The sequence below is a fragment of the Pseudoxanthomonas spadix BD-a59 genome (assembly GCF_000233915.3).
Taxonomy (GTDB): Bacteria; Pseudomonadota; Gammaproteobacteria; order Xanthomonadales; family Xanthomonadaceae; genus Pseudoxanthomonas_A; species Pseudoxanthomonas_A spadix.
Map to the genome: position 1 here is coordinate 904977 of NC_016147.2, position 224250 is coordinate 1129226.

General features: G+C 68.8%; 210 protein-coding genes and 6 pseudogenes (2 of these 216 running past the window's edge). 95 read left to right on the forward strand and 121 right to left on the reverse strand.

What is annotated here, in order from left to right; translation table 11 throughout:
• On the reverse strand, window positions 1-899 hold the start of the coding sequence (locus tag DSC_RS04015; RefSeq protein ID WP_193384091.1) for a TonB-dependent receptor plug domain-containing protein. The gene continues 1504 nt to the left of window position 1, outside the view; only the first 899 of its 2403 coding nucleotides appear in the window; its start codon is at window positions 897-899; its stop codon lies beyond the left edge, outside the window.
• 206 nt (window positions 900-1105) lie between these two features.
• Here DSC_RS04015 and DSC_RS17510 point away from each other — a divergent pair.
• Window positions 1106-2072 (forward strand): annotated as a pseudogene (locus DSC_RS17510) (ABC-F family ATP-binding cassette domain-containing protein); the annotation flags it as partial.
• Window positions 2073-2167: 95 nt separating this feature from the next.
• A pseudogene (locus DSC_RS17515) lies at window positions 2168-3052 on the forward strand (ATP-binding cassette domain-containing protein); the annotation flags it as partial.
• Window positions 3053-3345: 293 nt separating this feature from the next.
• Here DSC_RS17515 and metK read toward each other — a convergent pair.
• Entirely contained in the window at window positions 3346-4557 is a 1212-nt protein-coding gene (gene metK / locus DSC_RS04025) for a methionine adenosyltransferase (RefSeq protein ID WP_014159854.1), read from the reverse strand.
• Between the two features lie 228 nt (window positions 4558-4785).
• On the opposite strand from metK, the gene olsF reads away from it, so the two are divergent.
• The 3 genes from olsF (at window position 4786) to DSC_RS04045 (ending at window position 8570) form a co-directional block, all read left to right on the forward strand.
• Window positions 4786-6495 (forward strand): bifunctional ornithine lipid synthase OlsF, encoded by a 1710-nt coding sequence (olsF, locus tag DSC_RS04035; protein WP_014159856.1) that lies wholly within the window; start codon window positions 4786-4788, stop codon window positions 6493-6495.
• On the forward strand, window positions 6492-7292 hold the full coding sequence (locus DSC_RS04040; RefSeq protein WP_014159857.1) for a UDP-2,3-diacylglucosamine diphosphatase: 801 nt from the start codon (window positions 6492-6494) through the stop codon (window positions 7290-7292). The genes olsF and DSC_RS04040 overlap by 4 nt, the downstream gene beginning before the upstream one ends.
• Window positions 7293-7454: 162 nt before the next feature.
• The gene (locus DSC_RS04045) at window positions 7455-8570 is read left to right on the forward strand and encodes a metal-dependent hydrolase (protein ID WP_014159858.1); all 1116 of its coding nucleotides are present in this window, start codon (window positions 7455-7457) and stop codon (window positions 8568-8570) included.
• Here DSC_RS04045 and dusB read toward each other — a convergent pair.
• The 3 genes from dusB to DSC_RS04060 all read right to left on the reverse strand — a co-directional run bounded on the left by dusB (window position 8516) and on the right by DSC_RS04060 (window position 10943).
• The gene (gene dusB / locus DSC_RS04050; RefSeq protein ID WP_014159859.1) at window positions 8516-9529 is read right to left on the reverse strand and encodes a tRNA dihydrouridine synthase DusB; all 1014 of its coding nucleotides are present in this window, start codon (window positions 9527-9529) and stop codon (window positions 8516-8518) included. The two genes, DSC_RS04045 and dusB, sit on opposite strands and share 55 nt — an antisense overlap.
• A 400-nt stretch (window positions 9530-9929) precedes the next feature.
• Complete coding sequence (locus DSC_RS04055) at window positions 9930-10310, reverse strand: hypothetical protein (RefSeq protein WP_052299763.1); 381 nt, start codon at window positions 10308-10310, stop codon at window positions 9930-9932.
• A gap of 60 nt (window positions 10311-10370) precedes the next feature.
• Window positions 10371-10943, reverse strand: coding sequence for a TerD family protein (locus DSC_RS04060; RefSeq protein ID WP_014159861.1), 573 nt, complete (start codon window positions 10941-10943; stop codon window positions 10371-10373).
• Between the two features lie 144 nt (window positions 10944-11087).
• On the opposite strand from DSC_RS04060, the gene DSC_RS04065 reads away from it, so the two are divergent.
• Window positions 11088-12200 carry an IS1182 family transposase gene (locus DSC_RS04065; RefSeq protein WP_014159862.1) on the forward strand — a complete coding sequence of 371 codons (1113 nt, stop codon included), beginning with the start codon at window positions 11088-11090 and terminating at the stop codon, window positions 12198-12200.
• Window positions 12201-12574: 374 nt separating this feature from the next.
• Here DSC_RS04065 and DSC_RS04070 read toward each other — a convergent pair whose 3' ends face one another.
• From DSC_RS04070 to DSC_RS04080, 3 genes are all read right to left on the reverse strand, one after another.
• The gene (locus DSC_RS04070; protein ID WP_014159863.1) at window positions 12575-13525 is read right to left on the reverse strand and encodes a ribokinase; all 951 of its coding nucleotides are present in this window, start codon (window positions 13523-13525) and stop codon (window positions 12575-12577) included.
• A gap of 148 nt (window positions 13526-13673) precedes the next feature.
• A complete protein-coding gene (locus DSC_RS04075; protein WP_014159864.1) occupies window positions 13674-14972 on the reverse strand; it encodes a NupC/NupG family nucleoside CNT transporter in 1299 nt (432 codons plus the stop codon).
• Between the two features lie 269 nt (window positions 14973-15241).
• Window positions 15242-16237, reverse strand: a complete 996-nt coding sequence (locus DSC_RS04080; RefSeq protein ID WP_014159865.1) for a hypothetical protein — start codon at window positions 16235-16237, stop codon at window positions 15242-15244.
• Between the two features lie 179 nt (window positions 16238-16416).
• Here DSC_RS04080 and hemP point away from each other — a divergent pair, with 179 nt between their 5' ends.
• The 7 genes from hemP (at window position 16417) to DSC_RS15970 (ending at window position 21233) form a co-directional block, all read left to right on the forward strand.
• Entirely contained in the window at window positions 16417-16611 is a 195-nt protein-coding gene (gene hemP / locus DSC_RS04085; protein ID WP_014159866.1) for a hemin uptake protein HemP, read from the forward strand.
• A 246-nt stretch (window positions 16612-16857) separates the two neighbouring features.
• Entirely contained in the window at window positions 16858-17823 is a 966-nt protein-coding gene (locus DSC_RS04090) for an SPFH domain-containing protein (protein ID WP_014159867.1), read from the forward strand.
• A gap of 4 nt (window positions 17824-17827) precedes the next feature.
• On the forward strand, window positions 17828-18259 hold the full coding sequence (locus tag DSC_RS04095; RefSeq protein WP_014159868.1) for an NfeD family protein: 432 nt from the start codon (window positions 17828-17830) through the stop codon (window positions 18257-18259).
• A gap of 77 nt (window positions 18260-18336) precedes the next feature.
• Window positions 18337-19443 (forward strand): glycine cleavage system aminomethyltransferase GcvT, encoded by a 1107-nt coding sequence (gene gcvT, locus DSC_RS04100; protein WP_014159869.1) that lies wholly within the window; start codon window positions 18337-18339, stop codon window positions 19441-19443.
• Between the two features lie 189 nt (window positions 19444-19632).
• On the forward strand, window positions 19633-20028 hold the full coding sequence (gene gcvH, locus DSC_RS04105; RefSeq protein ID WP_014159870.1) for a glycine cleavage system protein GcvH: 396 nt from the start codon (window positions 19633-19635) through the stop codon (window positions 20026-20028).
• Window positions 20029-20177: 149 nt separating this feature from the next.
• Window positions 20178-20405 (forward strand): hypothetical protein, encoded by a 228-nt coding sequence (locus DSC_RS16500; protein WP_147475083.1) that lies wholly within the window; start codon window positions 20178-20180, stop codon window positions 20403-20405.
• Between the two features lie 480 nt (window positions 20406-20885).
• Window positions 20886-21233 carry a hypothetical protein gene (locus tag DSC_RS15970; protein ID WP_043290392.1) on the forward strand — a complete coding sequence of 116 codons (348 nt, stop codon included), beginning with the start codon at window positions 20886-20888 and terminating at the stop codon, window positions 21231-21233.
• A gap of 220 nt (window positions 21234-21453) precedes the next feature.
• Here DSC_RS15970 and DSC_RS04115 read toward each other — a convergent pair whose 3' ends face one another.
• A complete protein-coding gene (locus DSC_RS04115) occupies window positions 21454-22929 on the reverse strand; it encodes a serine hydrolase domain-containing protein (protein ID WP_043290393.1) in 1476 nt (491 codons plus the stop codon).
• Between the two features lie 246 nt (window positions 22930-23175).
• Between DSC_RS04115 and DSC_RS04120 the strand changes: the two genes are divergently transcribed.
• Both DSC_RS04120 and DSC_RS04125 read left to right on the forward strand, forming a co-directional pair.
• Window positions 23176-24072 (forward strand): DMT family transporter, encoded by an 897-nt coding sequence (locus DSC_RS04120; protein WP_043290394.1) that lies wholly within the window; start codon window positions 23176-23178, stop codon window positions 24070-24072.
• 157 nt (window positions 24073-24229) lie between these two features.
• Window positions 24230-25545: pseudogene (locus DSC_RS04125) on the forward strand (NTP/NDP exchange transporter).
• Between the two features lie 165 nt (window positions 25546-25710).
• Here the strand turns inward: DSC_RS04125 and DSC_RS04130 are convergent.
• On the reverse strand, window positions 25711-28185 hold the full coding sequence (locus DSC_RS04130; protein ID WP_014159874.1) for an acyl-CoA dehydrogenase: 2475 nt from the start codon (window positions 28183-28185) through the stop codon (window positions 25711-25713).
• On the reverse strand, window positions 28182-29129 hold the full coding sequence (locus tag DSC_RS04135) for an alpha/beta fold hydrolase (protein ID WP_043290395.1): 948 nt from the start codon (window positions 29127-29129) through the stop codon (window positions 28182-28184). The genes DSC_RS04130 and DSC_RS04135 overlap by 4 nt, the downstream gene beginning before the upstream one ends.
• Before the next feature lie 124 nt (window positions 29130-29253).
• On the opposite strand from DSC_RS04135, the gene DSC_RS04140 reads away from it, so the two are divergent.
• A complete protein-coding gene (locus DSC_RS04140; protein ID WP_014159876.1) occupies window positions 29254-29853 on the forward strand; it encodes a TetR/AcrR family transcriptional regulator in 600 nt (199 codons plus the stop codon).
• Window positions 29854-30063: 210 nt separating this feature from the next.
• The gene (locus DSC_RS04145) at window positions 30064-31620 is read left to right on the forward strand and encodes a tetratricopeptide repeat-containing sulfotransferase family protein (protein WP_043290396.1); all 1557 of its coding nucleotides are present in this window, start codon (window positions 30064-30066) and stop codon (window positions 31618-31620) included.
• A gap of 587 nt (window positions 31621-32207) precedes the next feature.
• On the opposite strand, the gene vapC is transcribed toward DSC_RS04145, so the two are convergent.
• From vapC to DSC_RS04165, 4 genes are all read right to left on the reverse strand, one after another.
• A complete protein-coding gene (vapC, locus tag DSC_RS04150) occupies window positions 32208-32615 on the reverse strand; it encodes a type II toxin-antitoxin system tRNA(fMet)-specific endonuclease VapC (RefSeq protein WP_014159878.1) in 408 nt (135 codons plus the stop codon).
• 3 nt (window positions 32616-32618) lie between these two features.
• Window positions 32619-32864, reverse strand: a complete 246-nt coding sequence (locus DSC_RS04155; protein ID WP_014159879.1) for an antitoxin — start codon at window positions 32862-32864, stop codon at window positions 32619-32621.
• Window positions 32865-33008: 144 nt separating this feature from the next.
• Entirely contained in the window at window positions 33009-34454 is a 1446-nt protein-coding gene (locus DSC_RS04160; protein ID WP_014159880.1) for a sigma-54-dependent transcriptional regulator, read from the reverse strand.
• Window positions 34455-34644: 190 nt separating this feature from the next.
• Complete coding sequence (locus tag DSC_RS04165) at window positions 34645-36279, reverse strand: sensor histidine kinase (protein ID WP_014159881.1); 1635 nt, start codon at window positions 36277-36279, stop codon at window positions 34645-34647.
• A gap of 183 nt (window positions 36280-36462) precedes the next feature.
• On the opposite strand from DSC_RS04165, the gene sucC reads away from it, so the two are divergent.
• The 3 genes from sucC to tsaB all read left to right on the forward strand — a co-directional run bounded on the left by sucC (window position 36463) and on the right by tsaB (window position 39786).
• Complete coding sequence (gene sucC, locus DSC_RS04170; RefSeq protein WP_014159882.1) at window positions 36463-37632, forward strand: ADP-forming succinate--CoA ligase subunit beta; 1170 nt, start codon at window positions 36463-36465, stop codon at window positions 37630-37632.
• 120 nt (window positions 37633-37752) lie between these two features.
• On the forward strand, window positions 37753-38625 hold the full coding sequence (gene sucD, locus DSC_RS04175) for a succinate--CoA ligase subunit alpha (protein WP_014159883.1): 873 nt from the start codon (window positions 37753-37755) through the stop codon (window positions 38623-38625).
• 450 nt (window positions 38626-39075) lie between these two features.
• Window positions 39076-39786 carry a tRNA (adenosine(37)-N6)-threonylcarbamoyltransferase complex dimerization subunit type 1 TsaB gene (gene tsaB / locus DSC_RS04180; protein ID WP_043290397.1) on the forward strand — a complete coding sequence of 237 codons (711 nt, stop codon included), beginning with the start codon at window positions 39076-39078 and terminating at the stop codon, window positions 39784-39786.
• A gap of 501 nt (window positions 39787-40287) precedes the next feature.
• Here the strand turns inward: tsaB and DSC_RS04185 are convergent.
• On the reverse strand, window positions 40288-41160 hold the full coding sequence (locus DSC_RS04185) for an energy transducer TonB (protein ID WP_014159885.1): 873 nt from the start codon (window positions 41158-41160) through the stop codon (window positions 40288-40290).
• A gap of 9 nt (window positions 41161-41169) precedes the next feature.
• A complete protein-coding gene (gene gshB / locus DSC_RS04190; RefSeq protein WP_014159886.1) occupies window positions 41170-42120 on the reverse strand; it encodes a glutathione synthase in 951 nt (316 codons plus the stop codon).
• Window positions 42121-42313: 193 nt separating this feature from the next.
• Between gshB and DSC_RS04195 the strand changes: the two genes are divergently transcribed.
• From DSC_RS04195 to DSC_RS04225, 8 genes and pseudogenes are all read left to right on the forward strand, one after another.
• Complete coding sequence (locus DSC_RS04195) at window positions 42314-42718, forward strand: response regulator (protein WP_014159887.1); 405 nt, start codon at window positions 42314-42316, stop codon at window positions 42716-42718.
• 88 nt (window positions 42719-42806) lie between these two features.
• On the forward strand, window positions 42807-43337 hold the full coding sequence (locus tag DSC_RS04200) for a chemotaxis protein CheW (RefSeq protein ID WP_043290939.1): 531 nt from the start codon (window positions 42807-42809) through the stop codon (window positions 43335-43337).
• 78 nt (window positions 43338-43415) lie between these two features.
• Window positions 43416-45449, forward strand: a complete 2034-nt coding sequence (locus DSC_RS04205) for a methyl-accepting chemotaxis protein (protein ID WP_043290398.1) — start codon at window positions 43416-43418, stop codon at window positions 45447-45449.
• A gap of 83 nt (window positions 45450-45532) precedes the next feature.
• A pseudogene (locus DSC_RS17615) lies at window positions 45533-46399 on the forward strand (FimL-related protein); the annotation flags it as partial.
• Window positions 46382-52774: a hybrid sensor histidine kinase/response regulator gene (locus DSC_RS04210; RefSeq protein ID WP_484563956.1), complete on the forward strand. Its 6393-nt coding sequence runs from the start codon at window positions 46382-46384 to the stop codon at window positions 52772-52774. The pseudogene DSC_RS17615 and the gene DSC_RS04210, both read left to right, overlap by 18 nt.
• Window positions 52761-54182, forward strand: a complete 1422-nt coding sequence (locus DSC_RS04215) for a chemotaxis protein CheB (protein WP_014159891.1) — start codon at window positions 52761-52763, stop codon at window positions 54180-54182. Before DSC_RS04210 ends, DSC_RS04215 begins: the two co-directional genes overlap by 14 nt.
• A gap of 5 nt (window positions 54183-54187) precedes the next feature.
• Window positions 54188-54658 carry a chemotaxis protein CheW gene (locus tag DSC_RS04220; protein ID WP_014159892.1) on the forward strand — a complete coding sequence of 157 codons (471 nt, stop codon included), beginning with the start codon at window positions 54188-54190 and terminating at the stop codon, window positions 54656-54658.
• Between the two features lie 98 nt (window positions 54659-54756).
• Window positions 54757-55146, forward strand: a complete 390-nt coding sequence (locus tag DSC_RS04225) for an EF-hand domain-containing protein (protein ID WP_083833460.1) — start codon at window positions 54757-54759, stop codon at window positions 55144-55146.
• A gap of 291 nt (window positions 55147-55437) precedes the next feature.
• Here the strand turns inward: DSC_RS04225 and DSC_RS04230 are convergent, their stop codons facing one another.
• Window positions 55438-56172: a 16S rRNA (uracil(1498)-N(3))-methyltransferase gene (locus tag DSC_RS04230; RefSeq protein WP_043290942.1), complete on the reverse strand. Its 735-nt coding sequence runs from the start codon at window positions 56170-56172 to the stop codon at window positions 55438-55440.
• A gap of 184 nt (window positions 56173-56356) precedes the next feature.
• Here DSC_RS04230 and nudE point away from each other — a divergent pair, with 184 nt between their 5' ends.
• The 4 genes from nudE (at window position 56357) to DSC_RS04250 (ending at window position 58982) form a co-directional block, all read left to right on the forward strand.
• On the forward strand, window positions 56357-56905 hold the full coding sequence (nudE, locus tag DSC_RS04235) for an ADP compounds hydrolase NudE (protein WP_014159895.1): 549 nt from the start codon (window positions 56357-56359) through the stop codon (window positions 56903-56905).
• Window positions 56902-57696 carry a 3'(2'),5'-bisphosphate nucleotidase CysQ gene (gene cysQ / locus DSC_RS04240; RefSeq protein WP_014159896.1) on the forward strand — a complete coding sequence of 265 codons (795 nt, stop codon included), beginning with the start codon at window positions 56902-56904 and terminating at the stop codon, window positions 57694-57696. Before nudE ends, cysQ begins: the two co-directional genes overlap by 4 nt.
• Window positions 57697-57738: 42 nt before the next feature.
• Window positions 57739-58563 (forward strand): nucleoside triphosphate pyrophosphohydrolase, encoded by an 825-nt coding sequence (gene mazG / locus DSC_RS04245; RefSeq protein WP_014159897.1) that lies wholly within the window; start codon window positions 57739-57741, stop codon window positions 58561-58563.
• A 116-nt stretch (window positions 58564-58679) separates the two neighbouring features.
• A complete protein-coding gene (locus DSC_RS04250) occupies window positions 58680-58982 on the forward strand; it encodes an Mpo1-like protein (protein WP_014159898.1) in 303 nt (100 codons plus the stop codon).
• 7 nt (window positions 58983-58989) lie between these two features.
• Here the strand turns inward: DSC_RS04250 and DSC_RS04255 are convergent, their stop codons facing one another.
• Window positions 58990-59349: a DMT family protein gene (locus DSC_RS04255; protein ID WP_014159899.1), complete on the reverse strand. Its 360-nt coding sequence runs from the start codon at window positions 59347-59349 to the stop codon at window positions 58990-58992.
• 189 nt (window positions 59350-59538) lie between these two features.
• Here DSC_RS04255 and DSC_RS04260 point away from each other — a divergent pair, with 189 nt between their 5' ends.
• The 3 genes from DSC_RS04260 to DSC_RS04270 all read left to right on the forward strand — a co-directional run bounded on the left by DSC_RS04260 (window position 59539) and on the right by DSC_RS04270 (window position 62600).
• Window positions 59539-60240, forward strand: coding sequence for a response regulator transcription factor (locus DSC_RS04260; RefSeq protein ID WP_014159900.1), 702 nt, complete (start codon window positions 59539-59541; stop codon window positions 60238-60240).
• A gap of 65 nt (window positions 60241-60305) precedes the next feature.
• Window positions 60306-61571: a sensor histidine kinase gene (locus tag DSC_RS04265; RefSeq protein ID WP_014159901.1), complete on the forward strand. Its 1266-nt coding sequence runs from the start codon at window positions 60306-60308 to the stop codon at window positions 61569-61571.
• 87 nt (window positions 61572-61658) lie between these two features.
• Window positions 61659-62600: an isoaspartyl peptidase/L-asparaginase family protein gene (locus DSC_RS04270; RefSeq protein ID WP_043290399.1), complete on the forward strand. Its 942-nt coding sequence runs from the start codon at window positions 61659-61661 to the stop codon at window positions 62598-62600.
• Between the two features lie 10 nt (window positions 62601-62610).
• On the opposite strand, the gene DSC_RS04275 is transcribed toward DSC_RS04270, so the two are convergent.
• Window positions 62611-63369 carry an SGNH/GDSL hydrolase family protein gene (locus tag DSC_RS04275; RefSeq protein ID WP_043290400.1) on the reverse strand — a complete coding sequence of 253 codons (759 nt, stop codon included), beginning with the start codon at window positions 63367-63369 and terminating at the stop codon, window positions 62611-62613.
• A gap of 186 nt (window positions 63370-63555) precedes the next feature.
• On the opposite strand from DSC_RS04275, the gene DSC_RS04280 reads away from it, so the two are divergent.
• The 9 genes from DSC_RS04280 to DSC_RS04320 all read left to right on the forward strand — a co-directional run bounded on the left by DSC_RS04280 (window position 63556) and on the right by DSC_RS04320 (window position 70155).
• Complete coding sequence (locus DSC_RS04280; RefSeq protein ID WP_043290944.1) at window positions 63556-63960, forward strand: diacylglycerol kinase; 405 nt, start codon at window positions 63556-63558, stop codon at window positions 63958-63960.
• Between the two features lie 14 nt (window positions 63961-63974).
• A complete protein-coding gene (locus DSC_RS04285; protein WP_014159905.1) occupies window positions 63975-64724 on the forward strand; it encodes a TerC family protein in 750 nt (249 codons plus the stop codon).
• Window positions 64725-64827: 103 nt separating this feature from the next.
• A complete protein-coding gene (locus tag DSC_RS04290) occupies window positions 64828-65475 on the forward strand; it encodes a LemA family protein (RefSeq protein WP_014159906.1) in 648 nt (215 codons plus the stop codon).
• Window positions 65476-65493: 18 nt separating this feature from the next.
• The gene (locus DSC_RS04295) at window positions 65494-66390 is read left to right on the forward strand and encodes a TPM domain-containing protein (RefSeq protein ID WP_014159907.1); all 897 of its coding nucleotides are present in this window, start codon (window positions 65494-65496) and stop codon (window positions 66388-66390) included.
• Complete coding sequence (locus DSC_RS04300; RefSeq protein WP_014159908.1) at window positions 66390-66881, forward strand: TPM domain-containing protein; 492 nt, start codon at window positions 66390-66392, stop codon at window positions 66879-66881. Before DSC_RS04295 ends, DSC_RS04300 begins: the two co-directional genes overlap by 1 nt.
• A gap of 228 nt (window positions 66882-67109) precedes the next feature.
• Entirely contained in the window at window positions 67110-67685 is a 576-nt protein-coding gene (locus DSC_RS04305; RefSeq protein ID WP_014159909.1) for a hypothetical protein, read from the forward strand.
• Window positions 67686-67960: 275 nt separating this feature from the next.
• The gene (lgt, locus tag DSC_RS04310) at window positions 67961-68860 is read left to right on the forward strand and encodes a prolipoprotein diacylglyceryl transferase (RefSeq protein WP_014159910.1); all 900 of its coding nucleotides are present in this window, start codon (window positions 67961-67963) and stop codon (window positions 68858-68860) included.
• Window positions 68860-69654, forward strand: a complete 795-nt coding sequence (locus DSC_RS04315) for a thymidylate synthase (RefSeq protein ID WP_014159911.1) — start codon at window positions 68860-68862, stop codon at window positions 69652-69654. The genes lgt and DSC_RS04315 overlap by 1 nt, the downstream gene beginning before the upstream one ends.
• A 3-nt stretch (window positions 69655-69657) precedes the next feature.
• A complete protein-coding gene (locus tag DSC_RS04320) occupies window positions 69658-70155 on the forward strand; it encodes a dihydrofolate reductase (RefSeq protein ID WP_014159912.1) in 498 nt (165 codons plus the stop codon).
• Window positions 70156-70158: 3 nt separating this feature from the next.
• Here DSC_RS04320 and DSC_RS04325 read toward each other — a convergent pair whose 3' ends face one another.
• The 9 genes from DSC_RS04325 to DSC_RS04365 form a co-directional block, all read right to left on the reverse strand.
• Complete coding sequence (locus tag DSC_RS04325; RefSeq protein ID WP_014159913.1) at window positions 70159-71016, reverse strand: symmetrical bis(5'-nucleosyl)-tetraphosphatase; 858 nt, start codon at window positions 71014-71016, stop codon at window positions 70159-70161.
• A gap of 12 nt (window positions 71017-71028) precedes the next feature.
• On the reverse strand, window positions 71029-71409 hold the full coding sequence (gene apaG, locus DSC_RS04330) for a Co2+/Mg2+ efflux protein ApaG (protein ID WP_014159914.1): 381 nt from the start codon (window positions 71407-71409) through the stop codon (window positions 71029-71031).
• Between the two features lie 23 nt (window positions 71410-71432).
• Window positions 71433-72245 carry a 16S rRNA (adenine(1518)-N(6)/adenine(1519)-N(6))-dimethyltransferase RsmA gene (gene rsmA / locus DSC_RS04335; RefSeq protein ID WP_014159915.1) on the reverse strand — a complete coding sequence of 271 codons (813 nt, stop codon included), beginning with the start codon at window positions 72243-72245 and terminating at the stop codon, window positions 71433-71435.
• A 96-nt stretch (window positions 72246-72341) separates the two neighbouring features.
• The gene (gene pdxA / locus DSC_RS04340) at window positions 72342-73316 is read right to left on the reverse strand and encodes a 4-hydroxythreonine-4-phosphate dehydrogenase PdxA (RefSeq protein ID WP_014159916.1); all 975 of its coding nucleotides are present in this window, start codon (window positions 73314-73316) and stop codon (window positions 72342-72344) included.
• A 12-nt stretch (window positions 73317-73328) separates the two neighbouring features.
• Entirely contained in the window at window positions 73329-74762 is a 1434-nt protein-coding gene (locus DSC_RS04345) for a peptidylprolyl isomerase (RefSeq protein ID WP_014159917.1), read from the reverse strand.
• An 8-nt stretch (window positions 74763-74770) separates the two neighbouring features.
• Entirely contained in the window at window positions 74771-77182 is a 2412-nt protein-coding gene (lptD, locus tag DSC_RS04350) for an LPS assembly protein LptD (protein WP_014159918.1), read from the reverse strand.
• Window positions 77183-77308: 126 nt separating this feature from the next.
• Window positions 77309-78217 (reverse strand): histone deacetylase family protein, encoded by a 909-nt coding sequence (locus DSC_RS04355; protein WP_014159919.1) that lies wholly within the window; start codon window positions 78215-78217, stop codon window positions 77309-77311.
• Window positions 78214-78777, reverse strand: coding sequence for a cob(I)yrinic acid a,c-diamide adenosyltransferase (locus DSC_RS04360; RefSeq protein WP_014159920.1), 564 nt, complete (start codon window positions 78775-78777; stop codon window positions 78214-78216). The genes DSC_RS04355 and DSC_RS04360 overlap by 4 nt, the downstream gene beginning before the upstream one ends.
• Before the next feature lie 20 nt (window positions 78778-78797).
• Window positions 78798-79418, reverse strand: coding sequence for a hypothetical protein (locus tag DSC_RS04365; protein WP_014159921.1), 621 nt, complete (start codon window positions 79416-79418; stop codon window positions 78798-78800).
• A 155-nt stretch (window positions 79419-79573) separates the two neighbouring features.
• Here DSC_RS04365 and ubiH point away from each other — a divergent pair, with 155 nt between their 5' ends.
• On the forward strand, window positions 79574-80782 hold the full coding sequence (gene ubiH, locus DSC_RS04370) for a 2-octaprenyl-6-methoxyphenyl hydroxylase (RefSeq protein WP_043290401.1): 1209 nt from the start codon (window positions 79574-79576) through the stop codon (window positions 80780-80782).
• Window positions 80779-81957: a UbiH/UbiF family hydroxylase gene (locus tag DSC_RS04375; RefSeq protein WP_043290947.1), complete on the forward strand. Its 1179-nt coding sequence runs from the start codon at window positions 80779-80781 to the stop codon at window positions 81955-81957. The genes ubiH and DSC_RS04375 overlap by 4 nt, the downstream gene beginning before the upstream one ends.
• A gap of 299 nt (window positions 81958-82256) precedes the next feature.
• Here DSC_RS04375 and DSC_RS04380 read toward each other — a convergent pair whose 3' ends face one another.
• From DSC_RS04380 to DSC_RS04405, 7 genes are all read right to left on the reverse strand, one after another.
• On the reverse strand, window positions 82257-82976 hold the full coding sequence (locus DSC_RS04380) for a hypothetical protein (RefSeq protein WP_014159924.1): 720 nt from the start codon (window positions 82974-82976) through the stop codon (window positions 82257-82259).
• A gap of 145 nt (window positions 82977-83121) precedes the next feature.
• A complete protein-coding gene (locus tag DSC_RS15975; protein ID WP_014159925.1) occupies window positions 83122-83376 on the reverse strand; it encodes a BrnA antitoxin family protein in 255 nt (84 codons plus the stop codon).
• 71 nt (window positions 83377-83447) lie between these two features.
• Window positions 83448-83555, reverse strand: a complete 108-nt coding sequence (locus DSC_RS17620) for a BrnT family toxin (RefSeq protein ID WP_014159926.1) — start codon at window positions 83553-83555, stop codon at window positions 83448-83450.
• A gap of 73 nt (window positions 83556-83628) precedes the next feature.
• On the reverse strand, window positions 83629-84696 hold the full coding sequence (rlmM, locus tag DSC_RS04390; RefSeq protein WP_014159927.1) for a 23S rRNA (cytidine(2498)-2'-O)-methyltransferase RlmM: 1068 nt from the start codon (window positions 84694-84696) through the stop codon (window positions 83629-83631).
• Between the two features lie 8 nt (window positions 84697-84704).
• Window positions 84705-85268 (reverse strand): nucleoside deaminase, encoded by a 564-nt coding sequence (locus DSC_RS04395; protein WP_014159928.1) that lies wholly within the window; start codon window positions 85266-85268, stop codon window positions 84705-84707.
• Window positions 85268-85747 carry a hypothetical protein gene (locus DSC_RS04400; RefSeq protein ID WP_014159929.1) on the reverse strand — a complete coding sequence of 160 codons (480 nt, stop codon included), beginning with the start codon at window positions 85745-85747 and terminating at the stop codon, window positions 85268-85270. Before DSC_RS04400 ends, DSC_RS04395 begins: the two co-directional genes overlap by 1 nt.
• Window positions 85747-87525: a glutamine--tRNA ligase/YqeY domain fusion protein gene (locus DSC_RS04405; protein WP_014159930.1), complete on the reverse strand. Its 1779-nt coding sequence runs from the start codon at window positions 87523-87525 to the stop codon at window positions 85747-85749. The genes DSC_RS04400 and DSC_RS04405 overlap by 1 nt, the downstream gene beginning before the upstream one ends.
• A 269-nt stretch (window positions 87526-87794) precedes the next feature.
• Between DSC_RS04405 and DSC_RS04410 the strand changes: the two genes are divergently transcribed.
• From DSC_RS04410 to DSC_RS04430, 5 genes are all read left to right on the forward strand, one after another.
• Window positions 87795-88061, forward strand: a complete 267-nt coding sequence (locus DSC_RS04410; protein WP_014159931.1) for a putative signal transducing protein — start codon at window positions 87795-87797, stop codon at window positions 88059-88061.
• 29 nt (window positions 88062-88090) lie between these two features.
• Entirely contained in the window at window positions 88091-88762 is a 672-nt protein-coding gene (gene msrA, locus DSC_RS04415; RefSeq protein ID WP_014159932.1) for a peptide-methionine (S)-S-oxide reductase MsrA, read from the forward strand.
• Window positions 88763-88862: 100 nt separating this feature from the next.
• Window positions 88863-89429 (forward strand): YqgE/AlgH family protein, encoded by a 567-nt coding sequence (locus DSC_RS04420; protein ID WP_014159933.1) that lies wholly within the window; start codon window positions 88863-88865, stop codon window positions 89427-89429.
• 91 nt (window positions 89430-89520) lie between these two features.
• The gene (gene ruvX, locus DSC_RS04425) at window positions 89521-89970 is read left to right on the forward strand and encodes a Holliday junction resolvase RuvX (RefSeq protein WP_014159934.1); all 450 of its coding nucleotides are present in this window, start codon (window positions 89521-89523) and stop codon (window positions 89968-89970) included.
• Window positions 89971-90141: 171 nt separating this feature from the next.
• A complete protein-coding gene (locus DSC_RS04430) occupies window positions 90142-91083 on the forward strand; it encodes an aspartate carbamoyltransferase catalytic subunit (RefSeq protein ID WP_014159935.1) in 942 nt (313 codons plus the stop codon).
• Between the two features lie 145 nt (window positions 91084-91228).
• On the opposite strand, the gene DSC_RS16830 is transcribed toward DSC_RS04430, so the two are convergent.
• The 8 genes from DSC_RS16830 to DSC_RS04470 form a co-directional block, all read right to left on the reverse strand.
• On the reverse strand, window positions 91229-91399 hold the full coding sequence (locus DSC_RS16830) for a hypothetical protein (protein ID WP_158308224.1): 171 nt from the start codon (window positions 91397-91399) through the stop codon (window positions 91229-91231).
• A gap of 488 nt (window positions 91400-91887) precedes the next feature.
• Window positions 91888-94962 carry a ligand-binding sensor domain-containing diguanylate cyclase gene (locus tag DSC_RS04440; protein WP_158308225.1) on the reverse strand — a complete coding sequence of 1025 codons (3075 nt, stop codon included), beginning with the start codon at window positions 94960-94962 and terminating at the stop codon, window positions 91888-91890.
• A 135-nt stretch (window positions 94963-95097) separates the two neighbouring features.
• A complete protein-coding gene (locus DSC_RS04445) occupies window positions 95098-95838 on the reverse strand; it encodes a glycosyltransferase family 2 protein (RefSeq protein WP_014159938.1) in 741 nt (246 codons plus the stop codon).
• Window positions 95835-96446 (reverse strand): class I SAM-dependent DNA methyltransferase, encoded by a 612-nt coding sequence (locus tag DSC_RS04450; protein ID WP_014159939.1) that lies wholly within the window; start codon window positions 96444-96446, stop codon window positions 95835-95837. Before DSC_RS04450 ends, DSC_RS04445 begins: the two co-directional genes overlap by 4 nt.
• On the reverse strand, window positions 96443-97201 hold the full coding sequence (locus DSC_RS04455) for a PIG-L deacetylase family protein (RefSeq protein WP_014159940.1): 759 nt from the start codon (window positions 97199-97201) through the stop codon (window positions 96443-96445). The genes DSC_RS04450 and DSC_RS04455 overlap by 4 nt, the downstream gene beginning before the upstream one ends.
• Window positions 97198-98130, reverse strand: coding sequence for an acyl-CoA/acyl-ACP dehydrogenase (locus tag DSC_RS04460; protein WP_014159941.1), 933 nt, complete (start codon window positions 98128-98130; stop codon window positions 97198-97200). The genes DSC_RS04455 and DSC_RS04460 overlap by 4 nt, the downstream gene beginning before the upstream one ends.
• Window positions 98131-98357: 227 nt before the next feature.
• Entirely contained in the window at window positions 98358-98849 is a 492-nt protein-coding gene (locus DSC_RS04465) for a M48 family metallopeptidase (protein ID WP_014159942.1), read from the reverse strand.
• A gap of 101 nt (window positions 98850-98950) precedes the next feature.
• On the reverse strand, window positions 98951-99508 hold the full coding sequence (locus DSC_RS04470) for a peroxiredoxin (protein ID WP_014159943.1): 558 nt from the start codon (window positions 99506-99508) through the stop codon (window positions 98951-98953).
• Window positions 99509-99724: 216 nt separating this feature from the next.
• Here DSC_RS04470 and DSC_RS04475 point away from each other — a divergent pair, with 216 nt between their 5' ends.
• Window positions 99725-100003 carry a BrnT family toxin gene (locus tag DSC_RS04475; RefSeq protein ID WP_014159944.1) on the forward strand — a complete coding sequence of 93 codons (279 nt, stop codon included), beginning with the start codon at window positions 99725-99727 and terminating at the stop codon, window positions 100001-100003.
• A gap of 5 nt (window positions 100004-100008) precedes the next feature.
• Entirely contained in the window at window positions 100009-100236 is a 228-nt protein-coding gene (locus tag DSC_RS04480) for a CopG family antitoxin (RefSeq protein WP_043290403.1), read from the forward strand.
• A 119-nt stretch (window positions 100237-100355) separates the two neighbouring features.
• Here the strand turns inward: DSC_RS04480 and mgtE are convergent, their stop codons facing one another.
• The 13 genes from mgtE to DSC_RS04545 form a co-directional block, all read right to left on the reverse strand.
• On the reverse strand, window positions 100356-101714 hold the full coding sequence (gene mgtE / locus DSC_RS04485) for a magnesium transporter (protein ID WP_014159946.1): 1359 nt from the start codon (window positions 101712-101714) through the stop codon (window positions 100356-100358).
• Between the two features lie 172 nt (window positions 101715-101886).
• On the reverse strand, window positions 101887-103605 hold the full coding sequence (ptsP, locus tag DSC_RS04490) for a phosphoenolpyruvate--protein phosphotransferase (RefSeq protein ID WP_014159947.1): 1719 nt from the start codon (window positions 103603-103605) through the stop codon (window positions 101887-101889).
• Window positions 103606-103695: 90 nt separating this feature from the next.
• The gene (locus tag DSC_RS04495; RefSeq protein ID WP_014159948.1) at window positions 103696-103965 is read right to left on the reverse strand and encodes an HPr family phosphocarrier protein; all 270 of its coding nucleotides are present in this window, start codon (window positions 103963-103965) and stop codon (window positions 103696-103698) included.
• Complete coding sequence (locus tag DSC_RS04500; protein WP_014159949.1) at window positions 103958-104350, reverse strand: PTS sugar transporter subunit IIA; 393 nt, start codon at window positions 104348-104350, stop codon at window positions 103958-103960. The genes DSC_RS04495 and DSC_RS04500 overlap by 8 nt, the downstream gene beginning before the upstream one ends.
• Before the next feature lie 122 nt (window positions 104351-104472).
• Window positions 104473-105381: an RNase adapter RapZ gene (gene rapZ / locus DSC_RS04505; RefSeq protein WP_014159950.1), complete on the reverse strand. Its 909-nt coding sequence runs from the start codon at window positions 105379-105381 to the stop codon at window positions 104473-104475.
• Window positions 105378-106328, reverse strand: coding sequence for an HPr(Ser) kinase/phosphatase (hprK, locus tag DSC_RS04510; RefSeq protein ID WP_014159951.1), 951 nt, complete (start codon window positions 106326-106328; stop codon window positions 105378-105380). Before hprK ends, rapZ begins: the two co-directional genes overlap by 4 nt.
• A gap of 139 nt (window positions 106329-106467) precedes the next feature.
• Window positions 106468-106785, reverse strand: a complete 318-nt coding sequence (gene hpf / locus DSC_RS04515) for a ribosome hibernation-promoting factor, HPF/YfiA family (protein ID WP_014159952.1) — start codon at window positions 106783-106785, stop codon at window positions 106468-106470.
• A 167-nt stretch (window positions 106786-106952) separates the two neighbouring features.
• Window positions 106953-108401, reverse strand: a complete 1449-nt coding sequence (locus DSC_RS04520; RefSeq protein ID WP_043290404.1) for an RNA polymerase factor sigma-54 — start codon at window positions 108399-108401, stop codon at window positions 106953-106955.
• 53 nt (window positions 108402-108454) lie between these two features.
• Window positions 108455-109174, reverse strand: coding sequence for an LPS export ABC transporter ATP-binding protein (gene lptB, locus DSC_RS04525; RefSeq protein WP_014159954.1), 720 nt, complete (start codon window positions 109172-109174; stop codon window positions 108455-108457).
• Complete coding sequence (gene lptA / locus DSC_RS04530; RefSeq protein WP_014159955.1) at window positions 109174-109722, reverse strand: lipopolysaccharide transport periplasmic protein LptA; 549 nt, start codon at window positions 109720-109722, stop codon at window positions 109174-109176. The genes lptB and lptA overlap by 1 nt, the downstream gene beginning before the upstream one ends.
• Window positions 109700-110263: an LPS export ABC transporter periplasmic protein LptC gene (gene lptC, locus DSC_RS04535; protein ID WP_014159956.1), complete on the reverse strand. Its 564-nt coding sequence runs from the start codon at window positions 110261-110263 to the stop codon at window positions 109700-109702. The genes lptA and lptC overlap by 23 nt, the downstream gene beginning before the upstream one ends.
• A complete protein-coding gene (locus DSC_RS04540) occupies window positions 110260-110808 on the reverse strand; it encodes a KdsC family phosphatase (protein WP_014159957.1) in 549 nt (182 codons plus the stop codon). The genes lptC and DSC_RS04540 overlap by 4 nt, the downstream gene beginning before the upstream one ends.
• A 48-nt stretch (window positions 110809-110856) precedes the next feature.
• The gene (locus DSC_RS04545; protein ID WP_014159958.1) at window positions 110857-111864 is read right to left on the reverse strand and encodes a KpsF/GutQ family sugar-phosphate isomerase; all 1008 of its coding nucleotides are present in this window, start codon (window positions 111862-111864) and stop codon (window positions 110857-110859) included.
• A gap of 53 nt (window positions 111865-111917) precedes the next feature.
• Between DSC_RS04545 and DSC_RS04550 the strand changes: the two genes are divergently transcribed.
• The 3 genes from DSC_RS04550 to DSC_RS04560 are packed head-to-tail and all read left to right on the forward strand — an operon-like array spanning window position 111918 to window position 113776.
• Window positions 111918-112148, forward strand: a complete 231-nt coding sequence (locus tag DSC_RS04550) for a BolA family protein (protein ID WP_014159959.1) — start codon at window positions 111918-111920, stop codon at window positions 112146-112148.
• 33 nt (window positions 112149-112181) lie between these two features.
• A complete protein-coding gene (gene murA / locus DSC_RS04555) occupies window positions 112182-113453 on the forward strand; it encodes a UDP-N-acetylglucosamine 1-carboxyvinyltransferase (protein ID WP_014159960.1) in 1272 nt (423 codons plus the stop codon).
• Window positions 113450-113776, forward strand: a complete 327-nt coding sequence (locus DSC_RS04560; protein ID WP_014159961.1) for a hypothetical protein — start codon at window positions 113450-113452, stop codon at window positions 113774-113776. Before murA ends, DSC_RS04560 begins: the two co-directional genes overlap by 4 nt.
• A 174-nt stretch (window positions 113777-113950) precedes the next feature.
• On the opposite strand, the gene DSC_RS04565 is transcribed toward DSC_RS04560, so the two are convergent.
• Genes DSC_RS04565 through purM form a run of 5 tightly spaced genes read right to left on the reverse strand, consistent with a single transcriptional unit; the run spans window position 113951 to window position 117757 of the window.
• A complete protein-coding gene (locus DSC_RS04565; protein ID WP_043290405.1) occupies window positions 113951-114640 on the reverse strand; it encodes a DUF3108 domain-containing protein in 690 nt (229 codons plus the stop codon).
• A gap of 1 nt (window position 114641) precedes the next feature.
• Window positions 114642-115427 (reverse strand): DUF3108 domain-containing protein, encoded by a 786-nt coding sequence (locus tag DSC_RS04570; protein ID WP_014159963.1) that lies wholly within the window; start codon window positions 115425-115427, stop codon window positions 114642-114644.
• Between the two features lie 22 nt (window positions 115428-115449).
• Window positions 115450-116106, reverse strand: coding sequence for a phosphoribosylglycinamide formyltransferase (gene purN / locus DSC_RS04575; RefSeq protein WP_014159964.1), 657 nt, complete (start codon window positions 116104-116106; stop codon window positions 115450-115452).
• Window positions 116103-116708 carry a DUF2238 domain-containing protein gene (locus DSC_RS04580; RefSeq protein WP_014159965.1) on the reverse strand — a complete coding sequence of 202 codons (606 nt, stop codon included), beginning with the start codon at window positions 116706-116708 and terminating at the stop codon, window positions 116103-116105. Before DSC_RS04580 ends, purN begins: the two co-directional genes overlap by 4 nt.
• A gap of 14 nt (window positions 116709-116722) precedes the next feature.
• A complete protein-coding gene (gene purM / locus DSC_RS04585) occupies window positions 116723-117757 on the reverse strand; it encodes a phosphoribosylformylglycinamidine cyclo-ligase (RefSeq protein ID WP_337998581.1) in 1035 nt (344 codons plus the stop codon).
• Between the two features lie 173 nt (window positions 117758-117930).
• On the opposite strand from purM, the gene DSC_RS04590 reads away from it, so the two are divergent.
• Genes DSC_RS04590 through hda form a run of 3 tightly spaced genes read left to right on the forward strand, consistent with a single transcriptional unit; the run spans window position 117931 to window position 120891 of the window.
• Window positions 117931-119007, forward strand: a complete 1077-nt coding sequence (locus DSC_RS04590) for a DUF2066 domain-containing protein (protein WP_043290406.1) — start codon at window positions 117931-117933, stop codon at window positions 119005-119007.
• Between the two features lie 34 nt (window positions 119008-119041).
• Window positions 119042-120196 carry an AI-2E family transporter gene (locus DSC_RS04595; RefSeq protein WP_122230649.1) on the forward strand — a complete coding sequence of 385 codons (1155 nt, stop codon included), beginning with the start codon at window positions 119042-119044 and terminating at the stop codon, window positions 120194-120196.
• Window positions 120193-120891, forward strand: a complete 699-nt coding sequence (gene hda, locus DSC_RS04600) for a DnaA regulatory inactivator Hda (protein WP_014159969.1) — start codon at window positions 120193-120195, stop codon at window positions 120889-120891. The genes DSC_RS04595 and hda overlap by 4 nt, the downstream gene beginning before the upstream one ends.
• Before the next feature lie 35 nt (window positions 120892-120926).
• Here hda and murU read toward each other — a convergent pair whose 3' ends face one another.
• Both murU and DSC_RS04610 read right to left on the reverse strand, forming a co-directional pair.
• Window positions 120927-121661, reverse strand: a complete 735-nt coding sequence (murU, locus tag DSC_RS04605) for an N-acetylmuramate alpha-1-phosphate uridylyltransferase MurU (protein WP_014159970.1) — start codon at window positions 121659-121661, stop codon at window positions 120927-120929.
• Window positions 121658-122680, reverse strand: a complete 1023-nt coding sequence (locus tag DSC_RS04610; RefSeq protein ID WP_014159971.1) for an aminoglycoside phosphotransferase family protein — start codon at window positions 122678-122680, stop codon at window positions 121658-121660. The genes murU and DSC_RS04610 overlap by 4 nt, the downstream gene beginning before the upstream one ends.
• Before the next feature lie 74 nt (window positions 122681-122754).
• Between DSC_RS04610 and DSC_RS04615 the strand changes: the two genes are divergently transcribed.
• Both DSC_RS04615 and DSC_RS04620 read left to right on the forward strand, forming a co-directional pair.
• The gene (locus DSC_RS04615; protein ID WP_014159972.1) at window positions 122755-124158 is read left to right on the forward strand and encodes a mannose-1-phosphate guanylyltransferase/mannose-6-phosphate isomerase; all 1404 of its coding nucleotides are present in this window, start codon (window positions 122755-122757) and stop codon (window positions 124156-124158) included.
• A 211-nt stretch (window positions 124159-124369) separates the two neighbouring features.
• Window positions 124370-125734, forward strand: coding sequence for an MFS transporter (locus DSC_RS04620; RefSeq protein WP_043290407.1), 1365 nt, complete (start codon window positions 124370-124372; stop codon window positions 125732-125734).
• Between the two features lie 79 nt (window positions 125735-125813).
• On the opposite strand, the gene DSC_RS04625 is transcribed toward DSC_RS04620, so the two are convergent.
• Both DSC_RS04625 and DSC_RS04630 read right to left on the reverse strand, forming a co-directional pair.
• Window positions 125814-126098 carry a GlsB/YeaQ/YmgE family stress response membrane protein gene (locus tag DSC_RS04625; protein ID WP_014159974.1) on the reverse strand — a complete coding sequence of 95 codons (285 nt, stop codon included), beginning with the start codon at window positions 126096-126098 and terminating at the stop codon, window positions 125814-125816.
• 120 nt (window positions 126099-126218) lie between these two features.
• Window positions 126219-127709: a M20 family metallopeptidase gene (locus tag DSC_RS04630; protein WP_014159975.1), complete on the reverse strand. Its 1491-nt coding sequence runs from the start codon at window positions 127707-127709 to the stop codon at window positions 126219-126221.
• 238 nt (window positions 127710-127947) lie between these two features.
• Between DSC_RS04630 and DSC_RS04635 the strand changes: the two genes are divergently transcribed.
• Window positions 127948-128283, forward strand: coding sequence for a ComEA family DNA-binding protein (locus tag DSC_RS04635; protein ID WP_014159976.1), 336 nt, complete (start codon window positions 127948-127950; stop codon window positions 128281-128283).
• 480 nt (window positions 128284-128763) lie between these two features.
• Here DSC_RS04635 and DSC_RS04640 read toward each other — a convergent pair whose 3' ends face one another.
• From DSC_RS04640 to DSC_RS04705, 14 genes are all read right to left on the reverse strand, one after another.
• Window positions 128764-130404 carry a flavodoxin domain-containing protein gene (locus tag DSC_RS04640; RefSeq protein ID WP_014159977.1) on the reverse strand — a complete coding sequence of 547 codons (1641 nt, stop codon included), beginning with the start codon at window positions 130402-130404 and terminating at the stop codon, window positions 128764-128766.
• Window positions 130401-131369, reverse strand: coding sequence for an FAD:protein FMN transferase (locus DSC_RS04645; RefSeq protein WP_043290953.1), 969 nt, complete (start codon window positions 131367-131369; stop codon window positions 130401-130403). The genes DSC_RS04640 and DSC_RS04645 overlap by 4 nt, the downstream gene beginning before the upstream one ends.
• 73 nt (window positions 131370-131442) lie before the next feature.
• The gene (locus DSC_RS04650) at window positions 131443-132255 is read right to left on the reverse strand and encodes a DUF4198 domain-containing protein (RefSeq protein WP_014159979.1); all 813 of its coding nucleotides are present in this window, start codon (window positions 132253-132255) and stop codon (window positions 131443-131445) included.
• 35 nt (window positions 132256-132290) lie between these two features.
• Window positions 132291-132818 (reverse strand): DUF2271 domain-containing protein, encoded by a 528-nt coding sequence (locus DSC_RS04655; RefSeq protein ID WP_014159980.1) that lies wholly within the window; start codon window positions 132816-132818, stop codon window positions 132291-132293.
• Between the two features lie 26 nt (window positions 132819-132844).
• Window positions 132845-133483 (reverse strand): PepSY-associated TM helix domain-containing protein, encoded by a 639-nt coding sequence (locus DSC_RS04660; RefSeq protein WP_043290954.1) that lies wholly within the window; start codon window positions 133481-133483, stop codon window positions 132845-132847.
• A complete protein-coding gene (locus tag DSC_RS04665) occupies window positions 133468-134157 on the reverse strand; it encodes a Fe2+-dependent dioxygenase (protein ID WP_014159982.1) in 690 nt (229 codons plus the stop codon). The genes DSC_RS04660 and DSC_RS04665 overlap by 16 nt, the downstream gene beginning before the upstream one ends.
• A gap of 97 nt (window positions 134158-134254) precedes the next feature.
• Window positions 134255-136642 carry a catecholate siderophore receptor Fiu gene (locus tag DSC_RS04670; RefSeq protein WP_014159983.1) on the reverse strand — a complete coding sequence of 796 codons (2388 nt, stop codon included), beginning with the start codon at window positions 136640-136642 and terminating at the stop codon, window positions 134255-134257.
• A gap of 333 nt (window positions 136643-136975) precedes the next feature.
• A complete protein-coding gene (locus DSC_RS04675) occupies window positions 136976-137311 on the reverse strand; it encodes a Rieske (2Fe-2S) protein (RefSeq protein ID WP_014159984.1) in 336 nt (111 codons plus the stop codon).
• A gap of 9 nt (window positions 137312-137320) precedes the next feature.
• Window positions 137321-137848, reverse strand: coding sequence for a GNAT family N-acetyltransferase (locus tag DSC_RS04680; RefSeq protein ID WP_043290955.1), 528 nt, complete (start codon window positions 137846-137848; stop codon window positions 137321-137323).
• A 123-nt stretch (window positions 137849-137971) separates the two neighbouring features.
• Window positions 137972-139162, reverse strand: a complete 1191-nt coding sequence (locus DSC_RS04685) for a cysteine desulfurase (protein WP_043290956.1) — start codon at window positions 139160-139162, stop codon at window positions 137972-137974.
• Window positions 139163-139245: 83 nt separating this feature from the next.
• Entirely contained in the window at window positions 139246-140508 is a 1263-nt protein-coding gene (gene sufD / locus DSC_RS04690) for a Fe-S cluster assembly protein SufD (RefSeq protein WP_014159987.1), read from the reverse strand.
• On the reverse strand, window positions 140505-141269 hold the full coding sequence (gene sufC, locus DSC_RS04695) for a Fe-S cluster assembly ATPase SufC (RefSeq protein ID WP_014159988.1): 765 nt from the start codon (window positions 141267-141269) through the stop codon (window positions 140505-140507). The genes sufD and sufC overlap by 4 nt, the downstream gene beginning before the upstream one ends.
• A 220-nt stretch (window positions 141270-141489) precedes the next feature.
• Complete coding sequence (gene sufB, locus DSC_RS04700) at window positions 141490-142959, reverse strand: Fe-S cluster assembly protein SufB (protein WP_014159989.1); 1470 nt, start codon at window positions 142957-142959, stop codon at window positions 141490-141492.
• Window positions 142960-142976: 17 nt separating this feature from the next.
• Complete coding sequence (locus DSC_RS04705) at window positions 142977-143444, reverse strand: SUF system Fe-S cluster assembly regulator (protein WP_014159990.1); 468 nt, start codon at window positions 143442-143444, stop codon at window positions 142977-142979.
• A 173-nt stretch (window positions 143445-143617) separates the two neighbouring features.
• Between DSC_RS04705 and DSC_RS04710 the strand changes: the two genes are divergently transcribed.
• The 3 genes from DSC_RS04710 to DSC_RS04720 all read left to right on the forward strand — a co-directional run bounded on the left by DSC_RS04710 (window position 143618) and on the right by DSC_RS04720 (window position 145644).
• Complete coding sequence (locus tag DSC_RS04710; protein ID WP_014159991.1) at window positions 143618-144085, forward strand: SET domain-containing protein; 468 nt, start codon at window positions 143618-143620, stop codon at window positions 144083-144085.
• A 119-nt stretch (window positions 144086-144204) separates the two neighbouring features.
• The gene (locus tag DSC_RS04715; protein ID WP_014159992.1) at window positions 144205-144990 is read left to right on the forward strand and encodes a 3-hydroxybutyrate dehydrogenase; all 786 of its coding nucleotides are present in this window, start codon (window positions 144205-144207) and stop codon (window positions 144988-144990) included.
• A gap of 114 nt (window positions 144991-145104) precedes the next feature.
• Window positions 145105-145644, forward strand: a complete 540-nt coding sequence (locus tag DSC_RS04720) for a type 1 glutamine amidotransferase domain-containing protein (RefSeq protein ID WP_014159993.1) — start codon at window positions 145105-145107, stop codon at window positions 145642-145644.
• A 101-nt stretch (window positions 145645-145745) separates the two neighbouring features.
• On the opposite strand, the gene DSC_RS04725 is transcribed toward DSC_RS04720, so the two are convergent.
• The 5 genes from DSC_RS04725 to DSC_RS04740 form a co-directional block, all read right to left on the reverse strand.
• Entirely contained in the window at window positions 145746-146315 is a 570-nt protein-coding gene (locus DSC_RS04725; RefSeq protein ID WP_043290408.1) for a YceB family lipoprotein, read from the reverse strand.
• 84 nt (window positions 146316-146399) lie between these two features.
• The gene (locus tag DSC_RS16835; RefSeq protein WP_158308226.1) at window positions 146400-146546 is read right to left on the reverse strand and encodes a hypothetical protein; all 147 of its coding nucleotides are present in this window, start codon (window positions 146544-146546) and stop codon (window positions 146400-146402) included.
• A complete protein-coding gene (locus DSC_RS04730) occupies window positions 146530-146829 on the reverse strand; it encodes a DUF3861 domain-containing protein (RefSeq protein ID WP_043290409.1) in 300 nt (99 codons plus the stop codon). The genes DSC_RS16835 and DSC_RS04730 overlap by 17 nt, the downstream gene beginning before the upstream one ends.
• 76 nt (window positions 146830-146905) lie before the next feature.
• Complete coding sequence (locus tag DSC_RS04735; RefSeq protein WP_014159996.1) at window positions 146906-147496, reverse strand: M23 family metallopeptidase; 591 nt, start codon at window positions 147494-147496, stop codon at window positions 146906-146908.
• 133 nt (window positions 147497-147629) lie between these two features.
• A complete protein-coding gene (locus DSC_RS04740) occupies window positions 147630-148016 on the reverse strand; it encodes an HU family DNA-binding protein (protein WP_014159997.1) in 387 nt (128 codons plus the stop codon).
• A 435-nt stretch (window positions 148017-148451) separates the two neighbouring features.
• On the opposite strand from DSC_RS04740, the gene DSC_RS04745 reads away from it, so the two are divergent.
• Window positions 148452-149096 (forward strand): glycine zipper 2TM domain-containing protein, encoded by a 645-nt coding sequence (locus DSC_RS04745; RefSeq protein WP_014159998.1) that lies wholly within the window; start codon window positions 148452-148454, stop codon window positions 149094-149096.
• Between the two features lie 49 nt (window positions 149097-149145).
• Here the strand turns inward: DSC_RS04745 and DSC_RS04750 are convergent, their stop codons facing one another.
• Window positions 149146-150759 (reverse strand): IclR family transcriptional regulator domain-containing protein, encoded by a 1614-nt coding sequence (locus DSC_RS04750; RefSeq protein ID WP_158308227.1) that lies wholly within the window; start codon window positions 150757-150759, stop codon window positions 149146-149148.
• Between the two features lie 168 nt (window positions 150760-150927).
• Window positions 150928-151806 (reverse strand): PhzF family phenazine biosynthesis protein, encoded by an 879-nt coding sequence (locus DSC_RS04755; RefSeq protein WP_014160000.1) that lies wholly within the window; start codon window positions 151804-151806, stop codon window positions 150928-150930.
• Window positions 151807-152068: 262 nt separating this feature from the next.
• Between DSC_RS04755 and DSC_RS04760 the strand changes: the two genes are divergently transcribed.
• From DSC_RS04760 to murD, 3 genes are read left to right on the forward strand one after another with little or no spacing between them, the layout of a single operon-like run.
• The gene (locus DSC_RS04760; RefSeq protein ID WP_014160001.1) at window positions 152069-154666 is read left to right on the forward strand and encodes a bifunctional aspartate kinase/diaminopimelate decarboxylase; all 2598 of its coding nucleotides are present in this window, start codon (window positions 152069-152071) and stop codon (window positions 154664-154666) included.
• Entirely contained in the window at window positions 154659-156149 is a 1491-nt protein-coding gene (locus DSC_RS04765; RefSeq protein ID WP_014160002.1) for a MurL-like N-terminal domain-containing, read from the forward strand. The genes DSC_RS04760 and DSC_RS04765 overlap by 8 nt, the downstream gene beginning before the upstream one ends.
• Window positions 156130-157518 (forward strand): UDP-N-acetylmuramoyl-L-alanine--D-glutamate ligase, encoded by a 1389-nt coding sequence (gene murD / locus DSC_RS04770; RefSeq protein WP_014160003.1) that lies wholly within the window; start codon window positions 156130-156132, stop codon window positions 157516-157518. The genes DSC_RS04765 and murD overlap by 20 nt, the downstream gene beginning before the upstream one ends.
• 502 nt (window positions 157519-158020) lie before the next feature.
• Here murD and DSC_RS04775 read toward each other — a convergent pair.
• Window positions 158021-158857 carry an inositol monophosphatase family protein gene (locus tag DSC_RS04775; RefSeq protein ID WP_014160004.1) on the reverse strand — a complete coding sequence of 279 codons (837 nt, stop codon included), beginning with the start codon at window positions 158855-158857 and terminating at the stop codon, window positions 158021-158023.
• Between the two features lie 294 nt (window positions 158858-159151).
• Between DSC_RS04775 and DSC_RS04780 the strand changes: the two genes are divergently transcribed.
• The 3 genes from DSC_RS04780 (at window position 159152) to DSC_RS04790 (ending at window position 163027) form a co-directional block, all read left to right on the forward strand.
• Window positions 159152-159916, forward strand: coding sequence for an RNA methyltransferase (locus tag DSC_RS04780; RefSeq protein ID WP_014160005.1), 765 nt, complete (start codon window positions 159152-159154; stop codon window positions 159914-159916).
• Between the two features lie 64 nt (window positions 159917-159980).
• The gene (locus DSC_RS04785; RefSeq protein ID WP_014160006.1) at window positions 159981-160910 is read left to right on the forward strand and encodes a phosphate/phosphite/phosphonate ABC transporter substrate-binding protein; all 930 of its coding nucleotides are present in this window, start codon (window positions 159981-159983) and stop codon (window positions 160908-160910) included.
• Window positions 160907-163027, forward strand: coding sequence for a putative bifunctional diguanylate cyclase/phosphodiesterase (locus DSC_RS04790; RefSeq protein WP_014160007.1), 2121 nt, complete (start codon window positions 160907-160909; stop codon window positions 163025-163027). The genes DSC_RS04785 and DSC_RS04790 overlap by 4 nt, the downstream gene beginning before the upstream one ends.
• Window positions 163028-163169: 142 nt before the next feature.
• Here the strand turns inward: DSC_RS04790 and DSC_RS04795 are convergent, their stop codons facing one another.
• Both DSC_RS04795 and DSC_RS04800 read right to left on the reverse strand, forming a co-directional pair.
• Window positions 163170-163814 (reverse strand): exopolysaccharide biosynthesis protein, encoded by a 645-nt coding sequence (locus tag DSC_RS04795; protein ID WP_043290410.1) that lies wholly within the window; start codon window positions 163812-163814, stop codon window positions 163170-163172.
• A complete protein-coding gene (locus DSC_RS04800) occupies window positions 163795-165111 on the reverse strand; it encodes a hemolysin family protein (RefSeq protein ID WP_014160009.1) in 1317 nt (438 codons plus the stop codon). The genes DSC_RS04795 and DSC_RS04800 overlap by 20 nt, the downstream gene beginning before the upstream one ends.
• A 680-nt stretch (window positions 165112-165791) precedes the next feature.
• On the opposite strand from DSC_RS04800, the gene DSC_RS04805 reads away from it, so the two are divergent.
• From DSC_RS04805 to DSC_RS04815, 3 genes are read left to right on the forward strand one after another with little or no spacing between them, the layout of a single operon-like run.
• Window positions 165792-166370, forward strand: a complete 579-nt coding sequence (locus DSC_RS04805; RefSeq protein WP_043290964.1) for a hypothetical protein — start codon at window positions 165792-165794, stop codon at window positions 166368-166370.
• Entirely contained in the window at window positions 166367-167791 is a 1425-nt protein-coding gene (locus DSC_RS04810; protein ID WP_043290411.1) for an XVIPCD domain-containing protein, read from the forward strand. The genes DSC_RS04805 and DSC_RS04810 overlap by 4 nt, the downstream gene beginning before the upstream one ends.
• Before the next feature lie 47 nt (window positions 167792-167838).
• Window positions 167839-168186, forward strand: coding sequence for an MGMT family protein (locus DSC_RS04815; protein WP_014160012.1), 348 nt, complete (start codon window positions 167839-167841; stop codon window positions 168184-168186).
• A 246-nt stretch (window positions 168187-168432) separates the two neighbouring features.
• Here the strand turns inward: DSC_RS04815 and DSC_RS04820 are convergent, their stop codons facing one another.
• The 3 genes from DSC_RS04820 to DSC_RS04830 are packed head-to-tail and all read right to left on the reverse strand — an operon-like array spanning window position 168433 to window position 173143.
• Window positions 168433-169968 carry a SpoVR family protein gene (locus tag DSC_RS04820; RefSeq protein WP_014160013.1) on the reverse strand — a complete coding sequence of 512 codons (1536 nt, stop codon included), beginning with the start codon at window positions 169966-169968 and terminating at the stop codon, window positions 168433-168435.
• Window positions 169965-171188, reverse strand: a complete 1224-nt coding sequence (locus DSC_RS04825) for a YeaH/YhbH family protein (protein ID WP_014160014.1) — start codon at window positions 171186-171188, stop codon at window positions 169965-169967. The genes DSC_RS04820 and DSC_RS04825 overlap by 4 nt, the downstream gene beginning before the upstream one ends.
• 32 nt (window positions 171189-171220) lie before the next feature.
• Window positions 171221-173143: a PrkA family serine protein kinase gene (locus DSC_RS04830; RefSeq protein WP_014160015.1), complete on the reverse strand. Its 1923-nt coding sequence runs from the start codon at window positions 173141-173143 to the stop codon at window positions 171221-171223.
• Window positions 173144-173888: 745 nt separating this feature from the next.
• Between DSC_RS04830 and DSC_RS04835 the strand changes: the two genes are divergently transcribed.
• On the forward strand, window positions 173889-174581 hold the full coding sequence (locus DSC_RS04835; RefSeq protein ID WP_014160017.1) for a rhomboid family intramembrane serine protease: 693 nt from the start codon (window positions 173889-173891) through the stop codon (window positions 174579-174581).
• Between the two features lie 36 nt (window positions 174582-174617).
• Here the strand turns inward: DSC_RS04835 and DSC_RS15980 are convergent, their stop codons facing one another.
• From DSC_RS15980 to DSC_RS04855, 4 genes are all read right to left on the reverse strand, one after another.
• Window positions 174618-174935: an IS110 family transposase gene (locus DSC_RS15980; protein ID WP_014160018.1), complete on the reverse strand. Its 318-nt coding sequence runs from the start codon at window positions 174933-174935 to the stop codon at window positions 174618-174620.
• Between the two features lie 226 nt (window positions 174936-175161).
• Window positions 175162-177186: a M13 family metallopeptidase gene (locus DSC_RS04845; RefSeq protein ID WP_014160019.1), complete on the reverse strand. Its 2025-nt coding sequence runs from the start codon at window positions 177184-177186 to the stop codon at window positions 175162-175164.
• A 175-nt stretch (window positions 177187-177361) separates the two neighbouring features.
• Window positions 177362-179587 carry a M13 family metallopeptidase gene (locus DSC_RS04850; RefSeq protein WP_083833467.1) on the reverse strand — a complete coding sequence of 742 codons (2226 nt, stop codon included), beginning with the start codon at window positions 179585-179587 and terminating at the stop codon, window positions 177362-177364.
• A 27-nt stretch (window positions 179588-179614) separates the two neighbouring features.
• A complete protein-coding gene (locus DSC_RS04855) occupies window positions 179615-181228 on the reverse strand; it encodes a CHASE2 domain-containing protein (RefSeq protein WP_014160021.1) in 1614 nt (537 codons plus the stop codon).
• A gap of 166 nt (window positions 181229-181394) precedes the next feature.
• Here DSC_RS04855 and DSC_RS04860 point away from each other — a divergent pair, with 166 nt between their 5' ends.
• Window positions 181395-182993 carry a phytoene desaturase family protein gene (locus tag DSC_RS04860; protein ID WP_014160022.1) on the forward strand — a complete coding sequence of 533 codons (1599 nt, stop codon included), beginning with the start codon at window positions 181395-181397 and terminating at the stop codon, window positions 182991-182993.
• Window positions 182994-183041: 48 nt separating this feature from the next.
• Here DSC_RS04860 and DSC_RS04865 read toward each other — a convergent pair whose 3' ends face one another.
• From DSC_RS04865 to DSC_RS04880, 4 genes are all read right to left on the reverse strand, one after another.
• Window positions 183042-184094: a L,D-transpeptidase gene (locus DSC_RS04865; RefSeq protein WP_014160023.1), complete on the reverse strand. Its 1053-nt coding sequence runs from the start codon at window positions 184092-184094 to the stop codon at window positions 183042-183044.
• A gap of 196 nt (window positions 184095-184290) precedes the next feature.
• The gene (locus DSC_RS04870) at window positions 184291-185058 is read right to left on the reverse strand and encodes a murein L,D-transpeptidase catalytic domain family protein (protein WP_014160024.1); all 768 of its coding nucleotides are present in this window, start codon (window positions 185056-185058) and stop codon (window positions 184291-184293) included.
• Window positions 185059-185144: 86 nt separating this feature from the next.
• Window positions 185145-185924 (reverse strand): queuosine precursor transporter, encoded by a 780-nt coding sequence (locus DSC_RS04875; protein ID WP_014160025.1) that lies wholly within the window; start codon window positions 185922-185924, stop codon window positions 185145-185147.
• Window positions 185921-186595, reverse strand: coding sequence for a DUF502 domain-containing protein (locus tag DSC_RS04880; protein WP_014160026.1), 675 nt, complete (start codon window positions 186593-186595; stop codon window positions 185921-185923). The genes DSC_RS04875 and DSC_RS04880 overlap by 4 nt, the downstream gene beginning before the upstream one ends.
• Before the next feature lie 569 nt (window positions 186596-187164).
• Here DSC_RS04880 and thrA point away from each other — a divergent pair.
• The 4 genes from thrA (at window position 187165) to DSC_RS04900 (ending at window position 194625) form a co-directional block, all read left to right on the forward strand.
• Entirely contained in the window at window positions 187165-189648 is a 2484-nt protein-coding gene (gene thrA / locus DSC_RS04885; protein WP_014160027.1) for a bifunctional aspartate kinase/homoserine dehydrogenase I, read from the forward strand.
• Window positions 189645-190565 carry a homoserine kinase gene (locus DSC_RS04890; protein WP_014160028.1) on the forward strand — a complete coding sequence of 307 codons (921 nt, stop codon included), beginning with the start codon at window positions 189645-189647 and terminating at the stop codon, window positions 190563-190565. Before thrA ends, DSC_RS04890 begins: the two co-directional genes overlap by 4 nt.
• Before the next feature lie 181 nt (window positions 190566-190746).
• Entirely contained in the window at window positions 190747-192045 is a 1299-nt protein-coding gene (thrC, locus tag DSC_RS04895; protein ID WP_014160029.1) for a threonine synthase, read from the forward strand.
• Window positions 192046-192237: 192 nt separating this feature from the next.
• Window positions 192238-194625, forward strand: a complete 2388-nt coding sequence (locus DSC_RS04900) for a DUF3772 domain-containing protein (RefSeq protein ID WP_043290970.1) — start codon at window positions 192238-192240, stop codon at window positions 194623-194625.
• A gap of 9 nt (window positions 194626-194634) precedes the next feature.
• Here DSC_RS04900 and DSC_RS04905 read toward each other — a convergent pair whose 3' ends face one another.
• Window positions 194635-195420, reverse strand: coding sequence for a hypothetical protein (locus tag DSC_RS04905; protein WP_148268088.1), 786 nt, complete (start codon window positions 195418-195420; stop codon window positions 194635-194637).
• 42 nt (window positions 195421-195462) lie between these two features.
• Between DSC_RS04905 and DSC_RS04910 the strand changes: the two genes are divergently transcribed.
• Complete coding sequence (locus DSC_RS04910) at window positions 195463-196200, forward strand: hypothetical protein (RefSeq protein ID WP_014160032.1); 738 nt, start codon at window positions 195463-195465, stop codon at window positions 196198-196200.
• A gap of 136 nt (window positions 196201-196336) precedes the next feature.
• Window positions 196337-196951, forward strand: a complete 615-nt coding sequence (locus tag DSC_RS04915) for an HD domain-containing protein (RefSeq protein ID WP_014160033.1) — start codon at window positions 196337-196339, stop codon at window positions 196949-196951.
• 280 nt (window positions 196952-197231) lie between these two features.
• Here the strand turns inward: DSC_RS04915 and DSC_RS04920 are convergent, their stop codons facing one another.
• Complete coding sequence (locus DSC_RS04920; protein WP_083833471.1) at window positions 197232-198473, reverse strand: TIGR03862 family flavoprotein; 1242 nt, start codon at window positions 198471-198473, stop codon at window positions 197232-197234.
• An 89-nt stretch (window positions 198474-198562) separates the two neighbouring features.
• On the opposite strand from DSC_RS04920, the gene DSC_RS04925 reads away from it, so the two are divergent.
• Window positions 198563-198934 (forward strand): hypothetical protein, encoded by a 372-nt coding sequence (locus DSC_RS04925; RefSeq protein WP_148268089.1) that lies wholly within the window; start codon window positions 198563-198565, stop codon window positions 198932-198934.
• Between the two features lie 24 nt (window positions 198935-198958).
• Here DSC_RS04925 and DSC_RS04930 read toward each other — a convergent pair whose 3' ends face one another.
• Window positions 198959-199396: an FKBP-type peptidyl-prolyl cis-trans isomerase gene (locus DSC_RS04930; protein WP_014160036.1), complete on the reverse strand. Its 438-nt coding sequence runs from the start codon at window positions 199394-199396 to the stop codon at window positions 198959-198961.
• A 74-nt stretch (window positions 199397-199470) separates the two neighbouring features.
• On the opposite strand from DSC_RS04930, the gene DSC_RS04935 reads away from it, so the two are divergent.
• The gene (locus tag DSC_RS04935; RefSeq protein ID WP_014160037.1) at window positions 199471-199836 is read left to right on the forward strand and encodes a DUF6164 family protein; all 366 of its coding nucleotides are present in this window, start codon (window positions 199471-199473) and stop codon (window positions 199834-199836) included.
• A gap of 80 nt (window positions 199837-199916) precedes the next feature.
• Here the strand turns inward: DSC_RS04935 and DSC_RS04940 are convergent, their stop codons facing one another.
• Window positions 199917-200408, reverse strand: coding sequence for an SRPBCC family protein (locus DSC_RS04940; RefSeq protein ID WP_083833593.1), 492 nt, complete (start codon window positions 200406-200408; stop codon window positions 199917-199919).
• Window positions 200409-200549: 141 nt separating this feature from the next.
• Here DSC_RS04940 and DSC_RS04945 point away from each other — a divergent pair, with 141 nt between their 5' ends.
• Window positions 200550-201290, forward strand: coding sequence for a sulfurtransferase (locus DSC_RS04945; protein ID WP_014160039.1), 741 nt, complete (start codon window positions 200550-200552; stop codon window positions 201288-201290).
• A 5-nt stretch (window positions 201291-201295) separates the two neighbouring features.
• Here the strand turns inward: DSC_RS04945 and DSC_RS15640 are convergent, their stop codons facing one another.
• Window positions 201296-202372, reverse strand: coding sequence for a GGDEF domain-containing protein (locus tag DSC_RS15640; RefSeq protein ID WP_158308228.1), 1077 nt, complete (start codon window positions 202370-202372; stop codon window positions 201296-201298).
• A 214-nt stretch (window positions 202373-202586) separates the two neighbouring features.
• Here DSC_RS15640 and DSC_RS04955 point away from each other — a divergent pair, with 214 nt between their 5' ends.
• Window positions 202587-203600, forward strand: a complete 1014-nt coding sequence (locus tag DSC_RS04955; protein WP_014160041.1) for an LLM class flavin-dependent oxidoreductase — start codon at window positions 202587-202589, stop codon at window positions 203598-203600.
• A gap of 125 nt (window positions 203601-203725) precedes the next feature.
• On the opposite strand, the gene DSC_RS04960 is transcribed toward DSC_RS04955, so the two are convergent.
• The 7 genes from DSC_RS04960 to DSC_RS04990 all read right to left on the reverse strand — a co-directional run bounded on the left by DSC_RS04960 (window position 203726) and on the right by DSC_RS04990 (window position 209679).
• Window positions 203726-205807, reverse strand: coding sequence for a M2 family metallopeptidase (locus tag DSC_RS04960; protein ID WP_014160042.1), 2082 nt, complete (start codon window positions 205805-205807; stop codon window positions 203726-203728).
• 75 nt (window positions 205808-205882) lie between these two features.
• Window positions 205883-206551 carry a YrbL family protein gene (locus DSC_RS04965; protein ID WP_014160043.1) on the reverse strand — a complete coding sequence of 223 codons (669 nt, stop codon included), beginning with the start codon at window positions 206549-206551 and terminating at the stop codon, window positions 205883-205885.
• A gap of 44 nt (window positions 206552-206595) precedes the next feature.
• Entirely contained in the window at window positions 206596-207120 is a 525-nt protein-coding gene (locus DSC_RS04970; RefSeq protein ID WP_014160044.1) for a hypothetical protein, read from the reverse strand.
• Window positions 207121-207176: 56 nt separating this feature from the next.
• Complete coding sequence (minE, locus tag DSC_RS04975; RefSeq protein WP_014160045.1) at window positions 207177-207431, reverse strand: cell division topological specificity factor MinE; 255 nt, start codon at window positions 207429-207431, stop codon at window positions 207177-207179.
• Between the two features lie 2 nt (window positions 207432-207433).
• Window positions 207434-208243, reverse strand: coding sequence for a septum site-determining protein MinD (gene minD, locus DSC_RS04980; protein ID WP_014160046.1), 810 nt, complete (start codon window positions 208241-208243; stop codon window positions 207434-207436).
• A 90-nt stretch (window positions 208244-208333) separates the two neighbouring features.
• Entirely contained in the window at window positions 208334-209086 is a 753-nt protein-coding gene (minC, locus tag DSC_RS04985; protein WP_014160047.1) for a septum site-determining protein MinC, read from the reverse strand.
• On the reverse strand, window positions 209083-209679 hold the full coding sequence (locus DSC_RS04990; RefSeq protein WP_014160048.1) for a GNAT family N-acetyltransferase: 597 nt from the start codon (window positions 209677-209679) through the stop codon (window positions 209083-209085). Before DSC_RS04990 ends, minC begins: the two co-directional genes overlap by 4 nt.
• Window positions 209680-209837: 158 nt before the next feature.
• Here DSC_RS04990 and DSC_RS04995 point away from each other — a divergent pair, with 158 nt between their 5' ends.
• The 5 genes and pseudogenes from DSC_RS04995 to DSC_RS05015 all read left to right on the forward strand — a co-directional run.
• Complete coding sequence (locus DSC_RS04995) at window positions 209838-211070, forward strand: sensor histidine kinase (RefSeq protein ID WP_014160049.1); 1233 nt, start codon at window positions 209838-209840, stop codon at window positions 211068-211070.
• Window positions 211067-211708, forward strand: a complete 642-nt coding sequence (locus DSC_RS05000; protein ID WP_014160050.1) for a response regulator — start codon at window positions 211067-211069, stop codon at window positions 211706-211708. Before DSC_RS04995 ends, DSC_RS05000 begins: the two co-directional genes overlap by 4 nt.
• Window positions 211709-212081: 373 nt before the next feature.
• Entirely contained in the window at window positions 212082-213287 is a 1206-nt protein-coding gene (locus tag DSC_RS05005; protein ID WP_014160051.1) for a polyketide cyclase, read from the forward strand.
• A gap of 117 nt (window positions 213288-213404) precedes the next feature.
• Window positions 213405-213776, forward strand: coding sequence for a DUF423 domain-containing protein (locus DSC_RS05010; protein ID WP_425476614.1), 372 nt, complete (start codon window positions 213405-213407; stop codon window positions 213774-213776).
• A gap of 11 nt (window positions 213777-213787) precedes the next feature.
• Window positions 213788-213982: pseudogene (locus tag DSC_RS05015) on the forward strand (DNA-3-methyladenine glycosylase 2 family protein); the annotation flags it as partial.
• Between the two features lie 73 nt (window positions 213983-214055).
• Here DSC_RS05015 and DSC_RS05020 read toward each other — a convergent pair.
• From DSC_RS05020 to DSC_RS05030, 3 genes are all read right to left on the reverse strand, one after another.
• Entirely contained in the window at window positions 214056-214487 is a 432-nt protein-coding gene (locus DSC_RS05020) for a tetratricopeptide repeat protein (RefSeq protein WP_014160054.1), read from the reverse strand.
• Between the two features lie 174 nt (window positions 214488-214661).
• Window positions 214662-215483: a M15 family metallopeptidase gene (locus DSC_RS05025; RefSeq protein WP_014160055.1), complete on the reverse strand. Its 822-nt coding sequence runs from the start codon at window positions 215481-215483 to the stop codon at window positions 214662-214664.
• 10 nt (window positions 215484-215493) lie between these two features.
• Window positions 215494-215862: a hypothetical protein gene (locus tag DSC_RS05030; protein WP_014160056.1), complete on the reverse strand. Its 369-nt coding sequence runs from the start codon at window positions 215860-215862 to the stop codon at window positions 215494-215496.
• 43 nt (window positions 215863-215905) lie between these two features.
• On the opposite strand from DSC_RS05030, the gene purT reads away from it, so the two are divergent.
• Entirely contained in the window at window positions 215906-217105 is a 1200-nt protein-coding gene (gene purT, locus DSC_RS05035) for a formate-dependent phosphoribosylglycinamide formyltransferase (RefSeq protein WP_014160057.1), read from the forward strand.
• Between the two features lie 70 nt (window positions 217106-217175).
• On the opposite strand, the pseudogene DSC_RS05040 reads toward purT, so the two are convergent.
• Both DSC_RS05040 and DSC_RS05045 read right to left on the reverse strand, forming a co-directional pair.
• A pseudogene (locus DSC_RS05040) lies at window positions 217176-218376 on the reverse strand (endonuclease/exonuclease/phosphatase family protein).
• A 204-nt stretch (window positions 218377-218580) separates the two neighbouring features.
• The gene (locus tag DSC_RS05045) at window positions 218581-219315 is read right to left on the reverse strand and encodes an arginyltransferase (protein ID WP_014160059.1); all 735 of its coding nucleotides are present in this window, start codon (window positions 219313-219315) and stop codon (window positions 218581-218583) included.
• A 240-nt stretch (window positions 219316-219555) separates the two neighbouring features.
• Here DSC_RS05045 and DSC_RS15985 point away from each other — a divergent pair, with 240 nt between their 5' ends.
• Window positions 219556-220080 (forward strand): EF-hand domain-containing protein, encoded by a 525-nt coding sequence (locus tag DSC_RS15985; RefSeq protein WP_425476601.1) that lies wholly within the window; start codon window positions 219556-219558, stop codon window positions 220078-220080.
• A 70-nt stretch (window positions 220081-220150) separates the two neighbouring features.
• Here the strand turns inward: DSC_RS15985 and DSC_RS17400 are convergent, their stop codons facing one another.
• The 3 genes from DSC_RS17400 to DSC_RS05065 all read right to left on the reverse strand — a co-directional run bounded on the left by DSC_RS17400 (window position 220151) and on the right by DSC_RS05065 (window position 222815).
• Entirely contained in the window at window positions 220151-221299 is a 1149-nt protein-coding gene (locus tag DSC_RS17400) for an RNA polymerase sigma factor (protein ID WP_014160061.1), read from the reverse strand.
• A gap of 63 nt (window positions 221300-221362) precedes the next feature.
• Window positions 221363-221899: a DUF2007 domain-containing protein gene (locus tag DSC_RS05060; RefSeq protein ID WP_014160062.1), complete on the reverse strand. Its 537-nt coding sequence runs from the start codon at window positions 221897-221899 to the stop codon at window positions 221363-221365.
• Window positions 221900-221906: 7 nt separating this feature from the next.
• On the reverse strand, window positions 221907-222815 hold the full coding sequence (locus DSC_RS05065; protein WP_014160063.1) for an acyl-CoA thioesterase: 909 nt from the start codon (window positions 222813-222815) through the stop codon (window positions 221907-221909).
• A 319-nt stretch (window positions 222816-223134) separates the two neighbouring features.
• On the opposite strand from DSC_RS05065, the gene thrS reads away from it, so the two are divergent.
• Window positions 223135-224250 carry the 5' portion of a threonine--tRNA ligase gene (gene thrS, locus DSC_RS05070; RefSeq protein ID WP_014160064.1) on the forward strand. 789 nt of this gene lie beyond the right edge of the window, so 1116 of the gene's 1905 nt are visible here — the first part of the coding sequence; the start codon lies at window positions 223135-223137; the stop codon falls past the right edge of the window.

Genomic DNA, 224250 nt, shown 5'->3' on the forward strand with positions numbered 1-224250 from the left:
TTGTTGTGGTTCCTGGAGCGATAGAACGCATACGAATTGATGTCACGGTTGCTGGCGATGGCCGTGGCGTAACCGGTGATGTTGTCGGCGAAATCGAAGCTGGCGCTGGCCGAGGCCGCGCCGGCGTCCACCTCCGGATCGCCGATGATGAAGGCCTTCTCGCCCACCCCCGGGAAGTTGCCGGTGTTGGGCGTGGTGCCGGCGTAGGCGCCGGAACGATTGGTCGGATCCTGGTAGCCGGCCTGGCCGGCCACGTGCAGGGTGCCGCGGCCGTCGGCGAACTGCACGCCGGTGTCGCCGGAGAGCTGGAACTGCGCGCCGTCGCCCTTGGAATATTCGCCATAGTTCACCGCCAGGCTGCCACCCTTTCCGGCGCCCTTGAGGACGATGTTGATCACCCCGGCGATGGCGTCCGAGCCGTACTGCGCCGAGGCGCCGTCACGCAGCACTTCCACCCGCTCGATGGAGGCCACCGGAATGCTGTTGAGGTCCACGGCCGAGGAGCCGCGGCCGATGCTGCCGTTGAGGTTGAGCGCCGCCGAGCTGTGGTAGCGCTTGCCGTTGACCAGCACCAGCACCTGGTCCGGGGACAGGCCGCGCAGCTGCGCCGGACGCACGCCACTGGTGCCGTCCACCAGCGCCGGGCGCGGGAAGTTCAGTGAGGGCAGGGCGCGCGCCAGCGCGGTGGCCAGTTCGGTGGTGCCGGTGGCCTGCAGGGCCTCGCGCGAAATGATGTCGATCGGCGACTGCGATTCGGCCAGGGTGCGGTCGGTGACGCGGGTGCCGGTGACGATCACGTTGTCCAGCGTCTTGGCGGTCTGCTGGCCTTGCTGGGCCAGCGCGGGGACCGCCAGCGCAAGGGCGATGGCGGCGGTCAGGAGGGTGGGCTTGTACATCATGGATGCTCCGGTGGGTAAAAAGATGGCCGCCCGTGATGGTGTCCAGCACCCGGGATCTTGTTTGTCCCGATGTCACGTCTTGCTGCGGCGCAGGACACGAATAACCGCCAGGTGAGCACAAAGTCAACGGTTTCTTAACGAACAATCCTGCCAGCAAGACCCGATACACTGGGACGTCTGCTGGATACCTCCCCCGGGAACCTCACGTGATTTCGCTTCGCAACTTCGCCCTTCGCCGCGGCGAGCGCCTGCTGTTGTCCAACGTCGATCTGACCATGCATGCCGGCTATCGGGTCGGCGTGGTGGGGCGCAATGGCACCGGAAAATCCAGCCTGTTCGCCGCGGTCAGGGGCGAGCTGGAAGCCGACAAGGGCGATGTCGAACTGCCCGGCAAGGTGCGCATCGCCAGCGTGGCGCAGGAAACCCCGGCGCTGCCCGATCCGGCGCTGGATTTCGTCCTCGGTGGCGATACCGAAGTGGCCGCGGTGCTCAAGGCCGAGGCCGACGCGATCGCCGCCGAGGACTGGGAAGCGGTGGCCGCGGTGCACCTGCGCATGGAGCAAGTCGGTGGCTACGACGCCCAGGCGCGCGCCGGCAAGCTGCTGCATGGCCTGGGCTTTGCGGCCGACACCCACAGCCGCGCGGTCAAGGATTTCTCCGGCGGCTGGCGGGTGCGCCTGAACCTGGCGCGCGCGCTGATGATGCCCTCGGACCTGCTGCTGCTGGACGAACCGACCAACCACCTGGACCTGGACGCAGTGTTCTGGCTGGAGCAGTGGCTGCTCAAGTATCCGGGCACGCTGCTGCTGATCAGCCATGACCGCGAGTTCCTGGACAACGTGGCCACCCACACCCTGCACCTGCATGGCGGTGGCGCCAAGCTGTACGTGGGCGGCTATACCGATTTCGAACGCCAGCGTACCGAGCACCTGCGCCAGCAGCAGATCCAGCACGAAAAATCCGAAGCCGAGCGCGCCCACCTGCAGTCCTTCATCGACCGCTTCAAGGCCCAGGCCAGCAAGGCCAGCCAGGCCCAGAGCCGGATCAAGCGGCTGGCCAAGATGGCCGGCACCGAGGCGGTGCGCGCCGAGCGCGAATTCCGCATCGAGTTCTCCGCGCCGGCGCGGCTGCCGTATTCGCTGATCCGGCTGAATGATGTTGATTGTGGTTATGCACTTGGTGGGACTGCGGACGGTTCGCCATCTGGCCCCGCCAGGCACGCGGGGCATTCGGGCGTGCGCGAGCCAGTGGCTCGCGAGCAGCACGCCCTCATTCTGCACGAGGTCGGCTTCGGCCTGGAGGCGGGCGACCGGATTGGCCTGCTCGGCCCCAACGGCGCGGGCAAGACCACCCTGGTCAAGACCCTGGTCGGCGAGATCGCGCCATTGCGCGGCGAGCGCAGCGCGCACCCGGACCTGCGCATCGGTTACTTCGCCCAGCACACGGTGGAATCGCTGCACGAAGGCCGCTCGCCGATCGACCACTTCCGCGACCTCTCCCCCGACGCCTCGACCCAGTCGTTCCGCGATTTCCTGGGCAAGTGGAATTTCCCGGGCGACCGCGCATTCGAAGTGGTCGACGGCTTCTCCGGCGGCGAGCGCGCACGCCTGGCGCTGGCCCTGATCGCCTGGCAGCAGCCCAACGTGCTGCTGCTGGACGAGCCGACCAACCACCTGGACCTGGAAATGCGCGAGGCCCTGGCCGAGGCGCTGAGCCTGTTCGAAGGCGCGATCGTGATGGTCAGCCATGACCGTCATCTGATCGGCCTGGTCTGCGACACCTTCTGGCGCGTGGCCGATGGCGTGGTCGCGCCGTTCGCCGGCGACCTGGACGAATACGCCGCCTGGTTGCGCAGCCGTCCCAACGCCCAGGGCACCAAGCAGAAGATGGCCGCCGCCGCGCCCACGCCACCGCCGCCGACCAAGCCGGTGCCGCAGAAGAAGCCGCCGAATCCGCACAAGCTCAAGGCGGCCGAGGAAAAAATGGCCCAACTGGAAGCGGCACTGGCCGCCATCGACGCGCAGCTGGCCGATCCGGCCAATGCCGCCGACGGCAGCCGGCTGGCCGACCTGGGCCGCCAGCGCGAGATGACCGCGAGCGATCTGGCCAAGGCCGAAGCGGCGTGGATGGCGCTGTACGAAGAGGTGGCCTGAGCCACGCCCAGCAGCCGATGCGCGCGATCGCGCGCCACCGCAGGCACCTCACGATCGTCATTCCCGCGTAGGCGGGAATCCAGGGACGTTGCCGTGATCGAAATGCAAGCCGCTGGGTGACCAGACACCAGGTCTGTTGAAAGCGCTTCGACGCGTTCGCGGGGATGACGCTTCGAGTTTTTTGTGAAGACCGCTGGCACCGCTTTGGCATGGCCCAGCCTTGTGCGCCGGTTCCAGAATGCACAAAGGCCGCTTCTGCGCGGCCTTTGTGCTGGTGCAGCTGGCTGAAGAACTTACTTCAGCTTGGCCTCGGCCCGCAGGGCCTCGGCGCGGTCGGTCTTTTCCCACGAGAACGCGGTGGCGGTGTGCTGTTTGCCGGCACCGTCGGTGTAGCTGAATTCCTTCGGCTTGCGGCCGAAGTGGCCGTAGGCGGCGGTCGGCTGGTACATCGGGTGGATCAGGTCTAGCATCTTGATGATGCCGTAGGGGCGCAGGTCGAAATGCTTGCGGATCAGCTTCTCGATCCTGTGGTCCTCGATCTTGCCGGTGCCGAAGGTGGTGACCGAGATCGAGGTCGGCTCGGCCACGCCGATGGCGTAGGAGACCTGCACTTCGCAGCGGTCGGCCAGGCCGGCGGCCACCACGTTCTTGGCCACGTAGCGCGCGGCGTAGGCGGCCGAACGGTCCACCTTGGACGGATCCTTGCCCGAGAACGCGCCGCCGCCGTGGCGGGCCCAGCCGCCGTAGGTGTCGACGATGATCTTGCGCCCGGTCAGGCCGCAGTCGCCCACCGGCCCGCCGATGATGAACTTGCCGGTCGGGTTGATGTGGAACTTGGTGTCCTTGTGCAGCCACTTGGCCGGCAGCACCGGCTTGATGATCTCCTCGCGCACCGCTTCGATCAGGTCCTTCTGCCTGACCCCGGGATCGTGCTGGGTGGACAGCACCACCGCGTCGATGGCGGTGGCCACGCCGTCCTCGTAGCGCAGGGTGACCTGCGACTTGGCATCCGGACGCAGCCACGGCAGCGCCGAGTTCTTCTTCTTGCGCACCGCGGCCTGGCGCTCGACCAGGCGGTGCGCGTAGTGGATCGCGGCTGGCATGAAGCTTTCGGTCTCGTTGGTCGCATAGCCGAACATCAGGCCCTGGTCGCCGGCGCCCTGCTGCTCGGGATGCTTGCGGTCCACGCCCTGATTGATGTCCGGCGACTGCTTGCCGATCAGGTTCAGCACCCCGCAGGTCTCGCCGTCGAAGCCGACGGTGGAGCTGTTGTAGCCGATGTCCAGGATCACCTTGCGGGTCAGCGCTTCCAGGTCGATCCAGGCGCTGGTGGTGACCTCGCCGGCGACGATCGCCACACCGGTCTTGACCAGCGTCTCGCAGGCCACCCGTGCGCGCCTGTCCTGCTGCAGGATCGCATCGAGGACCGCGTCGGAAATCTGGTCTGCAATCTTGTCCGGATGGCCTTCGGAGACCGATTCGGACGTGAACAGGTAGCTGGACATCAGGCTTATATCCTTCAATGCGGATGAAAAGATGGCCGCGCATGATACACGCGCACGCGGCTCGGCGCATGTGCACTGGCGTGCTGCTGCCGCGAGGCGACTTTGGCCTGCGGCCATGACAGGACCGCGGCGGCGCTGTCATCGCGCTGTCGCGGCCACGCAATGTGCCTGTCGCCGGCGCGGCCCAGTCTGGCGTTCCAGATACGCCGCTGCCGCGACAGGCCCGCCATGCGACCTCTGGAAGATACCCTCATCGAACGTTATCCGCGCTGGTTCGGTGGCCGCCGCGGCGCGCTGACCCAGCCGCTGTTGCGGCGCTGGGGGCATTGGTCGGGGATCGACCAGGCGCTGGCTTTCGTGCGCGACAACGCAGGGCTGCAGGCCTGGGAGTTCGTCGCCGCCGCGCACGGTTTCCTGCATTTGCAGCAGCAGCATGACGCGCAGGCGCTGGCCCGGATCCCGGCGAGCGGGCCCTTGCTGGTGATCGCCAACCATCCTTCCGGTGCGCGCGATGCCATCGCCCTGCTGGGCCTGATCGGCCAGGTACGGCGCGATGTGCGCATCATCGCCAACCACTTGCTGGCCCACATCGCCCCGCTCGCGCCGCTGCTGCTGCCGGTGCGCGTGTTCGGCGGCAGCGCCGACGCCGGCAGCCTGCGCGCGGTGCGCACCGCGCTGGCGGCCGGGCAATGCGTGATCGTGTTTCCGGCCGGCGAAGTCTCGCGGCTGCATCCGCTGGGCGTGCGTGATGGCCGCTGGCGCGCCGGGTTCGCCCGCTTTGCCCGGGCCAGCGGCGCGCCGGTGCTGCCGGTGCGGGTGCAGGCGCGCAATTCGGCGTTGTTCTACGGCGCCTCGGCGGTGTTCAAGCCGGTCGGGACTGCGCTGCTGCCACGCGAGATGTTCGCCCGTCGCCAGCAGCCGTTGAAGCTGCACGTGGGCCAGGCCCGGTTGCTCGAGGCCGGCATCGGTGACCAGGCGGCGATCCGCCAGTTGCGGCGCGCGCTGTATGCCCTGGGCCGGCGTTCGGACGGGCAGGGCAAGGCGCCTGCGGCGCTGGCCGAACCGGTGCCGGTGGCGCAGCTGCGGGCGGCCGTGGCCGCCCTGCCAAACCTGGGCAGCACCCGCGAAGGCCGCACGATCGTGGCCGGCCGCCTGCACCCGCAGTCGCCGCTGCTGCGCGAGATCGGCCGCCTGCGCGAGCTCACCTTCCGCCAGGTCGGCGAGGGCACCGGCCGTGCGCTGGACCTGGATGCGTACGACGCCTGGTACGACCACATCGTGTTGTGGGACGAGCAGGCCGGCGCCATCGCCGGTGCGTATCGGGTCGCCCGCGGCGCCCCGGTGCTGGCCCAGCGCGGCCTGGCCGGGCTGTACACCGCCTCGCTGTTCGACTGGGCCGAAAGCGCACTGCCGCGCATCGCCGAAGGCATGGAGCTGGGCCGCAGCTTCGTCGCCCCGGCCTACTGGAACAGTCGCAGCATCGACCAGCTGTGGCAGGGCATCGGCGCCTATCTAGCCCGCTATCCGCAGGTGCGTTACCTGTTCGGCGCGGTGTCCATCAGCGCGGCCCTGCCGTGCGCGGCGCGCGAACAGATCGTGGCCTACTACCAGCAGTTCCATGGGCATGGCCAGGCCTGTGCCACCGCGCGCAAGCCGTTCCATTTCACCCAGGCCCCGCCGCAGTTCGAAGCAATGGATGCGGCCACCGCCCTGGCGGTGCTGCGCGGCAACCTGGACGCGCTGGGCGCGCAGCTGCCGATGCTGCTGCGCCAGTACACCGAGCTGTGCGAACCGGGCGGTGCGCGCTTTCTGGCCTTCGGGGTGGACGCGGATTTCGCCGGCTGCGTCGATGGCCTGATCGAACTGGACCTGGCGCGCATGCACGTGCGCAAGCGCCAGCGTTATCTGGCACCTTCATCGCAGGAGCAGGCCGCATGAACCGCGCGATCTTCGTCTCCGATGTGCATCTGGGCTCCACCCACTGCCATGCGGCCGAGTTCGCCGATTTCCTCGGGCGTGTGCAGTGCCGGCAGCTGTACCTGGTCGGCGACATCGTCGACCTGTGGTGGATGGCACAGCGCCGCGCGCGCTGGGACGCGGCCCATCAGCGCGTGGTCGAGGCCCTGCATGCGCTGGCGCGCAGCGGCACCGAGCTGATCTACGTGCCGGGCAACCACGACCGCGCCGCGCGCCGCTTCTGCGGGCTGATGCTGCCGGCCATGCAGGTGCGCCGGCGGGTGATCCACACCACCGCCGACGGCCGCCGCCTGCTGGTGGTGCATGGCGACGACTACGACGCGGTGACGCATTTCGGTGGGCTGCAGGAACGCTTCGGCGACTGGCTGTACTACCGCATCCTCACCGGCAACAAGCTGGTCAACCGCCTGCGCCGCCGCCTTGGCCTGCGCTACTGGTCGCTGGCCGAGTACCTCAAGCGCAAGAGCGCGGCAGCCGAGCGCTACATCGCCCGCTTCGTGCAGGCCGGGCTGGACGACGTGCGCCGGCGCGGGCTGGATGGCATCGTCTGCGGCCACATCCATCGCGCCGCGCTGATCCGCCAGGACGGCTTGGTGTACGCCAATGACGGTGACTGGGTCGAAAGCCTGACCGCCCTGTGCGAGACCGCCGACGGCACGCTGCAGCTGCTCGCGCACACCGGCCAGGTGCTCGGCGAGGTGCCGGCGCGGCTGCGACTGGTGCCGGAACCGGAGCGGCCGCTGCCCAGGGCGGCGTAGCGGTGGGCTTTCCCCGGCCTGATTGGCATTGACCTTCGTCATCCCCGAGAGGCGAAGATCCAAGGACGTTGCTCTCGGTGGGGGGACGTCCATGGATTCCCGCCTGCGCGGGAATGACGGGTCGGGAGAGAGGCCTTGGGTCCGCTGCTAGCATCGGCGGCCATGGATTCGATCACTCACCTGGTTCTCGGCGGCGCCATCGGTGCGGCGATCGCACCGGCCGGCCAGCGCCGCGCCGCCCTGCTGGCCGGCGCGGCGCTCAACACCGTGCCGGACCTGGACGTGCCGTTGCTGCTGACCTTCACCGACGACCCGGTGACCTGGATGACATGGCATCGCAGCTTCCTGCATTCGGTGTTTGTGCTGCCGCTGATCGGCGGGCTGGTGTGGTGGGCGTGCCGGGTGCGTGGCAAGCGGGTGAAGGCGGCGCCGGTGCGCTGGTTCTGGCTGATCCAGGCCTGCCTGCTCAGCCATCCGCTGATCGATGCCTGCACCGTCTACGGCACCTGGCTGCTGTGGCCACTGGAAGTGCGACCGGCGATGTGGTCGACCTTCTTCATCGTCGAACCGGCCTTCACCCTGTGGCTGCTGCTGGGCTGCGTGATGGCCTGGTGCATCCCCAAGAAACCCTGGGGCCGCCGCGGCGCGATCGCCGGCGTGACGCTGGTAGCATTGGTGCTGGTGGGATCGATCGCGGCCAAGGCGGTGGTGGACCGCGAGGCCGGCCGCGCGCTGGCGGCGATGGGCCTGGTGGATGCGCCGCGCTTCTCCACGCCGCTGCCGTTCAGCACGCTGCTGTGGCGGGTGGTGGCGATGACGCCCGGTGGCTATGTCGATGCCGAACGCTCAGTGTTCGATACCGGGCCGATGGAGTTCCATGGCCATGCCTCCAACACCCAGGCGCTGGCCCAGGCCAAGGCGATCGGCATCCCTTCGGTGGCGCGCCTGGACTGGTTCAACCACGGCTTCATGCGCGCGCAGGTGCAGGGCAAGACACTGGTGCTGTCGGACCTGCGCATGGGCTTGGACCCGGACTACACCTTCAATTTCGCCGTGGCCCAATGGCGCGCGGACCAATGGCAGGCGATCGCGCCGCGGCAGATCAAGGCACCGCTGCCGATCTCCGGCGCGTCGGGCTTCAAGCGGCTGATGTCCGCGCTCTGGCATCGCATCTGGCACCAGAGTGATGCGCCGCTGCGCGATGCGACCCTCGCGCCGCAGGCTCAGGCTGCGGTGGCGAATCCGGACGGCACGCCAGCTTCCAGCGCGTCGAAGTAATCGGCGGTCAGGCGCAACTGCGCCTCGGCGGTTTCGGCGCGGTTGACCACCGCGCGGAAGGCGGCCATCTCTTCAGTGGATTGTTCCGGGCGGTTCTTCACATACCAACCCAGGTGCTTGCGGGCGATGCGCACGCCCTGCAGTTCCCCGTAGAACTCATGCAGCGCATGCAGATGGCCGAGCAGGATCTGGCGCACCTCGCTGATCGACGGTGGCGGCAGTTCCTCGCCGGTGGCCAGAAAATGAGCGATCTCGCGGAAGATCCACGGCCGGCCCTGCGCGGCGCGTCCGACCAGCACCGCATCGGCACCGGTGGCGCGCAGCACCTGCGCGGCTTTTTGCGGTGAATCGATATCGCCGTTGGCGAACACCGGGATCGACAGCGCCGCCTTGATCGCGGCGATGGTCTGGTACTCGGCCACGCCGGTGTATTGCTGGTCGCGGGTGCGGCCGTGGATGGCCAGCGCGGCGATGCCGGCGTCCTGGGCGATACGGGCAATCACCGGCGCGTTGCGATGTCCGGCATCCCAGCCAGTGCGGATCTTCAGCGTCACCGGCACATCGACCGCCTTGACCACCGCCTCGACGATCCGCGCCACCAGGCCTTCATCGCGCATCAGCGCCGAGCCGGCCCAGGCGTTGCACACCTTCTTGGCCGGACAGCCCATGTTGATGTCGATGATCTGGGCGCCGTGGTCGACGTTGTAGCGCGCGGCCCTGGCCAGCTGCTGCGGCTCGGTGCCGGCGATCTGCACGCTGACCGGGGCCGGCTCGCCGGCATGGTCCATGCGTCGCAGCGACTTGTCGGTGTTCCAGAAACGCGGATCGGAAATGGTCATCTCCGAGACCGCCAGGCCCGCACCCAGCTGCTTGCACAGCTGCCGGAACGGCTTGTCGGTCACCCCGGCCATCGGCGCCAGGATCAGCGGTGGATCGATCTTGTAGGGGCCGATGTGCATTTGATCGGGACTCGGAATGCGGGATTCGGGATTCGGGATTCGGGATTCGGGACCCGGGACCCGGGACCCGGGACTCGGGACTCGGGACTTGGGACTCGGGACTCGGGACTCGGGACTTGGGACTTGGGATTCAGGACTCAGGACTCAGGACTCAGGACTCAAAAGCAGGATCTTAGGTCTCGATTTCCAGTCAAGACTTTTTTACGTAGTCGATGCCGCCCAGCATGTGTGCAAGTGCGTTGCGGCTTTCGTCGATAACTCGTAAACCGACTCCATAAACACCTACCGCCGGCTTGATGCTAACGACCCGATGGCGCTGGCGCAGTCGGGCGTATGCGGCGTGGTACTCGGCACTGGCGGCGGCGCGCTCAAACTCCGGTCCCGGCACCGGCGCGGCGACTTAGTCAGCGCAGAAAAGCGCTTTGTCCTCCAGACATGTAAGGGCATCTACGCTGCTGACGGCGATAACGCATGCGCCGATGGCTTCGAATTCGGAAAGGCGGGTGAGGATCGCGGCCTGAGCATGGCCAGGGTAGAACAGCGCGACGCTGCATTCCCTGCATTGCTCAAAGCACCGGTCGACGTGGGACGGTTGGCTGTTGTTGGGGAAAGACGGCTCGAGGAATGCCTCGTGCGCAGCAAAGAACCCTGCAAATTGCGGGTTCGGGTGAGAGCAAAGCAGCGTGTAGCGATTCTCGAAATCGGCCGTGTGGATCAGATCGAGAGCGGCACGAATGTGACTAAAGTTGCGGTTGAACCAGACACCATGCGGTGCGGACACAACGGCTCCCAGATACAACGGAGCCAAGCAGGCGGGACGATATCCCGCCTGCGGCGTGTATTACAGATGCGGGAGAATGCGGGGCAGCAGGTCCTGGAACGTGCGCCCAGTAGCGTTCGCGCCGATGGCATGCATCTTCCAGGCGCCGTTGTGGCGATACACCTTCGCCATGATCATGGCGGTGTGCGGTCCCTTCACGTCGCTTAGGTCGAGTTTAGCGACTTCGGTCCTGTTGGTATTGTCGATAAGTCGACAGGTGGCATTGGCGACCTTGCCGAAATTCTGCCCCGTGAAACTGTTGACCGTGAAGACCAGGCTTTTAACCTCGCTGGGCACCCGGTTGAGATCAACGTGAATCGTCTCGTCGTCGCCATCGCCGTCGCCGGTGCGATTGTCGCCTGAGTGACGGATGCTCCCGTCTCGGCTCTGCAGCTGGCGGAACCATACGGTGTCCGTCACGCGCTTGAGTTCGTCGAACATTACGCATGACGCGTCTAGATCAATGCTGCCACCGCCGATACCGAATATGCCCTTCGCGACATCCCAGCCCAGCCCCATCGAGATCTGCGACAGCGAGCTACCGTCCGCTTTTTCCAGCGAGATCTTCTGACCCTTCTGAAGATTGACTGCCATGTTTTGAACTCCCCCTCAGAGCCTCTTGCAAAATTCCCCGACGAGGCTGATTTTCTCACCGGCGGTAGCGGTGAAAAAAGAGTAGAGCGGGTGTTGCCATTGAAGGCATGATGGAGTTGTCAAGGCCACACCAGCACCCGCCGAATGAATACTGCCCTGCGCGAACGCCTGACGCAATTCCATCGTCGTTTCCAGCAGGAGCTGGTGCCTTTGGTGGATGCTGATCTTGGCCAGCCGCTGACGCCGGTGATGGAGCGGTTGCTGCGCATCTGGGAGCAGGTGGAGATCAAGCGGTTCGTGCCTTCGTCGCGGGGGCTGGTGGGCCGACCGCCGATTGAGCGCGCGGCGCTGGCGCGGGCCTTCGTGGCCAAGGCGGTGCTGGGTCTGACGCAGACCTCGGACCTGGTGGAGCGGCTCAACGCCGTTGCCCTGCTGCGCCGCTTGTGCGGATTCGATCTGCGCCGCAAGGCGCCATTGAACGCGTCCTTGTTCTCGCGGGCATTTGCCGAGTTTGCCGAGCAAGGTCTGGCGGCGCGTGTGCATGAAGCGCTGATCCGACGCGAACTGGGCGACGCCCTGATCGGGCACGTGTCGCGCGATGCCACGGCCATCGAAGCGCGCGAGCGCCCGGTGAAGGCCGCGCCCGCGCCCGCCGTCGTTCCCCGTCAACGTGGACGGCCGCGCAAAGGGGAAGTGCGTCCGTCCAAGGAACCCTCCCGCATCGAACGTCAGGCCGCCGGCATGCGTCTGTCGGCGATGCTGGCCGAGCTGCCGCAGGCTTGCGAGGTGGGTACCAAGCGCAACAGCCAGGGCTTCAAGAGCACCTGGGTCGGCTACAAGCTGCACCTGGACGTGGCCGACGGCATGATCCCGATCGCGGCGGTGCTGACCTCGGCCAGCGTGCATGACTCGCAGGTGGCGATCCCGCTGGCCACGATCACTGCGCAGCGCGTCACCCACCTCTACGATCTGATGGACGCGGCGTATTGCAGCCCGATCCTGCGCGCGCACAGCCGGAGTTTGGGCCATGTGCCGCTGATCGATCACAACCCGCGCGGTGGCGAGAAGATCACATTTGCGCCCCACGAAGCCCGGCGCTTCAAGGAGCGCAGCACGGTGGAGCGCGTCAATGCACGCTTGAAGGATGATTTCGGGGCCCACCGCATCAACGTGCGCGGCCCCGCCAAGGTGATGACCCACTTGATGTTCGGCGTGCTGGTCCTGGCCGCCGATCAACTGCTGCGATGGGTCACCTAGCCTCCGGCGCCGGACCCCGCCCACCGCCTCCGTGCGCGATGGCGCCGGATTCCCCGTGCCTGCAAAACCGCGCCATGGTCACTTCTCGACCAAAGCGCCCTCCGGATTCCCTTCCAGGACGCCCGGACCGGACAAAAAGTCACCCGCGCGCCGCTGGCCCACGCACTCAACCCCGTTTCAGCGGGAATTTCGCAAGAGGCTCGCGGAAGAGCGGAAGAGCGGAAGAGCGGAAGAGCGGGAAAGCGGGAGCAGGGCGCAGTGGCGGCAAGGCCTGAAAATGAAACACTTGCCCGTTTCAACAAGACGTCGATGCTTTCCCGAGTCCCGAGTCCCGAGTCCCGAGTCCCGGGTCCCGGGCCCCGGGTCCCGGCTTCTCAGTCCTCCGGCGTCAACCGCGGCATCGACGCGGCCGCGCCTTCGCGTTCGGTCGAACGCGCGGCGAAGCGGTTGGCAAAGCGCACGTGCAGGTTGAACGCGGCCTGCGGTGCGTGCGCCAGCGAGGCGGCCAGGGCGCCGTTGAAGGCATCGCCGGCCCCGGTGGTGTCCACGGTCTGCGCGCTTTCGGCGGCGACGCGGTAATAGGGCTGGGTGTCGCCGCGCAGCTGCTCGTCCTCATGCGAGACGAATGCACCGACCGCACCGAGGGTGATCACCACCGTGCCGCCGGGCAGCAGCTGGCGGCACAGGCCGTGCAGGGTGTTGCCGTCCAGCGCGGCGACATCGTCGGCTTCCATGCGATGGCCGACATGACGGCCGAGCAGGCCGGCGAATTCGGTCTCGTTGGGGGTGAGGATGTCGCTCTGGCGCAGCAGCGAGATGCTGGCCACCGCGTTGGCGGGCGCCGGATTGAGGATGGTGGTGACCCCGGCGGCGTGGGCGGCGGTGATGGCCGCTTCGATGCTTTCCAGTGGCGATTCCAGCTGCGCCAGGACCACCTGCGCGCCGGCCAGCAGGTCCTGCTGCGCGGCGATGAAGCCGGTGCTCAAGGTGAAGTTGGCGCCGGGGCCGATCACGATGGTGTTGCGGCCGTGGCTATCGACGTAGATGCCGCCGGTGCCGGTGGGTTCGTTGCTGGATTCGGCCACCACGGTGACCCCGTCCTGGGATGCCAGCTCGCGCGCCATGGCGCCGCCGGCATCGCTGCCCAACGAGCAGACGAACGCGGTCGATGCACCCGCGCGCGCGGCGGCGATGGCCTGGTTGAAGCCCTTGCCACCCGGCCCGGAGCTGTAGCGCCCGGCGACGGTGGCGCCAGCGACCGGCAGGGTCTCGCAGCGCCATACGTGGTCGACGTTGAACGAGCCGACGACAACGATTGAACTCATGTGGATCTCTTCTTCGGGAACGGCGGCTGTGCGCTGCCGCTCAGGGGGGCGCAAGTATGCCGCAGGCGGTGGTGTAGCCGCCGTCGCGGTCGCGGATGCCTGGACGCGAGCCGCTGCCCGCCTGGCCGCCCGCCGTCACCACGGAGCTTCAGCTGAAGTGGGTCAGCACCCCGGCGATGGTCGCGGTCATGAAGGTGGCGATGGAGCCGCCCAGCACGGCGCGCAGGCCGAAGCGGGCCAGGTCGGCGCGACGCTCCGGGGCCAGGCCGCCGATGCCACCGAGCTGGATCGCGATCGAGCTGAAATTGGCGAAACCGCACAGCGCGTAGGTGGCGATCAGGCGACCTTCGCCGCTCAGCGAAATGCCTGGCACCTGGCCGTTCACGATCTGCGCCAGCTCGGAATAGGCAACGAATTCGTTGATCACCACCTTCTGGCCGATCAGCGCACCGACCGTGGTCGCATCGGCCCAGGGGGTCCCGATCACCCAGGCGAGCGGCGCCAGCAGGTAGCCGAAGAGGGTCGACAGGTTGGTCGGACGACCGGTCATCGCGGCCAGGCCGGTGACATCGCCCAGCCAGGTCAGCGGCGCGTTGATCAGCGCGATCAGGGCGATGAAGGCCAGCAGCATCGCGCCGATGTTCAGCGCCAGGCGCAGGCCATCGCCGGCACCGGCCGCCGCCGCGTCGATGATGTTGCTGGTGGTCTTTTCCACTTCCATCTTGACCGTGCCGCGGGTCAGCGGCGTGCCGGTCTCCGGGATCAGGATCTTGGCGATCACCAGCGTGGCCGGCGCGGCCATGATCGAGGCGGCCAGCAGATGTTTGGCGTAGAACGCCTGCGCGGCCGGATCGCCGCCGCCCAGCATGCCCACGTAGGCGGCCAGCACGCCGCCGGCGATATGGGCCATGCCGCCGATCATCATCGTGATCAGCTCCGACTCGGTCATCCTGGAGATGTACGGGCGCACGGTCAGCGGCGCCTCGGTCTGGCCGATGAACACGCTGGCGCACACGCTGGTGGTTTCCGCACCGGACACGCGCATCACCTTGGTGATCGCCCAGGCCATCATCCGCACCACCGCCTGCATCACTCCCAGGTGATAGAGCACCCCCATCAGCGCCGAAAAGAAGATGATGGTCGGCAGCACCTGGAAGGCAAAGATGAAGCCGACCCTGGACACGTCCATCAGGCTGCCGAAGATGAAGTTCGAGCCTTCGCCGACGAAGTTCAGCACCTTCACGAAGACCCTGCCCAGCCAGTCGAAGACCTCGCGGCCGCCCGGCACCAGCAGCACCAGCGCGGCAAAGCCGATCTGCAGGACCACCCCGGTAAGCACCAGCTTCCAGTCCACCGCGCGCTTGTTGTTGGAGAACAGCCAGGTGATGCCCAGCAGCACGACCAGACCGAACAGGCCGAAGGCGGCCCGCCACACACCTTCCAGCATCTGCTTCCCCAGAAAACGCGCGACCTCGAATCGGCCAGCCTAAGTGAGGCCGCCGGCCGCGGCAAGGTGAAGTCGGCAGCGCCCGCCCGCTGCCAAGTGCTTACAAGCAACCCCTCCCCAGCCCTCCCCTTCGCAAAGGCGCGAAAGGGCGGGGGCAGAGGCGGGCCGGATTGCTGGCTGGCCACACGCCGGTCGCACCCCATTGTCGTGATCGGCCGGGGCAGATGCCGCACGCCTGCGCCAATGAGTGGGGCGGTTGCTGCGGCCGGTTATTGGCAGGGTGCGGTGGTGGGATCGTCCGGCTGCAGGGCCAGCGCGCGGGGCACGCCGCCCGGGACCGGGCGGCTGCCGAACGACTCGCGGTACAGCCGCTGGGCCTGCTGTTCGGCATCGGCGCGCTGGCGGGGATCCAGGGCGCCAGCGTCCGGCGCCGGTTCGCCACGCAGCCAGGACAGCAGCAGCCGATAGCTGTAGGCCTGGACCGGATCATCGGGCAGCAGGGCATCGAGCGGGGTGCGGTCGTCGGCATAGGCGTCGGCCAGCAGCTGCGCGGCCATCGGATCGCCGGCACGCAGGGCACGCTGCAGCATCGGCACCGCTTCGCGATACCAGTGGCCGAAGGCGGGGTCATGCAGGTAGCGATACTGATCCTGGTCGCTGCCGGCCTGGCCGAAGAATGCGCCCTGCGCATAGCGCAGCAGCGCGTCGCGGTTGCCGGCCAGCGCGGCCTTGCGCAGATAGGCGCCCGCCTGGCCACGCAGCGACCGGTCCATGCCCTCGCAGTAGCGGGCCGGGTCCTGGTTGCGCTGGACCAGCTGCCCGCGTGCGGTATCTGCGGCCGCATCGGCCTGCGCCGGCGACTGGCCCTGCTGCAGCGCCAGCCTGCGTGCGGCCTCGATGTGCGGGGCGTGGTTGGCGCCGGACTGGCCGCACAGGGCCAGTTCGACACCAAGCCTACAGGCGGCACGCGCATCACCGGCATCGGCCCGCACGCGCACCAGGGCCAGGTTCGCGCCCAGCGGCTGGCCCCACGGCGGCAGCGGCAAGGGCATCGACGGCGCGCCAAAGGGCAGGCCGCGCGCCTCGTTGGCGCCGCCCGGCGTTTTCCCTTCGGCGTGGGCCCCGGCCTGGACCGCGCGCGCAGCAATCTGCGCGGACACCGCGGCCGCCTCCTGTGCCTGCTGCCGCCAGCGCCAGCCTGCAAACCCCAGCGCGCCCGCCACCAGCAGGCCCATGACCAGATTGAATCGGCCGCGTGGCGTCACCGCGCCTCCTTGAGGCATCACACGGGCGCAGTCTGACATGGGTAGCTCGTTGCATCTGGCTTGCGCCGCGCGCGGGGGACAGGGTGGCCGCGGCTTCCATTGACCGGGGCGATCGACGGCATTTGACTCTTGAATGATAATGATTATCATCACCTTCGAACCGCCAACGGAGTCGCGCCATGCATGTCCACACCGTCGTCGTCCCGCACAACGATCAACGCGCCGCCGAGCGCACCCCGTGCGTCGTGCCGCCGGCCGAAATCCTCAGCAGCCAGGCGCTGCTCAAGGGTCGCCGCGAGATGCTGATCCAGCACGGCGATCGCACCTACCGCCTGCGCCATACCAGCAACGACAAGCTGATCCTCACCAAGTAGGCCCACCGGCACCAGGCTCCCGCCGCCTTGCCGGTTCCACTGCGCTGTGATCCGGGTCAGCAGGTGGCCTGGCAGCCGTGGGCGCCTGCCGTTGTTCGACCGCGATGCCCGTGCCCGTTGTTGCGTGTGCGGGGCTGCCTGGACTTGCCGCCGTGCCCAGACCCCAGGACCGGCAAGCCAATGCGCGCCTATACTTGCTGGAGGGAGCGTCCTGGCGCAGGACGCAGCAAAGGGGAGGGGAGTGCAATGGGCATCGGAATGATCCTGGCCGCGGTGATCGTGGTCTTCGTCGTGGTCACGCTGTTCAAGGGCGTGCGCGTGGTGCCGCAGGGCTTTGAGTACACCGTCGAGCAGTTCGGCAAGTACACCAACACGCTCTCGCCCGGGCTGCACATCCTGATCCCCTACATGCAGGGCGTCGGCCGCAAGGTCAACATGATGGAGCAGGTGTTCGACGTGCCCTCGCAGGAGGTCATCACCAAGGACAACGCGGTGGTCAAGGTCGACGGCGTGGTGTTCTTCCAGGTGCTGGACGCGGCCAAGGCTGCCTATGAAGTGTCCAGCCTGGACCAGGCGATGGTCGCGCTGATCCAGACCAACATCCGCACCGTGATCGGTTCGATGGACCTGGACGAATCGCTGAGCAACCGCGAGGTGATCAACGCGCGCCTGCTGGGCGTGGTCGACCATGCCACCAGTCCGTGGGGCGTCAAGGTCAACCGGATCGAGATCAAGGACATCCAGCCGCCGCGCGACCTGGTCGATGCCATGGCCCGGCAGATGAAGGCCGAGCGCGACAAGCGCGCCTCGATCCTGGAAGCCGAGGGCTCGCGCCAGTCGGAGATCCTGCGTGCCGAAGGCGAGAAGCAGGGCGCCATCCTGCAGGCCGAGGGTCGCCGCGAGGCCGCCTATCGCGAAGCCGAGGCACGCGAGCGCCTGGCCGAGGCCGAAGCCAAGGCCACCACGCTGGTCTCCCAGGCCATCTCCGATGGCAACGTGCAGGCGATCAACTACTTCATCGCGCAGAAGTACGTGGAGGCGTTCCGCGAGCTGGCCACCGCGCCCAACCAGAAGTTCGTGCTGATGCCGATGGAAGCCAGCGGCATGATCGGCTCGCTCGGTGGCATCGCCCAGCTGGCGCGCGAGGCGCTGGGTGCCGATGGCCCCAAGCCGCCGGCGATCCCGCCGCGCGCGCCGCGCAGCGGTGTCTGACCCCATGACCCTGCGCCTGGCGTTCTGGGCGGTGCTGGCGCTGGTGCTGTTCGCCGCCGAGGCGCTGCTGCCCGGCGCCTCGCTGATGTGGCTGGGCTTTGCCGCCGCGGCGATGATGGCGGTGATGCTCATCGCGCCGGGCCTGGACATCCTGGCACAGGCGATCCTGTTCGCGGTGTTCGCCATCGCCTCGGTGCTGATCTACCGGCGCTGGTTCCGTGCCCGCGCCCAGGTCAGCGACAAGCCGCTGCTCAACCGCCGCGCCGACCAGCTGATCGGCCAGACCGCCGTGCTGGAGCAGGCCATCGTGCGTGGCCGCGGCCGCATCCAGCTGGCCGATACCTACTGGAGCGTGGAAGGCCCGGACCTGCCGGCTGGCGCCGCCGTGCGGATCGTGGCCACCGACGGCATGACCCTGCGGGTGCAGGAGGTCTGATCGCTGCGTGTCGGTGGCCAGGCCGCCGCCGCATGGCCCATCTGGAATAATGCCGGTCTCTTTGCAAGGACCCGGCCATGACCAAGAAGACCATCCTCAACGACAGCCACCGCGCCCTGGGCGCCAGGATGGTGGACTTCGGCGGCTGGGACATGCCCCTCAACTATGGCTCGCAGATCGAGGAGCACCACGCCGTGCGCACCGACGCCGGCATGTTCGACGTCAGCCACATGACCGTGGTCGACCTGCGCGGCCCGCGCACGCGCGAGTTCCTGCGCTACCTGCTCGCCAATTCGGTCGACAAGCTCAAGACGCCGGGCAAGGCGCTGTACTCGGCGATGCTGGACGCCAACGGTGGGGTGATCGACGACCTGATCGTTTATTTCCTCGATGAAGCCTTCTTCCGTCTGGTGGTCAACGCCGCCACGCGCGAGAAGGACCTGGCCTGGATCAACAAGCAGGCCGCCGCCTATGGCGTGGAAGTGATCGAGCGGGCGGAGCTGGCGATGATTGCCGTGCAGGGCCCGAACGCACGCGCCAAGGTCATCGGCCTGCTGCGCGAACATGACCGGGCGGCCGCCGCCAAGCTGCCCCGCTTCGCCGCCCTCGATGCGATCAGCACGTCCGGCACAGCGCTGTTTGTCGCGCGCACCGGCTACACCGGCGAGGACGGGTTCGAGCTCATCCTGCCGGCCGAAGGCGCGGTGGCGTTCTGGGAGGGGCTGATCGAAGCAGGCGTCAGGCCAGCCGGCCTGGCTGCGCGCGACACGCTGCGCCTGGAGGCGGGCATGAACCTCTATGGCCAGGACATGGACGAAACCGTCTCGCCCTACGAGGCGGCGATGGGGTGGACCGTGACCCTGGACGAAGGCCGTGAGTTCGTCGGCCGTCAGGTGCTCCAGGCCCAGCAGCTGCAGGGCGCGCCGCGCCAGCTGATCGGCCTGGTGATGGATGAAAAGGGCGTGCTGCGCCATGGGCAGAAGGTCATCACCGCCCAGGGCGATGGCCAGATCCTGTCCGGCACGTTCTCGCCGACGCTGGGCAAGGCCATTGCCCTGGCCCGCGTGCCGGCTGGCGAACCCGGCGCGGTGCACGTGGACATCCGCGGCCGCCAGATGCCGGTGCGGGTGGTCAAGCCTCCGTTCGTGCGCGAGGGCCAGGCGCAGCCCAGCGTGCTGGACTGAGCGTCCAGGGCGCGGCCATGGCCCATTCGTGGGAACACTTCGTCTTCCTGCACCTGCCCTGGTCGTTGCTGGGCGTCAGACGTTTTGCGCGAGATGAGTGCCGCGCTGCTCACGCCAGGTGACAAGGCACCGGCGCCTTTCGCTAAACTCCCCGCCATTCCCCACTACCGCCTTCGGCCGGAGCACCCCATGAGCGAGATCCCTGGCGATCTGAAATTCCTCAAATCCCACGAGTGGGCCCGCGTCGAAGGAGGTGGACGGGTCACCGTCGGCATCTCCGATCATGCCCAGGGCCTGCTGGGCGACCTGGTCTACGTCGAGCTGCCCGACATTGGCGACACGGTGACCGCCGGTGAGGCCAGCGCCGTGGTCGAGTCGGTCAAGGCCGCCTCGGACGTCTACAGCCCGGTGTCGGGCACCGTGGTCGAGGTCAACCAGGCGCTCGCCGACAAGCCGGAGACCATCAACGAAGACGCCTTCGGCGAAGGCTGGCTGTACGTGGTGGAGATCAGCAAGCCGGAAGAGCTGGACGAACTGCTGGGTCCGGACGAGTACGCCGAGCAGATGGACCAAGAGGAAGACTGAGTTCGCCTTCGGTCCGCGGGCAACACTGCATCCGACGACGCCGCTTCTTCGAAGCGGCGTTTTTCGTTTCGTCCGGCACTCGCAGCGAGCGACCTTCGGCGTCGTCGCCGGGCGCGTCGGTACATGCAACGTGGATCCCCGATGCGTTGATGGACGCCGCACATGCCGGAAAAGTTTGCGCAGTTCGCGGGCATCGCCATCTGCGCGACGCAAAAATCATCGCCTTTGAAGCTGTGCGGATCAGTCGCGATTCAACTGCCGGGCATGCGCATGGCCTCCATGGCGCCCTGCTTCAAGCCCATGGCCCGATCTACAGCGTGCGACATCTGGCATGCACAAAACAGCATAAAAAAAGCACTCTGCAAAAAATGCCGTGAGCTTGCGCAGCATGCAACGTGCATCCACGTGCGAACCGGGGCGTAAGGTCGCGCTGCGCGGTCGCGATGCCCATGCAAAACGCGATGCGAAATTTTTATGCAAAACGGTTGACACCTATAAAAACCGTGATTAGGTTTCGCCCCAACGCAGCCCACGCATCATCAAGCAAGCGAGCCGGTCATCGCGACGAAGCGCACAACGACAAGGTCGCCCGCCCGTACCCCGCTGAGGATGGTCGAAGGCTTCGCTTCCCCCGAGCAAATTCAGCACCTGATCCGCCACGACACCTGCCCATCCAGCGCGGGTGTCTTTGCCTGGTCCGGTGCAGGACGTCGGCCCTGGCCGCCATCCAGCAAGATCCGCCCCAGCGCGCATGGCGCGTCGGCGGCTGCATGCGGGTCCGACTCCCGCAGCGTTTCGAGTACTGGGCTTGGTACTGGATGTTTCATCCAAAGCAATCACTGACGAGGAGCCATCACATGGCAACGAAGAAAGCTGCAAAGAAAACGGCCAAGAAGGCCACCAAGAAAGTCGCCAAGAAATCGGTAGCCAAGAAGGCCGTGAAGAAGGCTGCCAAGAAGTCGCCTGCCAAGAAGGCCGTGAAGAAGGTCGCCAGGAAGTCGCCGGCAAAGAAGGCCGCAAAGAAGGCCGTCAAAAAGGCCACCAAGAAGGCCGCAACCAAGAAAGTCGCCAAGAAGCCATCAGCCAAGAAGGCCCCGGCGAAGAAGGTCGCCAAGAAGGCTGCCAAGAAGTCGCCTTCCAAGAAGGTTGCCAAGAAGAAGGCCGCTCCGGTCGCGCTCCCCGCGACGCCGGCTCCGCTGATCTAAACAGGATCGCGGCAACCGCAAGACGCTGGATCGCAAGACTCACTGAAACTTCCTTCCCGGTGCCCAGCGGGGAGGAAGTTTTTTTGTCTGCGCCTTGTGCTCGGCGACGCGCTCGGACCGGATGCACCGCATCGCACACGACGGCATCGCTCAGGCGATGGCCTGAAACCACAACGCCGGGGCAAGCCCGGCGTTGTGGTGATCGAGGCGCAGCGGGCGGTCAGTGCGGCGCGGCCACGGCCTCGCCGGAAGAAGCACCGGGCTCGTCGTCGGCGGCGGCATCGTCGTTGCCAGCCATCTGCAGCGTCTGCGGCAGCGGGTGGCCGTTGGTCTGGGCCAGCAGCAGCTGTTTGCCCAGCTCGGTGTGGAGCCATTGCTGCGGCGGCAGGCCCAGTGCAGTATCGAGCACGGTGGGCAGCAGGCCCGATGGCAGTGGGCTGGTGCTGTTCCACAGGATTGCCACGCCGAAATCACGCCCCGGCACCATTGCCACCAGCCCGCGGTAACCCTCGACCGCGCCGGCATGGAAGACGACCTGCTGGCCGGAATAGTCCAGCACGCGCCAGGCCAGGGCATAGCTGGCCGAATCCACGCGCGCGCCACGCCAGCCGGCGCGCATCTCGCCAGGGGTGCTGATCAGCGGCGCGTGCAGCGTGGCCAGCAGCGGTGCCGGCAGCACGTCGGGGCGATGGCCCAGGTGCGCCAGCAGCCACTGGGCCATGTCGCTGGCGCTGGCATTGACACCGGCGGCCGGTGCCAGACGGTAGTAGGTGGGCTTGGGTTGCAGCGAGGCCCAGCCGCTGCGTGCGCGCACGTGCGGACGCGCCCAGCTGGGGCTGTGCTCGATGCCGGCCAGGCCGATGCTGGCATCGTTCATGCCCAGTGGCTTGAAGATGCGGCGATCGACGGCCTGGTCGTAGAAGCTGCCGGTGGCGGCAAACACCACGTCACCGACCAGGCTGAAGGCCACGTTCTGGTACTCGTAGCATTGGCCCGGCTTGCAGCCAAGCGGCGCGGTCGCCAGCTTCTGCGAGACCGAGTAGTAGTCGGCGTTGGCCTCGATATCCCGGTCGAAGGCGTTGTGCCAACGCAAGCCGGTGCGGTGGCTGAGCACGTCGGCCACGGTGACCTGGCCGGTGGCAACCGGATCGATCAGCTGGAAACTGGGGACGTAGTCGGCCACCTTGCTGTCCCAGCGCAGCACGCCGTCGTTGACCAGCAGGCCGGTGATCGTGCCGGCAAAGGCCTTGGACAGCGAGGCCAGGCGGAACACGGTGTGGGCGTTGATTGGCTGCGGGTTGCGCACGTCGGTCACGCCGTAACCGCGGGCGCTGATCACGCGGCCGTCCTGGACGATGGCCATGGCCAGGCCGGGGACGCGCTGGCCAACGGTCAGGTCATTGGCCAGTGCTTCGAATGCGGCCACGTCGAAGCCCGGTGCAACCGGGCGCACCTGCGCGGGGTTCAACGCGGTGCGATAAGGCAGCGGCTTGGTCGGGGATTGGTAAGGCGCCGGCGCGGCGCGCCAGCGTTGGGCAGCGGCGCTGGAGACCTGGCCCGTCGTGCCGCCCACGGCCGGCAGCGGCGCCGGAAGGGTAGGGGTCTGGGCGGTAGAGGAGAGCGCCAGTGGCAACAGCATGGCCAAAGAGCTCAATCGCCAGGGCCGCGCACGACGCTGTCCGCTGTGTTCCTGCATGTCCAACACCCCTGCGCTCTCGCTTGGCCGGATCATAACGCTGGCGCGCGCGAATGCACAAACCGTGCGAACAAGGCCCGCCATCTTGTTCATCGCGCTGGATTTTGTACGGTTTTCTGAATACGGCTTTTGCGCGCGCGGCGACGCCCATGGCGGGGTTGGCCTTCATCCTCGGTTGCATCCTTGCGCTGCTGCGCGACCAAAGCGGTAAAGACCGCCCGACCCGGTTCGGCCATGATCATCCCGATGTCAGACCCCACTGTCCCCTCCCCGCGCGGCCGCGGCGACGCCCTGCTGGGCACCGGCTTTGTCCTGGTCTGGTGCACTGGCTACATCGCCGGCAAGGCGGTGGTGGCACATGCGGCGCCGTTGACCTCGCTGGTGCTGCGCTTCGGGCTGGCCGCGTTGCTGTTCGGTGCGATGGCGGCGGTGGCGCGGGTGCGCCGCTGCAGCCGGGTGGAGCTGTGGCAGAGCGCGGTCACCGGCGTGCTGATGCTGGCGCTGCACTTCGGTGCGGTCTACGTGGCCTTTCGGATGGGCGCCAACGCCGGCGTGTCGGCGCTGGTGATCGGCGCGATGCCGTTGCTGGTGGCGGTGGTGGCCACCCTGGACGGCAGCGAACGGCTGGGCCTGTGGCGTTGGCTGGGCATGGCGCTGGGCCTGCTGGGCGTGGTGCTGGTGGTGGCCGACCGGGTCGACGGCGCTACACCGCTGCCGGCCTGGGGCATGTTGCTGCTGGGCCTGGTTGGCATCACCGCCGGCACGCTCTACCAGAAGCGGCATGCCGCGCACCTGGACATGCGTCTGGCCCTGGCTGTCCAGAACGCTGCGGCGACGCTGGTGCTGCTGCCATTCGCGCTGGGCGAAGGGCTGCACTTGGACGGCACGCGTGATTTCTTCCTGCCGCTGGGCTGGCTGGTGTTGGTGAACTCGATCGGTGGCTTCGCGCTGCTGTTCCTGCTGATCCGGCGCGGTGCGGCCACGCAGGTGGCCGCGCTGTTCTTCCTGATGCCGCCGGTGACGGCGGTGTTTGGCCACTTCACCCTGGGCGAGCACCTGACCTGGCTCAAGGGCGCCGGCTTTGCCTGTGCAGCCTTCGGGGTGTGGCTGGCCACGCGCCCGCAGGCCGGAGGAGGCCACTGATCCGTCACCGTGCGAGCTCGCCGGTGCGCAGTCTGGCGATGTTGCAGTGCATCGGCTACCGTGCGCGCGTGATGGCCTTGGAGTGCGCGCCCATGTCGGTGTCTGTGCAGCGGTCGGGATCGGCCGCGCGGTGAACCAGGCCACCGGCAGTCCGGGGATGATCGGCCGTTTCCGCCAGGCATTGCGCGCCTCCCCGCCGCTGGCGTGGGCCTTCCTGTATTTCTTCTGCCTGCTCACCGGGTACTACATCCTGCGGCCAGTGCGCGAGGCGATGTCCTCGTCCAATGACATCCGCACGATCTTCCCGCCGGAGATGATCGCCTTCTTCGCCGCGCGCGGCATGGCGCTGAAGGACTTCACGCTGCAGGTGATCTTTACCTGCGTGTTCCTGATCATGCTGCTGCTGCAGCCGCTGTATGGCGCGCTGGTGAGCCGCTTCCCGCGGCGGGTGTTCCTGCCGGTGGTGTACGGGTTCTTCATCGTCACGCTGTTGGGCTTCTACGTGATGTTCGACAGCGGCGTCGCGGGGCGCGGGATGGCCTTCATCCTGTGGATCACGGTGTTCAACCTGTTTGCGGTGGCGGTGTTCTGGAGCTTCATGGCCGATGTCTTCAGCGATGCCCAGGCACGCGCCAGCTACGGCTACATCGGCGCGGCCGGCACCCTGGGCGCGCTGGCCGGACCGCTGCTGACGCGGCTGCTGGTGGACCGGATCGGTTCGCCAACCTGATGCTGGTTTCAGCCGGCTTCCTGCTGATGTGCCTGTTGTGCATCTACCGGCTGCGGTGGTGGGCGGTGCAGCGCGAGCAGGCGCACCACCTGGCCAGCGGCGAAGTGCCGATGGGCGGGGATATCCTCGGCGGCCTGAAGCTGATCGCGCGCGAGCCGCTGCTGCGCTGGATGGCAGTGATGGTGGTGTCGGGCGTCGGCGTGGGCACCCTGCTGTACAACGAACAGGCCGCCATCGCGCGCGCTGCCTTCAGCACGGCCGACCAGAGCACGCGCTATTTTTCCGGCATCGACCTGGCGGTCAACGGCCTGACCCTGCTGGTGCAGCTACTGCTCACCCGCATGCTGCTCACCCGCTACGGCATCGCCCCGGCACTGCTGATCCCGGGCGCGGCGATCATTCTGGGGTACGCGGCGCTGGCTGCCTCGCCGCTGCCGATGATGGTGGCGATCGTGCAGGTGGTCACGCGCGCCGGCGAATTCTCGTTGGCCAAGCCGGCACGCGAGACGATCTATACCCGGGTGCCGCGCGAGTGGCGCTACAAGGCCGGCGCGGCGATCGACACGGTGATCTACCGCGGCGGTGACCTGAGCTTTGTGTGGTTGCACAAGCTGCTGTCGGCATTCGGCTCGCAGGTGGTCTTCGGTGCCGGCCTGGTGGTTGCCTCGGGCATGACCGCCGGTGCGTTGTGCCTGCTGCGCCAGGCCAGCAAGCTGCCGGCAGAGCGCCCGCACACGTCTTGATCGTGGCAGCCAGCTCCGTGCCCACTGCAGCCGGCGGCGTTTTTTTCCGACCGGGCATGCGCCGGACTGCGAGGATCGGGCTTCAGCGGTGGGCCATGCAAGACTGCCGACAGCACAACGGCGGACACCAGCTCCGCCGTTGCAGATCCACCTTGAGCGGCGTGCTTACGCCGCTTCGCGCGAGGCGGCCCCGATCGGACCGGGGCGATAGCCGGCCGAGCGCAGTTCCTCGGTATCGAAGTCGTCCACGCTGATGGCGTCCATGGTCAGCGTGCGCAGCTCTTCCAGCTGCAGGCGCTCCTCGGCGGTGATCAGGCCCTCGCGCACGGCCTCGTCCAGCTGCGAGGGGAAGTCCAGCGCCTGGATGCCCCTGGTCTTGAGCGCCTTGATGAACTTGCGTTCCACCGGCTCGGCGGCCACGGCCTTGGCCAGGTAGCTGGCGATGCGGCCGCCCGGGTTGTTCTCGCAGGGGGTGAGGAAGACCCCGTCGGCCAGCTGATCGCGGGCGGCGTTGGGCGCCATCAGCAGCGCGGCCACGCGATGGCCCAGGCGATCGCCCGGCGCCTCGGCGCGGCGGCCCCAGGGGAAGATCAATGCCCACAGCAGCCAGCCCACCGGGCGCACCGGGAAGTTGCGCAGCGCCGCCGACAGGGCCAGTTCGATCTCATGCACGCTGTGGTGGAAGGCCCAGGCCAGCAGCGGTTGTTCGGCCTGCGGGGCGCCATCGTCGTGGTAGCGCTTGAGCATCGCGCTGGTCATGTAGATGTGGCTCAACACGTCGCCCAGGCGACCGGACAGCGATTCCTTGAACTTGAGCTTGCCGCCGAGCAGCAGCATCGACACGTCGGCCATCAGTGCCAGGTTGGCCGAGTAACGGTCCAGCTTGCGGAAGAAGCGCCTGGTGTAGGCATCGCCCGGCGCGGCGCCGATGCGCGCGGCGGTCAGGCCGAACCAGAACGAACGCACTGCGTTGGAGATGCCGAAGCCGATGTGGCCGAACAGGCTGCGGTCGAAGGCTTCCAGGCCGGCGCCGTGGTCCGGGTCCTGTGCGGCCTTCATTTCCTTCATCACCCACGGGTGGCACAGGATCGCGCCCTGGCCGAAGATCAGCAGGCTGCGGGTCATGATGTTGGCGCCTTCGACCGTGATGCCGATCGGCGCGGCCTGCCAGGAGCGGCCGGCGAAGTTCTTCGGTCCCAGGATGATGCCCTTGCCGCCGACCACGTCCATCACATCGGAGACGACCTCGCGGCCCATGGTGGTGCAGTGGTACTTGGCGATCGCCGAGGGCACCGACGGCACATCGCCGCGGTCCACGGCTGCGGCGGTGGCCTGGGCCAGCGCGCTGATCGCGTAGGCCTTGCCGCCGATCCGGGCCAGGGCTTCTTCCACGCCCTCGAAGCGGCCGATCGACAGGCCGAACTGCTTGCGGATGCGCGCATAGCTGCCGGTGACCACCGCGCCGAACTTGGCACCGCCCGAGGCGGTGGAAGGCAGGGTGATCGAGCGACCCACGGCCAGGCACTCGTTGAGCATGTTCCAGCCCTTGCCGGCCATGTCCGCGCCACCGATCAGCTGGCTCAGCGGGATGAAGACGTCCTTGCCGTGGATCGGGCCGTTCTGGAACGGCGAGTTGAGCGGGAAATGGCGACGGCCGATGTCCACGCCCGGGGTGTCGCGCGGCAGCAGCGCCAGGGTGATGCCGATATCCCGGGTGTCGCCGAGCAGGCCATCGGGGTCGTACATGCGGAAGGCCAGGCCGATCAGCGTGGCCACCGGCGCCAGGGTGATGTAGCGCTTGTCGAAGGTGAGCCTGACCCCCAGCACGTTGGCGCCGTTCCACTGGCCCTTGCAGACGATGCCGTAGTCGGGGATCGAGGTCGCATCGGAGCCGGCAAACGGACCGGTCAGGCCGAAGCAGGGCACTTCCAGGCCCGACGCCAGGCGCGGCAGGTAGTAGTCCTTCTGTTCCTGGGTGCCGTAATGGACCAGCAGTTCGCCCGGGCCCAGCGAATTGGGCACCCCGACCGTGGAGCTGGCCACCGAGGAGATCGAGGAGATCTTCTGGATCACCTTGTGGTGCATCAGCGCCGAGAAGCCCAGGCCGCTGAATTCCTTCGGGATGATCATGCCGAAGAACCTGTGCTGCCTGACGAAATCCCAAACTTCCGGTGGCAGGTCGGCGCGCACGTGGGTGATGTCCCAGTCGTCGATCATCCTGCACAGTTCCTCGACCGGGCCATCGAGGAAGGCCTGTTCCTCGGCGGTGAGCTGTGGCTTGGGATAATCGAGCAGCTTGCGCCAGTCCGGATCGCCGGTGAACAGCTCGCCTTCAAATCCGACCGAGCCGGTTTCCAGCGCGATGCGCTCGGTCTGCGACAGCGGCGGCAGTACCCTGCGGAAGAACTTCAGCATTGGCGCGGTGACCAGCGCCTTGCGCACCGGCGGCAGCAGCAGCGGCACGGTGATGGCCGCCACGATCACCGCCGCGACGATGCAGGCGGCGGCGTTGGCGCCCAGCAGCCAGCAGGCGACCAGCGCGCAGGCACTGATCGCCGCCCAGGTGGCCAGACGCATGCGGTGGTAGGCGGCCAGGCCGCCAGCCAGCAGCACGGCGAGAAACGGAACCAGGATGCTCATGAGCGTGCTCCGGAAGCAGGATCGAAGTCGGTGTTGGAGAAGCGGGCGTGCCGGGCGCGCGACAGCGTGCCCAGGTAGTCGAGCACCGCGTCGGTGAATGCGTCGTTGTCATCGCCGGCCAGCATGTGCCCGGCGCGCGGCAGTTGCACGTGCCGCGCCTGCGGCACCAGCGAGCGAAAGGTGCGGATGTTGTCTTCGGATACCAGCTCGCTGCGTCCGCCGCTGATCAGCAGGACCGGACAGCGGACGCCGCGTGCGGCCTCGGCGATGGCGTCCTGGTGGCGGGCGCTGTCGCGGATCAGTTCGTCGATCAGGCGCATGTCCCAGTGCCAGCGCCAGCGGCCATCCGCGTCCTGGCGCATCAGCGGGGCCAGCGCCTGCGCCGCGCGGCGCGGGCGGTGGGGCAGGTAGGCGGCGACCAGGTCGGCGGCCTGCTCAAGCGACGCGAATCCGTCCTGGAACGCAGTGGCGAACTCCAGCACGCGCGCCAGCCCGGCCTGCTCCCAGTGCGGGGTGATGTCCACCAGCACCAGCGCCGTGAACAGTCCCGGCCAGCGGCTTTCGGCGATCAGCCCGAACAGCCCGCCCATCGACGCCCCCACCAGCACTGGCGGCTCGGCCTGTTCGCCGGCGACGATGATCAGGTCGTCGACGAACTGTTCGGCGTCGTAGCGCAGCTCGGGCGCGTTGCGCTGGGAATCGCCATGCCCGCGCGCGTCGTAGGTCAGCCCGGCGTGGCCCTGGCTGGCCAGTGCCATCGCACTCTTGCGCCAGGCACCGCCGCTCTGGCCGAAGCCGTGGGTATAGAGGATCGCCGGCCGCTGACCCGCCGCCGCTGGCGGCCGGAACATGGTCGCATTCAATCCAGTGCCGCATGCCCCGGTCAGGCGCACCGTCTCCAAGGTCGCCTGCGGCTGCTTTCCAGTGGGTTTGGCGTTGACCATACGCATAAGTATGGACTACCCTGGGGAACCGCGTCAAACCATACAAGCGTTTGATCGAAAGACGTCCCCGCTGCCTTGCATAAAACATACCTGTACATGCTTTGGCGTATGGTTAAATGGCGCGATGAACCCCTCCGCTGCCACACCCAGTCCCACTTCGTCCAGCCGTGCCCCGCGCCTGAGCGCCGAGGACTGGGCCCAGGCCGCGCTGGACCTGGTCGCCGAACAGGGCGTCGCCGCGGTCGCGGTGGAACCGCTCGCTCGTCGCCTGGGCGTGACCAAGGGCAGCTTCTACTGGCATTTCCCTTCCCGCGATGCGCTGCTGCAGGCGGCGCTGGAGCGCTGGGAAATGGTGGAACAGCAAAGCGTGTTCGGCAGCCTGGAAGTGGTGCCCGACCCGCGCGAGCGCCTGCGCCAGCTGTTCCTGCTGGTCGCCCACGAGGCCAAGTCGCACATTGTTTACAGCGAGCTGCTCAAGGCGCTGGACCACCCGGCGGTGCAGCCGGTGATCCAGCGGGTGTCACAGCGGCGCCTGGACTACCTGATCGCCTCGTTCCGCCAGGCTGGCCTGGGCCGCACCGATGCCCGGCACCGGGCGCGGCTGGCCTATGCGGCCTACGTCGGCTTCCTGCAGCTGTCGCTGCAGCTGCACCAGCCGCGGATGCAGCACGAGGAGTTCGAGGATTACGTCAGCCACATGATCGCCGTGCTGATTCCGAGCTGACCAAAACCGGGGTCCAAAACCGGGGTCAGAGTCGACTTTCTCCCCGCCTGCACCGGGCTCGGCGGCACTGCAGGAGAAAGTCGACTCTGACCCCGGTTTTGGACCCCGGTTTTTGGTTTTCACTGCGAGATATCATGGCGCATTCGAGCGGTCGGCCCCGGCAAACCGGGCGCCGGAAGCGTTCGGCGATCCTGATCAGGCGGTGATGTCGTGGCAGCTCATCAGTTGTGGGTGGAAGCGGAAAAGGCGGTGGATCGCAAGCAGTGGGACGCAGCCGAGCGCGCCTATCGACGCGCGCTTGCCAGCGACCGGTCGCACGTGCCTTCGTTGATCGGGCTTTCCAGTGTGCTGAGCACGCAGGGGCGGCATGTGCAGGCGCATGAAGCCATCATGGCCGCATGGGCGCAGCGTCCGGGCAATCCGGCGCTGATCTACGCACTGGCCCAGCGCCTGCGTTTCTTCAATGAATTTGCCGCGCTGGAACAGTGCCTCTCCGATGCGCGGTTCGCCGAACAGGCGCCGGTCCCGGTGGTCGCCCGCGGCGTGGTCATGCTCAGTTCGATCGGCGCACACCAGGCCGCGGTGCGCATGGCCCAACGCGGCGTGGCGCGCGACCCGAACAACGCGGCGATCCTCTATGTGCGCGGCAACCTGCACCTGTTCTCCGGCGAACCCGAGCAGGCCGAGCAGTGCTACGAAGCCTCGCTGGTGGCCGATCCCAGGCTGTACCAGAACTCATGGATGCTGGCGAGCGTGCGCACCCAGACGCGCCAGGCCAATCATGTCGACCGTCTGCGGCGCCAGCTCAAGGAAGCCAACCCGGGCAAGGAAGGCGAGGCATACCTGTGCTACGCGCTGCACAAGGAGCTGCATGACCTGGGTGATTACGAGGAAGCATGGAAGGCGCTGGAGCGCGGCTGCCGGGTGAAGCGCAGCCACGTGCAATACGTGCCCCGCGACGATGCGCGCCTGGTCGACGCCTTGATCGAGCGTTGCGACCGGCCCTTCGTGGAAGCGGCCAGTGGTGTCCCCCAGCCGGCGGTCCCCATCTTCATACTCGGCATGCACCGCTCCGGCACCACGTTGCTGGAGCGCATGCTGTCGGGCCACTCGCAGGTCGCCGATGCCGGAGAAACCGGTTCGTTCGATGCGCAGATGCAGCTGGCCGCCAACCGCCAGTACGCCAACCGGCTTGACTTCGAGATCGTCGAACGTGCCGCCGGCCTCGATTACGATGCGGTGGCCAAAGGCTACGCTTCGGCGGCGCAATGGCTGAGCCGGGGCAAGCCCTTCTTCACCGAAAAACTGCCGATGAACTTCTGGAACGCCGGCTTCATCGCCAGGGCGCTGCCGCAGGCCAGGATCATCAATCTGGTGCGCGATCCCATGGATACGTGCTTCTCCAACCTGAGGACGCTGTTTGCCGGCGTCGCCACCTATTCCTACGTGCAGGAAGAACTGGCCGGTTTCTACCTGCAGTACGCCAGGCTCATGCGGCACTGGATGGAGGTGATGCCCGGCCGCATCCTGCAGGTCAGCTACGACGCGCTGGTGGCGGACCCGCAGGCGGTGGGCGAGCGCGTCGCCGAATACTGCGGGTTGTCCTACCAGGCTTCCATGGCCGAGGTGGAGCGCGAATCGGGTCGGGTCGCCACCGCCAGTGCGGCGCTGGCCAGGCAGGGCGTACGTCGCGACCGGGGCCAGGTGTGGAAGCATTACCAGGCGCACCTGCGGCCGCTGGCCGAGGCCTTGCGGCCGCTGTACTGAGAGGCTGAGAAAAAATCGCCCGCCTACTGCGACCGTCGCCAAACGCCCGTGCCGGCAGCGCGCTGCGGGCAAATCCGGGTCATTTGGCTCACCAAACTCCGCCTGCGGCTCGGGCAGGAAGGCCTGCGAGGCTGCGCTGAGCGTGTTGCGCCCCAGCCGCCAACGCGCGCCGGACCGCACACGTAGGGCGGGTCTCGACCCGCCATCGCCATGCATCCGCCCACGCACATGCATGGATGTAGGGCGGGTCTCGACCCGCCATCGCCATGCCTCCGCCCACGCACATGCATGAATCGACGGCGGATCGTAGGGCGGGTCTCGACCCGCCATTGCCATCCATCCCCCACACGCACGCGTCGATCGAAGGCGGATCGTAGGGCGGGTCCCTGCGCGGTGATCGGCGTTTATGCGGCTTGGGGCGCGATGGGCTTGACCGGTGAGCCTGAGCGGCGGGTCGAGACCCGCCCTACGTGGTGATCGGCGTTTATGCGGCTTGGGGCGCGATGGGCTTGACCGGTGAGCCTGAGCGGCGGGTCGAGACCCGCCCTACGTGGTGATCGGCGTTTGTGCGGATTGGGGCGGGGGCGTCAGCGCAACCAGTTCTCGACCACCAGCCCCGGCACGCGTCTGAACTCGCGCACGTTGTCGGTGACCATCACCAGGTCACGTGCGCGCGCTTGCGCGGCGATCAGCGTGTCCAGCGGACCGATCACTTGGCCTTTGCGTTCCAGGGCGGCGCGAATCTTTGCATAGGCCATCGCATCGCCTGCGTCGAACGGCAGGACTTCCATCCCCTCGATGAACACCTGCACGACCCGATGCACCTTTGCCGGCTGCGATGACTTCTCGGCACCCAGCTGCAGCTCGGCAAGCACCAACGAGGAGATGAACAGGCGCGACGAGGCCAGCCCCGCCAGGCGGTTCAGCAACGCGCGGGGCTCTGCCTTGATGCCGGCAATGATGGTGTTGCTATCCAGCAGGTAGGACGCCGCCACGCCTCACGGATCCAGCGGCTCGACGGGTTTAGCATCACCCTGCGCCGGGCGCTGCCAGTCGTCGAAAGCCCCGCGCGCGATCGCCCGTGCGCGCGCGAAGACATCGGCGGCCGTGCGGGGGCGTGGGCGCAGGATCAGTGCGCCGTCCTGTTCGGTGATCTCTACTTCATCGGCTTGCAGGCGGTAGCGTGCGGGAATGCGGACGGCTTGCGCCTTGCCCAGCGTGAACAGCTTGGCGGTGGTGGTCATGGTGGTGGCCCTGTTGATGGCGTTGTGTCTTGAGCATACCTATGCGTGGGGCCGGAGCGGCGGGTCGAGACCGGGGCGGCGGGTCGAGACGAGCGGCGGGTCGAGACCCGCCCTACGGCCGCCGCGGCCGCATGGGCGGGGCGATTACTCGATGCCCAGCTTCTTGAGCTTGTAGCGCAGGGCGCGGAAGGTGATGCCCAGCTGGGCGGCGGCCTTGGTCTTGTTCCAGCGGTTGTCTTCCAGGGCCTTGTGGATGGCGGCGCGTTCCATCTGTTCGATGTAGGAGGGCAGCGGGCCCTCGGCATCGCCGTTGCCGGCCGGGGCGCCGTTGGCCGGGGGCGGGCTGCCGAACGGGCCGGGATTGGGGCGGAACGGGTCGTGGTCCTGCGCGGGTGGCAGGGCGGCCAATGGCGCTGGGGCGCGGCGTTCGGCCTGGGGCAGGCGCAGGTCGCCGGCGTCGATGGCCTCGCCGTCGGCCATGGCCATGGCCCGCTCCAGGATGTTTTCCAGCTCGCGCACGTTGCCGGGGAAGGGATAGCGGGCCAGGGCCTCCAGCGCGGCAGCGGTCAGGTGCGGCGCGCTGCGCTGCTGGTGGCCGGCCAGGCGGGTGAGGATGGCGCCGGTCAGCAGCGGCAGGTCGCCGGTGCGTTCGCGCAGGGGCGGCACGCGCAGCTCGATGACGTTGATGCGGTAGTACAGGTCGTGGCGGAAGCGGCCGTCCTGGGCCAGTTCGCCCAGGTCGTTGTGGGTGGCCGACAGGATCCGCACGTCCACCTGGGTCTCGCCGGAGGCGCCGACCGGGCGCACGGCTTTTTCCTGGATGGCGCGCAGCAGCTTGACCTGCATCGGCAGCGGCAGCTCGGCCACCTCGTCCAGGAACAGGGTGCCGCCGCTGGCCGCCTGGAACAATCCCTGCTTGTCGGCATGGGCGCCGGTGAAGCTGCCCTTCTTGTGGCCGAAGAACTCGCTTTCCATCAGCTCGGCCGGGATCGCGCCGCAGTTGACCGGGATGAAGGGACCGGCCGCGCGGCCGCCCTGCTCATGGATGGTGCGGGCGACCAGCTCCTTGCCCACGCCCGACTCGCCCAGGATGTAGACCGGGGCCTGGCTGCGGGCGACCTTGGCGATGGTCTGGCGCAGCTCGGCCATGGCCGGCGAGTCGCCGAGCAGGCGCATGGCGTGCTGGGCCGGGGCGGGCGCAGGCGCGGGGCGCTCGCTGTTATTGAGCTCCAGCGCGTGGCGGACCAGGCCGCGCAGCACGTTGATGTCCACCGGCTTGCTGACGAAGTCGAAGGCGCCGGCCTTGAGCGCCTCCACCGCCAGTTCGACATTGCCGAAGGCGGTGATCATGGCCACCGGCGTACGGGGGAAATTGCGCGAGATCTCCTCGACCAGCTCGATGCCATTGCCGTCGGGCAGGCGCATGTCGGTGAAGCACAGGTCGTAGGGGTTGCGGGCCAGCAGCTCGCGGGCTTCGCCGACATTGGCGGCGGTGTCGATCCGAAGGCCCATGCGACCCAGGGTCAGGGTCAGCAGCTCTCGGATGTCGCGTTCGTCATCGACGATCAGGGCGCTACGGGGGTCGCTCATCATGGTCTCGCGTTGCGTGCGACGCAGTCTACCTGCTGGATGGGCCCAAGGGGGAGAGCCGCGGACATAGGGCGGGTCTTGACCCGCCGCCCATAACCGCCAGATGCACCGTGATGGCGGGTCAAGACCCGCCCTACGCCGACAGCCCATGACCGGCCAGATGCACCGTGATGGCGGGTCGAGACCCGCCCTACGACAGCAGGGTGTTGGGGCCGGGCATGGAGATGCGGAAGCAGCTGCCGCCACCGGGCACGGCGACATGTTCCAGGGTGGCCTGGTTGGCCCGGCACAGCTCGCGGGCGATGTACAGGCCCAGGCCGGTGCCATGCTCGGAGGTGGTGAAGAACGGCCGGAACAGCTGCGCGGCCACCGCCGCCGGGATGCCCGGACCGCGGTCGAGCACGTCGATCATCGCGCGCTGGTCCAGCTGGAACACGCGCAGCCGGATCCGCGCCGGTTCGCCGGGCATGCGCCCGTAATTCAGGGCGTTGTGGACCAGCACGGTGAGCACCTGGTGCAGGTGGCGCGGGTCGACCAGGGCGCTGACCGGGCGGTTGCCGGTGACCGCCTCCAGGCTGTCGGTCTCGATCGACATCGACTGCTGGTACTCGTAGACGAAGTCCTGGGCGAAGGCATTGAGATCGGTGTGCTCGGGGATGGCACGTTCGCGCCGGGCCAGGCCCAGCACGCTTTCGACGATGCCGTTGGTGCGCTGGCACTGCTGGTGGATGATGCCCAAAAGGTGCCGGTCGCTGGCGTTGAACTCGCGCGATTCCTCCAGCAGCTGGACCGCGTAGTTGATCGCGGCCAGCGGATTGCGGATCTCGTGGGCCAGGCTGGCCGAGAACCGGCCCAGCGCGGCCAGGGTCAGCGATTCGGCGCGACGCGAGACCACGGTGGCATCGTCCAGGAACACCAGCGACAGCTCGCTGCCGGCCAGCAGGCGGGCGAAGCGGGGCTGGATGTCGGGCTGGTCCGGCGCCAGGGCCAGCGGCGCTTCCTCGTTCTGCCAGCCATTGCGCCAGCGCTGCAGGCGCCGGGCCAGCTCCGGGGCGACGTTCTGGAGCAGGGTGCCGGTGTCCGAGTCGGGGTGTTCGGTGGCACTGCCCAGCAGGCCGGTGGCCGCCTCGTTGGCCAGCCTGATCCGCCCTTCCAGGTCGACCACCAGCACCCCGGTGCGCATGCGGCGGATGATCAGTTCGTTGACTTCGACCAGGTTGGCAACCTCGAGGCCGCGGTCGTCGGCCAGCTGCTGGCTGCGCCGGGCGCGCAGGCCGATCTGCACCGCCAGCAGGCCCACGGCCAGGTAGCTGATGCAGAACATCACCACTTCGGCCAGCGGACGGTCTGGATTGGTGCCCAACAGCGCGACCAGGTATTCGGCAAAATGCGCGACAGTGGCGGCCACGGCCACGCCGATGCCCCAGCGCAGCGGCAGCAGCGAGCAGGCCGCAGCCACGTTGAACAGCAACAGCATGGCCACCCCGGGGGCCGCTTCGGGCAGGGCGTAGGTGATCAGGCTGGCCACCGCGATGTCGGCGCAGGCGCCGATCATGACGATCGGCAGCAGGTGCTGCTCGTTGCGGCCCAGGATCAGCATCGCCAGCGAGAAGACCAGGTAGAACACGGTCACCCAGGTGGCCAGCATCGGTGACTGGTTGCCGCTGGCACCCAGCATGTCCGAGAGCGGGCTGAACAGCAGGCCGGCCAGGATCCCGGCTTCCAGCACCCGGTACAGGGCCAGGGAATACAGCTCGCGACGTGGCGCCGAGGCCAGGGCCAAGGCCAGGGCCAGGGCAGGCGGCTTTGCGGGCCCGGTGCTCAAGTTGGGGCAATCCTTCCACTGGATGGAACGAACCGGAGTATAGAGGCGCCGGGCGAAACCGACGCTTTTGCGTCGCAACACGCGCTTGGGCGACAATGCCCGGCCCATCGGCGCCTGGCTGTCCCCGATTGCGGGACGCGCGGCGGCGCACGATGCGTACTGACCTTATCAATACGGTGACGCATGAATTTCCACGAATATCAGGCAAAACAGCTGTTTGCCGAATACGGCATCCCGGTGCCGGCCGGACGCACCGCGTCCACGCCGGATGAAGCGGTCGAAGCGGCCAAGGCGCTGGGCGCAGGCCCGTGGATGGTGAAGGCGCAGATCCACGCCGGCGGTCGCGGCAAGGCCGGCGGGGTGAAGTTCTGCAAGACCACCGAGGAGGTCAAGGCCGCTGCGGCCAAGATGCTCGGCACCAAAATGGAAACCTACCAGTCCGCCGGTGTGGCCCTGCCGATCAGCCTGGTCCTGGTGACCGAGGCCGGGGACATCGCCAAGGAGCTGTACCTGTCGGTGCTGGTGGACCGCGGCACCCGTTCGATCACCTACATCGCCTCCTCCGAAGGCGGGGTGGACATCGAGCAGGTCGCGGCCGAAACCCCGGACAAGATCCAGACCCTCAACGTGGACTTCGTCGAAGGCCTGCAGCCTTATCAGGGCCGCGAGATCGCCTTCAAGCTGGGCCTGACCGCCAAACAGGCCAACCAGCTGGCCGCGATCATGGGCGGGCTGTACAGGCTGTTCAACGACAAGGATCTGGCCCTGGTCGAACTCAACCCGCTGGCGATCCTGGCCGACGGCAACCTGTACGCGCTGGACGGCAAGGTCAACAGCGACGACAACGCCACCTTCCGGCACAAGGATCTGGCCGCCATGCGCGACAAGACCCAGGAAGACGAGACCGAGGTGCTGGCCAGCCAGTACGACCTGAACTACGTGACCATGGACGGCAACATCGGCTGCATGGTCAATGGCGCCGGCCTGGCGATGGCCACCATGGACGTGATCGCGCTCAACGGCGGGGCGCCGGCCAACTTCCTGGACGTGGGCGGCGGCGCCACCAAGGAGCGGGTGACCGAGGCGTTCAAGCTGATCCTGTCCTCGGACAAGGTCAAGGCGATCTTCGTCAACATCTTCGGCGGCATCGTCCGCTGCGACATGATTGCCGAGGGCATCATCGCCGCGGTCAAGGAAGTGGACGTCAAGGTCCCGGTGATCGTGCGCCTGGAAGGCACCAACGTGGAAGCCGGCAAGAAGCTGCTGGCCGAATCGGGCCTGGCCATCACCGCGGCCGACGACATCAACGACGGTGCCAAGAAGGCTGTGGCCGCGGTCAAGCAGGCCGCGTGAACGTAGGGCGGGTCTCGACCCGCCGTCGCGCGCATCGGTAACTGGGCACTTCATCAGGCGGGTCAAGACCCGCCCTACATCAGGCGGGTCAAGACCCGCCCTACGCATCAAGGATTCTCCATGTCCGTTCTGATCAACAAGAACACCAAGGTCATCGTCCAGGGCTTCACCGGCCAGCAGGGCACCTTCCACGCCACCCAGATGGTGGAGTACGGCACCCAGGTCGTCGGCGGCGTCACGCCCGGCAAGGGCGGCACCACCCACATCGAACTGCCGGTGTTCAACACCGTGCGCGAAGCGGTGCAATCCACCGGCGCCAATGCCTCGGTGATCTACGTGCCGCCGCCGTTTGCCGCCGACGCGATCCTGGAAGCGGCCGCGACCGGCATCAAGGTCATCGTCTGCATCACCGAGGGCATCCCGGTGCTGGACATGCTGCGCGTCAAGAACGTGCTCAAGTCGCATCCGGACGTGGTCCTGATCGGGCCCAACTGCCCCGGCGTGATCACCCCGGGCGAGTGCAAGATCGGGATCATGCCCGGCCACATCCACCAGAAGGGCAAGATCGGCATTGTCTCGCGCTCGGGCACGCTGACCTACGAAGCGGTCAAGCAGACCACCGCCGCCGGCCTGGGCCAGTCCACCGTGATCGGCATCGGCGGCGACCCGATCAACGGCCTGAACTTCGTCGACTGCCTCAAGCTGTTCAACGAGGACCCGCAGACCGAGGGCATCATCATGGTCGGCGAGATCGGCGGCGACGCCGAGGAAGCCGGCGCCGAGTACATCAAGGCCCACGTCAAGAAGCCAGTGGTCGGCTTCATCGCCGGCGCCTCGGCGCCTGCGGGCAAGCGCATGGGCCACGCCGGCGCGATCGCCTCGGGTGGTTCGGGCACGGCCGCCGGCAAGTTCGCGGCCATGGAAGCGGCCGGGGTCAAGACCGTCCGCTCGCCCGGCGACCTGGGCGCGGCCATCGCGGCGCTGGTGAAGTAAATCCGTACGCCGCCTTTGGTGGTGGTTCGATACGGGTCGCCTGCGGGCGGCCCGTTGTCGTTGTGGCGGGGTGGAAGTGGCCGGATTGGCGCCGGTCTTCGACGCGCGTTTCGAATCCCTCTGCCCGCTCGCGGGAGAGAGCTCGAAGTCGCGGCGAGTGACTGGGCGGCCCTGCCGGCGACGTCCAGGGCCGCTGCGCGGCGCCTGCCTTCACGCGAAAAGCGCCCCCTCATCTGCCCGATGGGCATCTTCTCCCCCGCAGGCGGGGGAGAAGGGGCAATGCTGCTCCCGGATGGGTTACTCCGCCCCCTCTGCGCCGTTTGCGGGGCGGGGCGCGACTGAGGGGCGAGCGGGATTTTTTTGCTCGTCGAAGTGCGGCAGACCGCGGGGTCACCGGCGCCTCCCGTGGAAGGCGCAAAATATCTGCTGCTTTCCTTCCGTCGCCACCCCATGCGCCTGCTCGCGTTCGAAACCTCCACCGAAGCCTGTTCGGTCGCCCTGCATGTCGATGGCCATCTGATCGAGCGCTTCGAGATCGCGCCGCGCCGGCATGCCGAGCTGGCGCTGCCGTGGGCGCAGGCGCTGCTGGATGAAGCGGGGGTGGCCAAGTCGCAGCTCGATGCCATTGCCGTCGGGCGTGGACCGGGGGCGTTCACCGGCGTGCGCCTGGCAATCGCGCTGGGGCAGGGCCTGGCGCTGGCGCTGGATCGTCCGTTGCTTGCTGTCTCGACCCTGCAGGCGCTGGCGCTGCGCGCCCCGGCCGATGCCGAGCGGATCGTGGCGGCCATCGATGCGCGCATGGGCGAGGTGTATGCGGCCTGTTTCAGACGCGAAGGTGCTGCGCTGGTCGCGCTGACAGACCAAACCGTCGGCGCGCCCGATGCGGTCCGGCTGGCCGATGCGCGTGCAGGTTGGCAGGCCGTCGGCACCGGCTTCGGTGCGGCCGAAGGCGTGCTCGCCGCGCGCCTGTCGCCGCAGCTGGCGAGGATCGATGCCGCGGCCCTGCCGCATGCGGCCGATGTCGCCGTGCTGGCGCTGCAGGCCTACGCGCGCGGCGAGCGTCCGGCGCCGGAGTCGGCCGAACCGGCCTACCTGCGCAACAACGTGGCCCTGACCCTGGAGGAACAGCGGGCGGCGCGGGCGGCAAAGGGCACATCTTAGGAGGGCCTTCTTGGCGCCGGGACGAAGGGGCCATGCTGACGATGGCGTTCGACGGCCGGGGCTGGCTGGTCGTGCCTGCGCTCAAGCGAAAAGCCCCCCTCATCTGCCCTGCGGGCATCTTCTCCCCCGCGGGGCGGGGGAGAAGGGGCGGCGGCGCTGTGTCGCGCCACGGCAGGTCCGGGGCTGGCGGGCGGTGTCGTGCTTGCGCTCAAGCCAAGAGCCCCCCTCATCTGCCCTGCGGGCATCTTCTCCCCCGCAGGCGGGGGAGAAGGGGGTGGCGCTGTGTCGCCACGGCAGGTCCGGGGCTGGCTGTGTCGTGCTTGCCCTCAAGCCAAGAGCCCCCCTCATCTGCCCTGCGGGCATCTTCTCCCCCCGCGGGCGGGGGAGAAGGGGCGGCGCCAGCGGAGAGGGGCCTGGAGAAGGGGTGGCGCCAGCGCGCAGAAGGGGCGGCGGCGGCGGCGGCGACGCGGGCACGACATCAATCTGCCGGGAACGGGATTCCTATTGGTCGCGCACTTCACCACCGGGCAGGAACACCCAGGTGCGGGTGACGTGCAGGATGTCCACGTTTTCTTCGGTGGACGGCAGTGGCGGGAACGGTGCGGACAGGGTGACGATGCGCAGTGCGGTCGAGTCCAGCAGCGGCACCCCGCTGGACTGGATGATCCGACTCTGCTCGACGGTGCCGTCGCGGCGCACCGCCACCGAGATCACCACCTGGCCCGACAGCCGCTTGCGCCGGGCCTCGTCGGGATAGTTGAGGTTGCCCACCCGCTCGGCGCGGTCCACCCAGGCGCGCAGGTAGTTGGCCCAGGCGTATTCGTGGGTGCTGGCCGAGACGAACTTGCGCTTGGGCCGTTTGGCATACAGCTCCGAACGCAGGTGGATCTCGGCGGCCAGGCGCGCCATCTGCGCGTCGTGCTCGATCTTGCGCTCGCCGCGGTCCAGGTCCGGGCGCTCCGGTGGCAGGCGTGCTTGCTGCGGCGGCACGGTCAATGGCGAATCGCCGGTGGTGATCACCCGTGCCTGGGGCGGCGGCGCGGCCTGGGGCGACTGTGCCCGCAGCGGCTCGGGCGCCACCCCGGCCTGGGTCTGCGGGACCCAGCCGGCCTGGGCCTCGCGCGGGCGTCGGGACTTGTCGCGGTCGCCGCCGCCCTGCTGGTTGGCCGCGGCCAGGAAGTCGGCCTGCCTGGGCGTGAGCGGCGTGCGGGTCTGGCTGAGGATCACGTCCAGCGTGGGCACCACCGGCGCGTTGTCATCCAGGGTGAAGCCCAGTCCCAGCAGCACGATCCCGTGGACCAGCAGCGACAGTGCCAGGGTCGCGCCCAGGCGCGCGTTTTCGTCGATCCTCGGCGCGGCCAGCGGCGCGGACATGGGGTCCGGTCAGGCCACGAGCCTGCGCTCGATGGCGTCGAACAGCAGCCCGGCGATGTTCAGGCCGAACTGGGCGTCCAGCTCGCGCACGCAGGTGGGGCTGGTGACGTTGACCTCGGTCAGATAGTCGCCGATCACGTCCAGGCCGACGAACAGCATGCCCCGGCGTCGCATCTCCGGGCCTACCTGGGCGGCGATCCAGCGGTCGCGCGCGCTGATCGGGCGGCCTTCGCCCAGGCCCCCGGCGGCCAGGTTGCCGCGGAACTCATCGCCCTGCGGAATGCGTGCCAGGCAGTAGTCCACCGGCTCGCCGTCGACCAGCAGCACGCGCTTGTCGCCGGCGCTGATGTCCGGGATGAACTTCTGCGCCAGGGCCAGCTTGCGTCCGCCTTCGGTCAGGGTTTCCAGGATCACGTTGAGGTTGGGGTCGCCGGTGCCGGTGCGAAAGATCGAGCGCCCGCCCATGCCGTCCAGTGGCTTGAGCACCGCCTGGCCGTGTTCGAGCACGAAGGATTTTAGTTCGGCCGCGTTGCGGCTGACCCGAGTCGGCGGGCAGCACTGCGGGAACAGCAACGCGGCCAGTTTCTCGTTGTAGTCGCGCAGGCCCTGCGGGTGGTTGACCACCAGCGCGCCGGCGCTACGGGCCATGTCCAGCACCTGGGTGTCATAAATGTATTCGGTGTCCACCGGCGGATCCTTGCGCATCAGCACCACCTGGCCGGGTCCGAAACGGGTTTCGGTTTCCGCACCCAGCGTGTACCAGCCGGCCTTGTCTTCGACCACCGCCAGCGGCGCGGTGCGGGCAAGGGCCACCCCGCCGTGCAGCGACAGGCCGCCGGGAATGACATAGTGGAGTCGATGGCCACGGCGCTGGGCTTCCAGCAGCATGGCGAAGGTGGTGTCCTTGGCGATCTTGATCGACCCGATGGGGTCCATCACCACGATGACGTCGGTGCGCATTGTTCGAGGCTGGGGAAGCGGGCGGCAACGGGCGATAGTAGCAGCCCGCGGAAAGCGGCCCATTCTGCAATCCACGTCACACAGTGTGATCAACCCGCTGCGCCGTCTTGACAGGCCGCGTCGCCGGGTGGGATATAGACGGCCTCGCAGCGGTTCCATCCAGAAGTGCCGCGCGCAAGGGGAATGATCTGCGATGACAGACAATGACAGCCAGGCCGGTGGTTTCAACGGCCTGCGGGTGATGGTGATCGACGATTCCAAGACCATCCGGCGCACCGCCGAGACCCTGCTCAGGCGCGAGGGTTGCGAGGTGGTGACCGCCACCGATGGCTTCGAGGCGCTGGCCAAGATCGCCGACCAGCAGCCGCAGATCATCTTCGTGGACATCATGATGCCGCGCTTGGATGGCTATCAGACCTGCGCGCTGATCAAGAACAACCAGGTATTCAAGTCCACCCCGGTGATCATGCTGTCCTCCAAGGACGGCCTGTTCGACAAGGCCCGCGGGCGCATCGTCGGCTCCGAGCAATACCTCACCAAGCCATTTACCCGTGAGGAACTGCTCGACGCGATCCGCACCCACGCAGTGGCGGCCTGAGCAGAAAAGGGAAACCCATGGACGCTGCTTCCCACACCCCGACCCCGATGCGCCGCGCCGCCTGTCGCCCGCCAGAGGCCCAGGCATGATCCGCACGCCATTTGACATCCTGGCCGACTACGAGCGGCGCAGCCTGGCCCATGCGGTGGTCCTGCCCGAGGTGCGCACCGGCACCGACCAGTGGCGCGGGGTGGCCTACCGCGTCGGTTCGCGCCGGCTGGTGTCCAGCTTCGATGAAGTCGTGGAAATCGTGCCGATCCCGCCGGTGACCCCGGTCCCGGGCGCGCAGCCCTGGCTGCTGGGCGTGGGCAACCTGCGCGGCAACCTGTTCCCGGTGATCGACCTGAAGCAGTTCCTGCAGGGCGAGCGCACGGTGCTGCATGAAGGCCAGCGTGTGCTGGTGATCCGCCAGAGCGGCGGCGATGTGGCCCTGACCATCGACGAGCTGTACGGCCAGCGCAGCTTTGGCGCCGGGCAGGCGGTGGATCCGGGGGCACTGGCCGATGGCCGGTTCGGGCATTTCGTGTCGCAGGCCTTTGCCGGCGACGGACAGCAGTGGGGGGTGTTCGCGCTGTCGTTGCTGGCGCGCACGCCCGAGTTCAGGCACGCCGCGCAGTAACCGGCGGGATGGTCGGCGGGCGCAGGGCCGGGGAGGCCGAGCCCGCATTTCACGGATGCATTTTTCAGGGGTAGCGCAATGAGTACTGCTGTGGAAACTCCCAAGGCCAGGCTTGGCGGCATGGGGACCACGTTCTGGGGGGTCCTGCTGGTGCTGTCGTTCCTGGTGGTGGCCGCCAATACGGCCGTGTCCACCTACCAGGGCAGCCGCCTGTCCGGCGCTGCAACCGGTGCGGCCGCGCTGCAGGTGCTTTCCCAGCAGCTGGCCAACCAGGGCAACGAAGCCGTCGCCGGCAACGCGCAGGCCTACACCGCCTTCAAGGCCACCCGCGGCCGGATCAACGAGACCATCGGCTCGCTCCAGAGCCGGTTCGGCGCCGAGCCGGGCGTCAAGGGCGCGCTGGGGCAGCTGCTGGCCACCTGGAAAGCGCTGGACGCCAGCGCCAACCAGATCGTCAAGGCAGAACCGGCCGTGCTGGCGCTGTCGGGCAACGCCAACCGCTTCGGCGCGCAGGTGCCGCAGTTGCAGGCGCAGTTGAATGAAGTCGTGCGTGCGATGTCCGCCAGTGGCGCGCCGGCCTCGCAGGTCTACAGTGCATTGCAGGAAGTGGTGGTCGCCGGCCGCATGGCCCGCAACGTGACCGAGATGCGGGCCGGCGGCAGCACCGCGACCATGGCCGGCGACGCCCTGGCACGTGACGCGCTGGTGTTCGGCCAGGTGCTCGACGGCCTGCGCGAGGGCAGCCAGGAGCTGGGCATCGCGCCGCTGCGCGCGCCGGCTGCGCTGGCCGCGCTGGAGCAGTCGCAGACCTTGTGGACGGCAATGAAGCGCGACCTGGACGCGATCCTGGGCAGCTCGCGCGACCTGTTCGCCGCACAGTCGGCCGCGGCGGCCATCACCAACGGCTCGGGCAAGATGCTCGATGACAGCGAGAAGCTGTTCGACGCGTTCTCCGCGTTTGGCTCGGTGCGCGATACGCGCCTGTTTCCCAACCTCTGGTACACCGTCGTCGGCGGCGCGGTCCTGGTGATCTCGCTGGTCATGCTGCTGCGCAGCCTCTACATCAGCCGCAAGCGCCTGGATGAGCGTCGCTACCAGGAGCAGGTCGAATACAACAGCCGCAACCAGCAGGCGATCATGCGGCTGCTGGATGAAATCTCCTCGCTGGGCGAAGGCGACCTGACGGTCAAGGCCTCGGTGACCGAAGACATGACCGGCGCGATCGCCGACGCCATCAACTACGCGGTGGAGGAACTGCGCAACCTGGTGACCACGATCAACGACACCTCGGTGCAGGTGGCGGCCGCGACCCAGGAAACCCAGGCCACCGCGCTGCAGCTGGCCGAAGCGGCCAACCACCAGGCCGAGCAGATCACCACCGCCTCCGAGCGCATCAACGAGATCGCGGTCAGCATCGAAGAGGTCTCGCGCAACTCCAGCGATTCGGCCGAAGTGGCGCAGCGCTCGGTGCTGATTGCCACCGAGGGCGCCGGCGTGGTCCGCGAAACCATCCGCGGCATGGACCAGATCCGCGACCAGATCCAGGAAACCTCCAAGCGCATCAAGCGCCTGGGCGAGTCCTCGCAGGAAATCGGCTCGGTGGTGGAACTGATCAACGACATTTCCGAGCAGACCAACATCCTGGCGCTCAATGCCGCCGTCCAGGCCGCCTCGGCCGGTGAGGCCGGCCGCGGCTTTGCGGTGGTGGCCGACGAAGTGCAGCGCCTGGCAGAGCGCACCTCCGGCGCGACCCGGCGCATCGAATCGCTGGTCCAGGCCATCCAGGCCGACACCAACGAGGCGGTCAGTTCGATGGAGCAGACCACCTCGGAGGTGGTCTCCGGCGCGCGCCTGGCCGAGGACGCCGGCACCGCACTGGGCGAGATCGAGCGGGTGTCCAGCGACCTGAACGAGCTGATCAAGAACATCTCCGGCGCCGCCCAGCAGCAGTCCACCGCGGCCATGGACATCACCCAGACCATGGGCGTGATCCGGCGCATCACCTTGCAGACGTCCAAGGGCGCCGAGCAGACTGCAGAATCGATTGGACACCTGACGCAGCTGGCTGCGGACCTGCGCCGCTCGGTGGCTGACTTCAAGCTGCCAGGCTGAGGATCGATACCGATGAAGTGCATGAGCGACAACCTGGCCACCCTGGAACTGCGGGGCCAGCCATGAGCGCGCTTCGCGAGGCGATGAGCCATGCCGTGCTCGGCTGGGTCAAGCCGGAGCTGGACCAGACCCTGCGCCAGGTGCGCGGGGAGATCGAGTCCTTCGCCGAGAACCCGGCCGACAGCTCGCGCATGCAGGTGTGCGTGGGCTATCTGCACCAGGTCCAGGGCACGTTGCACATGGTCGAGCTGTACGCCCCGGCGATGGTCGCCGAGGAGCTGGAAAAGCTCGCCCAGGCGCTGCAGGAGGGCCGGGTCGCCGATCCCGACGAGGCCTGCGCCACCCTGATGCGCGGCACCGTGCTGCTGCCCGATTACCTGGAGCGCCTGCAGGGCGGCCATCGCGACATCCCGATCGTGCTGCTGCCGCTGCTCAACGACATCCGTGCTGCGCGCGGCGAAGCCGGCCTGAGCGAGAGCGTGCTGTTCGCGCCGGACCTGGAACGGCCATTGCCGCAGGAGGTGCCCTCGACCGAACCGATGCCCGGCCACACGCGCGATGCGCGCCTTGCCCAGGCCTGCGAGCACCTCGAGCGCGTGCTGGCCGGCTGGCCCGAGGACGGTACCCCAGCCGACCCCGGCGCCCTGGTGCCGGCGCTGACCGCGCTGCAGCGCCTGGCCGAGCACACCGCCGCCCGGCGCATGCTGTGGGTTGCCGGGTGCGTGGCCGAAGCGTTGCGCGATGGCGCGCTGCAGCCCACCCCAGCGCTGCATCAAGGCTTCAGCGGCGTGCTGCGCGCGGTGCGCCAGATCAGGCAGGGCCTGGTCCCCGGCGCCGCGCCAGGCCAGGAGCCGACCCGCCAGCTGCTCTACCAGGTGGCGCATTCGGCCGCGCGCCACCCGGCGCTGGAGGACCTGCGCAAGGCGTTTGACCTGCAGGCCGCCTCGCCCAGCCAAGCCGAGATCGAACACGCCCGCAGCAGCATCAGCGGCCGCAATCGCGCCCTGCTGGACACGGTCGGCGCTGCGGTCAAGGAAGAACTGATGCGGGTCAAGGATGTGCTGGACCTGCAGCTGCGCACCAACGCCGACATCGCCGGCCTGGCGCCGCAGGTGACCCAACTGGGCAGCGTGGCCGACACGCTCGGGATGATGGGCCTGGGCCTGGCACGCAACGTGGTGCTGCAACAGCGCCAATCGCTGGCCGAGCTGGTCGAAGGGCGCCGTGCCTGCGATGAAAGTGCGCTGCTGGATATCGCCGGCGCGCTGTTGTACGTGGATGCCTCGCTGGATGACCAGGTCGCCCACCTGGGCGACGGCAGCGCACCTGATGCCCAGGCGGCCGAATCGCAGCGCACGGTCGAGGCGCTGGCCGGCGAGGCCATCCGCAATTTCGCCCAGGCGCGCCAGCAGTTCGTGGCCTTCATCGAGACCGGCTGGGAACACGCCCAGCTGGACACCGTGCCGCGGCTGCTGGGCGAGGTGGGCGGCGCGCTGCGCATGCTGGAGCTGTCAGCGCCGGCCGATTACGTCGAGGGCGTGGGCCGCTACATCGGCACCGAGCTGGTCGAGCGCCGGCGCGTGCCTGGTGGCGTGCAGCTGGACACCCTGGCCGACGCCATGGCCAGCCTGGAGTACTACCTGGAGGCGCTGCGCGAGCATCGCCCCAACCGCGAGGAAATCCTCGACATCACCCGTTCCAGCCTGGAGTCGCTGCGTTACTGGCCGCTGCCGGGCGCAGGCGAGCCGGCTGGCGAAACGCTCGCCAGCCCCGTTGCCGACGCGACGCCATCGGCATTCGAGCCCGAGTTCACCCCGGACCCGGCCCAGACCACGCTCGCCGGGGACCTGGACATCGAGCGCGGTCCGGCGCTGCCGGCCTTCGTGCCGGCCGGCGACACCGCCAGCGCCTTCGATCCGGTGGCCGGCGAGTTCGAGGGGATCGGCAGCGATGATCAGGCGCAGATCGACGCGGCCTTTGCCGCGCCGTCGGGCGAATCGAGCCAAGCGGCGGCAACGCAGGTGGAAGCACCGTTCGAGGCGCCCTTCGAAGTGACTTCGCCCGAAGGGGATGCAGCCGAAGACATCGGCCAATCAGCCGCCTTGATCGAAGCCTTCGAAGCGGTCGAGGCATCCAGCCCGTCCGCGGCGTTCGCACCTGCCGCGCCCGAGGCCACGCCCGCATTCGAACAGGTCCTGTCCGCTGCAGATGACGCGCCGGCCGCGGAAGACACCCAGTCGCTGCAGGGCGGGTTCGACCTGAGTGGCAGCCACGACATCGACGACGAGATCCGCGACGTGTTCCTGGAGGAATTCGACGAGGAGATCGACAACCTGCGCCAGATGCTGCCGGCCTGGACCGCCAACGTGGAAAACCTGGATCGGCTGCGGCCGATCCGGCGCGTGTTCCACACGCTCAAGGGCAGCGGCCGCCTGGTCGGCGCCAGCCTGCTGGGCGAGTTTGCGTGGAAGGTGGAAAACATGCTCAACCGGGTGCTGGACGGGTCCCGCCCGGCCACGCCCGCGGTGGTGGCGCTGCTGCAACAGGCCACCGACACGCTGCCGCAGCTCAACGCCGCCCTGCGTGGCCAACCCGGCGCGCGCGCCGATCTGGCCGGCATCGAAGCGGTTGCCGATCGGCTGGCCGCCGGTGAGGAAGCGCTGTACAGCGCACCGGGCGCCGCCACGGCCGCCGCGCCGGTCGCGGAGCAACCGGCGCTGGACGACTTCGTTCCCGACCTGGACGGCACCCCGGCCGCGGTCGACAGCGTGCTGCGCGAAATCCTGGAAACCGAAGTCGGCAACCACCTGCGTAGCGTGGATGCGTGGCTGGCCTCGGTCCAGTCGGTCCAGGCCGGGCCTGCCAGCGATCCGTTGCTGCGCGCGTTCCATACCATGAACGGCGCCTTCGCCATGGCCGACGTGCCGGAGATCACCGAGATCACCGGACGGGCCGAGCAGTACGTCAAGCGCCTGCTCGCCAACGGCGTGCCTGCCAGCGCGGCCGGCGTGGCCGGACTGGCCGCGGCCGCGCAGGCGATCCGCACCACCATCGCGGCGCTGCAGTCCGCGCAGCCGCGCATTCCGCAGTTCGCCGAACTGCGCGCGCAGCTGTCGGCACTGCGCGACGCCCTGCCGCAGGTCGCGCGCCCGGTCTCGACCCTGGTCGATGACCGCAACCAGCACACCTACGCCGGCCAGGGCGCGCAGCAGGTCTACACGCCGGACGTGCCCTCGTCGATGGAACTGACCGGCGCGATGGACCTGTCGGGCTTCCTCGATCATCCCGCCGAGCTGCCGCAGGACCCGACCGAAAGACCGGTCGCCGAACAGGCCGGGCCGGCGCCGGAGTCTGCGGACATCCAGGCGCCCGACCTGAGCGCCGCCGGTGCCGTGCCGCCGGCGCCGCTGCCCGACGACGGCCAGGCCGCCTGGTTCGACCTCAGGCTCGCGTACCGCACCGAGCCGAAGTGGACCGATGCCCCGACCCCGACCAGCGCCGATGCGCAGGTCACGGCGGGCCAGGCCGGTACGCTGGATCCGGCGGCGGTCGCCGCTGCCGCGGCCGAATCCGCGCCGCTGTCCGAGTCGATCGAGGCCCATGCCGAACGCGATGCCAGCGTCGATGTCCAGGCGCTGTCGCCCCAGGCCCTGCCGCCGACCGCGGGCGATGACGCGGCGGAAGCCGATTCCTGGAACCAGGAGCCGGCGGCCGTCGAACCGCTTGCACCGGACTGGTCCGATACCCAGGCGGCAGCTGAAGAAAGCACGCTGGCCGGGGACGAGGCGCTCGAGGCTGGTGCCGACATCGAACTGACCCCGACCGAGGCGGCCGCCGAGGCGATGGATCTGGCCGAACACCTGCAGGCCGTGCCCGAGGCGCCGGCTCTGCTCGCGTCGACCGAAGTCGCCGCGCCGGAACCTATCGCCGAAGCCGAAGCCCCGCCCAGCGCCAGCGGCGAGCAGCCTGCCGCGCAGGACCTGATCGACACCGCCGAGGTCCACGCCGAGCCGGCGTCGGACGCCGGGCCCTTCGACATGGAGGTCACAACCCCGGACCAAACCCAAGCCGACGCCCAGGCGCCGACACAGGCGCCCGACGCCGAAGCTGCGACGCAGGGCGAGGCCGCGGTTGAAACCGAGGGGCCGTTGAGCAGCGAGGCCGACCTGGCTGACGCAGAATCCACCGAGTCGCTCGCTGCACAGATCCCCGCGCCGCAGGAAGAACCCGCGCGCGATGCGCTGCACGCGCCCTTCGTCGACCTGCCGGAGACGGCCGCGCCCGCTGCCGGGTTGGTTGGCGAGGACGCCGCGTCCACCCACCAGGCGCCAGCGGCCGTGCCGGACGCCGCCATGGCCGGGTCGGCGTTCCTTGCCGCGCAAACCGATCACCGCCACACCGAATCCGTCGCCCCCGAGGCGGAGCTGGCCGCGTCATCCGCACAGGATGCGCCGGACCTGCCTCCCATCCCCGAAACGACGGAAACGGCGGCCATGGCCGAGCAGATGCTGGATTTCACCGTGCTCGACCGCGACCTGGTCGATATCTTCGTGGAGGAGGGCAACGACCTGCTCGACCATTCCGACGGCCTGCTGGCACGCCTGCGCGGCGCGCCGGACGACCGCGGCCTGGTGATCGGCCTGCAGCGCGACCTGCATACCATCAAGGGCGGCGCGCGCATGGCCGGGATCGAGCCGATCGGCGAGCTCGGCCACGCCATCGAGTCCCTGCTGGAACAGATCGCCGAACACCGCGCCGAGGTGGATCGCGACGTGCTCGGCCTGCTCGAGCGCGGCTTCGATGCGCTGCACGGCATGCTGGCGCGCACGGCGGCCTATTGCCTGGCCACCCCGCGCCCGGAGCTGGTGGCCGAGTTCGATGCCCGGGCCCGCGGTGAACCGACCGGCGCGACCGGTCCGGACCAGGCCCTGCGCGGCACTGCGGTCGATCTGGTCGAACCGCTGGACCTGGAAATCTCGCATGCCTTCGCCACGCCCGACGACGCGCAGGCGACATCGCTGGACGAGGTCGGCTCGGTCGAGGCCTCGCCGCCGGTGTCCGACACGCAGGGCCTGGAGTTTGACTCCGCGCAGGCCGACACCACGTGGGTGTCCGATGGGTCCGAGCATGCGCAGGATGCCGCGTCCGCGCCCGCCGATGGGCCGCAGTCGGCATCGGCCACACCCGCCTCCGAATCCAGCAACGACGAGTTCCTCGATGCCGAGCTGCTGGCCGCGCTGGACGCCGCGTGGGGCCCTTCCGATGGCAACAGCGCCGATGCGGCCGCGCCGCAGGCGCCTGCGGCGGCGGCGCCGGACGTGCAAGAACCTGCCGCGCCGGCCGTGGTTGCTGCGGCCGACGCCGGCCCGCTTCCCGAGCCCGCGCCCGTTCCGGTGTTCGTCCCGGCTGCACCGCCGCCGCTGGTGCCGCAGCCGATCCCGGCGCTGCCGCCGCTGTCGGCGCCGATCGAGCTGGAGGCGAACGGCGAGGACGAACACGCCCCCCTCGGCAGCGGCCAGGAGCAGGTGCGGGTGCGCGCCGACCTGCTCGACCGGCTGGTCAATCACGCCGGCGAAGTGGCGATCTATCGGGCCCGCCTGGAACAGCAGATGGGCGCCTTCCGCGCGGCGATGGCCGAGCTTGACCGCACCAATATCCGTCTGCACGACCAGCTGCGCCGCCTGGACCTGGAAACCGAGGCCCAGATCGTGGCCCGTTACCAGCGCGAGCAGGACACCCGCGATACCGCGTTCGATCCGCTGGAGCTGGACCGCTTCTCCACCCTGCAGCAACTCAGCCGCGCGCTGGCCGAATCGGCAGCCGACCTCAGTGGCCTGCAGGGCGTGCTGGACGATCTGGCCCGCCAGAACGACAGCCTGCTCGGCCAGCAGTCGCGGGTCAGTTCCGAGCTGCAGGACGGGCTGATGCGCGCGCGCATGGTGCCCTTCGAAGGCAGTGTGCCGCGCCTGCGCCGGGTCCTGCGCCAGGCCGCCGCCGACACCGGCAAGCAGGCCCAGCTGCAGCTGGAAGGCGCGCACGGCGAGCTGGACCGCAACGTGCTCGAGCGCATGACCGCACCGCTGGAACACCTGCTGCGCAACGCGGTCGCCCATGGCCTGGAAAGCCCGCAGGCGCGGCGCGAGGCCGGCAAGCCCGAGGAAGGGGTGGTCCGGGTGGTGCTGCGCCGCGAAGGCTCGGAAATGGTGCTGCAGGTGGCCGACGACGGTGCCGGCATCGATCATGCCGCGATCCGTCGCCGGGCCGAACAGCGCGGCATGCTGCCGGTCGGCGCCGAAGTGGCCGAGATCGACCTTGAACGCCTGATCCTGGAGCCGGGCTTCTCAACGGCCGAGGAAGTCAGCCAGCTGGCCGGCCGTGGCGTGGGCATGGACGTGGTCCACAACGAAGTGCGCCAGCTTGGCGGCTCCCTGGAAATCAGCTCCACCCGCGGCCAGGGCACGACCTTCACCCTGCGCCTGCCACAGACCCTGGCGGTGACCCAGGCGGTGTTCGTACGGATCGGCGAAACCCAGTTCGCGGTGCCGGTGGCGGCGGTGGGCGGGATCGGCAGGATCAGCCGCGCGCGCTTCGAGGCGGCCGACGCGTCCTATGTCTACGGCGGCGAGGCGTATGCGCTGCACGACCTGGGCACCCTGGTCGGGCAGGGTCCGGCCAGGGCCGAGGGCCAGCCACAGGTCCCGCTGCTGCTGGTGCGCGCCGGTGAACTGCGCGCGGCGGTGGCGGTGGACCAGGTGTTGGGCAATCGCGAGATCGTGGTCAAGCCGGTCGGCCCGCAGATCGGCTCCATTCCGGGCATCTACGGCGCCACGATCACCGGCGATGGCAGCGTGGTGGTGATCCTGGACGCCGCGCCGCTGGTGCGCCGCTACATCGCCCAGCCGGCCCTGGCCGGCACGACCGCCGCGCCGGCCGTGCAGCGCCAGGTGCCGCTGGTGATGGTGGTGGACGACTCGCTGACCATGCGCAAGGTCACCAGCCGGGTGCTGGAACGCCACAACTTCGAGGTCAGCACCGCGCGCGACGGCGTGGAGGCACTGGAGCGCCTGGAAGAGCGCGTGCCCGACCTGATGCTGCTGGACATCGAGATGCCGCGCATGGATGGCTACGAGCTGGCCACGGCGATGAAGGCCGACCCGCGCCTTGCCGGTGTGCCGATCGTGATGATCACCTCGCGCACCGGCGAGAAACACCGCCAGCGCGCGCTGGAGATCGGCGTGCAACGCTACATGGGCAAGCCGTACCAGGAGCTGGATCTGATGCGCAACGTCTACGACCTGCTGGGGATTGCCCGTGTCCGCGACTGACCCCGGGCTGCCTGCCGCGGTCCGGGTCGCGCTGCTGGCGCGCGAAGGCCAGGCGCGCCAGCAGCTGCGTGGCGCCCTCCTCGGCGCCGGTGCACAGATCGCGCTGGAGGACGATCCCAATGCGCTGGATGCCGATGCGCTCGCGGCCAGCCGCCCGCATGCGGTGCTGGTGGCGCTGGAGCCGGCGATCGAGGACGCGCTGCTGCGGCTGGACCGGGTGCTGGCCGATCCGGGCCTGACGGTGATCTACGACGAGGCCGATCTGGCTTCCTCGCGGCAGGGCTGGGATGCCCAGCGCTGGACGCGGCACCTGTCGGCCAAGCTGCATGGCCACCGCGACGTACTGCCGCCGGGCGCCGAAGCCGAGCTGCCGCAGTCGCCCGCGCCCGGCCGCCCGCAGGCGCCGGCGTTCGTGGAGGACGCGGTGCTGGAGCAGCACCTGGACCAGGCCGCGGCCCAGTCCGGTTCGCTGCCCGACGAGCATGGCTTGGGCAGCACGCTGACCCTGGCCGATGCCGATGCGCATGCGCAGCCGGCCGATGCGTTCGCCATCGACCCGGACACCTGGACGCCGCCGCCGCTGCCGTCGCGGCTGGAGCTGGTCGATGACCCGGTGCCTGCGTCAAAGGCCGATGCGCCGGATGCGCCGTCGCTGAGGGCCGACCCGGCGGCCACGCCGGTGACCCAGGCACGTTCCGGGCCGACGCCGTCGATCTCGCAGCTGTCGCTGGTCGAGGATTTCGAAGTGGTGGTGCCGGTGCGGACAGCGGCCACGGTGCCGCCGCCGCTGCCGCCTGGCTTTGGCAGTCTGAACCTGGAACTGGAAGCGCTGGAATCTTCCGAGCCGGCAGCCGTGGCCGAAGATGTGCCGGGCAGCAAGGTCGCCGGGGCGGTGCTGTTGTCCGCCGGCATTGGTGGACCGGACGCGGTGCGCCGGGTGCTGGCCGGCCTGCCGGTGTCACTGTCGCTGCCGGTGCTGGTCCACCTGCGCCTGGACGGGGGCCGTTACGACAACCTGACCAAGCAGATCCAGCGCGTCTCGCCGCTGCCGGTGCTGCTGGCCCGCGCCGGCATGGCCGCGCGCGCCGGCAATGTCTACGTGGTGCCCGACCAGGTGGCCGCCGAGGCGGTGGACGGCGTGGTGTGCTTCGCCGAAGGCCGCACCGATGTGCCCAGGCTGCTCGGCGCCCTGCCGCCGGACAAGACCGCGGTGCTGCTGCTCAGCGGCGCTGATGCGGCCCTTGCCGAGCCGGCGCTGATGCTTGGCGCACGCGGTGCGCTGGTTGGCGGCCAGTCGCTGCAGGGCTGCTACGACTGGGCTGCAGCCCAGGCGCTGGAGCATGGCGGCGGCGCGACGGCCTCGCCCGAAGCGCTGGCGCAGCGCGTGATCGAATACCTGGGAGGCTGAAGACCATGGCACGTTCCAATGATGAAATCCGCGGCGTCCTGGTCCAGGCCGGCGACGAGCGCCTGCTGTTGCCCAACGCAACGGTGGCCGAGGTGCTGGCCCGGGTGCCGGTGCAGCCGGTGGCCGACGCGCCGCCGTGGCTGCAGGGCACGATCGACTGGCAGGGCTGGCAGGTGCCGTTGTTTTCCATGGTCAACCTGGGCGGGCTCGGCCGCGAGGCGGTCACCGCGGCCAGCAAGATCGTGGTGCTCAAGACCCTCACCGGCGGCGAGGCGATGCCGTACATTGGCCTGCTGACCCAGTCGTTTCCGCGCCTGATCTCGGTGCCGCGCGATGGCCTGCTGGCTGACGCCAGCGAGGAATCGCTGCCCGAAGGGGTGCAGATGCGGGTGTTGCTGGGTGACGAGGCGGCACTGCTGCCGGACCTGGAAGCGATCGAACGCATGGTCGCCGGCGCGATCGTCCAGCTGGTCTGAGACCCCTGGCGCCGGTGCGCTGGGACGAGGGTTCACGCCTCATTCGCGGCGCCGATGCGAGTTTGCGCCAGCTGCCACCATCGCGTGAGGCCTGTTGCATGAAGATCCTCCCTGTTTCCGGGGTGTCGTCCGCCGCCCTGCTGCTGGCCGCCACGGCACATGCGCAGAGCGCCGCGCCGGCCCAGACCATTGCGCCACCGCCGGTCTCGGCGCCCAACACGCTGATCACCGAGCTGCCGCCGCCGGGCTTCCGGACCATGACCATGCAGACCCCGCAGGGGCCAGTCACGGTCCAGTGGGGCCAGCCAGCCACCCTGCCCAACGCCGCCGACTACAAGGCGACCGTCGAGCAGCTCGATGCCAATGGCGATGGCTTCGTGACTCCGCAGGAGCTGCCGGAACATCACGCCCTGTCCAGCGAGTTCCGTCTGGTCGACAAGAACCACGACGGCAGGATCACCGCCGAGGAGCTGTCGCACTGGCAGTAGCGCCGACCACGTAGGGCGGGTCTCGACCCGCCATCGCAACGCCGCGCGTACGCCGGGTCTCGACCCGCCATCGCAACGCCGCGCGTAGGGCGGGTCTCGACCCGCCATTGCAACGCCGCGTGTAGGGCGGGTCTCGACCCGCCATCGCAATGCCGCGCATAGGGCGGGTCTCGACCCGCCATTGCAACGCCGCGCGTACGCCGGGTCTCGGCCCGCCATCGCAACGCCGCGCGGACGCCGGGTCTCGACCCGCCATCGCAATGCCGCGCGTAGGGCGGGTCTCGACCCGCCCTACAGATCGCCCAGCAATGCCTGCACCGCGGCGATCGCGGCCAGCCCGGCGGTTTCGGTGCGCAGCACCCGCGGGCCCAGGCGCAGGCCCTGGAAGCGGTGGGTTTCCAGCGCCTTCCGGTCGCGTGGCGACCAGCCGCCTTCCGGACCGATGGCGATCACCACCTGGCCCGAAGTCGGCGCGGCGAGCATCTTGAGCGCGTGCGTGCCTTGCGGGTCCAGCAGCAGGCGCAAGCTGTCGGCCGGCAGCGCGGCGGCCGCAGCCAGCAATGCCTGCGGCTCGGCGACCTGCGGCACCTGCGCACGGCCGGACTGCTCGCAGGCGGCGACCACCACGCCACGCCAGTGCGCCAGGCGCTTGTGCAGGCGCTCGCCAGTCAGCCTGACCTCAGAGCGCTCCGAATCCACCGGCAGCAGCGCGGCCACGCCCAGCTCGGTGGCCTTCTGCAGGATCAGGTCCATTTTCTCGCCGCGGGCGATGCCCTGCAGCAGGGTGATGTGCAGCGGCGACTCGGTGTCGACCGCGCGCGCCCCGGTGACCGCTGCGACCACCTCGCGCCTGTCGATGCGCAGCAGCTGCGCGTGGTAATCGTGGCCATCGCCGTTGAACAGCACGCAGGCATCGCCTTGGCGCAGGCGCAGCACGCGCGCCAGGTGCGCAGCGGCATCCTCGGGCAGGGCGATCTCGCTGCCGGGCACCAGTGCACCTTCGACATGCACGCGGGTCAGGCGCACGCAATATCCCTTGAAGATGGACGCCGAGGCCTGTGGGTTGCGGCCGGCATGCGCGCGCCGGTGCAATGCATGGACCGGGACAGGACCGAATCCGCGCCGGGCTCTGCTAGCATTCGCCGCTGATGATCGTCCTGCATCCGCACATGATATCGAGCGTTGCCGCATCCGGGAGCAGGCCGGGCACATGAACTGCAAGCTGCCCATCATCCATGGCATCACCGAGCACAGTGCCGGCCACATGCGCATCGAGCGCCTGGATCTTGAATTCTCCAACGGCGAGCGCCGCCAGTTCGAGCGCCAGGTCAGCCGCGGCCACGGCGCGGTGGTGGTGGTGCCGATGCTCGACCACGAAACGGTGCTGCTGGTGCGCGAATACGCTGCCGGCATGCACCGCTACGAGCTGGGCCTGGTCAAGGGCCGCATGGATGCCGGCGAGACACCGGTCCAGGCGGCCAACCGCGAACTCAAGGAAGAGGCCGGTTACGGCGCCAGGCAACTGGACGTGCTGCGCGCGATGACCCTGGCGCCTACCTACATGAACCACCAGTCGTGGCTGGTGCTGGCGCGCGACCTTTACCCCGAGCGCCTGCCCGGCGACGAACCCGAGGAGCTTGAAGTCGTGCCCTGGAAACTTGCTGCACTGGACCAGTTGATGTTGCGCGAGGATTTTTCCGAAGGTCGTTCGCTGGCGGCGTTGTTCATTGCCCGGGAGTGGCTGGCGGGCCAGGCATGAGCCGCATCACCGCGGACCTGCACGAGGCCATCATTGCCATCGCCCGCGACGCCTCGGCCGCGATCATGGAAGTCTATGCCGAGGACTTCCAGGTCGAGCACAAGGCCGACCACAGCCCGCTCACCCGCGCCGACCTGGCCGCGCACCGGATCATTGCCGATGGCCTGTCCCGGCTCACGCCCGAGCTGCCGCTGCTCAGCGAGGAGGGCGCCAGCATCCCGTGGGGCACGCGCCAGGACTGGCACGCCTACTGGCTGGTCGATCCGCTGGACGGCACCCGCGAGTTCGTCAAGCGCAATGGCGAGTTCACCGTCAACATCGCCCTGATCGAAGGCCACCAGCCGGTGTTCGGGGTGATCATGGCGCCGGTGACCGGCACCATCTGGCACGCCGAAGCCGGCCGCCGTGCGCTGCGCCGCGACGGCGAGAATGACCGCGAGTTGCGCACCCGCCATCCGGCCGTGGCGCCACTGCGGGTGGCCGCCAGCCGTTCGCACCGCGATCCGCGCACCCAGGCCGTGCTCGACCGCCTGCCAGGTGCCCAGACCGTGCCGCTGGGCTCCTCGCTCAAGTTCTGCCACATCGCAGAAGGCGCGCTGGATCTGTATCCGCGCTTCGGCCACACCTGCGAATGGGACACCGCCGCCGGCCAGTGCATCCTGGAGGCAGCCGGCGGTGCGCTGCTGGCACCGGACGGGCGCGCATTTCGCTACAACCGGCGCGAGAGCCTGCTCAACGGCGATTTCATCGCCCTGGGCGACCCCTCGCTGCCGTGGCGCGACTGGCTGTAGGCGCGGCCGCGCACGTGCCACACATCGCAACGAGGTGATCCAATGACCGCGCCCGGCACGCAGATCCAGCGCCTGCTGGCGATCATGGCCCAGCTGCGCAATCCCGACGGCGGCTGCCCGTGGGACCTGGCGCAGGATTTTTCCAGCATTGCCCCGTACACGATCGAAGAGGCCTACGAAGTGGCCGATGCGATCGACCGTGGCGACCTGGACGATCTGAAGGACGAACTGGGTGACCTGCTGCTGCAGGTGGTGTTCCACGCGCAGATGGCTTCCGAGCAGGGTGCGTTCGGCTTCGATGACGTGGTCAGGGCGATCAGCGACAAGCTGCTGCGCCGGCATCCGCATGTGTTTGCGCAGGCCCGGGCCGACGATGCCAATGCCGTGGTCCAGAACTGGGATGCGATCAAGCGCCAGGAACGCGCCGACAAGGGCCACACCGATGCCTCCGCGCTGGCCGGCATCTCGCGTGGCATGCCCGAGTGGCAGCGCGCGGCCAAGCTGCAGGCGCGCGCTGCCCGGGCAGGATTCGACTGGCCGGATCCTGCGCCGGTGATCGCCAAGCTGCACGAGGAGATCGCCGAGGTCCAAGTGGAACTGGCCCGCGCCGGCGACGACCCGCTGCGCGCTGCGCGCCTGCAGGACGAGATCGGTGACCTGTTGTTCGTGTGCATCCATCTGGCGCGCAAGGCGCAGGTCGATGCCGGCAGCGCGCTGCGGCAGGCCAATGCCAAGTTCGAGCGCCGCTTCCGGGCGATGGAAGCGATCGCGCACGGCCAGGGCACCACGCTGCACGCGCTGGATCTTGCGGCGCACGAAGCGCTGTGGGCGCAGGCCAAGCAGGCCGAAGGCGAGCCGGAGCCATGACCGGGTCCGCCGCTGTTCCCGGCCATCGCCCCGGCCGGATCCTGCGCCGCAGCGCAGCGTGACCACATGGGGCCGCCGGCGGGAGACTTGCGCCATCGCCGCAGCCTGACGATCCCATGCGCCGGTTCGCCTCCTTTCGCCAGTTCTACCCGTTCTACCTGGACGAGCACCGCCATTGCACCTCGCGGCGGCTGCATTTCCTGGGCAGTTGTGGCGTGTTGTGCCTGCTGGCCGCGGCGTTGGGGACCGGGCACTGGGGGTTTGCCGTCGCCGCCGTGGCGTGCGGCTACGGCTTTGCCTGGGTCGGTCATTTCTTCTTCGAGAAGAACCGCCCGGCGACCTTTCGCCATCCGCTGTATTCGCTGATGGGCGACTGGGTGATGTTCGTCGACATCCTGCGCGGACGGGTGCGGATCTGATCCGGGATCAGCCCGCAGGCTTGGCGTCGGGCTGGTAGAACATCAGGAACGAGGCGCCGACGATCAACGCAAACGCCGCGTAATGGTTCCACTTCAGCGGCTGGCCCAGGAACCAGGCCGAGAACCCGGCGAAGATCACCAGCGTGATCACCTCCTGGATGGTTTTGAGCTGCACCACCGAGTACACCGCGCTGCCCATGCGGTTGGCTGGCACCTGCAGGCTGTATTCGAAGAAGGCGATGCCCCAGCTGGCCAGGATGGTGATCAGCAGCGGCGCGCTCTTGTGCTTGAGGTGTCCGTACCAGGCAAAGGTCATGAAGACGTTGGAGCCGACCAGCATCAGGATCGGCAGGACACGGTCAAGCATGGGGCGCACTCGCGGGCATGTGGAGCGGCGAGTCTGGTCAGGGCCGCAGCGCGATGACGTGCAGGGCCGATGCCGGGTGAGCCGTGTCCTCCCTGGAGCCGACAAATGGCGCAACCCTTCACGCGTCCTGCACTGGGCGGCCGATAGCTTCACAAACCTGAAGTCTGGACGTCTGCGGAGAGTGACAACATGCGGCATGCACAGGAAACCTCGGGTCTGGTGTTGGTGGTCGAAGACAACCGCAACATCTCCGAAATGATCGGCGAATACCTGGAAGGCAAGGGGTTTGAGGTCGATTACGCATCCGATGGCCTGGATGGCTATCGCCTGGCCACCGAGAACAGCTACGACGTGCTGGTCCTGGACCTGATGCTGCCGCGCATGGATGGCCTGGAAGTCTGTCGCCGGCTGCGCAGCGAAGCGCGCAAGTCCACCCCGGTGCTGATGCTGACCGCGCGCGACACCCTGGACGACAAGCTCAGTGGCCTGGGCACCGGCGCCGACGACTACCTCACCAAGCCCTTCGCCATCCAGGAACTGGAAGCGCGCCTGCGCGCCCTGATCCGACGCGAGCGCCGCCAGGTGGGTTCGGAAGTGCTCAAGGTCGCCGACCTGGTGCTGGATCCGGTGAGCATGCGCGTGACCCGTGGCGGCACCGAGCTGATGCTCTCGCCGATCGGCCTGCGCCTGCTGACCATCCTGATGCGTGAATCGCCGCGCGTGGTCACCCGCCAGGAGATCGAGCGCGAGATCTGGGGCAATGGCCTGCCTGACTCGGACACCCTGCGCAGCCACCTGTACAACCTGCGCAAGGTGATCGACAAGCCGTTCGACAAGCCCCTGCTGCACACCGTGCAGAGCGCCGGCTACCGCGTCGCAGACATTGCCTGACCCGATGCGCGCGCGCAGCATTGCGCGCGCATCGGGTCCTGGCCTGAAGGCTCGTTGCTCACCTCGTGCCGCACGGACTTCCCAGAAACATCCGGATTGCCTTCATCCTGAGGCTGGCACTGGCCAGCCTTGCGGTGATCGCAACGGTGCTCATCGCCTCCACGGTGGTCAAGCACAGCCTGATCCATACCCTGCTGCAGGAGGAGGCGCTCCACTACTGGGAGCTCTACGCCAGCTCGCCTGCGCAGCCGCCGCCGAACACCCGCGGCCTGCGCGGCTACCTGGTCCTGCGCGGCCAGTCGGAACTGAGCCTGCCCGAGGAACTGCGCGGGCTTGGGCCAGGCCTGCACAGCATCGGCCGCGAGCTGGTGCTGGTGGACGAACGCGCCCCGGGCCGGCTGTATCTGTTGTGGCTGGGACCCCAGGCCGAACGGCTGTTCTTCTGGTCGGGCACGCTGCCGCTGCTGCTGTGCCTGGCGGTGCTGTATGGCGCCTCCTACATCACCTATCGCTTCTTCCGCAGGCTGGTCTCGCCGGTGTCGTGGCTGGCCCGGCAGGTCGCGCAGTGGGACCCGCGCGAGCCCGATACCTCGGCCCTGGCGCCGGACAGGCTGCCCAAGGAGGTGCAGGGCGAGGCCCGCCAGCTGGCCGAGGCGCTGCACGGGCTTTCCCAGCGCGTGGCCACCCAGGTGGCGCGCGAACGCGACTTCACCCGCGATGCCAGCCATGAACTGCGCACGCCGCTGACCGTCATCCGGGTGGCCAGTGACCTGGCCCTGGCCGGCGACCTGCCGCCGCGCGCGGTGCGTTCGCTGCAGCGCATCCAGCGCTCCAGCCGCGAGATGGAGGCGGTGATCGACGCCTTCCTGATCCTGGCGCGCGAGGCCGACATCGAGCCGCAGAGCGAGGACTTCGACGTGGCCGAGATCGTCCTGGACGAGGCGCAAAGCGCGCGCGACCTGCTGGTCGGCAAGCCGGTCGAGCTGACCGTGGTCTGCAATGCCAAGCCGCGCCTGCACGCGCCGCCGCGGGTGATGCATGTGGTGGTCAGCAATCTGCTGCGCAATGCCTGCAGCTATACCGACGAAGGCCGGATCGAGGTCACCGTCGACAGCGACCAGTTGGTGGTGCGCGACAGCGGCATCGGCATGACCACCGATGCGATGCGGCGCGCGTTCGAGCCGTTCTATCGGGTGGACGAGTCGCGCCAGCACAGCACCGGACTGGGGCTGTCCATCGTCCATCGCCTGTGCCAGCGCTTCGGCTGGAAGGTCGAACTGGACAGCGTGCTGGGGCAGGGCACCACGGCCACGGTGCGCTTCGTTCCCTGAGCTTCCCCCGATCCAGGCCGCAGGGCGTGGATCGGGCCGAATCGCTATGCTGCGCGCCTGTTTTCCTCGCGCCAGCGGTGCACTGCGATGTCCCAACCCGTGCCTTGCTTCGTCCTGGTCCTCCATGGCGGCGCCGGGGTGATCGAGCGCGACCGGCTTTCGGTTGAGGAAGGCGCGCGGATCCATGCCGATCTGGAGGCCGCGCTGGCCACGGGCGAAGGCATCCTGGCCGCGGCCGGCAGCGCCCTGGATGCGGTGCAGGCCGTGGTGGTGGCGCTGGAGGAGTCGCCGCGCTTCAACGCCGGCAAGGGCGCGGTCTACACCGCCGACGGCGCGCACGAGCTGGATGCTTCGCTGATGGAAGGCCACAGCCGGCGTGCCGGCGCGGTGGCCGGCGTGCGCACGGTGCGCAACCCGATCGCGCTGGCCCGGGCGGTGATGGACCATTCGCCGCACGTGCTGCTGGTCGGTGCCGGTGCGGAGCGTTTCGCCGATACCCAGCCGCAGATCGCGCGGGTGGACAACGCCTGGTTCGATACCCGCACCCGTCACGCACAGCTTCTGCAGGAACAGGCGCGCGAGCGTCAGGCACAGGCGGTGAGCCTGAAAGGCGCGTATTTCGGCACGGTTGGCGCGGTGGCGCTGGACCTGCATGGCCATCTGGCTGCGGCTACCTCCACCGGCGGCATGACCAACAAGCGCTACGGGCGGGTGGGGGATTCGCCGCTGATCGGCGCCGGCACCTGGGCCGATGCGCGCGTGGCCGTGTCGGGCACCGGCTGGGGCGAATGCTTCATCCGCTGCGCGGTGGCCCACGACATCGCCGCGCGCATGGCCTATGGCGGGGCCTGCCTGGAGGAGGCCGCCGAGGCGGTGGTGATGCAGGCGGTGCCGGCGCTGGGCGGCGACGGCGGCGCGATCGCGGTCGATGTGCAGGGCAACATCGCCATGCCGTTCAACACCGCGGGCATGTACCGCGGCTGGATCGCGCGCGATGGCAGCCGCGGTACGGCGATCTTCGGCGCCTGAACATCGCCGATCAGTGCGGCCCGGTGCTGACGTAGGGCTGCAGCAGCTCGGCCCACAGCGCATAGCCCTCGGGCTTCATGTGCAGCATGTCCGGTTCGAACAGTTCGGCGCGCGGCTGGCCGTCGGCGCCGAGCATCGGGGTGAACACATCCACATAGTGCACGTCCTTCAGCTGCGCCGCGCGCCGGGCGATCTGCGCGTTGGCCTGGCCGATCCTGGGCAGCAACCCGGCCCGCGACGGGCTGGGCTTGATCGAGATGTACACCACCGGCACGTCCGGCAGGTCCTGGCGGATGCGGGCGATGAAGGCGAAGGTGTCCTGGACCACCTGGTGCACGCTGCGGCCGCTGTTGAGGTCGTTGTCGCCGGCGTAGAGCACCACCATGCGCGGCTTGTACGGCACCACGATGCGATCGGCGTAGTAGGTGCTGTCGCGTACTTCCGAGCCGCCGAAGCCGCGGTTGATCACCGCCGTTCCGGGGAAATCCTGTGCCAGCGTGGTCCACCTGCGGATTGAAGAGCTGCCGATGAACAGCACCGCATCGCGCGGCGGCGGATGGGCGGCATCCTGCGCGGCGAAATCCTCCATGTCCCTGGCCCACTGTGCACTGGAAACCGCGCCGCTGGCCACCTCGGGCGGCACCGCAGGCGATGCCTGGGTGGACTGCGGCGGCGCAGGCGCTGTCGATGACACCGGCGCCTGCGCGCAGCCACCAAGTCCGAGCGCGAGCACTGCGATGGCCAGCAGACAACGCAATTGCACACCCATCCTCCACCTCCCAGTCCCGAACGCGGCGCTCAGTGAATCAGCCCGCGCCGCAGCAGGCAAGGCGGCCTGGATGCCGGGGTGTGGCAAAATTGCGGTTCATCTGTCCGGTCGTGCGCCCATGCTTCCCGATTGTTCCAACTCGACGGTCTGCCTGCCGGTCGCTCCGCGCTGGGCCAGGAGCTGACCGTGGCCGACACCTATGGCCATGCGCCGCGCGGCCCTGCGCGTCTACTCAAGGCGGCCAGGTGGTCCTGGCAGGGCCTGTGCGCGGCCTGGATGCACGAATCCTCGTTTCGCCTGGAAGTGGTGCTGCTGGTGATCCTGGCGCCGATCGGCCTGTGGCTGGGCGGCGATGGCGTGGAGCGCGCGCTGCTGGTCGGCTCGCTGCTGCTGGTGCTGGGGGTGGAGCTGCTCAATTCGGCCGTGGAGGCGGTGATCGAACGCTACGGCGCCGAGTTCCATGCGCTGGCCGGACGCGCCAAGGACATGGGCTCGGCCGCGGTGCTGATGATGATGCTCAACGTCTTGGCATGCTGGGGCCTGATCCTGGGGCCACGGCTGTACCTGTATCTGTCCCCCCCTTCGCTCTAGGACGCACCTGCCGCATGAACCTTGAATTCCTCGCCGACCCCAACGCCTGGCTGACGCTGCTGACGCTCAGCACCCTGGAGATCGTGCTGGGCATCGACAACCTGGTGTTCATCTCCATCGCCGTCAGTCGCCTGCCCGAGGCCCAGCGTCCGGGCGCGCGCAAGCTGGGCATCGCGGTGGCCTGCATCACGCGCATCGCGCTGCTGGTGTCGCTGGCCTACCTCTCGCGCATGAGCGAGGACCTGTTCACCGTGGCCGGCATGGGGATTTCCATCCGCGACCTGATCCTGATCCTGGGCGGGGTGTTCCTGGCGGTGAAAGGGGTCCGGGAAATCAACGACCTGATCACCGGCGGCGAGGACGCCGATCCGACCACCACATCGGCCTCATCGGTATTGGGCCTGGTGATCCTGCAGATCGCGATCATCGATATCGTGTTCTCACTGGACTCGGTGATCACCGCGGTCGGCTTCGCCAAGGACATCCCGATCATGGTCGCGGCCATCTTGGCGGCGGTGGCGGTGATGCTGCTGGCGGCCAATCCGCTGGGCCGCTTCATCGATGCCAACCCGAGCGTGAAGATGCTGGCCCTGGCCTTCATCGTGCTGGTCGGCGTGGTGCTGGTCATGGACGGCCTGGGAATCCATGTGACCAAGGCCTATGTGTACTTCGCGATGGGCTTCTCGGCGGTGGTGGAAATCCTGAACCTGCTGATGCGCCGGCGCGCCGCGCGTCACCACATTCCCGGAGCCGGGCGGTTCTAAAAATCAGAGCCGGGCTCAACGGTTTCTTAATGCGCGCCTGCTCATAGTGCCGGGCGTTGCAGCCGTCCCCGGCTGCCGTCCCCCGATCAGGAGAGAGTGCACCATGCGGATCGCCATCCGTTCGTCGTTGTTGCTTGTGGTGTTCGCGCTGCTGGCTGGCTGCGGCTACAACACGATCCAGCAGAAGGAGCAGGCGGTGAAGGCCGCCTGGTCCGAAGTGCTCAACCAGTACCAGCGCCGCGCCGACCTGATCCCCAACCTGGTGCGCACCGTGCAGGGCTATGCCCAGCAGGAGCGCCAGGTGCTGACCGAGGTCACCAATGCCCGCGCCAGGGTCGGCCAGATCCAGGTCAACGCCGACGACCCGGCCTCGTTGCAGCAGTTTTCCCAGGCCCAGGGCGAACTGGGCAGCGCGCTCAGTCGCCTGCTGGTGGTCACCGAGAACTACCCGGATCTGAAGTCCGACCAGTCCTTTCGCGACCTGCAGGCGCAGCTGGAAGGCACCGAAAACCGGATCACCGTGGCCCGTGGCCGCTATATCCAGGCGGTGCAGGACTACAACACCTACATCCGCCAGTTTCCGCAGGCACTGACCGCCAAGCTGATCGGCGCCAAGGAGAAGCCCAACTTCTCGGTCGCCAACGAGGCCCAGATCTCGCAGGCGCCGGTCGTGGACTTCAGCCAGCCGCCAGCCCGGCCGCAGCAGGCGCCTGCACCACAGAACCCGCCGCAGCCGGCGCCGGTCCAGTAACCGGCTGCCGCGCGCCCGATGAAACCGCTGCTGCGCCTGTGCGCGTTGCTGCTGTGGCTGCTGGCCTGGCCGGTCTTGGCCCAGGACGCGGCGATCCCGCCCCTGGACTCGCCGGTGATCGATACCACCGGCACCCTGGACCCGGCCCAGGCCGCCCAGCTGCGCCAGCAGGCGCTGGAGCTGCAGCAGCGCAAGGGCGCCCAGCTGCAGATCCTGATGGTCCCCAGCACCCAGCCGGAGACCATCGAGCAGTACACCCAGCGCGTGTTCGACCAGTGGAAGCTGGGCCGCAAGGGGGTGGACGATGCGGTGCTGGTGGTGGTGGCCAAGGAGGATCGGCGGGTGCGCATCCAGCCCGGTTACGGGCTGGAAGGTGCGATCCCCGACGCCATCGCCAACCGCCTGATCCAGGAATACATGACCCCGTACTTCCGTCAGAACGACTACGGCGGCGGCCTGATCGAGGCCACCGCGCAACTGGTCAGGCTGATCGACGGCGAAGCCCTGCCCGCACCGCAGAGTACCCATGCCCCTGCGGGTGGCCGCGGCGGTGGCGACTGGATTTTCGGGCTGATGGCCGGCCTGGTCGTGGCCTACATGGTCCGCAGCGTGCTCGGCGTCCTGCCCCGGCCGATCCGGGCGGTGGCCGGCGGCATCGCCGGCGGGGCGGTGGCCTGGCTGTTTTCCTCGCTGCTGCTGATCGGCGGGCTGGCCGGGATGGTCGGCTTGCTGATCGGGCTGTTCGGTGGCGGCGGCGGGCGCTTTGCCGGGCCGGGCGGGTTCGGCGGCTGGGGCGGAGGCGGGTTTGGTGGCGGCTGGGGCGGCGGCTTCGGCGGTGGTGGTGGCTTTGGCGGCGGTGGCTGGAGCGGCGGCGGTGGGTCTTCGGGAGGCGGTGGCGCCTCGGGGAGCTGGTGATGCGCTGGCTTCGCCATCTGTTTGCCCCGTCCGTGCAGCGGCTGTTTCCGCCGCAAAGCCTGCAGCGCATCGCCGCGGCCATCGCCGAGGGCGAGCGCCAGCACAGCGGCGAGGTGATGTTCGCGGTCGAGTCGGCGCTGGCACCGGGCGCCCTGTGGGCCGGCGTGCAGGCCCGGCAGGCGGCCGAGGCCGCCTTCGCCCGGCTGCGCACCTGGGACACGCAGGCCAACAACGGCGTGCTGATCTACCTGCTGCTGGCCGACCACCGCATCGAGATCGTGGCCGACCGCGGCCTGACTGGAAAGGTGGCGCCGGAGGAGTGGCAGGCGGTATGTGCCCAGGTGGAGGCCGGCATGCGCCAGGGTCAGCCGGAGGCGGCGGTGATCGCCGGTATCCGCGCCGCTTCGGCGCTGCTGGCGCGCAGCTTTCCGGCACGGCCAGGCGATCCCGGGCGCAACGAATTGCCGGATCTGCCGCAGGTCCTGGAGTAGTTCCGGGCCGCTTGGCAGTGCGACCTGCAACACAGAAAGTCGCGTGCCACCGCGCAGGTTCATCACACATCCTTCACTGGCACGCCGGGATGGGGCATCATCTGGCGACTCTTCCGTGGGCATGGCACAGGCCATGCCGGGGAGGAGGCAAGGGCGCAGCCGCGCCCGGCCCCCGCATCGGCGAGCTGCCGATGCGCCTTCCCGCGCCTCGCCAGGACCTGCCCGATCATGCATCCCGCCATTGCCGACACCCTGTCCCGCCTGCCGTTGCTGTACAGCCAGGCCTTGCGCCCGCGGCAGCGGGCGTTGGCCGTCGCGGCGCTCGCCTCCAGCGCGCTGGTGGCGGTGGGCTGCAACCCGCTGGCCGCGGTCGCGCTGGTGCTGACCTGGTTTGAATACCTGTGCCAGCAGCGCTGGACGATGGCTGGCGAGAACCCCCGTGCCACCCTGGCGCGGGCACTGGCCTGCGTGGCCTTTGCCTGGCTCAGCACTGCCGAGGGCATGGGCGATGCGGCCTGGGGGCTGGGCGCCTTCATCCTGGTGCAGACCGTGCTGGCCCTGCGCGGCACGCTGAAGCTGCGCGCGACCTTCCTGCGCGATGTGGCCCAGGCCAGTGCGTCGGTGCCGGCCCACGAGCTGATGCGCGCCTGCCGCAACGACCGCACGCTGGTCGAATCCTGGCTGGCCGGCGAAGCGCATCTGGCCGTGCAGGCCGAAGCGGCGTTGCAGGCCGCCGGCCTGCGCCTGTTCCGCCTGCGCTCGCCGGCGCCGGTGGTGGGTGAGGGCGAAGGCTCGGCCCGCTAGCAGTCTGTCGGACTTTGGTCGGCCGGGCTGCGAATCCGCCTGTGCGGTCCATCTTTCCGCCGCTTCTTGGCCCATAGCACCACTATGGGCCGGCGAACCGTCGAAAATCTGACCTCGCACAGCCGAATTCTCGCCTCGACCACCAAAGCCCGACAGGCTGCTAGGCCTGCCGGCGCCGCACGCCGGGCCGCGTGGCAGGCTTGTGGCGCCGATCATGCGGGGGCCGCCCGGGTGCGGCAGAATGGCGGCTGATTTCGCTGCAAGACGCCCAACGCATGATCCTTCTGCACCAGTTCGACCCCATCGCCTTCTCGATCGGCCCGGTCGATGTGCACTGGTATGGCATCGCCTACGCGCTGTCCTTCTTCGCCGCCTGGTTCCTGGGCCGCGGCCGGATCCTGGCCGGGCGCCTGCCGGGCGTGACCCAGGAGCATTTTTCCGACCTGGCCTTCTACGCGATGCTCGGCGTGGTGCTGGGCGGACGCCTGGGCTACATCCTGTTCTACGACCTGCCGGTGTACCTGGACAGCCCGCTGAAGGTGTTCAAGGTGTGGGAAGGTGGCATGAGCTTCCACGGCGGCCTGCTCGGCGTGCTGGTGGCCGCCTGGCTGTGGTCGCGCCGGCATCGCCTGCATTTCTTTGACACCATGGATTTCGTCGCACCGCTGGTGCCGGCCGGGCTGGGCCTGGGGCGGCTGGCCAACTACGTCAACGGCGAGCTCTGGGGCAAGCACACCGGCAGCGGCTGGGGGGTGATCTTCCCCGGCACCGATCCGGAGGTGATCAACCTGCGCCTGGACCAGGCGCAACTGCAGGCCCGGTACGCGGCAGGCGCGCTGGACCGCTACGCCCGCCATCCCTCGCAGCTGTATGAGGCGCTGCTGGAAGGGCTGGTGATGTTCTTGGTGCTGTGGACCTATTCGGCCAGGCCGCGCGCGCGCTATGCGGTCTCGGGCCTGTTCGCGCTGCTCTATGGCGTGTTCCGCTTCATCGTCGAGTTCGTGCGGGTGCCCGACCAGCAGCTGGAATACCTGGCGCTGGGCTGGGTCACCATGGGCCAGCTGCTGAGCCTGCCGCTGGTCGCGCTGGGCCTGTTCCTGCTGTGGCGCTCGCGCCGCGCACCGGTGCTGCTGCCGGTGCTGCCGGCCGCCGACACGCCTGCCCAGGCCCGCTGATGCGCCAGTATCTGGACCTGCTGCAGCACGTACTGGAACACGGCGCCGAAAAAGCCGACCGCACCGGCACCGGCACGCGCAGCGTGTTCGGCTGGCAGATGCGTTTCGACCTGAACCAGGGCTTTCCGCTGGTCACCACCAAGAAGCTGCATCTGCGCTCGATCATCCACGAGCTGCTGTGGTTCCTGAAGGGCCAGACCAACATCGCTTACCTGAAGGACAACAAGGTCAGCATCTGGGACGCGTGGGCCGATGCGGACGGCGAGCTTGGCCCGGTCTATGGCAAGCAGTGGCGCAGCTGGGAAGGTGCCAACGGCCAGACCATCGACCAGATGCAGTGGCTGGTGGAGGAGATCAGGCGCAACCCCGATTCGCGCCGGCTGGTGATCAGTGCCTGGAACGTGGCCGAGCTGCCGCAGATGGCGCTGCTGCCGTGCCACTGCCTGTTCCAGTTCTACGTGGTCCACGGCAGGCTCAGCTGCCAGCTGTACCAGCGCAGCGGCGACATCTTCCTGGGCGTGCCGTTTAACATCGCAAGTTACGCGCTGCTGACCCACATGCTGGCGCAGGCGACCGGCCTGGGCGTGGGCGATTTCGTGCATACCCTGGGCGATGCGCATTTGTACGCGAACCACTTCGACCAGGCGCGTGAGCAGCTTACCCGGGCACCGCGTGCCTTGCCCAGGCTGCATCTGAATCCGGACGTGACCGACCTGTTCGGCTTCACCTTCGAAGACATCGAAATCCACGGCTACGATCCGGCGCCGGCGATCAGGGCGCCGGTGGCGGTCTGAGCGGTGCGGATCTCGCTGATCGCCGCGCTGGACCGCAACCACGCCATCGGCCGCGACAACCGGCTGCCCTGGCGCCTGCCCGATGACCTCAGGCGCTTCAAGGCACTCACCCTGGGCAAGCCGGTGCTGATGGGACGCAAGACCGCCCAGTCGCTGGGGCGGGCACTGCCGGGGCGCCTGAACCTGGTGCTCACGCGCAGCGGCCAGGTGCCGTTCGAGGGCATGGTCGCGGTGGCCTCGATCGAACAGGCGATCGCGCAGGCGCAGGCGCAGTCAGCGGACGAGCTGTGCGTGATCGGCGGCGGCCAGGTCTACGCGCAGTTGCTGGCCCGGGCCGATGCGCTGCACCTGACCCGGGTGGACACCGTGGTCGAGGGCGCCGATGCGTTCTTCCCGGCATTCGATCCACACGACTGGGTGGTGAGCGCGCGCCAGCGGCATCCGGCCGACCCGGGCCACGCATTGGCGTTTGAATTCATCGACTACACCCGCGAGGGCTGAGCTTCAGGCGCGTCGCTGCTGCTGGGAGGTGGCGATGATCACCGCATCGTTGCCGGGCACCTGCACCAGGCGGACTTCGTCAGTATCCAGCTGCAGCGCGGTGAGCTTGCCGCCCCAGACCGCGCCGGTGTCGATGGCATGCACACCGTGGCCGATCATCAGGCCCAGCGTGGACCAGTGGCCGCAGACGATCCTGAGTTCGCGCGGCTCGTGCCCCGGCACATCGAACCAGGGGTACAGGCCCTGCGCCTGGGTGCCGGGGGCGCCCTTGTCCTCCATCGCGATGCGACCGCGCGGGGTGCAGAAGCGCATGCGGGTGAGCACGTTGATGATCGCCCGCCAGCGGTCCGGGCCGGCCAGCCCGGTGGACCAGTTGGGCTTGTCGCCGTACATGCTGCGCATCAGCCTGTCGAAGCCGGGGCCGCGCAGCTGCGCTTCCACTTCGCGCGCATAACCTTCGGCCGCCGCGCAGGTCCAGCGCGGGGCCAGGCCGGCATGGACCATCATCCAGCCCAGTTCGCGTTCCACATGCACCAGCTCACGGTGGCGCAGCCATTCCAGCAGTGTGTCGCGGTCGTGCGCCTGCACGATGCGGCCCAGGTCCGGGTTGACCTTGCGCTGTTCGGTTTCGCTGCGTGCGCCGATGGCCAGCAGTGACAGGTCGTGGTTGCCCAGCACCACCTCGCAATGATCGCGCAGCGAATGCACCAGGCGCAGCGTCTCCAGCGACTGGCCACCACGGTTGACCAGGTCGCCGCAGAACCACACCCGATCGCGCGCAGGATCGAACCTGATCTTCTCGAGCAACCTGGCGGTGGCGTCGTAACAGCCCTGCAGGTCGCCGATGGCCCAGACGGTCATCGCGTGCGCCGATCAGTGCAGCGTGCGCGGCACCGACAGCGCGAACGGCGCGATCGGGGCATCGAAGTGGGTGCCGTCGTCGGCGACCATGTCGTAACTGCCGCGCATGGTGCCGTGGTCGGTCTGCAGCACCGCACCGGAGGTGTACCTGAACTGCTCACCGGGACGCAGCCGCGGCTGTTCGCCGACCACGCCTTCGCCATGAACCTCTTCGACCTTGCCGTTGCCGTCGGTGATGACCCAACGACGCCCGACCAGGCGGACCGGCTTGGTGCCGCGGTTGCGGATCACGATGGTGTAGGCGAAGACGTACTGGCCGCTCTCTGGTTCGGAGCGTTCTTCCAGGAAACGCGTGGCCACATCGACATCAATGGCGTAATCGGTGGTGCTCATGGTTGCCAGTGTATTTCAAACGTTCAAGGCTGTTGGACCGGATCGCCCCAGGGAAGGTTCGCCAGCGTGATGAAATCGGCCACCTGGACCTGTTCGGCGCGTGCATCGGGGCCAATGCCGGCCGCTTCGATCATCTCGGTGGTGCAGACGCCAGACAGCGCATTGCGCAGGGTCTTGCGGCGCTGGCCGAAGGCCGCGCGCACGACCGCCTGCAGCCGCCCCGGATCGCGCACGCCGATGCGCGCGGGGTCCTTGGGCACCATCCGCACCACGGCCGAGTCGACCTTGGGCGGCGGCCGGAACGCACCCGGCGGCACCACCAGCAGCGGCGTCACCTCGCAATAGGCCTGCAGCATCACGCTCAGCCGGCCGTAGACCTTGCTGCCGGGGCCGGCGGCCATGCGATCGACCACTTCCTTCTGCAGCATGAAGTGCATGTCGGTGATCGCCGCGGCGTGGCCCAGCGCGTGGAACAGGATCGGCGAGGACAGGTTGTAGGGCAGGTTGCCGACCAGGCGCAGTTGCCGGCCGGCGGCCAGCTCGGTGAAATCCACCGCCAGCACGTCGCGGTGGAGGATGGTCAGCGCGCCGATGCCGCGCGCGGCTTCGGTCAGCGGCGCGATCAGGTCGCGGTCGAACTCGATCGCGGTCAGCGCGCCGTGCCTGCGCAGCAGCGGGAAGGTAATGGCGCCCTGGCCTGGCCCGATTTCCACCAGCATCTCGCCGGGCCTTGGATCCACGGCCAGGACGATGTCGTCGATGGTGCGGCGGTCGTGCAGGAAGTGCTGGCCGAGCGATTTCTTGGCCGGTGCGTGGAAAGCGGGGGAAGCAGTCATCGTGACAGTTTACCCGCTGCGGAGCGGGCGTCCTGGAGCCACGGCCCCGGCCTGAGGATGCGCTTGCCGGCCGGCGCGACCTGAGTGCCGCGCTGCTCAGGCGCCCCGGCGCGCGGCCATGGCCGCGCAGCTGCGCACCGCGGCCAGCAGGCTGGACGGATCGGCCAGGCCCTTGCCGGCCAGGGCCAGGGCGGTGCCGTGGTCGACCGCAACGCGCGGATAGGGCAGGCCCAGGGTCAGGTTCACCGCCTGCTCGAAGCCGCTGTACTTGAGCACCGGCAGGCCCTGGTCGTGGTACATGGCCAGGACTGCGTCGAAGCCGGCCAGCTTGCCCGGCAAAAACGCCGTATCGGCCGGCAGCGGGCCGATCAGGATGTGGCCTTGGGCCCGCAGCGCATCCAGCACCGGGATGATCAGGTCCAGTTCCTCGCGGCCCAGGTGGCCGTCCTCGCCCGCATGCGGGTTCAGGCCCAGCACGCACAGGCGCGGGCTGGCGATGCCGAAATCGCGCCGCAGCGCGGCCATGGTGGTGTTCACCGCGTGGCGCAGGACGTGTTCGGTGATCGCATCGGGCACCGCGCGCAGCGGCAGGTGGGTGGTGACCAGGGCCACCCGGACGATCGGGTTGGCCAGCATCATCACCACCTCGCAGCCGGCATGCCGGGCCAGCAGTTCGGTGGTGCCGGTGTAGGCGATGCCGCCCTCGTTGATGACCGCCTTGTGCACCGGTCCGGTGACCATGCCGGCAAAATGCCCGGCCAGGCAGCCATCGGCGGCCCGGGTCAAGGCGCCGATCACGGCCGCTGCGTTGCGTGGATCGGGCAGGCCAAAGCGCGAGGGCACGGCGTTGGGCACGGCGACCAGTGGCAGGTCTCCCGGCGCCGCGGCGCTTGCGCCGGAATCGAGCAGGTTCAGCGGCAGGCCAAGGGCCTGGGCGGCGGCCTGGAGCACGACTGGATCGGCAAAGGCGACCAGGCGGCAATCCTGCCGCGGCGTCTGCACCAGGCGCACGCACAGCTCCGGCCCGATCCCGGCCGGCTCACCCGGAACCAGTGCCAGCAACGGGCCCATCGAGCGCAGGCCTTACGGCATCTGACTGGACGAGGCCGAGCCGGGCTGGCCCTCGCCAATGCCGTCGCGGCGCTTGTTGCCGGCCTTGGCCGCTTCCTCGGCAGCGCCCGGGGCGCTCATCACGGTATCGGGGGTGGCGCTGTCGATGGTGGAATTGCCAGTGCGGAAACTGACATAGGCCTCGCCGCGCAGTTCCAGCAGGTAGCGGTTGTATTCCTCTTCCAGCTTGCGACGGCCGATGGTGTCACGCACCTGGGCGCGCCTGTTCTGCTCGGTCACGTCGGTCTGGCGGGCAGCGACGCGCTGGACGATGTGCCAGCCGGCCTCGGTGCGGAACGGCTCGCTGACCTGGCCGTCCTGCAGGGCGGTCAGGCGCTGGCCGAAGTCCGGGCCGAACTGATCGGCGGTGAACCAGCCCAGGTCGCCGCCGTCGTTCTTGGTGTTGGCGTCCTCGGAGGCTTCCTTGGCCACGGTGACGAAGTCGGCGCCGCCAGCGAGGCGCGCGCGCAGAGTATCGATCTTGGCCTTGGCGGCGTTGGCGTCCTGCACGTCGGTCACCCGTACCAGGATGTGGCGGGCGTGGTATTCGGTGGCCATCTGGCTGGGGGCCTGCGAGGCGTCGCGGGTTTCCACCAGTTTGAGCAGCTGGAAGCCGGACGGGCCGCGGATCGGGCCGACAATCTGGCCGGCCTGCATGCCCTTGAGGATATCGGAGAAGGCCACCGGGATCTCATCGGCGCTGCGCCAGCCCAGGTCGCCGCCTTCCAGCGCGTTGGGGCTGTCCGAGTAGCGGACTGCAGCAGCGGCGAAGTCCATCTCGTTGCGCTCCAGCAGGCCCTTGATGCCTTCGACCTTCTTCTGCGCGGTCGCGATCTGGTCGGCGGTGGCGCCCTCGGGCAGGCCGACCAGGATGTGCGCCAGGTGGTACTGCATGCCGTCGCTCTGGGCTTTCAGGGCGGCATCGACCTCGGCTTCGCTGACCCGGACGCGGCTTTGGCCATAGCTCTGGCGCAGGCGCTGGACGGTGATCTCATCCTTGAGCGAAGCACGGAATTCGTCAAAGGACAGGCCTTCGGCAGCCAGGCGTTGCTGCAGCCCGGCCACGGTGGTGTTGTTCTGCTGGGCCACGCTGGCCACGGCGGCGTTGACTTCCTCGTCAGTGACGCGGATGCCGTTCTCGTTGGCGCGGCCAACCTGCAGCTTGACCAGGACCAGGCGCTCAAGCACCTGACGGCGGAGCACGTCCGGCGGCGGCAGCTGGCCGGGGTTGTTGGCGTACTGGGCGTTGACGTTGGCCACGGCGCGGTCCAGCTCGCTCTGCAGGATCACATCCTCGTTGACCACCGCGGCGATGCCGTCCAGGGGCTGGGATTCCTGCGCATGCAGGGGCGCGGCAATGGCGAAAGCGGCCAGCAGGCCGGCGGCGAACAGCGATCGAATGGTCATGGGAGTCTTCAGAACGGAGCGGAGCTGGTCTCGTCGCTGTCATCCACGTTCGGCGCGGTGACGCTGGGCGGTACCAGGTAGAGGTCGTCTCGGTAATAGCCGAGGATACTACGGCGCAGGTTTTTGTCGGTGTCCTTGCCTATCGACGACAGCCCCTTGAGCACGAATTCGACCTGGAGCTGGTTGTCCTGGTCGCCCTCTCGGTTGCGCACGTAATGGCGGCCGACCAGGCGCACGGCCAGGCAGCAACTGTCCCACTGCACGCCGGCAATGGCTTCTAGGGTCTTGTTGTCCTGGAAGGAATAGTAGTAGCGGCCAACCAGGCTCCAGACCGGGTTGATCGGGTACAGGAAGGAGAAATCGGCCTGCTTGAGCACGTCGCGGCGGTAGCGGTAGGACAGGTTGACCACCCCGTCGCTGCCGATCAGGTAGCGCGAGCGGAAGCTGATCAGGTCGGCGCGGCTGTTGTTGGCGTCGTACTGGTAGGACGCACCCAGGGTCCAGCGATCACTGGGCATGTAATTGGAATCGGCCACCCAGGCCGACTTGCCATTCCTGATCGGCTCCTGGCTGCTGTCCAGGACCACGTTGGAATCCTCGAAGTACAGGATCTGGCCCAGGCTGACGTTGAACTTCTCCAGACCATCGGTCTGGCGGATGCTGCGGCTGGTCAGGGCCAGGGTCAGCTGGTTGGCGTCGGTCTGGCGGTCGGCACTGGAGAAGCGGTTGTCGCGGAACAGCTGGCCGTAGCTGAAGGTCATCATGCGGGTGTCGAACAACGGCAGGTTGCTCTGCTCGCGATACGGCACGTTGAGGTAGTACAGGCGCGGCTCGAGGGTCTGCAGGAATGGGGTTCCGCCCCAGCTGGTGTCGCGGTCGAAGTACAGGCCCGCGTCCAGGGTCGCGATCGGGGTGGAGCGGGTCGGGCTGCGCTCGCCGCCCAGCTGGTCGGCCAGGTCCTTGTCCAGTTCGTAGGCGGTATAGCGATAGGCCAGGCCCGGCTCGACGAACCATGACGGGCCGCGCAGCGGGATGGACACGTAGGGCTTGATGTCGAGCCGGCTGCCACCGTCCTTGTCGCTGTGTTCGAAGCGGGTCAGCTCGGTGTTCATGCCCACGTTGAGCCAATCCAGGATCGGGCGGTCGTACCTGAAGGACAGCCGCGGCAGGGCATCGTAGGGCAGGGTCTCCTCGCTGATGGTGTAGTCGGACAGCTGATAGGTCTGGGCCTCGGCGCGGGCGCTCCAGTAGCGGGACCGGCCGTACAGGCCCGCAGTGTTGGTCAGGACCGAATAGCGCACGCCATCGCCACTGGAAATGCCGCCGTTGTCCTCCAGGTAGCGCGAGTCGCTGATCCAGGAATAATCCGCGCGCGCCTGCCAGCTGCTGTCCAGGTCGTGGTGGCCGCGAAAGCGGAAGAAACCGCGATTCTTGTCCTGCAGCGGGTCGCCGTAGATGTCTTCGTCGCCACTGCCCGGCAGGGCATTGGCGTAATCGTCGGCGCGCTCGCGGACCAGGTCGTCGCTGGACATCCAGGCGCCTTCGAGCTTGCCTTCGCCGCCGTGGTACAGGTAGCGGAACTCGCCGCCAAGCAGGATGCCGCGGCTACTCATGTAGCGCGGATAGAGTGTGGCGTCATAGTTGGGCGCCAGGTTCAGGTAGATCGGCTGCTCGTAGTCGAAGCCGTTCTTGCCCGAAAGGCCCACGCTGGGGTACAGCAGGCCGGTCTGGCGGCGGTCGTCGATCGGGAACCTGAACCAGGGCGCGTACAGCACCGGCACCTTGCCGATGCGCACGGTGGCGTGGTGGGCGGTGGCAAAACCCTCGTCGGTGTTGATGTCGATTTCCCTGGCGCGCAGGTACCAGCGGTGCCAGGCCGGGTCGTGCGGGTCGCAGGTGGTGTAGGTCGAGCCCAGCAGCTGGCCTTCGGGGCCGGCCATGTGGATGCTGTCGGCGATGCCGTTGCCGCGCCGGGCCATCAGCTGGTACTGGACCTGCTCGATGTTGTGCGTGTCCTGGTCCTGGTTGCCGCTGGCGCGCTTGGCGATCACGCGGATGCCCGCGTCCTGATAGCGCACGTTGCCGTCGGCGGTGTAGGTGCCCTGTTCCTGGTCCAGGCGCAGGTTGTCGGCCCTGAGGAACTGGTCGCCCCGGGTCAGCACCACGTCACCCTGGTAGGTGGTGGTGCTGCTGGTGCCTTCCTGTCTGTCGCCGAAAATCTCGGTGGGCAGCAGCTGGATCTGCTGGCGCCGGGCGGCCTGATCCTGGGGCGCGACCGCGGCAGGTGCGCCGTCGAAGGCCGGAATCGGGTCCTCCACCGGGCACAGCGCGTAGCTGACGGGTTTTTCGTCCGCGGCCCAGGCCGGCAGGGCCAGGGCAATACTGAACGGAATGGGCAGCAGGCGGAGGGCTCGACGCACGCGTGGGGGAGTCCGGATAAAAACGGCCGTTAGATTGCCGTATCGGCGTGCGGGGGGCAATGAAAACGCCGCGGCAACGGCCGGCTCGGGTTCATGCGCCTGTCGGACCGATCCGCGCGCTGGGCATCAGCGCAGCTGGGCCACGTGCGCGACACTGCATTCGCGCAGGGCCTCCAGGTCGTAGCCGCCCTCCAGGGCCGAGACGATGCGCCCGCTGGCGTGGACCTGGGCGATCTGGCGCAGGCGCCCGGTGAGCCAGGCGAAGTCCTCGGTCTCCAGCATCAGGTCGGCCAACGGATCGCGCAGGTGCGCGTCGAAGCCGGCCGAGATCATCACCAGCTGCGGGCGGAAGGCCTCGATCGCCGGCAGCATCTGGTCTTCCCACAGGTTGCGGAAGTTGAAGCTGCCGCTGCCCGGCGGCAGCAGGGCATTCATCACGTTGCCGGCGCAGCGCTCGGACGGCGCGCCGCTGTAGGGGTAGAGCCCGGATTCATGGCTGCTGAAGTAGGCCACGCGCCGGTCGTGGCAGAAGATGGCCTGGGTGCCATTGCCGTGGTGGACGTCGAAATCCACCACCGCCACCCGCTCCAGCCCGTGCCGCTCCAGTGCATGGGCCGCGCCGATGGCGATGTTGTTGAGCAGGCAGAATCCCATTGCGGCATCGCCGGTGGCGTGGTGGCCCGGCGGTCGCACCGCGCAGAAGGCGGCCGGGTCGCTGCCGTTGATCACCGCATCGACCGCCGCCACCACCGCCCCGGCCGCGCGCAGGGCCGCGGCGCGCGACTCCGGACAGATCACCGTGTCCGGGTCCAGGATCCGGTAGCCGCTGAAATCCTGGTCCAGGACGGTCTCCACATGCTCTTGGCTGTGGACCAGCAGCAGGTCGCCCAGCTTGGCGACCGGCGCTTCGCGCCAGTCCAGGTCGGCGTGGTCGCGGTGCAGTGCTTCCAGCACGACTTTCAGCCGCGCCGGGCGCTCGGGGTGCTCCGGGCCGGTATCGTGGGCCAGGCAGGCCAGGTGGCTATAGATGATCATGGGCTGTGGTGGCGACGCTGGTGGTTCCACAATACCTCGCCGGCGCCGTCGGCGCGGGCCAGGACCCGGGCCAGCACGAACAGCAGGTCGGACAGGCGGTTGAGGAAGTGGATGGCCTCGGCGCGGACCGGTTCCAGCCGGGCCAGGGCCACGGTCTGGCGCTCGGCCCGGCGCACGATGGTGCGGGCCAGGTGGCAGCGCGCGGCGGCTTCGCCACCGGCTGGCAGGATGAAGTCGCGCAGCGGCGGCAGGGTGTCGTTGTAGCGGTCCAGGTGCTGTTCCAGCGCGGCCACATCTGCCGCGGTGATGGCCGCGTGGCCGGGGATGCTCAGCTCGCCGCCCAGGTCGAACAGCTGGTGCTGGAGGGTGGTCAGCAGTGCGCCGATGGCCTCATCGACCTTCGGTGCGGCCAGGATCAGGCCGATCGCCGAGTTGGCTTCGTCCACCGTGCCGTAGGCAGCCACCCGCGCCGAATCCTTGCCGGTGCGGCTGCCGTCGCCCAGCCCGGTGCTGCCGTCATCGCCGGTGCGGGTGTAGATCCTGGAGAGGCGGTTGCCCATGCGTATCCGGAAGGCTGGCCTCAGCCGGCGGCCCGCTCCTGCGGACCGGCCAGGCGCGCGACCTGCGCAAGGCCGACGTGGACGATCACGCCCAGGCCCACGTAGAGGGCGGTGCTGCGCAGGAACGGCAGGAACCAGTCGCCGTAGTTCTTCGCCCAGCCGGCCAGGCTCGGCTGGCTGACGCTATCGCTGATCCAGTAGAAGCTGCCCTGGCTGATCAGGTGGCACAGGGCGACAGAAGCCACCAGCGCCAGCCCGGCAACGAGCAGGGTGCGCTGGTCGGAAAGCTGCTGGGACAGGCGCGCGGTGAGGCTGCCGCCTGCCCACAGGACCAGATACGCAGGGACCAGACACCAGTAGGCCGCCGAAACGCAGTAGTGCGCCCAGAAATCCATGCCCTGGCCGGTGATCACTGCGTAGTCCACGCCGACGGCCAGCGCCATGAACAGCGGGAACGCCCAGCGCGACCAGCCGCGCAGGTAGAAGCCTGCCATGAAGAACACTGCCCAGGATGCATCCGGGATCGGGCCCAGGTGCGTCAACAACGCCGGCAGATGCGAGCGCGTGGCCACCATCAGGGCGGCCAGGAGCACCAGGATCGCGGCGCGCTGGCCGCTGCGGGTCGGGAGATGAGGGGTCATGTGCGGCTTATCGGGAGAAGCGAGAAGCGATTCTATCGCGGGAGTGGGAGCCGGGGCGATTTCCTTTGGCCGCCGGACGTGTCGCTTCAAAATATGGCTTGCCAGCGTGCCCATCCGTGCAGGTTGCCCATGGCCCTGGCCGTATCATGGCGGCCATGAGTGCACGACATGATGTGGTGATCGTCGGCGGCGGCCTGGTCGGGGCCAGCCTGGCGATCGCGCTGGACCGGCTGGGGCGCGATGTCGCCCTGATCGAAGCCACCCCGCCGGGCCAGGTGCCGGCGGTGTTCGACCAGCGCAACCTGAGTTTGGCCGCGGCCACGGTCAACGCCCTGACCGCGCTGGGGGTGCTGCAGCGGTTGCAGGCCCCGACCGGGCCGATCCGCCGGATCCACGTCAGCCGCGCCGGCGATTTCGGGCGGGTGCTGCTGCGGGCCAGCGACTACGGGCGCAGCGAATTCGGCCAGGTGGTGGTGGCGCGCGATTTCGGCGTGGCGCTGGAAGCGGCGCTGGCCGATTGCCGGCACCTGACCCGCTACCGGCCGGCGAGCTTCCTGGGCCTGGCCCATGATCGCGACGGCCTGCGCCAGGTCCGCATCGACAGCGGCGCCGGAGAAATCGAACTGACTACGCCGCTGCTGGTCGGCGCCGATGGCAGCCACAGCGCGGTGCGTGCGGCGCTGGGAATCGGGGCGCAGCGCCACGACTACGGCCAGCGCCTGTTGGTCGCCCGCGTGCGCACCGCGCGCGCGCCCGACGGGACGGCCTGGGAGCGTCTGGGCCAGGCTGGCCCGACCGCGCTGCTGCCGCGCGGCGACCGCCACCACGGCCTGGTCCACGGCGTGCCCGAGGCCCGGGCCGATGCCATGGCTGCGCTGGATGAAGCGGCCTGGCTGGCCCATGCGCAGGCCGCCTTCGGCTGGCGTGCCGGCAGGTTCCTGGCCAGCGGTCCGCGCAGCACCTATCCGATCGTCAAGGTCCTGGCCGAACGGGTGATCGCCCCGCGCGCGCTGCTGCTGGGCAATGCCGCCCAGACCCTGCATCCGCTGGGCGCGCAGGGCTTCAACCTGGGTCTGCGCGATGCGCTGACCCTGGCCGAGCTGATCGCCGCGGCCGGAGACCCGGGCAGCGATGCACTGCTGGCCGAGTACCTGCAACGGCGCGCGCCCGATCGCCAGCGCACGCTGCGCTTTTCCGATGGCCTGGCGCGCCTGACCAGCAACAACGCACCGCTGCTGCGGCCGCTGCGCAGTGTCGGCCTGCTGGCCGCCGGCAACCTGCCGGCGCTGCAGTCGATGCTGGTCGGCGGGGCGATGGGGTTTGCCGGCGATGTCCCGGCGCTGTGCCGGCAGGTGGCCGCGTGAACCGCCGCGGGCGCAGCGATGTGATCGTGGTCGGCGGCGGGGTGGTCGGCGCGACCTGCGCATTGGCCCTGGCCGGGCGGGACCTGGAGGTGGTGCTGGTCGAAGGCCAGGCGCCCGCGCCGTGGTCGGCCCAGCAGCCGGACCTGCGGGTCTATGCCTTCGCCCCGGACAACGCCGCGCTGCTGGCGCAGCTGGGCGTGTGGCAAGCGGTGCGCGATGCGCGCGCGCAGGCCTATCGCCGCATGCGCGTGTGGGATGCGGCCGGCGGCGGCGAGTTGTGCTTCGACGCCGACCGCCTGGGCCGCAGCCATCTGGGCTGGATCGTCGAGCACGCGCTGCTGGCCGATCGGCTGTGGGCGGCCTTGCCGGCAGCGGGCGTGCAGGTGCGTTGCCCGGCGCGCGTGGAGGCGATGGAACAGGACGCCAGCGGCGTGCGCCTGCGCCTGGACGACGGCACGCGGCTGGATGCGCGGCTGGTGGTGGCTGCTGACGGCGCGGCTTCCACCGTGCGCCAGCTTGCCGGCCTGCCGGTGCACGGCCACGACTACGCCCAGCGCGGGCTGGTCGGCTACCTGCGCAGCGAACGCCCGCATGAAGACACCGCCTGGCAGCGCTTCCTGCCGAGCGGCCCGCTGGCGGTGCTGCCGTGCACCGCGGGGCGCAGTTCGATCGTGTGGACCTTGCCCAATGCCGAAGCCGCGCGCGTGCTGGCGCTGGACGATGCGGCGTTCTCGCGCGAACTCACCACCGCCTTTGGTGCGCGCCTGGGACAACTGCAGATCGACTCTCCGCGCGCCGCATTCCCGCTGAAACTGCAGCTGGCCCGGCAGTACGTGGAGGGCCGGGTCCTCGCCATTGGCGATGCCGCGCATGTGGTCCATCCGCTGGCCGGGCAGGGCGTCAACCTGGGCCTGCGCGATGTGGCAGGCCTGCGCCAGCTGGTGGCCGACGCGCAGGCGCGGCGCGCCGAGTGGGACACCCCGCACCGCCTGCAGCGCTGGGCGCGCACCCGCCGCAGCGAGAACACCGTGGCCGCCTACACCTTCGATGGCATCAACACGCTGTTCTCCAACGACGAACTGCACACCACGCTGGCGCGCGGCCCGCTGCTGGGACTGGCGGGCAAGCTGCCACCCCTGACCAACCTGCTGTGGCGCAGGGCCGCCGGCCCGTAGGAGCACCGCAGGGGCGCGAGGGGCTTTCCCGGCAAGGCCCCCTCGCGCCCATGGGCCCTACGGCCGCATCGCTGGGATTTTGCCCCCTCTCCCCCGCTCGCGGGGGAGAGGGTCGGGGTGAGGGGGACAGAGGTGACGGCCATGCCAACGACGACACATCAACGTCCCGGAGCCGGCTGCGGTTTGCTGGGCTTCAAAGCAAAAACCCCCCTCACCCCCTCAGCCGCTGGCCGCGACTTCCAGCTCTCCCCCGCAAGCGGGAGAGAGGGAGCCCCGAACGCTCGAGAAGACAGTTGCTCCTACGGCAGGAACGGGAACACGATCTTCAACAACCCCTTCAACCCACCCTCGGCGGTGGAGGCGATCGCCTTGGCGCCCAGGCTGTTGAGCGCGTTGCGTGCGTCTTCCCAGCGCAGCCGGGTGAGGTCCTTCTGCAGCAGGTCGGCCACTTCGCTGGCCGCGGGCTGGAGCTTTTTCAGTTCGCGGGTGATGGCCGCCGGATCGGGCTGCAGGTAGCCCCACTTCTCGGCGATCCTGAGCAGGGTGTCGAAGCGCACCGCCACCACCTCGCGGTTGCGCTCGTAGACCGGCAGCGCGCCCACTTCCAGGATCGCCTGCTCGAACTGCTGGGCATCGTCGGGATGCTCGACACGGATGGCCAGGAAGCCCTCCTTCCTGGCTCGCTCGCTCACGTGCTTGGCCCCGGCACGCAGGTTGTCCTCGGTCAGCACCGTGGCCACGATCCGCTGCAGGGCGGCATCGGATTGCTCCGGCACCAGCGCCCGCCAGCGCGCATAGCCGTCGCGGCGCAGGCTCCTGACCCGCGCGGGGGTGATCCGCAGTTGCAAGGCGACGGCGGCGTTGGAGCTGCCGCGGGAAATGGCCCCGTCGCGCTCCAGCAGGACAAAGGTCAGCAGTTCCAGGTCGCGCTTGTTGAGCGAGCCGAAGCCCTGCATCAGCGACAGGCGCAGGAACGCCTCGGCGAACCCGGCCGGGTCCTTCAGTTCGATCGGTGACATGGCATCCCTCCTGAGGATGGGCAGGATGCCATGCCGCCGTCACGCCGCCTGAGACCCGGCGCGCCGCAAGCGCGCGCAGGCGGTGGGCGGGGATGCAATCCTTCGTCCGGCAGCCAAGCGCCGGATCACGCTGCAACGCCTTGGGTCAGGGAGCGTTCTTCTCCAGTGCCTCAGCCATGCGTGTTTGCCAGCCGGGACCCGTGGCCTTCCAGCGCGCAATGATCTGCGGGGGCAAGCGCAAAGACAGAAGCTGGCGAGGGTTGGCCAACTTGGGGCGACCACGCCGCACGAGCTTGTCACCGTGGTAAAGATCGGCGCCGGCAATCCAAGCCTCTGTGATCTCTGGCAAGGCGTCGGGATCAGGCGAAGTGGGGGCGGAGTTTTTTTGCTTCACGTTCATGGCAGTGCCTCATGCTGATGATGCGCCTTGCGGCGCCGCGCGGCGTCCATGCGAAAACGACAAGTCGAGCGTCAAAGCCAACCGGCGGTGATGAAGCGCGGCTCGCCATAGTCCTGGCGATCGTCCGCGCGAGTGAAATGCTGGCCGGCGAAGATGTCCTTGGCGCGGAGCAGGTCCAAGCCATGCTCCTGTAGCGTCAGGCGGCGTTTGGCGGGGGTCGCATGTGATGCGGACGAATTAAATGTAGCTACGTCAAATGTCCCTCTCAAGCTGCGAGGGACTGTAGTTGCTGGCGAACACGGTGATCTCTTCGCGGTCATGGTAGAGCTGCTTGGCGCGCATGGTGCGCAGTGCGCCGGACTGCTCTTGCAGGAGCCCCAGGCAAAGCGTGGTTTCGTCCCAGCGCTTTTTCATCGGCAGCTTGAGGTTGAAGATGGTGTGGCGGCACCAGCCTTCGCGCAGCCAAGTGGCCATGCGCTCGACCACGCGGCGGGGCTGTTCGACCATGTCGCAGACCATCCAGTCCAGTGGCTGGGCCGGCTGCCAGCGAAAGCCATCGGCGCGCAGGTGCTCGACCAGGCCGCTGTCCAGCACGTGCTGGCGCAGCGGGCCGTTGTCCACGCTGGTCACACGCAGGTGCTGGCGGGTCAGCACCCAGGTCCAGCCGCCCGGCGCGGCGCCCAGGTCGGCCGCGCGCATGCCGGCGCGCAGCAGCTGCTCGCGTTCGTCCGGGCGCAGCAGGGTCAGGATGGCTTCTTCCAGCTTCAGCGCCGAACGCGATGGCGCCTCGGGCAGCAGGCGCAGGCGCGGGATGCCCAGCGGCCACGGCGCGGCGTCGCAGGGCTGGGCGAGCCCCAGAAACGCGTGGTCGCCGTGGACGAAAAGCACGTGCAGGCGCGGCAGGCGCGGATCTTCCTTCGGGCTCAGCAGGCCGGCCTTGCGCAGCGCCGGACGCAACGCGTTGCCGAAGCTGCGCGCCAGCCCGGCCAGCGGCTTGGCCGCGTCCGAATCGGGATGCTCCACCCACACATCGCCAAAGTGCGGCGCGCCGGCCAGCGCGGCCAGCATCGGCGTGATCCGGTCGGCCGGATCCAGCCCGCGCAGCTCGGCGATCAGGGCCAGCCTCTGCCGGGCGAACACCAGCTGCTGCCAGGGCAGGGCCGCAGGCAGTGCCTGGTCCTCGCAGGCGAAGACCACATAGCCGTCATTGCGTTGGGTGCGCGCGTAACCGGCAAAGCCGGCATCGGCGGCGCGCTGGGTCAGTTCGGCCGCCAGTTCCGGTTCGAAGCCCTGGCGGCAATAGGCCAGCACGCCTTGCACGGCAACGTTCAATACCTGGCGCCGCCGCGCTGGCCATAGGCGGCCAGCACGGCGCAGGCCGCCTGGCGATGCAGGTCGCGCACGACCTCGATGCCACGCTTGCCCAGCTCACCCACCCAGTCGGCCGGCAGCGGGCCTTCGTCGAATTCGGTCAGCGCTTCCACGTCTCCGGCGCGCGCGCCGATCAGCAGCCGGTCCACGCCGGCCCATACGGTGGCACCGTAGCACTGGCAGCACGGCTGGGCCGAAGTGGCCAGGGTCACCGGGCTGGCCAGGACCGCGTTGAGGCGGTAGGTCTGCAGGCGCTGCTGGGCCAGCATGTAGGCCATGTTCTCGGCGTGGGCCAGCGAGGTGTTCTGCGGGACCACGCGATTGACGCCCAGCGAGAGGATGCGATCGTCCGGGCCGAACACCGCCGCGCCGAACGGGCCGCCGCTGCCGTGTTCGACATTCAGCCGCGCCAGTTCGATGGCCAGCGCGACCTTGGCCGCGTCGCCGGGAAACTGCGCGTCGGCGTCCACCACATCGTGGATCCAGGCCGGCAGGGTGAGGTGGACCTGGGCGTAGAGCATCAGCGGACCGGGGCCGGCGCGGCGGCCGGATCGTGGGAAGGGGCCGGGCCGTCTTCGGCCGGCACGCAGGTGCCGGCCTGGCACTGGCAGGCGCTGATCGGGCGGAAGCCGCAGATGCCCACCCGGCCGCTGGCCCGGCATTGGGCCTGGACCGCGGCCGGATCGGTGGGACTGTCGGCGTTGACGCAGGCTGGCAGTTCGCCGCAGCAGCTGCCGACGTTCTTGACCACGCACTGGGCGTCGCTCGTGCAGCTGGTATCGACCTTGACGGGCGTGGCCCCGGCCGGCGCGGGTGCGGTGGTGACCGGCTGCGCGATCAGCGTCCCGGTGGCTGATGCGGGCGCCGGGTTGGCCGCCGCTGCGGGCGCGCGGGTATCGGACGGCGCTGCCTGGGTGGTGGCGGTGGTGGCAGGCGCGGCGCAGCCGGCGATCAAGGCGATGCCCGCCAGCAGCGCGAACAGGGCCGGGCGCAGGCGCATCAGGCCTGGGCCGCCCAGGTGTCGCGCAGGGTCACGCTGCGGTTGAACACCGGCCTGTCGGCCGTATGGTCGCGGCGGTCGGCGACGAAGTAACCGGTGCGTTCGAACTGGAACGACTGCTCCGGCGCGGCCAGGGCCGCGGCCGGTTCGACATAACCGGTCACCACCCGCCTGGAATCCGGATTGAGGTAATCGCGGTAGCTCTTGCCTTCGCTTTCATCGTCCGGCCTGGGCACCGAAAACAGCCGGTCGAACAGGCGGATTTCCGCAGCCACCCCGCCGGTCGCGCTGACCCAGTGGATGGTGCCCTTGACCTTGCGGTTGGCCCCGCTCATGCCCGGGCGCGAGTCCGGATCCAGCCAGCCGCGCAGTTCGGTGATGGTGCCGTTGGTGTCCTTGATCACTTCATCGCAGCGGATGATGCCGGCCCCGCGCAGGCGCACCTCGCCGCCCGGCACCAGGCGCTTGAAGCCCTTGGGCGGGAGCTCGGCGAAGTCCTCGCGCTCGATCCACAGTTCGCGCGAGAACGGGATCTGGCGGGTGCCCTGGGTTTCATCCTTGGGATGATTGGAAAAGGTCAGGGTTTCCTCATGACCTTCCGGCAGATTGGTCAGCACCAGCCTGAGCGGGTCGACCACCGCCATGCGCCGCGGCGCGCTGGCATCCAGATCCTCGCGCAGGCAGCCTTCCAGCACCGAGAAATCGATCACCGAGTTCTGCTTGGAGATGCCGACCCGGTCCACCAGCAGGCGCAGGGAGGCCGGGGTATAGCCGCGCCGGCGCAGGCCCTGCAGGGTGTACATGCGCGGGTCGTCCCAGCCCTCGACCAGGCCCTCGAGCACCAGCTGGGTCAGCTTGCGCTTGCTCATCACGGTGAAGTTGATGTTGAGCCGCGAGAACTCGATCTGGCGCGGCCGGGCCGCCTCGAGCGGCAGGCCCTTGTCCAGCAGCGGCTGCAGCAGCGCCGGATGGCCGGCCAGGTCGACCTTGTCCACGCACCAGTCGTACAGCGGGCGGTGGTCCTCGAATTCCAGCGTGCACAGCGAATGGGTGATGCCTTCGATCGCGTCGGACAGCGCATGGGCGAAGTCGTACATCGGATAGATCGGCCAGGCATTGCCGGTGTTCTGGTGCTCGACGTGCTTGATCCGGTACAGCGCCGGATCGCGCAGGTTGATGTTGCCGCTGGCCATGTCGATCCTGGCGCGCAGGGTGCGGGCGCCATCGGGGAACTCGCCGGCGCGCATGCGGCGCAGCAGGTCCAGGTTCTCTGCCGGGCTGCGGTCGCGCCAGGGCGAGTTGCGGCCGGGCTCGGTCAGGGTGCCGCGGTACTGGCGCACCTGCTCGGCCGACAGGTCGCAGACGAAGGCATCGCCCTGCTGGACGAGTTTTTCAGCGGCCAGGTACAGCACCTCGAAGTAGTCCGAGGCATGGCGCAGGTTGGCCCAGTCAAAGCCCAGCCAGCGCACGTCGTCCTGGATGGCGGCGACGAACTCGGGGTCTTCCTTGGCCGGATTGGTGTCGTCCAGGCGCAGGTTGCAGGCCCCGCCGAACTCGGCGGCGATGCCGAAATCCAGGCAGATCGCCTTGGCGTGGCCGATGTGCAGATAACCGTTGGGCTCGGGTGGAAAGCGCGTGCGCACGCTGCGGTGCCGGCCCTGGGCCAGGTCCTCGCGCACGATCTGGCGGATGAAGTCCCTTTTTTCCGGCGACGCCGAGGCGCCGTCGAGGCGTTTTTCCGGGGCCGAATCGGCGGGAACAGCAGGGGTTTGGGACATGATCGGGCAGGCAACTTGGATAATCGGCAAGTTTAGCCGATGGCCCCGGTGGCCATGGCCCTCGGTCGCGGCCTTGCCCGGCACGACGCACCCGGGCGCGCTTTTCGCGGCGCCCCGCTCAGCGACCAGCCAGGCCAGGTGGGAGCCGCCATGGCGGCGATGAGGCTTGACCGACAGAGCCCTTCGCCGCCATGGCCGCTCCCACGCCCTGCACGTGCGTGCGCGTATGCTCACCGCACCTCGTTTCCCCCCGGCCACAGGAGCCTTCCATGCAAGTCGCCTATCGCGCCGACAACCTGTTCGACGCCCACCTGGCCAGGCACGCGCTGGAAGACGCCGGCATCCCGGCGTTCGTGTTTGGCGAATCGCTGCTGGGCGCCGGCGGCGAGCTGCCGCTGTTCGGCGTGCTGCGGGTCTGCGTGCCCGATGTGGCGCTCCCGGACGCGCGCGCGGCGCTGCAGGCCAGCGGCTTGCTGGACGGCCCGCAAGACCCCACTTTCGACGGACTGCCCGAGGCGGGCCTGTTGCCCGCCTGAAGGCGTTCCTTCCCCTCCGGAGGTTTCCCATGTTCGAAACACTCAGCAACCGTCTGGGCATCGGCGCGTTCAAGCAGCGCCTGCCGCGCGCAGACGAAGCCCTGCCCGGGCGCGCCCAGCCGCTGCCGCTGCACAACGTGCATTTCGTCAATGGCCATCCGCTGCGGGGCGAGTTTCCCGGCATGGAGATCCTGGGCCTGGGCATGGGCTGCTTCTGGGGCGCCGAGCGCAAGTTCTGGCAGCTGCCGGGCGTGTACACCACCGCGGTCGGCTACCAGGGCGGCATCACCCCCAACCCGACCTACGAGGAAAGCTGCACCGGCATGACCGGCCACGCCGAAGTGGTGCGGGTGGTGTTCGACCCGGCCAAGGTCTCGCGCGAGCAGATCCTGCGCACCTTCTGGGAAAACCATGACCCCACCCAGGGCATGGGCCAGGGCAACGACCGAGGCACCGAGTACCGTTCGGCGATCTACTGCCAAACCCAAGACCAGTACCAGGCCGCCATCGCCAGCCGCCAGGCCTACCAGCAGCGCCTGCGCGAGGCCGGCTATGGCCCGATCACCACCGAGATCGTCTACCCGGCACCGCCGTTCTACTTCGCCGAGGACTATCACCAGCAATACCTGGCCAAGAATCCGAATGGCTACTGCGGCCTGGGCGGCACCGGGGTGAGCTGCCCGATCGGGCTGGAGGCGTAAGCGCCTGAATCGCGCACCGGCCGGCTGCAGGCGTTGCACGCACCGGCAAAACCTGAACATCCCGACGCGGTGGGGCGCCACGCTCGGCTAGAATGTCCCCATGCCCGCGCTGTCCGACAACCTGGCCAACCAGCTGCTGATCGCGCTGCCCGCGCTGGACGATCCGCGTTTTTCGCGCAGCGTGGCGCTGATCTGCCAGCACGACGACGATGGCGCCATGGGCGTGGTGGTCAACCGCGCCTCGGAGTACACCCTGGGCGAAGTGCTGCACCAGATGCAGCTGGACACCGACGATGAGGCCCTGCGCAACCGCGTGGTGCTGTATGGCGGCCCGGTCCATCCCGAGCGCGGCTTCGTCCTGCATGACGGTGCGCGCGAGTGGGATTCGACCCTGCAGATCAGCGATGACCTGTACCTGACCACCTCGCGCGACATCCTGGAAGCCATGGCCCGCGGCCAAGGCCCGGACAACGCACTGGTGGCACTGGGGTGCGCCGGCTGGGGCGCGGGTCAGCTGGAATTCGAACTGGGCGAGAACAGCTGGCTGACCGCGCCGGCCGATGGCGAGCTGCTGTTCGCCACGCCGCTGGACCAGCGCTGGCAGGCCGCCGCCGGCCGGATCGGCGTGGACATGACCCGCATGACGGACTACAGCGGGCACGCGTGATGCTTCGGGCCAGGAATGCCTTCCTCGCCCGCGCCTGGCGCTCCTGGCAGACAGCGCATTCGGTTCCTTCCCTGCTCGCTGGCGCGGCTGCATGAGGCTGGACGGCACCGTGCTGGGTTTCGACGTGGGCTCGCGCCGGATCGGTGTGGCGGTGGGCAGCGCCTTTGGCACCGGCGCGCGCGCCCTGGCCGTGGTCGATGTGCATCCCGGCGGCCCGGACTGGGCCGCGCTGGACAGGCTGCGCGCCGAATGGAAGCCCGACGGCCTGGTGGTCGGCGACCCGCTAACCCTGGACGGCGGCGACCAGCCTGTGCGCAAGCGCGCCCAGGCCTTCGCCCGCGAACTGCGCCTGCGCTACAGGCTGCCGGTGGTCCTGGTGGACGAGCGTTCCAGCTCGGTCGAAGCCGCCCAGCGTTTCGCCGTGGACCGCGCCCAGGGCCGCAGGCGCAAGCGCGATGCGGCCGCGCTGGACGCGGTGGCCGCGGCGGTGATCGTCGAGCGCTGGCTCGCGGCCCCGCATGAGGCCACGCATGTCGAGTGAGCTGTTGCCTTTTCCCCACGGGAGAAGGCGGCGCGTGGAGACGGGTGCGGGTTGGTCGAAACCTGTTTCCACCGGCTCGCGGTCGTCCAGCAACATTCCCTGTTCCCACCATGCCAACCCCGCGCGCCTGTCGCCCCGTGGCGCCGCCCCTGGCCCCACCACGAGCACCCCATGACCCAACTGGATTCCGATGGCCGCCTGCTGCACCTGCTGACCCTGGAGGGCCTGCCCAGGCAAACGCTCTGCCGCATCCTCGATCGCGCCGGTGCCATCCGCGACACCGCGCTGGGCCGCACCCAGAAGCGCGACACGCTGGTCGGGCGCACGGTGTGCACGCTGTTCTTCGAACCTTCTACGCGCACGCGCAGCTCGTTCCAGATCGCCGCCCAGCGCCTGGGCGCGGACCTGATCAACTTCGACGCTTCCACCTCGTCGGCGCGCAAGGGCGAGACCGCGCTGGACACGTTGCGCAACCTGGAAGCGATGGGCGTGCGCGGGTTCATCGTGCGCCACCCCGAGGACGGCGCGGCGCAGATGCTGGCCCGGCACGCGCATGAAGGCACCGCCGTCATCAACGCCGGCGACGGCCGCGCCTCGCATCCCACCCAGGGCCTGCTGGACATGCTGTCCATCCGCCAGGCCAAGGGCCCGGATTTCTCCATGCGCAAGATCGTGATGGTGGGCGACATCAAGCATTCGCGCGTAGCCCGCTCGGACCTGCAGGCGCTGCGCACGCTGGGCGCCACCGACATCACCCTGTGCGCGCCGGACAACCTGCTGCCGGAGCCAGCCGTCAGCGCCGGCTGCAGGACCACCGGCGATTTCGACGCCGCGCTGCAGGGCGCCGACGTGCTGATGATGCTGCGCCTGCAGCGCGAGCGCATGGAAGAAGGCCTGGTGACCTCGCTGGAGGACTACCACCGCCACTACGGCCTGACCGCCGCACGCCTGAAGCAGGCCGCGCCCGATGCAGTGGTACTGCATCCGGGGCCGATCAACCGTGGCGTGGAGATCACCGACGAGGTGGCCGACGGGCCGCAGTCGCTGGTGCTGCGGCAGGTGGGCAACGGGGTGGCGATCCGGATGGCGGTGCTGGAGATGTTGCTGGGTTGAGCAGACCTGCGCCCCAATTTTGCGGTGCAAGCCTTCGCAGATGCGCCGGCGCCATGGCGGTGCATCGGCGGGAGCAAGCTGGGGCAGTCTGCGGGTCCAGCTGCAGCAAAGGCCGGCACCGGGCCGGCCTTCCTGGTTGCCGGCCTCAGCCCGTCTTGCGCGGGACGGTCGTGCCGAGTTTCTCGATCTGTCCGCCGGCGCGTTCAAAGGCGTCCAGCTTGTCCTGAAGCACTGCGTGGGCGGCGCGCTTGTCTTCGCGTGGCCGGGTGAAAAGGGCATCCGGTGGCATGGCCTTGGTCGTGCGCAGTGTCGTCATGGGCGTCTCGCGTGGGTGCGGTGCATCAATGCCATCGGCGGCGTCGGCCGGCCGTGAAGGCATGGCCCCGCTGGATGTGGGCCGGGTCTGTCAGCCGTGCACTTTCCGGCCAGGACGGGTGGGGCCAGCGACCGCCTGCACTCAGGGCACTGCGCCCAACGCGGCGACGCCGCGCCGGGCAAAGAAGCAGTGCCAGGGTGTCAGCCGGGCGCCGCCGCGTCCTGGGCCAGCCGACCAGGCTTGCACGGCCGAGCGGATTACTTGCCTTTCTTTTCCTTCTTGGCCTCGCGCTTTTCCTTCAGCGTCTTGGTCGGCTCTTTCTTCTGGTTCTTCTTCTGGTCCATTCCCTTGCTCATGACACCCTCGTAGTTGGCAGGTCGATCGGTCTGGCATCGCCAGGGCCTGGCGCGCGCGTGCACTTTACGCCCAGTCCCCCGATGCGGTGTCAGGGAAATTGAACCAGGCCGTGCGCCGCCGGGTCGTGTGGCTCAGCTCATGCCGCCGGGGCCGCCGGCATCGGGCACATCACCCCCTGCTGGTGCCAGGGGCACGTCGCGGCGGCGCACGCGGTTGCGGCCGTCGCGCTTGGCCTGGTACAGGGCCAGATCGGCGTGGTGCAGCAGGCGGTCGGCTTGCTCTGCGCCGGCCAGCGGCCCGTGGGCGATGCCGGCGCTCAGGGTCACATGCATGAGTTGGGTCTGGCCGGGGACCGCCAGTGCGCAGTCGGCCATCGTCTGGCGGATGCATTCGGCCAGGACCAGGCCGCGCGCCGGATCGTCGCCGGGCACCAGGCAGGCGAATTCCTCCCCGCCATAGCGGGCCATCAGCACGTCGCTGTCGGCGCACTGGCGCAGCACGTCGGCCACGTGGCGCAGGGCCTGGTCGCCGGCCAGATGGCCAAAGCGATCGTTGTAGGCCTTGAAGTGGTCCACATCCATCAGGATCAGCGTGGCCATGGTGGGCACGGCCGGGTGTTCCAGCGCTTCGAGCAGGCGGCGGCGGTTGGGCAGGCCGGTCAGCGCGTCGAGGTAGGACAGTTCCAGCAGGCGCGCGTTGGCGAGGTTGAGCTCGGCCGTGCGCGTGGCGATGTGGGCTTCCAGCGCCGCGCGCTGGGCGCGCAGGTGGCGGGTGCGCAGCAGCACGACCGCATAGACCAGCAGCAGTATCGTCAGTGCGATCACCAGGTGAAACCACAGCGTCTGCCACCACTGTGCGTGCATGACGATGGTGACCAGCACCGGGGTGCTGGCGTTGTTGGCGTGGTCGTGCGCTTCCACGCGCAGCTGGTAACGGCCTGGCGGCAGTGCGTTGAAGGTGCGCGTGGTCTGGTCGCTCCATTGGCTGGGACTGGCGTCGTAGCCGACCAGCTGGGTGCGGAAGCGCGAATCGGCCTCGCGATACCAGGACAGCAGGGCGTAGTCGACCCGGATTTCCCTGGTGCCGGCAGGCACGTCGAGCACCGGCCCGGTGACGCGGCGGCCATCGATTTGCAGGCTGGTGATCTTCAGCGGCTTGGGCTGGGTGTCGCGGACCTCGCGGCTGGGGTCGTACACGGCCAGGCCGCCGAGCGTGCCGGTCCAGAAGCGGTCGTGCGCATCGACCATGTGCACGTAGTTGCATTCCTGGTGGACCATGCCGTCGCGCCGGTTGAAGACCCGGCTGGTGTAGCCGCCGGCAGTCGGCGTGAGCAGCTGCACGCCGTTGTTGGTGCACAGGTACACACGCCCGGCGCTGTCGGCGGCGGGGTTGTAGACGCTGGGATCGGGCGGCGCGGGCAGGGCGTCGGCCAGCATGCGCGGATGGCGCGGGTCGGTGACATCCACACGGCTGACCCCGGCGCTGCTGGTGCCCACCCACAGGATCTGGCGGCCCTGGGCATCGTCGATCTGGGTCAGGCCGATCGCGTTGGTTTCCGGCAGGCCCAGGGTCCTGGCCATCGGATCCCAGCGCTGGCCGTCGAAGCGCGACAGGCCCTGGTTGGTCGCCGCCCACAGCCACGAACGGCCATCGCCATCGATCACCTCGCGCACCCGCATCGCCCGCCACGGTGCGTTGGCATCGGGCGGCGCGAACGTGGTCCAGATTCCGTCGCGCAACCGGTACAGGCCGGTCTCGCGCGTGGCGAACCATTGCTCGCGGCGGCCGTCGTAGGTACGCACCAGGGTGTCGTAGACCATCTCGCCGATGGTCTGCCGCCACGGCGTGTCGATCGGGACGAAGCGCGCATCGTCCGGGCGTCGACGCAGCAGTGCACCACCGCGCAGGCTGACCCAGTAGGTCTTGCGGCCGTCGGCCTCGGTCGTGGCCATGACCGAACCGATGTTGGCGTCCGGCGGCACGCCCTCGGCCTGGGTGAAGTGATGCCACTGGCCGCGTTCGTACAGGGCCAGGCCTTCGCCGGCCGAGCTGACCCACAGCCGCTCGCCGCCGCGGCCGTCAGGCTCGACCAGAAAGCCGAACACGCCCAGCGAATCGAGCCCCATCAGCGAGGCGATCGCCCATGGACTGGCGCCCAGTGCGGTGCGCGAGACGCCCGAGTCGTTGGCCATCCACAGCACGTCCAGGCCGTCCGGGCTGCGCCAGGCGCTGACGGAGCGGATCACCTCCGAGTGCATGCCGTGGCGACGGTTGAACACCTGCAGCGTGTCGTCCTGCACGCGCAGCAGGCCAGCACGGCTGGCCACCCAGATCGCGCGGTTGCCGTCGGCCAGCGCGGTACTGGCCAGGGTATAGAGCACGTTGCTGGGGAAGTCGCCCTGCTGCTGGCTCCAGCGGCGCATGCCGTCGGCGCGCATCCGCCACAGGCCGTTGACGTAGGTGGAGATCCACAATTCCTCGCGCCCATCGTGCATGACCGCCAGCAGGTCCTCGACCTGCATGGCGTCGAGCTGGTGACCCTCCCAGCGATGCCAGTCGGTCTGACCGGCGTCGCGATACCACAGGCCGCGCGCATTGGTGCCCAGCCACTGGCGGCCGGGCGCGCCCAGCTCTTTGGTCTGGGTCATCGAGCGCAGCGGGTCGGCTGGCAGCGAGGCGTTGCCAGGATCCAGCTCCCAGGTGTCGCCGGCCAGGCGGATCAGGCCGCGGTCCCAGGTCAGTGCCCACAAGGTGTGGGCGCCGCTGGCATCGATCGTTTCGGCAAAGCGCTTGATCTGGTTGGACGGCAGCCCGGTCTCGGTGCTGGCGGGGTGCCAGCGCACGCCGTCGTAGCGGGCCAGGCCGGCCTTGCGAAAGGCGACCCACAGCGTGCCGGCGTGGTCAACGAAGACGTGGGTGGCCGAGTGCGCCACGGCCGGATCATCGCTGGCCAGCCAGCGATGGCCGTCGTAGCGATACACGCCGACGGGCGTGGCGCCCCACACGAAACCTTCGCGATCCACGCAGGTGGACATCACCCCGGCGTCGGGCAGGCCATCGCGGTCGGTGAAGTTGGTGAACGCCGGGGCGCCCAGGTCCATCAGGTCCAGCGGGCGCGGCTGACCGTCGGCGCCGGCCGGTGCCTGCGCGAACGCAGGGACGGCAAGGCACAGCAGCATTCCGAGCAATCCACCGAGTCTGGACATGGCGTTCTGATCCCCTGCCCGGGAGTATGCCGGAATGGCGCAGGGGGGCGCCAAGGGCCGCGCCATCGGCAACCGGGTCATTTTCCCAGGAGGACCAGGCGCGCTGCGGCGGGGCGCCGCCCCTGTACCCGGGCATCAAGCGGCGAAGGCGTCGTCCTGGCTGGCCGGGTCCGCGTTCACCTTGACAGCCGCATGCGGCGGCAGCAACCGCTCAACCGACAGGCTTTCTTCCAGCGACTGCAGGTAATGGCTGAAGCCGCCGCTGGCGCGGGCCTGGCGGCGCGCGCTGGTGCGGACGGCCGGACGGGCCTTGCGCGCGATCGACGCCTGCACCTGCACCAGCGCCTGGACCAGGGCCACGTCCTCGCTGCAGCGCAGGGGCAGGAAGCCGCCACTGCGCAGATACAGCTCGGTGCTCACCCCCAGGTTGGCGCCGTGCACGTGGGGATGGTCGTCACCGCTGTGCTGGCGCTGGCCGAACGCCTCGCGCACCGGCGCGGCGTAGTCCTCCCAGTCGATCACCTCGACCAGGCCGCAGAAGGCGTCGGCACAATGGCCGAGCTGGGCTGCCAGCCAGTCCGGCGGGACCCAGCTGTCGGCATCGGTCATGGCCAGCCAGCGTGCGCCCAGGGAGATGGCCACCCTGGCCGCGGCCGCGCGCGCGGCACCGACACCGCCGGGTGCATCCACCACCACCACCCGCGCGCCGTGCTCCAGCGCAATGGTCCCGGTCGAATCGCTGCAGCGATCCAGCGCCACGACCACGATCACCGGTTCGTCCAGCAGCGCCGGATGTGCGGCGGCGACGCGGACCGAGGCCAGGCAGCGGCCGATGGTGGCTGCCTCGTCATGGGCCGGGATCAGCACCGCGATCATCGCAGGCCCTCGCGCTGGGCGATCGACTGCGGCATCGCGCTCCAGCCTTCCAGCAGGAAGTCCGGATCCTGGTAGCGATACACGCGCGGCAGCGGCACGCCGGCAGCCAGCACGCCATGCACCTGCGCGCCGTGCTGGTAGGCGCCCTGGAACGGATGCAGCCAGTGGCAGGCCACCAGCAGGCCGTGCGCGGTGAGCGAACCGGCGATGCGCCCGGCCACCTCCTGCAGTGCCTGGGGCGGCATGTAGTAGCCCACCTCGCTCAGCACGATCAGATCGAAGCGTCCATCTGGCCACTGCGCCGGATGCTGCGCCTGCTGCACCTGGACCACCGGATCGCCGGCGTTGCGCGCGCGCGCCTGGCGCACCGCATTGGCCGACAGGTCGGTGGCCAGCAGGTGGCTGCAGCGCGGCGAGAGCGCGGCGGTGAGTTCGCCGTTGGAACAGCCGATTTCCCAGGCTCGCTCGAAGTGCGGATGCGGCAGCGTGGCCAGCAAAACCTGACGCTTGCGCGCCTCGTACCAGCGCGTGCGATAGCCGAATGGATCGTCCTGCGCATGCATGGCATCGAGCTGGCGGGCGAGGGCGCCGTGCGGGTCGGCGTTCATGGCAGGAACAGCTCGAAGTCGCGGCCGAAACGGACCAGCACGTGTGCAGGCAGGATCGGCTGGGCCGGAGCGGGCGTGCAGTGGCCGGTCTGGGTGGCGAAGCAGGCCAGTGCCCGCTGCTTGGCGTCCCACGCCGCCTGCGGCAGCGGCAGGCGCGCAGCGGCGCCTTCAAGAAAGGCCGGCTGCCGTGGATCGCCCCAATGCCAGGCCCAGACTGGGTACTGGATGCAGCGCGCCCCGACCTGCGCGCAGGCGCGCAGGGTGGCATCGGCGGCCGCTTCGTGATCGGGGTGGCCATCGCGTGCCCAGGTCACCAGCACCGCATCACCGGCCTGGACGAGGCCGGCCAGCAGCTGCGCGGCCTTGTCCAAGTGGGCACGAAGCCGGCCGTCGGGCAGGCCGGCGTGCACGATCTTGGCCGGCGATACGCCCAGTGCCCGGCAGGCGTCGATGAGCTCGGCGCGCCGTGCCGGCGCCAGGCGTTGGCCGGTCCAGTGCGGATCATCGGGGTAGGCGGCCTCGCCGTCGCTCAGCGCGACCACCCTCACCTCCATGCCGGCCTCCACCGCCAGGGCGATCAGGCCGCCACAGCCGAGGACTTCATCGTCCGGATGGGGCGCGACCACCACCAGCCGGCGCGCATCGCCGATCAGCTGGGCCAGGTTGGTGACGGGCACGGCGCGCAGCCGGGGCGAGGCCAGCCAGTCCGATTCGCCGGTGCCATCGCCCTGGATGGGCGCGCCGCGCGGGCTCACAGCGTCCAGGGGCAATCCTCCTGGTGCGCGGCCGCTTCGCCCAGCCACTGCAGATCGGTTTCGGCGTGGGACTGGCGGATGAAGGTCAGCAGGTCGGCGCAGCGCTGGGCGTGGTCGCCTTCGGTGCACAGCGGGCCGGCGCCCAGGGCGCGGCCGGTGCGTTCGACCACTTCGGTGGCCACCTGCGCGACGCAGGCGCGCAGCCGGGTGACCGCCTCACGGTGCGGATCGTGCGGCCGTTGGTCGATGCGTCGCGCGGTGTCCTTGAGCAGGGCCGATGCCGCGGCCAGGGCGACGTCGACCGCACCCAGGTGCGCGGCGGCGTGCGGATTGCGCCCGATCCGGGCATCACGGCGCAGGCGCTGGGCCACCCCGACCGCGCCGCCATGCCAGCACGCGGCGATGCCGGCGCCGCCATGCCAGAAACCGGGCCGTGCCAGGTAGGCGCCGGGCGCACCGACCCGTTCGGCTGGCGCCCGCCGCAGGCGCAGGGTGCCGCTGCTGATGCGGGCCATGCCCACGGCTTGCCAGCGGCTGTCGTCGTAGTCCAGGCGCGTGCGGTCCATCGCCATGCGGCACAACAGCCGCGCGTCGTCATGGGTGGCCGTCAGCAACGCATGGCTGACCAGCGATGCGCCGGAGCACCAGGCCTTTTCGCCGCTCAGGTGGCCGGACAGGTGATCCTGCGGCGCGAACTCCAGGGTCACCCCGGGCGGTTCGGCGGCCCACACCGCCCACAGCTGGCCCGGCCGCGGTGGATCGCCGCCGAGTTCCTGCAGGATGGCCTGCGCGTCGTAATGGGCCTCGAGCAGCTTGACCAGGCACAGGTCGCGCGCACCCAGGGCGGACAGCGCCTGCCAGCGCGCCCAGGTCGAACCGCCGCCCGGCATCGGCAGTGACGGCGTGCGCGTCAGGACCTCAAACGCCATCGCGGCCAGCCCATCGCTGGTGACTGGCTGGGTTGTCGAAGGTCCAGGCGATCCAGGGCTGTTTGCAGAAAAAACGCCAGTCATCCGGCGACGCTATCTGCCTGGCCGTCAGCCAGCCGTGACCGGCACGCAGGGCAAACACACGTGGCGTTAGCGTTTGCGCGGCATGCGCTGCTCACTGCGCCGCAGGGCATGGTGCAGCCCAGGCGGCCCGAGGCTGCCGCGCGTCAGCGCTGTTCGAGCTGGGTCAGGTACAGGCGCAGGTCGAATTCGAGCTGGTGATAGTCGGCGGCCATGTGCGTGCACAGCTGGTAGAAGGCCTTGTTGTGTTCGCCTTCCTTCAGATGCGCCAGCTCGTGCACCACGATCATCCTGAGGAACTCGGCCGGCGCCTGGCGAAACACCGTGGCGATGCGGATCTCGCGGCTGGCCTTGAGCCTGGCGCCCTGCACGCGCGAGACCGCGGTATGGGTGCCCAGGGCATGCCTGAGCACCTGCAGCTTGGCGTCGTAGATCACCTTGTGCAGCGGCTGGGCCGAGCGCAGGTAGCGCTCCTTGATCTGCTGGGTGTAGTCGTAGAGCTGGCGGTCGGTGCGCACCGCGTGGCCCTCGCCATAGCGGCGCGCCAGCACCTGGCCCAGGGTGCCGGCGTCCAGCAGCGCCCGGACCTGGTCCTGGACGTGCTGGGGATAGCCGGCGATGTACTTCAGCGTGGACATGTGGCAAGTCTGGCAGGCGTGAGCATCCGGGAGGGCGGGGTGCACCGGCAACGCGGCGGCACCTTCGCCACTGTCACGACAGGCAGGCCGGCTTGGGCCGATCAGCCGTCCTTCCCGTGCTCCAGCGCCTTCACCGCATCCAGGGTTTGCTGCACGTGCTGCTTCGGGTTGAGGTCGGAGTAGGCGTGGGCCACGGTGCCCTGGGCGGTGATCACATACGAGGTGCGGTTGGACCAGCCGGGCTTCATGGGCAGCAGCGCGTCGTATTGCCTGGCGATGCGGGCACCGGCGTCGGCCACCACGGCGAACTTGCCGCCGCAGGTCTCGGTGTTCCTGGAAAACTCGGCCAGCTGCTCGGTGTTGCCGGCGGTCACGCCGATCACCGTGGCGCCGTGGGTCCTGAACTCATCCACGGCCTCGGAGAACAGGTGCGCCTCCAGGTTGCAGCCGGAGGTGTTGGCGGCCGGGAAGAAATACACCACCACCGGCCCGTTCTTCAGCGCATCGGCCAGGTTGAAGGTGAACGGCTTGCCGGCCAGGTAGGCCGGTGCGCTGAACGCCGGCGCCGGAGTGCCGTTCTTCAGCGCGGCCGAGGCGACCGAGGCGATGGCCAAGGTACCGACCAGGCCCAGGGCGGCGATCTTGAGCAGGATTTTCATGCGACGCACTCCTGACGGGATGGGTTCTTATACGCCTGTCGCCGGGGGCAGGCGTAGTGGCGCACGACGCTCGGACCGGCGCGAGGACCGCGCGCGGCAAGGCCTGGCTGCCTGGCCATCCCGTGCGCGATCCGGCGCGGTTCATGGACCCGGCTGTGCGAACAGCCAGGTCCTGTCAGGCCTTGCAAGGGCGTCGATCATCCATACAATGTACAGATGATCAAGTTTGACTGGGATCCGGCCAAGGCCGCCTCAAACCTTCGCAAACATGGCGTTTCCTTCGAAGAAGCCAAATCCGTCTTCTACGACGAGTTCGCCATCCAGTTCTACGATGCGTCCCACTCCTCGGATGAGGAGCGCTTCCTCATGCTTGGCATGAGTAGCGGCGCTCATCTTCTCCTGGTTTGCCACTGTGAGCGCGACAGTGGCGGCGTTATCCGCATCATTTCAGCACGCAAAGCCACGCAACACGAAAGCTCCTTCTACGGGCAGTGACCGCCATGAAAGCCGAATACGATCTCTCCAAAATGAAGTCCCGCAAGAACCCGTACGCAGCCAAGCTCAAGAAGCCGGTCTCCATGCGCCTGTCGGAGGACGTGGTGGATTACTTCAAGGCCATGGCCAATGAGGCAGGCGTTCCGTATCAAAGCCTGATCAATTTGTACCTGCGTGACTGTGTGATGCAGCATCGCAAGGTGCAAATTGCATGGCCAGGCAGCAAGTCCTGACGGTTCATTGCTCACGCCGGACCAGGCGATGACGCTCGGCGCGAGGCAGGGCGCAGCCATCCCGCACAGGGGGTCCCCGTCCGCCCGGCCACTGCCTGCATGCCGGCCTCCACCGCCGCTTACAGCAGGACCAGCGTGGCCAGGCCCAGGAAGCTCATGAAGCCCATGACATCGGTCAGGGTGGTCAGGATGACGCTGCCGGCCAGCGCAGGATCAAAGCCCAAGCGCTTGAGCACCAGCGGCACGGCCACCCCGCCGGCCGCGGCGGTGAGCAGGTTCAGGGTCAAGGCGATGCCGATCACCAGCGACAGGCCGGGCTGGCGGAACCAGACCAGCACGATCAGGCCCAGCAGCGTGCCCAGGCCGAGGCCGTTGATCAGCGCCACACCCAGCTCCTTGCGCAGCAGCACGTAGACGTTGGAGCCGCCGATCTGGCCCAGCGCCAGGCCGCGCACCATCAGCGCCAGCACCTGGGTGCCGGCATTGCCGCCCATGCCGGCGACGATGGGCATCAACGCGGCCAGGGCGACCAGCCTTGCGATGGTGTCTTCGAACGAACTGACCACCGAAGAGGCGATGAACGCGGTGCCCAGGTTGATGCCCAGCCACAGCATGCGCCGGCGGAATGCGCGCCGGATCGGCGAGAACAGGTCCTCTTCCTCGTCCAGGCCGGCTGCGCTCAGGGCCTGGTGCTCGGCCTGGTCGCGGATGATGTCGACCACGTCGTCGATGGTGATGCGGCCGAGCAGGATGTTGTTGTCGTCCACCACCGGCGCCGAGACCCAGTCGTGGTCGGAGAACTTGCGCGCCACCTCGGCCGAGCCTTCCTCCACGCCGATCGCCGGCTGCTCGTCGTCGATCAGGCGGTTGATCGGCGTGGACGGCTCGTGGGTGACCAGTGCGGCCAGCGGCACCCGGCCCATGTACTGGTGCTTCTTGCTGACCACGAACAGGTGGTCGGTGTGGTCGGGCAGCTCGCCGCGCAGGCGCAGGTAGCGCAGCACCAGCTCGATGTTGACGTCGGCCCGCACCGTGACCACGTCCGGGTTCATCAGGCGTCCGGCCGAATCCTCCGGATAGGAGAGCACCTGCTCCAGGCGCTCGCGGTTCTCGCGGTCCATCGACTTGAGCACTTCGTCGATGACCGTGTCGGGCAGGTCCTCGACCAGGTCGGCCAGGTCGTCGATGTCCAGGTCTTCGACCGCCGCGATGATCTCATCGGGGTCCATGTCGGCCAGCAGGCTTTCGCGCACTTCCTCGCCGACGTGGACCAGCACCTCGCCGTCGTCTTCCGGATCGACCAGGCCCCAGACCACCTCGCGCTTGCCCGGCGGCAGCGATTCGAGCAGGTTGCCGATCTCGGCCGGGGACAGCGTGTTGACCAGACGCCGCACCGGGCCCAGGCGGCCACTGTCCAGCGCGTCGGACAGCAGGCGCAGCTGTCGGGCGGTCTTGTCGCGGCGGACGGCTTCTGCCATGCGCGTGGCCCCTGTGCGGTCGGTGGAAGCACCGCTTCGCCAAAGGACGATGCGCTGCAGGTCAGGTGTTCATCCGCGCATTATCGCCTTTAAGCGAGGAGCGAGTGAAGAGGAATGAGGAGTGAGTTGAAAAGCCGGAGCAGGCCTGCTTCCGTTCACTCCGCACTCCTCTTCACTGGCTCTTGCCTTTCAGCCAGTGTTCGATGCCGGCGCGGTCGCGGGCCTTGAGCAGCTTGCCGGCCGAGGCCAGCAGTGCGGCCCGGTCATGGCCGCGGATGGCGCGGCGCAGTTCCAGCATGTTGGACGGATGCAGGCTGAAGTGCTCCAGTCCCAGCGCCAGCAGGATGGGGGCCATTGCCGCATCGCCGGCGATCTCGCCGCAGACGGTGACCTGCTTGCCGTGCTCGCGACCGGTGCGCAGCACCGTGTCCAGCAGCCGCAGCAGGGCCGGACGCAGCGGCGAGTAGAGTTCGCCCAGGGCATCGTTGTTGCGGTCGGCGGCCAGCAGGTACTGGACCAGGTCGTTGGTGCCCACCGACAGGAAATCCACCAGGTCGATGAAATGCTCCACGCAGATCGCCGCGGCCGGCACTTCGATCATCGCGCCCATCGGCACCTCGGCGGCGACCTCGTGGCCGCCCCTGCGCAGCTGCGCGGTCAGGCGCTTGAGCCGCTTGCGCACCTCCAGCAGCTCCTCGCGCACGGCCACCATCGGCACCAGCACGCGCACCGGACCGTAGCCGGAGGCGCGCAGGATCGCGCGCAGCTGGGTATCGAAGACCTCGCCATGGGCCAGCGACAGGCGTACCCCGCGCAGGCCCAGGGCCGGGTTGTCCTCGCCGCGCAGGGCCAGGCCGGTGCGGTCAGCCTTGTCCGCGCCCAGGTCGAGGGTGCGGATGGTCACCGGGCGCCCGCTCATGCCCAGCACCACGTCGCGGTAGGTGCGGAACTGTTCGTCCTCGTCCGGCAGCGCGTTGCGCTGCAGGAACAGGAACTCGGTGCGGTACAGGCCGATCCCGGCCGCACCCAGCGCATGGGCCTGGGCAACATCGGTGCGCGATTCGGCGTTGGCATGCAGGGCGATGTCCACGCCATCGCGGGTGCGGGTGGGCTTGCCGCGCAGGCGGTCAAGCTCGCGCTGCTCGCGGGCGGCATCCTTCAGGCGCTGGCGGTAGTGGCGCAGGTCCCTGGCCGACGGATCGACCACCACCTGGCCGCTGTCGCCATCGACGATCAGCGCATCGCCGTCGCTGATCCGGCTCAGCGCCTGGCTGGCGCCCACCACCAGCGGCATGTGCAGACTGCGGGCCAGGATCGCGCTGTGCGAGAGCGCGCTGCCGGTGGACGTGACCACCGCGACCACGCCCTGGGCCTGCAGCTGGGCCAGTTCGGAGGGAGCCACGGTTTCGGCGACCAGGATCTCGCCGGCCAGGCCCTCGGCATCGGCGGCGCGGTTGTGCAGGTGCGCGTGGATGCGGCCGATCACATGGTCCAGGTCGTCCATGCGGCTTCTAAGATAGGCATCGTCCATGCCCTCGAACACCGCCGCCAGGCGGTCGCGCTGCAGCCTGAGCGCGTAGTCGGCGCCGTAGCGGCCCTTGCGGATCAGCTCATCCAGGCCTTGCAGCAGTTCCGGATCGTCCAGCAGCAGGGCATGCAGCTCGAGGAACTCGCCGACCTCGCGCGCCAGGGCGCCATGCAGGCGCGTGCGCAGGTCGTGCATTTCGGTACGGGCCGCATCGACCGCGGTGTGCAGGCGGGCCAGTTCGTGCTCGACCTCGCTGGAGCGGATGCGCTGCTCGGCCACCTGCAGCGCATGCGGGTTGCGCACGCGCGCACGTCCCAGGGCACTGCCGCGCGAAGCGCCATGGCCCGGCAGCAGCCTGCGCATCAGCGCGTGCCCACGCGAAGGGGGCGCGTCGTGGACACGGTCGCCTCGAACGGAAACGCGCCGCGACGGCATTTCCTGCCGTCCACGCCCCTAGCCTTCCTCGTCGAAGCGTCGTTCGAACAACGCTTCGATCGCCTCCATGCACGCGGCTTCATCCTCGCCATCGGTACGCACGGTGACCGCGGTGCCCTGGCCGGCGGCCAGCAACATCACGCCCATGATGCTCTTGGCGTTGACCTGGCGGCCCTTGGCGGCCAGGGTCACCTGGCTGCGGAAGGGCGCCACGACCTGCACCAGCTTGGCGGTGGCCCGGGCGTGCAGGCCCAGTTTGTTGGTCACGGTGAGGTTGCGTTCAAGCATCGTCGAGAATCACTCCGTTGCGTGTGCCGGCCGCGGCGATGGCCGGGAGTTGGTCCAGTCCCTGTTCCGGATAATTCATCACCCGCAGCAGCATGGGCAGGCTCAGTGCCGAGACCCGGCGCACCGGCGTACCCAGGCGCGCGACCTTGCCCGCCAGGTTGCTGGGCGAGGCGCCATACAGGTCGGTCAATACCAGCACGCCGTCGCCGCCGTCCACGCGCCGCAGCGCGGCAGAAGCCTGCGGCAGCAATGCTTCCAGATCGGCGTCGAAGGGCACCTCGAACGCCTCGGTCTTGAGCGGAAGCTTGCGCAGCAGGCCGTTGGCCACCGCCAGGAGCGAGGGGCCAATGCCGGGATGGGTGATGAGCAGGAGGCCGCAGGTCATGCTGCCACGTTAGCAGAGCGATGGATTGCGCATCGACCGCCTCGGACGGGTTTCTTCATCCTGCGCAATTGGGTTTTGAGCGCAGCCATCGGCAGCAGCGCTGCAGCCGGCTGCGGGCAGGGTCAATCCAGCTCGCGGTGGAAGGTGGCGACCTGTTCCCAGCCCTGGCTGCGGGCGTGCTCGGCCAGGCGCTCGGTCAGGTAGACCGAGCGGTGCTTGCCGCCGGTGCAGCCGAAGGCGACGGTGACGTAGCTGCGGGTCTCTCCGCGCAGGCGTGGCAGCCAGGTGTCGAGGAAGTCGCTGACCTGGCCGAGGTAGCGTTGCACGTCCTGGTGCGCATCCAGATAGTCGCGCACCGGGCCGTCGCGGCCGGTGAGCGGACGCAGCTCCGGCTGCCAGTGCGGGTTGGGCAGCACGCGCGCGTCGAACACGAAGTCCGCATCGCCCGGCACGCCACGCCGGTAGGCAAAGGATTCGAACAGCAGCGAAGGTGCATCGCCGCCTTCGAAGGCGAACTCGCCCACCACCCGCCGGCGCAGCTGGTGCACGTTGAGCTGACCGGTATCGATGAGCACGTCTGCTTCCAGGCGCAGCGGCCGAGTCAGCTCGCGTTCGCGCGCGATCGCCTCGGGCAGCGACAGGCCGCTGTGGCTCAAGGGATGGCGACGGCGGGTATCGGCATAGCGGCGCAGCAGCACTGCATCTTCGGCATCGAGGAACACCAGCCTGGCCTCCAGGCCGAGCCTGGCCACCGCCGCGCGCCACTGCGCCAGCTTGGACAAGTCGCTGTGGCGGGCACGCACGTCCACGCCAATGGCGATTTTCTGCGGCAGCACGTCCCCGCGCATCAGGCTGCCGATGAAGTCGGGCAGCAGCTCCACCGGCAGGTTGTCCACGCAGTAGTAGTCCAGGTCCTCCAGCGTCTTGAGCGCCACCGACTTGCCCGAGCCGGACAGGCCGCTGACGATCAGGACCAAGGGCGCCTGGCTGACCCTGGCTTCGGCCGGCGGGTCCTGGGCGCCGGCGTTCATGGCGTGCTGCGCTCCAGCAGGTTGCTGTGGCGGGCGATGAACATCGCCGCCGGATCGATGCCCTTGGTGCGCAGGATGTGCAGGCGCGTGGCCGCCTCGGTGAGCACCGCCAGGTTGCGCCCGGGCATCACCGGCAGGGTGATCAGCGGCACGTCCAGGTCCAGCACGTGGCGGCTGCCCGAGTCACCGGTCAGGCGCTCGTAGCCGTGATGGGTGGGTTCGGTCATCGGCCGGGTCAGGTGCACGATCAGGCGCAGGTACTTGTTCTTCTTCACCGAGGTATCGCCGAACATCTCGCGCACGTTGAGCACGCCCAGGCCGCGCACTTCCAGCAGGTCCTGCAGCAGTTCGGGACAGGTGCCATCGAGCACGTCCGGCGCGATCTGGGTGAACTCGGGCGCATCGTCGGCCACCAGGCGATGGCCGCGGGTCAGCAGTTCCAGGGCCAGCTCGCTCTTGCCCGAGCCGGCCTCGCCGGTGATCAGCACGCCGATCGAATAGATCTCCATGAACACGCCATGCAGCGTGACCCGCGGCGCCAGCGTGCGGGCCAGGTGGTAGGACAGGAAGTTGAGCAGTTCGTGGCCGCGGCGCGGCGAGGTCCACAGCGGGGTGCCCGATTCCTCGGCGGCTGCGCGCAGGTCTTCAGGGCAGGGCTGGTTCTTGCTGATCACCAGTGCCAGCGGGCGGTCGGCGACCATGCGCTCGATGGTTTCCCAGCGCTGGCGCGAATCCAGCCCGTCCAGCCAGTCCAGTTCCTCTGTGCCCAGGATCTGCACCTTGTTGGGATAGATGGCGTTGAGGTAGCCGGCCAGCGACGGGCGCCGCTTGACCTTGCCTGTGGTGTCGATCGTGCGGCTGCTGCCGGCACGGCCGGCCAGCCAGCGCAGGCCCAGCTTGTCCTTCATCTGGTCGAACAGCTCGCCTGCGGAGATGCTGGAGGTCATGACTCAGGGCGCCGAAGGGGAAACAGCCTGGATCATACGACGTGCCGATGGCTCGCCGAACCGCGTCCCGGGCGCGAGCGGAAACGAGAACGGCGACCTTGCGGTCGCCGTTGCGGGCAGCGGGTTCACATCAGTGCAATCAGTCTGCGCTCTCGCCGCGCGGGCTGCGCTGGCGGTCGAGCAGCTTGCGCTTGTGCTTGAGGACCAGGCGGTCGAGCTTGTCGGCCAGGATGTCGATGGCCGCGTACATCGTCTGTGCACCGGCGTCGGCATGCAGGGTGCGGCCGGAGAGGGTAATGGTGGCCTCGGCCACGTAGTCGGGCTTGGAAAAGCCCAGTTGCGTGCGGCATTCAAGCGGCTGGTCGAAATGGCGTTCAAGGCGCCTGAGTTTGGTCTCGACATAGTCTCGAAGTGCGGGTGTCACTTCCATCGACTGGCCGTAGGTCTCGATTCGCATCGCATTGTCTCCTGCAGTGGTTGTTGCATCGGTTGTCTCGGACAAACCGGGCCGGTGTGGGTTCCTTGCGGGTTCCTCCTGGGCTGGGCAGTTGTTCGGTGGCGCAACCGGTCGTCCGGTTTCAAAAGCTGGCAGGCGGCGACTGAACCGGCTGCCAACCATGGACATCACGCCATGCGCACGCGCTCGTGCGAGGACAGGATGTCCATGGCTTCACGATACTTGGCCACCGTGCGCCGCGCCACCGGCACGCCCGAGGATTTCAGCAGGTCGGCCAGCTTGGCGTCGGACAAGGGCTTGCGCGGGTTCTCGGCGTCGATCAGCTTGCGGATCATCGACTGGATGGCGGTGCTGGAGGCCTCGCCGCCGCCCTCGGTGCTGACCCCGGAGGCGAAGAACGCCCGCAGCGGCAGGGTTCCGCGCGGGGTGCGCACATACTTGCGGGCGATGGCGCGCGAGACGGTGGATTCATGCAGGCCGACCTCGCCGGCGACCTCGCGCAGGGTCAGCGGGCGCAGGGCCTGTTCGCCGAACTCCAGGAAGCCGGCCTGCTGGCGGATCAGGCAGCGGGTGACCTTGAGCAGGGTCTCGCCGCGGGCTTCCAGGCTCTTGAGCAGCCAGCGGGCCTCCTGCAGGTGGCCACGCAGGTAGCCGGCATCGGCCTGGTTGCACTGGCGGATCATCGACTCGTAGCCGCGGTGGATGGTGACCCGGGGCAGGTGCTGGCTGGCCAGGGCCGCGCGCCAGACGCCCTTCTGGCGCCAGACCACGCAGTCGGGCACCACGTAGGTGTCCTGGGTCAGTTCGCCGATCTGCACGCCGGGCTTGGGGTCGAGCGAACGCAGCAGGGACACGGCCTGCTCGACCTCGACCTGGCTGCGCTTGAGTTCGCTGGCCAGGCCGGCCACGCCGCTGCGTGGCAGTTTTTCCAGCAGCGGGCCCTGGGCGATCACCAGGGCCAGGGCGCGGCCGGCCGTGTCGGGCGAAAGGGCGTCAAGCTGCAGGCGCAGGCATTCGCCCAGCGAGCGTGCGCCCACGCCAACCGGGTCGAAGCGTTGCAGCTGGCGCAGCACGGTGTGGATCTCGTCTTCGCCGGCGCTGATTTCCGGCAGCAGGGTCTGGGCGATGTCGGAAAACGGCGTGCGCAGGTAGCCGTCGTCCTCGATCGCATCGATCACCGCCGCGCCGATGCGGCGGTCGCGCGCAGACAGGTGCGACAGGTGCAGCTGCCAGAGCAGGTGGTCCTGCAGGGTGTCCGACTCGGCCACCCGCTCGGCAGCGCTGCCCAGGTCGTCATCGTCGAACGAGCCGCCGGAGGATGCGCCGCTGGATTCGGACCACGGGCTTTCCTCCGGCTGCCAGTCGTCGCTGTCGCCCGGGCGCTCGGGTTGTTCCTCGACCTGGGCGCGCTCGGGCGGCGGGTCGCCGCCAGTGGCGGACAGGGCATCGGGCGCCTGGCTGTCCTCGGCCCAGTCGAGCAGGGGATTGGTCTCCACCGCCTCGGCGATCTCCGCTTCCAGTTCGGCGGTGGACATCTGCAGCAGGCGGATCGCCTGGCGCAACTGGGGTGTCATCACCAGTTGCTGGCCCATCGATGTCTGCAGGCGTGGCTTCATCCGGAAGGACCCGTGGAACGGACGGTGTGGCATGGCCTGCCGCACCACGCGCGTCACAGCCGGAAGGTATCTCCCAGGTACACGCGGCGCACGTCGGCATTGGCCAGCAGATCGTCCGGTGCCCCCTGCGCCAGGACGCTGCCTTCGGCGAGGATATACGCCCGGTCGCAGATTCCCAAGGTTTCGCGGACATTGTGGTCGGTGATCAGGACCCCGATCCCTCGGCGCTTGAGGTGGGTGATGATGCGCTGGATCTCGCCAACCGAGATCGGGTCGACCCCGGCGAAGGGTTCGTCCAACAGCATCAGACGTGGCTTGGCGGCCAGGGCGCGGGCGATTTCCACGCGCCGGCGCTCGCCGCCGGAGAGGCTGGCGCCGAGCTGCCCGGAGACATGGGCGATCTGCAGCTCGTCCATCAGCGAGGCCAGCTCCTTCTCGGCACCGGCCGAGTCCAGGTCCTGGCGCAGCTCCAGGACCAGGCGGATGTTGTCGGCCACGGTCAGCTTGCGGAACACCGACGGCTCCTGCGGCAGATAGCCCACGCCCAGCTTGGCGCGGCGGTACATCGGCGCCTCGGTGATGTCCTGACCATCCAGCACGATGCTGCCCGCATCGGAAGAGACCAACCCGACGATCATGTAGAAACAGGTGGTCTTGCCGGCGCCGTTGGGACCGAGCAGGCCAACCACTTCACCCGGCTCCAGGGTCAGGCCGAAATCGGCCACCACGTCGCGCTGCCTGTAGCGTTTCTTCAGTCCCTGCGCCGAGAGCATCACTTGGCTCCCGGCCTGGCCGGTGCAGGGGTTTGCGAGGTCGGGGCCTTGTTCTTGGGCTGGATCACCGTGTGCACCCGGGTGCCGTCGCCGCCACTTTGCATCTTGCCGGTCACCGTGTTGTAGACCATCTTCTGGCCGGCGTTGGAGCCCTTGGGCGAGGTGATCCTGTAGTTGCCGGTCAAGGTGACGATGTTGTTGATGACGTCGTAGTCGATGCGATCGGCGACCGCATCGACCGGGGTGCCGTCATCATTGACCTGTTTCATGCGCGCCTGGTTGCCGGTGAAGACCGCGCGTGCGATTTCGCCGTTCCTGAAGTGGATCTCGCCGTTGTCCGCGTGGACTTCCAGCGTGCCCTGGACGACCACGACGTCACCGGACAGGTGGGTGACTCCGTCGTTCTCGAAGCTGCCCTCGCTGCGGGCCGCGTCGATCGTCATGGGCTGGTTGCGGTCGGAACTCTTGGCCAGCGCAGCCCCGGTGATCAGCAGCGAAGCAGCTACCAGCAGGGCCAGGCGGGCCTTATTGCGCGGATTTGGGAACATAGCGCGATTTCACCTTGGACTTGAATTTGTATTGTTGGGTCTGCGAGTTGATTTCAAAACCCGTGCCCTGCAGCGTTGCCCCGGGCCGGGTCAGCACCACCGGCTGGTCGGTGCTGGCCAGGTGCTGGTCGGGAAAAATGTCCAGTCGGCTGGTCCTGAACTCCGACGCGGCGCCCACGCCCGGCGGGCTGTTGCCCACCACATCGTCGCGCAGAATGGCTTTTTCGCCCTTGGCCGAGACCCAGGCGGTCCTGCTGCGCACTTCCATGTGCTCGCCCTCCCTGTCGGGGATCAGGAACAGCGGCGCGGTGATGGCGTAGGTGTGGTCGGCGGCGCTGCGGCGCATTTCCGGCGCGCGCAGGGTGATCGACTCCTTGCCGTCCTTGTCCAGGGCGACCATCTCGAAGTCATGCAGGATGTAGTCGGACTGCGTGGAATGGGCCGCGGCGGCGGCCGGCCCGGTGCGGTTCTTCCACGCAGACCAGCCGAACAGCAGGGTCGCCACCAGCAGCGCCAGGCCCAGTCCCATGCGCCAGTTCATGCCGCGCCTTCCTGCAGCAACTTGCCGACCAGGCCCTGCGCGGCCAGGAGCAGGTCGCAGGCCTCGCGCGCGGCGCCGTGGCCGCCGCCGGCCCGGGTACGCCAGTGCGCCGCCGGCGCGACCCAGGCGTGCACGTTGCCCGGAACCACCGCCAGACCGACCTGGCGCAGGGTGGTGAGGTCGGCCAGGTCGTCGCCCATGAACATCACCTGGTCCAGGGCCAGGCCGCGTTCGGCGCACAGCGCGGTGACCAGGGCCAGCTTGTCCTTGACCCCCTGGTGGACGCCGATGCCAAGCTCACGGGCACGATGTTCGACCACCTGGCCGCTGCGTGCGGTCACCAGCAACACCTCGATGCCGCTGCGACGCAGCAGCACCAGGCCCAGTCCGTCCTGCACGTGGAAGGTCTTGCCCTCACGGCCCTCGGCATCCAGGAACAGGCCACCGTCGGTCAGGGTGCCATCGACATCGAAACAGGCCAGACGCACCCGCGTGGCGCGCTGCAGCAGTGCATCGGTGACCTCACGCAGGTGGGAATGGGGCATCAAGGCAAGTCGTCATGTGAAGGTGTCTGGAGAGAACTGCAACGCGTCTTACACCACGCGCGCGCGCAACAGGTCGTGAACATTGAGCGCGCCGATCACCCGCCGCTCGGCGTCGACCACGATCAGGCCACTGCCGATGTTGCGCGTTTCCAGCAGCCGCGCTGCCTCGGTGGCCAGCGCCTGGGCGCCGATGGTGACCGGGTTGCGGGTCATTACCGAGGCGATGGACGTGCTGTGGATATCCAGGCCCACGGTATCCAGGGCGCGGCGCAGGTCGCCGTCGGTGAAGATGCCCAGCAGCGTCTGGTCGGCATCGACCACCGCGGTCATGCCCAGCCGCTTGCGGCTCATTTCGACCAGGGCCTGGGCCAGGGTGGCCTCGGCCGGGACCGCGGGGATCTCCTGGCCGGTGTGCATGAGGTCGCTGATGTGCAGCAGCAGCTGGCGGCCCAGGCTGCCGGCCGGATGCGAGCGGGCGAAGTCCTCGGAGGTGAAGCCGCGCGCTTCCAGCAGGGCCACGGCCAGCGCATCGCCCATGGCCAGGGTGGCGGTGGTGCTGCTGGTGGGCGCCAGGTGCAGTGGGCAGGCTTCGGCCGGAACGCTGACATCCAGGTGTACGTCGGCGGCGCGGGCCAGGGTCGAGGCCGGCTTGCCGGTCATGGCGATCAGCGCATTGCCCTGGCGCCGCAGCAGCGGCAGCAGCATCAGGATCTCGTCCGACTCGCCCGAGTAGGAGATCGCCAGGACCAGGTCGGCGTCGGTGATCATGCCGAAATCACCGTGCCCGGCTTCGCCGGGATGGACGAAGAACGCCGGGGTGCCGGTCGAGGCCAGGGTCGCGGCGATCTTGCGCGCGATGTGCCCGGACTTGCCCATGCCCATCGCGACCACCCGTCCGCTGCCGGCCAGGATCGCCCGGCAGGCGGCCGAGAACGGGCCATCGATCCGCCGGGCCAGCGCGATCAGCGCATCGGCTTCGATCTGCACGGCACGCCGGCCACTGGCGGCCAGGGCGGCATCGTCTGCAGGAACGCGGTGGTGCGCGGTGGAAGGCATCGGCGAGGTTGGCGTGGGCGTAGAATGGCCGGCCATTTTAGGAGGAAAGGCCGTTGGACGCCGAAATCATCCGTGAACTCATCGAACAAGGCCTTCCCGGCGCCCGGGCGCAGGTGCAGGGCGATGACGGCGTGCACTTCGAAGCGACCGTGGTCTGCGAGGCTTTCAGGGGCAAGCTGCCGCTGGCTCGCCACCGCCTGGTCTATGCCACCCTGGGCGACCTGATGGGGGGTGCGATCCACGCCCTGCAGCTCAAGACCATCACCCCCGACGAAGCTGGCTGAGCCGCTCGTCCCTTCGGGAAACCCCCAAGTTCCATGCAGAAGATCATCGTCACCGGTGGCTGCCCGCTCAACGGCGAGGTCACCATCTCCGGCGCCAAGAACGCTGTCCTGCCGATCCTGTGCGCGACCCTGCTGGCCGATGCGCCGGTGGAGATCGGCAATGTGCCCAACCTGCACGACGTGGTCACCACCACCAGGCTGCTGGCCGAACTGGGCGCAGGCGTCACCGTCGCCGACGGCAGCCTGGCCCACGGGCGGGTGGTGACGATCGATCCGACCACGGTCAGCCGCTTCCTGGCGCCCTACGAGCTGGTCAAGGTCATGCGCGCCTCGATCCTGGTGCTTGGTCCGCTGCTGGCAAGGCACGGCGCGGCGGTGGTCTCGCTGCCCGGCGGCTGCGCGATCGGTTCGCGCCCGGTGGATCAGCACATCAAGGGCCTGCAGGCCCTGGGCGCGGACATCAGCGTGGAGAACGGCTACATCAAGGCCCGCGCGGCGCGTCTGAAGGGCCGGCGCTTCGTGTTCGACATGGTCACCGTCACCGGCACCGAGAACGTGATGGCCGCCGCGGTGCTGGCCGAAGGCACCACCGTGCTGGAGAACGCGGCGATGGAGCCGGAGGTCACCGACCTGGCGGTGTTCCTCAACGCGCTGGGCGCAAGGATCGAGGGCGCCGGGACCGCGCGCATCGTCATCCATGGCGTGGAACGGCTGCAGGGCGGCCGCCACGAGGTGGTGCCCGATCGCATCGAGACCGGCACCTTCCTGGTGGCGGCGGCGTTGACCGGGGGGCGGGTCACCGCGCGCCGGGTCCGCCCGGACACGCTGGATGCGGTGCTGGACAAGTTGCGCGAAGCCGGCGCAGGCATCGAAACCACCGAGGACAGCATCACCCTGGACATGCAGGGCCGCCGTCCCAGGGCGGTGGACCTGACCACCGCGCCCTACCCGGCGTTCCCGACCGACATGCAGGCCCAGTTCATGGCGCTCAATTGCGTGGCCGATGGCGTGGGCGTGATCAACGAGACGATCTTCGAGAACCGCTTCATGCACGTCAACGAGCTGCTGCGCCTGGGTGCGGATATCCGGGTGGAAGGCCATACCGCAATCGTGCGCGGCGTGGCCTCGCTCGGTGGCGCGCCGGTGATGGCCACCGACCTGCGCGCCTCGGCCTCGCTGATCCTGGCCGGGCTGGTTGCCGAGGGCGAGACCACGATCGATCGCATCTACCACCTGGATCGCGGCTACGAAGACATCGAAGGCAAGCTCGGCGCCCTGGGTGCCAGGATCCGGCGCGTGTCATGACCGTCATCAGGCGTCGCTTCTCCAAGGCTGGCTTCAGCCCACGGCGCCGCGCGCTGCTGACGCTGGTGGTGCTGGCGCTGCTGGCCGTGGCCTGGATGGGCTGGATCGGTGCGGCTGGCCTGAGCGGCATCTCCACCCGGGACATGGACTGGGATGGCGATGGCCAGGTCAGCAGCCAGGAAGTCGCCCAGTCCTACTATGCGGTGGTCGCGGACAAGACCACCGAGGGCAACCGCACCTGCACGAGGTTGCGCTGGCGCGGCAGCGGCAAGGAGATCCGGGTCCAATGCCGCACCGAGCTGCACCCGGATGCGGCAGAGTAGGAGCAACGTCCTTTCAGATGCCCTTACCCGCGTGCGGGGAGGGCTGGTCGCAACCACAGCATCAGGGCCGGCGCTTGGCTCCCTCTCCCCCGCAAGCGGGGGGAGAGGGGGCAAATCCAGGGCTTTCCTGGCAACACCGCATCGCCCCCGAAACGGATCCGGAAGGACCGTCGCTTAGTTGAACGAGGTCAGGGTCAGGTCGTAGGAGTCCCGGCCATCCTCCCGCTGCAGGATGCGCGCTGGCACCGGCATGTCCGGCACCACCCAGACGATCGTCTGCCTCTTGCCGTCGGTCTGGCTGACCTTGGTCGCGCTGAGCTGCTTGCCGGCCACCTCGATCGTCTCCTTGCCCACGGTCTGGTAGCTGGTCGAGCTGGCCTTGCCGTTTTCCAGCATGCGGTAGGTGAGCGGCTTGCCGGCCTGCACGTCACGCACGATCGCCAGGTTGACCAGCAGCGCGTCCATGTCGCCCGGCTGCAGGGGAACCGGGCCCTTGCGGCGATCCTTGATGTCGCCGCTCCAGGTGGCCTGCTTGCTGGACCAGTCGTAATGGGTGTTCACCGACTTGCGCTTGACCAGCACCACCGAACTGTCGCTGGAAGACAGCGGACGGAACATGCCGCCCTTCTCCTCGAAGGTGGTCGACTGGGTCAGGTTGACCAGCTGGTTGCGCACGGACAGGTCGTATTTCCACTTGCCGGCGCCCTGCGGGGTCAACGTCATCCGGCCCTCGCCCTGCATGCCCATGGCGCTGGCCTGGTAGGTGGCAGTGAAGGCATTCAGCGCCAGGGCCGGGGCGGCGGCCAGGGCCAGCACGGCCGCGGCGGTCAGCCGCTGCAACGGACGGGTGAGGTGAAGTTTCATGTCATTGCACTCCCTGGTAATCGATGAGGCGCAGGTCGATGGCGTCTTCACCATCGTTGCGCTGGAGCATGCGCACCGGTGTGGGCACACCGTTGGCCACCCAGAAGATCTGTTCGCGATCGCCGCCGTTGCTGCGCTGGACGCGCATGGCGTCATAGCTCATCTCGCCCACCTGGACGATCTCGGTCTGTGCCCCGACCGCGTACTGGTACCGGCGGGCGCGGCCGTTGTCGACCACCCGGTATTCCAGGGTCGCACCCGGCCGGGCGTCGCGCATGATCGCCAGGTCCAGCAGCAGCGAGCTCAAGTCGCCCGGCTGCAGCGGCACCGGCGCACCCCGGTCCTTGTCGACCTTGCCTTCCCACTGGGCGGTGTTGGTGTTCCAGTCGTAGTGGCCGGTCTGCCGTTTGTCGCCGAAGATCGCCTTGCGCACCGTGCTCTGGCTCAGCGGGCGGAACTGGTCCTCGTTGGCGCCGCTGACATCGAACACCGTGCTCTGCTGGATGTTCAGTCGCAGCAGGCTGGCCACCCCGCGTTCGCCGCGGATCTCCAGGTCCATGCGCCACTGGTTGCCGTCCTGGTGGACCACCTGCAGGGTCGCATCGCCGGCGCGCTTGCCCTTGTACCAGGCATCGTAGGTGGCGGTGAACGGTGCCAGCTGCCATTCGATGGCGTCCGCAGGTTGGCCGTCATCCACCGGGGTCGGCGCAGGCGCGGTCGGCGGGTCCTGCGCCAGGGCAGGCAGGGCACAGGCCAGGAGCAGGAGTCCGCTGAGCAGCTTGGTCATCACGAAGGTCGGCCGGAGGGGGTCACGGCATGAGCCGATCGTGGGAATCTAGTGTCAGTGGCGTAAACATCGGCTGACCATCGACAAGCGCCGTGCCGCCACGTTCAGCCAGGCGCCCGGCCACGGCCAGGCGCAGCACCGCCGGCAGCAGCCGGTGCTCCAGCGCCAGTACCCGCGCGGCCAGGGAATCGGCCGTGTCCTGCGGTGAGATCGCAAGCCGGGCTTGGGCGATCACTGCGCCTGCATCCAGTTCGGGAATGATGAAATGGACACTGGCGCCGTGTTCGGCATCGCCGCTTGCCAGCGCTGCAGCATGGGTGTGCAGGCCGCGGTGGCGCGGCAGCAGGGATGGGTGGATGTTGAGCATGCGCCCGGAAAAACGCGCGACCAGCGCCGCGCCCAGGATCCGCATGTAGCCGGCGCAGACGATCCAGTCGGCGCCCGAGGCGGCCAGCGCATCGCCGAGGGCTTGTTCGTAGCCATCGCGGTCGGGGAAGTCGACGGGCCTAGCGCTCCAGCGCAGCGCCGAGGGCACCCGCAGCAGCGCCGGGGCCCCGGGCCGGTCGCAAAACACACCGACCAGCTGCGCCTGCAGGGTGCCGGCGGCGATCGCGTCCAGCAGCGCCTGCAGGTTGCTGCCACGACCGGATGCCAGCACCGCGATGCGCGAGCTCGTCATGCCGGGTCCCGGCGGCGTGGCCAGGTCAGCAGGCTGCCCAGTGTGGCCAGCAGCATGTCGGCATGGGCGTCCCAGGGATCGCCCTGCTGGCCGTTGTAGGATTCGGCCGCTTCCGGCGACATCGTCAAGGCGATGGCCCATTCCATCCATTCGTACAGCAGGCTGGAGCACATGATCACCATCACCGCCAGCACGAACGCCTGGCGCATGGACAGCGCGGGCCAGCGCTGGGCTGCAAAGTGCCGCAGCGGCGGGGCGAAGCTCACCCCGTAGAGCAGGTGGATCAGGCGATCGAAGTGATTGCGCTTCCAGCCAAAGGCCTGGCCGGGCGACCAGCCCAGCAGCGCCTGGAACCATTGTTCATAGGGCACGTTGGAATACAGCCAGCGGGACCCCAGGCTGTGCAACGCCATGAAGGCGCAGATCATGATGTAGTGGCCGGTGCGCAGCGGCCAGTGGCGGTCGATCCAGACCAGTGCCAGCACCCCGGCCACCGCCAGGCTGCCGTGCATGGCCTGTTCCAGCGGTCGCAGCGGATGGACCCAGGTCAGCGCAAATATCAGTGCCAGCGCGCCCAGCACCACGCGCTTTGTGAGGTTCATGCAGGCCGCGCCGCTCAGCCGATCCGCACGCGCTGGCCGGTGCCGGCCGGCACCACCTCGCCGATCTGCCAATGGCCGATGCCGGCCGCATCCAGGCTGGCTTCCAGCGCCGCCACGCCCTGCCTGGCGGCGATCAGCACGAAGCCGATGCCGCAGTTGAAGGTGCGCCACATCTCGCTGTCGGCCACTGCGCCTTCGGTCTGCAACCACCGGAACAGCGGCGGCAGTGGCCAGGCGCGGGCGTCGATGTCCAGGCCCAGGCCCTCGGGGATCACGCGGATGATGTTTTCGGTCAGGCCGCCGCCGGTGATGTGGGCCATGGCGTGGATCGGCTTGCCGTGGCCGGCGCCGTGGCCGCGCAGCAGCTCCAGGACCGGCCTGACGTACAGGGTGGTCGGCGCCATCAGCGCGTCTTCCAGGCTCACCCCGCCCAGATCCAGCGTGCCCGGCCGGCCGGCCCGGTCGTAGATGCGGCGGATCAGCGAATAGCCGTTGGAATGCGCACCCGAGGAAGCCAGGCCGATCAGCACGTCGCCTTCGCCCACCGCGCTGCCATCCAGCAGGTCGGCCTTCTCGACCGCGCCGACGGTGAAGCCGGCCAGGTCATAGTCGCCCGGGGCATACATGTCGGGCATCTCGGCCGTTTCGCCACCGATCAGCGCGCAGCCGCACAGCTCGCAGCCGCGGGCGATGCCGCCGACCACGGCCACGGCGGTGTCCACATCCAGCTTGCCGGTGGCGAAGTAATCCAGGAAAAACAACGGCTCGGCGCCCTGGACCAGCACGTCGTTGACGCACATGCCGACCAGGTCGATGCCGATGGTGTCGTGGCGGCCCAGCTGCTGGGCCAGCTTGAGCTTGGTCCCGACCCCGTCGGTGCCGGACACCAGCACCGGCTCGGCGTACTTGTTGGACAGGTCGAACAGCGCGCCGAAGCCGCCCAGCCCGCCCATCACTTCCGGGCGGAAGCTGCGCTTGACCAGCGGCTTGATGCGTTCGACCACCGCGTTGCCGGCGTCGATGTCCACACCCGCGTCGCGATAGGTCAGGGGCGTGGAAGCGGGCGGATTGGACTGGGTCACGAGGCGGGCCGGTGGCGGAAGGCAGGCGCGCATTTTAGGCGATGCGCGCCGGTGTCCGCTTCCGGAAAAACCTCACCTGCTGGCGGCGACTGCCCGTTCGGGCAACAATTCCCCCCGATTCGCCGTTCCCGGGACGCTCAATGCGCCGTTTGCCTGCTTTCGCCGTCGTCACCTTTCTTTTCGTCCTCCTGAGCGCCCTGCCTGCGCTGGCGCAGGAGGGCATGCGCACGGAAGGCGACGTTTCCCAGGCCCAGGGCCTGTACGAGGCCGAGGTCGCCGTCGCCAGCCAGAGCGAGAGGGACCGTAACGGCGGCTTCGCCCGCGCGCTGGGCCAGGTGCTGGCCAAGGTCAGTGGCGACAGGGATGCCACCTCGCGCCCGGGCGTGGCCGGCGAACTGCGCAATGCCAGCAACTACGTGGACAGCTATGACTACCGCCAGGACCAGGGCACCTCGGCCGGCGGCGCGCCGACCTTCCGCACCACCCTGGTGGCGCGTTTTGATCAGCAGAAAGTCGACGTGCTTGCCAATGCCCTGGGCCTGCCGGTATGGCCGCAGCCGCGTCCCAAGCCGGTGGTCTGGTTGGCCATCGACGATGGCAGCGGTCCGCGCCTGGTCAGCGTGCAGCAATCGGCGGCGGTGCGTCCGTTGCTGGACCGGGCGGTGGACCGCGGCTATCGCCTGGGCCTGCCGCAGGGTTCGGCCGCCGAAGCTGCGCTGGTCGGCGCCATCTGGCGCGGCGACACTGCCGCGGTGGCGCGCGCCTCGGCCCGTTATGCACCGCCGATGCAGCTGATCGGCAAGCTGTACCGCGGCAAGTCCGGCTGGGTGGCGGACTGGAATTTCCTCGACAACGGCAAGCTGCTGGCGAGCTGGTCGGTGGACAACCCCGACGCCCGCCAGGCCATGGCCAGCGGCGCCGATGGTGCGGCCGATGCGCTGGTCAAGCGCTACGCAAGACAGGCCGTGGGGGGCGTGCCCGGCACCTACCGGGTGATCTTCCGCGGCATCGGCAGCAGCGAGGACTACCTGCGGCTGTCGGCTGCGCTGCAGCAGGCGGCGGTGGTGCGCCGGATCGCGCCGGTGCGCGTGGACGGGGACACGCTGGAAGCGGACCTGGACCTGCTCAGCGGCGTGGAAGGGCTCAAGCGCATGCTCGGCGAAGACGGTCCGGTGGTCGGCGGCGAGGGCGATCCGGCCGTGTTCCATCTCAAATGATTTCCCACCGCACGACCAGGACGGCGCAGGCATGATCATCGAAGAGCCACAGCAGGTCATCGCGCAGTTTCTGCGCCGGCTGCAATGGGTGGCCGTGGCCGCGGCGGTGGGCTGGCTGGCGTGGGTCCTCTCGCCGGTGCTGACCCCGTTTGCCTGCGCGGCGATCGTGGGCTGGATGGGTGACCCGCTGGTGGACCGGCTCGAGGAGCGCGGCTGGTCGCGCAACACCTCGGTGGCGGTGGTGTTCTCCGTGATGGTGCTGGTGCTGGTGGTCGTGCTGCTGCTGCTGGTGCCGCTGATCCAGGACCAGGTGACCACCCTGATCCATTCGCTGCCGCGCTACCAGCAATGGATCTACACGGTGGCCATACCATGGCTGGAAGCCAGGTTCAGGGTGCGCATCGCCGACTACCTGGACTTCACCCACATCTGGGAACTGCTGCGCGGCAACTGGGAACGCACCGGCGGCGTGGCACGCACGGTGTGGGGTTATGTGTCGCGCTCGGGCTTTGCGCTGTTCGGCTGGGTGGCCAACCTGGTGCTGATTCCGGTGATCGCCTTCTTCTTCCTGCGCGACTGGGACCTGTTCGTGGGTCGGGTCGCTTCGATGGTGCCGCGCGACCACATTGGCACGGTGAGCCAGCTGGCGGCCGAATCCAGCGCGGTGCTGGGCGGTTTCCTCAGGGGCCAGCTGCTGGTGATGATCATCCTGGGCGCGCTCTATGGCGCCGGGCTGTGGGCGGTGGGTCTGGACCTGGGCATCCTGATCGGGCTGGTGGCTGGCCTGCTGACCTTCGTCCCGTACCTGGGCCCGACCAGCGGCGTGGCCATGGGCCTGATCGCCGCACTGATCCAGTACGGCGACATCAAGCACCTGGTGCTGGTGTCGATCGTGTTCGGCGTGGGCCAGATCCTCGAAAGCTATTTCCTGACCCCCAAGCTGGTCGGCGACCGCATCGGCCTGCATCCGATGGCGGTGATCTTTGCGGTGCTGGCCTGCGGCCAGCTGTTCGGCTTCGTGGGCATGCTGCTGGCGCTGCCGATCGCGGCGGTGGCCAATGTGCTGCTGCGCTATGCGCATGAGCGCTACACCCACAGCCAGCTCTACGCCGGCGCGCAGCCGGTGGTCCTGCTGGACCCGCCCGCCGGTCAAGGCCCACCGACCCCGCAGGACCCGACCCCGCCATGAGCGTGCCGCAGCTGCCGCTGGCGCTGCGGACCCCGCCGGACCAGCGTCTGGACAGCTTCATCGACGCACCTGCCGGCGCCCTGGCGCAGCTGCAGGCGCTGGCCCAGGTGCCCGGTGCGGACTGGCTGTACCTGTCGGCAGCGCATGGCGCCGGCAAGACCCACCTGGCACTGGCCGCCTGCGCCAGCGCCGGCGAAGCCGGGCGCGCGGCCGCCTACCTGCCGCTGCAGGCCGCGCGTGGCCACGCGCAGCAGGCGCTGGACGGCCTGGAAGGCAATGCGCTGGTGGTGCTGGACGGGCTGCAGGCCATCGCCGGCGAACGAAGCGATGAGATCGCGCTGTTCGATTTCTACAATCGCGCCCGCGCTGCAGGCATCGGCGTGCTCTATACCGCCAGTGACCTGCCCGATGAAATCGGCCTGCTGTTGCCGGACCTGCGCTCGCGTCTGGGCCAGTGCGCCCGCATCGTGCTGCGCGCACTGGATGATGCCGGCCGGGCCGCGCTGCTGCGCGACCGCGCTGCGCGTCGGGGGCTGGCCCTGGAGGATGCCGCGGTGGACTGGATGCTGGCCCGCACCGCACGCGAGCCGGCGCGGATGGTCGAACTGATCGAACGCCTGGACCGCGCCTCGCTGGCGGCCCAGCGCCGGGTCACCGTGCCGTTCCTGCGCCAGGTGCTGGCCGGCGAGGGTTGAGCCGGGCCCGTCGGTGCGAGGCGCGCGGCGATCGCTCAATCCGCGCCGTGACCGGGTTCGGCGGCCAGCTGTGCGTCCAGTTCGGCCAGGCGCTGCGGCGTGCCCACGTCGGTCCAGCGCCCGTGATGGCGCTGGCCGCTGACCGCCTTGCGTCGCATCGCCGCGCGCAGCAACGGTGCCAGCGGGAAGCGCGGCGGCTGCCCGTCAAGGCCCGGGCTGGTGCTGGATTCGAACACCTTGTGCCAGTCGCGCAGCACCGAGGGCCGGTACACGCCGATGCCCGAATAGGTGAAGTTGGCGGCCGAATCACTGCGCGGCTGGAGCAGACCGGCCTGGTCGAAATGGAAGTCGCCGCGCGGGTGGTGCGGCGGATTGTCGATCATCACCAGATGCGCATCACCGGTCGGTTCGCGCGGCAGCGTGGAAAAATCCAGATCGGTCCAGACATCGCCATTGATCGCCAGGAACGGCGCGTTGCCCAGCAGCGGCAGCGCCTGCAGCATGCCGCCGCCGGTTTCCAGCGGTACCGCACCCTCGCACGACCAGGCGATGTGCACGCCAAAGGCGCTGCCATCGCCGAGCACCTGCGGGAAACGTTCGGCCAGCCAGCTCAGGTTGATCACCACTTCGGTGATGCCCATCGCCGCCAGCTTGCGCAGGTGCCACACGACCAAGGGTGCACCGCCCGCTTCCAGCAGCGGCTTGGGTGTGGTGTCGGTGAGCGGACGCATGCGCTGGCCCAGCCCGGCGCAGAAGATCAGTGCCTTCATGCCACGCGGGCCTGCAGGGCGGGGCGGATGTGCGCATCGAGCAGCCGCTGCAGGGGCTGCAGCGGCCGATGACGGGGCAGCACCTGGTCCAGGTAGCCGATGAAGCGCGGCAGGTCAGCCAGGTATTGCGATTTGCCGTCTCGGTAATGCAGGCGGCAGAAGATGCCCAGGATCTTCAGGTGTCGCTGGACGCCCATCCAGTCGGCATCACGCAGGAAAATGTCCGGTGATCTCGGCACCGGCACGCCGGCGGCCAGGGCCCGTGCGTGGTAGCGCAGCAGCCAGCCATCCACGCGCGCCAGCGGCCAGCTCAGGAACGCGTCCTTGAACAGGCTCACCGGGTCATAGGCGACCGGGCCGATCACGCAATCCTGGAAATCCAGCACCGCCGGCCCAGGCAGCACCGGCATCAGGTTGCGCGGCATGAAATCGCGATGGGTCAGCACCCTGTGCTGGGACAGCGCGTTGTCCATCAGCCGGCGCTGGACCAGGTGCAGCCCCTGGCTGGGCTCGCCGTCCAGTTCCAGGCCCAGGTGGCGGCGCAGGAACCATTCTTCGAACAGGCCCGCATCACGCTGCAGGAGTGCCTCGCCGAACACGCCCGTGCCTTCGGGCGGGACGATTGCCTGCAGGGTGAGCAGCTGGGCGATGGCGGCATCGACCCAGGCATCGGCATCGGAGCCATCGCGGCTGAGCCTCTGCGCCAGGGTCGGCTGGCCCAGGTCTTCCAGCAGCAGGAAACCGGCCTGCACGTCGCGTGCCAGGACCTGCGGCAGGCGCACCCCGCCGGCGGCCAGGACCCCATGCCAGTGCAGCCAGGGGCGCACGTCTTCCAGGCCCGGTGGTGAATCCATCACGATCCGCGACGGGCCCTGGCCGGCGCTTCGCCAGTAGCTGCGCTGGCCTGCATCGATGCTGGCCCGTTCCAGGGTGGCGCCAGGATCTTCCAGCGCGGTCCGTGCCCATTGCAGGCGCTGCGCGCCGCGGGCGTTGCCCGGTGAAGAAGACGTCTGGTTCATGCGCCATGCCGCATTCGGATTCGGGTGCGCAGGGTACACTGCGGCCCCGTATCCCCCATACGAGACTTCCCGATATGACCCAGCTTCAGCCCGTTCTGCTGTCGGGCGGTTCCGGAACGCGCCTGTGGCCGCTCTCGCGCGAGGCCTATCCCAAGCAGTTCCTGCCGCTCGGTGGCCGGGACACGATGGTCCAGGCCACCTGGCGCCGGGTCGAACCGTTGACCTCGCTGCCGCCGCTGGTGGTGGCCAATGAGGACCACCGCTTCCTGGTGGCCGAACAGCTGCGCCAGATCAAGGCACCGCAGCCGCGGATCCTGCTGGAGCCGGTCGCCCGCAACACCGCGCCGGCCATTGCCGCCGCCGCGCTGTGTGCGCTGGAAGACGGCGCCGACCCGCTGCTGCTGGTGCTGCCGTCCGACCACGTGATCAGCAACCCGCAGGCGTTCCGCGATGCGGTCGAGCAGGCCATTCCGGCGGCCGAGGCCGGCGCGCTGGTGACCTTCGGGGTGGTGCCCAGCAGCCCGGAGACCGGCTTTGGCTACATCCAGGCCGGTGGCGGCCAGGGCGCGCAGCCGGTGCTGCGTTTCGTCGAAAAACCCGACGCCCAGACTGCCGCCAGGTATCTTGCCGAAGGCAGCTACTTCTGGAACAGCGGCATGTTCCTGTTCAAGGCCAGCCGCTACGTCGAGGAATTGCAGAAGTTCAATCCGCAGATGGTCGCCGCGGTCCGCACCTCGCTGGAAAAGGCCAAGCGCGATGGCGACTTCATCCGCCTGGACAAGGAGGCCTTCACTGCCTCGCCGTCCGATTCGATCGATTACGCGGTGATGGAAAAGACCGCCGATGCCAAGGTGCTGCCGCTGGACGTGGGCTGGAATGATGTCGGTTCGTGGTCGGCATTGTGGGAAGTCACCGACAAGGACGCCAACGGCAATGCCTGCGCCGGCGATGTCATCACCATCGATACGCACAACAGCTACGTCTATGCCGAGAGCCTGGTCGCGCTGGTGGGCCTGGATGATGTGGTGGTGGTGGAAACCGACGACGCGATCCTGGTGGCCAGGAAGGACCGCGTGCAGGAGGTCAAGAAGGTCGTGGCCCAGCTCAAGCACGATGAGCGCAGCCAGGCGGTCCTGCACCGCAAGGTCTATCGGCCGTGGGGCGCCTACGACTCGATCGACATGGGCGCGCGTTTCCAGGTCAAGCGCATCACGGTCAATCCCGGTGCCACGCTGAGCCTGCAGATGCACCACCACCGCGCCGAGCACTGGATCGTGGTCAGCGGCACCGCCGAGGTGACCCGGGGCGAGGAGGTCATCCTGCTGACCGAAAACCAGAGCACCTACATTCCGCTGGGCGTGACCCACCGCTTGAAGAACCCGGGCCGCCTGCCGCTGGAGCTGATCGAAGTGCAGTCCGGCAGCTATCTGGGCGAGGACGACATCGTGCGCTTCCAGGACCAGTACGGGCGCAGCTGAAGGCGCGCTGCGGGTCCGCCCGCCGCATGGCCAATAATTCAAAGGCCCGCCATCGCGCGGGCCTTCGGCGTTTATAACGTACGCCGGCCCTCGCGTGCCGCTCACGACGCGCTGACCATCATGGCCGGCGCTTGACGCAGGCCCCACCGGCCCCGGCCTCGCGGCGGACACGCAGGTCCGGTCTTCAAAGCCATGACACCGAGGCACCCGCATGAGCGCACCGATTTCTGCAGCAATGCCCATGCACGACACTCAAAAGAGCCTGCGTCGCTCCATTTCGAACACGCTCAAGGGTTCGGCCGGCAATCTGGTCGAGTGGTATGACGTCTACGTCTACTCGGTGTTCGCAACCTACTTCGAATCGAGATTCTTCTCGCCCGAGGAAAAGAACGCCACGCTCTATGTGTGGGCGATCTTCGCGGTGACCTTCCTGATGCGTCCGATCGGGGCCTGGTTCTTCGGCCGGTTTGCCGACCGCCACGGGCGCCGCGCTGCGCTGACCGTGTCGGTGACGCTGATGGCGATCTGCTCGTTCGGCATCGCAGTGGTGCCGACCGCGGCCAGCATCGGCTATGGCGCGGCGATCATCCTGCTGCTTGCACGGCTGCTGCAAGGCTTTGCCACCGGCGGCGAGTACGGCGCCAGCGCGACCTACATGTCCGAGGCGGCCATGCCCGGACGCCGCGGCCTGCTGTCCTCGTTCCATTACGTGACCCTGGTCGGCGGCCACGTGCTGGCCCAGCTGACCTTGTTCATCATGCTGTCGCTGCTGGACAGGCAGCAGGTGTCCGATTGGGGCTGGCGGGTGGCCTTCGGCATCGGCGGCATCTCGGCGATCGTGGTGTTCTGGCTGCGTCGGACCATGGACGAATCGCTCCCGTCGGCGGCCATTGAAGAGGCCAGGTCCGGCGGCGCGCGCAGGTCCGGCTCGCTGCGCGAGCTGATCGTCCACCAGTGGCGGCCGCTGCTGCTGTGCTTCATGATCACCGCCGGCGGCACGCTCGCGTTCTACACCTATTCGGTGACCGGACCGAAGATGATCCAGACGCTGTTTGCCGGTGACGATGTCATGACCGGCACGGTGCTCAACCTGATCGCCCTGACCATCCTGATGCTGCTGCAGCCGGTGGGTGGCTGGCTGTCGGATATCGTGGGCCGCAAGAGCCTGCTGGTGTTCTTCGGCGTCGGCAGCGTGCTCTACACCTGGTACCTGATCACTGCGCTGCCGCAGCAGACCTCGGCCGGCTCGGCATTTGCGATCCTGGTGGTGGGCTTTGTGATCCTCACCGGCTACACCTCGATCAATGCCGTGGTCAAGGCGGAGCTGTTCCCGACCTACATCCGCGCGCTGGGCGTGGGCCTGGGCTATGCGCTGGCCAACTCGCTGTTCGGCGGCACCGCGCCGATGCTGTACCAGGCCGCCAAGAGTAGCGGCCACATGACCGGCTTCATCCTCTACGCCACGGCGGTGATGTTCGTGTCGCTGCTGGTCTACATCTTCTTCCTGAGCAACAAGGACGAGAACTGGCTCGACCACGAAAGGGCTCTGCAGGCGCGGCACGGCAACAAGGGGTGATCCACGCCCCGACCAGGCCTGCTGGCAGGCGCGCGCCGATGGCCTGTTCGCATGTAGCCGCTCAGTGACCGCGGGCTGGTTATCTGATGTTGCGTCCGCGCGGTCGGGTGAACAGCGTGCCGAGCCCGAGGATCACCACCGCCCCGATTAGCGCACCGACAAAGCCGACCGGCTCGCCGGCCGCGTACCAGCCCATCCTGCGGCCGAACCAGCCGGCCAGCAGCGCGCCGGCGATGCCCAGCACGATGGTGAACAGGCAGCCCATGCGGCCGTTGTTCGGGGTGATCAGCCGCGCCAGCAGGCCGACCACGAAACCGACCAGGATGATGTAGAGCCAGCTGTCGCTGCCGAACAGGTTGTCCATGTGCAGGCCTCTTGGCGAAGGGAAGTGTCGATCATAGCCAGCGCCGCGGCCACAGGCGCCTGAATGTCGAACGGCCGCACCGGGCGGCCGTTCGAGGGGTTGCCTGACCGCGCGGCTTGCTCAGCAGCAGCCGTGCGCGCCATGGGCCTGACCGCCGGCCACCGCGGCCACCCCGCTGGTCAGCCCGGCGACGCTGGCCGCCCGGTGTGCGGCCAGCACCTGCGAGACGCAGGCCGTGACCCGCTTGCCCATCGGGATGTCCAGGAACTCGTTGGGACCATGCGCATTGGAGTGCGGCCCCAGCACGCCGGTGATCATGAACTGCGCGCCGGGGAACTTCTCGCCCAGCATGCCCATGAACGGGATCGTGCCGCCTTCGCCCATGTACATCGCCGGCTTGCCGAAGGCCGCCTGCGAGGCCGATTCGATCGCCTCGGTCAGCCATGGCGACTGCGCCGGGGCGTTCCAGCCGGTCGAGGACTTCTCCAGCACCAGCTCGACCTGGGCGCCGTTGGGCGGGTCGCGCAGCAGCACGTCCTTGAGGATCTCGCCGGCACGCTTGCCGTCCAGGGTCGGCGGCAGCCGCAGCGAGATCTTGACCGCGGTGTGCGGGCGCAGCACGTTGCCGGCCGAGGCCAGCGCCGGCAGCCCGTCGGCGCCGGTGATGGACAGCGCCGGGCGCCAAGTGCGGTTGAGCACTAGCTCGGTCAGGTCCGGATCCATCGGGGTCATGCCGGGCAGGAACGGGAACTTGTCGTAGACCTCGCTGCCCAGCACCGCGCCGACCCTGGCCGCCTGCTCCAGGCGCTCGGCCGGGATCTCCACGAACAGGTCCTGGATGAGGATCGAGCCGGTGTTTTCGTCCTCCAGGCGCGAGAGCAGCTGGCGCAGCAGGCGGAAGCTGGAGGGCACGATCCCCGAGGCATCGCCGGAGTGGACGCCTTCGCTGAGCACCCTGACGGTGAAGTTGCCGCCGGCCATGCCGCGCAGCGAGGTCGTGCACCACAGCTGCTCGTAGTTGCCGCAGCCCGAATCCAGGCACACCACCAGCGAAGGCTTGCCGATCCGCTCGGCCAGATGATCGACATGGGCCGGCAGATCGTAGCTGCCCGATTCCTCGCAGGCCTCGATCAGGATCACGCAGCGTGCGTGCGGCAGGCCTTGTTCCTGCAGCGCCATGATCGCGGCCAGCGAACCGAACAGCGCATAGCCATCATCGGCGCCGCCGCGTCCGTAGAGCCGCTCGCCCTTGATCACCGGTGTCCACGGGCCCAGGCCGTGTTCCCAGCCGGTCATCTCCGGCTGCTTGTCCAGGTGGCCGTACAGCAGCACGCAATCCTCGCCGGTGCCTTCGCCGCTGGCCGGGATATCCAGGAAGATCAGCGGGGTGCGGCCCTCGAGCGCGATCACCTCGACCTGCATCCCGGCGATGGGTTGGGCGCGCGCCCAGGTTTCCATCAGGGCCACGGCCTGGGCCATGTAGCCATTGGCGACCCAGTCGGCGTCGAACATCGGCGACTTGTTGGGGATGCGGATGTATTCGACCAGCTGCGGGACGATGTCCTCGTCCCACAGGCCAGCCACGAACTGGTCCAGGCGTGCGGTATCCATGCGGGTCCTGCGAGTCAAAAGTGGATTTTACGCAGCCGGGCCTGTACCCAACCCCGCGGGATGCGGCGTCGGACTTTTCCTACCCGGCAGCAGGCTGTTTCCCGGCATCGCGCCCGGGCCTGCGCTGATAGCTTGAGCCTGTGCCGACGCTGAGACTGTGCACACCGGACGACGCACCGCGTCGGTTTCGGAAACCGCCCCACCAACCACTGAACTCATCGCCACAAGGAGCGTTGCCATGAAATCCATTTCCATCCTGATCAAGTCGCTGTTGCTGTCGCTGGTGCTGGTCGCCGCCGCGCACGCCGCCGACACCCGGGTCAACATCAATACCGCCGATGCCGCCGCGCTGGATGCCGTGCTGCTCAATGTCGGCGCGAGCAAGGCCCAGGCCATCGTCGACTACCGCAAGATCAACGGTCCGTTCAAGAGCGCCGAGGAACTGGCCATGGTCAAGGGCATCGGCCTGAAGACCGTGGAGAAGAACCGCGACCGCATCGAAGTGGGCCGTTCGGCCGCCGCGCCGAAGAAGCCGACCGCCGCCGCGCCGGCCAAGCCGGTGGCGCGCCGCTAGGAGACTCCTAGAAACACGTCACGGACGCAGCGGCGCAGGCAGCACCGCAGCGAGCCACGGGGCAGGACGCCACAGTGACACGGCAAGGACGCCGACAGGGACGTACCTCCGCACCACTGGCTGGGTGGAGACGAGGGAAGGCAGGACGCCGGCGGACCAGGCACGATGCCGACAGGGAAGTACTCCGCCCGGATGCGCCGCACGCATCCGGGCGGTTCTTTTTGCGCTGCGGCCAGCCGACGACGTAGGGCGGGTCTTGACCCGCCATCGGTAATCACTTCGGCCGCGGTGGCGGGTCGAGACCCGCCCTACGGCCCTCGCGGTGGCGGGTCAAGACCCGCCCTACGGCCCTCGTGGTGGCGGGTCGAGACCCGCCCTACGGCCCTCCCCCGCTCGCGGAGGAGAGGGTCGGAGTGAGGGGGGCAGGGGCGATGCCGACGACGACACATCAACGTTCCGGAGCCGGCTGCGGTCCAGGCGTCAATACACGTCACGGCGATAACGGCCCAGTGCGCGCAGCTGCTCCACCAGCGCTTGGCCCAAGGTCTCGTGCAGGATCGCTTCGACACCGGGTGCCATGCCGTCCACGCTGCCGCACACATACACCGCAGCGCCGTCGGCGATCCACGCCTGCAGGGGTGCGGCGGCCTCGCGCAGGGCGTCCTGCACGTAACGCGGCGGCGCATCGTCGCGCGAGAACGCCAGGTCCAGGCGCTCCAGCCAGCCCTGCGCCTGCCAGCTGCGGATGTCCTGGCCGTAGTGCAGGTCGTGGGCGCGCTGGCGTTCGCCGAACAGCAGCCAGTTGCGGCGCGCACCGGCGGCGATGCGCGCCTTGAGCAGGGCGCGCAGCCCGGCGATGCCGGTGCCGTTGCCGATCAGGATCAGCGGCGTGGACGGGGCCGGTGGATGGAAGTTGGGATTGGACCGCAGCCGCAGCGCGATCAGCGCGCCCAGCGGCGCGTGGCTGCACAGCCAGCCGCTGGCCAGGCCGAGCTGGCCATCGGCGCACTGCACGCATCGCAGCAACAGGTGCAGCGCGCCATCGGCCGGTACCGAGGCCACTGAGTATTGGCGATGCGCCAGCAGCGGCAGATCGTCGGCCAGGGCCTGCGCGTGCACATCGCCGGTGAGGGCATCGGGCAGCTGGCGCGTGGCCAGCACCTGTGCCAGGGGCACCGGGGTCTGCTCGATGAGTACCGGCGTGTCGCCATCCACGCCGGTGCGCCGCAGCCAGGCCTGCACCAGCTGCGGTGGGTGGCGCGGGAGGATCTCGACCAGGTCGCCGGCCTGCCAGTGCGGCAGCGCCGCCGGTGGGATCAACTCCAGGTGATGGACCGGCCCGCCGACGCTGCCCGGATTGAGCAGGTGGCGGGCGCGCAGCGTCCAGGCCTGGTACACCGGCGCCCGCCAATGGCCCAGCTCGGCCTTGCCGGCCAGCAGCGACAGCTGGTGTTGCCAGTGGCGCAGGGCGGCGGCCTGGGCGTTGTCCACTTCGACTCGGTCGAACAGCGGGACCGCCCCGCGGCTGCGCAGCCACCGATCCAGCTGCCGGCCGAAGGCGCAATAGTGCGCGTAGCTCGCATCGCCCAGTGCCAGCACCGCATAGTGCAGGGTGTCCAGCGGCTCGGCACCGGCCATCACGGTGCGCACGAATTCCAGCGCCAGGTCCGGCGGATCGCCTTCGCCGGTGGTGCTGACCACGAACAGCACCCGTCGGTAGCGCGCCAGCGCCGGCGCATCCAGCCAGGCCAGGGATTGCACCTGCGCCTGCAGGCCGCCTTCGCGCAGCGACTGCGCGGTGCGCGCGGCCAGTTCGATGGCAAGGCCGGTCTGGCTGGCATGGGCGACTAGGACGGTGTCGGTGTCGACCTGTTGCACCTGTGCGGCCGTCACGACCGGCGTGCGCCTGGCCCGCGCACGCCACAGCAGTGCGCCGCTGAGTCCCAGCCAGGCCAGCACCGCCGCGCCAGCGCCGATCCAGCGCGTCGGCCTTGGCGGACCGGGCCACCAGGGCCCGGGCTGCCAGGTGAACAGCAAGCCCGCCAGCACGACCAGCGCGAGCAGCGCCAGGCCGTTGCCCAGCCTGGCGCCGGACAGGCGGGCGCGGGGCGCGCTGCTCATGCCGCCAGCAGCGCGGCGAAGCGCTCGCTCATGTGTTCCTGGATGCCGCTGGCCGAGGCCACCACCAAGCGTGCCGCCATCTGCCGCGCCTGGGCAAACCGCAGCCCGGCCTCGGCGCCCATCACGGTCAGCGCGGTGGCCCAGGCATCGGCCTCCATCGCGCTGTGCATGACCACCGTGACCGCCGCCGCCTGCGGCACCGGCCGGCCCGAACGCGGATCCAGGGTATGGCCGTAGCGCACGCCGTCGTGTTCGAACCGGTGCCAGCGATCACCGGAGGTCGCCACCGCCAGGCCATCGAGCGCCAGCACGCGCGCCGGCAGGGTGGCGTGTTCGTCGGCCCCGGTTTCCACCAGCACCCGCCAGGGCGTGCCATCCGGTTTGCGGCCGCGGCCGGCCAGTTCGCCGCCCACTTCCACCAGCGCATCGTCGATGCCGCGGCGGCCCAGCGCCTGCAGCAGCAGGTCGACCGCGTAGCCCTTGGCGATCGCCGACAGGTCCAGCTGCACCGCGCCGGGCTGCAGCAGTGCCAACGGTTGCCCGCGCAGCGCCAGCTGCGACCAGCGTGGACGCGCGCGCGCCTGTTGCAGTGTCTGCTCCGGCGGCAGCGCGGGCGTGCCGCCGCCGGCACCGAAGCCCCAGGCATGCACCAGCGCGCCCACCGTGGGATCGAACGCACCTTCGCTGTCGCGCGCGATGCGCAGCGCGGCGGCCATCACCCTGGCGAAATCCTCGGGCAGGACCTGCCAGCTGCCTGCGGCTGCGCGGTTGTAGTGGCACAGCGTGGAGCTGGCTTCCCAGGTGCTCATCTGCGCCACCACCCGGTCCAGTTCGCCCTGCAGCAGCGCGTGCAGCCGATGCAGGTCCAGGTCCGAAGGAATGGCCAGCCTGGCCGACCAGGTGGTGCCCATGGTCTGGCCGCCGAGCGTGGCCAGGGTGCGGGAAGCGGCGAGCGGGCTGGGCATCATGAGGCCTTCGACATGCGTGGCACGTACCTTGCGGCGGCTCTGCGCCGGCCGCGACCGTGCCTTGCGCGGCTTATTGCGGCAGCACTTCCAGCGTGGCCACGTAGCTCAGGCGGCGCTGGCTGGCCTGTGGCAGCGAGGTCTTGGCGTCTTCGGCGCTGGCGTTGAGCCAGTACATGCCGGGCTGCGGCCAGGTGACGCTGAAGGTGCCCTGCGCATCGGTGCTGACCTTGATCTCTTCCTGCGCGTTGCGGTAGCGGGTGTCGCCGCGGATCACGCTGACTTCCAGGTTGGCCGCCGGCTTGCCGTCCAGGACCAGCCTGAAGCTGGCCGCCTCGCCGGCGAACAGGTCGTTGGGATGGGTCACCGGCACCAGTTCCAGGCCCACGCCGGTGGGCTTGAGCGCGGTGGTGGTGGGCGCGCCGTGGGTGGCGAAGGTCTCCACGCGCATCGCGTTCTGCCAAACCTGCAGGTTCCTGGCGTCCCTGGGCACCTTGGCGGCGAAGTCGGCCGGCGTGCCGCGCCAGCGCTTGCGCTGGCCGTCCTGGTCTTCCCACGCGGCCAACAGGCCGTCGCTGGCAATGGCCACCCGGTAGCTGCCTTCCTGGGTGAGCGCCACGTCGAACACGCTGCGGTACTTGCCGGTGGCGGCGTTCTGCACCTGCACGGGGCTGCCGTCGGGCGCGGTGATGGTCAGTTCGTCCAGGCCCAGCGGCATGTGATCGAAGTGGAACAGCTCGTTGGACACCGCCGCATCCACCGTCAGCCACGGCTCGGCGCCGGAGAAGGTGGTGCCCGAAGGCAGCAGCCACATCTTGTGGGCGGCGGCGGAGAACGAGGCGGTGGCGGTGGCCAGGGCCAGCATCAGGATCAGGGAACGCTTCATGCGGGATGCTCCAATGGATTGCGTCGAAAGATGGGTTACGGCTTGACCACCAGCGAGATGGCGCCCAGCTCGCTGCTGCCCTGGCCGCTGGCGGCCTGCGCGGCGGTGGCCGGCCAGGTGAAAGGCACCTTGACCAGTTCGCGGCCACCGACCTCGCGCACCGCCTCCACCACCAGCGTGTAGCTGCCGGGCTTGAGGCCCGCCAGCTGCGGCGCATTGGCGGCCAGCTCCAGGGTGTGCACGCCGGCCGGGTGGGTCGGGCCGGTCACGCCATCCACCGGCAGGTCCAGGGTGCGGCCGGACTTGCGCCACCACTGGCGCAGGTCCGGCAGCCACTTGCTGCCGTGGCCTTCCCTGTTGTCCTGGTGCTGGTACCACACCGCCAGGTTGGCGGCAGCCTTGCCGTTGGCGTCTTCCACGTAGACCGCCACGTAGGGGCGGTGGTACTCGGCGACGTTGAGCGTGGGGATCTCCAGCTTGACCTGCAGCGTGGTGGCATGGCCCGGCATGGCCAGCAAGCCACTGAGCGCAATGGTCAGGGTGAGCGGAACGGTCTTGGTCATGGCGCAGGTGTCCTTCAAAGGAGCCTTTAGTGGATGAAGATCAGGGCCAGCACCAGCGGCACCAGCAGGCCCAGGCCCACCATCGGCCAGGTCATGCGGCGCTGGCCGGCGTGCAGCTGCAGCAGCAACAGGCCGGTGATGCAGAACACCAGGCAGGCCAGCGCGAAAAGATCGATGAACCAGCTCCACGCCGTGCCGGCGTTGCGGCCCTTGTGCAGGTCGTTGAGCAGGGAGACCCAGCCGCGGTCGGTGCCTTCGTACTCGACTGCGCCGCTGGCCCGGTCCAGCGAGAGCCAGGCATCGCCGCCGGGACGCGGCAGGGACAGGTAGACCTCCTCGGCCGACCATTCGCCCTGGCGTCCGGACAGGCCGATCTCCAGCTCGCCTTCCAGCCAGTCCGACACCGCCCTGGGCAACGGCGCATTGCCTTGCTGGCGCGTGCCCAGCGACTTGAGCAAGGCGGCCGGGACGGTGGCCGTGCGCCGGCTGACCATCGGCTTGGCCTCGATGCTGGCCGCATGATTCAAGGTGATGCCGGTGACGGCGAACAGCAGCATCCCGACCAGGCACAGCGCCGAACTGATCCAGTGCCACTGGTGCAGCGTGCGCAGCCAGAAGCCACGGCGTTGCTGGGCCGAAAACGCAGGCCTCACACTTCGGCCCAGCCACGCAGCAGGTTGTGATAGACGCCGGTCAGCTGCAGCACCGATGGCTGGTCGGCGCCGGTGCGGGCCAGTGCCTGGATGGCGGTGTCCATCTCCAGCAGCAGGCGCCGGCGGCTGTCGTCGCGGACCATGCTCTGCACCCAGAAGAACGAGGCCAGCCGCGCCCCGCGGGTGACCGGGGCGACCCTGTGCAGGCTGCTGGACGGATACAGGATCAGGTCGCCGGCCGGCAGCTTCACCTCGTGCTCGCCGTAGGTGTCGCTGATGACCAGCTCGCCGCCGTCGTACTCCTCCGGTTCGCACAGGAACAGGGTGCACGACAGGTCCGAGCGGAGCTGGCCGCGCGCCTGGCCCGGGCGCTCCAGTGCCATCACCGAGCCATCGACATGGAAGCCGTATTCGCCACCTCCGGCATAGCGGTTGAAGCGCGGCGGCAGGGTGCGCAACGGCAGTGCGGCGGCGAAATACAGCGGGTTGCGCTCCAGCGCTGCCAGCACCTGCTGGCCCAGCCGCTCGCGCAGCGGCGAGGCATCCGGCAGCTGCTGGTTGCGCTTGACCTGCGCGCCCTGCGCGCCGACGGTCTGGCGGCCGTCGATCCACTCGGCCGCGTCCAGCGCCGTGCGGATCTGGGCGAGCTGGTCGGCGTCGAGGATCCTGGGTACGTGCAGCAGCATGGGCGGTTTCCTGCCTTGCGAGGCGGGCGCGGGAAGAGCGGACCCTGCGCCGTGCCCGTGGTGGCCGGTCGCCCGGCCGAAAGGGGTCAATGCCGGCTCAGAAGCGGAAGTCCGCGCTGAGCATGACGGTGCGCGGCGCGCCGGGCGTGTAACGGTAGCCGCTCTTGTTGATGCCCACCACGTGTTCCTTGTCGAACAGGTTGTAGGCGTTGAGGCGCAGGTCCAGGTGGGGGTTGACCGTGTAAGTCGCCACCGCGTCCCACACGGTGTAGGACTTGGTGAATGCCGGGGTGCCCACCGCGCCATCGGTGCCGCGGTGCATGCGCCCGGAATAGCGCACCCCGCCGCCCACGGTCAGGCCGAACGGCAGGCGATAGGTGCTCCAGGCGGTGAAGGCATCGTCCGGGGTGTAGCTCAGGTTGTTGGAGCCGTCGCTGGTCACCGCCGCGCCCTCCTCCACGCTGGTGTTCATGGCGGTATAGCCAGCCGACAGCGACCAGTGATCGGTCAGCTTGCCCACGGCCGACAGTTCGATCCCTTCGACCTTCTTCTTGCCGGTCTGGTAATACACCGCGGTATCGGTCGGGTTCTGGACCAGCTCGTTGGTGACCTCGGTCTGGAACAAGGCAACGCTCAGCAGCAGGCCGTCGTCGAGCAGGTTCCACTTGCTGCCGATCTCGGCGGTCCTGGCCTTCTGCGGCTCCAGGTTGGGATTGTCCAGGCTGCTGGCCGAGTTGCTGAAGGTGAAGTTGTTGCCACCGGGCGGCTGCTGGGAAATGGCGTAGTTGGCGTACAGGCTGACGAGGTCGGCGACCTTGTAGACCGCGCCCAGCTTCCAGTTGAACAGGGTGTCGGAGGCGTCGGCATCGACGCCTTGCACGATGCTGCCGGCGGCCAGGGCGCCGCAGGCCGGGGCGCCGCGGCTACCGCAGGCGACCAGGCTGCTGAAGTCCGTCCTGTAATGGTCCACGCGCAGCCCGGCGGTGACCAGGAACTGCCCGCCGAACTTGATCGTGTCGAACAGGTAGGCAGAGGAAGTGGTGGTCTTGCCCTGGCTGTCGGCGCCGTTGGGTGCCCAGGCCAGGCCGGTGGCGTTCCAGTCCGGGTCGTACAGGCTGGCCGCGGTCCAGGCCGTACCGCCGGTGACCGCCTGGCCGCGGGTCTTCTGCTCCTCGCGGGTGAACTCCAGGCCGGTGCTGAGGTTGTGCACGACCGGGCCGGTGTTGAAGTCCGCGCGCAGGTTGACCTGGTCAGTGAGGATGGTGTTTTCCTGGTCCTTGAAGGTGGGCAGGTTGCGCGCCAGCGTGTAGGTCGACCGGTCGTCGATGTCGGTCCACTTGATGTTGCCGGCCAGCGGATCGGCGGCGGTGCCACCGGTGCCGGTGAACGAGGTCAGCAGGTAGTCCTGCTCGGTCTTGCCCCAGCGCGCGGTGTTGGTCAGCTTCAGCGTGTCGGAGAAGTCATGCTCGACGCGGAACGTGGCCATCTGCGTGGTGACATCGTCGTGGTCGGCGCCGGTGCCATAGAAGTTCTCCGGATCCACCGGCCGGCCTGCCAGTTGCGCCAGGCCGGGCTGCGCGGTCCAGCCGGGCAGGCCGATGGTCGGCACGCCGCCGTCGGGGATGTTGTCCTGCTCGACGTACAGCAGGTCCAGGTGGAAGCGGGTGGCCGTGTCCAGGCCGACGGCCAGCGACGGAGCAATCCCCCAGCGCTTGTTCTGCACGTGGTCGCGGCCGGGGACGTCGCTGTCCTGCCACATGCCGTTCACGCGCAGCGCGGTGCCGGATCTGGCATCGAGCGTGTGGTTCCAGTCGGTGGTGGCGCGCCGCTGTCCGTCAACGCCGGCGCTGACCGTGCCGGAGGTGGCGTCCTGCAGCTGCGCGTGCTTGGTGACCAGGTTGATCGAGCCGGTCGGCGCGGAGCGGCCGGTGTCGGTGCCGGCCGGGCCCTTCTGCACTTCGACCTGCTGGATGTTGAACACATCGCGCGAGATCGAACCGGTATCGCGGATGCCATCGACGAAGATGCTGCCGGACGTGTCGAAACCGCGCATGTAGATCGTGTCGCCGGTGGAGGTGTTGCCGTTCTCGCCTGCATAGAAGGTGCCGACGCCCGGCGAGTTGCGCAGGGCCTCGGTGAGGGTGGTGGCGCCCTGTTCGGTGAACAGGGCGCTGGTGATCACCTGCAGGGTCTGCGGGGTGTCCAGGATGGGCTGGGTGAACTTGTCCGAGGACACCTGCTCGGCCGAGTAGTCGCGCACCCGCGAGCCGGTGACCTGGACCTGGGCCAGGGTCTGGGGCTGGGGCTGGGGCTGGTGCGCCTTGTCCTTGTGGTCCTCGTGCTTGGCGCCGCTGTCGGTGTCGGTGTCCACCGGCGTGGCCGCGCCCGCCCACGCCGCGCCCGGCAGGGCCAGGGCCAGCGATGTGGCCAGCGCGGCCACGGCCAGGGGACGGGCAGAAGTGTGCTTGCGGGAGCGGATGTACATGTCGGGCGTTCTTCCAATGGAGTGAAAGCGGATTCCCCCATTGGCGACGGCTGACGGGAGTGCGGGCAGCCGACCTCATGCTTTGTGCACGGGGTCGGGCCGGGGCAGGCCGGTCGCTCGCTCCGGACGGCCCGGCGACGGCAAACGGCTGCCCCTGAATCGCGTCGCATTGTAATGAGAACGATTTGTATTAGCAACCTTGGGTGGGGTGGACCGAATTCGCCGGCCATGGCGGTGGGCAGGGCGGGTGCGCGCCCGCACCGCACATTCCGCTGCATGCGGCCGGTGGCGCATGGAATCGGCTGATCGGGTTGTCCGGTCCTGCGCGGCCACTCAATCGCGGTCGTCGCGCACCCAGACTCCGCCGTGTTCGACCTTGACCGGGAACCTGGGCACCGGCGCGTAGGCCGGCCCGCACAGCGGCGTGCCGGTGCGGATGTCGAAGCGCGCGCCATGCAGCATGCACTCGATGCTGCCGGCCTGCGTGTCGAAGGTCCCGGCCGCCGAGAGTTCGAACTCGGCATGGCTGCAGCGGTCTTCCAGCGCGTACAGCTCGCCGTCCAGGTTGAACACCACGATCGGCGCACCGGTGACTTCGTCAAAGGCAACATGCATTTCGCCCGGCAGCAGTTCCGCCGTGGCGCAGACCAAGGTCCACGGTTCGCTCACGGGCCGCTCCTAGACAAGGGATTTCTCCAGCACCTCGAAGCGCAGGTCCTGGCGCAGCGGCGTGCCGAAGCGCGCATCGCCATACGGGAACGGCTTGAAGATGCCAGTGCGCACGTAGCCGCGGCGCTGGTAGAAGGCGATCAGGGTCTCGCGCAGGTCGATCACGGTCATGCGCATGCGCTCCACGCCCATCTCATCCCGGGCGATGCGCTCGGCTTCGGCCAGGACCTGCTTGCCGATGCCGCTGCCCTGCAGGTCCGGACGCACCGAGAACATGCCGAAATAGCCGGCGCCATCCTCGATGGCCACATGCGCGCAGGCCAGCAGCACGCCGTCGCGTTCGGCCAGCAGCACGCGGCTGTCGGGGCGGGTGAGGTCATGTTCAAGCACGCCGCGGTCGATGCGGTTGCCCTCGAGCAGGTCGGCCTCGGTGGTCCAGCCGACCCGGCTGGCCGGGCCGCGGTAGGCGCAGGTCACCAGCGCAGTGATGGCGTCGATGTCGGCGAGCGTGGCGTCGCGAAAGGTCAGGGTGGGCATGGGCGCATTGTAAAACGCGCGGGCAGGCGCCTGATCGCATTCATCGTGGAAGCCGCCATGGCGGCGATGAGGTGCGCGATGAAGCCTCTTGGCCGCCATGGAGGCTCCCACGCCTGAAGCTCCTCAGCCCAGCAGCGCGCGCGCCTTGTGCAACGCCGCCACGAAGTCTTCGATCTCCTCGTGGGTGTTGTAGAAGGCCAGCGAGGCACGCAGGGTGGCGGCCACCCCGAAATACTGCAGCAGCGGGTGGGCGCAGTGCTGGCCCGAGCGCACCGCCACCCCTTCCAGGTCCAGCAGCGTGGCCAGGTCGTGGGCATGGGCGCCCTCGATCAGGAACGAAACCACCGCGGCCTTGTCCGGCGCGGTGCCGAAGATGCGCAGGCCCTCGATCCGATTCAGTTCCTCGGTCAGATGCGCCAGCAGTTCGGCCTCGCGCGCGCGGATCGCAGCCATGCCCACGCCTTCCAGGTAATCCAGCGCCGCGCCCAGGCCGACGAAGCCGGCGATGTTCGGCGTGCCGGCCTCGAACTTGTACGGCACGTCGTTGAACGTGGTGTGCTCGAAGCTGACTTCCTTGATCATCTCGCCGCCGCCGATGAAGGGCGGCATGGCCTGGAGCAGTTCGCGCCGGCCCCACAGCGCACCGGTACCGGTCGGGCCGCAGATCTTGTGGCCGGTGGCCGCGTAGAAGTCGCAGCCGATCGCGGCCACATCCAGCGGCAGGTGCGGGGCGGCCTGCGAGCCATCCACGACGGTGACGATGCCGGCCTTGCGCGCGGCCCTGCAGATCTCGCGCACCGGATTGACCGTGCCCAGCACGTTGGAGACATGGGTGATCGCCAGCAGCTTCACCTGCGGGGTCATGGCCTTGTACAGCGCCTCCAGGTCCAGGCTGCCATCGGGCAGGATCTCGGCCACCTGGATCCTTGCGCCGGTGCGCTGGGCGATGAGCTGCCAGGGCACGATGTTGGCGTGGTGCTCCATGCGCGAGACCAGGATGACCTCGCCGGGCTTCAGGTTTGGCAGCGCCCAGGCATAGGCCACCAGGTTGATGGCGAAGGTGGTGCCGCTGCACAGGATCAGCGCATCGCCGCGCACGCCCATGAAGCGGGCCAGCTTGTTGCGCGCGCCTTCGTAGGCATCGGTGGCCTCGCTGCCCAGCGCGTGGACCGCGCGGCTGACGTTGGCGTTCTGGTTGCGGTAGAAGCTGTCTACCGCGGCGATCACCTGCACCGGCTTCTGCGAGGTGTTGGCGTTGTCGAAGTAGATCAGCGGCTTGTCATTCACCGCGCGGGTCAGCAGCGGGAAGTCCATGCGGATCCGGTTCCAGTCCGGCGCTTGCGCGGTGGCCGTATCGGTGTCCTGCACCGCGGCGGAGCCGATGTTTTCGCTGGTGCTCATGCCGCACCTGCCTGACGCAACGCGGCGTCCAGCGCTTCGACCAGCTGCGCGACCAGGGCATCATCGCCCAGCACCGACAGCGGCTGGCGACAGAACGCGGCGGTCAGCAGGCGCTGGGCCTGTTCCAGCGGCAGGCCGCGCGAACGCAGGTAGAACAGCGCATTGGCATCCAGGCGGCCGACGGTGGCGCCGTGCGCGGCCTGGACTTCATCGGCGTGGATTTCCAGCACCGGCTGGGTGTCGATCTCGGCGTCGTCGGACAGCAGCAGGTTCTTGTTGGACAGGCGTGCGTCGGTGCCGTCGGCGCCCTGGCGGATCAGGATGCCGCCGTGGAACACCGCGCGGCCGCGGCCGGTGCCCAGGCCGCGCCAGGTCAGCGCGCAGCCGGTGTCGCGGGCGATGTGGTCGATGCCCAGGCGGGTGTCCAGATGACGCCGGCCGCCGGCCAGCAGCACGCCGTTGGCTTCCAGCCGGGCGTGTTCGCCTTCCAGGCGGACGTTGAGTTCATGGCGGGACAGGGCTGCGCCCAGTTCCAGGTCCAGCCGCCTGTAGACCGTCTCGCGGGCCAGAACCGCATCGGTGCGCAGCAGGCTGGTGGCCTTGTCGGACTCGTGCTGGAGGCGGGCGTGGACCAGCTGCGCGCCCTGGGCCAGGTGCACGTGGGTCAGCGTGTTGGCCAGGTGCGCGTGCTCGCCTGCGGCAAGGTGGTGCTCGACCACCCGCAGCTGCGCGCCTGCGCGCAGCTCGATCAGGTGGCGCAGGTGCCAGGCGCGGTCAGTGGAATCGGCTGCGCCGATGAAGACCAGCTGCAGTGGCGTGGCGGCCTGCACGCCGGCCTCGGCGCGTACCAGCACCCCTTCAGTGGCCAGGGCGGCATTGAGCCGGGCAAAGACTTCATCGCCGCGCTCGAAGCGCCGGGCCAGGAAGCGCGCCGCATCGCCGCCTTCGGCCAGCGCCTGCGACAGGCGCTGCACGCTGATGCCGTCGGCCAGGCCGGAAAGATCGCTGAGGCTTTCGACATGGCGACCGTTGACCAACACCAGGCGCGGCGCCGGGATGTGCGCGATCGGCGCCGCATCGACCGGCGGTGCGACCTGGACCGGGGCGAAGCTGCGGCGCTCCAGCGCGCGCAGCGAGGTGTACTTCCAGGCCTCCTCGCGCTGGGTCGGCAGGCCGGCGGCCAGGGCCTCATCCAGCACGGTGCGGCGCGCGCTGTCGCCGTGGAAAGCCGATGCGAGCGAGTCCAGGAGCGCGCTCATGCCGCCGCTTCCGGCGTGATGCGGTCCTTGATCCAGTTGTAGCCGTGGGCTTCCAGTTCCAGGGCCAGTTCCGGACCACCGCTCTGCACGATCCTGCCATCGGCCAGCACGTGGACCAGGTCCGGCTTGATGTAGTCCAGCAGGCGCTGGTAATGGGTAATGACCAGGAACGAGCGGCCGGCCGAGCGCAGCGCGTTGACGCCATCGGCCACGGCCTTGAGCGCATCGATGTCCAGGCCCGAATCGGTTTCGTCCAGGATCGCCAGCTTCGGCTCCAGCACGGCCAGCTGGAAGATCTCGTTGCGCTTCTTCTCACCGCCGGAGAAGCCTTCGTTGACGCCGCGATGCAGCAGCTCGTCCTTCAGGTGCAGCACCGCCAGCTTCTCGCGCACCAGCTTGAGGAACTGCATCGAATCCAGCTCGGCTTCGCCGCGCGCCTTGCGCTGGGCGTTGAGCGCGGCGCGCAGGAAGTAGGTGTTGTTCACGCCCGGGATTTCCACCGGATACTGGAAGGCCAGGAAGATGCCGGCGGCGGCGCGTTGTTCCGGCTCCAGCTGCAGCAGGCCGGCACCTTCGAATTCCACCGTGCCGGCGGTGACTTCATAGCCCTCGCGCCCGGACAGGATGTTGGCCAGGGTGGACTTGCCCGCGCCGTTGGGGCCCATGATGGCGTGCACTTCGCCCGCTTTCACCTGCAGGGACAGGCCCTTGAGGATTTCCTTGCCGGCGACGGAGGCGTGGAGGTTGTCGATCTTCAACATGTTCTTGGGTCCAGTGATTGAGCCCCTCTCCCGCCGGGAGAGGGGTTGGGGTGAGGGTTCGCAGCAAAGCGCCACAGAGTGTTGATGCCTGTGGCTTCGCCCGGACCCTTGCTTGGCGCCGCATGCATTCGGCACATCCATGTGCTTCACCCTCCGGGCGGCTTCGCCGTGCAGATCGGCAATCCTGCCGATTTGTCTCCCGAGGGGAGAAGGAAACAGGTCAACCGACCGAGCCTTCCAGCGAGACTTCCAGCAGCTTCTTGGCCTCGACCGCGAATTCCATCGGCAGCTCGCGGAAGACCTGCTTGCAGAAGCCGTCCACGATCATCGACACCGCGTCTTCCTGGCTGATGCCACGCGCCCGACAGTAGAACATCTGGTCGTCGCTGATCTTGGAGGTGGTGGCTTCGTGCTCGACCGTGGCGCCGGGATTCTTCACCTCGATGTAGGGGAAGGTGTGGGCACCGCACTGCTTGCCGATCAACAGCGAATCGCACTGGGTGAAGTTGCGTGCGCCGGCGGCGCCCTTTTCGACCTTGACCAGGCCGCGATAGGTGTTCTGGCCGCGGCCGGCGCTGATGCCCTTGGAGACGATCTTGGACTTGGTGCGCTTGCCCACGTGGATCATCTTGGTGCCGGTGTCGGCCTGCTGGCGGTGGTGGGTCAGGGCCACCGAATAGAACTCGCCGCTGGAATCATCGCCCAGCAGCACGCAGGACGGGTACTTCCAGGTGATGGCCGAGCCGGTCTCGACCTGGGTCCAGCTGACCTTGCTGCGCGCGCCGCGGCATTGCGCGCGCTTGGTCACGAAGTTGTAGATGCCGCCCCTGCCTTCCTCATCGCCCGGATACCAGTTCTGCACCGTGGAATACTTGATCTGCGCATCCTCCAGCGCGACCAGCTCGACCACCGCGGCGTGCAGCTGGTTCTCATCGCGCATCGGCGCGGTGCAGCCTTCCAGGTAGGACACCGAGGCCCTGTCCTGGCACACGATCAAGGTGCGTTCGAACTGGCCGGTATGGCCGGCATTGATGCGGAAATAGGTGGACAGCTCCATCGGGCAGCGCACCCCGGCAGGAATGAACACGAAGCTGCCGTCGGAGAACACCGCCGAATTGAGCGCGGCGAAATAGTTGTCGCCCACCGGCACCACCGAGCCCAGGTACTGCCTGACCAGCTCCGGATGATCCTTGATGGCCTCGGACATCGAGCAGAAGATGATGCCTTTTTCGGCCAGCTCCTTGCGGAAGGTGGTGCCGACCGAAACCGAGTCGAACACCGCATCCACCGCCACCCCGGCCAGCCGGGCGCGCTCGTGCAGCGGCACGCCCAGCTTGTCGTAGGTGTCCAGCAGTTCCTTGGGGACATCATCCAGCGAGGCGTACCTGGGGCCCTTGGGCGCGGAGTAGTAGCTCAGCGCCTGGAAGTCGATCGGCACGATCTTCAGATTGGCCCAGTGCGGCTGGGGCATGGTCAGCCAATGGCGGTAGGCCTCCAGGCGCCAGTCGGTCATCCATTGCGGCTCTTCCTTCTTGGCCGACAGCGCGCGGACGATGTCCTCGCTCAGCCCGGCCGGGAGCGAATCGGATTCGATCTCGGTGATGAAGCCGGCCTCGTAGCGGCGGCCGAGCTGTTCGATGATCTCGACGTTGCGCAGTGGCGCGGGGATTTGGGTCGCTTCGGTGGCCATGTTGGGCTGCCTACGGTTCAGCTGGCCACACGCGCGGTGATGGAGCGCCGCCGCGTGTGGACATGGGTGGAAGGGGGAAACGGCGCCGGGTGCAGCATCTGCGCCAGGGTCATGCCGCGCAGGGCATCGGCGACCACGTCGTTGATCAGCCGCCAGTTGGTACGGGCCCCGCACTGCTGGGCAATGCCGCACTGACTATCGTGCTGGCTGCATTCGGTGATCGCCAGCGGCCCTTCCAGGGCCTCGATGATCTGCATCAGGGTGATGTCACCGGCCGCGTGCGCCAACCGATAGCCGCCATGAACGCCGCGCAGGCCTTCGACCAGACCGGCCTGGGCCAGGGGCTTGAGCACCTTGCTGACGGTGGTGGCTTCCAGGCCCGAGGCCTCGGCCAGCTCGGTCGCGCTGAGCACTTCGCCGGCGCGGCTGGCCAGCACAGTCAGCAACACAGTGGCGTAATCGGTGAGCTTGGTGACGCGCAGCATGATGGGGGCAACGGCTAAAGCGGACCGAAATTGTACTCTTTCCGCGGGATCCAGGCCAGACCCGGGTTTGGCCTGCGCTCAGCTGACCCGATCGGCATGAATGCCGGACGGCGATTGGCAGCAAGCGCGCCGCGCCGCCACAATGTCTGAAGACTTCTCCTCCGGACGCTTCGATGCCGCGCAAGATCGCCACCCGCAAATCCACCATCCACGGCAACGGCATGTTTGCGATCGCGCCCATCAAGAAGGGCGAACGGCTGATCGAATACAAGGGCCAACGACGCACCCACGCCCAGGCCGATCGTGGCAGCGGCGGTGATGTGGAAAGCGGCCATACCTTCCTGTTCACGCTCAATGACAAGTACGTGATCGACGGCACCCGCGGCGGCAACAGCGCGCGCTGGATCAACCACAGTTGCGATCCCAACTGCGAGGCGCTGATCGAAGAGCACGATGGCCCGGACCGGCGCAAGGACAAGGTGGTGATCGAGGCCCTGCGCAACATCAAGCCCGGCGAGGAGCTGACCTACAACTACGGCATCACCCTGGCCGAGCGCCATACCCCGCGCCTGAAGAAGATCTGGGCCTGTCGCTGCGGCTCGAGCAAGTGCACCGGGACCATTCTTCAGCCCAAGCGCTGAAGCCTGCCATGCGTGAACAGCTGCTGGTGGAGTTCAGCGATCGCATTGCGGCGTAGTCGCGCGGCGGTCACCGGTGCTGGGAGACACTGGGCCCTTCCCCGCATCTGTGGAGGTGCTCCATGTCCGGTTCCCTCGATGGCCAGGTGGCCGTCATCACCGGCGCTGCCAGCGGCATCGGCAAGGCCCTGGCCCAGGCGCTGGCGCAGGCCGGCGCGCAGGTGGCCATCGCCGATCTGAACCTGCCAGGCGCGCAAGCTGCGGCGGGCGAAATCCAGGCCGCAGGTGGCCGCGCGCTGGGCGTGGCGATGGACGTCACCGATGAGGCCGCGGTCAACGCCGGCATCGCCCAGGTCGAACAGGCGCTTGGCCCGGTGGACATCCTCATCGCCAATGCCGGCGTGCAGATCGTCCATCCGATCCAGGACTTTCCCTTCGATGCCTGGAAAAAGCTGCTCGCGATCCACCTGGATGGTGCGTTCCTGACCACCAAGGCGGTGCTGCCTGGCATGTATGCGCGCAAACGCGGCACGGTGATCTACATGGGCTCGGCCCATTCGCACGAGGCCTCGCCGCTGAAGTCGGCCTACGTCACCGCCAAGCACGGGCTGCTGGGCCTGGCCCGCACCCTGGCCAAGGAAGGCGGCGCGCATGGCGTGCGCAGCCACGTGGTCTGCCCGGGCTTCGTGCGCACGCCGCTGGTGGAAAAGCAGATCCCCGAACAGGCCGCAAGCCTGGGGATCAGCGAAGAGGAGGTGATCCAGCGGGTGATGCTGGGCAACACCGTCGATGGCACCTTCACCACGCTGGAGGACGTGGCCACCACGGTGCTGTTCCTGTGCCGGTTCCCCAGCAACGCCCTGACCGGACAGAGCATCCTGGTCAGCCATGGCTGGCACATGGGTTGAGCCGTTCGCTGCAGACGTTTGCGCTGCGTCTGCGCGTGCGGCGCCGACGTTCATGGCCGGCCAATGGCGCCGGACCGAGCATGGTCGCTCCCATCTTTGCAGAGGATTTTTCCCATGACCGACCTGAACGGAAAGAGGATCGCGGTGCTGGCCACCGATGGTTTCGAGCAGTCCGAGCTCACCGAACCCAAGCGGCGCCTGGAAGCCATGGGCGCCAAGGTGGACGTGGTCTCGCTGCCGGGCAAGGACAGCATCCGCGGCTGGGACAAGAAGGACTGGGGCGAGGCGGTCCCGGTGGACAAGGTGCTGGGCGAGGTCGCGGCCAGCGACTACGACGCGCTGGTGCTGCCGGGCGGGGTGATCAACCCTGACCATCTGCGCCAGGAGGTCACGGCCGTGGACTTCGTCAAGGCCTTTGCCGCAGCCGACAAGCCAGTGGCGGCGATTTGCCACGGCCCCTGGATGTTGGTCGAAAGTGGCCTGGCCAAGGGCCGCAAGCTGACCTCGTGGAGCTCGCTCAAGACCGACCTGTCCAATGCCGGCGCCCAATGGCAGGACAGCGAAGTGGTGGTCGATGGCAACATCATCACCAGTCGCAACCCGGGCGATATTCCCGCCTTCAGCCAAGCGATCGCAAACGCGGTTGCTGGCTGATCCAGCTGGATGCGCAGACAGGCAATCGCGGCCAATTCACCGCGTTTGCTGCGCGGGCCGCTGGGTCATGGCCGGATGGGCGGTGACGGCGTGGACGCAACCTATTGCGCCCCGCTCAGGTCGGGCATGCTAACCGGCTGGTTCAACTGCACCACGATCCGCCCATTGGCCACGCGCGTGGATTCCACGCGCACGTTGCCGAAGCTGGCCAGCAGCTGGGGATCGAGCCTGTACAGCGGCTCGCTGCTGGCGTAGTCCTGCAGGAACAGGCTGACCAGCTGGCGGTCGCGTTCGCGCAGCTCATGGCCGGACGTGGGGACCACCCGGTCCACGCGGGGCGCCTCCAGGAACAGCGCCTTCGCCTGCGGGTCGTAGCGCAGGCCGCTGCTCAGCCACACCCGGCCCAGGGCGTCGCCGCCGTTGCTGGCGTCGAACTGCATCTGCACCCGATTGCCGTCGGCCGGGATGCTCAGCTGCGGATTGCTGGCGGTCATCGACACCAGCCCGCCCAACGCCTGGAAATCACGCGGGAATTCGGACTGCAGGTAGCCCTGCACCTGCGCGGCCGAGACGGCCAGCTCGCTGGAAGGCCTGGTCTGCGCCCATGCCGCGGCGGCGATGGAAGCGGCCACCAGGGCCGCGGCGGCCAGCGCGGCGCGAAGGGAGGTCATGTTCGAGGTCTGCATGGATGTCCTTGGCTGGTCGTGGCGCCCGGTGCGCTGGCCACACCATAGGCGCGACCGGTGAACCGGGCTTCAATCAAGCTGCGGCCGCATCGAGGCTGTGGAAATCTCCCAGCCGTCGTTGCCGATCCTGCGCCGCAGCCGGTACCAGCCCGACCAGTTGCGCACATTGCCCTGTGCATCGGCGATGCGCAGCCGTCTTCTAACGGCGCGGATCAAGCCCGGCGATGAAGCGCTCCAGGGCCGGTTGCAGCGGGGCGAAAAGGTCCTCGCCGGCATCGCGGTGACGCTGGGCGATGTCGTGCAGCAGGCGGCTGCTGATCAGGGTGCCGGCGCGCTCGTCGGCACTGAGCTGGCGATGGCGCTGGAGTGTCTCCAGCAGCTGCATCCAGTCCTGGCTGGCGCGATGTTCGAACTCGATGCTGCAGCGATGGTGGCACGGATGGCCGTCTTCCTCGACGGGCGTGACGGTGATGCGGTAGCGGTGCGGCCGGGGTCTCATGGCGAACACGACGACTGGGGAACAGGGTTCCAAGGTAGGAGGCTGTTGCCGCGGCCGCGACCGAGTGGGGCGTGACTCAGTGTTCCGGCGGGTCCTGCCCCGGCCACGCGCGCAATGCCGGCAGTGGGTCGCGTGCGCCCTGACGCCCGTAGATCGCGTAGTGCAGGTGCGGCGGCGTGCCGCGCGCGTTGCCGGTGGTACCGACATGGCCGAGCAGGTCACCGGGCAGGATGCTCTGTCCTTCATGCAGGTCTTCGGCCCAGCCATCCAGGTGCGCGTAGTAATGGCGCTCGCGGCCCGGCCCCAGGATCCAGACTTGCTTGCCGCCCAGGCCGCCCTCGCCGATCGTGATCACGATGCCGGCCGTGGCGCTGCGCACGGGCATGCCGCGGCTGGCGAAGATGTCCACCCCGGCATGGGTGCGGGTGCTGCCGCGCGGCGCACCGAAGGTTGCCGCGATCGCCCTGGCCGGCACCCCTTGGACCGGCGAAGGCAGCGCCGTGGCCGGCGGCATCCGGCTGATGCGCCAGAGCATCCTGGGCGTGTCCAGCAATGGCTGCCTCCAGGCCCACCCGGCGGCAAAGCCCAGCATCGCCAGGAAGATCATCGGCGCCAGCACGCGCCGTGCGTGCCGGGTGGGCGTGGCGATGTCGAGGGCCGGTTGCATGGGCCTCAAGCCTGCCTGCAGCGCAATGAGTACACGGTCAATGGGCACGGGCTGGCCAGAAGATCGGCCTCAAAAACACTCGGGACGGCTTGAAGCCGTCCCGAGCAGGTGATGCAGGAAGCCGCGCCAAGGATCAGGCGGCGGCATCCTTCAGGCTCTTCATGAAGGTGGCCTTGAGCTTGGTCGAAGCCGGCTTGGCGGCGAACCACTGCTCTTCCTTGGTGAAGGGGTTGATGCCCTTGCGCCTGGGCTTGGCGGCAACGCTGACGGTCTTGATCTTGAGCAGGCCCGGCAAGGTGAAGCTGCCTGCGCCCTTCTTGCTGACCGAGCCCTGGATGGCCGACTGCAGCGCAGCCATCACGGCGCGCACGTCCTTCGGGGCAACGCCACTGTTGTCGGCGATGTGGGCGACCAGACCCGACTTGGTCAGGGCTTCCTTGATCGGCTTGGGAGCGGCCGGCTTGGCGGCGGTCTTGGCGGCCTTCTTCGGTGCTGCCTTCTTGCTGGTGGTCTTTGCCATATGGCTCCTGTTGTACCGTGTTGGGTGAAGTATTCGAGCCGAAACGGTCGGCATGCGGAATGTAGGCCAAGAGTGACGTGCCGCCAAGGGGAAAACAGGCTTTTTTCTCGGCTTTTCGCGCCGATTGCGACCAAAGGCGAGGCAAGGACCACAGATGACCGGTCCGTTGGCGGTCAGGGACATCGCCGGGAACCCAAGGCCTGAAACTGGCCGCCGTCCAACGCCTCACCGTCAGCCCATGCGCCTGAAAAAGCGAGATCGTCGGCTGATCGACTCGGCACGCGTGGCCCTTGTGGCCGCGCGCGAGAGGTCTGTTTGCGCGACCCTGGCCGATCGCGTCGCTACATGCGGGCACGGCTGATGGAGCGGTTCAGGACTGTTTCACCCAAGCAGCTCGACGATGCGCGCGCGCCGCAACGGCGCAGGAGACACTGCATGATCCGCGCCACGCTTGTCGTCGCACTGCTTGGCCTGGCCTGCATGGGTCATGCCCAGGCACAGTCGCGCTACGCAGACTATTACCGCCAGGCCCATGGCGATCCGGGCGAGGACGCACGCAGCTTTCGCTCAGACGGTGACTACGGTGACCGGCGCGGCAGCGAAAACGAGGACTACGCCCGGGTGGTACGCGTCGACCCGATCATCGTGGCGCCGCCACCGGCCCGGCAGCAGTGCTACGAGCGCGACGCGGACGAGCGCTCCACGCAAGGCGGTGGTGACGCCGTCGGCAATGACACACCCCAGGCCACACCCGGTGGACGGGTGGGTGCCACGATCCTGGGCGGCGTGCTGGGCGCGGTGGTGGGCAGCAGCTTCGGCGGCGGCACCGGGCGGGTGGTCGGCACCGCAGTCGGCACCGCAGCGGGGACGGCGATGGGGCAATCGGTCTACGACAATTCGCACACCACGCGCGGCACGGTGCGCGTGTGCGAACCGCTGGCCGACCCGCGCGCCGACGGCGAGGTGGATGGCTACGAGGTCACCTACGAATATGCCGGCCGCCAGTACCACACCCGCACTGCGTATCACCCCGGCGACCGGATCCGCGTGCGGGTGGATGTGGTTCCGCTCCAGGACTAGCCGGGCCGGCCGGGATCGCCAAGCCGCGGCGGGGTTGCGCGCTTGCGCCCTATTTGGCCAACGCCGGGCGGGTCAGCACGTACAGCCCGGTGGCCGATGCCTCAAGCGCGGGCGCGCGCTGCGCCACGGCATCGTCCGGCTGCGGTCCGATGCGGGTGGTGATGGCCAGCTGGCGGCCATCGCGCCCGCCCACGGCCAGGCTGGTCGGCCAGGCCACCGGCAGGCCGACCACTTCCTGCATCATCCCGCCCTCGGCCGAAAACCGCGCCACGGCCCAGCCGCCGTACAGCGCCACCCACACATCGCCGTGCGCATCGGCGGCCACGCCGCGAATTTCGCCGGAAGCCTTGGGCACCACGGCAAGGCGGCGGATGCGCGCATCGCCCGGACGCATCTCGTAAAGCGTGCCGGTGGTGGCGCTGGCGGCGAACAGGCGGGTGCCTTGCGGATTCCAGCACAGCGCGTCGATGCGGTCGTCGATGCGCCAGCCCGGCACCGCCACGCCGGTGTGCAGCCAGGTGGCGATGCGATAGCCGCCGGCCGGATCGGGCGTGACCTGCCATTCGCGGCCGTCCGGCTGTACGCAGGCAGCCAGCGGGCCGGCGCCACCGCGACGTTCCAGTGGACGTTGCACGGCCTTGCCGTCGAAATCCAGGCGCAGGATGCCGCCCTCGTGCACCACTTCCAGGCCGTTGGGGGTGGCGTGCAGGCTGCGCGCCTGCACCTCCAGCGCGATCAGCACGCAGTCCTGGTGGTCCTGGGCGCGGTGCAAGGTGGCGGTGGCCGTATCGACCCAGTACCAGCAGTTGCGCACCGTCGACCAGGTGGCGAAGTCGCCGCCGCGCGCAGCCGGGCCGGGCACGTGCTGGACCTGGTCGTCGTGGGTGACTTCGACCGTGCCGGCCAGGCGTTCGCCGATGCGCTGGGCCGCTTCGGTCAGCTCGGTGCCGAACCGGGCCATGCGCTCGGGGGTGAAGCGCACCGTCGCCCCGGACAGGCTCAGCGCGCCACGCACCATGCCCTGCATGTCGCGGATCACCGCGGCCACGCAACGCGCGCCCAGGCGGCTTTCCTCGTCGTCGATCGCATAGCCCTGCGCCTTGACCGTGGCGATCATCGCATCGACCTGCTCGCGGCTGGTCGCGCTGTTGGGCGTGAACGGTGTCATGGGCAGGCGCGCCAGCAGCGGGTTGCGCTCGCCGGTGCGCATGGCCGCCAGCAGGGCCTTGCCGGCCGCGGTGACGTGCAGCAGCCGGCCCTGGCCGACGTGGGTGTCGCTCTGCGAGCGGTGCGCGCCACCAGTGCGCTCCAGGGCGATCACTTCCAGGCCGTCGCGTACCCACAGGCTGGTGGTCTCGCCGGTGATCGCGCGCAGGTAGTTGAGTTCGATGTTGGCTGCGGCCACCAGCGCCGGGGCCGGGTGCGATTCGCGGCTGAGCTGCAGCGCGCCGAAGCCCAGGCGGTAGGCGCGGCGGGTGGATTCGCGGCGCACCAGGTTGCGTTCGATCAGCCCGCTCAGCATGCGATAGGCCGTGGTGCGCGGCAGTTGGACCTTGCGCGCGATCTCGGCGAACGTCACGCCCTGGGGCGAGGTGCCGATCGCCTCCAGGACATCGAGCGCCCGCTCGATGGTGCTGGTGGCCTTGCGCCTGTTTTCACTCATGTTGCCGGTCATCCTGGCCATCGGGCCGATGTGGGCAGTCAAGCGCGCGTTGGGCGGTCCTGGCCGAGCGCCACGCGCCGCGCATTGTCGGGCAAATCGCATCAACACGGCCACGCGCCAGGTGCATCAGGACAGCGTGCGGTCGCATCAGGGCCGGGGCGGGTGAGTTCACCAGTCCAGCATGCCGGTGACCACGGTCTGCACCTGGCCGCCGGACCAGACCTGGCCATCGGCATCGATGCGCAGCTCCAGCAGGGCATCGAAGCCCACTTCGCGGCCCTGGCTGGCCACATAGCGGCCGTCCTGGCCGGGCAGGGCGCCCTGGCGGTCCAGCCAGGCGGCCAGCACCGCGTTGGCCGCGCCGGAGGCGGCATCCTCGAAACGCCGGCCGTTGCCGACGAAGGCGCGCACCGCCAGCTGGTAGTCGGCGTTGCCTGCCACGCGCGCGTAGGCGAACACGCCCATCGCCGCGCTCGCTTGCGCCAGCGCCGCGATGGCGTCCCAGTCCGGACTGAGACCGCGCAGGCTGGCTTGGTCAGCCAGCTCGACCACCCACCACCTGCGCCCGCCATCCATCAACGCCGGCGGCAGCGCGCCCAGCGGCCAGCCGGCGATGGCCGCGGCCAGGCGCGCATCTGCGGCGTCCACCACTTCGACCAGCTGCGCGCGCGGCACGCCGATGGCGATGCGCCCGATGCCGTCGATCGTTTCGACCTTGAGCGGCAGCCGGCCGGCGATGCCGTCCTGGACCAGCATTCCCTGGCGCGGCTGCGCCAGGCCGGCGGCCAGCACCGCGTGCGCGGTGCCGATGCTGGGATGGCCGGCGAAAGGCACTTCGTGGTGCGGGGCGAACATGCGGATGCGGTAACTGCTGGCGGCATCGGCGGCCGGGAACACGAAGGTGGTCTCCGGCAACCTGGTCCAGCGGGCGATGGCCTGCATCGCCGCCTGGTCCAGGCCCTGGGCATCGAGCACCACCGCCAGCGCATTGCCGCAGCCGGGGCGCGGGGAGAACACATCGACCTGGAAAAAGCGGCGGCTGGTCATGGCGGTCGAATCGGGGCAGTGGGAAGGCGTGCAGGGTAGCAGCGCCCCGCCGGCACGCCCGGCGTTCACCAGCGCAGATGACCCTCGATCACCGGCTGGGTCAGGCCGCCGACCCACACCTGGTCTTCCGCTGGCCGATGGGTAAACGCGAGGCGCGCATTCTCCGTCGCGCACGGGCCGCTGGCTCGGGCGCTTCCTTTAGAATTAACGGTTCCGCCCGCGCGGTCGGGTTTTTCTCCCTCTTCGTAGATCTCCAACCCCCATGTCAGCTTCCCCCCCGAACGATCGCTGGATCGTGCTCAAGTTCGGCGGCACCTCGGTGTCGCGCCGTCATCGCTGGGACACCATCGGCAAGCTGGCGAAAAAACGGGCCGAAGACAACCACGCGCGGGTGCTGATCGTGGTCTCGGCGCTGTCGGGGGTCACCAACGAACTGACCGCCATCGCCGATGGCGCGGCCGATGCCGCATCGCGGGTGGCCGCGCTGGAACTGCGCCACCGCGAGTTTCTGGCCGAACTGGAACTGGACGCCGAGGCGGTGCTGGGCCAGCGCCTGGCGGTGCTGCGCAGCCTGGTGGCCGATCCGCGCGCCACCGCCCGCACCCTGGATTGGCAGGCCGAGGTGCTGGCCCAGGGCGAACTGCTGTCCTCCACCATTGGCGCGGCGTATCTGTCGGCCGGCGGCCTGGACATCGGCTGGTGCGATGCGCGGCAGTGGCTGGAGGCGATGACCATTCCCAATCAGAGCGCCTGGGCCCAGCGCCTGTCGGTGTCATGCGATCCGCGCGGCAGCGAGGACTGGCGCGCGCGCTTTTGCGCCCAGTCCAACCGCATGCTGATCACCCAGGGCTTCATCGCCCGGCACGGCGACGGCGGCACCGCGATCCTGGGTCGCGGCGGTTCGGACACCTCGGCCGCATACTTCGGCGCGCTGCTGAAAGCGCAGCGCGTGGAGATCTGGACCGACGTGCCGGGCATGTTCAGCGCCAACCCGCGCGAGGTGCCCGACGCGCGCCTGCTGACCCGGCTGGATTATTTCGAAGCCCAGGAAATCGCCACCACCGGGGCCAAGGTGCTGCATCCGCGCTCGATCAAGCCGTGCCGCGATGCCGGCGTGCCGATGGCGATCCTGGATACCGAACGCCCCGAACTGCCGGGCACCAGCATCGACGGCAATGCGCTGACCGTACCGGGTGTCAAGGCGATCAGCCGCCGCAACGGGATCGTGCTGGTGTCGATGGAAGGCATCGGCATGTGGCAACAGGTCGGCTTCCTGGCCGACGTGTTTGCCCGCTTCAAGAAGCACGGGTTGTCGGTGGACCTGATCGGTTCGTCGGAGACCAACGTCACCGTGTCGCTGGACCCGTCGGAAAACCTGGTCAGCACCGACGTGCTGGCCGCGCTGTCCAGCGACCTGGCCGAAATCTGCCGGGTCAAGGTGATCGCGCCGTGCGCGGCCATCACCCTGGTCGGGCGCGGCATGCGCTCGCTGCTGCACAAGCTTTCGGACGTGTGGGCGACCTTCGGCAAGGAGCGCGTGCACCTGATCAGCCAGTCCTCCAACGACCTCAACCTGACCTTCGTCATCGACGAAGCCGATGCCGACGGCCTGCTGCCGATCCTGCACGCCGAGCTGATCGACAGCGGCGCGATGCCGGTGGCAGAGACCAGCGTGTTCGGCCCGCGCTGGCGCCAGATCGCCGGCACCGTGCGTGCGCGCCAAACCCCGTGGTGGCGCAGCCAGCGCGCGCGCCTGATCGAGCTTGCCGCCGCCGGCACCCCCGCCTACGTCTACCACCTGCCCACGGTGCGGGCGCGGGCGCGGGCGCTCAACGCGATCGGCGCCATCGACCGGCGCTACTACGCGGTCAAGGCCAATACCCATCCGGCCATCCTCAAGGCACTGGTGGAAGAAGGCTTCGGCCTGGAGTGCGTGTCGCTGGGCGAACTGCGCCGCATCTTCGAAGTGCTGCCCGATCTGTCACCGACGCGCGTGCTGTTCACCCCCAGCTTCGCTCCGCATCCCGAATACGCACAGGCCTTCGCACTGGGCGTGACCGTGACCGTGGACAACCTGGAGCTGCTGCAGCAGTGGCCGGACATGTTCCAAGGCCGCAGCGTGTGGCTGCGGGTGGACCTGGGGCGCGGCGATGGCCATCACGCCAAGGTTCGCACCGGCGGCAGGGATTCCAAGTTCGGGTTTCCGTTCGAGCGCGTCGATGACTTCATCGCCGCGGCGAGCGCGACCGACGTGCGCATCACCGGCCTGCATGCCCACCTGGGCAGCGGCGTGGACACCGCCCAGCACTGGAAGCAGGTCTGCGACGAGCTCGGCGGCATCGCCGAGCGCATCGGCACGGTGGAGGTGATCGACATCGGCGGCGGCCTGCCCATTCCCTACACCGCCGACGATGAGCCCTTCGACCTGGAGGCCTGGGGCGCGGGGCTGGCCGAGATCAAGGCCGCCTATCCGGGCTTTGGCCTGGCGATCGAACCGGGCCGTTACCTGGTGGCCGAAGCCGGGGTGCTGCTGAGCCATGCCACCCAGGTGGTGGCCAAGCAGGGCATCACCCGGGTCGGCCTGGATGCCGGCATGCACACCCTGGCGCGCCCGGCGCTGTATGACGCCTGGCACGACGTGGTGAACCTGTCCAGATTGGACCTGGATGCCGATGCGCCGTTCGACATCGTCGGGCCCATCTGCGAGTCCAGCGACGTGCTGGGCCGCCGCCGCCCGCTGCCTGCATCCACCGCCCCCGGCGATGTCATGCTGATCGCCGATGCCGGCGCCTATGGCTACGTGATGGCCAGCCACTACAACCTGCGCGGCCTGCCGAAGGAAGAGGTCCTGGATGTCTGATCTGAAGTTCCAGCGCGAGGCGGTCAAGGCGTTCCGCTTCGTCGATTGCTCGCTGGATCTGGCCACCGGCGTGGCGCGGCTGGTGTACGCCTTCGATGACGGCCCGGCGCTGACCGAGACGGTGAGCTTCCCCGGCGCGCCGTTGGCGCTGGACGGTGCGCGGGCGCAGGCCGTGCAGCGCGCCGTGCGCCTGCTGCACCTGATCGCCGGGGTGAGCTACTACAAGGCCGCGGTGCCGCCGCAGGTGGTGATCGAAGGCGATCCCATCGATCCGGAAACCGCGGCGTTGCTGGAAACCGTGTACCGCCACGGCTTGGGCGAATTCGCCTATCGCAACGGGCTGGACCTGCACGGGCGCATCCGTTTTCCCTGTTCCGAATCGCCTCCTCGCCTCCGCGAGCGGGGGAGAGGGCAGGGTGAGGGGGACGCTTCGCAGTCAATCATCGCAAGTAACCCCCTCACCCCCTCGGTCGCTAGCCGCGACTTCGAGCGCTCCCCCGCAAGCGAGGGAGCGGGGGCAGGGGCGCCTGCTCTGGGCCTGGCAGCGCACGCGCTGGTGGCCATCGGCGGCGGCAAGGATTCGCTGGTGTCGATCGAGGCACTGCGCCGTGCCGGTGTGGCCCAGACCGTGAGCTGGATCGGCAGTTCGCAGCTGATCGCCGCCTGCGCCGCGCGCACCGGCTTGCCGACGCTCAACATCGGCCGGGCAATCGCCCCGGAGCTGTTCGAACTCAACCGCCAGGGCGCCTACAACGGGCATATCCCGGTCACTGCGATCAATTCGGCGATCCTGGTCGTGGCCGCGCTGCTGCGCGGGGTGGACCAGGTGGTGTTCTCCAACGAACGCTCGGCCAGCTACGGCAGCATGATTCCCGGCACCGGTGAGGTGAACCACCAGTGGTCCAAGGGCTGGGCGTTCGAGTCGCTGTTCGGCGCCCATGTGCAGCGCCATGTCGCAGCGGATCTGCACTACTACTCGCTGCTGCGTCCGTTCTCCGAGCTGGCCGTGGCGCGCCAGTTCGCCAGGACCGATCACTACGACGCGCATTTTTCCAGCTGCAACCGCAACTTCCACATCCTGGGCGAGCGTCCGGTCAATCGCTGGTGCGGGGTGTGCCCCAAGTGCCATTTCGTGTTCCTGGCCCTGGCGCCGTTCATGCCCAAGCCGCGGCTGCTGAACATCTTCGGCCGCAACCTGCTGGATGACGTGGCGCAGACCGCAGGCTTCGACGCGCTGCTGGAATACCAGGACCACAAGCCGTTCGAATGCGTGGGCGAGGGGCGCGAGGCGCGCGCGGCGATGGCCACCCTGGGCCAGCGCCCGGAATGGCGCGAGGACGCGCTGGTGGCGCGTTTCAATCGCGAGATCGGCCCGCAGCTGGATGCGGACGAACTACAGATCGGCCCGTTGCTGCAGCCTGAGGGCGAGCACCGCGTACCGCCGGCGTTGTGGAACATGCTGCGTGCGAATTTCGCAGCTTGAAGGCCAGCGCGTCGCGCTGTGGGGCTGGGGCCGCGAAGGCCGCGCCGCCCATGCGCTGCTGCGCAGCCGGCTGCCATCGCTGCCGCTGACCCTGTTCTGTAGCCAGGCCGAAGCCGTGCAGGCTGCGGCGCTGGGCGATGGCCTGCTCACCGCGCGCACCGACATCACCGGTGAAGCGCTCGGCGGCTTCGAGGTGGTGATCAAGTCGCCCGGCATCAGCCCGTATTCGGCCGAAGCGGTGCAAGCCCAGGCACGCGGCGCGCGTCTTTTGGGCGGCACCGCGCTGTGGTTCGGCGAGCATCCTGAGGCGCGCACCGTGTGCGTGACCGGGACCAAGGGCAAGAGCACCACCACCGCCCTGCTGGCGCACCTGCTGCGTGCCGGCGGCCATCGTACCGCGCTGGCCGGCAACATCGGCCTGCCGCTGCTGGAAGTGATGGACCCGCAGCCAGCGCCGCAGTTGTGGGCAATCGAGCTTTCCAGTTACCAGACCGGCGCGGTCGCCGATGGTGGCGTTGCGCCGGAGGTGGCGGTGGTGCTGAACCTGTTTCCCGAACACCTGGACTGGCACGGCAGCCAGCAGCGTTACATCCAGGACAAGCTGGCGCTGGTGACCCGAGCGCACCCGCGCATCGCCGTGCTCAACGCCGCCGATCCGCTGCTGTTCAAACTGGAACTGCCGCACAGCCGCATCGTCTGGTTCAACCACGCCCAGGGCTGGCACCTGCGCGGCGATGTCCTGTATCGCGGCGATGCCGAGGTGTTCGACACGCGCGCGGTACCGCTGCCAGGCCGGCACAACCGCGGCAACCTGTGCGCGGCGCTGGCGGCGATCGAGGCGCTCGGCATCGAGGCCAGCGCGCTGGCCCCGGCGGCGCTGACCTTCCAGCCGTTGCCCAATCGCCTGCAGACCCTCGGCACGCGCAATGGCATCAGCTACGTCAACGACTCGATCAGCACCACCCCGCACGCCACGCTGGCGGCATTGGAGTGCTTTTCCGGCCAGCGCATCGCGCTGCTGGTCGGTGGCCATGACCGCGGCCTGGACTGGCACGACTTCGCGCAGGCCATGCGCATGCAGGCGCCGCTGGGGATCGTGACGATGGGCGCCAACGGGCCGCGCATCCATGCGTTGCTGCAAGAGGTGGCGGGGCAGGGTGGGTTTGCGCTTTCATCCGCGCCGGATCTGGCCTCGGCGATGCAGCAGGCCGAAGCCATGCTCGGGGGGCAAGGCGTGGTGCTGCTCTCGCCAGGCGCGCCGAGCTTTGGCATGTACCGCGACTACGTGGAACGCGGCAAGGAGTTCGCGCGGATCGCGGGGTTTGATCCGGAGGCGATCGTGGCGATTCCCGGGTTGGGCGTGGCCTGAATTTTTTGTCCGCGCTGCTTGTTTGATAGTGAGCATCAGAAGCAAAGCTTTCGTGCGGCTTCGCCACCCGACCTACTTTCTTTGCTTGTGCAAAGAAAGCTAGGCAAAGAAGCGCTTATCAACAGCCGACTGGCTGGTCAACACACCCCTGGCGGCACGCCCGCTACGCGGGTCCGCTGCGGGCCGAGGGATTTTTGGATGGGGCATCCTGCCCCTTCCAAAAACGACGTGCATCCATGCACGTCGCCCTGCGGGTTTGACCCTCGCCCCTTCGCCGTGCCTCAAGGGGATTGAGAGCGAACAGACAAGACCAGAGCCAAAGCCAAAGCAGCGGAGTCCCCAAAAGGTGGTTGAAACAAGCCCCGCTTCAGCCACAACAAAAGCAGCTCTCGCCGCGTAGCTGCGTAGAAGCTTTGCTTTTACTTCTGTCTGCAGCCAATCACGCAGCCGCGGCGATCGATTCGACAGCCGGGGCTCGATGCATCAGGACGAAGAGCCGCGATCAGCTGGCGAAGGCGTTGAATGCGGCCGCGTATCCGGACGAGGCGACCACCTTCTGCAGCGCGTCGGCCACCCGCAGGTTGCCAGCGATCAGTTGGCGGGTTTCCGGGCCGACCCCGTCCATGCGGCCGGTGCTGGCGCCCTTGAAGTCGCTGACCTTGCCGCCGGCCTCGCGCACCAGCAGCACGCCGGCGGCGACGTCCCAGTCCTTCACCCCAGCCTCGAAGTAGGCGTCGGCGCGGCCGCAGGCCACGTAGGCCAGGTCCAGCGCGGCCGAGCCGGTGCGGCGGATGTCCTCGGCCTGGTTGAGCAGTTCGCGCACGCATTCCAGGTGCGCGCCGACCCGGGCGCGCTCGCGCGGCGGGAAGCCGGTGTGGATCATTGCGCCGGCCAGTTCCTTGCGTTCGGAGACGCGGATCTTGCGTTCGTTGAGTTGGGCGCCGGCGCCGCGGCTGGCGGTGAACAGCTCGTTGCGCAGCGGGTCGAAGATCACCGCGTCGGTCGGTTCGCCGTTGTCCACCAGGGCGATGGACACGCAGTAGTGGCCGAAGCCGTGCAGGTAGTTGCTGGTGCCGTCCAGCGGATCGATGACCCAGTGGTAGCGGCCGTTCTTGCCGGGCACGATGCCGCCTTCCTCGCCGACGATGCCGTAGTCGGGATAGGCCCGGCGCAGTTCCTTGATGATCGCCTTCTCGGCGTCGGCATCCACTTCGCTGGCGTAATCCATGCGCTCCTTCTGGACCACGTGCAGCGCGTCGAGCTTGTTGATGCTGCGAAGCAGGACATTGCCCCCGATGCGCGCGGCCTTGGTCATGACGGTGACGACGGGATTGAGCATGCGAAACGACCTCGGGCAGGGCGAACGTGCGAAACACGTGGAAAGAGCATCCCGGCGCTGGGCCGGACCGGAAATTCTATCATTGCCACCCATTCGGGTCCGGCGCGCAGGAGCAGCCTTTATCCCTCTTCGGGGGCATGGCCGCGATAGGGCTTTGCAGAGCGTCGGACATCGTGGGAGCCGCTTCAGCGGCGATGGGCTCTCCCGGCAAGGCCACATCGCCGCTGAAGCGGCTCCCACCCAAGACAGTTGCTCCTGCGGGTGAAACCGCGGCGCTGCCCTAGAATTCTACGCATGGACTCCCACGCCATCATTTCCGCCGCCCGCATCCGCTTCGTGCTGGTGGGCACCCAGCATCCGGGCAACATCGGTGCGGCCGCGCGCGCGCTCAAGACCATGGGCCTGACCCGGCTGGTCCTGGTCCAGCCGGAGAAATTCCCGCACGAAGAGGCCTGTCGCCGCGCCGCCGGCGCCGACGACCTGCTCGCGCAGGCGGTCGTCGCCCCCGATGTCGCCACCGCCGTGGCCGACTGCCGGCTGGTGCTGGGCTGCACCGCGCGCAGCCGCCGGGTGGCGCTGGAGGAACACAGCCCGCGCCAGGCCGCCGCACGCCTGGCCCAGGCCGCCGGCGCAGGCCCGGTGGCGCTGCTGTTCGGCCGCGAACGCACCGGCCTGACCAACGAGGAACTGCAGCTGTGCCACGCGGCGGTGCATATCGACGCCAATCCGGACTACAGCTCGCTCAACCTGGCCGCGGCGGTGCAGGTGCTGGCCTACGAGACCCGTCTGGCCCTGCAGGACGCCGCAGCGCCAGTGGAAGACCCGGCCGAACCACGCCCGGCCCCGGCCACCCACGCCCAGCTGGAAGGCTTCTTCGCCCAGTTGGCGCAGACGCTGGAACAGATCGACTTCCACAAGGGCCGCGCGCCGGAATCGGCGATGCGCAAGCTGCGCCGGCTGTACCTGCGCACCGATCTGGACGAAAAGGAAGTGCGGCTGCTGCGCGGGATCCTGGCCGACTGTCAGCGCATGGCCCGCCTGGCCCAGCCGGAAGGGTGAACATCATTGTCGGGGCGTGAAGATTTCGGCTAGGCTGCCTCGTCCCGTTTGCCGGTTCCCCCGTTTGCGCCCCTGGTTCGTCCGTGTCCTGCTGCTGGTCCTGGCGTCCCTGGCGCTCCCGCTGTCCGCCGCCCCGGTGCCGGGCGAGGACGACCCGCACGTGCTGGTGCTGGGCCGCATCAGCGACGACCCCAAGGCGCACTACGCCCAGCTCAAGCCGCTGCTGGACTACGTGGTGGCGCACATGACCGAGGTGGGCATCACCGGTGGCCGGATCCTGATGGCGCGCGATGCGCGCCAGATGAGCAGCTACCTGCGCCGCAGCCGGGTGGACTGGGTCACCGAGACCGCCGGCACCGGCACCGAGCTGCAACGCCGTTCCGGCGCCCAGCCGCTGCTGCTGACCGAGCGCGGCGGCACCAGCGCCTACCACACGCTCCTGTTCACCCGCGCCGATTCGGGCATCACCTCGCTGGCCGACCTGCGCGGCAAGTCGGTGGCGCTGCAGGGGGTGGGTTCGACCAGCGCCTACCTGATGCCGGCGGCGATGCTGATCGATGCCGGCCTGCCGCTGGAGATCCTGCTCTCGCCGCAGGACCGGCCCGATGCGGCCTCGGTGGGCTACGTGTTCGCCCGCTCCGAACTCAACATCGCCGCCTGGGTGGACAAGGGCATGGTCGATGCCGGCGCGCTCAGCAACCTGGACTGGCAGGATCCGCAGCGCGTGCCCGCGGCGTTCCGCGCCAACATGCGCGTGCTGGCGCAGTCGCCTGACTTTCCGCGTGCGTTGGAAATGGTCCGTCCCGGCCTGGACCCCCGGGTCCGCGCACGCTTGCGCCAGGTGCTGCTGGATGCGGCGCAGGACCCGGCCGCGGCGGTGGCGATGAAGCGGTTTTTCGGCACCACCCGGTTCCTGCCGCTGGACAGCGCGGCGCTGCAGGGGCTGGACCGGGTGCGCGACGCCGCCGCGCGCGTGCGCGAGCAGATCGAATGAGCCCGCGCACGCGCTTCGGCCTGCAGGCGCAGCTGGCCCTGGCCCTGGGCCTGACCCTGGCCATGGTGCTGGCCCTGATGGGCGTGCTGCTGCAGCGCCAGCGCGCCATGCAGGCCGAGGTGGACCTGCTTGGCCGCCAGGCGGTGGAGGCGATGGCCGCCGAAGGCCTGACCCGGCGCGGCGCGGCCATGGCCCAGCAACTGGCCGACGCGCTGGCCAACCCGATGTACTACTCGGACCTGGATGCGATCGGCACGCTGGTGCGCCAGGCCCGCCGCCAGCCGGACGTGGCCTACGTGCTGGTATTCGACGCTGCCGGCAACATGGTCAACGACGGTTCCTGGGACATGGCCTCCTACGGCCAGCCCATGCACGACCCGCTGGCCGCCCGCGCGCTGTCCAGCACCGGGCGCCTGACCCAGTGGACCGACGAGACCATCGAGGTCTCGCAGGGTGTGGAACTGGGCCAGGCCCGTCTGGGTGGCGTGCGGATCGGGTATTCGCTGGACGAGGCCAAGGCCAGCGAAGAACGCGCCGCCGGCCTGCTGCGCGGGCGCCTGGATGCGCTGGCGCGCCGCCACCTGGGCTGGATCGCCGCCCTGCTGGGCGGGCTGCTGTGCGTATTCCTGGGCATGGCCTGGTACGCCCAGCGCACCTTGGTCCGGCCGATCCGCGCGTTGGCCCAGTCGGCGCGCGCCATCGGCGTGGGCGACTACGACGTGCCGCGGCCGATCAGCCAGCGTCGGGACGAGGTGGGCGAGCTGGTGCGCGCGTTCTCGGAGATGAGCGAGAGCATCTCGCGCCACGACCGCGACGTGCGCCGCATGGCCTACACCGACGCGTTGACCGGGCTGACCAACCGCCTGGCGTTTCGCGAAAGCCTGGACCATCGGCTCCTGCCGCGCGGCAGCGGTGGACAGCTGGCGCTGCTGTTTGCCGATATCGACGACTTCAAGCGGGTCAACGATTCGCTGGGCCATGAGGCCGGCGACGAGGTCCTGCTGCACTTCGCCTCGCGCATCCGCGACGCGGTCCAGCGCCTGGGCGGTGACGATGCAGTGTTGGCGCGCTTTGGCGGCGACGAGTTCGTGATCATGATCCAGGGTGGCGACGTGCGCGCCGCGGCCACGTGCCTGGCCCAGGAGATGGTCCAGCTGCTGGGCCAGCCGTTGACCGTGCAGGGGCGCCAGGTGTTCCTGGGCACCTCGGTGGGCATCACCCTGTTCCCGGAAGATGCCGCCAGCGCCAGCGCATTGATGAAGAACGGCGATGTGGCCATGTACCAGGCCAAGATGGCCGGCAAGAACTGCTTCCGTTTCTACAGTCGGGCGATGGACCAGGCGGTGGAACGCCGCGTGCGCCTGGAAGCGGCGCTGCGCGGGGCCTGGGACCGCGACGAGATGTCCCTGGTCTACCAGCCCATCTATCGCCTGGCCGATAACTGCATCGTCGGCGCCGAGGCGCTGCTGCGCTGGCAGCATCCGGAGATGGGGGCGATCTCGCCGGTGGTGTTCATCGAGGTGGCCGAGCAGAGCGGCCTGATCGAACAGATCGGCGCGCGCGTGTTGCGCGCGGCCTGCGCCGCCGCCGCGCGCTGGCACCACGGCGGCGATGGCACCGACACGCTGTTCGTTTCGGTCAATGTCTCCCCGCGCCAGTTGCGCAGCGGCGACCTGCCCGAGCTGGTCACCCAGACCCTGCGCGACACCGGGCTGTCGGCCGGGCGCCTGCACCTGGAGCTGACCGAAACCGCCGTGATCGGCGATGAGGCGCACGCCAGCACCATGCTGGCCAAGCTGCACCGCGCCGGGGTGAAAGTCTGGCTGGATGACTTTGGCACCGGGTTCTCCGGACTGAGCCATCTGCGCCGTGTGCCGGTGGACGGGGTCAAGATCGACCGCAGCTTCGTGGCCGACCTGCAGCGCAACCCGGACGACCTGGCGCTGACCACCGCGATCATCGCCATGGCCCATTCGCTGGGGATCTCGGTGGTGGCCGAGGGCGTGGAGAAGCAGGGCCAGTTCGACCTGCTGCGCGAGCGCGGCTGCGACCTGGCCCAGGGCTTCTGGCTGGGCTATCCGCTCAACGAAGACGAGTTCATCCAGTTGCTGGCGTAGGGCGGGTCTTGACCCGCCATTGCCATGCATCCCCACACACGCATGCATGGATCGAGCACGTAGGGCGGGTCTTGACCCGCCACCGCGGTACGGCCTGGATCGCGATTGCGGTGCGACCACGGCGGGTCAAGACCCGCCCTACTCACAACAGCCTGCCGATCCAGTCCAGCGCCACCTGCGCCAGTTCCTTCAGCGACACCCCAAAGCCGACGATCGCGACAAGGCCCAGGATCCAGGCGCCCAGCAGCAGCATGCCGTCGCGTTCGAGCAGGGCGAACACGTAGATCAGCAGCAACAGGCCGAACAGGTAGTTGGTGAACGGGATCGGCAGTAACAGCAGCAGGCCAAGCAGCAACAGCAGCAGACCGGTGAAGGCGCTGGCCGGGCGGCTGTCCAGCATCGCCGGCCAGCGCGGGCGCACCATTCTTTCCAGCCAGCGCAGGGGCCTGGCGATCACCTCGCCGAAGCGCACCACCGAATGCCGGGCCGGCCCGCGGATGGCGATGAACTGTGGCAGCCATGGTTCGCGCAGACCCAGCAGCAACTGCGCGCCGACCAGCATCACCAGCGGCCCGCTGATGCCGCCGGCCAGCCCCGGGATCGGGATGAAGGAGGGCAGGGTGCCGATGAACAGCAACATCCCGAACGCGCCCTGCTGCAGGTCGGCCAGGATGTCCACCAGGCGCAGGCGCTCGGCCGGATCGCCGCGCGCCATGTCCTCGAGCAGGCTGCGGGTGCTTTGCGCTGGTTGGCCCGGTTCGTTTGGATCAGCCGACGATCTCGTCATCGTCCTCGCCGCTCAACTTCTGTAGCAGCAGCTTGTCCACCCGCGCACCGTCCAGGTCCACCACCTCGATGCGCCAGCCGGCCCAGTCGAAGTGTTCGCCCACGTGCGGGATGCGGCCAAAGTGCTCGATCACCATGCCTGCGGCGGTGTTGTAGTCATGCGCGTGCTCGTCCGGCAGCGCGACCCCGCCCAGGACCTCGCGCAGGTCGTCGTTGGACAGCGAGCCGTCGATCAGCAGCGAGCCGTCGTCGCGGGTGACCACCAGCGCATTCGGGTCGGGGTTCTCGGTGAGCTGGTGATGGCGGCCCACCACCGCATTCATCAGGTCGCTCAGGGTGACCATGCCCTGGATCTCGCCGTACTCGTCCACCACCAGGGCCAGCGACTGCTGCTCCTCGCGCAGGATCTCCAGCAGCTTCATCGCATGGGTGGACTCGGACACGAACAGCGGCTCGCGCAGTTCGGTGAACAGCTCCGGCGAATGGTCGGCGATACGCCCCAGCAGGGATTTCACCTCGAGGATGCCGACCACGTCCTGATCGTTGCCGCGATAGACCGGGAAGCGCGAATACTGCGATCTGCGCATGGTCTCCAGGTTTTCCTCGTACGCGGCAGCCACGTCCAGCCACACGATGCGCTTGCGCGGGGTCATCAGGCTGTCGGCGGTGCGGTCGCCCAGGCGCAGCACCCGGTTGACCATGTTGCGTTCGTCGTCGTCGATCACGCCCTGCTCGTGGCTTTCGCTCACCAGCATGCGGATTTCTTCTTCCGTCACCGCATGGCGCGCGTCATCCTTGATCCCCAGCAGGCGCAGCACCGCGCGGTTGATGGCACCGAGCACGAACACGATCGGGCGCGCCGCGCGCAGCAGCCAGTGGACCGGACGGGCGACCATCGTGGCGATCTTTTCCGGGTTGGTCAGGGCCAGGCGCTTGGGGATGAGCTCGCCGAAGATCACATAGCCGATGGTGATCAGGGTCACCGCCACTGCCACGCCGATCTTGCCGGCGTAGGGCTCGATGCCCGGGAACCAGCCGGTCAGCAAGCCGGCGATGATGGCGCCGATCGCATCGCCGCCAAACACCCCGCCCAGGATGCCGATCAGGTTGATGCCGATCTGCACGGTGGACAGCAGGTTGTCCGGGTGCTCTGCCAGCGACAGGGCCACGCGCGCGCCGCGGCTTTCGATGGCCATCTGCTTCAGGCGCAGCTTGCGTGAGGTCATCAGCGACATCTCCGACAGGGCGAAGAAGGCGTTGAGCACGATCAGGAAACCGACGATCAGCAGTTCGAGCACGATGCGCCCTCCCGATCAGGTGAAAGGGCGGCATGTGTCCAGCGGCTGGCCGCGCGCGGGACGGTCGGGGGCGTGGGATCGTCTTCCATAGGGTGCGCCCTTGAAGGGGCGCGACGGGCAGTCTAGCAAAGCGCAGGTGACTGGCCGCGCTGGCCGACCGGAGCGGCCAGGACGGCACCTGTACGCCGCGGCTGCGGCGGATGCCGGGGGCAACCCGTTGCGGGAGGCGGGTGCGGAGACAGGCATTTTCCGACCCCTGGTGTCCGGTGGCAGGAGCGGCCCGGCCTGCTTTACCCGGCAGACCTGCCTCGGCTCCGGCCAGCCGTTCCGGAGCATCGACGGTGTGAAAGTCGCGGGTGCATGGTGCATGGGCAAGGGAATAGCGTTAGGCGTTTTGACAGGCATGGAAATCACGGCCTAGCAGCCTGTCGGGCTTTGGTGGTCGAGGCGAGAATTCGGCTGTGCGAGGTCAGATTTTCGACGGTTCGCCGGCCCATAGTGGTGCTATGGGCCAAGAAGCGGCGGAAAGATGGACCGCACAGGCGGATTCGCAGCCCGGCCGACCAAAGTCCGACAGACTGCTAGAGTGCTCCTGGTCCTGGCGCCATGGAGGTAGCGATGCGATGTGGAAGCGGTCCTTCTTCAGCCTGTGCCTGTTCCCGCTGCTGTGGGGGTGTTCGATGAACACCGCGCCTGACCCGGCCGAACTCATCAAGCGCTACAAGGAGAACCCGCACCCGCGGCAGGGCTACCGGGTGACGCTGGCCATCGCCGATGCGCCGGGGCCGTTCGCCTCATTGGAGGCCTATGCGACCTATGAAATCCAGGGCGAGACCTGCCTGCTGCCGCGCGACAACAATTTCAACGGCGATCAGGTGGCGCCGAAGCGGCGTTCGCTGCCGGTGCAGTTCGCCAAGGTATCGGAAACCGAGTATGTGGCCACGGTCTACACCGACCGGATGCTGGATGCGGATTATTACGGCCGTGGCGTGTGCCACTGGGAGTCCACCGGCATGCACGTGCGGCTGAAGGCGACGGGGGCTGACGGGGAGACGGAGTTTATTGCGGGGTTATCGGGAGAAGAACTTTCTTCAGGCGGAAGGGTTAGCACGTACCTGCAGAAGCGGTTCTATCCTATCGATTCGGATATCCCAAATATGCGGGCTTTTGGACAAGTGGATCGCAATAAAATGAGTAAGCAACTCAAGGACGGCGATCTTTTCACACTTACTCTCACTTCAAGGAAGATTGAGCCATGAGTCTAAGCAGTCAGCGATATGCCGACTTGATGGCGGATTCCTACATGGACCCGGTGCGCGGCGCCGATGGCCGCTACGAAAATATTGTCCGCCATGGCGTCACCTACAAGGTGCTCGAGCACGTGGACCGGGCCAATGGCTACCAGGGCACGATCTACCAGCGTGCCGATACCGGTGACATCGTGGTGGCGCATCGCGGAACCGAGTTCGACCGCCAGCCATTGCAGGACGGTGGGCTGGCCGATGGCGGCATGGTGTTCGGGCGGGTCAACGCGCAAGCTGACGCTGCAATTGCACTTACTAAGCTTGCGCTCGACTATGCGAAGAAGAATGAAGGTGGATATGTTCCTGTCCCCCAAGTCACCGTCACCGGCCACTCCCTCGGTGGCGCGCTGGCCCAGGTCGCCGCGCACCACTTCGGGCTGTACGGCGAGGCGTTCAATCCCTATGGGGCGGTGAGCCTGGGGATGCGGATTCCCGAGGGCGGCGACCGCTTCGTCAACCACGTCATGGCGGCCGATGTGGTGAGTGCCGCCAGTGGGCACTACGGGCAGGTGCGCTACTACGCCAGCGAGCGCGAGATCGAAACGCTGCGCCACCTCGGGGGCTACGACAACGCGCCGGGCCTGCTGGACGCGCGCAATCCGCTGGTGCCGGCCATTGCGCGGCTGGACTCGCACCACAAGGACAACTTCCTGGACATCGATGGCCAGGGACGGCCGGACCTGTCGGTGCTGGACGATCCGCGTGCCCGTGCGCGGGCGGTCGAATACGCGCCGATGATCGCCAAGTACCGCTCCGACGTGCTGCACATGCGGGGAGAGCTGACCACCCTGGGCCAGGGCGGGCTCTTGCCGGACGTGATGCGTACGGCGATACGCGACCTGCAGGGCACCCTGGAGCCGGGCGAGCCTGCGCGGCGCGAGGCGCGCAGTTGGGGCGATCAGCAGGCCGCGGTCCGTGAGGTGATGGAGCGCAGCGAGGCGCTCGGACCGGAGCACTGGCGCACACCCCTGGCAGTGCCGGCCGGCGGGGTGCGTCCGGCCGATGGGATGTTGCACCGGCAGCTGCTCGATGGCATTGCGGAGCTGGGTTTCGATGGTGCCCGGGACGGCTCGGCCGACGGACCGGGCAGCCGTGTCGCTGCAGGGTTGTTGCTCCAGTGCAAACAGGCTGGAATCACCCATGCGGACCATGTGCTGCTGGGAACGGGGGAGCAGGCGCGAGTGTTCGCGGTACAGGGCGCACTGGGTGACCCGGCCCAGCTGCGGACCCACGTCGAACTCTCTGCCGCGTTGCAATTGCCCGTGTCCGAATCGCTCGAGAAGATGGAGCAACTGGGCCGGCAGCAAGCCCTGAGCGCAGTCCAGGTACAGCAGATGCCGCAGCCGGAACCGAGCGGGCCTGCACTTTCCCGCTGAATGGGAGGGCGGGCGATAGCGCGCACGCCCCCTTGCGAGACCAAGACATGTTCCCGGATCTGGACACTCCCGCAGCCCGCGCCGCCGCCATCCTCAAGGAGATCCGCGCGGTGTCCGCGGGGCATGTCGCCGGCTACGGCGAGATTGCCCGCCGTGCCGGCATGCCGGGCCGGGCGCGGTTGGTGGCGCAGGTGCTGCGCAAATACGGTGCGCCGGACCTTCCCTGGTACCGCATCCTGCGCTCGGATGGGTCCATTGCCTTTCCAGCAGGCTCCAGCAGCTACCGCGAACAGGGCCAGCGGCTGCGCGCCGAAGGCGTGCGCGTGGTCAAGGGACGGGTGGTCGGGCTGAAGGCCACCGCATCGGTTGACGAACAAATTTGGGGACCGGCCTGAGCGGCCCGGCAACGTCCCCATCGCGGGCCATCCTCCCGCCGCTTGCTAGCGCATCCTAACGGGCGGCGAAGGTGGACTTGCGTGCTCGCTCGGTCGTCAGCACGTATCCGCGAGCCAACACCGCAACCCGAAGATATCGAAACGTGAAAGCGCCTCTTCAAGCCCTGGGCGGCGTTGCAAGCCTTGCCCTGCACTTGAATCCATCACTTTCACCATGTTCCGCCATCTCCTGGCGACGGTACCAGGTCAGCCGAGCGACCCGGGGCGGACCTCGTGCTCGTCGACCAACTGGCCGTCCGCGTCCACCGTCTCCAGCCGCACGGTGAAGCCCCACAGCTGGGCAACGTGCTTGAGCACCTCGGCGCCATCGACGGCGAGCGGCCGACCGCGATATTGGCGGTGCTGCAGGGTCAGCGAGCGGTCGCCGTTGATGTCGTAGCGCACGATCTGGATGTCAGGCAGCTGCACATCGCGGTTGTACTGGTTGGCGAGCAGCCGGCGCAGGTGCTGGTAGCCCTGCTCGTTGTGGATGGCGTCGACTGTCAGCACTTCGCTGTCCTCGAAGTCGTCGATCGCAAAGAGATGGAACTCACGCATCAGCCGCGGCGACAGATATTGCGCGATGAACGACTCGTCCTTGTAGTTGCGCATCGCGAAGTCCAGCGTCTTGCGCCAGTCGCTGCCGGCGATGTCCGGGAACCATTCGCGGTCCTCCTCCGTCGGGCTCTCGCAGATGCGGCGGATATCCGAGAACATCGCAAAGCCCAGCGCGTAGGGATTGATGCCGCCGTAGCCACGCTGGTCGTAGCCGCGCTGCGAGACGGCGTTGGTGTGCGAGGACAGCCACTCGAGCATGAAGCCGTCGTCGACCAGACGCTTGTCGAACAGGCGGTTTAGGATGGTGTAGTGCCAGAACGTCGACCAGCCCTCGTTCATGACCTTCGTGAGGCCCTGCGGGTAGAAGTACTGCGACGTCTTGCGCACGATGCGCACCAGCTCGCGCTGCCAGGGCTGCAGCTTGGGCGCGTGCTTCTCGATGAAGTACAGCAGGTTCTCCTGCGGCTCGGGGGGGTAGATCGCCTGCCGCCCGAAGGGCGCGCCGTCGTCCCCGCCGCGTGTCGGCACCGTGCGCCAGATCTCGGCAAACTGCTTCCACTCGAACTCCTCGCGCGCCAGCTGCCGGATGCGTTCCTCCTCGGTCGACAGTGGCGCAGGATGACGATAGCGGTCCACGCCGTAGTGGCGCAGCGCGTGGCAGGAGTCGAGCGTATCTTCCACCGCTGAATAACCGTAGCGCTCCTCGCACTTCATCACGTACTGGCGCGCGAAGACCATGTAGTCGACGATCGCGTCGGGGTCGGTCCACTGGCGGAACAGGTAATTGCCCTTGAAGAACGAGTTGTGGCCGTAGCAGGCGTGCGCGATCACCAGCGCCTGCATCGCCATGCTGTTCTCCTCCATCAGGTAGGCGATGCAGGGATCGGAGTTGATCACCAGCTCGTAGGCCAGGCCCTGCGCGCCGCTGCGGTAGTTCTGCTCGTTGCGGATGAATTCCTTGCCGTACGACCAGTGCGGGTAGGAAATCGGCAGGCCCAGGCTCGCGTAGGCATCGAGCATCTGCTCGGAGGCGATCACCTCGATCTGGTTCGGGAAGCAGTCCAGACCATACTCATCGACGGCGATCTTGCGGATCTCCTCGTCGTAGCGCTGGATCAGCTCGAAGGTCCAGTCCGCGCCGGTCGAGATCGGACCGGTCGCCGCACCGGCGGCCTGCTTGCTCATGCGGTCGTCTCCCGGCGGAAGAGTTCGCGCAGAACGGGGTAGATCTCGTGGCGTCCAGCGACGGATGCCATGGCCATGTGCGGCGCATCGATGCGGCGATACGCATGCGCCAGCGGACTGACGCGCGCGATGTTGTCCGGCACCTCGATATAGGCAAAGTAACGAACCACCGGCAGCAGCTGCTCCTCCAGCCAGGCGCGGCTCTTCTCGGGGTCGGCGCCGAATGCGTCGCCGTCGGACACCTGCGCGCCGTAGATGTTCCACTGATCGGACGGGTAGCGCTCGACGATGATTTCGTGCATCAGCTTGAGCGCCGACAGCACCACCGTGCCGCCGCTTTGCGTGTCATGGAAGAACGCATCCTCCTCGACCTCCTGCGCATCGTCGGTGTGGCGGATGAACACCAGCTCCACCGTTTCGTACTTGCGCGTCAGGAACAGGTACAGCAGCGTGAAGAAGCGCTTGGCGAGGTCTTTTTTCTGCTCGGACATCGACGCCGAGACGTCCATCAGGCAGAACATCACCGCCCGTGAGATTGGCTGGGGAACGCGCTCGCGGCGCCGGTAGCGCAGGTCGATGTCGTCCAGAAACGGAATGCTGGCCCGGCGCCGCTTGAGCGCCTCGATCGTCTCGGGCGGCGCTTGTTCCGCTTCCAGCGCGGCGATCTGGCGCTCGATCGGGCGAGCGAGCGCCATGCGCCGGGCCATCGCATTCTTCAAGGAGCGCACCACCGACAGGTTGGTCGGCACGCCGCGCGGCATGTAGCCGGCCCGCACCCATTTGGCCTCGCGGATGTCGCCGAGCATGGTGCGCGCAAGACGCGGCAGCTCCAGGTCGTCGAAGAACAGGCTCATGAACTCGTCCCGCGACAGCGTGAACACGAAGCTGTCCTGCGAGTCGCTGCCCTGACCTTCGTCGCCCTCACCGCCGCTGCCTTCCCCCCCGCCGCCGTCGGGCCGCTTGATGCGATCACCGGTCTGGAAGCTGTGGTTGCCCGGGTGCACGATCTCGCGGTCGCCGCCTTCGCCGTGGTGAAACTGCGGCTCGGAGATGTCGCGGGCGGGGATGTTGACCTCCCCGCCCCGGTCCATGTCGGTGATGGAACGCTTCGAGACCAGATCCGACACCGACTTGCGGATCTGATCCTTGTACCGTCGAATGAAGCGCTGCCGATTGACTGCACTTTTGTTGCGGTCGTTCAGCCGGCGATCAATGATCATCAAGGTACCTCGCTCCTCGCGCCAGCCGGTGCTCAGGCCGACTTGCGCACGCGCAGATACCACTCGGACAGCAAGCGCACCTGCTTTTCGGTGTAACCCTTCGAGACCATGCGGCCGACGAAGTTCTCGTGCTTTCTCTGATCCTCGACCGAGGCCTTGGCATTGAACGAGATCACCGGCAGCAGTTCCTCGGTCGACGAGAACATCTTCTTCTCGATCACATGGCGCAGTTTCTCGTAGGAGGTCCAGCGCGGGTTGTGGCCGTTGTGCTGGGCGCGTGCGCGCAGCACGAAGTTGACGATCTCGTTGCGGAAATCCTTCGGATTGGCGATGCCGGCCGGCTTTTCGATCTTTTCGAGCTCGCTGTTGAGCGCGGCGCGATCGAGGCTCTCGCCGGTTTCGGCGTCGCGGTAGTCCTCGTTCTGGATCCAGTAGTCGGCGAAGGTCACGTAGCGGTCGAAGATGTTCTGTCCGTATTCGGAGTACGACTCCAGGTAGGCGGTCTGGATCTCCTTGCCGATGAACTCCGCGTAGCGCGGCGCCAGCCAACCCTTGATGTATTCCAGGTAGCGGCGCTGCGTCTCCTCGGGCAGCTGTTCGCGCAGGATGCGCTGCTCGAGCACGTACATTAGATGCACCGGATTGGCCGCGACCTCGACCTGATCATAGTTGAACACCGCCGACAGCACCTTGAACGCGAAGCGCGTGGAGACGCCGGTCATGCCCTCATCGACACCGGCGTAGTCGCGGTACTCCTGATAGGACTTCGCGGCCGGATCGGTGTCCTTCAGGCTCTCGCCGTCATAGACGCGCATCTTCGAATAGATGCTCGAATTCTCCGGCTCCTTCAGACGCGTCAGCACCGAGAACTGCGCCATCATCTCCAGCGTGCCCGGCGCGCACGGGGCTTTGGACAGCGCGCTGTGCTGCAGCAGCTTGCGATAGATCTTGACCTCTTCGGAGACCTGCAGGCAGTACGGGACCTTGACGATGTAGACCCGGTCGAGAAACGCCTCGTTGTTCTTGTTGTTGCGGAAGCTCTGCCATTCGCTTTCGTTCGAATGGGCCATGATGACGCCCTGGAACGGGATCGCCGAAAAGCCTTCGGTGCCCTTGAAATTGCCTTCCTGCGTGGCGGTCAGCAGCGGGTGCAGCATCTTGATCGGCGCCTTGAACATCTCGACGAACTCGAGCAGGCCCTGGTTGGCCAGGCACAGGCCACCGGAATAGGAGTAGGCGTCCGGATCGTCCTGGCCGAAGTGCTCCAGCTTGCGAATGTCGACCTTGCCTACCAGGGTCGAGATGTCCTGATTGTTCTCGTCGCCCGGCTCGGTCTTGGTGATCGCCACCTGACGCAGCACCGACGGCTGTACACGCACCACCTTGAATTGCGTGATGTCGCCCTCGTACTCCGACAGGCGCTTGATGGCCCAGGGCGAGGCGATGCCCGTGAGCACTCGCCTCGGGATGCCGAATTCGCGCTCGAGCATCTCGCCGTCGCGGTCGGGCGTGAACAGCCCCAGCGGCGATTCGTTGATCGGCGAGCCTTTCAGCGCGTAGATCGGATAGCTCTCCATCAGCACCTTCAGTCGCTCGGCGATGGACGACTTGCCGCCGCCGACCGGGCCCAACAGGTACAGCACCTGCTTGCGTTCTTCCAGGCCCTGTGCGGCGTGCCGGAAGAAGGACACGATCTGGGCAATCACGTCCTCCATCCCGTAGAACTCACGGAACGCCGGATAGCGCCGGATCATCCGGTTGGAGAAGATGCGGGATAGACGCGCGTCGTTGCGCGTATCGATGATCTCCGGCTCACCGATCGCGGCCAGCATCCGCTCGGCCGGCGATGCGTAGGCAAGCGGGTCACGCTTGCACAACATCAGATAATCCTGCAGCGACATCTCCTCGTCGCGCGCCTTGAGGAAGTTGTCGCGGAACTTCTCGAAGATCTCCATCAGCTCACCTCGTCGGTTCTGGTCGGCGCTGACCGGTCAAGTCGGTAGCCGACCGCCAAGCATGACTCGCAAGACGCGGGCCCTTCTTCAACCATCGACAGGCGCACGGTGTTCTGAGTGCACTGGCTGTCGAGTCTTGTCATAATCGCCTGAGGACCGCAAGTGGTAGCCGCGGCAGCGACGCTGTGTCGTGCTGCCGCTGTCATCGGCTTGACGCGATGTGTCGCCTGCGTGACGCAGCGCGCGCCAACGCTTTGAGTTCTGCCGATGCCGAAGGTTCTCCCGCGCGGCGAGTCCATGGCATCACAGTTGGCCGCCGCGCTCAAGTCCGAGAGCATCCTCTCTTGGGCTTGGTACGGCCTGTTACGGTCCAATCTACGGCTGCTTGCGCACTGCCAGCTGAACTGATGCGGCGCGGCCGCGCGCGCAACCGCCGCCCGCAGCCGCGGCGGCCGCCCGCTGTCTCAGTTGAGGTCTCTGGTCCAGGCTCTCGTCGCTGTCGATGCTGACTGCGCGCCGAAGGCGTGCGCGTGGTCAAGGGGCGGGTGGTCGGGCTGAACGCGGCCGCATCGGTTGACGAACAGGTCTGGGGACCGGCCTGAACCGGCCCGGCAACATCCGCATCGCGGCCATCCTCCCGCCGCTTCCCATCGCATCGTAGCGGGCGGCAAGGCGGGCTTGCGCGGCCGCTCAGTCGTTCGCACGTATCATGCAGCCGGTTTCCTACCCATGAGGTCGCCCTCCGATGTTTCCCCGATTGCAGCCGGCCACCCAGGCCTTGTTGATCGCCAACGTGGCCATGTTCCTGCTGCAGATGGTGCTGCCCGATGCGCTGATGGCGCGGCTGCTGCTGTGGCCGGTCGGGGCGGGTCAGGTGCTGCCCGGCGCCGGTTTCCTGCCCTGGCAGCTGGTCAGCGCCGGCTTCATGCACGCCACCTTCGGCCACATCTTCTTCAACATGCTGGCGCTGTGGATGTTCGGCTCGCCGCTGGAGGCGGTGTGGGGCGCGCGTCGGTTCACCACTTACTACCTGGTGAGCCTGGTCGGTGCCAACGTGCTGCAGGTGATCGTGGGGACATTGCTGCTGGCGCAGGGTCAGTTCCCCATTCCGGTGCTCGGTGCCTCCGGCGCGGTGTTCGCGCTGCTGCTGGGGTACGGGATGCTGTTCCCGGACCAGCGCATGATCGTGTTTCCGATCCCGGTGCCGATCAAGGCCAGGACGTTGGTAATCATCTACGGGGCCATGGAGCTGTTCTTCGCCTATACCGGGCGCCAGCCGGGGGTGGCCCACTTCGTGCATCTGGGCGGGATGCTGTTTGGCTGGCTGCTGATCCGCTACTGGCGCGGGCAGCCGCCGTTCGGGCGCGGCAGTGGGCGTGGTGGACGTGGCGGCGGCAATGGCAGGCGCCGCAGCACGGCCACCTTCCGGGTGGTGTAGGAGCAACTGTCTTCTCAGGCGCCTGTCATTCTCCATTCAGTTTGGTCTCTGGCCATGGCGTTGAGGCGGGTGAGCAGCACCCGCATGCAGGCGGTGATGGCGACCTTGGCGCACTTGGCGCGGATTGATCCGGGTGACGGGAAGCCCGGCTTTGCTCAACACGCGCATCAGCGCGCGCTCGTAGCCGCCGGTGGCTTCCAGCAACAGGTTGTCCACGCTGTGCCCCTTCAGGGGCGCCAGCAGTTGGGCATGGCCGGCAGAGGTGTTGGGCAGGGTCAGATGCAGCTGGTGGGGGAGCACGCAGACGGCCAGGGTGGCTTTGGCTACGTCGATACCAACAAGGGTCAGGGACATAAAGTTCTCGTACACTGGGGACAGGACGAGGTCGATGTGCGGCGGCCCGGGCTCCTACACGTGCTTGGCAACACTGCGCTCCATCGGCCTGCCGCACATCGCTCTCCACCCAAACTCTAGACCTTCGCGCAGACACAAGCGCACCTTAGGGCGCGACAGGCTTTACCGGGCAAGCCCCATCGCGCCCCTGCGGTGCGCCTACACACACACACGCCGATTCCGGGAGTCAGCGCCAGATGCCGATCTGCTCCGCTTCCGGGCGCACCATCGGGTTGCCGGGCTTGCACTGGAAGCTGGCGCTGAATTCGGGCTGATTCTGCAGGGGTGCGTTGCTGCGGACCGGGCCAGGTGCACGCAGGTCGGTGGCCACGCGCACGCTGGCCTCCTGCGGGTCCACCTGCTGGGCCCACAGCTGCGACCAGCTGCGGAAGAAGGTCTGCTTGGCGCCGGGATTGGGTGCGGCCTGTGTGTTCAGGTAGGCATCCCAGGCCAGCTCCACACCGGACAGGTCGGCCAGGTTTTCGTCGCGGGTCAGGGTGCCGTTGACCTGGGTCGCGGTCAGGCCCGGATAGGCATAGCCGTTGTACTGGCCGGTCACCCGCGCGCCCAGCGCGTTCCAGGCGCTGGCATCGGCAGGTGTCCACCAGTCGCGCAGCTGGCCGGCGGCGTCGATCATGCGGCCCTTGGCATCGAAGCCGCGGGTCAGCTCATGGCCGACCAGCGCGCCGAAGCTGCCATACAGCGCCGCCACGTCGCGGCTGACGTCGAACACCGGCGGCTGCAGCACCGCGGCGGTGACGATCAGCCGGTTCTGGGCCAGGTCATAGGCCAGCGCCGGCTGCTGCGGCAGCACGTTCCAGCGGCGCTCGGCGTTGCCGCGACCGATCCGCTTCATCTCCTCGCGATGCCGCCAGGTGCTGGCGATCAGCATGTTGCCGCCGAAGCTGCCGCGGCCCATCGGCTGCACGGTGTAGTCCAGGTCGCGCCTGGGCGCGCCGATCTCGATCTCCAGCCTGGCCAGCTTGGCCTTGGCTTCGGCCTTGGCCTGGGTGCTCATCCACCCATTGCGTTCCAGCGCGCGACCCAGGGCGTCGCGCACGCTGGCGGCGATGACTTCGGCCTTGTCGCGGCTGTCCTTGGGCAGGTAGCGGGCGGTGTATTCGCGGCCCAGCATCGGACCGGCAGCGGTGTTGATCGCGTCCAGCACCTGGACCCAGCGCGGGTCCGGCGACTGCTTGCCTTCCAGCACGCGACCGTGGAAGTTGTACGCGGCCTCGCGCCAGGACCTGGCCAGGTACGGTGCCATCGCATCGCCCACGCGCCAGCGCAGGTAGGCCTTCCATTGCTCCGGGGAGAGCTGCTTGACCAGCGCGTCGATCTGGCCGAACAGCGCCGGGTCGGCCAGCGACACGGTGTCGTCCTTCACCCCCTGCGCCTCCAGGAAGGCATCCAGCTGCAGGTTGCGGTACTGCTTCTTCAGGTCCTTGATCGGCAGCGGCTTGTAGTTGTTGAACGGGCTGGCCAGCTGGTCCAGCGGGCGTGAAGCGCTGGCCAGGCGCGTTTCCAGGTCGAGCACCTGGGCCGACTGCGCATCGAGCTGGTCGGCCGGGGTGCCGGTCAGGGCCAGGATCTGCTTGACGTAGGCCCGGTAGCGGCCCAGCAGCTCGCGGGTCTGCGCATCGGTGCGGGTGTAGTAGGCCGGGTCAGGCAGGCCCAGGCCGCCCTGCATGAAGTAGCCGATGTGGCGGTCCAGCGCCTGCAGGTCCACGTCCGGGCTGAAGTTGAACGCCACCGGGATGCCGACCTGGTGCAGGGCGGCGATCGCGGCGGGGATGTCCTTGGACTTCCTGATGCCGTCGATGCGGCTCAAAAGCGGGGCGATCGGCCTGGCGCCATCGGCCTCCACCGCCGCCTCGTCCAGGCCGCTGGCCCAGAAGTCGCCGAGCAGCTTCTGCACGTTGCCCTGCGGCGCCTGCATGGCGCCGTCCAGCAGCGCCTTCTGCTGCTCCAGGCTGTACTGGCGCAGGTTGCCCAGCGCGGAGATCGCCCCGACACCGGCCGGCAGCGGGTTGGCCTTGAGCCAGTCGGCATTGGCGGCGGCGTAGAAGTCATTGCACTCGGTGCTGACGGCCGGCGCCTTGGCCGCGGCTTTTTTCTTCTTGGTGGCGGCGAAGGCATCGCCGCTGCCCAGCGCGACAAGCAGCGCCAGGGCAAGCAGGGTGGGGGTACGGGCGTGGCGCAGCTGCGTCATCTGGGGTGATATCCGGCGGTGGAAGGGCCGATTCTAGCAAGCCACCGGTCCGCGCCCGCCTGTCGCCCAGCGCCCGGGCAGCCCGGGAACCCCCGCGGGGCGGGAAACAGGATCAAAGAAAAAAGCGGCGTGCCGGACCCGCCACGCCGCCTCAGAACCATCGCCTCGGTGGCGCCTACCAGATCACCACCTGCTGCTCGCCGGTGCGCACCATCGCATCGCCGGGCTTGCAGTCGAACGCCTGGGCGAAGGCCGGCATGTTGGACGGAGCGCCGATGGCGCGGAAGTTGGCCGGGGCGTGCGGATCGGTCTTCAGGCGCACGGCCAGTTCTTCCGGGGTGAAGTTGCGGCGCCACACCGTGGCCCAGTTGAGGAAGAAGCGCTGGTCCTGGGTCAGGCCGTCGACCTTGGGATCGGGCTTGCCCTGCTCGGCCACCTTCATCGCGTCGTAGGCGGTGTTCAGGCCGCCCAGATCGGCGATGTTCTCGCCCAGGGTGAGGTCACCCCTGACCTTGCCGCCGTCGGCGGTGGTGTAGCCGTTGAACTGCTCCACCAGCTTGCCGGTGCGCGACTTGAAGCCCTGCTCGTCGGCCTGGGTCCACCAGTTCTCGAAGTTGCCCTTCGGGCCGAACTTGGCACCCTGGTCGTCGTAGCCGTGGGTCATCTCGTGGCCGATCACCGCGCCGATGCCGCCGTAGTTCATGGCCGGATCGGCCTTGGGATCGAAGAACGGCGGCTGCAGGATCGCGGCCGGGAACACGATCTCGTTCTGCTGCGGGTTGTAGTAGGCATTGATGGTCTGCGGGGTCATGCCCCATTCGGTGCGGTCCACCGGCTTGCCGATCTTGGACAGGTCGAACCTGTAGTTGAACTGCTGCGCGGCCAGCACGTTGCCCAGGTAGCTGTCGCCGCTGGTGTTCAGCCCGCTCCACTCACGCCACTTGTCCGGATAGCCGATCTTGGGAGTGAAGGTCTCCCACTTGGCCAGGGCCTTCTGTTTGGTCTGCGGGCTCATCCAGTCCAGCTGCTCGATGCGCGCCTTGAGCGCGGTGCGCAGGTTGCCCACCAGGGCCTCCATCTGCGCCTTGGCCTCGGGCGGGAAGGTGGTCTTGACGTACAGCTGGCCCAGGGTCTCGCCGGCCTGGCGGTTGAGGGTGGCCAGCACGCGCTTCCAGCGCGGACGGATTTCCTTCTGGCCGCGCAGGGTCTGGTTCCAGAAGGCGAAGTTCTCATCCACGAACGGCTTGCTCAGGTACGGACTGGCGCTGTCGATGGTGTGGAAGCGCAGGTACGCCTGCCAGGCCGCCGGCGCGGTGTCGGCCAGCATCTTGGACACTTCCTGGTGGAAGGCCGGGATGGCCAGCGAGAACATCTGCGGCGCGGCCACGCCCTGGGACTTGAAGAACTCGCTCCAGGACCAGTTGGGGGTCAACTGGTCGGCCTGTTCCAGCGACACCGGGTTGTAGGCCAGTTCGACCTTGCGCGACAGCTCGGTGCTGGTCTTGGAGACCTTGGCCAGGCGCGTTTCGAAGGCGATCACGTCGCGGGCCTGGGCGGCGGCGGCATCGGCGGCCACGCCGGCCAGCTCCAGCGTCCTGGCGATGTGCGCCTGGTAGGCGTCCAGCTTGGGTTTGTTCTCGGCGCCGGTGTAGTACTCCGGATCGGGCAGGCCCAGCCCGCCCTGGAAGGCATAGGCGATGTTCATGTCCGAATTGTTGAAGTCCGGGCTGGCACCGAAGCCGAACAGCGCGTTCTGGCCCTTGGCCGCGCGGGTGCGCAGGTAGTCGGTGATCTTGGCCTGGTCGCCGAGGCCATCGATGGCAGCCAGCTCGTCCTTGATCGGGGCCAGGCCCTGCTGCTCGATCCTGGCCTCATCCATGCCGGTAGCCCAGAAGTCGCCGACGATCTTTTCCACGCCGCTGGCGGCGGTGTCGGCGGCGGCCTGCTCGGCCAGCTGTTGCTGGATGGCTTCCGAGCGCTCGCTCAGCACCTCGAAGCTGCCCCAGCTGGTGCGGTCGCCCGGCACCGGATTGGCCTTGAGCCAGCGCGCGTTGGCGTAGGCATTGAGGTCGCTGCAGACGTTGACGGCTGGGTCCAGATCGCCGATCTGGAAGCCGCTGAAGGGCGGCAGCCTGGACTGGTCCACGCGCAGCGCCTTGGGCGCGGCGGTGTCGGCGGCCGGGGCAGGCGCAGGCGCAGCCGCGGTGGGCGCGTCGGGTTTCTTGCAGGCGGCCAGGGCGGCGGCGATGGACAGGGACAGGGACAGCAGCAGGATCTTGGTCTTGGGCGTGCTCACGTGGACTCCGTTGGATATGCCGCGACGACAGGCGCGTCCCGCAGGGCCGGGACAACCGCAGGACTGTAGCGGTGCGCGGTGCGCGGGGCCGGTGTCGAAGGTCATGGACGCCGCGCGCCGGCGCAGGAGCGCTCAACGCGCGATGGGATCGCGCACGGTGACCAGGTCGCGGGTGGCGCGCAGCAGCAGGTCTGCGCCGCGGGCGTCTTCGGGCTGCAGGCTGGCCAGGCCCATGCGCAGCGCCCGGCCGGCGGTGGCCGGGCCGGGACGACCCGGGCGGCCTTCCAGGTCGACCATCAGTGCGGTGGCCAGGGCGGCGGCCACGTGCAGGGCCGTGCCCGGCAGCAGTGCGGCGAAGCGTGAGGCATCCAGGCGCGCGATCAGGTCCTGCGGCGCCTGCGCGCGCAGGCGCAGCCCCGAGGCCATCGCCGCAGCGAGGTCGCCGCCGCTGCCGGGCGCGTGCGAGGAGGTGCTGCGCGCTTCGATCAGCAGCAGCGACAGCGGTCGACCTTCGCGCCGGGCGCGCCGGGTCTCGCTTTCCAGGCGGTTTTCGAAGCACAGCCGGTTGGCCACCCCGGTTTCCGGATCGGTCAGGCCGCGCCGGCGCGCGCGTTGCCAGGCCGAGCGCGCGCCCGCTGCCAGGCCCAGCCCCAGCACCAGCAGCGCAGGCGTCGGCGGGAACCACACCCCGGCCCGCAGCAGCGTCCAGGACATCAGCAGCACCAGGACCAGCGTCATCGGGAACCACAGCCCGCGCAGGCCGGGCAGGCCGAGCAGCAGCAGCGGCAGGGTCACCAGGACCGTCGACAGCAGCAGCTGCGGCCCGACCGGCATCGGCCACACCGCGCTCCCTTCCAGCAGACGCGCCAGGGCGTGGGCCTGGAATTCGACCCGCGCCAGGCTGCCCGGCGCCCCGGGCAGGGACAGGCGCTGGTCCGGCCCCAGGTCGGTGCGGCCGATGATCGCGATGCGCCCGGCGAAGGCCTCCGGGCCGACCGCGCCAGCCAGCACCGCGGCGGCCGAAACACGGGCGATATCGCCGGCACTGCCGGAATCGGGCACCAGCACGGTATCGGCGCGGACCCAGTCCTGCGGTGTTGGCGATGGGCCTTCGAACAGCGCCCGCGGTTGCGGCGGCGGTGTACTGGCCTGGGCCAGGTCCTTCAGCACCAGGGCAAAGGCCGGCCAGTCCGGAAGACCCAGGCCGGCGTGCAGGGCCAGGCGCCGGCCCATGCCGTTCTGATCGGTGATCACCTCGGTATGGCCCAGCCCCGCGGCGGCGGCCATCAGCTCGGGCGCGGGCAGGATGGCGGTGGCTGGTGCGTTGGGCGAGGCCGGTTCGGCCACCACCGGCATGACCACCGCGCCGTCGCGGACCATCGCCTGGGCCAGCAGCGCATCGCCGCGCGGGTCGTACAGGCTGGGCTGGGCCAGCAGCAGGTGCAGGCCGATGGCGCGGGTGCCGGCCGCGGACAGGCGATCGACCAGCTGCGCCAGTTGGTGCCGCGGCCAGGGCCACGGGCCCAGCCGGGCGATGCTGTCCGGGTCGATGGCCACCACCACGACCTGGTGGTTGCCTTGCTGCCGGCCGTTGCGCGCGGCCAGGTCGAACAGCGCCTGGTCCAGCGGCAGGGTCACCTCCGACAGGGTCAGCAGCACCAGCAGCGCCACCGCGCCCAGCGCAGCCAGCACCCGGGCGCGCACCTGCCCATGCGTGCGCCGCAACGACCGGGTCAGCGGGCGCATCGGGCAAACGGGTGGCCCAAGCATGCCGGGGGCCTGTTCACGCTAACCTGCGCGCTCGGTGTTGGCCGGCACCCCTGTGGTGGTCCATTGCGGTCCTTCCCCTGATCGGCGCGGTGGGATGCACGCCAGCGACAGACTGTACAAGTGGTCACGGATTCTACGAAAAATGACGGTCCATTCCCCCTGCGATGCGCTGCTGGTCGGCGGCGGCCACAACGGCCTGGTGTGCGCGGCCTACCTGGCCCGGGCGGGCCTGAAGGTCACCGTGCTGGAACGGCGCAGCGTGGTCGGCGGCGCGGCGGTGACCGAACAATTCCATCCGGGCTTCCGCAATTCGGTCGCCTCCTACACCGTCTCGCTGCTGCAGCCCAGGGTGATCGACGAGCTGGACCTGCGCGGCCATGGCCTGCGCATCGTCCAGCGCCGGCGCGACAACTTCCTGCCGCTGCCCGATGGCCGCTACCTGCTGACCGGCGCCGGCCAGACCGCCGCGCAGGTGGCCAGGTTCTCCACCCGTGATGCACAGGCCTTGCCCGCCTACCAGGCACGCCTTGAAGCCATCGCCGAGGTGCTGCGCGCGCTGGCCCTGCAGCCGCCGCCGAACATCACCAGCGACGGCTGGTGGAAGGCCCTGCCCGAGCTGCTGCGCGGCGCCGGGCTCGGCCGCCGGCTGCTGGCCCTGGACCAGACCCTGCGCCAGGAGCTGCTGGACCTGTTCACCATCTCCGCGGCCGAGTACCTGGACCGCTGGTTCGAGAGCGCGCCGGTCAAGGCACTGTTCGGCTTCGACGGCGTGGTCGGAAACTACGCCAGTCCGTACACGCCGGGCAGCGCCTACGTGCTGCTGCACCACGTGTTCGGCCAGGTCGACGGGGTCAAGGGCGCCTGGGGCCACGCGATCGGCGGCATGGGTGCGATCACCCAGGCGATGGCTGCCTCCGCGCGCGCGGCCGGCGCCACGATCCGCACCGATGCCGGCGTGGATCAGGTGCTGGTCGAAGGCGGCCGCGCGGTCGGCGTGCGCCTGCATACCGGCGAAATCCTGCGCGCGCGCAGCGTGGTGGCCAACGTCAATCCCAAGCTGCTCTACCAGCGCCTGCTGCGCGCCGAACACGTGCCGCCGGCCACTGCCGAACGCATGGCGCACTGGCGCTGCGGCTCGGGCACCTTCCGCATGAACGTGGCGCTGGACCGGCTGCCCTCGTTCACCGCGCTGCCGGGCGAGGGCGACCACCTCACCGCCGGCATCATCCTGGCGCCGTCGCTGGATTACATGGATCGCGCCTACCTGGATGCCAGGGCACACGGCTGGTCGCGCGCGCCGATCGTCGAGCTGCTGATTCCCTCGACCCTGGACGATTCGCTCGCGCCGGCCGGCAAACACGTCGCCAGCCTGTTCTGCCAGCACGTCGCGCCGGAACTGCCCAACGGCCGCAGCTGGGACGATCACCGCGAGCACGTGGCCGACCTGATGATCGCCACGGTCGAGCGCTACGCCCCGGGTTTTGCTGCATCGGTGCTGGGCCGGCAGATCAACAGTCCACTGGACCTGGAGCGCGATTTCGGCCTGGTCGGCGGCGACATCTTCCACGGCGCGCTCTCGCTCAACCAGTTGTTCAGCGCGCGCCCGGCGCTGGGCCAGGCGGGCTATCGCGGGGCGATCCCGGGCCTTTACCTGTGTGGCTCGGGCACCCATCCCGGTGGTGGGGTGACCGGCGCGCCAGGCCACAATGCCGCACAGGTGGTCATTTCGGATCTGCGATGAGGGCGCGCAGCCGGCGAGGGTGGTCTATCCAGATTCCCGAGCCGCCGGTTATTGCTCCGGCGGATCCGAGTCGATCACCTGCAGGTGAGCGCCGGTGGTCTGCGGCAGCACGCTGGCGTCGGTGGCCACCAGCACCGTGCCGGGCTGGACCAGCGGCAGCACCAGCGCCTTGAAGCCGTCCGGAATCACGACCTGGTTGGCTTCCTCGGCCGGCAACGCGGCGCCGGCCTCGTCCTCGCGCCCGGGCACGCCGATGGCGATCCAGGACGGCATGTGTTGGCCAGCGTCGACTGCGCCGGTCGCGGGCGGGTCATCGCCGGCCGCGACGATGTAGGCATGGGTGCCGGTACGCGGGGTCGGACTGTTCAGGGCGATCCGGGTGCGGCCGATCTCGATGCCATTGCGGTAGACGAACAGGATCCGGTCGCTGCGGCTGAGCACGATGGAGACCGGGCCGTCCGGCGCCCGCTCCGGTTCCCAGCGCCAGGCGCGGCCGTCTTCCAGCAGCGGGATGTCCAGGTCCTTGCCGGTGGTTGGATCGATCGGACTGAGTGCGCCGGGATGGACCAGCGCCGGCGGCGTCTTGCCTTCCTCGGACACCACCACGGTCATGCCCAGGTTGGAGGCCGCGAACAGTTTTTCCGCAAACGCACTGGGCAGGTGCACGCAACCGTGCGATTCGGGATAGCCGGGCAGGCCGCCGGCATGCAGCGCCACGCCGCCCCAGGTCAGCCGCTGCTGGTAGGGCATGGCCGCGTTGTTGTACAGGTTGGAACGGTGGTCCTTGTCCTTTTGCAGGATGGTGAACACCCCGGTGGGCGTCTCGTAGCCGGCCTTGCCGCTGCTGATCGTGGTCCAGGCCATCAGGATGCCGTTGCGGTACACGTAGGCGCGCTGTTCGGTCAGGCTGACGATCACCGCCATCGGCCCGGCGTTTCCGATGCTGCTGCCAGCCCAGACCCATTGGCCAGGCTTGAGCATGGCAGGGGGCGTGTCAACCGGGCTGGACTGCCTGTCGCCCCAGAACGGCACTGCCGCCAGGGCCTGCGGCACCAGGCACAGCAGCAGCGTGGACAGCAGCAAGGCGAAGCGATGGCGCATCGGGCCTCCATGGCCAGGACGGGTCGGTACAAGGCAGGCCGAGTCCCAAGTGCGCCGAAGCCCCCTCGCCCTCGCGCCACGGCCCTTGCCTGCTTCTGGCCCCCTCCCTCCCCTTCGCGATGCGAAGGGGAGGGGGCAGTGCCGGGCACCCATCCCAACCTCAAGCTTCAGCGCCGCGGCCTTGATGGGGTGATCCTCAGCGCGTGGCAAGGGCCTTGCCCGGGTCCGGGCGCCCGTGCAGGCGCGCCATCGCGCACTGGGCCAGCGAGGAGCGGGTCAGCCAGGCCTGCTGCGGCGAATATGAAAACACGAACTGGCCGTCCTTCATCACCTCGATGATCGGCCTGGCCATGGCCGCGCGCAGCGCCGGGCAGCCCCAGCTGCGGCCCAGCCGGCCCATCTTCCTGCCGCTGTCGGCGTTCACGTAGGGTGCGCCGTGCATGACGATGGCGCGGCGCATCGCGGCATCGTTGAAGCCACGCTCCAGGCCCTGCATGCGCAGCGAATACCCGTTCTTGCCCTGGTAGGTGTCGCGCGTATAGAACAGGCCCAGGCTGGAGGCGTGGGTGCCGTCCTCGTTGGAAAAGCGGTCGGGCACATCGCCCCCCGAGCCCTGGCCGTGGGCGACCAGCTCCTTGTAGAGCAGCTTGCGCTGGGCCAGGTCGAACACCCACAACCGCGGGGTCAGCGAGGAACGGCTGTAGTCGATCACCGCCAGCCGCCGCGCATCAACCCCGGTGCCGTGGGCCTGCGCGCATTGCATCGCCGACAGGCCCAGCGCCAGCACCTGCGGATCGGCATCGGGCGCCAGCTGCGACAGGTCAGGCAGGCCATCGGGCGAAGTGCCACCGCTTTGGCCGGCAGGCCTGTCCGGGGCCGGCTTGCGGCCGATGTCCGGGGCGGCACTGACTTGCGGCGAGCGCGCCGCGACCGGGGTGCTGGCCAGGGCGGCCAGCGCGAACATCAGGAGAGGCTTCATGGCGCGATTCTAGGGCGTGTCGCCGATCCCTTTATGAATCAGGCAGTTGAATCGGACATGGTTCCCCGGCCTCAATCTGCCGCCGCTTCGGCCCGCAGTTGTTGTTCGCGCGCGCGGCCCAGGTAGGTGCGGATCGCGTGGCGCATCAGGTACAGCAGCGGGATCATCGCCACCGCCGCCAGCATCTTGTAGCCGTAGTTGACCGTGCTGATCGCCAGGAACCGCGGCGTGGACCAGTGCTGCGGGCCGAGCACGAAGGCGATGTAGATCACCACGAAACTGTCCACCAGCTGGGACACGGCGGTCGACCCGGTGGCGCGCAGCCAGACGTATTTCTCGCCGGTGACATTGCGGATGCGGTGGAACACCGACACGTCGATCAGCTGGCCCAGCAGGAACGCCACGATCGAGCCACCGATGGACCACATGCCCTGGCCGAAGATCGCCGCGAACGCGGCCTGGTAGTCAGGCACGCCCTGGCTGGCGGCTGCGCCCACCCACCAGCCGGCCGGCGCGGTCTTGATCGCCAGGAACGCGAACAGGAACCCGTACACGATCAGGGCCACGGCCACCCAGGAGATGAAACGCACGCCGCGACGGCCGAAGAACTCGTTGATGGTGTCGGTCAGCACGAACACGAATGGCCACAGCAGCGTGCCGACGGTGAAGCTCAGCGAGCCATTCTCGCCAAACAGGTTCCACTGCAGCGGCGCGATGCCCAGGGTGTCTTCCAGGGCAAAGATCTTGACCCCGATGAATTCGGCCAGCACCGCGTTGACGCACAGAAACGCCGCCAGCGCGATGAACAGCCGCACCGCGCGGTCGTCCAGGGTGCGCGGCCCCACGCTCATGCGCGACGATCGCCGCTGCGGGTGAACGGCATCGCGTCCGGCGCCACCGCGCCGCCGGAGATGATGAAGCTCATCGCCTGGTCCACGCTCCAGTCGGTCGGCGTCAGCAGTTCCACCGGGACGATTTCCAGGTAGCCGGAGGTCGGGTTGGGCGTGGTCGGCACGTACACGGCGGCCAGCTCGCGCCCGGTGCCCTGTTCGCGCATCACCCGGGTGACCAGCCCGACCGACTTCATGTCCCGGTGCGGGAAGTCGATCAGGACCACGCGCTGGGTGCTGCCCGGCTTGGTCTGCAGGATGTCCAGCAACTGGCGCGCGCTGGTGTAGATGGTGCTGGCCAGCGGCACCCGGCGAATCAGCGATTCGAACCAGCGCAGCAGGGTCTGCCCGACCACGCGCCGGGTCAGGAAGCCCACCAGCACGATCACCAGCAGGGTGGCAACCAGCGCGATCACGTTCTGGATCCACACGCCGGTGAACCACGGCGCCGCACCCGGGAAATCCTGCGCGATCTGCCGCGAGATCGGTTCGACCAGGGGCTTGCTGACATCGGACAGCAGCACGAAGACGAACTTGACCACCACCCAGGTCAGCCAGATCGGCAACAGGGTGAGCAGGCCGGTCAGGAACAGGCCCTGCAGGGAAGGGTGCGGCGTGGCGGGGTTGGACATGGCGCGCATTGTAGCGGTGGTGCCGCAACGTCCGCGGCCGCGGTCCAGTGGGTCGGTGCCGACGATGATCTTCTCGGCAGGCCTGCGCCCGGTCCTGGTGAAGTGCCAGGCGAACCATCTGCCACAGGCGCTGGATTGGCGCCGGTGACCCTGCCGCAGCTCGCGCACGCCGACCGGTCAGGTCGGGAATCCGGACATATCCGGGTCGAATGAAGACGCTCGGCGATGCGGGCATGGGGCGTTGCATCGACCGGTGTTGATGTTGCTCCTGAAACGATCGGCAGCTTGAAGGATGTATTGTTCCACCATCGCTTGACAGCGCTTCACGCTTGGGTTTCATTAGCCGCCCATGTCGCACCTGCCCACCCCCTTCGCCGCCTGCACCGCGTCCATCGCGGGCCCTGGCCTGGGCGTGCCCGGCACCACGACCATTACCACCACCCGGGGTCTTCGGGTGTGGTCGGCCGTGCAAGCGTAAGTTTTTCGCAACCACCGCCCCGCACCCGGATCAGGATGCGGGAGCCCCCACATCCTGATGCGCGCGAGGCCCTCCCAACCCTGAGGTCCCCATGTCGTCGCCTGCAGCACACGCCCAACCGCTGAAAACCGTCGCCCACAAGTTCGGCGGCACCTCCGTGGCCGATGCCACCCGCTATCGCCACGTGGCCGACCTGCTGCTGGCGCGCGAGGAAGACCAACAGATCACCGTGGTCTCGGCGATGAAGGGGGTCACCGATGCGCTGATCGACCTGGCCGGGCGCGCGGCCGGCAACCTGGAGGACTGGCGCGAGCGCTGGCACGAACTGCGCGCCCGCCATCGCGGCGCGGCCGTGGCCCTGCTGGGCGAGCATTCGGGCCCGACCGTGGAATGGCTGGATGCCCAGTTCGACATGCTGGCCGAGGTGTTGCAGGCGCTGTCGGTGATCGGCGAACTGCCGCGCGAGGTGCTCGAGCGCGTGCAGGGCCTGGGCGAGGTGTATTCGGCCAGGCTGCTCGGCGATCACCTGCGCAGCCGCGGCGAGGATTGCGCGGTGCTGGATGCGCGCGAGGTGCTGGTGGTGGACCGCAACGACCTGGGCGTGGACGTGGACTGGGAGCTCAGCGCCCAGCGCCTGCGCCAGTGGCGCGCGGCCAACCCGGCCAGGCGGGTGGTGGTCACCGGCTTCGTCGCCCGCGATCGCGGCAACCGCATCACCACCCTGGGCCGCAATGGCAGCGATTACTCCGGTGCGATCTTTGCCGCCTTGTTCGACGCGGTGGAACTGCACATCTGGACCGACGTCGATGGCGTGCTCTCGGCCGATCCGCGGGTGGTGCCCGAAGCGGTGCAGCTGGAATCGCTCAGCTACGACGAAGCCTGCGAGCTGGCCTACTTCGGCGCCAAGGTCGTGCATCCACAGACCATGTCGCCGGCGATCGAGCGCGGCCTGCCGATCATCATCCGCAACACCTTCCAGCCCGACCATCCGGGCACGCGCATCACCGCGCGCAGGGACACCTCCGGCCCGGTCAAGGGCCTGACCCTGTCGCCGGACCTGGCCGTGCTCAACCTGGAAGGCACCGGCCTGATCGGCGTGCCGGGCACGGCCGAGCGGGTGTTCGCCGCGCTGCGCGATGCACGCGTGTCGGTGGTGATGATCTCGCAGGGCTCGTCCGAGCATTCGATCTGCTGCGTGGTCAAGTCCGCCGATGCGGTCCGTGGGCGCGCTGCGCTGCTGACCGCCTTTGCGCACGAGCTGTCCATCGCCCAGATCCAGCGCGTGCAGCTCACCGACGGGGTGAGCGTGCTGGCCGCGGTCGGCGACGGCATGGCCGGCATGCCGGGCGTGGCCGCGCGCCTGTTCGAATCGCTGGGCCGGGCGCGGGTCAACATCCTGGCCATCGCCCAGGGCTCGTCCGAGCGCAACATCTCGGTGGCCATTGCCAGCAGCGACGCGACCAAGGCGCTGCGCGCGGCGCATGCCGGTTTCTGGCTGTCGCCGCAGACCTTCGCGGTGGGCGTGATCGGGCCGGGCAACGTCGGCCGCGCGCTGCTGGAGCAGCTGCGTGCCGCCCAGCCGCAACTGCTGGCCAAGGCCAACGTGGACCTGCGCCTGCGCGCGATCGCCTCGTCCCGGCGCATGCTGCTGGCCGAGCGCAGCATCGAGGGCGACTGGAAGGTGCCCTTCGAACAGGCCAGCCAGGCGCTGGACCTGGACCGCTTCACCGAGCACCTGCTGGCCTCGCATCTGCCGCACACGGTGATCGTGGACTGCTCGGCCAGCCCGGCCGTGGCCGACCGCTACGCGCAGTGGCTGGCCGCGGGCATCCACGTGGTCACGCCCAACAAGCAGGCTGGCGCCGGCCCGCTGGCGCGCTACCAGGCCATCACCGAGGCCGCTGCCGCCAGTGGCGCGCGCTTCCGCTACGAAGCCACCGTCGGCGCCGGCCTGCCGGTGATCAACACGTTGCGCGACCTGGTCGATACCGGCGATGTGGTGACCAGCATCGAGGGCATCTTCTCCGGCACCCTGGCCTGGCTGTTCAACAAGTTCGACGGCAGCGTGCCGTTCTCCGAACTGGTCGCCCAGGCCCGCGCAATGGGCTACACCGAGCCCGATCCGCGCGAGGACCTGTCCGGCACCGACGTGGCCCGCAAGCTGGTGATCCTGGCGCGCGAGATCGGCAGGACCCTCTCGCTGGAAGAGGTGCAGGTGGAAAGCCTGGTGCCCGAGGGCCTGCGCCAGGCCAGCGTCGAGGACTTCATGGCGCGCCTGGGGCAAGTGGACGCAGTGTTCGCCAAGCGCCTGTCCGATGCGCGCGCCTCGGGCAACGTGCTGCGCTATGTCGGGCGCCTGCACGAAGGCGGCGCCAGCGTCGGCCTGGTGGAACTGCCGGCCGACCACGCCTTCGCCAGGCTGCGGCTGACCGACAACATCGTGCAGTTCAACACGCGCCGCTATTGCGCCAATCCGCTGATCGTGCAGGGCCCGGGCGCCGGCCCGGAAGTCACCGCGGCCGGCGTGTTCGCCGACCTGCTGCGGGTGGCGGCCGGGCAGGGGGCGCGGCTGTGAAGGGTCAGGCACGTGCGTTCGCGCCGGCCTCGGTCGGCAACGTCGGCGTCGGTTTCGACATCCTGGGCCACGTGATCGAAGGGCCGGGCGACACGGTCACCGTGCGCCGCATCGACGCGCCGACGGTACGCATTGCCGCGATCGGCGGCACCACCGTCGACCTGCCGCTGGATGCGCCGTCCAATACCGCCGGCGCGGCGCTGATCGCCATGCGCCAAGCACTCGCGCTGCCGTTCGGTTTCGAGGTCGAGATCGACAAGGGCATTGCGCTGGGCTCGGGCATGGGCGGCTCGGCGGCCTCCTGTGTGGCCGCGCTGGTGGCGGCCAATGCGCTGCTGGAGGCGCCGCTGTCGCGCCAGGCGCTGTATCCGTTCGCGCTGGTCGGCGAAGCGGTCGCCAGCGGCGGCAAGCATGGCGACAACCTGGGGCCGATGCTGCTGGGCGGCCTGGTGCTGGCCACCGCCGAGCACCTGGTCCGGGTGCCGGTGCCGCATGCCTGGCACAGCCTGCTGGTGCATCCGGAGGCGATTCTGGAAACCCGCCGCGCCCGTGCCGCGCTGGCCGGCACCTATGCGCTGAACGAGTTCGTCGCCCAGAGCGCCAACCTGGCGCTGGTGCTGGCCGGTTGCCATGCCGGCGATGCCGCGCTGGTCCGTGCCGGCCTGAAGGACGTGCTGGTCGAACCGCGCCGGGCGCCGCTGATCGTGGGCTTCGAGGCGGCCAAGGCGGCGATGCTGGCCGGCGGGGCGATGGGCGCCAGCATTTCCGGCGCCGGCCCGAGCATCTTCGGCTGGTTCGAGCAGCGCGCCTGCGCCGAAGCGGCTGCACCTGCGGTGCAGGCCGCGTTCAAGGCGGCAGGCTTGCAGTCGCAGGCCTGGGTCTCGCGCATCGCCGCGCCGGGCGCGCAGGTGCTGTGATCTGCGCTTTTGTGGGAGCCGCTTCAGCGGTCAAGGCGCTTTTGCGGGCTCAAGGCCTGCAGCAGCAGAGCCCCGTTCGCCGCTGTAGCGACTCCCACAAAGCGCATTTTTCAACTGGCCGGATCGAGCGCATTGCGCTGCGAGAGGGCCTGGCCTCACCGAGTCACTTTGGAATCTGTCCATGAACTTCATCTCCACCCGCAACGCCTCCCCCGCCGTCTCCCTGAGCGATGCCATCGCCGCCGGCCTTGCGCCCGATGGCGGCCTGTACGTGCCGCAGGCCATGCCGGACGCGCGCGAACTGCAGCCCGGCCATAGCCTGGCGCAGACCGCCGCCACGCTGCTGCAGCCGTTCCTTGCAGGCGACCGGCTGGAGAGCCAGCTCGCGGCGATCTGCGAAAGCGCGTTCGACTTTCCCGCGCCGCTGTTGCCGCTGGCCACGCCCGGTGACCAGGTGCTGGAGCTGTTCCACGGACCCACCGCGGCGTTCAAGGATTTCGGTGCGCGCTTTCTGGCGCAGTGCCTGACCCGCCTGCGCGGCGCCGATGCCAGGCCGCTGACGATCCTGGTGGCGACCTCCGGCGATACCGGCGCGGCGGTGGCGGCGGCCTTCCACCGGCAGCCGAACCTGCGCGTGGTGGTGCTGTATCCGGACGGCCGGGTGTCGCCGCGCCAGGCGCACCAGCTGGGCTGCTTCGGCGACAACATCACCGCGCTGCGCGTGGCCGGCTCGTTCGATGACTGCCAGGCGCTGGTCAAGCGCGCGCTGTCCGATGCGTCACTGCAGGCGCGGGCGCCGCTGAGTTCGGCCAACAGCATCAGCCTGGGCCGCCTGCTGCCGCAGATGAGCTATTACGCGCACGCCGCGCTGTGCCATCGCGCGCAGACCGGCAACACGCTGAACTTCGTCATTCCCACCGGCAACCTGGGCAATGCGATGGCCGCCATCCTGGCGCGCGCGCTGGGCGTGCCGATCGGCCGGATCGTGCTGGCCACCAACGCCAACCGGGTGCTGCCGGATTACTTCGCCGGCAAGGACTACGCACCGCAGCCCAGCGTGGCCACGATCGCCAATGCCATGGACGTGGGCGCGCCGAGCAACTTCGAGCGCCTGCGCTGGCTCTACCACGGCGATGATGCGGCGCTGCGTGCGGCCTTCACCGCGGCCAGCGTCGAGGACGATGCGATCGGCCTGCTGATCGCGCGCCGCCATCGCCACTTTGGCGAGGTGTTCTGCCCGCACACGGCCACCGCAGTCAAGGTCCTGGAAGACCTGCGCAACCAGGGCGTGGAGGGCGACTGGGCGGTGGCGGCCACCGCCCACCCGGCCAAGTTCGAAGGCGTGGTCGAGCCGCTGGTGGGCGCGGTACCCGTGCCGCCGGCGCTGAACGCGCTGCTGCAGCGCCCGGCGCATGCCGATCCGATCGAGCCGGACTACCAGGCCCTGGTCCAGCACATCCTGGCCACGCCGGCCGGCTGATCCGGCTTGGCCGGCGGGCTTGTGGCGCTGGCCCGCTGACCGGATCGGCACGGGCCTGCTCTATCATCGCCGCCTGCGCAAACCCGCGTGCAAGGTCGTCCATCCGTCGTGCCCCTCAATTTCCGCTTGTTCGCCGGGCTGCGGCCGGCCTTGTTCGCCCTGCTGTTGGCCTTGCAGCCAGGCCTTTGCGCCATGGCCCAGAGCGGGCCGCCCGAGCCCGGCTCGGACGCGAGCATCGATGCCATCGAGACGGCGCTGGACAAGCTGCAGGACCAGCAGGACCAGGCCGATACGCCCGAGGCCCTGCGCGCGCTCAGTGACAAGGTGGCCGAACAGCAGCACCAGGCAGAGACCCAGGTGCTGGCCCTGCAGCCGCAACTGGCGCAGATCGACGAGCGCCTCAAGCAGCTGGGCGAAGTGACACCGGGCACGGTCGAGCCGCCGGATATCCGTGCCGAGCGCAAACAGCTCAAAGCCAGTCGCGACCGTCTCGATGGCGCGATCAAGCGTGCGCGGCTGCTGGCGGTGGAAGCCCAGCAGCTGGGCGACACGATCGACAAGCTTCGCGGCCAGTTGCAGGCCCAGGAATTGTTTCGGCGCGCGCAATCCCCGCTGTCGATCAGCCTGTGGCGGCAGCTGGGCCAAGTGCTGCCTGGCGACCTGGCCCGGGTCCGCGCGCTGTGGGACCAGCAGCGCCAGGCCTTTGACGCTGCAGTGGCCAGACACGGCTGGGCGGCGCCGGCGGTTGGATTGGGTATTGCCGTTCTGTTGCTGCTGCCGGCGGCGATGTCGCTGCGCTGGTTTGGCCGGCGCTATCTGATCCAGCGAGCGCCCGGCAACCGGCTGCGACGTTCGGCCCTGGCAGTCTGGATGCTGCTGGTAGGTACCGCCACGCCGGCGCTTGCCGCCTGGGTGCTGGTGGAGTCGCTGCGCGGCATCGATGCCATTCCACGCTCGCTGCAGGCGCTGGCCTCCTCGATCGTGTTCGTCACTCTGGTTTCGGCGTTCATCGGCGCGGTGAGTTCGGCCCTGCTGCTGCCCCGACAGCCCTCGTGGCGCCTGCTGCCCTTTGATGACGCCACCGCCCTCAAGCTGGGCCGCTATGCATGGTTGACCTCAGTGGCGGCCTGGCTCAGCGGGGTGCTGGGCGCGGTCAATCTGGCCGCCCGCACCACGGAGGTCACCACGATGGCCCTGAACGGGCTGATCGCGTTGATCTTCGTGGTCCTGCTCATCGCCATGCTGGTCAGCCTGCTGCATTTGCAACGCGCGCCGGCGCTCGGCGCAGCGGCGGCCGGCCAGGACCCTGCCGCTGTGCCGCAGGTCGCGCCGCCACGCCGCTCCAGCGTGATGGTGCTGATCTCGCTGCTCGTGGAGATCATCATCGTCGCGGCGCTGGTGGCGGCGCTGCTTGGCTATGTCAATTTTGCCCGCCGTGCCACCACCCAGGTCATCTGGTCGGTGGTGGTGTGCGGTGCAGGCGGCCTGTTGATGATGTTCGCCGACGACCTGGCAAGGTGGATGTTCAAGCCCGACAGCCGCTTTGGCAGGGCGGCCAATGCAGCCCTGGGCCTGCGCGCCAGTCACATGGAACAGGCCGGGGTGCTGTTGTCGGCGGTGCTGCGGCTGTGGCTGGCGGTGGGGGTGATTGGCGCATTGCTGGTGCCTTACGGCGCCAACTTCTCGGGCATCGCCAATTGGATCGAGCAGGCGCGCCAGGGTTGGAAGGTCGCTGGTGTCCCGCTGGAGCCGCTGAAGATCCTCAAAGCCATCGTCGTGGTGGTGATCGGCATGGGACTGGTCAAGGCCTCCCAGCGCTGGCTCACCCAGACCTACCTGCCGCAGACCGAACTGGATACCAGTACCCGGGCCTCGGTCGCCGCAGTGATGCGCTACCTGGGCATCCTGGTGGTGGGCCTGTGGGCGCTGGTCACGCTGGGCTTGGACCTGGCCAAGCTGGCGCTGGTGGCCAGCGCCCTGTCGGTGGGCATCGGCTTTGGCCTGCAGGCGATCACCCAGAACTTCATCTCCGGCCTGATCCTGATGGCCGAGCGGCCGGTGAAGATCGGAGATTGGGTGCGGATCGGCGATGCCGAGGGCGATATCCGCCGCATCAACGTGCGCTCCACCGAGATCCAGGTCGGCGACAGGTCGACCCTGATCGTGCCCAACTCCGAGCTGATCACCAAGACCATCCGCAACATGACCATGGCCAACCCGCCGGGGCAGGTACAGGTGCAATTCTCGGTGCCACTGGACACCGATGTGGCGCGCGTCCGCGAACTGTTGCTGGGCCTGTATGCCGATCATCCCGGGGTGCTGGCCGAGCCGGCGCCGTCGGTGTTCATCGACTCGATCAAGGCCGGCGCGGTGACCATCAACAGTTTTGCGTACGTGCAAAGCCCGCGTGCGGTCTACGGGACGCGCAGCGACCTGTTCTTCGGCCTGCTCAAGGCGCTGGCCGAGGAGCACATCGCGCTGGCCATCGCGCAGGACGTGCGCATCATCGATGCCGGGTCCGATCCGGCGCGCGCGGCGACCGAACACGCCCGGCCCACAGGCGAGGGCGCGCCGGCCTGAACGCCCGGCTCAGTTGTCCAGCAGGCTCAGTCCCAGGATCGTGCCGAGCACGGCCGCCAGCATGACGTGGCTGCCGTTACTGGCGGTGCCGTAGCGATAACGGCTGTAATAGCCGTCTTCATAACCACGGCGGAACCCTTCGCGAAAGTAGTGGTTGTAGGTGTCCTGGCCGAGGTAATAGCCGTAGTAGCCATAGTTGGCGTCCTGGTAGGCGTAGGGCGTGTCAACGCTGAAACTCCAGCCGTCCTGGCGATCGGCGCGACCGGCTTCGAAGCCTTCGTTGTAGCCGTAATTGACCGCCTGGCGCAGCAGGTCGGCGCCGTAGCGGTTGGTCTGGTAATACGCGCCACCCCAGCCGTAGCGATAGCTGGCCGGCGTGTAGTAGTAGGGATCACGTTGGTGGTCGTAGCCGCGCGATTGCCAGCGGTCCTGCTGCGCATGGAGACGGCGGGCATAGTCCTGCTGGTAGCGGTGCTGGGCGTGGCGGCGCTGGCGTTCCAGTTCGCGCCCGCGCTGTTGGGCCAGGCGATGACGCTGGTCTTCGCCGCGGCGATACTCCTCGGCGCGGTGGCGCTCTTCACGGATGCGGCGCTGCTGCTGGTCGCGGTCGAGCCGGGTCAGATCGTGGTTGCGGCGCCCATCCCCATCGCGGTCGCGATCGCCTCGCTCGCCGGTGCCCGACGGCAGCGCGCCTTGGTTGCGTCGGTCCTGGTCCTGCATCCTGGAGATCTCGCGCCGCTGCTGCGGGCGCTGGCGCAATGCGTCGTTGTCGCTGCGGGCCTGCAGTTCACGCACGCGGGAGGCGGCGCGGCCGTCCTCCTGCCGGCGACCCCGCCGTTGCTCGGCCAGTTGCTGCTGGCGTTGGGCCTGCGCGCGGTGGTCGTCGCGCTGCTGTTGCTGGTCGCGCCGCTGCTGGAGCAAGGCCTCGCGCGGGTCGTCCCCTCGACGCTGGTGCTGCGCGGCGGCCTGCTGGCGCTGGGCCTGCTGCTGCGCGTTGCGTTGGCGCATTCCGCGCAGCTGGTCGCCGCGCTGCTGGTCGCGCAGTTCGGACTGCTGGCGCATCTGTTCGGCCTGCTGCCGCGCCTGGGCGCGCTGTCCGTCCTGGTTGTCCTGCTGCTGCTGGCGCTGTTCCCGTTGGACGCGGATGGCGTCCTCGCGCTGCGCATTGCGTTGCCCGGCCTGCTGGCGTTGCTGTTCGGCGCGCTGTTGCGCCTGGGCACGCCGTTGGTCCTGGCGATCGTGTTGCTGCTGTTCGGCACGCTGCTGCTGGGCACGTTGCCCGGCCTGCGCGCGCTGGTCATCGCGCTGCGGGCGTTGCTCCTGCGGCTGGTCGCGGGCGTTTTCCTGCTTCTGGCGCGACTGTTCGATGCGCTCGCGCATCATCGCGCCACGGCCCTCGGGTTTGTCCTGGGCCCGCAGCGGCGTCACGCTGGCCAGCAGCATCGAGGCGCAGATCGCCATCGCCAGTACGCGTGGGACGAGGGGGTGGAAGCTGTACATCGTCATGTGCCCCGGTGGTGTACCGGCTTGGTGGAAGGTGTGCATTTATTGCAGGCGCCGATGAATCCCGGATGAGAGCAGACGCCGCCAAATCCCCTGTTTCCCGCACTTTTTGCACGGAAACGGTTACAACGCACAAGCCCAGCTAAACGCGCTCGCGGCGCGGGCCGGCCGCCGCGGTGTAGGCTGGCCGCCGGACCAGGAACCGCCCATGCACGCCGACGATTTCGCGCTTCCCGACGGCCAGCGCGATGCGCTGGAGGCGGCCTACGCAACGCCGCCGCGGGCCTATCACACCCTCGACCACGTGGCCGAAGTGCTGCGCCATTACCGCGAAGTGGCGCAAGGGCCAGGCTGGCGCCAGCCGCGCGAGGTGCAGCTGGCGGTGCTGTACCACGACGCGATCCATCAGGCCGGGCGCGGCGACAACGAGGCCCGTTCGGCGCAGCTGGCCCGCCAGGAGATCGGCCGCTGGCTGCCCGACGAAGGCATCGACATCGATCGGGTGGTGCAGCTGATCGAACTGACCGCGCGCCACGGGGCGATCGGCCGCCAGGAGGTGGATGAAGAGGCCGCGCTGTTCCTGGATTGCGACATGGCGATCCTGGCAGCGGCGCCGGCGGTGTTCGATGCCTACGATGCGGGGATCGCGCGCGAATACCGGCCGGTGGCACCGGGCTGGATCTTCCGGCGCAGGCGGCGCCGGTTTCTCAAGGGGCTGCTGGCACGCGAACGCATCTATCTCAGCGACTTCTTCCATGCGCGGCTGGATGCGGCCGCACGCGCGAACCTGCGCCGGGTCACGCGCGGTTTCTGGCGGTTTTGAACACGCCCCGGAGCAGGGTGCCCAATGGCGGCCTGTTGCTGCGCGGCAGCATGATCGCGCTTGGTCCCCACGTTCCTTCCAACGGTCTGTCACCGATTTTCCCTGTGATTGCAGGGCTTGGCGTGGTGCGCCTGAATGCTGTCATTCACCCGACCCGACCGTGTCACCGGGATTGAACAGTTTGATCCCCATGATGCGCCCACGTCCGCTCCCGCCGGGGTTGAAGTCGAACTTCCTTCCGGCCCGTGCGGACGACCAATCCGGCCTTGAAACGCTTGTTTTACAGGCCTTGCAGCCAAGCCGTCGCGCCCTTCGCGGCGCGGCGGCCGCTGGCAAGACACGCAGTGAGCAGGTAGCCGCCGGTCGGCGCTTCCCAGTCGAGCATCTCGCCGGCGCAGAACACGCCCGGCACCAGCTTCAACATCAATGCCCCATCCAGCGTCTCCAGCCGCACGCCTCCGGCGCTGCTGATGGTTTCGGCCAGCGGCCTTGCGCGTTGCAGCAGCAGCGCAAGGCGATGGATGGCCGCCGCCAGCTGCGCAGGATCATGCCGCGCCGCGGCATCGGTGGCCTCGAACACCAGCGCTGCCTTGGCCCCTTCGATCGCGCTCGCGCGGCGCAGGTGCTCGCCGACCGAGCGGCCCCTGCGCGGACGCGACAGCTCGCTCACCAAGCGCTGCAGGTCGCGGCCCGGGGCCAGGTCCAGTTCCAGCAGTGCATGGCCATCGCGCTCGATCGCCGCGCGCAGGTCCGGGGCGATGGCGTAGATCAGGCTGCCTTCGATTCCGGTCTCGGTCAGCACGCATTCGCCCTGCTGCGCATGGGCCTGGCCGCCTGCATCGCGCCAGTGTGCGACCACCGGCTTGAGCGGCGCGCCGGCGTGTCTGATCATGTGCGCGCTGAAGGCGATGTCGAAGCCGCAGTTGGCCGGTTTCAACGGCGCCACCGCCACCCCGCGCGCGGCCAGCCAGGGTTGCCAGGCGCCATCGGAGCCCAGCTGCGGCCAGCTCGCTCCGCCCAGCGCCAGCACGGTGGCATCGGCGCTGACCCTGCGCGGGCCATCGGGCGTCTCCAGGCGCAGCGCGCCGTCCTGGTCCCAGCCGGTCCAGCGATGCTGCACGTGGAAGCGCACGCCCTGGTCCTTGAGCCGGCGCACCCAGCCGCGCAGCAGCGGCGCGGCCTTCAGGTCGGTCGGGAACACCCGCCCCGAGCTGCCGACGAAGGTCTGCACGCCCAGGCCCGCAGCCCAGGCGCGCACGGCGCCGGCGTCGAAGTCGTCCAGCCACGCGCCCACTTCACCTGCACGTTCGCGATAGCGCGCATCGAAACCCGGGCGCGGCTCGGCATGGGTCAGGTTCATGCCGCCCTTGCCGGCGATCAGGAACTTGCGCCCGACCGAGCCCTTGGCCTCGTACAGATCGACGCACAGGCCGGCGGCGCGGGCGGTTTCGGCGGCCATCAGGCCGGCCGGGCCACCGCCGACGATGGCCAGGGTGGGGCCGGGTGTAGGTGTTGCGGACATCGCAGCATTATGGAGCCGCGCGCGCATGACCGATGGCAGGCCCCGGGCCACGCCGCGTGCGGCGGTCGTGCGCGCCTATCCTGTCTTCGATGAAACCTGGGAACCCGATGCGCGTGCTGCCGACCCTTGCCGGAGCGTTGCTCGCGGCCGGCCTGCTGGGCGGCGTGCCCGCCCTCCCGGCGCAGGACGTCGCGCCGCTGCCGGCGCAGCTGCAGGATTTCGATGCCTGCGTGGACCAGGCGCGCGAGACCTTGGAGGTGCCCGGCATCGCGGCGGCCATCGTCAAGGACGGGTTGACGTCGATTCTGAAATCCCCACAGCCGGTCTGCTGCCAACAGTCGTCATCCCCGCGAAGGCGGGGATCCAGTGCCTTGAACTTGAATGTGCCAGGGCACTGGGTTCCCGCTTTCGCGGGAACGACAATCTGCTTCGTGCGTACGGTGTTTTTGATCGTGTGTTGACGATCCCGAGTACGGCGCTGCGCCTCAAGGCGCCTTGACATCCAGCAGTTCGACGTCGAACACCAGCGAGGCGCCGGGCGGGATCACGCCACCGGCGCCGGCATCGCCGTAGCCCATCTCGGCCGGAATCAGCAAGGTGCGCTTGCCGCCGACCTTCATCCCGGCCACGCCCTGGTCCCAGCCCTTGATGACGCGGCCGCCGCCCAGCGCAAAGGTGAACGGTTCGCCGCGCTCGACCGAGCTGTCGAACTTCTCGCCGCGCCTGTCCGGCCTGGTGTCGTCATAGATCCAGCCGGTGTAGTGCACGGTGACGGCGCTGCCGGTGGTGGCGACCACGCCGGTGCCGGGGGCGATGTCGTTGATCTGCAGCTTCGCCACGCTGCCGTGCAGTTCGGCCGGCGGCTTGGCCGGGGTGCAGGCGGCCAGCGCAAGCGCCAGCACAAGGGGGGTCCACAGGCGCATCGCGCGCTCCTCTATCCAGGTCAAGCGCGACACGGTAGCAGGGCCGGCGGGCGCGGGCGGCTATCCTGTGCTCCATGGCCAAGCTCCTGCTCAACCTGCGCAATGTCCCCGACGATGAGGCCGAGGAGATCCGCGCCTGGCTCAGGCGCGAACAGCTGGCCTTCTACGAGACCATGCCCAGCAGCTGGGGCATCAGCCACGGCGGCATCTGGCTGGAAGACGATGCGCAGCTGCCACGGGCCAGGGCGCTGATGGCCGATTATCAGGCCGGCCGTGCTGCCACGGCGCGGGCCGCGGCGCAACAGGCACGCCGGGACGGCAAGGCGGAGAGCTTCGCCAGCCAGCTGCGCGCGCGGCCGCTGTACGTGGTCGGCGTGCTGGTGGCGATCGTGGTGATCGTGGTGGTGACCCTGGCGCTGCCGTGGTGGCTGCTGCGTTGACCGGGCCGCGGCGCCTGCTGGCCCGGGCTGGTCGCACGCGCCCGGCTGCTTCCGGGCCTGCACGTGCGAACAGCTGGCGCTCATCCTGCGCCCGGGTGTGCGGCGCCCGGGCGCCTGCCGCGGAAGTCGGGAAAAAGTTCGCCCAGCGCGTCCAGCAGCGTGTTCCAGCCCTGCCGGGTGCGCTCCAGGGAGGCGGCCCAGCGCGGGTCCAGGGTGTGGGTCAGGTTGAGCCGGCAATAGTCGCCGGCTGCGGTCAGCTCCAGCCGCACCACGCTCAGCGGGTCTTCGCCGTCGTCGGCCATCCCCCAGGTGAACTCCAGCAACTCCGGGCGCACCAGCCGCAGGAACCGGCCCACGTGGTGGATGACCCTGCCGCCGCGTTCCACCCGCAGCGAAAAGCGCCCGCCCACGCGCGGGTCGATATCCAGCCCCAGCACGCGCTCGTCGGCGACCTGGCCGAACATCCACATGCCCAGCGTGTGCGGGGTCAGCCAGGCGTCGAACATGCGCTCGGGGGTGGCCGCGTAGTGGCGGGTCAGGACGATCTGCGGTGGCGCGGCGGTCTCGGTCATGGCGGCGGCCTGCGGGATGGCCGCCGGCGAAGAAGGCAAGGGGATGCACAGGCTGCCCAGATGCGCGCGGCGGCGCAACTGCGTTATTTGGCGCGGTGAGCGTCAGGTCCCGCGCCGGGGCGGGTGGCTAGAATGCGCGGCATGGTCCTGAACATTGCCGCCTACCATTTCGTCGCCATCGACGACCCGCGCGCCTTGGCCGATGCGCTGCATGCGCGCGCGGCCGCCGCCGGCCTGCGCGGCACGCTCCTGGTGGCACCGGAAGGGCTGAACCTGTTCCTGGCCGGCGCACCGACGGCGCTGCGCGGGTTCCTGGACCAGCTTCGGGCCGATCCGCGCTTTGCCACGCTCAAGGCCAAGCAAAGCCACAGCGCCACGGTGCCCTTCGCCCGGCTCAAGGCCAAGGTCAAGCCGGAGATCATCACCTTCGGCCACGCCGGCACCGCCCCGCTCGGGCGCGGGCGCGCCCCGGCGGTGTCGCCGCACGACCTGGCGCGCTGGCTGGACCAGGGCTGCGACGACGCAGGCAGGCCGGTCGCGCTGCTGGACACCCGCAACGAGGAGGAAGTCGGCCACGGCAGCTTCGTCGGCGCGCTGACCCTGCCGATCACCGATTTCACCCAGCTTCCGGACGCCCTGGCGCCACATCGCCCCGCGCTGGCCGGCGCGACCGTGGTCAGCTTCTGCACCGGCGGGGTGCGCTGCGAGAAAGCCGCGCTGTGGATGGGCGACACCGGCATGGCCAACGTGCTGCAGCTGGAAGGCGGGATCCTGGGCTACTTCGAGCAGGTCGGCGGGCGTCACTACGATGGCGCGTGCTTCGTGTTCGACCAGCGCGTGGCGCTCAGGCCCGACCTGTCGCCGGTCGCGCCGCAGGACTGAACCCTTCAGCTGGCGCGCAGCACCCGGTCGCGGCCCTCGCGCTTGGCCTGCAGCAGGGCGTGATCGGCCCGGCGCATCGCCGCCTCCAGGGTTTCGGTGATCCGCACCTGGCAGACGCCGGCGCTGAAGGTGATCGCACGCGGCGCCGGCACCCTGCGCACCGCTTCGCACAGGGCCTGGACCAGCTGCACGGCCGCCTGTTCGTTGACCCCGGGCATCAGCAGCACGAATTCCTCGCCGCCCAGGCGCCCGACCACGTCCTGGCGGCGGCTGTGCCGGCGCATCATGTCGGCGACCGCGGCCAGGGCCACATCGCCGGCGGCATGGCCGAAGTCGTCGTTGATCTGCTTGAAGTGGTCCAGGTCCAGGTAGGCCAGCGACAACGGCCTGCGCGCATTGCGGGTCAGGGTGAAGACCTCGCGCGCGCTGCGGAACCAGCCCTCCCGGTTGAACAGTCCGGTCAGCATGTCCAGGTCTGCGCGCAGCTCCAGCTGGCGGCGCAGTTGGAACAGCTCCAGCGCGATCTGCAGGCGCTCGCGGCGCAGGAGCAGCCCGGCCGCCACGCCCAGCGCGACCATGGCCAGCGCGCTCCACCATGCCGCCGGCGTCTGCTGCCGCCAGGCCAGCGGGCACAGCAGCGGCAGGACCAGCACTGCGACCATGCCGATCGTGCTGCGTACACGGATGGTCAGTGGCAGGACCATCATCGCCAGCAGCATCACCACCACCTGAACCAGGCTCAGGTGCGCAGGTCCGGCCCGGGTGTCCAGGACCAGGCCGACGCTGATCAGGCCGATGCCCAGCACCGCCAGCCCGGCCGAGACACCATCGCTGACCCGACCGCGGCGGATCGCGACCGCCAGCCCGGCGCTGGCCAATGCCAGCGCGATGCGCCAGGGCAACAGCCGCCAGGCGTATGGCGCGTCGCGCAGCAGCTCGCCGATCGCGCCGATCAGCAACAGCAACGGCATGGCCAGGAACAGGATCACCAGGTAGCGCCGCGATTGCGCGCGCTGCTGGGCGATGAGCTCCTTGCGCTGTTCCAGTGCCAGGTCATCGACCCGGCCGTTCAACCACCCCATTCCCTGTCGCCCCTGATTCGACGCGCCCACCATAGCCAAAAGGCAGGTGACGGGCGGTGAACCCGCCGCTGGCCACCGTCGGCTGCGTGCCGGTTCATCGGGTGCGCCCGTCCGGCCCATGGGCAGCGACGGCGCCGGGGGTGTGCTGCTGGGCTGAAAACAGCATCGCGCTGGTGGGGCTGGAAGCCGCCTCGCCAGCCCCCATGTCCAGGCCATGAACACATCGATCCCCCAGATTCCCTATTCCGTGCTGGACCTGGCGCCTGTCTGCGAAGGCAGCACGCCGGCCCAGGCCTTCGCCAACACCCTGGACCTGGCGCGCAACGCCGAACACCTGGGCTACGCGCGCTACTGGCTGGCCGAACACCACAACATGCCCGGCATCGCCAGCGCCGCCACCGCGGTCCTGATCGGGTATGTGGCCGGTGGCACCTCGACCATCCGGGTCGGTTCGGGCGGGGTGATGCTGCCCAACCATGCACCGCTGCAGGTGGCCGAGCAGTTCGGCACGCTGGCCACCCTGTATCCGGGCCGCATCGACCTGGGATTGGGCCGGGCGCCGGGCACAGACCAGGCCACCGCACGCGCGCTGCGCCGCTATTTCGACGGCGCCGACCGGTTTCCGGCCGATGTGGCCGAACTTCTGCACTATTTCGACCCGGTCCAGCCCGGCCAGCTGGTCCAGGCCGTGCCCGGGGCGGGCCTGGAGGTGCCGGTCTGGCTGCTGGGCTCCAGCCTGTTCAGCGCCACCCTGGCCGCGCAGCTGGGTCTGCCGTTTTCCTTTGCTTCGCACTTCGCGCCCGACGCGATGGATCAGGCGCTGATGGTGTACCACCGCGATTTCCGGCCCTCGCGCCGTCTGCAGCAGCCGTACGCGATCCTGGCGCTGAACGTGATCGCCGCCGACACCGATGCGCAGGCCCAGCGCCTGTTCACCAGCGTCCAGCAGAGCTTCGTCAACCTGCGCCGGGGGCGCCCGGGGCTGCTTCCGCCGCCGATCGAGGACATCGAGAACTTCTGGCAGCCGCACGAAAAACCGGGCGTGCAGAACGCGCTGGCCTGCAGCGTGGTCGGTTCCCCGCAGACCGTGCGCGCCGGCCTGGCGGCCTTCATCGAACGTCATCGCCCCAACGAGATCATGATCGCGGCCAACATCTACGAGCACGCCGCGCGGGTGAAGTCCTACCGCATCGCTGCCGAGGCCATGGCCCAGGCCGCTGCGGCCTGACCCGGGCCATGCCAGCGGCCGTGGTCAACGCGCTGGCCGGGCGCGGCCGATCCCATTGAAGCTGGCTGTCGCTGCCGGCGCCGGGGTGACCGGCGCCGGCCAAGCCGAGGTCGGGCAAGCCGAGGTCAGGGCCGCGGCGAACGCTGGCTGGCAGCCGGCGCGCTCCAGCCGCAGGTCTTGCCTTCGTTCTGCTGCTTGAGCCACGCATCAAGCGGCTGGAAGTATTCGAGCATCGGCGCGGCGTCCATCCTGTCGCTGCCGGTGAGGCCCTTGAGCGTGTCCGGCCAGGGTTGGCTGGACCCTTTCTGCAGCATCGCCCAGAACTTCTGGCCGGCGCGCTTGTTGCCATAGAAGCTGCACTGGTTGAGTGGACCGGTATGGCCGGAGGCATCGCACAGTGCCTTGTAGAACTGGAACTGCAGGATGTGGGCCATGAAGTAGCGCGTGTAGGGCGTGTTGCCCGGCACGTGGTACTTGGCGCCGGCGTCGAAGTATTCCTCGCCGCGTGGTGTTGCCGGGGCCACGCCCTGGTACTGCGCCTTCAGCTGCCACCAGGCGCTGTTGTAGTGCTCCGGCGTGATCGAGCCGTCGAACACGCCCCAGCGCCAGCGGTCGATCATCAGCCCGAACGGCAGGAAGGCGACCTTGGACAGGGCCATGCGCATCTGGGCGTTGACCAGCGCCTGTTCGCCGGTGGGCGCGTCCTTGACCAGGCCGATGGACGCCAGGTACCTGGGCGTCATCGCCAGCACGATGGTATCGCCGATGGCTTCGTGGAAGCCGTCGTTGGCCCCGCCCTGGAACACCGGCGGCTGGCTGTTGTAGGCCAGGTCGTAATAGAGGTGGCCCAGTTCGTGGTAGAGCGTGGTGAAGCTTTCCTCATCCGGTTCGATGCACATCTTGGTGCGCACGTCGCCGGTCATGTCCATGTCCCAGGCACTGGCATGGCAGACCACCTCGCGGTCACGCGGCTTGATGAACTGGGACTTCTGCCAGTAGCTCTTCGGCAGCGACGGCATGCCCAGCGAGGTGTAGAAGTCCTGTGCGCGGGCGGCCATGGCCTTGGCGCCGGCCAGGGCGGCGGCGCGGCGCAGGTCGGCGACGCGGGCGATGGCCTGGTCGTAGGCGAGGCGGTTCAGGCGCGTGCGTTCGGCATCGTCGGGGTCGTGGCCAAGCGCCTGCAGCTGTGCGGTGTAGGCGGCATCGCGCGCGCCCTCGAACGGATCCTCCGGCGCAAGTGCGGCCGTCTTGAGCGTCTTTTCGTACTGCGCATCGTCCAGCGCCTGCAGCGCGCCGGTGATGTCCAGACTGCCCGCCTCGGGGTAGGGCTGCAGCAGGTCCCACAGGTTGCTCCAGTCCTGCTGCCACATGTTGCCCAGCAGATGCGCCGGCAGCAGCCCGCCATCGACCTGGCCGCGCATGCCGTAGTGCGCTTCCAGCTTGCCGCGCGCGTAGCAATGCAACTGCTCGTAGAGTGGCTTGACCTGGCTCCACAGGCGATTGGTCTCGGCGGCCACTTCGCCCGGGGCCATGTCGTAGCCACTGCGCCACAGCTCGCCGGCATCGGCAAAGCCCATGTCCTGCGCGCCTTCGTTGACCAGGGCGACAAAGCGCGTGTAGCGCTCGCGCATGGGCGGGGCGATCGAATGCCAACCCTGCCAGGCGTCGAGCTGGGCGTCGTAGTCGCGGCTGCTGGCCAGCACGCTTTCCAGCGCGCCCAGTTGACGGCAGCTGCGTGCCTGACCTTCGCCGGTACAGTACGTACCGGCGCCATACATGCCTTCCATCTGGGTGGCGATGCGGGTGAGTTCGGCCAGCTTCTGCGGATCCTGCGGCGCGGGCATGGCGGTCATCAGCCTGAGCAATTGGATCGCACGTGCGGTCTGCGGCGGCATCTGTTTGCCCTCGAAACGCCGCGACTGGGTGATCCAGGCATTGAGCTGGGTCAGCGCGCGTTCGTTGGCCCTGGACGCCACCCGCTGGCTGTCATCGTTGATGTAGGTGGACGAGAGCCACTGCGCCGCATTGAGCTCGGGCGACTGGGCGCGCAGTCCGGTATTGATGCGCTCGACGAATTCCTCGGCGGTCTCGCCCTTCGGCGCCGGTGGTACGCCATCCGGCGTGGCTGGTTGGTCCGAACCGCAGCCGGACAGGCCCGCCAGCGACAGGCACGCGGCGGTGGCAAACACGAGGTGGCGTGGCTTCACGAATGGGTTCCTGGCAGGGTGCTGCCCGCAGGCTAGAGAAGCGCCCGGCGCGCCGCAAGGGCGCTGTCCAATGGCTCAGGCGGGCAGGGCGGCGCGGATGCGTTCGCGCAGGCGCTGGGCCCTGCGTCGGATCTTGCGCCGGGCCAGGGTGTTGAACCAGCGCGCCAGCGGCACCAGCTCCTTGCCGGCCACGATCGACTTGGCATCCACGCACACCAGGCGCACGCCGGCGTCACTGGGCAGCACCAGCAGGTTGCCGGCATTGAGGTCGAACAGCGCGATGCGATGGCGCAGCAGCCAGTCTTCGAAAGCATCCACTGCCGCGCACAGCACCTGCGCCGGATATTGCGGCTGCTCGAACAGCAGCGCATACAGGCTGGGTGCGGGCGTGCCATCGGCAAGGGTGATCCGCTCGCAGCACAGTGCCGGGCCATAGGCGGTGGGGAGGATGCCCAGCACCGTGGCCATGTGCGCCTGCAGCTCGCTGGCCGGCAGGCGTGCGGACAGCTGCAGCCAGGCGCGCAGTTCGGCGTGGTTTTCGTCATGCTGCGGCTTGCGCGCGGCCCGCCAGCGCTGCAGCCGCTGGCGCAGGCCCACCCGGCTGCGCTGGCCGGCCGGCAGCATGAACTTCAGGCACTGCCGGGTGTTGCGGCGATCGATCACGCACACGCGGTTGGCGCCACAGCCGATCACGGTCATGTGCTGCCAGGCATCGCCGGGGCGTGGGCCGGATTGGGTGCTCATGCGCGTCCCCTCACGCCGGTGTCAGTGTGAAGCCCGCCGCCGGATCAATGCGGCAGGCCGCGCTGGGCCAGCCAGGCGCGTGCGTCATCGGCATCGTGCGTCATCCAGGCCTGGGTGGAGCCCATGCGGAACGAGTAGCCCCAGGCGTCCATGTCGGCCATCAGCCGCGCCCGGCCCACGCCCGGCAACGCGTCGGCCAGCACCACCTGCAGGTAGCAGGTGGCGTCTTCCTCGATGTCCGAATCGGTCGCATCGGTGTGCACCAGTGCGCGCGCCTCGGGCGTGAGCACGATCAGGTGGCAGGCCTCGTGCAGCATCGAGTGCAGCGGCGTGTCGCCGCGCACGTAGACGTTGTGCGCGATCACGCCCGCTTCCGGATCGCCCCAGAAGCTGCCCGGGATCGGCACCCCATCGGGCACCCGATGCAGCACCAGTCCGAAGCGCGCCAGCAGCGCGGCCAGGGTCGCGAATTCGAGCTCGCGCACCCGCAGCACGGTCAGCGCTGCGGCATCGCTGCCCGGCGCCGGCGGGGTGGAATCATCCAAGGCAAGGGTGGTCTGGCTGGACATGGCGGGCGGATGGGCGAGACGCGGATGGGCGCAGGCGCGCGGCCCCGCGCCGGTGGTCAGGCCTTGCCGTCGGGCAGGGCCACCGAGATGTCCAGCACGTCGTGGTCACCTTCCTTGAGCAGGTCGACCTTGACCGCGTCGGCGTCGACGTTGACGTACTTCTTGATCACCTCCAGCAGCTCGCGCTGCAGCAGCGGCAGGTAATCCGGTGCGCCACGCTGGTTGCGTTCCTGCGCGATGATGATCTGCAGGCGGTTCTTGGCGGTCTCGGCGGTGTTCTTCTTGGCCTTGAGGAAATCGAACATGCCCATGCTCAACCCCCGAAGAGCTTGCTGAAGAAGCCTTTCTTTTCAACCGAAGTAAAGCGCATCGGACGGTCTTCGCCCAGCAGCCGCGCGACCGCATCGTCGTAGGCCTGGCCGGCCGGCGATTCCAGGTCCAGGATCACCGGTTCGCCCTTGTTGGAGGCGTTGAGCACGTCGCCGGACTCGGGGATGATGCCGATGGTCTTCAGGCCCAGCACTTCCTCCACGTCCTTGACCGAGAGCATCTCGCCGGTTTCCACCCGTGCCGGGTTGTAGCGGGTCAGCAGCAGGTTGGGCATGAGCGTCTTGCCTTGCTCGGCGCGGCGGGTCTTGGAATCGAGCAGGCCCAGGATGCGGTCCGAATCGCGCACCGAGGACACTTCCGGGTTGACCACCACGATCGCCTTGTCGGCGTAGTACATGGCCAGGAACGCGCCCTTCTCGATGCCGGCCGGCGAGTCGCAGACGATGAAGTCGAAGCCGTCCGCGTCCAGGTCGTTGAGCACCTTCTCCACCCCTTCCTTGCTCAGCGCGTCCTTGTCGCGGGTCTGCGAGGCGGCCAGCACGAACAGCGTGTCGAAGCGCTTGTCCTTGATCAGGGCCTGCCTGAGCGTGGCCTCACCCTGGGTGACGTTGATGAAGTCGTATACCACCCGGCGCTCGCAGCCCATGATCAGGTCCAGGTTGCGCAGGCCGACGTCGAAGTCGATGACGGCCACCTTCTTGCCGCGCCGGGCCAGGCCGCAGGCGATGCTGGCGCTGGTGGTGGTCTTGCCTACGCCGCCCTTGCCGGACGTGACGACGATGATCTCAGCCAATGGTGTTCTCCTGGGGAAGTGGTGTGCGGTGGAGCCTTGCCATGTTGCGTGGAGCGCCTCGGCAAACGCCGGGCCGCCAATGCCGCGCGCCTAGTCCTGCGCGGCGATGTTCAGTTGCCCGTCTTCCAGCCACACCTGCACGGCCTTGCCGTGCAGCGCGCGCGGGACGTCGTCGAGCACCTTGTAGTGCCCGGCCACGGCGACCAGTTCGGCATGGAAGGCGCTGCAGAAGATGCGGGCGTCCTGGTTGCCCTGGGCGCCGGCCAGCGCACGCCCGCGCAGCGCGCCGTAGATGTGGATGGAGCCGTCGGAGATCACTTCCGCACCGGCACCCACCGCGGTCAGCACGGTCAGGTCGCGCTGTTCGGCGTAGAGCTGCTGGCCCGAGCGCACGGCGGTCTTGTGGACCAGACCCGGCTGCACGGTGGCCTTGGCCGGTTCGGGTGCGGCGACCGGCACCGGGGCCGGCGGCGGGGCAGCGGCCGGTTCGCCGCGCTCGTACTGGGCGCGGAACTTGGCCAGCAGCGGCAGGCCGAGCTGTTCGGCCAGGGCCTGGATCTCGGAGGTGCCGTAGGCCAGCGCGACCGGCAGCACGCCGGCCGCGCGCAAGCCTTCCAGCAGCGCGCGCGCGGTGGCCAGCTCGGGCGTCTGCATCAGCCCGCCGAAATCGATGATGACCGCGGCGCGCCCGAACAGCCTGGGCGCGCGCTCGACCCGCGCGCGCATCTCGCCCACCAGCGCCTCCACGTCCAGCGTGCGCACGCGCAGGTTGGCCACGCCGACCTGGCCGATCTTGAGTTCGCCAGCCTGCTCGTAGCTGCTGGCAGGGGAAGGCGTGCTCATGTGCCGGTGGACCGCTTGGCGCTGGCAGGGGTGAACCGGCGCGGGCGGGTCCAGGCCGTGTCGGGCAGCTGGCCGCGGTAGGTTTCCAGCACCCACGGATAGCTGCACAGCTCCTTCATCAGCATGCTGGCGCGGACCTGCACACCGGGCATGACGTGCTGGCCGACCTCGCGGAAGTCGAAGCTGCCATGGAACAGCAGGGCCGGATCGGCGCCATGGTCCAGGAACACCTCGCAGGCCAGCTGCGGGTAGCGCAGCTCGGCGTAGCTCTGCACGTCGGCGTAGAACGCACGACCCACGCCGCCGCCGCGGCGGCGGCTGGCCACCACGATGCGGTCGATATAGAAAAAATCGGGGTAACGCTCCTGGAACCAGGCGTAGTTGCTGCTGTCGTGGCCGGCGCCGGAGCCGAAACCGACCAGGAACCCGGCCAGGTTGCCATCACGCTCGGCGACGCGGAAATACTCGGCACGTTCAAAGAAATCGTGCACGCGTGCGCTGTCCAGCGGCAGGATCGCAAGGCCTGCGTTGTTGTTCAGGGCCAGGACGGAATCCAGCTCGTGCTCGCGCACATCGCGGATGACGATCGACATCGGGCTTGCTCCATGAAACTGCGCCCCGGCAGCGCCGGAACCGGGCCGATTATCGCATGGGCGGCCCCAGCTGCGGGCGGCCGGTCGCGTCCCGGGCGCGTGGCGGGCATGACTTCGGACTCAGGTCGCGCGGTGGCCGCGGCACGTAAGATGCCGGCATGTTCGGACCCATCGCCCATACCCGACTGTTGCGCGCCGCCGGGCTCTACACCTGGGCGATGGTGGGCATTCCCATCATTCTGAACGTCTGGTTCCTGCCGCCTTCGCGCGGAACGCAGGGCCAGGGACTGAACCTGCCAATGGCGCTGGGCGCCTATCTGGCCTTCGGCCTGTGCTACTGGCTGGCCACCCGCACCCTGCACGAACGCCCGCCGCAGCATCCCAGCCCGGGCAGCGTGGCGCTGCTGCTGGTGATGATCTCGGCGGCGGTGGCGGTCGGCTTCTACACCCAGACCGGCCTGGGCGCACTGCTGCTGGTGGTGGTGGCGGGGGTGCTGCCGTGGATGCTGGAGCTGCGCTGGGCGGTGCTGTGGCTGATGTTCGCCCACGTGCCGCTGGTGCCCTCGTTCATGGCCCGCGAGGATTTCAATCTGTGGGAGTCGGTGTTCCAGTCGTCCTTCTACGTGGGCTTTGCCGCGTTCGTGCTGGTCACCGCCTACGTGGCCCGCCAGCAGGCTCAGGCCCGCGAGGAACAGCGCCGTCTGAACGCCGAACTGCGGGCCACCCGGGTGCTGCTGACCGAAAGCGCGCGGGTCAACGAGCGCACCCGCATCTCGCGCGAGCTGCACGATTTGCTGGGCCATCACCTGACCGCGCTGAGCCTGAACCTGGAAGTGGCCGGTCACATCAGCGAAGGTCGCGCCCGGGAGCACGTCCGCCAGGCCCATACCCTGGCCCGGCTGCTGCTGACCGACGTGCGCGAGGCGGTCAGCCAGCTGCGCGAGTCCGGCTCGATCGACCTGGCCGCCGCGTTGTGGCCGCTGGCCGAACACGTCCCCTCGCTGGACATCCACCTGGACCTGCATGAGCCGCTGACCCTGGAGGATCCCGAGCGCGCCCACGTGCTGTTGCGCTGCGCCCAGGAAATCATCACCAATGCCGTGCGCCATGCCGGTGCGCACAACCTGTGGATCAGTTGCCGCCGCGAGGGGGGCGATCTGTTGATGGAAGCCCGCGATGACGGCCGCGGCGTGGGCGAGCTGGTCGCCGGCAACGGCCTGCGTGGCATGCGCGAGCGTCTGCGCCAGTACGGCGGCCAGCTGCAGCTGGATACCGGCCAGGGCACCGGCTTCGGCCTGAGCCTGCGCCTGCCGGCGGCCAGCGACGATCCGCTGTTGCCTGCGCCGGCGATCCCGGCCGAGATCACGACTTCTTCTGGAGACACCGCATGATCCGCGTCTGCCTGGTCGACGACCAGAACCTGGTACGCCAGGGCATCCGCTCGCTGCTGGCGCTGGACGATGGCATCGAGGTGGTGGGCGAGGCGGCCGATGGCCGCCAGGCCGTGGAGCTGATTCCGCAGCTCAAGCCGGATGTGGTGCTGATGGACATGCGCATGCCGGTGATGTCCGGCCTGGAGGCCTTGCAGGCCCTGGCCCGGCTGCAGCAGCTGCCGCCCAGCATCATCCTGACCACCTTCGACGACGACCAGCTGGTGCTGGCCGGGCTCAAGGCCGGCGCCAGGGGCTACCTGCTCAAGGATGTGTCGCTGGAGCAACTGGTCGGTGCGATCCGTGCGGTGGCCGATGGCGGCTCGCTGGTTCAGCCGGCGGTGACCCAGCGCCTGTTGTCGGGGCTGGAGCACATGCGCAACGAGTTCTTCAGCCTGGACCGTCCCGATCCGCTGACCGACCGCGAGACCGAGATCCTGCGGCTGATGGCCTCGGGCTTCTCGAACAAGGAAATCGCAAACTCCCTTGGCGTGGCCGAGGGCACGATCAAGAACCACGTGTCCAACATCCTGTCCAAGCTGGGCGTGCGCGACCGCACCCGCGCGGTGCTCAAGGCCTTCGAGCTGCAGCTCGTCTGACCCCGGGCGCAGCCGCCAGCCGGGGCGCTGGAACCGGCCGGCGCGGCCGGGCGGCAGTCGCTGTTTCCGCCCCCGCTCCGCGGCGCCAGGTTGCGGGCCATGGCGGCACGTGGCGCGCGTCCCGGGACCGCATCGGTGCAGGCCGCTCGGCGCGGCATTTTCCGGTCATGACCAGGCGTCAAGCTGGCGAGGATGCCGGCTTGGCAGGGCAGGAGAGGACTTGTTTCGTGCTGGTCTGTTAAGACTTCGTTTTGTCACCCCAACGCGATGATTCAAGCGCAGTTTTTGGCTGACCGCGCCGTTCCAAGCCTGCTACGATTGGACACTTGCCTGCCCTTAACCATGGCCTGTCACCGGCCCCGGAGACCGCTGAATGTCCCGTTTTCTCGAGATTTTGATCGCCCTGGCGCTGGTCCTGGCGCTGTTCCTGGTCATCGGTGTGGTCCTGCCGTCGCATCGCCATCTCGAAGGAAGCGTGGAGAGCAACCGCAAGATGACCATCGTGTACGACACGGTGAACAACGTGCGCCGCCTCAAGGACTGGAGCCTGATGCTGCCGGGTGACCCGGCCCTGTTGCGCTATTCCGGCGGCGCCGAGGGCAACGTGGGCAAGGGTGCCAGGGTCGAGTTCACCTCGCCGGTGGTCGCCGCCTGGGAGAAGGGCAGCTGGGAAATCACCGACAGTCAGGCCCCGCCGGCCGGCGGCGGCAAGGCCGAGGTGACCTATGCCATCAGCGACGGCGCCCCGGGCCGCAACAAGGTCAGCGTCATCACCCTGACCCCGACCGGCAAGGGCGGCCGCAACGTGCGCATCACCCAGACCTATGACGTGGACTACGGCTGGAACATCTACGGCCGCTTCCTGGGCATGTACATCAAGAGCCAGATCGGCGACTCGCTGGACGCCAGCCTGGCCAAGCTGAGCACCAACCTGGCCACCATCCCCAACTTCGACTACCGCGTCGAAGGCAGCAAGCTGACCGACCTGAAGATCGCCCAGGTGCCTGCTGAGAACCTGCTGGTGGTCAGCGCCGGCAGTGTCGAGCGCAGCAACGATGCGATCAAGAAGTCGATCCTGTCCAACCAGGAGTGGATCAAGCGGGTGATGGAGTCCAACGACCTGGAGCCGGCCGGTCCGTTCCGTCTGATCACCACCGAGCTGGCTTCGCAGACCTACACCTTCGATCTGGCCCAGCCGGTGCGCAAGAAGGGCAGCGGTCCCAAGACCGGGGCCGCCGGGGCGGATGAGGCCAGCAAGACCGGTGACAAGGCCGCCACTGCAGCCGAACCTGCGCCGGCACCGGAGCAGGCCACGGCCACCGATGCGCCCGAACTGCAGGTCAAGGTCGCCGGCACCCCGGTTACCTACCAGCGCACCGAGCCCCAGCAGGCCGCCACCGCCAGGTACACCGGCTACATGTCCGAGCTGGAAGCGGCTCGCAACGGCCTGCGTGCCTGGGCGATGACCAATGGCCACGCGATGCAGGACCGTCCGTATGAAACCTGGAACAGTGGCGTGGACAAGCCATTCACCGACGCAAGCGCCACCTACACCCTCTACTGGGCCATCAAGTACTGACCGGCCACGCGCAACGCAACGCGCAGTTGATCATCCGCGCCGCGCCTTCGCACCGTCGAAGGCGCGGCGTTTTCGTTCCAGGCCCCCCGCGAAGCGCCGGGCCTCCAGAGCAGGCACCTGTGCATGATCGAGCGCCGAACCTCTACTGTTTCTCCGCTGGCCGCGATCGGGGCGGTACTGTGCGCCGTGGCGATCGGGCTGGCCGCCTACGCCGCGCACGGGGTACCTGATCCCAAGGTCCAGGCGGCCCTGCAGAGTGCCTGCCTGTATGCCTTCGGTCACGGGATCGCGCTGGCGGCGCTGGCCCCACGCGCACGGCGTGCGCTGGGCCAATGGGCCCTGCGCCTGCTGCTGGTGGGGACGCTGGCGTTCTCCGGCAGCATTGCCTTGCATCACCTGGCTGGTGCCTCCAGCGCATTGGCGCCGGCCGGTGGCGTGGCGATGATGCTGGCCTGGCTGCTCTGGGCCGTCGACGCACTGCGTCGTTAGGATCGCCGGCCGTGGCCCGACACGCGCGCGGATTCGATACCGCCGCGGCCTGGGACCACCTGGCCAGGTGCGACCGCAAGCTGGGCGCGTGTATGAGGCGCATCGGCGTGATCCAGGCCGAGCCGCGCTGGCGCGGGACCTTCGACCCGGTCGATGCGCTGGCCCGGGCGATCCTGTTCCAGCAGCTCTCGGGCAAGGCCGCCGCCCCGACCAGCCGCTCGCAGGGTTGATCCTGGCGGCAGCTGGGCTGCACGCCGGAGCCGGGCGCCTGGGGCGTGGTCAGTTGACCGGCTTGGGGCGTCTTTCCGAGAACTCGGTTTCCAGCAGTTCCAGCCAGGCATCGACCCGATAATCCTCTTCCGGGGCAATCTTCAGCAGCTCGTTGAGCACCTGCTTGGCTTCGGCCAGTTCGCCCAGCTGGTAATGCGCCTTGGCCAGGGCCCAGTGCGCCTCGGGCCGGCGCGGTTCCAGGGCGATCCATTCGGTGGCCGAGAACTTGGCCGCCTTGCTCTGGCCCGAGGCCAGCAGGTCGTCCAGTTCGGTCTCACGCAGGTCACCGCGGCGGCTGCTGCGGTTCTCGCGCATCACGCTGACCACGTTGACCACCAGGATCACGAAACAGACCGACATGACCAGGATTCCGGCGCTGATGAAGACCAGCAGCCAGGTAATGGTGTTCAAGGACTGCAGCAGGGGTTGGATCGATTGCAAGGAGGTGGCCTCTGTCGGCGCGCCGGGCGCCAGAGCGGGCGCGTGGCTGCCTTCGTGCGAGGGCAGCGGCTGCGCCGGATGGGGGAAGGTTCGAGCGCCGTCGTTCTTTGGTCGGCCAAGCGCGCAGCAAGGGTAGCCGATGCCCGCGTGGGGGCGACAGCCGCGCGCGGCAGGTCAGCGGCCGCCGTGGCGCCAGTGCCAGGGTTCGTAGATGATGCCATGCGCATTGCCGCGCGGATAACTCATGTAAAAGCTGAAGCGCGTGGCGTTGGCCTGCAGCCAGGCGAAGGCAGCAGTGGTTTCGAACGATTCCTCGGCCGGCGGCTGGCCGGGCGTGCCGATGTCCAGGGCGGTGCCGGCGTGGTGCTCGCTGTAGCCGGGGGCGGCGTTGACGGTCAGGATCCGGGCCAGGGGCTGGCCGCGTTCCAGCTTGCGCTGAAAAATGCCGAGCTGGTAGGCGTGGCTGCGATAGCCGGAAATGGCCTCCAGGGCGATCTGGTCACCGGCCGCGGCCTGGCGCATCGCCTGCCAGGCGCGGCCGGCCGCGCGGGTCAGCCACAGCGGGCGGCGGTAGCGGTCGAACCCGGCCAGGGCCAGGGTGGCCGGTTCGGCGACCAGGACCAGGCCGGTGCGGGCGGCGTAATCGTCCGCGTCCAGGCCCAGGTGATCCAGGCGGCGGCGCAGGCCATGCAGGGGCAGGACGCCGGACAGATCGGGATCGATGGGTGCCCCGCGCGCCTGGGCCGCTTCCAGCCGGTCCAGGGCATCGTCCATGCCGACGCTGCGGCTCCAGCCGGGAACCAGGCCGACCAGGCCTTCGGGCAGCACCGCGGCCAGGTAACGGCCATCGTCCTTGCGCCGCAGCACCCGGCTGGCGCGGGCCAGGGCGCGTGCATCGGCGCTGCTGCGCGCACGCAGCAGGCCGGCGGGCCACAGTTCGACCTCGGCGGTGTTGAGCAGGGTGCGGGCGTTGGCGAAGGTCGAGCGGACCGGCATCGCCTGCACTTTAGCGCGGGTGCGGGTGTGCGGCCAGCTCACGCAACCGACGCAGCAGGCCGTTGGGATCGCGCACGTCCAGCAGCAGGCCGTGCCCGGCACTGCTGGGCAGCCACAGCAGCAGGCGGCTGTCGGCGGTGGCGACGAAGGCCTTGCGCCGGTTGCGCAGCCGATACCAGCCGCTGCGAAAACCCGGCAGGCCATGGCCGCGCAGCTTGCGCAGCGAGCGCAGTTTGGTGTGTTCGGCCAGGTCCACCACGCGTGCCTGATCCAGCTGCAGCTGGGCAATGGACACCTGGGTGCGGAAGAACGTGGATCGCATGGCGATGCCCTGCGCATCGACCTGGAGCGACTGGGCACCAGGGATGTAGCCGGCCACTGGCTAGCTAGAATGGCTGCCCCTTTGCCCCTGAAGCACCGCCATGACCACGCTCGGCACGCCGCGCTCGCCTTCCGCCACCCGCGTCCTGTTGCTGGGCTCGGGCGAACTGGGCAAGGAAGTGGCCATCGAGCTGCAGCGTTTCGGCGTGGAAGTGATCGCCGCCGACCGCTATGCCGACGCGCCGGCCATGCAGGTCGCCCACCGCAGCCAGGTGCTGGACATGCTCGATCCGGCCGTGCTGCGCGCGCTGATCGCCGCCGAGCAACCGCACCTGGTGGTGCCGGAGATCGAGGCCATCCATACCGAGACCCTGGTCGCGCTGGAGCGCGACGCCGGCCTGCACGTCATTCCCACCGCACGCGCCGCGCGCCTGACCATGGACCGCGAAGGCATCCGCCGGCTGGCCGCCGAAACCCTGGGCCTGCCGACCTCGCCGTATCGCTTTGTCGATAGCGAAGCCGAGTATCGCGACGCGCTGGCCGCGATCGGCTTGCCGTGCGTGGTCAAGCCGGTGATGTCGTCCTCGGGCAAGGGCCAGAGCACGCTGCGCAGCGAGGCCGACATCGGTCCGGCGTGGGCGTACGCGCAGACCGGCGGCCGTGCCGGCGCCGGGCGCTGCATCGTCGAGGGCTTCATCGACTTCGATTACGAGATCACCCTGCTGACCGTGCGCCATGTCGGCGGCACCAGCTTCTGCGATCCGATCGGTCACTGGCAGAAGGACGGCGACTACCGCGAAAGCTGGCAACCGCAGCCGATGACCCCGGACGCGCTGGCGCGCGCGCAGCAGATCGCACGCGCGGTCACCGACGCGCTGGGCGGGCGCGGCCTGTTCGGGGTGGAGCTGTTCGTCAAGGGCGACCAGGTCTGGTTCTCCGAGGTCTCGCCGCGCCCGCACGACACCGGCCTGGTCACCCTGGTCTCGCAGGATCTGAGCGAGTTCGCCCTGCACGCGCGCGCGATCCTGGGCCTGCCAGTGGGTGCCGGCGATGGCGGGGTGATCGCTGCGATCGCCCCGTCCGCGTCGTGCGCGATGCTGGCGCAAGGGCATGGCGTGCCGGTGTTCGCCAACGTGGAGGCGGCCCTGGCCGCGCCCGGCACCGCGCTGCGCCTGTTCGGCAAGCCACGCGTGGAAGGCCAGCGCCGGGTCGGGGTGACCCTGGCCCGCGGCGCGGACATCGAGCAGGCGCGCGCCAGGGCGCGCGAGGCGGCAGCGGCGATCCAGATCCGCCTGGAGTAACGGTTCACTTCACCCTTCAGGCCGAACACGCCTGGCGGGCGTCTGCTCGGCGCGGCGGCAGGCACCCGAGTCAGAACGCCAGCTCGGCCCAGACCAGATGATGGTCGCTGCCGTCGGCGATCGGTGCGTGCCGATCGGTCGAGGCAGGCCAGAAGATGCCGCCGCCCACGTATTCGAGGCCAGTGGACGGCAGCACATAGTCCAGCCGCATCGCGCCGGATTTCGGGCCGAAATCGCCGGTGACCTGTTCGGGCGCGCCCTTGCGCAGCAGGCCTCTGGCCGCGTAGGCGCGCGCGGTCTCGGCGCCGCCGGCGCTGGTCGGCGCGGGATGACGCAGCATGCGCGGGTGTTCCATCAATTCGATGATGGCGGCGTGGTGACCATCGCCATCGATGGGGTCATTGTTGAGGTCGCCGGCGATGACGAACCTGGCGTTTGCCTCGAGCCCGCCGCAGCGGCTGGCGTCATCGCACAGCCAGGCCGCATCGGGCGCATTGTCCAGGTAATGTCGCCACAGGGCGATTTCCTGCGCGTTGCGATGGCCGTTGCGGTCTTCTGGCCCGTCGAACACCGGCGGGGTGGGATGTGAGACCAGAAAATGCACGAGGCCGCCGGGTGTCTGCACCGGCACGTCCCAGTGCGACTTGGACGTGAGCCGCAGCTGCGCCCAGGCCGCGGCCGCGTACCAGGGCCGGCCGGTGCGCGGATCGATCGGGTTCACCGCGCCGGGCACAGTGGACCATTTCAGCAGGCGGAAACTGCGCACGGCGGCCGGGTCGATCGGATATTTCGACAGCACCAGCATCCCGTACTGGCCCGGATGCAGGCCGTAGCCCCAGGCATCGTTGCCGGCATCGCGGCCGCTGCCGCCGATGCGGCCGTTGTTGTCCAGGTCCAGGCCGCTGGGCACGCCGGTGTTGACCTGCGCCAGGTAGCGATACGGATAGCGCAGGGGTTCGCTGCCGCCGGGTTGCGGGGTTTCCAGGTACTTGTGCTGAAACAGGTCGGCCGCGCGATGGGCCTGGTCGTAATCGAACTCGTTGAGCAGCACCAGGTCCGGCCGTACCTGCTGCAGCACCGCGGCGATCTTGCGCGCATGGCCGCTGTCGCCTTCCAGCTCGGCGATCAGGCCAACCGGCCTGGTCCGAATACAGCGAGGTGTTGTAGGTGGCCACACGCAGCGGCGCGCTGGCAGTGGCATCAGGGGTGCTGCTGCACGAGGCGGTGGCGAAGGCGGCCATCAGGCACAGCAGGGCAAGTCGTGGGCGCATGGCCACATTCTAGTACCGTAGCCCGGAGATAACGGAACATGGTGAAAGTGATGGATTCAAGTCCAGGGCAAGGCGCAAGCTGCCGCCAAGGCAGGCCGCCTTGGCAAGGCTTGCAACGCCGCCCTGGGCTTGAAGCCGCGCTTTCACGTTTCGATATCTTCGGGTTGCGGTACTAGGGTGCGCCTGTGACCGGCCTGCGCGCCTTCAGCCGACCACCTTCTCGATGTCGTCCCAGCTGCGCCCGTCGAAGGCTTCCAGCGGCTTGAACCTGCGCTTGTATTCCATCTTGCGATGGCCGTTGATCCAGTAGCCCAGGTACAGGTACTGGTGATGGTCGCGGCGGGCCCATTCCACTTGGCGCAGGATCGCCAGCGTGCCCAGGCTGCGCGCGGTCAGGTCCGGGTCGAAGAAGGTGTAGACCGCCGACAGTGCGTTGGGCACCAGGTCGGTCACGGCCACCGCGATCAGGCGTCCGTCCTCGCGCAGTTCCAGGAAGCGGGTCTGCGACCAGCGCCCGATCAGGAACTGCTGGAACTCGCTGGCGCCATGGTCGTCCATGCCACCGCCGACATGGCGGCTGGTCAGATAGCGCCGATACAGCGCCAGATGCTCCTCGCTGCGTTCGGCCGGCGCCACTCGCGCTTCCACCTGTGCGTTGCGCGCGGCGCAGCGGCGCTGGCTGCGATCGGGCGTGAAATGGCTGACCGGAATGCGCACCGGCACGCAAGCGCGGCAGCCCCGACAGTGCGGGCGGTAGACCAGGTCGCCTGAACGGCGGAAACCCCAGGACAGCGCCGTCGGGTAGAACGCCGGCAGGCGCGGGTCGCGCGGATCCAGGACCAGGTCGCGCGCGATGCGGTCGGACCAGTAGCCACAAGGGTGTTCGCCGGTGTGGAACAGGCGCACGTCCTCGCGCGGGGGGAACGCATCGGTCTTCATGCGCCTGGCTCCGTGCACCGGCCCCGGACACGCCCGTCGGGGCGGGCGGGGGACAGGAAACGGATCGGCGGGCAGGGCAGGCAGATGGCCATGGCCTTCAGCATACTGCGCCGCCGTCCGCCCGGGTGAGACGCCCGCGCTGCGCGTGCTGCCCGGGGCACGCGTCTGCCGGCCGATGTCATGCGTCGTGCAGCCAGGCGATGCCTTGACCCAGCTAACCGCCGTCTTAACGCGGCCGGCGTGGCGGTCAACCCGGCCGCCGCGGCAGCGTTTTCCCTGGCAGTGGCAAGCAGCCACGGACCTGAAGGAACACTCATGATGCGCAAGACCCTGATCGCCTTCTCCATCGCCGCTGTGCTGGGCGCCGGCGCGGCCTCCGCCGCCGCGCAGGATGCCAACACGCCGTCGCCGCCGCGCCACGGCGAGCGCATGGCCAAGCTGGACACCAACAAGGACGGCCGCATCAGCGCCGAGGAAGCCAAGGCCGATCCGAAGTTCGCCGAGCACTTCGCCAGGATGGACGCCAACAAGGATGGCTCGGTTGATCGCGCCGATGGTGAGCTGCGGATGAAGCAGCGTCACGACGCCTGGTTCGCCAACGCCGACACCAACAAGGATGGCCAGCTGAGCAAGGCCGAGTTCGACGCGGCCAAGCCGGACCGGTCGATGCACGGCGGCCGGCACGAGGGCAAGGGCATGCGGGATCGCCGGGGTGGCCCGGGTGCGCCGCCATCGGCAGGCGAGGCGCCAGCCGCCAGGCCGTAATGCCTCTGGCCCGGGCTCAGGCCCGCCCCGCGCCTTGCCGGCGCGGGGCTCGAGGCGTCGGAACGCAAGCTCAAAACGCCAGGTGGCCGCGCGCGACCAGTCCGTAGAGCAGTGCGCCGCCGCCGCACAGCAGGCCCAGCGTGCAGCCGATCCAGGCCCACAACCGTTCGCGCCGACGACAGCGCGCCGCCTTGATCGGATCCTGGCGTGCTTCCAGTGCATGGCGCCGCGCCTTGATCCGCGGCTCCACCACCAGGCCCTGGTAGGCGACGACCGCGAACAGCACCAGCGACAGCCCGGTGGGAATCAGCCAGCCGTCACCCCAGGCGGCGTAGGCGCACATGGCCAGGACGAAGGCGGCGGTGACCGCGGCGTTGATCATTGCGCTGCGTCGCAATTGGGTGCGTTCCCGGTCATCGAGGGCGCCGCGTAGGTTGCGCTTCAGGCCCCACCAGATGCCCAGCCAGGCGCCCGCGACGCCGATGCCGATACTGCCAAGTCCACCGAGCAGCACCTTGCCCAGGCTCTTGGCGCCGACCGAACCGGCCATGCCCAGCGCCGTGGCGGCCGCCGCCGGCGGGGCGGCCACGCTCAGCGCGCTGGTCACCAGCAGGGTGAAGGCTGCGGCCGGCGTCGAGTCGCGCGCGAACTCGCCGAAGCGGGCCAGCAGTTCGCTGCGCACCGTCTCGCGGGCCCGCGACAGGCGCTTGCGCACCGCCGCGTCGGACAGTCCCAGCAGCAGCGCGACCTGCTGCGAGCGCTGGCCTTCGCGGTAGTACAGCAGCAGGGTCTCGCGCGCGTCCTCGGGCAGGGCGGCGATGATGTCGGCGGCCGCGGTTTCCTGTTCGGTGATCAGCAGCTGCTGGGCCGGGCCGGGCGTCGGGTCGGCGGCGATGGCGATGGCCAGTTCGGCGTCCTCCCCGGTCATCGCCTCGTGGCGACGCGCACGCAGGTGGTCGCGGGCCAGGTTGCGGGTGATCTGGCGCAGCCAGGGCAGGAAGCTGTCGTGGTTCTTCAGCCGGTCCAGCCGTTGCCAGGCGCGAAGGAAGGCGTCCTGGGCGATGTCCTCGCTGGCAGCCACGTCGCCGGTGATGGCAAGGGCGATGGCGGTGACGGTGTTCTGGCAGCCGCGCACGATCCGGCCGTAGGCGGCGGTGTCGCCGCGGCGGGCGGCGGAGAGCTCCTGGCGGAGCATGACATCGAGCGGAAGGGCGTTCATCGCAGCGGTTCGCAGGCGGGGCCAGACCTCCATGACGCGTGCCAAGGCCGGATGTGACCGGAGTCAGCGCCGCGGAGCAGGCGCCGGCGGGGCCGGCGGCACGGTCGGGAGGCGGATGCGCTCCTCGTCCTCCTTCAGGCCGGCATCCGGCGGAGCGGCCTGGCGCTGCGCCGGCGCAGCGGCCGCTGCTGGCTGCCGCGGCGCTTGGCGCAGGCTGCGCTGGCGCAGGAAGGTGAAGCCTGCCGCCGCCACGACCAGCGCCAGCAGTACCAGGCGGATGCGCGTGGCCCAGCGGCGCCTGCGGTCGGCGGCATTGTTGGACTGGCCCGGTTCCAGCAGGCGCGACTGGCCGGGCCGGGTGCTGCCCAGCAGGCCGTGCTCGCGCAGGAGCTCGCGTGCCCGTGGCTGGTCGTCGGCGCGGCGCACCCAGACGGTGGGCTGCTTCTGCTTGCCGACCGGCTCGGAGTAGCGGAACTGGCTGCCGCGCCGGCCCTGGTAGGAGCGGCCGTTGCTGATGTAGGTCTCGATGCCGTTGCGTTGCAGCAGCTCGGCCACCCCTTCGACGGTTTCCACGCGCTGGCTGGTGAAGATCTGGCGCATGCTGCGCCTACTCCCTGGCAGGCACGTGGGCCACGTCGCTGGCGGTGGGGACCACCCGGATCAGGCCTTCCTGCGCAGCGCTGGCGACCAGCCGGCCGGCGCAGTCGAAGATCAGGCCGCGGGCCATGCCGCGCGAATTCTGGGCGGTGGGACTGTCGATGGCATACAGCAGCCAGTCGTCGGCGCGAAACGGGCGGTGGAACCACAGCGCGTGGTCGAGCGAGGCCATCTGCACGTTCGGCTGGTAGTAGCTGATGCCGTGCGGGAAATTGGCCGCGCCCAGCAGCTGGTAGTCCGAGGCATAGGCCAGCAGGGTGCGGTGCAGTTCCGGCGAATCGCCGATTTTTTCGGTCAGGCGGAACCAGAACCGCTCGCGCGGCGGCAAGGGCTGCGGATTCAGTTCGTTGCGTGGCTGCACGTAGCGGAACTCGAACGGCAACTCCCGGCTGAGCCAGCGCTGCATCTTGACCGGAAGCGTCGCCATCACCTCCGGCGGCACCGGGGGCGGTTCGGCGATGTCCTCCGGTGCCGGCACCTCGGGCATCTGCGCCTGGTGTTCCACCCCGTCCTCGTCGCCCTGGAACGAAGCGGCGCAGAAGAAGATCACCTTGCCGTGCTGGATCGCGCTGACCCGGCGCACCGAAAAACTGCCGCCGTCGCGGGTGCGGTCCACGTCGTAGATGATCGGCGCCTGGACGTCGCCGGCGCGCAGGAAGTAGGCATGCAGCGAATGCGCGCGCCGCCGGGAATCCGGATCCACCGTGGCCTGCGCGGCCGACAGTGCCTGGCCCAGGACCTGGCCGCCAAACACCGCCTTGGAGCCGATGTCACGGCTCTGACCGCGGAACAGGTTCTCCTCCAGGCGCTCCAGCGCCAGCAGTTCGATCAGTTCGGCGACGAGGGGTTTGTTGGGCATGGGCGGGCTGTGGCTGAGGGGGAGAAATGACATCGTATTATAGCCGCCGCGCCCGCTGCGCCTGCGCCTGCGCCCTTGCGTGGCGATGCAGGCTTTGCGCTACCATGCCGGCCTTGGCTTTCAATAGGAACAGGTGGCTCGCGCACCCGCGCCGGCCGAGCGTGCGACATGAGCACTATCAACGTCTGACGCCGCCCCAGCCCGCATGGCCACCTGCAAAGGCGCCGATGTGGCGCCTTTGCCGTTTCCAGTCCTTGTATCCCTGCATTTCACTGTTGCCCGGCGCGCTCGGGCCACGGCCCACGAGCTTTCAGGACCCATGATCACCATCACCCTCCCCGACGGCAGCCGTCGCCAGTTCGAAGCCCCCGTTTCGGTCCTGCAGGTCGCCCAGTCGATCGGCGCCGGCCTGGCCAAGGCCACCATCGCCGGCGCCGTGGACGGCACCCTGGTCGACGCCAGCGACATCATCGACCACGACGCAACCCTGCGCATCATCACGCCCAGGGACGAACAGGGCCTGGAGATCATCCGCCACTCGTGTGCGCACCTGCTCGGCCACGCGGTCAAGCAGCTGTATCCGGACGTGAAGATGGTGATCGGCCCGGTGATCGCCGAGGGTTTTTACTACGACATCTACTCCGAGCGCCCGTTCACGCCCGAGGACATGGCTGCGATCGAGGCGCGGATGGCCGAACTGATCGCGCAGGACTACGACGTGATCAAGAAGATGACCCCGCGCGCGCAAGTCATCGAAACCTTCAAGGCCCGTGGCGAGGACTACAAGCTGCGCCTGATCGAGGACATTCCCGAGGACATCCAGGCCATGGGCCTGTACTACCACCAGGAATACGTGGACATGTGCCGCGGCCCGCACGTGCCCAACACGCGCTTTTTGAAGGCGTTCAAGCTCACGCGCATCTCCGGCGCCTACTGGCGCGGCGATGCCAGCAACGAGCAGCTGCAGCGCATCTACGGCACCGCCTGGGCCGACAGGAAGCAGCTCGATGCCTACATCCTGCGCATGGAAGAGGCCGACAAGCGCGACCATCGCAGGATCGGCAAGCAGCAGGGCCTGTTCCACCTGCAGGAAGAAGGTCCGGGCCTGGTGTTCTGGCATCCCAAGGGCTGGGCGATCTGGCAGGTGGTCGAGCAGTACATGCGCAAGGTCTACCGTCAGAGCGGCTACGGCGAAGTGCGTTGCCCGCAGATCCTGGACGTGTCGCTGTGGAAGCAGTCCGGCCACTGGGACAACTACCAGGACAACATGTTCTTCACCGAGTCGGAGAAGCGCACCTACGCGGTCAAGCCGATGAACTGCCCGGGCCATGTCCAGGTGTTCAACCAGGGCCTGCACAGCTATCGCGACCTGCCGATCCGCTACGGCGAATTCGGCGCCTGCCACCGCAACGAGCCTTCGGGCGCGCTGCACGGC

Coding starts and splice junctions, on each gene's coding strand:
- metK (WP_014159854.1), bottom strand. CDS start 4,557: ATGTCCAGCTACCTGTTCACGTCCGAATCGGTCTCCGAAGGCCATCCG.
- olsF (WP_014159856.1), top strand. CDS start 4,786: ATGCGACCTCTGGAAGATACCCTCATCGAACGTTATCCGCGCTGGTTC.
- DSC_RS04040 (WP_014159857.1), top strand. CDS start 6,492: ATGAACCGCGCGATCTTCGTCTCCGATGTGCATCTGGGCTCCACCCAC.
- DSC_RS04045 (WP_014159858.1), top strand. CDS start 7,455: ATGGATTCGATCACTCACCTGGTTCTCGGCGGCGCCATCGGTGCGGCG.
- dusB (WP_014159859.1), bottom strand. CDS start 9,529: ATGCACATCGGCCCCTACAAGATCGATCCACCGCTGATCCTGGCGCCG.
- DSC_RS04060 (WP_014159861.1), bottom strand. CDS start 10,943: ATGGCAGTCAATCTTCAGAAGGGTCAGAAGATCTCGCTGGAAAAAGCG.
- DSC_RS04065 (WP_014159862.1), top strand. CDS start 11,088: ATGAATACTGCCCTGCGCGAACGCCTGACGCAATTCCATCGTCGTTTC.
- DSC_RS04070 (WP_014159863.1), bottom strand. CDS start 13,525: ATGAGTTCAATCGTTGTCGTCGGCTCGTTCAACGTCGACCACGTATGG.
- DSC_RS04075 (WP_014159864.1), bottom strand. CDS start 14,972: ATGCTGGAAGGTGTGTGGCGGGCCGCCTTCGGCCTGTTCGGTCTGGTC.
- hemP (WP_014159866.1), top strand. CDS start 16,417: ATGCATGTCCACACCGTCGTCGTCCCGCACAACGATCAACGCGCCGCC.
- DSC_RS04090 (WP_014159867.1), top strand. CDS start 16,858: ATGGGCATCGGAATGATCCTGGCCGCGGTGATCGTGGTCTTCGTCGTG.
- DSC_RS04095 (WP_014159868.1), top strand. CDS start 17,828: ATGACCCTGCGCCTGGCGTTCTGGGCGGTGCTGGCGCTGGTGCTGTTC.
- gcvT (WP_014159869.1), top strand. CDS start 18,337: ATGACCAAGAAGACCATCCTCAACGACAGCCACCGCGCCCTGGGCGCC.
- gcvH (WP_014159870.1), top strand. CDS start 19,633: ATGAGCGAGATCCCTGGCGATCTGAAATTCCTCAAATCCCACGAGTGG.
- DSC_RS16500 (WP_147475083.1), top strand. CDS start 20,178: ATGGACGCCGCACATGCCGGAAAAGTTTGCGCAGTTCGCGGGCATCGC.
- DSC_RS15970 (WP_043290392.1), top strand. CDS start 20,886: ATGGCAACGAAGAAAGCTGCAAAGAAAACGGCCAAGAAGGCCACCAAG.
- DSC_RS04115 (WP_043290393.1), bottom strand. CDS start 22,929: ATGCAGGAACACAGCGGACAGCGTCGTGCGCGGCCCTGGCGATTGAGC.
- DSC_RS04120 (WP_043290394.1), top strand. CDS start 23,176: ATGTCAGACCCCACTGTCCCCTCCCCGCGCGGCCGCGGCGACGCCCTG.
- DSC_RS04130 (WP_014159874.1), bottom strand. CDS start 28,185: ATGAGCATCCTGGTTCCGTTTCTCGCCGTGCTGCTGGCTGGCGGCCTG.
- DSC_RS04135 (WP_043290395.1), bottom strand. CDS start 29,129: ATGGTCAACGCCAAACCCACTGGAAAGCAGCCGCAGGCGACCTTGGAG.
- DSC_RS04140 (WP_014159876.1), top strand. CDS start 29,254: ATGAACCCCTCCGCTGCCACACCCAGTCCCACTTCGTCCAGCCGTGCC.
- DSC_RS04155 (WP_014159879.1), bottom strand. CDS start 32,864: ATGACCACCACCGCCAAGCTGTTCACGCTGGGCAAGGCGCAAGCCGTC.
- DSC_RS04160 (WP_014159880.1), bottom strand. CDS start 34,454: ATGAGCGACCCCCGTAGCGCCCTGATCGTCGATGACGAACGCGACATC.
- sucC (WP_014159882.1), top strand. CDS start 36,463: ATGAATTTCCACGAATATCAGGCAAAACAGCTGTTTGCCGAATACGGC.
- sucD (WP_014159883.1), top strand. CDS start 37,753: ATGTCCGTTCTGATCAACAAGAACACCAAGGTCATCGTCCAGGGCTTC.
- tsaB (WP_043290397.1), top strand. CDS start 39,076: ATGCGCCTGCTCGCGTTCGAAACCTCCACCGAAGCCTGTTCGGTCGCC.
- DSC_RS04185 (WP_014159885.1), bottom strand. CDS start 41,160: ATGTCCGCGCCGCTGGCCGCGCCGAGGATCGACGAAAACGCGCGCCTG.
- gshB (WP_014159886.1), bottom strand. CDS start 42,120: ATGCGCACCGACGTCATCGTGGTGATGGACCCCATCGGGTCGATCAAG.
- DSC_RS04195 (WP_014159887.1), top strand. CDS start 42,314: ATGACAGACAATGACAGCCAGGCCGGTGGTTTCAACGGCCTGCGGGTG.
- DSC_RS04205 (WP_043290398.1), top strand. CDS start 43,416: ATGAGTACTGCTGTGGAAACTCCCAAGGCCAGGCTTGGCGGCATGGGG.
- DSC_RS04220 (WP_014159892.1), top strand. CDS start 54,188: ATGGCACGTTCCAATGATGAAATCCGCGGCGTCCTGGTCCAGGCCGGC.
- DSC_RS04225 (WP_083833460.1), top strand. CDS start 54,757: ATGAAGATCCTCCCTGTTTCCGGGGTGTCGTCCGCCGCCCTGCTGCTG.
- nudE (WP_014159895.1), top strand. CDS start 56,357: ATGAACTGCAAGCTGCCCATCATCCATGGCATCACCGAGCACAGTGCC.
- cysQ (WP_014159896.1), top strand. CDS start 56,902: ATGAGCCGCATCACCGCGGACCTGCACGAGGCCATCATTGCCATCGCC.
- mazG (WP_014159897.1), top strand. CDS start 57,739: ATGACCGCGCCCGGCACGCAGATCCAGCGCCTGCTGGCGATCATGGCC.
- DSC_RS04250 (WP_014159898.1), top strand. CDS start 58,680: ATGCGCCGGTTCGCCTCCTTTCGCCAGTTCTACCCGTTCTACCTGGAC.
- DSC_RS04255 (WP_014159899.1), bottom strand. CDS start 59,349: ATGCTTGACCGTGTCCTGCCGATCCTGATGCTGGTCGGCTCCAACGTC.
- DSC_RS04260 (WP_014159900.1), top strand. CDS start 59,539: ATGCGGCATGCACAGGAAACCTCGGGTCTGGTGTTGGTGGTCGAAGAC.
- DSC_RS04270 (WP_043290399.1), top strand. CDS start 61,659: ATGTCCCAACCCGTGCCTTGCTTCGTCCTGGTCCTCCATGGCGGCGCC.
- DSC_RS04275 (WP_043290400.1), bottom strand. CDS start 63,369: ATGGGTGTGCAATTGCGTTGTCTGCTGGCCATCGCAGTGCTCGCGCTC.
- DSC_RS04285 (WP_014159905.1), top strand. CDS start 63,975: ATGAACCTTGAATTCCTCGCCGACCCCAACGCCTGGCTGACGCTGCTG.
- DSC_RS04290 (WP_014159906.1), top strand. CDS start 64,828: ATGCGGATCGCCATCCGTTCGTCGTTGTTGCTTGTGGTGTTCGCGCTG.
- DSC_RS04295 (WP_014159907.1), top strand. CDS start 65,494: ATGAAACCGCTGCTGCGCCTGTGCGCGTTGCTGCTGTGGCTGCTGGCC.
- DSC_RS04300 (WP_014159908.1), top strand. CDS start 66,390: ATGCGCTGGCTTCGCCATCTGTTTGCCCCGTCCGTGCAGCGGCTGTTT.
- DSC_RS04305 (WP_014159909.1), top strand. CDS start 67,110: ATGCATCCCGCCATTGCCGACACCCTGTCCCGCCTGCCGTTGCTGTAC.
- lgt (WP_014159910.1), top strand. CDS start 67,961: ATGATCCTTCTGCACCAGTTCGACCCCATCGCCTTCTCGATCGGCCCG.
- DSC_RS04315 (WP_014159911.1), top strand. CDS start 68,860: ATGCGCCAGTATCTGGACCTGCTGCAGCACGTACTGGAACACGGCGCC.
- DSC_RS04325 (WP_014159913.1), bottom strand. CDS start 71,016: ATGACCGTCTGGGCCATCGGCGACCTGCAGGGCTGTTACGACGCCACC.
- apaG (WP_014159914.1), bottom strand. CDS start 71,409: ATGAGCACCACCGATTACGCCATTGATGTCGATGTGGCCACGCGTTTC.
- rsmA (WP_014159915.1), bottom strand. CDS start 72,245: ATGACTGCTTCCCCCGCTTTCCACGCACCGGCCAAGAAATCGCTCGGC.
- pdxA (WP_014159916.1), bottom strand. CDS start 73,316: ATGGGCCCGTTGCTGGCACTGGTTCCGGGTGAGCCGGCCGGGATCGGG.
- DSC_RS04345 (WP_014159917.1), bottom strand. CDS start 74,762: ATGACCATTCGATCGCTGTTCGCCGCCGGCCTGCTGGCCGCTTTCGCC.
- DSC_RS04355 (WP_014159919.1), bottom strand. CDS start 78,217: ATGATCATCTATAGCCACCTGGCCTGCCTGGCCCACGATACCGGCCCG.
- DSC_RS04360 (WP_014159920.1), bottom strand. CDS start 78,777: ATGGGCAACCGCCTCTCCAGGATCTACACCCGCACCGGCGATGACGGC.
- DSC_RS04365 (WP_014159921.1), bottom strand. CDS start 79,418: ATGACCCCTCATCTCCCGACCCGCAGCGGCCAGCGCGCCGCGATCCTG.
- ubiH (WP_043290401.1), top strand. CDS start 79,574: ATGAGTGCACGACATGATGTGGTGATCGTCGGCGGCGGCCTGGTCGGG.
- DSC_RS04380 (WP_014159924.1), bottom strand. CDS start 82,976: ATGTCACCGATCGAACTGAAGGACCCGGCCGGGTTCGCCGAGGCGTTC.
- DSC_RS15975 (WP_014159925.1), bottom strand. CDS start 83,376: ATGAACGTGAAGCAAAAAAACTCCGCCCCCACTTCGCCTGATCCCGAC.
- DSC_RS04395 (WP_014159928.1), bottom strand. CDS start 85,268: ATGCTCTACGCCCAGGTCCACCTCACCCTGCCGGCCTGGATCCACGAT.
- DSC_RS04400 (WP_014159929.1), bottom strand. CDS start 85,747: ATGCGCCTGCGCCCGGCCCTGTTCGCGCTGCTGGCGGGCATCGCCTTG.
- DSC_RS04405 (WP_014159930.1), bottom strand. CDS start 87,525: ATGTCCCAAACCCCTGCTGTTCCCGCCGATTCGGCCCCGGAAAAACGC.
- DSC_RS04410 (WP_014159931.1), top strand. CDS start 87,795: ATGCAAGTCGCCTATCGCGCCGACAACCTGTTCGACGCCCACCTGGCC.
- msrA (WP_014159932.1), top strand. CDS start 88,091: ATGTTCGAAACACTCAGCAACCGTCTGGGCATCGGCGCGTTCAAGCAG.
- DSC_RS04420 (WP_014159933.1), top strand. CDS start 88,863: ATGCCCGCGCTGTCCGACAACCTGGCCAACCAGCTGCTGATCGCGCTG.
- ruvX (WP_014159934.1), top strand. CDS start 89,521: ATGAGGCTGGACGGCACCGTGCTGGGTTTCGACGTGGGCTCGCGCCGG.
- DSC_RS04430 (WP_014159935.1), top strand. CDS start 90,142: ATGACCCAACTGGATTCCGATGGCCGCCTGCTGCACCTGCTGACCCTG.
- DSC_RS16830 (WP_158308224.1), bottom strand. CDS start 91,399: ATGACGACACTGCGCACGACCAAGGCCATGCCACCGGATGCCCTTTTC.
- DSC_RS04440 (WP_158308225.1), bottom strand. CDS start 94,962: ATGTCCAGACTCGGTGGATTGCTCGGAATGCTGCTGTGCCTTGCCGTC.
- DSC_RS04445 (WP_014159938.1), bottom strand. CDS start 95,838: ATGATCGCGGTGCTGATCCCGGCCCATGACGAGGCAGCCACCATCGGC.
- DSC_RS04450 (WP_014159939.1), bottom strand. CDS start 96,446: ATGAACGCCGACCCGCACGGCGCCCTCGCCCGCCAGCTCGATGCCATG.
- DSC_RS04460 (WP_014159941.1), bottom strand. CDS start 98,130: ATGGCGTTTGAGGTCCTGACGCGCACGCCGTCACTGCCGATGCCGGGC.
- DSC_RS04465 (WP_014159942.1), bottom strand. CDS start 98,849: ATGTCCACGCTGAAGTACATCGCCGGCTATCCCCAGCACGTCCAGGAC.
- DSC_RS04470 (WP_014159943.1), bottom strand. CDS start 99,508: ATGAAAATCCTGCTCAAGATCGCCGCCCTGGGCCTGGTCGGTACCTTG.
- DSC_RS04475 (WP_014159944.1), top strand. CDS start 99,725: ATGATCAAGTTTGACTGGGATCCGGCCAAGGCCGCCTCAAACCTTCGC.
- DSC_RS04480 (WP_043290403.1), top strand. CDS start 100,009: ATGAAAGCCGAATACGATCTCTCCAAAATGAAGTCCCGCAAGAACCCG.
- mgtE (WP_014159946.1), bottom strand. CDS start 101,714: ATGGCAGAAGCCGTCCGCCGCGACAAGACCGCCCGACAGCTGCGCCTG.
- ptsP (WP_014159947.1), bottom strand. CDS start 103,605: ATGCGCAGGCTGCTGCCGGGCCATGGCGCTTCGCGCGGCAGTGCCCTG.
- DSC_RS04495 (WP_014159948.1), bottom strand. CDS start 103,965: ATGCTTGAACGCAACCTCACCGTGACCAACAAACTGGGCCTGCACGCC.
- DSC_RS04500 (WP_014159949.1), bottom strand. CDS start 104,350: ATGACCTGCGGCCTCCTGCTCATCACCCATCCCGGCATTGGCCCCTCG.
- rapZ (WP_014159950.1), bottom strand. CDS start 105,381: ATGAACGCCGGCGCCCAGGACCCGCCGGCCGAAGCCAGGGTCAGCCAG.
- hprK (WP_014159951.1), bottom strand. CDS start 106,328: ATGACCTCCAGCATCTCCGCAGGCGAGCTGTTCGACCAGATGAAGGAC.
- hpf (WP_014159952.1), bottom strand. CDS start 106,785: ATGCGAATCGAGACCTACGGCCAGTCGATGGAAGTGACACCCGCACTT.
- DSC_RS04520 (WP_043290404.1), bottom strand. CDS start 108,401: ATGAAGCCACGCCTGCAGACATCGATGGGCCAGCAACTGGTGATGACA.
- lptB (WP_014159954.1), bottom strand. CDS start 109,174: ATGCTCTCGGCGCAGGGACTGAAGAAACGCTACAGGCAGCGCGACGTG.
- lptA (WP_014159955.1), bottom strand. CDS start 109,722: ATGTTCCCAAATCCGCGCAATAAGGCCCGCCTGGCCCTGCTGGTAGCT.
- lptC (WP_014159956.1), bottom strand. CDS start 110,263: ATGAACTGGCGCATGGGACTGGGCCTGGCGCTGCTGGTGGCGACCCTG.
- DSC_RS04540 (WP_014159957.1), bottom strand. CDS start 110,808: ATGCCCCATTCCCACCTGCGTGAGGTCACCGATGCACTGCTGCAGCGC.
- DSC_RS04545 (WP_014159958.1), bottom strand. CDS start 111,864: ATGCCTTCCACCGCGCACCACCGCGTTCCTGCAGACGATGCCGCCCTG.
- murA (WP_014159960.1), top strand. CDS start 112,182: ATGCAGAAGATCATCGTCACCGGTGGCTGCCCGCTCAACGGCGAGGTC.
- DSC_RS04560 (WP_014159961.1), top strand. CDS start 113,450: ATGACCGTCATCAGGCGTCGCTTCTCCAAGGCTGGCTTCAGCCCACGG.
- DSC_RS04565 (WP_043290405.1), bottom strand. CDS start 114,640: ATGAAACTTCACCTCACCCGTCCGTTGCAGCGGCTGACCGCCGCGGCC.
- DSC_RS04570 (WP_014159963.1), bottom strand. CDS start 115,427: ATGACCAAGCTGCTCAGCGGACTCCTGCTCCTGGCCTGTGCCCTGCCT.
- purN (WP_014159964.1), bottom strand. CDS start 116,106: ATGACGAGCTCGCGCATCGCGGTGCTGGCATCCGGTCGTGGCAGCAAC.
- DSC_RS04580 (WP_014159965.1), bottom strand. CDS start 116,708: ATGAACCTCACAAAGCGCGTGGTGCTGGGCGCGCTGGCACTGATATTT.
- DSC_RS04590 (WP_043290406.1), top strand. CDS start 117,931: ATGCGCCGTTTGCCTGCTTTCGCCGTCGTCACCTTTCTTTTCGTCCTC.
- hda (WP_014159969.1), top strand. CDS start 120,193: ATGAGCGTGCCGCAGCTGCCGCTGGCGCTGCGGACCCCGCCGGACCAG.
- murU (WP_014159970.1), bottom strand. CDS start 121,661: ATGAAGGCACTGATCTTCTGCGCCGGGCTGGGCCAGCGCATGCGTCCG.
- DSC_RS04610 (WP_014159971.1), bottom strand. CDS start 122,680: ATGAACCAGACGTCTTCTTCACCGGGCAACGCCCGCGGCGCGCAGCGC.
- DSC_RS04615 (WP_014159972.1), top strand. CDS start 122,755: ATGACCCAGCTTCAGCCCGTTCTGCTGTCGGGCGGTTCCGGAACGCGC.
- DSC_RS04620 (WP_043290407.1), top strand. CDS start 124,370: ATGAGCGCACCGATTTCTGCAGCAATGCCCATGCACGACACTCAAAAG.
- DSC_RS04625 (WP_014159974.1), bottom strand. CDS start 126,098: ATGGACAACCTGTTCGGCAGCGACAGCTGGCTCTACATCATCCTGGTC.
- DSC_RS04630 (WP_014159975.1), bottom strand. CDS start 127,709: ATGGATACCGCACGCCTGGACCAGTTCGTGGCTGGCCTGTGGGACGAG.
- DSC_RS04635 (WP_014159976.1), top strand. CDS start 127,948: ATGAAATCCATTTCCATCCTGATCAAGTCGCTGTTGCTGTCGCTGGTG.
- DSC_RS04640 (WP_014159977.1), bottom strand. CDS start 130,404: ATGAGCAGCGCGCCCCGCGCCCGCCTGTCCGGCGCCAGGCTGGGCAAC.
- DSC_RS04645 (WP_043290953.1), bottom strand. CDS start 131,369: ATGCCCAGCCCGCTCGCCGCTTCCCGCACCCTGGCCACGCTCGGCGGC.
- DSC_RS04650 (WP_014159979.1), bottom strand. CDS start 132,255: ATGAAGCGTTCCCTGATCCTGATGCTGGCCCTGGCCACCGCCACCGCC.
- DSC_RS04655 (WP_014159980.1), bottom strand. CDS start 132,818: ATGACCAAGACCGTTCCGCTCACCCTGACCATTGCGCTCAGTGGCTTG.
- DSC_RS04665 (WP_014159982.1), bottom strand. CDS start 134,157: ATGCTGCTGCACGTACCCAGGATCCTCGACGCCGACCAGCTCGCCCAG.
- DSC_RS04670 (WP_014159983.1), bottom strand. CDS start 136,642: ATGTACATCCGCTCCCGCAAGCACACTTCTGCCCGTCCCCTGGCCGTG.
- DSC_RS04680 (WP_043290955.1), bottom strand. CDS start 137,848: ATGCCCACCCTGACCTTTCGCGACGCCACGCTCGCCGACATCGACGCC.
- DSC_RS04685 (WP_043290956.1), bottom strand. CDS start 139,162: ATGGACTTCCCGCTGCTGACCCGCGCGGTGAATGACAAGCCGCTGATC.
- sufD (WP_014159987.1), bottom strand. CDS start 140,508: ATGAGCGCGCTCCTGGACTCGCTCGCATCGGCTTTCCACGGCGACAGC.
- sufC (WP_014159988.1), bottom strand. CDS start 141,269: ATGTTGAAGATCGACAACCTCCACGCCTCCGTCGCCGGCAAGGAAATC.
- sufB (WP_014159989.1), bottom strand. CDS start 142,959: ATGGCCACCGAAGCGACCCAAATCCCCGCGCCACTGCGCAACGTCGAG.
- DSC_RS04705 (WP_014159990.1), bottom strand. CDS start 143,444: ATGCTGCGCGTCACCAAGCTCACCGATTACGCCACTGTGTTGCTGACT.
- DSC_RS04710 (WP_014159991.1), top strand. CDS start 143,618: ATGCCGCGCAAGATCGCCACCCGCAAATCCACCATCCACGGCAACGGC.
- DSC_RS04715 (WP_014159992.1), top strand. CDS start 144,205: ATGTCCGGTTCCCTCGATGGCCAGGTGGCCGTCATCACCGGCGCTGCC.
- DSC_RS04720 (WP_014159993.1), top strand. CDS start 145,105: ATGACCGACCTGAACGGAAAGAGGATCGCGGTGCTGGCCACCGATGGT.
- DSC_RS04725 (WP_043290408.1), bottom strand. CDS start 146,315: ATGACCTCCCTTCGCGCCGCGCTGGCCGCCGCGGCCCTGGTGGCCGCT.
- DSC_RS04730 (WP_043290409.1), bottom strand. CDS start 146,829: ATGAGACCCCGGCCGCACCGCTACCGCATCACCGTCACGCCCGTCGAG.
- DSC_RS04735 (WP_014159996.1), bottom strand. CDS start 147,496: ATGCAACCGGCCCTCGACATCGCCACGCCCACCCGGCACGCACGGCGC.
- DSC_RS04740 (WP_014159997.1), bottom strand. CDS start 148,016: ATGGCAAAGACCACCAGCAAGAAGGCAGCACCGAAGAAGGCCGCCAAG.
- DSC_RS04745 (WP_014159998.1), top strand. CDS start 148,452: ATGATCCGCGCCACGCTTGTCGTCGCACTGCTTGGCCTGGCCTGCATG.
- DSC_RS04750 (WP_158308227.1), bottom strand. CDS start 150,759: ATGAGTGAAAACAGGCGCAAGGCCACCAGCACCATCGAGCGGGCGCTC.
- DSC_RS04755 (WP_014160000.1), bottom strand. CDS start 151,806: ATGACCAGCCGCCGCTTTTTCCAGGTCGATGTGTTCTCCCCGCGCCCC.
- DSC_RS04760 (WP_014160001.1), top strand. CDS start 152,069: ATGTCAGCTTCCCCCCCGAACGATCGCTGGATCGTGCTCAAGTTCGGC.
- DSC_RS04765 (WP_014160002.1), top strand. CDS start 154,659: ATGTCTGATCTGAAGTTCCAGCGCGAGGCGGTCAAGGCGTTCCGCTTC.
- DSC_RS04775 (WP_014160004.1), bottom strand. CDS start 158,857: ATGCTCAATCCCGTCGTCACCGTCATGACCAAGGCCGCGCGCATCGGG.
- DSC_RS04780 (WP_014160005.1), top strand. CDS start 159,152: ATGGACTCCCACGCCATCATTTCCGCCGCCCGCATCCGCTTCGTGCTG.
- DSC_RS04790 (WP_014160007.1), top strand. CDS start 160,907: ATGAGCCCGCGCACGCGCTTCGGCCTGCAGGCGCAGCTGGCCCTGGCC.
- DSC_RS04795 (WP_043290410.1), bottom strand. CDS start 163,814: ATGACGAGATCGTCGGCTGATCCAAACGAACCGGGCCAACCAGCGCAA.
- DSC_RS04805 (WP_043290964.1), top strand. CDS start 165,792: ATGAACACCGCGCCTGACCCGGCCGAACTCATCAAGCGCTACAAGGAG.
- DSC_RS04810 (WP_043290411.1), top strand. CDS start 166,367: ATGAGTCTAAGCAGTCAGCGATATGCCGACTTGATGGCGGATTCCTAC.
- DSC_RS04815 (WP_014160012.1), top strand. CDS start 167,839: ATGTTCCCGGATCTGGACACTCCCGCAGCCCGCGCCGCCGCCATCCTC.
- DSC_RS04820 (WP_014160013.1), bottom strand. CDS start 169,968: ATGAGCAAGCAGGCCGCCGGTGCGGCGACCGGTCCGATCTCGACCGGC.
- DSC_RS04825 (WP_014160014.1), bottom strand. CDS start 171,188: ATGATCATTGATCGCCGGCTGAACGACCGCAACAAAAGTGCAGTCAAT.
- DSC_RS04830 (WP_014160015.1), bottom strand. CDS start 173,143: ATGGAGATCTTCGAGAAGTTCCGCGACAACTTCCTCAAGGCGCGCGAC.
- DSC_RS04835 (WP_014160017.1), top strand. CDS start 173,889: ATGTTTCCCCGATTGCAGCCGGCCACCCAGGCCTTGTTGATCGCCAAC.
- DSC_RS15980 (WP_014160018.1), bottom strand. CDS start 174,935: ATGTCCCTGACCCTTGTTGGTATCGACGTAGCCAAAGCCACCCTGGCC.
- DSC_RS04845 (WP_014160019.1), bottom strand. CDS start 177,186: ATGACGCAGCTGCGCCACGCCCGTACCCCCACCCTGCTTGCCCTGGCG.
- DSC_RS04850 (WP_083833467.1), bottom strand. CDS start 179,587: ATGACCTTCGACACCGGCCCCGCGCACCGCGCACCGCTACAGTCCTGC.
- DSC_RS04855 (WP_014160021.1), bottom strand. CDS start 181,228: ATGCGCCCGCTGACCCGGTCGTTGCGGCGCACGCATGGGCAGGTGCGC.
- DSC_RS04860 (WP_014160022.1), top strand. CDS start 181,395: ATGACGGTCCATTCCCCCTGCGATGCGCTGCTGGTCGGCGGCGGCCAC.
- DSC_RS04865 (WP_014160023.1), bottom strand. CDS start 184,094: ATGCGCCATCGCTTCGCCTTGCTGCTGTCCACGCTGCTGCTGTGCCTG.
- DSC_RS04870 (WP_014160024.1), bottom strand. CDS start 185,058: ATGTTCGCGCTGGCCGCCCTGGCCAGCACCCCGGTCGCGGCGCGCTCG.
- DSC_RS04875 (WP_014160025.1), bottom strand. CDS start 185,924: ATGAGCGTGGGGCCGCGCACCCTGGACGACCGCGCGGTGCGGCTGTTC.
- DSC_RS04880 (WP_014160026.1), bottom strand. CDS start 186,595: ATGTCCAACCCCGCCACGCCGCACCCTTCCCTGCAGGGCCTGTTCCTG.
- thrA (WP_014160027.1), top strand. CDS start 187,165: ATGTCGTCGCCTGCAGCACACGCCCAACCGCTGAAAACCGTCGCCCAC.
- thrC (WP_014160029.1), top strand. CDS start 190,747: ATGAACTTCATCTCCACCCGCAACGCCTCCCCCGCCGTCTCCCTGAGC.
- DSC_RS04900 (WP_043290970.1), top strand. CDS start 192,238: ATGGCCCAGAGCGGGCCGCCCGAGCCCGGCTCGGACGCGAGCATCGAT.
- DSC_RS04915 (WP_014160033.1), top strand. CDS start 196,337: ATGCACGCCGACGATTTCGCGCTTCCCGACGGCCAGCGCGATGCGCTG.
- DSC_RS04920 (WP_083833471.1), bottom strand. CDS start 198,473: ATGTCCGCAACACCTACACCCGGCCCCACCCTGGCCATCGTCGGCGGT.
- DSC_RS04925 (WP_148268089.1), top strand. CDS start 198,563: ATGAAACCTGGGAACCCGATGCGCGTGCTGCCGACCCTTGCCGGAGCG.
- DSC_RS04930 (WP_014160036.1), bottom strand. CDS start 199,396: ATGCGCCTGTGGACCCCCCTTGTGCTGGCGCTTGCGCTGGCCGCCTGC.
- DSC_RS04935 (WP_014160037.1), top strand. CDS start 199,471: ATGGCCAAGCTCCTGCTCAACCTGCGCAATGTCCCCGACGATGAGGCC.
- DSC_RS04940 (WP_083833593.1), bottom strand. CDS start 200,408: ATGACCGAGACCGCCGCGCCACCGCAGATCGTCCTGACCCGCCACTAC.
- DSC_RS04945 (WP_014160039.1), top strand. CDS start 200,550: ATGGTCCTGAACATTGCCGCCTACCATTTCGTCGCCATCGACGACCCG.
- DSC_RS15640 (WP_158308228.1), bottom strand. CDS start 202,372: ATGGGGTGGTTGAACGGCCGGGTCGATGACCTGGCACTGGAACAGCGC.
- DSC_RS04955 (WP_014160041.1), top strand. CDS start 202,587: ATGAACACATCGATCCCCCAGATTCCCTATTCCGTGCTGGACCTGGCG.
- DSC_RS04965 (WP_014160043.1), bottom strand. CDS start 206,551: ATGAGCACCCAATCCGGCCCACGCCCCGGCGATGCCTGGCAGCACATG.
- DSC_RS04970 (WP_014160044.1), bottom strand. CDS start 207,120: ATGTCCAGCCAGACCACCCTTGCCTTGGATGATTCCACCCCGCCGGCG.
- minE (WP_014160045.1), bottom strand. CDS start 207,431: ATGGGCATGTTCGATTTCCTCAAGGCCAAGAAGAACACCGCCGAGACC.
- minC (WP_014160047.1), bottom strand. CDS start 209,086: ATGAGCACGCCTTCCCCTGCCAGCAGCTACGAGCAGGCTGGCGAACTC.
- DSC_RS04990 (WP_014160048.1), bottom strand. CDS start 209,679: ATGTCGATCGTCATCCGCGATGTGCGCGAGCACGAGCTGGATTCCGTC.
- DSC_RS04995 (WP_014160049.1), top strand. CDS start 209,838: ATGTTCGGACCCATCGCCCATACCCGACTGTTGCGCGCCGCCGGGCTC.
- DSC_RS05000 (WP_014160050.1), top strand. CDS start 211,067: ATGATCCGCGTCTGCCTGGTCGACGACCAGAACCTGGTACGCCAGGGC.
- DSC_RS05005 (WP_014160051.1), top strand. CDS start 212,082: ATGTCCCGTTTTCTCGAGATTTTGATCGCCCTGGCGCTGGTCCTGGCG.
- DSC_RS05025 (WP_014160055.1), bottom strand. CDS start 215,483: ATGCCGGTCCGCTCGACCTTCGCCAACGCCCGCACCCTGCTCAACACC.
- purT (WP_014160057.1), top strand. CDS start 215,906: ATGACCACGCTCGGCACGCCGCGCTCGCCTTCCGCCACCCGCGTCCTG.
- DSC_RS05045 (WP_014160059.1), bottom strand. CDS start 219,315: ATGAAGACCGATGCGTTCCCCCCGCGCGAGGACGTGCGCCTGTTCCAC.
- DSC_RS17400 (WP_014160061.1), bottom strand. CDS start 221,299: ATGAACGCCCTTCCGCTCGATGTCATGCTCCGCCAGGAGCTCTCCGCC.
- DSC_RS05060 (WP_014160062.1), bottom strand. CDS start 221,899: ATGCGCCAGATCTTCACCAGCCAGCGCGTGGAAACCGTCGAAGGGGTG.
- DSC_RS05065 (WP_014160063.1), bottom strand. CDS start 222,815: ATGCCCAACAAACCCCTCGTCGCCGAACTGATCGAACTGCTGGCGCTG.